Origin of the sequence: Microbacterium sp. LMI1x-1-1.1 (genome assembly GCF_040676205.1) — a bacterium.
GTDB classification, from domain to species: Bacteria; Actinomycetota; Actinomycetes; order Actinomycetales; family Microbacteriaceae; genus Microbacterium; species Microbacterium aquilitoris.
The window spans coordinates 166671-388455 of record NZ_JBEGHM010000002.1 but is presented as its reverse complement, the minus strand read 5'-3'; the positions used below and the strand labels follow the sequence as shown (position 1 = coordinate 388455).

The window sequence follows — 221785 nt, the reverse complement described above, 5'->3', positions numbered from 1 at the left end:
GACGAAGGCCGCATGGAGAAGGACGCCTCGGACACGCTGCGCTCCCTGTCGGTGCGAACCGTGAAGAGCGTTCGGCAGAAGGTGTCGAGCCTCTCCGGAGGTCAGCGTCAGACGGTCGCGATCGCACGTGCCGTCCTCAAGAAGGCGCGCGTCGTCATCCTCGACGAACCCACCGCCGCCCTCGGCGTCGCGCAGACGGAGCAGGTGCTGAACCTCGTCCGGCGCCTCGCGGACCAGGGCGTCGCCGTGGTCCTCATCAGCCACAACCTGGCTGATGTCTTCGCCGTCGCCGACGACATCGCCGTGCTGTACCTCGGCCAGATGGTCGCCCAGGTCCCGACGGCCGAGTCGACCCGCGACGAGATCGTCGGCTACATCACCGGAACCAAGATCCCGCCGGGCGTTCAGCTCGTGGGCACATCCACCATCCCCGTCGGAGGCGACGCATGAGCACCAGCACCCGGACCGCGGCGGCACCCGACCCCGTCGTGAGCGACCTCATCGGCAGCGGCGTCGAAGGGGGCGTCGGCGACCAGATCAAGGCGTGGCTCCAGCGCGTGCGCGGCGGCGAAATGGGCGCCCTTCCCGCCGTCGGTGGCCTCATCCTGCTGGTCATCCTGTTCAGCACGCTGAGCCAGTACTTCTTCACCCCTATCAACTTCGCGAACCTGATGAGCCAGGCGGCATCCCTCGTCGTGCTCGGCATGGCGCTCGTGTTCGTCCTCTTGCTCGGCGAGATCGACCTGTCGGCGGGTGTCACCGGCGGCGTCGGCGTCGCCTCGTTCGTCGTTCTGAACGTGAAATTCGACATCCCGTGGCCGCCCGCCTTGGCGATCGGGTTCGTGGTGGGCCTGGCCACCGGAGCGCTGATCGGATTCCTCGTGGCGAGGATCGGCATCCCGTCATTCGTCGTGACCCTCGGTCTGTTCCTCGGCTACCAGGGCCTCGCCCTGCTCATCATCGGTGCCGGCGGTCTCTACCCGATCGAGGCGCCTGAGCTGCTGGCGCTGCAGAACGGACGCCTGCCCGTCTGGGGCGGCTGGGTGATGCTGTTGGTCATGCTGCTGATCTCGGGCGGCCTGTCGTACTGGGATCGCCGACGCCGCACCCGCGCCGGCGTGCCCAACCGTCCGATCGCCCTCGTGTGGGCCAAGCTCGCTGTGCTCGCGATCCTCGGCGGAGTGGCCGTTTTCGTGCTGAACCTCAACCGGTCGCAGTCGATCATCCCGATCGAGGGCGTGCCGATCATCGTCCCGGTGGTGCTGACGATCCTCTTCATCGGCACGTTCGTCCTCGACCGCACCCGGTTCGGCCGGTACGTCTACGCCATCGGCGGCAACGCCGAGGCGGCTCGCCGCGCCGGCATCAAGGTGCGCTGGGTGAAGTGGTGGTGCTTCGTCGCCGCCTCGGGCCTCGCCGTCGTGTCACTGCTGTTCAACCAGGCGCGCGTCGGCTCGGTCGACGGTGCCGTCGGTCGCGACATCGTCCTCTCGGGCGTGGCGGCGGCCGTCGTCGGCGGCGTGAGTCTGTTCGGTGGTCGAGGACGCCTCATCCACGCAGCGATCGGCGCTCTCGTCATCGCGGTCATCATCAACGGACTGGGGCTCCTGCAGCTCGACGCGGGGTTCAACCTCCTCGTCACGGGTGGCGTCCTGATCCTCGCCGCCACCGTCGACGCGCTGTCGCGGCTGCGGACGGGCGGGATGCGCACCTGACCCCTCGGCACGAAACGATGCCCTCGACCGTTCACCGGTCGAGGGCATCGTCGTTCGCGGCCGGATCAGTCGCGCGTGGACCAGAGCGCCCAGGCAACGAGAACGGGCTGGAACAGCAGGCGACGCCAGCGCGCGGTGTCGCTGTCGAGCCGGAAGCCGTCGCGCTTCTTGAGCGCCTGGTCGAGGTTGCCGGGGAAGATCGCGACGAAGAAGGCGGCGAGGATGACGCCGATGCGGCGCCGCTCCTTCGGGAGCACCACGAGCGCGGCGCCGAGCATCATCTCGACGGCCCCGGAGGCGACGACGACGCCGTCCTTGTCGATCGGGAGGGTGTCGGTCACAAGGTCGGGGACCTGCGCCTGGAACTCCTTGCGCGCCCAGAACAGGTGGCTGAGTCCGGCGAACACCATGGCGCCGGCGAGAGCCCAGCGAGCGATTGTCTTCATCCTCCGAGTATCCCCCCGCCGGGCGCCGGCGGCGCCCTCGCCTACGCTGGTGAGGTGCCGAGCCCCACCCCGTTCCCCTTCGACCGGCTCTCCCGTCGCCCCGACGTCGAAGGTCCCGACCTGGTGGCATCGGATGCCGCCGACCGCCTCATCCTGGATGAATCTGCCGGCCTCCGCGCCGACGCACCGGCCAGGTCGATCGTCGCGATCGGCGACACCCACGGCGCTCTCGCCCTGGCGGCCGCGCACGACGGCGCGCGGGACGTCCGTGTGCACCAGGATGCGCTGGCCGGTGAGCGGGCGATCTCCCGGAACGCCGAGGAGCTCGGGCTGAGCGATCGCATCCGGGTCGTCGGTCTCGACGCCGACGCCGTCAGCGACGCGCGGGTCGTGCTCGTCCGCCTGCCCCGCGCGCTCGACGCCCTCCGCGACGTCGCCGCGCTCGTCGCCGCGCACGCCTCCCCCGACGTCGTCGTCGTGGCCGGCGGCCGCCTCAAGCACATGACCCTCGCGATGAACGACGTGCTCGGCGAGCACTTCGGACGGATCGACGTCTCGCACGCCCGGCAGAAGTCACGCGTCCTGTTCGCGCGCGACCCACGCGCGGGCCACGAGCCCGCACCGGCGGCGGGACGCGAGGGCGACCTCGAGATCCGCGCCTTCGGCGGTGCGTTCGCCGGGGCACGGCTCGACAACGGCACGCGGCTCCTGATCGCACATCTGCCGGAGGACCCCGCCGGCGGATCGCCGGAGGACCCGCTCATCGACATGGCGTGCGGGACGGGTGCGGTCGCCGCGCACCTCGCGACGCGGCATCCGGCGGCATACGTCTACGCCTCGGATCAGTCCGCCGCGGCGGTCGCCTCGGCACGGGCGACGGCCGCCGCGAACGGTGTCGAGGGTCGGGTCGAGGTCGCCCGCGATGACCTGCTCGCGGGCCGGCCCGCGGCATCCGCGTCGTTCATCGCCCTCAACCCGCCGTTCCACAGCGGGGCGGCGCTGACCGAGCGGCTCGCGTTCCGCCTGTTCGCGGACGCGGCACGCGTGCTGCGTCCGGGCGGTGAGCTGTGGTGCGTCTGGAACTCGGGGATGCGGTACCGGGGTGATCTCGAGCGCCTCGTCGGGCCCACCCGTCAGGTCGCGCGCGACGCGAAGTTCACCGTGACGGTGTCGACGCGTCGGTGACGCTCACCGTCCTCCGGGAGGACCGACGAGCAGCAGGATGACGTAGAGGGCGACCACCGCCGCCACGATGAGGGCGACCAGGATGCCGGCGTGGCGCAGGAACCAGCGCAGCAGGCGGTCGATCGGCCGCCGGTCGCGGGGGTCCGAGGTCTCCTCGAGCCGCCACGCACCGTCGAGGCGGCCGGTGCGGTGCAGCCACCTCTCGACGGGGAGCGTCGCGTACGGGATGACGGCCGAACCCACGGCGAGCACCGAGGTGCCGAGGCTCCACCGGTTGTTGAGAGCGACGAGGATGGCGGTCGCGCCGTACGACAGGAAGACGAAGCCGTGGATGCCGCCGCCGATCGTGACGGCGACGGCAGGACCTCCCACCGCACGGACGATGAGGGCGGCGATGAGGAGGGTCCAGGAGAACACCTCGGCGACGGCGAGGATGCGGAAGATCGAGAGAGGGGTGCGGAACACTCCTTCAGCCTACCTGAAGGATGGCGTCGGTCGCGTCATCGCCGCGTGGCCCACAGCGCCCACAGCACGAGCACCGGTTGGAAGAACAGCCGGGCGAAGCGTTTGGCGTCGGAGTCCATCCCCGGCACGTCGCGACCCGATCGCCAGTGATGGACGTTGCCGGGGAACACGGCGACGAACAGGGCCGCGACGGCCAGACCCACGCGGCGCCGTTCACGCGGCAGCGCGATGAGGGCGGCCCCCAACCCCGCCTCCACGACACCGGACACGACGACGATCGTGTCCTTGTCGGTCCGGAACAGGCGCGTCGCCCAGTCCGGAACGGCGATCCGGAACCCGCGCCGGAGCACCGTCAGGTGCGCGACGCCGGCGGCCGTCAACAGGACCGCGAGGCCGACGCGGGCGATGCTCCGCAGCGCGCCCTCGCGTCGACGGATCGTCACGGCCCGCGCGCTCACTCGATCACACCCGCTCGGATGCCGCCGAGCGATTCGGCCACCCGCGGCAACGAGTGCGAGAGTGACTCGTCGAGCCGCTCCAGACGGTCCTGCGCGTCCCGCAGGACCTCAGCCCCACGCTCGGTGACGCTCAGGTCGCTCGCCGCTCCGGCCTGCGCCGTCGCGTCGGCGACCAGCCCGTCGTCGACGAGGGCGTGAACGGCGGCATGAGCCGACTGCACCGTGATGCGGGATCTGCGGGCGAGTTCCGAGAAGGAGATCCCGGGCTCCGCGCCGATGTGACCGAGCAGGCCGAACTTGCGCGTCGAGATCCCGAGATCACGCAGCTCGGCCGCCAATTGGGCCTCCCACGAGGCAGAAACGGCGAGGAGCGCGATGACGGGACTGAAGCGCGGTGCATCCTCTGCGGGGGTATCTGCCACGGCAGAAGTCTATGAGTCACGCCGCGCCGCGGTCAGCATCCGCGCCACCGCGATTCGGTAGCGATTTTCCGGCCACGACGGAAGAGATGAACGAGTTCTCATCTGCGAAACATGTGAGATCCCGCGCGCCCGTATCATCAGCGGTATGCTCCGCGCGATCCATCTGCCGACGGCTGCGCTCGCCGCAGCCGCGATGGTGTTCGCCCTCGGCTCGCACGCCCCCTCCGCCGACGACGAGCGATCGGTCCCGCAGGTCCGCGCCGCCCTGGCGAGCTCCGCCCATCAGCTCACCCTCGACGACATCGCCACCCTCTCGCATGCGCAGTTGACGGCGGAGGTCGCCCACTCCCCCGCCGCCCAGCAGAGCATCCTCGACTCCACCACGCCGACCGTCGCCTCAGCCTGGTGGGGCGGCCTCACCCTCGCCACGCGGGCACAGCTCGTGCACGACGTCCCGGATCTCATCGGTGCGCTCGACGGGCTGCCCGCCGAGGTCCGTGTCGCCGCCAACCGTGTCGGAGCCCGGGAACGCCTGGGACGACTCGACTTCCTCCTGACCGGACTCGTGACGCACGAGGATTCGCCTTCCGCCGGCGACCTCGAAGCGCTGGAACGCGAACGTGCGTATCTCACGAAAGTCGCCCTCGGCCTCGTCCAGCTCTACTTGTACAACCCGGTCCGGGGCTCGATCGTCGAGATGGCGGGGGATCCGGCGGCGGCCACCGGCATCCTCTTCGTCGTGCCGGGGACCAACGCGTCGATCGCGACGTTCATGAACGATGACCCCGTCACGTCCTTCGCGAACTGGCAGGTCCAGCACGCCGATCCTTCGGCGCCGATCCTCGCCTTCACCGTCCTCGCGGCACCCATGCCGCAGATCTCGGTCGATCTCGCTTCGGGCCCGCAGAACAACACCATCGCCACCGCGGCGGGGGCGGACTACGCTCACATCGTGAAGGGAATCGACGCCGCTTTCCCCGGACTTCCGACGCTGAGCTACGAGCACAGCGCCGGGTCCCAGGTCGGAAGCGCCGCCGAGATGGCCGGGGCACGATTCACCGCCCGGTTCCTCGCCGCGGGAGTCGGCGCCACAGACGGGTACACGACGGTGCCCGGAACGGCTTATTACGCCACGCAGGCCAAAGACGACATCAACCGCTACTACGCCGGATTCCAGATGGGCGACATCGGCTACGGCATCGGCCCCGAGGAGTTCCCCGGCATCACGATCGTCGACCCCGGATTCTCCGAGAAGCCGACCGGCACCGTCACCGCAATGCTCGCCGAGGGCCTCACGCTTCACAACCGCCTCTTCAGCGGCGACGGGTCGGCGAACGGGACGGTGTTGAAGGACGTGCGACTGCTTCTCACCTCCCTCGCCGACGAGAGCAGCGGCTGATGCCCGCCCGGTCCGTCGCAGCAACGGTGCTGGTCGGAACCTTGGCCCTCAGCCTCACGGCATGCGCCCCCGCCGCGGGCCCGACCTTCGACGCAGTGCGCGCGCAGTCCGAGGAGGCGGTGACCGAGGTCGTGGCGGCGATGCCGACGGGGTCGACGTACACGGCGTCGGGCGACCCGACCTCGACGCCCTGCGGAACGGGCTCGGCCACGGTCGACGGCCCGCGCGGGACCGCCTTCGCGACGATCCAGGGGCAGGTGACGCTGCCGGGCGCCGCGGACGCGGCATCCGTCCTCGCGGACCTGCCCACCTCACTCGGCGACGGCTGGGCCGTCGAGCCCGTCGGGATCGACGTCGACCTCGCCACCGTGCGCCTCAACCGCGCGGGATCGGGCGTGTCCGTGGACATCACCGAGCGCGCTGCCGATGCGCCGGTGGCGCTGGACATCCTCGCCGTGTCCTCCTGCGGCCGCGTCGAGCGCTGAGGCGCTCACGCTCCGACGCCGCGTCAGAGCGCGGGGCAGGAGGATGTGCCCTGCGCGCAGGCCTTCAGCTCGCGGGCGAGCCAGGGGCCGAGGGTGCGCGAGTACGTCCCGCTCAGGTGGAGCCCGTCGAAGTACACCGACACCCCGCCCACGGCGGAGTAGCAGCGCTGGTCATCGCAGAACCGGTCCGTCGGATCGATCGTGAGGAGGTCCGGTACGCGCTTCGCGACCTCGTCGGTGACGCTGCGGGCGACGAGCGCCTTGCTGACGGGGTTCGAGCACTGGCCGTTGAGTTCGAGGCACTCGGGGCCGTCACGTCGGGTGGTGATCCCGTCGGTCAACGGGACGTCGCCGAGCCAGACCACCGTGGCGCCGGCCTCCCGCACGCGCGTGATCGCCTCGACGAAACCGTCGACGCTGCGAGCGCCGTCGGCGTAGCCGGCGCGGAGGTCGGACATGACGACGAGGTCGACCTTCGGGGCAAGGGTCGAGACGACCCACTCGTTGCGCTCGGCGCACCCCTTCTGTTCTTCCTGGGACGTCTTGCGGATCTCGTTCGGCGGCGGGGTGCCCAGCGTCGCCGGGCAACCGGAGCGCGACGCCACGATGACGTTCCACTTGAGGCGCTTTCCCGCGGCATCGATCGCGTCGCTCCACGCCGACGCGTGGGAGTTGCCCCACAGCAGCACCGTGCGGGCTCCGTTCGGATCGCCGTAGTGGCAGACGACCTCGCTGAACGGGCCGGTGTCGTCAGAGCAGCGCGGCTTGCGTGAGGCGATCGGCAGGTCGTTGTTGCCGGCGAGTGCTGCGGCCTCGTCGACCGGGGCGAAGGGATCACCGCATTTGTTGTCGAGCGCGGCGGCACCGAAGCATTCGTCGGCGGAGGCGACGGTCTGCTCGAACTCCGCAGCGGCGGCCTCGATGCGAGCCTGCCCGCTGGCGTCGAACCTGACGGCGCCGGCGACGATGATGAGGACCGCGACGGTTCCGAGCGCGAGGCTTCGAGGAGACGTCCGCAGCAGCCATCCACGTCGGAACGGCTGCTCGACGAAGCGATAGCTCGCTTCCGACACCACGAGGATGATGGCGAGCAGACCGAAGGCCTCGAGGATGCTCAGCTCGTGTCCGAGCGCGATCGGGACGATGATCAGCAGCGGCCAGTGCCACAGGTAGACCGAGTAGGAGATGTCGCCGAGGTGCTGGATCGGTCGGGCGCTCACGGCGCGGTCGAACGAGAATCGTCCGTCAGGCCCCCCGAGCAGCACGAGGCAGGCGCCGACCGTCGGGATCATCGCGGCGATGCCCGGGTAGGGCATGTCCACGTTCAGGACGAAGAACCCGATTCCGATCAGGGCGACACCGACCCACGGAGCGAAGCGGATGCCTCGTACGGCGACCAGGGCGACGAGACCGCCGGCGGCGAGCTGCCACATCCGGGTCGGCGTGACGAAGTACGCGGCGCCGGGATCGACGTTCGTGAAGATGAACGAGAAGCAGAGGCTCGCCACCAGGACGAGACCCATGACGACTCCCACGACGCCCCGGCGTCCCAGGCGGCCGATCGGACTGAAGCGCCGTGCGAACAGGGTGGCGAGCAGGAGCAGCACCGGCCAGACGAGGTAGAACTGCTCCTCGACCGACAGCGACCAGAAGTGCTGGACGGGGCTCGGCGCGGCGCCTTCCGCGCCGTAGTCGACCGCGTCACCGGCGAGGACCCAGTTCTCGATCGAGAGCGCCGACGCGAGCACGTGCCGGCCGATCTCGGGCCACTGGGAGGCGGGAACGATGAACCACGAGGCGACGAGCACGAAGCCGAGCACGAGGAGCGCGGCCGGCATGATCCGTCGGACGCGGGCGGCCCAGAACCTCGCGGCGAAGCGGAGGGGGCGGTGGCGGTCGACGTCGCGCAGGATCTGCCCGGTGATCAGGAACCCCGAGACGACGAAGAACACGTCGACACCGGTGAAGCCACCGGGAAGGAGCGACGGCCAGAAGTGGTAGACCACGACGGAGGCGACCGCGATGGCGCGGAGGCCTTGGATGTCCGCCCGGACGCGGTGGCGCGGTGCTTCCGGCGACGATGCGGGCGGTGCGGTATGGGGCCCACCCGGGGCGTCGACGAGCTGAGTCACCACGCGAGTCTAAGCGGAATGCGCCGCCCGGCCTCATCGGCGGCTGCGGGACGATCGACTCGCCTCCGATCCGATCCGCCGTCCGCTCCGAAGGAGGAGATGGCGAGGTGCTCACTGCGGCTTGGGGGCCGCATCTCGCGTTGATCGTGAAGCTCACTGAGGGGATGAGCGAGCACCGTGCGTCCCCGACGTCCGCGCTCGCTCCGAGCCGGCATCGGGATCCCGGGAACGCTTCGCACGCAACGGGCAGCGTGCGCCGTCGACCGGGACAGCGAAAGACCCCCGGCGATCGTTCGCGAGAACGGGTCGGGGGTCTTTCAGCGTCGGTGCAGGCCCCAGGGCCGCGACCGCGAGTCGATGCAAGGGATCCGAGACGACACCCCGTCGTACGCTCCCCCGCTCCCGGCGTGTCGCGAGGAACCCCTTGCATCCGTCACCGGGCGCGTGCACGAACGAAGACCCCCGGCATCCGCTCGTACGAGCAGTGCCGGGGGTCTTCGTCAGGGGCTCAGAAGTCCCAGTCGTCGTCCTCGGTCGCGACGGCCTTGCCGATGACGTAGGACGAGCCCGACCCGCTGAAGAAGTCGTGGTTCTCGTCCGCGTTCGGCGAGAGCGCCGACAGGATCGCCGGGTTCACGTTGGTGACGCTGGCCGGGAACATGGCCTCGTAGCCGAGGTTCATGAGCGCCTTGTTCGCGTTGTAGTGCAGGAACTTCTTGACGTCCTCGGTCTGACCGATGCCGTCGTAGAGGTCCTGCGTGTAGTGCACCTCGTTGTCGTAGAGCTCGTAGAGCAGCGAGAACGTGTAGTCCTTGAGCTCGTCGCGCTCGGCCTGGCCGAGCGTCTCGAGTCCGCGCTGGAACTTGTAGCCGATGTAGTAGCCGTGCACGGCCTCGTCACGGATGATGAGGCGGATGATGTCGGCCGTGTTCGTCAGCTTGGCCTTCGACGACCAGTACAGCGGCAGGTAGAACCCCGAGTAGAAGAGGAACGACTCGAGCAGCGTCGAGGCGACCTTGCGCTTCAGGGGCTCATCGCCGCGGTAGTAGTCCATGACAATGCGAGCCTTCTTCTGAAGGTTCTCGTTCTCGGTGGACCAGCGGAACGCGTCGTCGATCTCAGGCGTCGAGGCGAGCGTCGAGAAGATCGACGAGTAGCTCTTCGCGTGCACCGACTCCATGAACGCGATGTTCGTGTAGACGGCCTCCTCGTGCGGGGTGATCGCATCGGGGATGAGCGAGACGGCGCCGACGGTGCCCTGGATGGTGTCCAGGAGCGTCAGACCGGTGAAGACGCGCATCGTCGTCTGGCGTTCTTCGGGGGTGAGCGTCGCCCACGACTGGATGTCGTTGGACAGCGGCACCTTCTCGGGGAGCCAGAAGTTGTTGACGAGGCGGTTCCACACCTCGAGGTCCTTGTCGTCCTGGATGCGGTTCCAGTTGATCGCCTGGACCGAGCCGAGGAGCTTGAGGGGTTCGGGGGTCATGTCTTTTCCTCTATCGAATCTCGGACCGGATCAGAGCATGCACGAGACGCACTCGGCCATGTCGGTGCCCTCGAGCGCCATCTGACGCAGACGGATGTAGTAGATCGTCTTGATGCCCTTGCGCCAGGCGTAGATCTGAGCCCGGTTGATGTCGCGGGTGGTGGCGGTGTCCTTGAAGAACAGCGTCAGCGACAGGCCCTGGTCGACGTGCTGGGTGGCGGCGGCGTAGGTGTCGATGACCTTCTCGTAGCCGATCTCGTACGCGTCTTCGTAGTACTCGAGGTTCTCGTTCGTCATGAACGGAGCCGGGTAGTACACGCGGCCGATCTTGCCTTCCTTGCGGATCTCGATCTTCGACGCGATCGGGTGGATCGAGCTCGTCGAGTTGTTGATGTACGAGATCGAGCCGGTCGGCGGGACGGCCTGGAGGTTCTGGTTGTAGATGCCGTGCTTCTGGACGGATGCCTTCAGCTCGAGCCAGTCCTCCTGCGTCGGGATGTGGATGCCCTCGAAGAGCTCCTCGACGCGGGCGGTCGCCGGCTTCCACTCCTGCTCGGTGTACTTGTCGAAGAACTCACCGGAGGCGTAGGTCGAGTCCCAGAAGCCGTCGAAGACCTTGCCGCGCTCGATAGCGATCTTGTTCGAGGCCTGCAGTGCGTGGAACAGCACGGTGTAGAAGTAGATGTTCGTGAAGTCGACACCCTCCTCCGAGCCGTAGTGGACGTGCTCGCGGGCGAGGTATCCGTGCAGGTTCATCTGGCCGAGGCCGATGGCGTGCGACTTGTCGTTGCCGTCCTCGATGGAACGGACCGAGCGGATGTGACTCTGGTCGCTGACCGCGCTGAGGGCGCGGATGCTGGTCTCGACCGTGCCGGCGAGGTTGCGGCCGTCCATCGCCAGGGCGATGTTCATCGAGCCCAGGTTGCAGGAGATGTCCTTGCCGATCTGGTCGTACGAGAGGTCCTCGTTGAACGTCGTCGGCGTGTTGACCTGGAGGATCTCCGAGCACAGGTTGGACATGTTGATCCGACCCTTGATCGGGTTGGCCTTGTTCACCGTGTCCTCGAACATGATGTACGGGTAGCCCGACTCGAACTGGATCTCGGCGAGGGTCTGGAAGAACTCGCGCGCCTTGATCTTCGTCTTCTTGATGCGCGCGTCGTCGACCATCTCGCGGTACTTCTCGGTGACGGAGATGTCACCGAAGGGCACGCCGTAGACCTTCTCGACGTCGTACGGCGAGAACAGGTACATGTCCTCGTCGTTCTTCGCGAGCTCGAACGTGATGTCGGGGACGACGACACCCAGCGACAGCGTCTTGATGCGAATCTTCTCGTCCGCGTTCTCGCGCTTGGTGTCGAGGAACTTCATGATGTCGGGGTGGTGGGCCGAGAGGTACACGGCGCCGGCGCCCTGACGCGCTCCGAGCTGGTTCGCGTAGCTGAAGCTGTCTTCGAGCAGCTTCATGACGGGGATGATGCCCGACGACTGGTTCTCGATCTGCTTGATCGGGGCGCCCGCCTCGCGGATGTTCGAGAGGAGCAGGGCGACGCCGCCGCCGCGCTTGGAGAGCTGGAGGGCGGAGTTGATGCCGCGGGCGATCGACTCCATGTTGTCCTCGATGCGCAGGAGGAAGCAGGAGACGAGCTCGCCGCGCTGAGCCTTGCCGGCGTTGAGGAAGGTGGGGGTGGCGGGCTGGAAGCGGCCCGAGAGGATCTCGTCGACGAGCTTGTTCGCGAGGTCCTGGTCACCCGCGGCGAGCGCCAGGGCGGTCATGACGACGCGGTCCTCGAAGCGCTCGAGGTAGCGCTTGCCGTCGAAGGTCTTCAGCGTGTAGCTCGTGTAGTACTTGAACGCGCCGAGGAACGTGTCGAAGCGGAACTTCGCCGCGTACGCACGGTCGTGGATCTGCTGGATGAACTCGAACGGGTACGCCTCGATGACGGCGCCCTCGTAGTACTCCTTCTCGACGAGGTAGTCGAGTTTCTCCTTGAGGGAGTGGAAGAACACCGTGTTCTGGTTGACGTGCTGCAGGAAGTACTCCCTCGCGGCACGCTTGTCGGCGTCGAACTGGATCTTCCCGTCCTCGCCGTACAGGTTGAGCATCGCATTGAGGGCGTGGTAATCCATGCCCTCGAAACGAGCCTCCGTCTTGAAGGCCATATCGGTCACTGCAGCTTCCACCAGTCTTCCAATCCGCCGCTCACGCGGTCAACGTCCTCAGGCGTGCCGAATACTTCGATGCGATACAAGTGCGGCACACGACACTTGCGGCTGATGATCTCTCCGGCGAGACAGAAGGACTCGCCGAAATTGCTGTTACCCGCGGAGATGACTCCGCGCAGCAGGCTCCGATTGGCCTCGTCGTTGAGGAAGCGGATGACCTGCTTGGGGACCGCGCCCTTCTCCTCCCCCTTGCCCTGGCCTCCCCCGTAGGTGGGGGTGACCAGGACGTACGGCTCGTCGATACGAAGCGGGCCGTCGGAAGAGTGGATCGGGATGCGGCGGGCCGGCATCCCGAGCTTCTCGATGAAACGGGCGGTGTTACCCGACACGCTCGAGAAGTAGACGAGCAGCGGCACGTTCGTCATGACGGCCGCGCTCATCGGTCAGACCAGGCGAGACGCGAGCTCGTCGATCTTGTCGGGACGGAAGCCCGACCAGTGGTCCTCGTCGGTCACGACGACCGGAGCCTGGAGGTAGCCGAGCGACTTGACGTGCTCGAGGGCCGCCGGGTCCTCGGAGAGGTCGAGGACCTCGTAGTCGATGCCCTTGGAGTCCAGCGCGCGGTACGTCGCGTTGCACTGCACGCAGGACGGCTTCGTGTACACGGTGATCGCCATCAGTCGACCCTCTCTTTGCCTCTGGATCCCGCCGGTGCGGGGTCCGTGTGATTCGGTGAAATCTGTCTGCAGGTCGCGGGTGTGGGGTACCCGTCCGCCTGGTTCCGAGGGGTTGGGGCCCGCCGGGAGCTCAATACTACATATGGGTACGGACACCCGGAAGCACCACAAGGGGTAGTAGTTACATCCGTGTAGTTTTTCCGCATCTCTCCACAGATACAACACAGGTTGTCCACCGATTCATCCCCAATTCGGGAACCTCCGAGCGGAGACGAAAAGGCCAGGAATCCGGCCGAAACACCGCGGAGCTCGGCAGGTTGTCCACAGGTCGGACGATACGACGGGCCTCCGACATCGGATCGGGAGCGAATCCGGCGCCCCGGCGTGTCGTCGGCGTGTCGCCGCGAGACCTCACCCCCACATCTGGGATGTCGGTCGCCGACGGTAGATTGGAGGGGTGGCGGGATACTCGGAGCTCCTGCGCGCACCGGGTGTCGCGCGCATCATCGCGGCACAGCTGACGGCTCGGTTCCCCAGTGGGATGACGAGTCTCGCGGTGCTCCTCCACGTCGAGCAGTCGACCGGGTCCTACGGCTATGCGGGCATCGTCCTCGCCGCCGTCTCGATCGGCCAGGCGATCTCCGGTCCCGTCACCAGCCGGTGGATGGGCATCTGGGGCATGCGCCGCGTCCTCACCCTGACCGCGGCCGTCTGCGCGGCCGCCGTCCTCGCGCTCGCTGTCAATCCGTTCGGGATGCCGGGGTTCATCGTCTTCGGCTTCCTCGCCGGCATCGCCAATCCCCCGGTGCAGCCCGCCGTCCGGACGATCTACCCCAAGATCGTGACGTCGCGTCAGCTGACGCCGCTCTTCTCGCTCGATGCGAGCCTGCAGGAGATCATCTGGATCTTCGCTCCCGTGCTCATCACGATCGTCGCGACCCAGGCGGGCACCGTGCCGGCACTCTTCTTGATCGTCGTCATCCTCATCGGCGGATGCGCGTGGTTCATCGCTTCCCCCGAAGTCGGACGCGTCCGCATCCCCCGCAGCCGTCGTGGTTTCGGGCGCGTGCTCGGCAAGCCCGTCGTGCTGCTGTCGACCGTCACCGGCTTCCTGCTCATCGGGGCGTGCGCGGCCGTCGAGGCCGGCGTGGTCGCCTCGTTCGGACACGAGGGCCTCGAAGCGGGGATCGTCCTGGCCGTCTTCGCGGTCGGGAGCCTCGCCGGCGGCCTGGGCTTCGGCCACATCCCGATCGGACGCTGGGCGATGGCCCGCCGCCTCGCGATCGTCGCCGTCGGCGTCTCGCTCGTCATGATCAGCCTCAACGCCTGGTGGATGGGCGCCTCGCTCTTCGTCGCCGGCCTCGGCATCGCCCCGGCCCTCGCCGTCATGTTCGCCATCACGAGCGCGAGCGTGCGCTTCAGTGAGACGGCGGAGGCCTACGGGTGGATCGGCACCGGTCAGCTCATCGGCGCCGCCGCCGGTTCCGCGGTCGCCGGCTTCCTCATCGACGGCGTCGGCTCGGTCGGCGCGTTCATCGCGGCATCCGGGTTCGCCGTCGCCGGCGCGCTCGTCGCCGCCGTGTTCGTCCGCGGGTTCCCCGACCTGCGCGGCCGCGACGCGAGTCCGATCCCCGACACCGAGCCCGTCCCGCTCATCACCTGAGCGAGCGCGTCACGCGGCGCGGCGGAGCAGGAACAGGACGGCCTGCGCGTACGCGTCGGCGGGTTGCGGGTGCCGGAAGAGGTGGGGGGCGGCATCCACTTCGATCTCGACCTCGTGGATGTCGGGAAGGCGACGGAGCGAACGGAACGTGCCGCGGAGCATCTCGCGCAGCTGCGCCTCGGACGGCAGCCACAGCGCGTCCTCGAGAGCGACCGAATCGAGCGCCCACTCGGTCGTCCCGTTGAAGGCGAGCAGGTCTCCGGTGGGGTAGCTGCGTGCCTCGACGGTCATGTCGCTGACGGTGTAGACGTCGGCCTCGAACTCGGGTTCGTCGAGCTGGAACCGGTCGCCGGAACGCGGACGCCAGATCAGGCCGCTCGCGCGCAGCTCGCGTGCCAGGTCGGTGGAGATCATCCCCCCATCCTGGCCCGGCGCTGACCGGTGGGGCCCGTCCTAGGCTGAGAGCATGCCGTCACCCGTCACTCTCCCCCGGCTGAGCTGGGGCAATCCTCGCAGCGACCGCCGGGCACTCCTCGTCCACGGCGTCGGTTCGAGCGGAGCGCTCATGTGGCGCTACGCCGTCGCCCTCGCCGACGCCGGCTGGCGTGTCGACGCGGTCGACCTGCGCGGCCACGGCACCGCTCCGCGCAGCCTGGACTACACGATCGCCGCGTACGCGATCGACCTCGTCCACACGCAGCCCGCCGGAGACGTGCCGTGGGACCTCGTCCTCGGTCACTCGCTCGGCGGCGCGGCTGCGGCCGTGGCCACATCGACGGATCCCGCCTGGACACGTCACCTCGTCCTCGTCGATCCCGCGATCCACCTCGCGGACGCCGATCGCGACGCCGTCCGCGCGAGCCAGGAGCAGGCGTTCGCCGACACCTCGGTCGACGCCGTCCGGGCCGCGCACCCCGAGTGGCTCGAGCTCGACATCGAGCTGAAGGCGATCGCCGCCCAGCAGGCGAGCCGCTTCGCCGTCGAGCAGACGGGACTTCAGAACACGCCGTGGGACGTGCGGGAGGCGGCATCCCGTCTCGCCGTCCCCACCCACGTCATCGCGGGAGACCCGGCGGTCTACTCGATCTTCACGGGCGACCTCGCCGCCGAGGTGCTGCAGAATCCCCGGGTGTCGATGTCCGTCGTACCGGGCACGGGGCATTCGCCGCACCGCGACGCTCCGGATGCCGCGGCCCAGGCCCTGCTCGATGCGGTCCGGACGTGGGGGCTGCCGTCATGACGTTCGATCCCGCCGCCCACCTGCCGGACGATCTGATCGCGCGCATCCGCTCCCGCGCCGCCGTCGTCGACGCCGAGAACCGCTTCCCCGACGAGGACCTCGCCGAGCTCCGCGACGCGGGGTATCTCGCGATCCTCGTGCCGACCGAGCTCGGCGGGACGGGGCTCGGGCTCCGAGAGGCATCCGTCCTGCAGCAGCGCCTCGCGGGCGCCGCTCCCGCGACGGCGCTGGCGATCAACATGCACCTCGTCTGGACCAGCGTCGCGAAGATAATGGCCGACCGCCGCGACGACGCGCTCCGTTTCGTGCAGGAGGGCGCCGCCGCCGGCGAGGTCTTCGCGTTCGGCATCAGCGAGGCCGGGAACGACCTCGTCCTGTTCGGCAGTGACACGGATGCCGCGCCCCGCCCCGACGGCTCGTACGCCTTCACGGGCACCAAGATCTTCACGTCGCTCGCGCCCGTGTGGACGCACCTGGGGCTCCACGGCCTCGACACGTCCGACCCCGAGGACCCGCGACTCGTGTTCGCGTTCGTCCCCCGGAGCGACGCGGTCGTGACCCGCGACGACTGGGACACCCTCGGGATGCGGGGTACCCAATCCCGGACGACCGAACTGCACGGCGCCGTCGCCCCCGCGGACCGGATCGTCCGCCGGCTGCCGGTCGGTCCGAGTCCCGATCCACTGGTCTTCGGGATCTTCAGCGCCTTCGAGATCCTGCTGGCCTCCGTCTACACGGGCATCGCCCGCCGCGCCCTCGACCTGGCCGTCCAGACGGCACGCACGCGCACCTCGAAGAAGACGGGCCGCACCTACAGCCAGGACCCCGACATCCGGTGGCGCGTCGCCGACATGGCGCTCGCCTACGACGCCCTCCCGGTGCAGGTCGAGTCCCTCGCCGCCGACGTCGACCGCCTCGCCGACCACGGCGCGATGTGGTTCCCGAAGCTGTCCGCGATCAAGCACCGCGCCGCGACGACGGCGAAGCAGGTCGTCGATGAGGCGATGCTCGTCGCGGGCGGGTCCTCCTTCTTCGCCCGCAACGAGCTGAGCAGGCTCTACCGCGACGTGCTCGCCGGCGTGTTCCACCCCTCCGACCCCGAGTCGGTGCACAGCGCCCTCGCGAACGCCTGGCTGGGGCCGATCGAACCGTGAGTCGCCCGGGTCGCTGAGGGCCTCCGTGGCAGGATGGCCGAATGGCCCGCATCCCGTACGACTCGCTGAGCGCCGCTGACCAGCAGCGGTACCGCGGGCTCCGCACCATGAAGGCGGTGGCCCTCGGCGCCCTGCTGTTCATGGCGATCGTCTTCGTCATCGCCTTCATCCTCGAGAAGGACCTCTCGGGCTGGGGCTACGTGCGCGCGGCGGCCGAAGGCGGCATGGTCGGCGCTCTGGCGGACTGGTTCGCCGTGACGGCGCTCTTCCGACACCCCCTCGGCATCCCGATCCCCCACACCGCGATCATCCCGAAGCGCAAGGACGAGATCGGTCGCACCCTCGGCGAATTCGTCGAGACCAACTTCCTCGAGGGCGGCGTCGTCCGTCAGAAGCTCGAGTCCACGAACATCGCCCGCACCGCGGGCGCCTGGCTGCAGGACCCGGCTCATGCGAAGACGGTGGCGGCCGAGGCGTCGACGATGGCCTCCGGCATCCTCACCGCCCTCAGCGACGGCGAGGTGCAGGACCTCATCAGCGATCTCGCTCACGAGCACCTCCTCTCGCCCTCGTGGGGTCCCTCGCTCGGCACGTGGCTGTCGCGGGTGGTGGATGCCGACGCCCACCGCGGCGCGGTCGACCTGGGCGTCGACAGCATCGCCCGGTGGCTCGACGCGAACCGCGAAGCCTTCGACGGGCTCGTCTCTCGCCGTCTGCCGTCGTGGGTGCCGTCGGTCGCGATGCGCCTCGTCGACGACACGGTCTACCACGAGGCCACGAAGTTCGTCGCGGCCGTGCAGCGCGACCCGGAGCACCCGGCGCGGAAGGCCCTCGACCAGTACCTCGAACGCCTCGCCGACAACCTGCAGCACGACCCCGAGACGATCGGCCGTCTCGAGGGTGCGAAGAGCGCCGTGTTCGACAGCCCGCGCGTGCGCGCTCTCGCCGCCGACGCCTGGAACACCGCGAAGGCGGGTCTGCTGCGCTCGCTCGCCGACGAGGAGAGCCCTCTCCGCCGCCGCGTCACCGCCGCCCTCGGCGACCTGGGCGACCGTCTCGCGACGGACACCGCGTTGCAGGAGCGCGTCGACAAGCGCATCGCGGATGCCGCCGTCTTCCTCGTCGACCGTTACCGCCACGACATCGCGTCGATCATCACCGACACGGTGGAGCGCTGGGACGCAGACGAGACGAGCCAGAAGATCGAGCTGCAAGTCGGCCGCGACCTGCAGTACATCCGCCTGAACGGCACGATCGTGGGTGCCCTCGCGGGCCTCGTGATCTTCACCGTCGCCCACCTGCTGCTCCCCTGACATGGCGCTCTCCGCAGACTCCCCCCTCTCCGCAGACCCGCTCTGGCCGCGCGCCGGGGATTGGCCCGCGCCGGACGGACGAGTGGATGCCGCTATCCTCGGCCTGCCGGCTTTCCGCACCTCGCTGTCGCCCACCGGGGCGCACGCGACGCCGGCCGCCGTCCGCGAAGCGCTCCGACGGTTCAGCCCGACGCTGCTCGGGCCTCCCCCGGTCGACCTGAACGACGCGCTCCGGATCGCGGATGCCGGCGACGTCGACGATCCGGACGGTCCCGAGGGCGAGGATCGTGTGCGCGAGCGCGTCCGCGCACTGCAGGCCGACGCCGACCTCGTGATCGCGCTTGGCGGCGACAACTCGGTGACCTACGCGACCGCGCAGGGCGCGGGCGTCACGGGCCTCATCACCCTCGACGCGCACTTCGACCTCCGCGACGGCGTCTCGAACGGATCCCCCGTGCGCCGTCTCGTCGAGGACGGACTCGACCCCCGTCGCATCGTGCAGATCGGGATCGCCGACTTCGCCAATTCGGTCGCCTACGCGACTCGCGCCGCCGACCTCGGTATCACCGTCATCACCGTCGACGAGGTGCGCCGCCGCGGCGCCGAGGACGTCATGATCCAGGCTCTGGCCGTCGCCGGGGCCGGAGGCGACGTGCACCTCGACATCGACGTGGACGTCTGCGACCGCTCCGTCGCGCCGGGGTGCCCGGCATCCGTCCCCGGCGGACTCGAGGCGTGGGAGCTCCGCGCCCTGGTCCGCGCGGCGACCGGCGACCGGCGCATCGTGAGCGCCGACGTCGTCGAGGTCGACGCGACAGCGGATGCCTCGGACGGCCGCACCGTCAGACTCGCCGCACTCTGCGTCCTCGAACTGCTCGCCGGAAGGGCACTCGCATGATCACCCTCATCCTCATCCGTCACGCCAAGAGCGACTGGGGCACCGGTCAGGACGACCACGAGCGCCCGCTCAACGACCGCGGTCGGCGGGATGCGCCGATCATGGCACGTCGGCTTGCGGCGACGGGTGTGCGGCCCGCGCGCATCCTGTCGTCGACGGCGGTCCGCGCCCGCACGACCGCTCAGGTCTTCGCCGACGCGCTCGGAGTCCCCGTCGAGACCGACGAGGGGCTCTACGGCGCGCCGGGTGCGAAGCTGCTCGCCGCCGCTGCGGACAGCGGCGTCACCGACGTCGTGGTCGTCGCGCACGACCCCGGCATGACGGTGCTCGCCGAGCAGCTCTCGGACGGGGGCATCGGTGCCATGCCGACGTGCGCCGTCGCGACGTTCGTGTGGGACACCGACGACTGGGACGTCGCGACGGCGACCCCGCCGGCGCGCTGGAACATCGACACCCCGCGGGACGTCAGCGCGGACTGATCTCCTCCCCGCCGCGGTAGACGCGGTGCACGAGCGGTACGCCGGGGCGATAGGCCAGGTGCCGTCTGCTCGGCGCATCGAGCACGACCAGATCGGCGCGCGCACCCGGGCCGAGGTGTCCGACGTCGTCGCGCCGGAGGGCACGGGCTCCCCCGGCGGTCGCCGCCCACACCGCCTCGCCGACGGTCATTCCCATCTCGCGCACCGCGAGCGCGATCATGAGCGGCATCGAGCTCGTGAAGCTCGACCCGGGGTTGCAGTCGCTCGCGAGCGCGACGGTCACACCGGCGTCGATCAGCCGCCGTGCATCGGGATACGGCTGCCGCGTCGAGAACTCCACACCCGGCAGGAGAGTCGCGACGGTGTCCGACCCCGCGAGCGCCGCGATGTCGGCATCCGTCAGATGGGTGCAGTGATCGACGGATGCCGCGCCCAGCCGCACCGCCAGGTGCACACCCGGTCCCTCGCCCAGCTGATTGCCGTGCACGCGGATGCCGAGCCCCGCCTCCGCGCCGGCACGGAGGATCCGCTCGCTCTCGGTGTCGGTGAACGCACCGCGCTCGCAGAACACGTCGATCCAGCGCACGTGCGGCCGGACGGAGGCGAGCATCTCGTCGCAGACGAGGTCGACGTACGCCTCGCGCTCGGCCCCCTCGGGGATGACATGCGCGCCGAGGTACGTGACCTCATCGGTGACCTCGGCAGCCAGCCGGGCGAGACGCTCCTCGCCGTCGACCGTCAGTGCGTAGCCCGTCTTCACCTCGAACGTGGTCGTGCCCTGCGCGCGCAGTTCGGCGACGAGGGACGCCAGCCGAGCACGCAGCTCGTCATCGGTCGCCGCCCGCGTCGCCACCACGGTCCGCCGGATGCCGCCCGCGGCATACGGGGTGCCCGTCATCCGCGCCTCGAACTCGTCGGCCCGGTCGCCGGCGAACACGAGGTGCGTGTGGCTGTCGACGAATCCCGGGATCACGGCGCGACCGCCGAGATCGACGCGCGTGACCTCGACCTCCGACCGCGAGACAGCAGCGGCGGCCCGAGACAGCGGCGACAGACCGCTGTCTCGGCCTGCGATTGCTGTCTCGGCGTCGGCGGCCGCACCCGACCACGCGACGCGACCCTCGTCGACGAGGAGGGCGGCGTCGGCGATCGTCGCGGTCGGGGCCGCGGCATCCGCGTTCGTCGTCAGTTCGGAGATGCCGGTGAGCAGGGTCGCCACGTCACGCGTCCAGCATCGGGATGTTCAGGCCGCGCTCGCGAGCGACCTCCTTCGCCCGGTCGTAGCCGGCGTCGACGTGGCGCATGACCCCGGTTCCCGGGTCGTTGACCAGGACGCGGGCGAGCTTCTCGGCGGCCAGCGGGGTGCCGTCGGCGACGGTGACCTGGCCGGCGTGGATCGAACGCCCGATGCCGACGCCGCCCCCGTGGTGGATCGACACCCACGCGGCACCCGACGCCGTGTTCAGGAGCGCGTTCAGGAGCGGCCAGTCGGCGATCGCGTCGGACCCGTCGGCCATCGCCTCGGTCTCGCGGTAGGGGCTGGCAACCGAGCCGGCGTCGAGGTGGTCGCGCCCGATGACGATCGGACCGGACAGTTCACCCGAGGCAACCATCTCGTTGAACTTCAGCCCCGCGAGGTGGCGCTCCTTGTACCCGAGCCAGCAGATGCGCGCCGGCAGCCCCTCAAAGTGCACCTTCTCGGCCGCCTTCTCGAGCCAGCGGTGCAGGGCGGCATCCTCGGGGAAGAGCTCCGCGACGGCGCGGTCGGTCTTCGCGATGTCCTCCGGATCTCCCGAGAGCGCGACCCACCGGAACGGCCCCTTGCCCTCCGCGAACAGCGGCCGGATGTAGGCGGGCACGAACCCCGGGAAGGCGAACGCACGGTCGTAGCCGCCGAGCTCGGCCTCGCGGCGGATCGAGTTGCCGTAGTCGAAGACGGCGGCCCCGGCATCCTGGAATCCGACCATCGCCTCGACGTGCCGCGCCATCGAAGCGCGGGACCGCTCGGTGAAGCCTTCCGGGTCGGCCGACGCCTCGACCTTCCAGTCCTCGAACGCGACGCCCGACGGCAGGTAGGCGAGCGGGTCGTGCGCGCTCGTCTGGTCGGTGACGATGTCGATCGGGATGCCGCGGCGCAGCAGCTCGGGAAAGACGTCAGCGGCGTTCCCCACGACACCGATCGAGCGCGCCTCCCCGGCGTCCTTCGCGGCCAGGGCCCGGTCGATCGCGGCGTCGAGGTCGGCGGTGTGCTCGTCGAGGTAGCCGTGCTCGACCCGGCGACGCAGGCGCGACTCGTCGACGTCGACGACGAGCACGGCTCCGCCGTTCATCGTGACGGCGAGCGGCTGCGCGCCGCCCATGCCGCCGGCGCCGCCCGTCAGGGTGAGCGTGCCCGCGAGCGAGTCCCGGCCGAGCGAGCGGGCGACGGCCGCGAACGTCTCGTACGTCCCCTGCAGGATGCCCTGCGTGCCGATGTAGATCCACGAGCCGGCCGTCATCTGGCCGTACATCGTGAGGCCGAGGTGCTCGAGGCGGCGGAACTCGGGCCACGTCGCCCAATCTCCGACGAGGTTCGAGTTCGCGATGAGCACCCGCGGCGCCCACTCGTGCGTGCGGAAGACCCCGACCGGCTTGCCCGACTGCACGAGCAGGGTCTCGTCGGGCTCGAGCTCGTCGAGGGTGCGGACGATCGCGTCATACGCCTCCCACGAGCGTGCCGCCTTGCCCGTGCCGCCGTAGACGACGAGGTCCTCGGGGTGCTCGGCGACCTCGGGGTCGAGGTTGTTCATCAGCATCCGCTTCGCCGCTTCGGCGCCCCAGCTCTTCGCCGTTCTCTCGGCGCCTCGCTCCGCGCGGACCGTGCGAGTCGTGGTCGTGTCGGTCATGCCTGTTCTCCTTCGAACGGTGCGGTGCCCGAGCGGAGATCTGCGCTCGAGCGGACGGATCCGGGGGCATTCGTCCTCGCGGCGGCGGATGTCCGCTCGCCGGCCGGTCCGAACGCGGTGCGGGCGACCTCACCCGTGACGACGAGCTGCGTCGCTGCCTCGAGATCCGGCGCGACGAACCGGTCGGGCCCGGGCCCCTCGACGACTGTGCGGACGAGATCGCGGACGGACCCGGTGACCGGCGCGGGCTGCAGCGGAGCGCGCAAGTCGAGGGCGCGGCATCCCGTCACCACCTCGATCGCGAGCACGCGGGCGAGGCCGTCGATCGCGCGGCGCAGCTTGCGGGCGGCAGCCCACCCCATCGAGACGTGGTCCTCCTGCATCGCCGACGACGGGATCGAGTCGACGGATGCCGGCACCGCGAGACGCTTGAGCTCCGAGACGATCCCCGCCGCGGCGTACTGGGCGATCATGAGGCCGCTGTCGACGCCGACCTCGTCGGCGAGGAACGGCGGCAGCCCGTTGCTGCGCGTACGGTCGAGCGCCCGGTCGGTGCGGCGCTCCGAGATCGAGGCGACGTCTGCGACGGCGATCGCGAGGAAGTCGAGGACGTACGCGACCGGCGCGCCGTGGAAGTTGCCGTTCGACTCGACGCGACCGTCGGGAGTGACGACGGGGTTGTCGACCGCCGAGGCCAGCTCACGCTCGGCGACCATCCGGGCGTGGTCGAGGGTGTCGCGCGCGGCGCCGTGCACCTGCGGCGAACACCGGAGCGAGTAGGCGTCCTGCACGCGGGTGCAGATCGCGGGATCGCGGTGACTCGCGACGATCGGCGAGTCGGCGAGCGCCCGGCGCAGGTTCGCGGCCGAGACCGCCTGCCCGGACTGGGGCCGCAGGGCCATGAGGTCCGCCGCGAAGACGGCATCGGTGCCGAGCTGGCTCTCGACAGACAGGGCGGCGGCCAGGTCGGCGGTCGCCAGGAGGGTGTCGAGGTCGGCGAGGGCGAGCGACAGCATCCCGAGCATGCCGTCGGTTCCGTTGATGAGGGCGAGACCCTCCTTCTCCTCGAGGACGAGGGGACGGATGCCGCTGGCCGCCAAGGCGTCCGCGGCATCCATCCGCGCGCCGTCCGCCGTGCGGACCGGACCCTCGCCGAGAGCGGCGAGCGCGATGTGCGAGAGCGGGGCGAGGTCGCCGGAGCAGCCGAGCGAGCCGTATTCGTGCACGATCGGGGTGATGCCCGCGTTCAGCATCGCGGCATACGTCTCGACGACCACCGGACGGACGCCGGTGCGACCCGTCGCCAGGGTCTGCAGTCGCAGCAGATGGAGCGCCCGGACCACCTCGCGCTCGACCTCCGGTCCCGTGCCGGCCGCATGAGAGCGGATGAGGCTCGCCTGCAGCTGGCGGCGCCGGTCGGGCGCGATGAACGTCGTCGCGAGGGCGCCGAACCCGGTCGAGATGCCGTAGTGCGGCTGTGGGTCGTCGGCGAGCTGCTCGATGAGCGCGCGGGTCTCGGCGGTGCGGGCGAGCGCCGCGTCCGAGACGACGACGTGCGCGTCGTGGCGGGCGACGGCGACGACCTCCGCGGGGGTGAGCGGGGCGTCACCGAGGGTGACAGTGGTGGGGACGGACATGAGTCGATTCCAGCGCGCGGCGACCGTACGCGGGAGGCGGTCGTGGCATCCTTTGTCTGTGACCCCAGACAAGCCGCGGGCGCCGACACCAGACAAGCCGAAGGTGCCCGCGGCGGACCAGACGCTCCGCATCCTGAGCTTCCTCGCGCATCAGCGCGGGCCCGTCGCGGCGCAGACGATCGCGACGCACCTCGAGCTGCCCCGTTCGACGGTCTACCACCTGCTCGCGGCGATGGCGGCGCACGGGTTCGTCGTCCACCTCGACGGCGACCGCCGCTGGGGTCTCGGCACCGCCGCGTTCGAGCTCGCCGGCGGGTACGCCCGCCAGGAGCCCCTCGCCCGGCTCGGCCGTCCCATCGTCGCTCAGCTCGCCGACCGCGCAGGCGAGAGTGCGCACCTCGCCGTCATGACCGGGCGCGACGTGCTGTACATCGTCGAGGAGCGGGCGCCGCGACGGCCGACGCTCATCACCGACGTCGGCGTACGCCTGCCGGCGCACCTGACCGCGACCGGCCGCGCGATGCTCGCCGCCCTCCCCCGTGAGCAGGTCCGCGCATTGTTCCCCGACGCGGCATCCCTCTCCGTCCAGCGCACCGGCCGCGGACCAGGTCGGCCCGGCGAGCTGCGGGAACTCCTCCGGCAGGCCCGAACCGACGGCTACGCGACCGAGGACGGCGAGGTCACGCTGGGATTCCGCTCCGTCGGTGTCGCCGTCCGCGACCACGCTGACTGGCCCGCCGCCGCCATCGCCGTCACCTGGCCCGACGGCACGCCCGCCGATCCCGACCGCCTCGCCGCGCTCGCGACGGACGCGGCGGCCGACCTCTCCCGCCGCATCGGCCGGCGGTGAGGCCGACCCATGCGGCATTCCAGCGGAGATCTGCGGCATCGAGGACGCATTCCTTGTCGAATGTCCGCTCGGAAACGGATCTCCGCTCGGATGTCAGCCCTGCCGACCCCCTCCGAACCGCCTCAGCGGACCACGAGACGCGGTTGCACGAGCACGTGCCCCTCGCCTGCCCCCGCCGCGCGCCGCTCGATGCGGCTCCCGCCCGCCATCAGCAGGTCGAGGGCGCCGGCGGCGGCGAGTTCGGGCAGCTGCTCGACGCTCGCGAGCCCCAGAGCCTCGACCGCGGGGGTGTTGTCGAAGCCGATGATCGAGAGGTCCGCGCGCTGCGCGGCGACGGCCGCGACATGGGCTCCGACGGCGAGGGTGTCGCTCGCGCACACGACGGCGTCGACCTCGGTCGTCGCGAGCAGCTCGCGGACCTGCTCGCGCGCGTCGGCGACCCGCTCCTCCGCTGACAGGCGCAGGTCCGGGCGGGCACCGGCATCCGTCATCGCCTCGCGCCACCCGCGCTCGCGGTCATCGCCCGTGGGCGAGCCCGCGGGCCAGCCGAGAAACGCGATCCGCGGGCCGACGGTGAGCGCGTGCTCGGTGGCGGCGCGCGTGCCCGATGCGCCGTCGACGTCGACCCACAGGTGCGCTGACTCCTCGGGCGACGCCGCGTCCCACGGGCGTCCGAACGAGACGAAGGGCACGCCGCGCTCGGTGAGCCAGGCGAGTCGACGGTCGTCGTACCGGGTGCCCGTGACGACGACGGCCTCGACGTCGCCGGCGTGGACGAGGTCCGACATCCGCCGGATCTCCTCGTCCTGATCGGATGCCGCGTACACGAGCACGCGCAGGCCCCGGTCGCCGGCGCTCTCGGTGAGGGCGTGGACGAACCTGTCGAGCACGACGCCCGAGATCCCTCCGGCATACGGATCGAGGTGGATGCCGATGGTCGCGCTCCGCTGCGTACGGAGCCGCCGCGCGGAGGCGTGCGGCGAATAGCCGAGGCGGGAGATCGCCTCCTGCACCCGCTCGCGGGTCGCGGCCTTCACGATGGCGGGCGTGTTCAGCACGTTGCTGACCGTCTGGCGCGAGACGCCGGCAGCGACAGCGACGTCCTCGATCGTTATCGACTTCTCACTCATCGACGCCCCCGCCCCCTTGACAGTGATGGGACCACCCTCTTACCTTGGGCATCATTCCACAATTTGATCGTTCAAAGTCGACCGAGATCAGCACGGTCGGAACGATCGCAGCACCGGGATCGAAGGAGATACGGACATGCGACACAGCAGACGACTCATGGCGCTCGGCGGGGTCGGCCTCGCCGCCACACTCGCCCTCGCAGGATGCGGCGGCTCGGGCTTCGACGACGGCCCCGCGGCCTCGGGCGGGGCGAACGGCACCGACGGCGGTAGCGGCCTCACCTCGTCGGACGACGCCCTCACGATCATGATCGGCTCGTCGGGCGACGCCGAGACGGCCGCGGTCAAGGAGGCCGTTGCAGCGTGGTCTAAGGACTCGGGCGTCGACGCCGAGGTCATCGCCGCCACCGACCTGACCCAGCAGCTCTCGCAGGGCTTCGCCGGCGGCAACCCGCCGGACCTCTTCTACCTCGCGACCGAACTGCTCGCCGGCTACGCCGACAACGGCTCGGTCATCGCCTACGGCGACCAGCTCGAGAACAAGGGCGACTTCTACCCGTCGCTCGTGCAGAACTTCACCTACGACGACAAGTTCTACTGCGCGCCGAAGGACTTCTCGACGCTGCAGCTCATCATCAACAAGAACCTGTGGGACAAGGCGGGCCTCACCGAGGCCGACATCCCGACCGATTGGGACTCGCTGGCCGCAGCGGCGAAGAAGCTGACCTCGGGCAACACGACCGGTCTCGTCTTCAGCGGCGAATACCAGCGGGTGGGCGCCTTCATGGCCGAAGCCGGCGGGCGCCTGGTGTCGGAGGACGGCGCGACGGCCGTTGCCGACAGCCAGGAGAACGCCGACGCCCTCGCCTACGTGAAGGAGCACCTCGCCGACGGCACGTTCGCCTACGCCGCCGACGTGGGTGCTGGCTGGGGCGGAGAGGCGCTCGGCAAGCAGCTGGGCGCGATGACCATCGAGGGCAACTGGATCACCGGCGCCCTCGGCGACTACCCCGACGTCGACCCGCTCGTCGTCGAACTGCCCGCCGGCCCCGCCGGCAAGGGCACGCTGCAGTTCACGAACTGCTGGGGTATGGCCACCGACAGCCCCAACCAGCAGGCAGCCCTCAGCCTGGTCGAATACCTGACGACCGCCGAGCAGCAGCTCGCCTTCTCGAAGGCGTTCGGCCCCATGCCGTCGGTGCAGTCGGCCGCCGAGCAGTGGACGACCGACAACCCCGACCTCGAGGCGTTCCTCTCGGGTGCGGACTACGCCCAGGGCGTGCCGACCAACGACGGTGTGTCGGACGTCTTCACCGACTTCAACGCGCAGCTGGCGACCCTCAAGGACGGCGACCCCGCCACGATCTTGAAGAGCGTCCAGTCCAACCTCGAGGCGATCGTCGGCTGACATGGCCTCGCCCGTCATCACAGAGCGGGCACCCGAGAAGACGCCTCGCCGCGACCACCGCTCACGCGGTCTGCGTCGCGGCGAGGGTGTCGCCGGGTGGCTGTTCGTCTCTCCCGTCGTCGTGATCCTCGGGGTGTTCCTCTTCCTCCCCGTCCTCATGGCGCTGTGGGTGAGCGTCTCGGACTGGGGCGGCCGTGGCAGCCCGCTCTCGCCGAACGTCAACTTCGTGGGGCTCGACAACTACGGCGAGCTGACCTCGGGGCAGGGGCTCCGCAGCCGCGACTTCGGCACCGCCCTGCGGAACAACGCCTGGTACGTCTTCCTCGTCGTCCCTCTCCAGACGGCGCTGTCGCTGTTCCTCGCGGTGCTCGTCAGCCGCCGGATGATGAAGGCGCGCGGCTTCTTCCGCACCGCCTTCTACTTCCCGTCGGTGACGAGCTCGGTCGCCATCACCGTGCTGTGGATCTTCCTCTTCAGCGCCGCCGGCCCCGTCAACGCGCTCATCGCCGCGGTCACCGGCGGCAAGGGACCGAACTGGTTCAACGACCCCCGCGGCATCGTGCACCTGCTCTTCGGCGTGTTCGGGGTGGATGCCGCGCCCGCCGCGATCTCTCAGCCGGGCTTCCTGGGGCTGTCTGGCTGGGACTGGATCGCGGGCCCCTCCGTCGCGATGAGCGCCTTCATCATCATGGCGGTGTTCACGACGAGCGGCACCTTCATGCTCCTGTTCATCGCGGCGCTGCAGAACGTCGGCTACGAGTTGACCGAGGCGGGCATGATGGACGGCGCGAGCGCGTGGCAGCGCTTCTGGCGGATCACGCTCCCCCAGCTGCGCCCGACGCTCTTCACGGTCATCACCCTCGGCCTGATCGGCTGCTGGCAGGTCTTCGACCAGATCTACACCGGCACCAAGGGCCAACCGGGCAAGACCACCATCACCCCCGCCTACCTGTCGTATACGTCGGCGTTCAGCAATCAGGACTGGGGCATCGGCGCGGCCATCGCCTTCATCCTGTTCCTCATCATCATCGCGTTCACGCTGCTCCAGCGGTGGCTCCTGCGGGAGCGCCCCGTCTCGAAGCGCCGCATCCGCGCCTACACGCCGAAGGGGGCACGGTCATGACCGACAGCAGGACCCTCGCTCGCACGAAGACGCTCACCGACGAGCCGATCGACCGTGCACCGCGGCGGCGGGGCCGGCTCACCCCGGCATCCCGCCTCGGACAGATCGCGCTGTACGCGGTCCTCGCCCTGCTCGCCCTCGTCTACATCTATCCGTTCCTCGTGCAGGTGGCGACCTCCTTCAAGAGCGAGCAGGAGGCGGCATCCAACCCCATCTCGTTGATCCCGCAGACCTTCACGACGGCCGCCTACGAGCGGCTGTTCCTGAACAGCGACTTCCCGCTGTGGTTCGCCAACTCGGCGGTGGTCACGATCCTCGTCACGCTCGGACGCGTGTTCTTCGTCTCCCTCGCCGGGTACGCGCTCGCCCGACTGCGATTCCGCGGGCGCGGCCTGATCTTCGCGCTCGTCGTCGGCGTCATGGCGGTGCCGTCGGTGGTGCTCCTGATCCCGCGCTTCCTCGTGCTCAACCAGCTCGGGATGTACGACTCGTACGCCGGTATGGTCCTGCCGCTGCTCGTCGACGCGGCGGGCGTGTTCATCATGAAGAACTTCTTCGAGTCCGTCCCTCCCTCGGTCGAGGAGCAGGCGCGCATCGACGGCGCGGGCACCTTCCGGGTGTTCTGGTCGGTCGTCCTGCCGATGGCGCGACCGGCGCTGATCACGATCGTGATCCTCTCGTTCCAGGGGTCATGGAACGAGCTGACCCATTTCATCGTCTCTGTTCAGGACCCGGGCCTGTTCACCCTGACGCGCGGTGTCGCGAGCCTGTCGTCCGGGCAGCTGAGTCAGGGCACGCAGTATCCGCTGAAGCTCGCCGCCGCGGCGCTCATGACGATCCCCGTCGCCGTGGTCTTCTTCATCTTCCAGAAGCGCATCATGAACACCTCAGAAGGAGCAGTCAAGGGATGACCGCAGGCCTCCAGCCCTTCCTGTCCGACGCCGTCGCCGTCCTCCGCGCGCCCACCCAGGTGTGGTCCCGCGAGGACGGTGAGATCGGCCCGCACTTGCTCGACACCGCGTCGATCGACGGCGTCTTCCACGGCGACACGCGCTTCATCCGCGCGACCCGCGTCCGCTACGGGACGGATGCCGCGACCCACGCGCCCGAGTGGATCTCCCGCTCGGCGGCGTCGGCATCCGATGCGCGCTTCGAGGCGTTGCTGCGACGCCTCGACGACCGCACGCCGGACCCGAAGATCCGACTGACGCGGCGTCGCGTCGTCGCCGACGGGCGGATGAGGGAGGAGTTCACCCTCGTCTCGCATCTGGAGGAGGCGGTCGAGCTCGTGCTCGAGGTCGCGGTGACTCCGGACGCGACGCCGATGCAGGACGTCAAATCCGGCACCGTCGGCGCAGCCCCGGTCGAACGGACCTTCTCGGGCGACGCCGTGGAGGTGAGTTCGGGCGACGCGTCGATGCGCCTGCAGGCGCCGGGCGCCGAGGTGACCGCGGCCGGCGACGACCTCATCCTCACGTGGCGCGTGACCTGCCCGTCACGGTCGACCGCGACGGTGTCCTGGCACGTGGACCTCGACGACCCGTCGCTCGTCGTCCGGGGCACGACGCGGCAGGTCGACTGGGCGCTCGAGCCCGTCGACGGCGTCGATCCGCGGCTGTTCCGCTGGCTCCGGCAGGCGCTCGACGATCTGGACGCCCTGCGCCTGACTCTGCCCGGCAACGCCGACGAGTTCTTCGCCGCCGGCGCACCGTGGTTCTTCACCCTCTTCGGGCGCGATTCGCTGTGGGCGGCACGCCTGTTCCTCTCCGTCGACCCGGGGATGGCGGCATCCACTCTGCGCGTGCTCGGACGGCTGCAGGGTTCCACCGCCGACCCGGCGACCGCGGAGGAGCCGGGCAAGATCGTCCACGAGCTGCGCGCCGGCACGCTCACGATGCCGGGCGAGGGCATCTCGCTGCCGCCGCTCTACTACGGCACGGTCGACGCGACCCCGCTGTGGATCACGTTGCTCACCGAGGCGCACGAGGCCGGGATGCCGGAGGCCGAGGTGCGCGATCTCCTGCCGACGATGCACGACGCCCTCGACTGGGTGATCGCGTCGGCGAACGCGGACGGCTTCCTCGATTACGTCGACGAGACCGGCCACGGCCTGTCGAATCAGGGGTGGAAGGACTCGGGCGACTCGATCCAGTGGCGCGACGGGTCGCTCGCGGACGGCCCCATCGCTCTCTCGGAGGTGCAGGGCTACGCCTACGAGGCCGCGGTCCGCGCCGCGGATCTCCTGGACGCTCTCGAAGAGGACGGCGCCGAGCGTCTGCGGTCGTGGGCGGCGGACCTCCGCACGCGCTTCCGCGAGCGCTTCTGGGTCGAGACGCCGGAGGGCCGGTACCCGGCGATCGCCCTCGACCGCGACGGTCGGGCGGTCGACACCCTGACCTCGAACGCGGGTCACCTGCTGGGCACCGGCATCCTCGATCCCGACGAGGAACGCGACGTCGCCGATCTGCTCGTCGGCCCGTCCATGGCGTCCGGCTTCGGCCTCCGGACAATGTCGACGGATGCCGGGGGCTACTGGCCGCTCAGCTATCACGGCGGCAGCGTCTGGGCGCATGACACGGCGATCGTCGCGCGCGGCATGGCGCGGGCGGGCCTCACCGACCAGGCACGCGTGCTGGTCGACGGAATGCTCGCCGCCGCCGAGGCGTTCGCCTACCGCATGCCGGAACTCCACGCCGGCGACGCCGCGAGCGACGTCACCGTGCCGGCTCCCTACCCCGCAGCCTGTCGGCCGCAGGCGTGGTCGGCGGCAGCCGCCGTCGTCTGTCACGAGATCGCCACGCGGACCGGCTGACAGAACCCCGCCGGTGGGTGGAGACTGACTTCCGACTCGACCCCTCCCGGAGGATGCATGCCGCAGAAACTCGCCTCGATCGCGGACCACGTGGGCAGGATGGGCCGCACCCGGATGGGCGCGCTCCTGCTGCTGCTCGCGACCGTTGCCGCCGTCGTGTGGGCGAACATCTCCTCCGAGACCTACGCCGGATTCTGGGACACCCACCTGATGATCGGGCTGGGCGACATCCACCTCGACTTCACGCTGCACGCGCTCGTCAACGACGCGCTGATGGCGATCTTCTTCTTCACCGTCGGGCTCGAGGTGAGGCGGGAGTTCGCGATCGGAGAGCTGACCAGCTGGTCGCGCGCCGTCGTCCCCGTGATCGCCGCCGTCGCCGGACTCGCCCTGCCCGCCCTCCTGTTCGTCCTCATCGCCGGCCCGAGCGGGAACGCGGATGCCTGGGGTGTCGTCATCTCGACCGACACGGCCTTCCTCGTGGGCGCCCTCGCGCTCATCGGGCCGCGCGGGTCGGGACGCCTGCGGGTGTTCCTCCTCGCCCTCGCCGTCGTGGACGACATCGGGGCGCTCAGCATCATCGCCCTCGTCTACACCGAGACGTTCACACCGATGCCGCTCCTGATCGCCGCGGTCGGCCTCGTCGGCATCTACCTCGTCCGCTACCTGCGCGGCGGACGCGGACCGATCTACGCCACCCTTGCCGTCATCGTGTGGCTCGCATTCCTGGCCTCGGGCGTGCACCCCACCCTGGCCGGCGTCGCGATCGCGCTGCTCGTGCCGGTCTACCGGCCCGACCGCCGCGACGTCGAGCATGCGCTCGAGCTCGCGCGCACGTTCCGGCAGTCGCCGAGCACCGAGTACGCCCGGGCCGCGGCGAACAGCCTGCGCGAGTCGATCTCGATCAACGAACGCCTGCAGACCGCGTACGCGCCGTACGTCGCGTACGTCATCCTGCCGCTGTTCGCCCTCGCGAACGCGGGCGTCTCGCTCAGCCCCGACATCCTGGCTGCCGCCGCGACCTCCCCTCTCACGTGGGGCGTCGTGGTCGGTCTCGTCGTCGGTAAGCTCGCGGGCATCTGGGGGTCGACCGCCGTCCTCAAGGCCCTCAAGATCGGCGACTTCGGTCCGGGGCTCTCCCTCGACCGCATCGGCGGTGGCGCGGCCCTCGCCGGCATCGGCTTCACGATCTCGCTCTTCATCATCGACCTGGCGATCGAGGACCCCGACGCACAGAATCAGGCGCGGGTGGGGGTGCTCGCGGCATCCGTCATCGCCCTCGGCCTCGGCGCGCTCCTGTTCCGGATCGCCGACGCCCGGAGCCCCGAGGAGGAGGTCGGCCAGACGCTCGTGCGTCCCGTCGACCCGCGCCGGGACCACATCTTCGGGTCCGCCGACGCTCCCTTCGAGATCGTCGAGTACGGCGACTTCCAGTGCGGGTTCTGCCTGAAGGCGTCCGGGTCGATCCAGGAAGTGATGGACGAGCTCGGACCGAACCTCCGCTACGTGTGGCGGCACGCCCCCCTCACGGTGCAGCACCCCAACGCCCTCGCCGGGGCGGAGGCATCGGAGGCGGCGGCGAAGCAAGGCAAGTTCTTCGAGTTCGAGCGGGGGCTGTTCGCCGACCAGGACAACCAGCTGCCGTCCGACATCGTGCGTCTGGCCGCGCGTCTCGGACTCGACGTGCCGAGGTTCGAGCGCGATCTCACCGCGCCCGACGTGGCGAGTCGCGTCCGCGACGACATGTTCGACGCCGAGGCGATGAACATCCACTCGGTGCCGACCTTCTTCGTCAACGGTCGCCGTCACACCGGCCCGTACGACGCGCAGTCGCTCATCCGGGCACTGCAATCGCAATCCGACGCACCGGTCTCGCCCGCGGGTCGATAGGTTGGGCGCCATGGCGCAAGAAAACGCTCCCATGATCATGGACGCGATGATGTCGCCCGACCTCTCCGACGCGCACTGGCGCCGGCTGGTGTCGGCCGCCGTCCCGCAGGACGTCGAGGTCGGCGACTACGTCTTCCGCACCGGCGAGGCGGGCTACGACCTGATCTTCGTCGAGTCGGGAGAGGTCGAGATCGTCCGCGACGCGCTCCGCTGGATCGGCGAAGCGGTCATCACGACGGTCGGTCCCGGGCGGTTCGCCGGCGAGCTCGGCATCCTGAACGGTCAGAGCGCGTTCCTGTCGGCCCGGGTGACGAAAGCCGGCCGCGTGCACCGCCTCTCGCGCGCGGCACTCCGCGAGATCATGAGCGAGGACGACGAGCTCTGCGACCTCATCCTGCACGCGCTGTGGGCGCGGCGCGAGTCGCTCCGCACCGGCCCCGCCGCGATGACGCTGAAATTCGTCGGCACGACGACCTCGAACGACTTCCTGTCGCTCCGGCGCTTCGCCGAACGGCTCGACCTCGTCCACAAGGCCGTGGCCCTCGCACCCAGCGACCTCGACACGCTCGACGTGCACGAGGTCGCCGCCGAAGACCTGCCGGTCGCCTACGTCCAGGGCGAGCCGATCCCCCGCGCCACCCCGGGGCTCGTCGCGGAACGCCTCGGTCTCAGCTACCGGGCCGAGTCCGATGAGATCGTCGACCTCGTCGTGGTCGGCGGCGGACCGGCCGGACTCGCGGCCGCCATCTACGGCGCCTCCGAGGGGCTGAGCACCGTGCTGCTCGACGCCGTCGCGCCGGGCGGGCAGGCGGCATCCACCTCGCGCATCGAGAACTTCCTCGGGTTCCCCTTCGGCGTGAGCGGCGGCGATCTCATCGGCCAGGCCGTCCTGCAGGCGCTGAAGTTCGGCGTCCGCGTGTATGCGCCGTGCGAGGCCGTCGCCCTCGCCCAGGTCGGCCCGGACCTGCTCGACGTCACTCTCTCCGACGACCGCGTCATCCGCGCGCGGAGCGCCATCGTCACCTCGGGGGCGGCCTACCGTCGTCTCGCCCTCGACCGGTGGGAGGACTTCGAGCGCTCCGGCGTCTACTACGCCGCGACCCCGCTCGAGCTCCGCCAGGTGCAGAACAAGCCGGTCGTCGTGGTCGGCGGCGCGAACTCCGCCGGGCAGGCCGCGCTCTACCTCGCGGCCCACGGCTCCCCCGTGCACCTCGTCATCCGCGGCACGGACCTCCGCACCCGGATGTCCAGCTACCTCGCCGACCGGCTCGCCGAGGATCCGCGCGTGCGGGTGCACACGGCATCCCAGGTCACCGCCCTCGACGGGAACGGCACCCTGGAGTCCGTCACGATCGACTCCGCCGGGGCCGTCGACGCGCGCGGGCTGTTCTGCTTCATCGGGGCGGACCCGGCGACGTCGTGGCTGCCCGCCATCGACCGCGACACCGACGGCTTCATCCGCACCGGCACCGACGTGGCCGTGCAGTCCATCGCGCAGTGGCGCGACCTCGGGCGCGAGCCGTTCCCGTTCGAGACGTCAGCGCCGCGCGTGTTCGCTGCGGGCGACGTGCGTCGCGGATCGATGAAGCGCGTCGCCGCGGCCGTCGGCGAAGGATCGAGCGCTGTCGCCTCGGTGCACCGCGCCCTGGCCTACTGACCCATCGAGAGGATGAGATGAGCTCCGACATCGACACCAACGTCGCCCCCTCGGGCGCGGGCTGCGCCGAGTGCGATCAGCAGGACGGGTTCTGGGTGCACCTGCGCCGCTGCGCGGCGTGCGGTCACGTCGGATGCTGCGACACGTCACCCGGCCAGCACGCGACCGCGCACTTCCGCGAGACCGGGCACCGCCTCGTGCAGAGCTTCGAGCCCGGCGAGGACTGGTTCTGGGACTACGTCGACGAGACCATGTTCACCGGCCCCGAACTGGCCGAGCCCACCAGCCACCCCGCCGATCAGCCCGCTCCCGGCCCGCGCGGCCGGGTGCCCCTGAACTGGCGTGAGCTCATCCACACCTGAGCACGCGTCAGACGACCGAGACGACCCGTCCGCCGGTGAGCCGCACGAGCTCATCGAACGTCATCGGGAAGACGGTGTGCGGGGTGCCACCGGCCGCCCAGATCTCGGGGTAGCCGGCGAGGTCCTCGTCGACGAGCGTCTCGAGGGGAGCCGGATGGCCGGTGGGGGCGACCCCGCCGATGGCCTGGCCCGTCGCCTCGCGCACCTGCTCCGGGGTCGCGCGGCTGATCTTGCCTCGCCCGATCCGTGCGGCGAGGGCTGCGGTGTCGACGCGGTGGGCCCCGCTGGTCATCACCAGCAGCGGCCGCCCGTCGCACTGGAACACGAGGCTGTTCGCGATCGCGCCGACCTCCACGCCCAGGGCGTCGGCCGCGAGCACCGCGGTCGAGGCCGCGTCGGGCAGCACGACGATCTCGCCCGGGATGCCGGCTGCGCGCAGCGCGTCGTGGACGAGGCGGCTGCGTGCGCTGAGGTTCTCCGTCACCGCTCAGCCCCGCGCGAGGATCTCGCCGTGCGGCATGAGCAGCCAGCCGTCGGGAGCCGCGGCCCACTCGCGCCACCCCGCCGAGATCCGCTCGAGATCGGCCCGGTCGGCGAGGCCCTGCTCGACGGCGTGCTCGGCGTACGAGGAGTGCAGGGCGCGATCGGCCCACGACCCGCCCCACCACGCACGCTGCTCGTCGGTCTCGAACAGCCACGTCGACGCGCTCACGGCGACGTCGGTGAACCCCGCCTGGCGTGCCCACGCCTTGAGGCGCCGCCCCGCGGCCGGCTCGCCCCCATTGTTACGACCGATGCGCAGCAGCAGGTCGAGCCACTCGTCGAGCGCGGGGATGTGCGGGTGGATGATGATGCCCGCGTAGTCCACGTCGCGCGCGGCGACGAGGCCGCCCTGCCCGGCGAGCCGACGGAATTCGCGCAGAGCATCGACGGGCCGGCCGAGGTGCTGCAGGAGTTGGTGCGTGTGGACGATGTCGAAGGAGCCGTCCGGCGCGTCGACGGCGTAGGCGTCCGCCGTCTCGAAGGAGACGTTCGTGACGCCTTCGGCGGCGGCGTGGGCCTGCGCCTGCGCCACGACCTCCGCCGAGGAGTCGAGGCCGACGACCCGACCGGGATCGAGCCGGCGCGCGAGGTCGACCGTGATCGTGCCCGGGCCCGATCCGACGTCGAGGAGGGACGCGCCGGGGCGAAGATGCGGCAGCAGATATCCGACCGAGTTCTCCGCCGTCCGCCAGCTGTGCGCCCGCAGGACGCTCTCGTGGTGGCCGTGGGAATAGCGTTCGGTCTGCATGGGCCACAGCCTAGGCGGCGGCCGATATGCGAGGCAGAATGATGACGGATGCCGCAGATCGGCGGCATCCGCACCGCAGTGCCCACAAGGCCCGTCGACAAGGATCGCGATGACGCATTCTCTGCCCCTGCCCGATTTCACCCACGAGCGCGTGGAGGTGATCACGGGCCGGCGGAGCGGCCTCGTCGTCACCGTCGCCCTGCACTCGTCGACGCTCGGCCCCGCTCTCGGCGGCGCGCGCCTGTGGCGTTACCCGCACTGGTCCGACGCGATGGGCGACGCTCTGCGCCTGTCAGCAGCGATGACGCTGAAGAACGCGACGGCGGGATTGGATGCCGGGGGCGGCAAGTCCGTCATCGCCCTGAGCGAGGCGGACACCCTCGACGTCGACCGGCGCCGGGCGGCGTTCCTGGACCTCGGCGACGCCGTCGAGTCGTTCGGCGGCCAGTACCGGACGGCAGAGGACGTGGGGTCGACGACCGACGACATGCTCGTCGTCAGCGAGCGGACGGCGCACGTCGTGGGTCTCCCGGACTCGGTGGGCGGATCGGGCGAGCCCGCTGGCCCCACGAGCCGCGGTGTCTACGCGGCGCTCCGTGCGACCCTCGAGCGCGTCGCGGGTTCGCCCGAGGTCGCCGGTCGCCGTATCACGATCTCGGGACTCGGCCAGGTCGGCAGCCGCCTCGCCGTCCGGCTGTCGGGTGAGGGCGCGATCCTCACCGTGACCGACGTCAACCCCGCGAAGATGTCGCTCGCCGCCGAACTCGGCGCGACGTGGGTCGAGCCGGGCACCGAGCACCTCGTGCCCGCCGACGTGTTCGTGCCCGCCGGCATCGGCGGCGTCCTCACCGACGAGGTCATCGACGCCCTCGCGGCGACCGCGGTCTGCGGTCCCGCGAACAACCCGCTCGCCGAACGCTCCGGCGCCGTGCGTCTGGCGGATCGCGGCATCCTGTACGCACCCGACTTCGTCGCGAACGCGGGCGGTGTCATCTACCTCGACGTCGAGGCGCGCACGCCCGGGCACCGCGAGGAGATCGCGACCCGCATCGACGGCATCGGCGACACGCTGCGGCGCCTCTTCGACGATGCCGCCGCCCGCGGGGTCACCCCGCTCGACGCGGCCGAGGCCTACGCGGCCGAGCGCCTGTCGACCGGCGCCCGCGTCCCCGCGAGCGTCTGAGCGCGCGCCCGGGGCCCGCTGCGGCGGGTCCCGGGTCGCTCAGGCCGGAACGGCGGGCATCGGCATCCCGCGTCGCATCTCGACGGCGCACCCGATGAGCGCGATGGCGGCGACGGCGGTCAGCAGGTGCACGGCGACGGCGATGACGCCGAGGAGCGGCGCGATGATCGTCCCGCCGACGACGCCCGTCGTCACTGCCGCCCACTGCGACATGCCGGCACGGCGAAGCAGCCGAGATCCGGCGACCGCGAGGAAGACCGCGAGTGCGACGATGCCGACGACGGCGAGGACCAGGGCGGGCACGTCCATTCCCGCGGTCGGCAGTCCGTCCTCGCTCCGTTGGAACGACACCCGGACCGTGGTGGCTGCGAGACCGCCGGCCACCCCTGCCAGCGTGGCTGCAGCGAGGAGCACCCCGGTTCCCCGCGCGCCGACCAGCCGGCCGAGGCGGGCGATCGGGGCGAGCGCGACGCCGACCGCGGCAGGGGCGACCCCACCCGCGACGAAGAGGAACGCGTCCGGTGCCCCGGGAGTGATCGATCCGACACCACCGGCGATCGACGCCGTCAAGGCGAGGGATGCCGCGACGATCGCCGCAGTCGCCCAGCTCCGTTCGCGGGGCTTCATCTAGGCCGCCTGGCTCAGGGCAGAGGACACCCGTGCGCTCCGACGCCACGGCAGCACCAGGACGACGAGCGCCAGCACGGGAGCCGCGAAGGCGAGCATCGGCGTGAGGGTCAGGCCGAGGACGAGCGTGTAGGCGAGCATGATCCCGAGACCGACGCCGATACGGATGCCGGTGGCGGAGCCGTGTCCCGTGCTCAGCGGCATCCGCACGACCACCCACCAGGCGAGTGCGAAACCGATCGCCGCTGCCGCGCCCACCCACGCGATCGTGAGGGAGCCGTTCCCGTCGGAGATCAGGTAGTCCGTGGCGATCGCGGCGAACCCCGCAGCGGCGGCGGCCACCGGGATCCAGACGTCGCGACCGGCGCGCCGCCGCGAACGCTCTAGCACGACGCCGAGGGCGATCAGAGCGGGGATCATGCTGACGGCGAGGATGACGATGCCCTCCCGCATCGCCACCGTGTCGTCGCCTCGCGCCGTGGGAGACCAGTCGGCTCCGGCGAACGCCCATGCCAGGCCCACCGCACCACCGGCGAGGGCGATGCCGGCGAGGGCGCGGCTGAGAGCGGCCCCACCCGCCGAGGAGCGCGGCGCGCGAGGCGTGGGCGCCGGTGCGCCGACGGCGGGTGCAGCACGTCGCACGCCCCGAACGCGAGGCAGGGCTGCGACGACGAGCACGACGATCGCCACGACCGCCGTGGTCCCGGGCGAGAGGAAGACGAGCGCCCCTGTGACCGGGGCGGCGATGATCGCCACCACGATCGCGAGGACACGGGCCGCAGGTCCGAGCCCCGCACGCCGGAGGGCGGGGGCGACGAGCAGCGCGAACGCGACCATCGTCAGCAGGACGCCCGCACCGGCGAGCGGCAACGTCATCGCCGCCAAGCCCGTCTGCGGCAGACCGGCGTCCGCCGCATCGAAGCCCTGACTCCATGCGATCCCTCCGAACCCGCTGCAGACGCCGGCGACGGCGAGGCACGCCGTCGCGGTCACCGCGGCTCCGTCCCCGAGGAGCGCAACCGCCCGCAGCAGGGAGACGAGAGCGACACCCGTCAGCGCGGGCGCCACACCGGTCATGATGAAGAGCACCGGCTCATGGATGGCCGGTCCGCGGCCCGTGAAGAACAGCAGGCCGACCTGTCCGACGGCGGTCGCGAGGACGGCGAGGGATGCCGTGATGATGGCCGCCGTGGCGCCGAGCCGCGATCCGAGGCCGTGGATGACCGCGGCGCGCCTCTCGGCGCCGGAGGGACCGGAGCGCCCGGTGCGCTCGGCGTCGTCGAGCATCATCGCGACGAGCACGTCGCCGTGATCACGGCGCCACGAGCGCGGATACCAGGCCAGCAGGCGACGGAACGGGCGGTCGTCGAGCCCGCTCACGCGATCGCCGTCCGACCGAAGCCCGGCTGGACTGCGGGCCGGCCTGCGGCGCGCAGCCGCTCCCGCGCCACGCGAGCCTGATGCTCGAGCGCCGCGACCTCCGCCTCGAGCGCCGCACCGCCGGCATCCTGGATCGCGAAATACCGCCGGGCGCGACCACCGACGACCTCCTCGCCGTCGGCTCGGATCAGTCCGTCGCGCTCGAGACGCTCGAGGGCGGCGTAGAGGGTCGTGACCTTCATCGCGGCGCGCCCCGATGAGGCCGCATCCACCTCGCGCAGGATGTCGTAGCCGTGCCGCCGCCCCCCGGCGAGCGCCGTGAGGATCCAGAAGCCCGTGGGGCCGAGAGTCGTCGCCATGAGTCATTCATACTCCATCGGCAGGAATATTCCCACTATTGATTCTTTACGCGGCGTCCGCGCATCGCCATACTGAGTGACCACCCGCACTTGTTCATCTGTACAACTTTCCTGGAGGCCCCATGCCCGGCGTGATCGTCATCACGGGAGCGAGCTCGGGGATCGGTGCCGGCTTCGCCCGGCGCTACGCCGCGCGCGGCCACGACGTCGTCCTGGTCGCCCGCCGCGCCGAGCGCCTCGAATCCCTCGCCGAGGAGCTCCGCGGGCTGCACCGCGTCGAGGCGACCGTGCTCGCCGCCGACCTCGCCGACCCGGCCGCACCGGCCGCGATCGCCGCCGAACTCGCCGAGCGCGGCATCCGTCCCTCAGGTCTCGTCAACAGCGCGGGTTTCGGGACGGCATCCGCTTTCGTCGACGAGGATGCCGCGCGCGTCGCCGCCGAGGTGCAGGTCAACGTCGCAGCCCTCACCCTGCTGACCCGCGAACTGCTCCCGCAGCTGATCGAGGCACGCGGGGTGCTCGTGAACGTGTCGAGCAACGCCGGCCACCAGCCGCTGCCGGGACTCGCGGTGTACGCCGCCACGAAGGCCTACGTCACCTCGCTCACCGAGGCGATCTGGCAGGAGACGCGCGGCACCGGTCTGACCGTCCTCGCCCTCTGCCCCGGTCCGACCGAGACGGAGTTCTTCGCCGCAGCGGGGTCCGAGACGTTCAAGGTCGGCGCGACGAAGACCGTCGACGACGTCCTCGACGAAGCGTTCGACGCGCTGGACTCGTCCCGCCCCTCCCCCGTCCGCACCGTCGGCGCCGCCAATCGCGTGCAGGGCTGGGTGGCGCGCGTCTCGCCGCGGCGCCTCCGCCTGCACGTCGCCGCACGCGCGGTGGGAGGCTCCTGATGCGACGGATGCCTCCCGAAGAGCGCCGCGGCGAACTCATCGCCGCCGCCATCCGCGTCATCGCCCGGCAGGGCGTGGCTGCGGCGACGACCCGAGCCATCACCGCCGAGGCGGGCATGCCGCTCGGCGCGTTCACCTACATCTTCGGCACGCAGGACGAGCTGATGACGGCCGTCATCGACACCGTCATCGAACAGGAGCGCTTCGCCGCCGAGTCCCGCGCGATCGACCCGACGTCCCTGGCATCGGCGATCCGCTCGGGCCTCGAGGGCTACATCGACATGCTCGAGCACGACCCGGCCGACGAGATCGCCCTGCTCGAGCTGGCCCTCGTCGCCCGCCGGCGCGACCCGCAGGGGCAGATGCGCGCGCAGTGGCAGACGTACTTCCGTGCCGCCGAGCAGATGCTGACCTACGCGGCCGAGATCACCGGCAACCGGTGGACCGAGCCGGTCGCCGACCTCGCCCGCCACCTCGTCGTCGTCGTCGACGGGATCACGACGACGTGGCTGGCGGACGGTGATTCGGATGCCGCGCGTCGCACGGCATCGTTCGCCGCCGCCGCGTTCGCCGCGGCATCCGCCCCGCTCGGGGCACCGACCGAAGGGAGTCCCCGTGCTGACGGAGATCGATGAGCGCGTCCTCGCGGCCGTGAACCTGCACGCCGTCCTCGGCGCTCTGCCGAAGCTGTCCGAGGTCGCGCCCGACGCGTCGCGCCTGCTCGCAGGGCTGGCGCAGCCGGTGCGTCTGACCGCTCGGGTGATCGGCGGCGAGTCCATGAGCCTCGTCTTCGCTCGGGACGGCATCCGCGCGGCGGAGGGCGACCGTGGCGGCATGACGCGAGCGACCCTCGTGTTCCGCTCCCCCGCGCACCTGAACGCCGTGCTCGACGGCGCGGGGTCGCCGCTGCCGATCGCCGGGCCTGCCGGCATCCGCTTCCTCACGCAGGTGTTCACCCCGATCAGCGACCTGCTCGGCCGATACCTTCGCCCGAGCGACGCCGACCTCGCCGACCCGGCCTTCACCGATGCGCACCGGGTGCTCCTCCTCGAGGTCGCCGTGGGAGCCATCGCGATCGTCGCGAACCGCGACCGCTCCGGCCGCTTCAGTGCGGGCCAGATGACCGACGGCGACCTCGACATCACGGTCGGCGACGCGCTCCGCCACCGCCTGCGGGTGCGGGAGCACACCCTCTCTCGCGTTCCGGTGACGGATGCCGCGCCCCGCGCCGTCTTCCGGTTCGCAGACCTGCAGACCGCCGGCGACGTCCTCGCGGGCCGGGAGAGCGCGCTCGCGTGCGTCGGTGACGGGCGCATCGCCATCCGCGGCTACATCCCCCTCGTCGACAACACGAGCCGCATCCTCGACCGCGTCGGCCACTACCTCGGAAAGTGAGCTCCCCCGTGTACACCTTCGACAAGAGCCTCGCCGCCTTCCGTCGCGCGCAGCGGGTGATCCCCGGCGGCATCCCGGGGCACCTCGGTCCCACCGAGGGACTGCACCTTCCGAACGAGGGCTTCCCGAAGTTCGCGACCCGGGCCGAGGGCACCCGGTTCTGGGACCTCGACGGCAACGAGTTCATCGATTGGATGTGCGCGTACGGGCCCAACGTCCTCGGGTACAACGACCCGGACGTCACCGCCGCCGCTCAGGCGCAGGCGAAGAAGGAGGACGTCGTCTCGCTGCCGTCGACCGTCATGATCGACTTCGCCGAGCTGCTGGTCGACCAGGTCGCCAGCGCGGACTGGGCGATGTTCGCCAAGAACGGCGGCGACACGACGACGCTCGCGATCATGACCGCCCGCGCCGCGACGCTGCGCAAGAAGGTGGTCTTCGTGAAGGGGTTCTACCACGGGGTCGCGCCGTGGACGCAGAAGGTCGACTACCCCGGCGTCCTCGAGGAGGACGTCGCGAACAACCTCTACGTGCCGTGGAACGACCTCGACGCGCTCCGGGCGCTGCTCTCCGAGAACCGCGGGCAGGTCGCCGCCCTCATCTCGACGCCGTACATGCACGGCAACTTCGTCGACAACCAGCTGCCCGCCGACGGGTACTGGCAGGCCGTGCGGAAGCTCTGCGACGAGCACGGCGTCGTCCTGATCATCGACGACGTGCGCGCAGGCTTCCGCCTCGACCTCGCCGGCAGCGACCACTACTTCGGCTTCGAGGCCGACCTGATCTGCTTCTGCAAGGCGCTCGCGAACGGCTACAACGTCTCGGCGCTCCTCGGCCGCGAGTCCTTGAAGGAGGCGGTGAGCTCGATCACCTACACAGGCAGCTACTGGATGAGCGCCGTGCCATTCGCGGCCGGCATCGCGACGCAGAAGAAGCTCCGCGAGCTCGACGCCCCCGCGCTGTTCGAGCGCCTGGGCCGACGGCTGACCGACGGCCTCACCGAGGCGGCCGCCGACGCCGGCTACTCGCTCGTGGCCTCGGGCGCACCCGCCCTCTTCTACCTGCGGGTGGCCGATCCGGCGGACTCGCTCATGCTGCATCAGGACTGGATCGCCGAGTGCGTGCGCCGCGGCGCGTACCTCACCTCGCATCACAATCACTTCCTCAACGCCGCGGTCACCGAGGCCGACGTCGACCGCACGGTCGAGATCGCCGCCGACGCCTTCGCCGCCCTCCGGACGCGCCACCCCGCGGTGGTGTGAGGTGACCGCCACGACGGCACCATCCGCGACGACACCCCGCACCGTCGCCGCGACAGCCGCGGTGTACGGCCTGCAGGGTCTCGGATACTCCGTCATCGTGACGGCGCTCCCCGCTTTCCAGGAACGCACCGGACTGGATGCCACGGGCATCGCCGCGATCCTGCTGGGAGTCTGCGTGACCGCGGCGCTCGGCTCGCTCGTCGCCGACGCGATCGCCCGGCGTGCCAGCAGCCGTCGGGGTGTCGTCGTGGGCCTGTCGCTGCAGGCGGTGGGACTGGTCGCGACGGCGTTCTCGCCGGGAACCGCGATGCTCGCGGCATCCGTGCTGCTCTACGGCCTGGGGCTGGGGCTGATCGACGCGTCCTCGAACATGCAGGGCGTCCTCGCCCAGCGCGGGCGCGCGACCCCGCTGCTCGGACGCTTCTTCGCGACGCTCACGGCAGGGTCGATCGTCGGGGCGCTCGGCATGGCGGGGATCCTCGCCGCCGGGGCGCCCGCGGTCGCCGCGCTGGTCGCCGCCGCGGTCCTGCAGATCGCGTTCGTCGCCTTCGGGGCGCGTCTGCTCAGCCGCGAGCGGGCGGCGCGGAGCACGGAGTGGAGCGGACCCCGAGGTCCCAGGCTCGACGGACGCGCGATCACCGTCGTCGGACTCGTCATCCTCGCCGCGTACACGGTCGACTCGGCGGTGAGCTCGTGGGGCTCGATCCACCTCGAGTCGATCGGCGCCGCCGTCGCGCTCGCCCCCGTCGGCCTCGCGGCCTACCAGGGCGGCGTGCTCATCGCGAGGATGGTGACGGATGCCGTCGTCCGCCGCATCGGTCGCGCGCGTCTGCTCGCCGTCGGCCTCGTCCTCGGCGTCGCCGGTGCGGTCGTCGTGGCCGCGGTCCCCTCGCCCGTCGTCACGATCGTCGCCTTCGCGGTGAGCGGTCTCGCCGTCGGAGCGCTGGTCCCCATCGCGTTCGGGCTCGCCGGCTCCATCGATCCAGCGCGCAGCGACGAGGTCATCGCACGGGTCAACCTCTTCAACTACGCCGGCGCCGTCCTCGGGGCCGTCGGGGTCGGGGTGCTCACCGACGTCACCGGCTCGGGGATCGCATTCCTCCTGCCCGCGCTCCTGCTCGTCGCGGCCGTCCCGGCGTGGCGTCGGACCGCCGGCTGAGCCGCTGGGGTGCCCGGCGCTTCACGCACCCCGCTCTTCAGGTACCCAGCGAGGCGCGGAGCGCGCGTTCGAGCTCGGCGAGCAGCACGGCCCGCTCCGGCTCGGGCGCGGCGAAGGCGTCGTGCAGCACGGCGTCGGCCGACGCGAACGCGACCCGGGCGACGGCCGCGCCGCGCTCGTCGTCCACTCCGTCGAGCACACCCGCTTCGCGGAGCAGCGTGTGGACGCGATCGGCCATCGCCCGCTTGTGGCGGCGACGCGCGGCATCGGCCTCGGCCGAGATCGCGACCGTACCGAGCGACCTGGCGGACTGCTCGTCCTGGTAGACGGCGACGACGGCACGGAGCACGCCACCGACGGGGTCCTCGCCGCGCGGGTCGCTGCGGAGACGCTCGATCGCGTCGTCGAGCAGGCGCTCGAGGCGGTCGTGGTACCGAGAGACGATGGCGGCGAGGATCGCCTCACGGTCGGGCAGGTACTGGTACAGCGCCCCCACGCTGACCCCGGCCTCGGCGGCGACGCGCGGCAGCGTGATGACGTCGACGCCCTCTCGCAGCACGATGTCCTCGGCGGCGGCGATCGCCTGCGCGAGCTTCTGGCGCGACCGCTGCTGCGTCGGGGTCCGGCGCAGGCCGAGGGCGGCCCAGTCCTGAGGGGTGTCGTCCGTGGTGTCCATGGAATCAAACTTGACTTTGGTTAGGGGTGGCGGCAACGTTAGCAGCATGACGATGACGTCGCACCATCACGATCTCCGCGCGTCTGTGGCCGCGGCATCCCGCGCTCTCGCCGGTCACGGCCTGCTCATCGGCACCGCGGGCAACGTCAGCGCCCGGGCGGGCGACGTCGTCGCCGTCACGGCGACCGGCGTCGTCCTGGGTAAGGCGACCGCCGATGACGTGACCGTCGTCGATCTGGGCGGTGCCGTGGTCGAGGGAACGCTCGCCCCGACGTCCGAGCTCGCCCTCCATCTCGGGGTCCTGCGCTCCGCGCCGGCCGAGAAGGTGTCGGCGGTCGTCCACACGCACGCGCCGAACGCGACGGCACTCTCGCTCGTCCTCGACGAGCTGCCGGTCGTGCACTACCAGCAACTCGTCCTGGGAGGGTCCCTCCGCGTCGCCCCGTTCCACGCGTTCGGGACGCCCGACCTGGCCGCCGCCGTCGGCGCAGCCCTCGACGGCCGTCTCGCAGCCCTCATGGCGAACCACGGCACGGTCGCGCTCGGCGCCGACCTCACGGCCGCCGTCGAGAACGCGCTGCTGGTCGAGTGGCTCGCGGAACTCTACCTGCGCGCCGCGAGCGTCGGCACGCCGCGGGCGCTCGACGCCGCACAGCAGCAGGAGGTCGTCGCGCACGCGATGCGCCTCGGGTACGGAACGACGAAGCCGGTGTCGGCGTGACCGCGGTCGGCGAGCTCGTGGCGCATGGGCGTTCCGCAGACGTCCACTCCCTGACGACGGCAACCGTCGTGAAGGTCTTCCACGACGACTGGCCCGATGAGGCGATCGGCCGCGAGGTCGAGGACGCCACGGCCGCGTTCGACCTCGGCCTCACGCCCATCCGCTGCCGCGGCAGAGCGGATGCCGACGGCCGCCGCGCGGTCGTCTTCGACCGCATCGAGGGGGTCGCCCTGACCACCGTCGCCGAGAAGAACCCGCTGCGGATGGGGCGCGTCGCCCGCGCGCTGGCGCAGGAGCACGCGCGCATCCACCGGGTCGCGAGCGACCGCTTCCCCGACGTGCGCGACGTCGCGGCGGACCTCGTCGGCACTGCGCCCTTCGCCGGTCTCACCGCGCGCGAGCGCGCAGCGCTCCTCGATCACCTCGCGTCGCTCCCCGGCGGCGAGAGCGTCCTGCACCTCGACTTCCACCCGATGAACGTGTTCCGACACGGCGGCGGCATCGCGACGATCGACTGGCAGTCCACCGCCTGCGGTGATCCCGCGGCCGACGTCGCGATGACCCGGCTGCTGTTCACCGAGGCCGAGCTGTTCCCGGGGGCGACCAGGGCGCAGCTGCTCGTCTACGGGGCGGCGCGCGGGGCGATGGGACGCATGTATCTGAAGGAGTACCTCGACGTGACGGGGATGACGACGGCGCGCCTCGACCGGTGGGCGACGGCCGCGCGGGTGCTGCGGCTGGGAATGCTCGACATCCCGAGCGAGCGCGAGCGTCTGCTGCGCGGCATCCGGTCGGTGATCGCCCGATGACGACGACGGTCCGGCGTTCCCTGCCCGCCGAGGGTGAGGTCGTCGACGTCCTCGTCGTCGGCGGCGGCATCACCGGAGCGGCGATCGCCTACGAGGCCGCGAGTCGCGGGCTGTCGGTCGCGCTCGTCGAGAAGGGCGACTTCGGCGCCGCGACCTCGGCCGCGACGGGAAAGCTCATCCACGGCGGTCTCCGCTACCTGAAGAACTTCGAAGTGGGTCTCGTCCGTGAGTCCCTCGCCGAGCGGCGCACGCTGTCGCGCATCGCTCCGGGGCTCGTCTCCCCCATCGCGATGGTCCTCCCCGACCCGGGGCTCATCGAGCACGTCGGCCTCACGGCGTACGACGTGCTGTCGTTCGATCGCAACCGCGTACCGACGAGCCACCGCATCCCCCGTCATCGGAGCCTGAGCCGCGAAGAGCTGAGGCTGCGCGGGCTGGGGCATCTCGAGCACGGGATCCTCTTCCACGACGCGATGATGCTCTCGCCCGAACGGTTGACGTTCGCATTCGTGCGGTCCGCCGCCGCGCAGGGCGCAAGGGTCGCGAACCACGTGCGGGCCGATGGCCTGATCTCCGCGGCCGGACGCGTTCGCGGGGCCCGCGTGACCGACCTCGTGACCGGCACGGCACACGAGGTGCGGGCCCGCGTGACGGTGAACGCGAGCGGACCGTGGGCGTACGACGTGCTCGCCGCCGAGGGCCTGCTGCAGCGCACTGCCGGCCCCCGCCCCGAGGTGCGGTCGGAGGGCATCTACCTGATCACGAGGCCGATCACCGAGACGATGGTGCTCACCGTGTCGTCGGGCGGTCACTTCAGCTTCGCGCCGTGGCGCGGGCGGACGCTCATCGGTCCGACCGAGACGCCCTACACCGGCGATGTCTCGGACTGGCGGCTGACGCGGGAATCGATCGAACGCTTCCTCGGCGAGATCAACGCCGCAGGTCGCCTGCCGGTGGAACTGTCGATGTCGGACGTCGTCGCCGCGTACGGCGGCCTCCGGCCGCTCACCGAGACGAGCGGGACCGACACCTACCGCGCCTCGCGCGCGTCCGAGCTCGTCGACCACGCCAAGGACGGCGTCCCCGGCATCGTCACCGCGACCGGCGGCAAGTACACGACCGCGCGCGCGTTCGCCGAGAAGGTCGTCCCCGCGCTCGCACGATCGATCGGCCGCGTCGCCGCGCCGAGCCGCACCGCCGACGTGCCGCTCGACGGCGCGGACCTCGCCGACACGGGGACGGCCGACCTGATCGACCGGCTGTACGGATCGGATGCCGGTGCCCTCCGGGCCGTGGCATCCGAGTCCGACGTCCTCTCACGCGAGGCGACGGATGACGGTGAACTGCTCGCCGGTGTCGCGTTCGCGGCCCGACACGAGGCCGCCGTGCACCTCACCGACATCCTGCTGAACCGCACCGGCATCGGCCGCCGCGGCGACCCCGGCGACGAGGTCCTGTCGGCGGCGGCGGATGTCGCGGGCACCGAGCTCGACTGGTCGCCGGAGCGCCGTGCGACCGAGCTCGACGCCGCGCGCGCCGCGGTCACACTCCCCCGATAACGGCGAAAGACCCCCGCGAACGGGGGTCTTTCCGGTGGTGGACCTGAGGGGATTCGAACCCCTGACCTCTTCATTGCGAACGAAGCGCGCTACCAACTGCGCCACAGGCCCGGAAGCCTCAACATTACCACGACCGATCGGGCCGCTCGAACGCGAGGCGGGCTCCTACTGGCCCGATGCGCGGCGTGCGAGGAGGTCGCGCACGTGCGCTTCGATGCGCTCGTCATCAGCCGGCCCGGCGAAGGCGACCTCGGCGGCACGGGTGCGACGGGCGGTGTCGATCGACGGCGGCGCGGCCTGCGCCACCCGCTCGCGAAGAGCCTCTTCGACGGCCGCCTGGCGGAGCGCATCGCGGGCGTCCGAGGCGTCGAGCACGGCCGCTGCGCGCGACCCGGCCGACGCGGTGAGCGGACGCGGCAGCGTGCGCGGCGTCCATTCGACACGGTCCGACTCGAGCACGACGTCCTGGAGTGCGCTCGCCTCGCGGACGACCTCGATCTCGACGGAACGGGATGCCGCGCGTCTCGCGACCGTGTTCATCCGGCCGAGTACGAGCAGGCTCAAGAGGGCGACGGCTCCGCCCGCAACGAGCAGAGTCCAGCCGGCGCCGATGGCGCCGAGGTAGCCACCGAAACCGGTGACGCCGAGAGCCAGCACACCGACGACGGAAGCGGTGAGGCGCACCCGGCGACGCGTCCGTGCACGGCGGACGGCGGGAGTGGCGCGGGCGGCGGCGGCCCCGGCGATCGCGCGCTCGCGGGCGAGTGCGGCATCCGCTCGCGCCTTCTCGCGCCGGGCCGCGGCGTCGGCGGCAGCCTGACGCCGCTCGGCCTTGGCGAGTTCGCGGTCGATGGCGGCCTGCGCCTTCGCGGCAGCGAGTTCGGCGCGCGCGGCTTCGAGGCCGACGCTCTCCTTCTCCGCCTGCACGCGGCGTGCGAGCTTCTGCTGGGCGAGGGCGGTGCGCGCGTTCAGCTCGAGGCGGACCTCACCAGGGGTCTCGCTGGTCTCGGCGAGGACGCGCAGCGCCTGGTTGAGCCGGACCGCGTTCCGCTCCGCGGCCTGGTATTGATGACGGCTGTGCCACGACGGCAGAAGGTACAACAGCCACAAGAGGACAGCGACGAGGACGATCACCCCGCCACCCATCACCTGCTCACCCATGTCGCTCACCGTATGTTCCCGAAGCGGTGCGGCCCGGCATCCGCTGGGCGTGTCTGAACCTTTGGTTGAGGGTTAACGGTCCGAGGGCGGGATGGATGCCGCATCCGCCGGCGCCCGCCCGGCCAACCACCGGTTCAGGACGCCCTCGCGGACCTCTTCACGGACGAGCGCGAACGCGTAGTGGTCGCGCCAGTCGCCGTCGATGTGGATGTACCGACGACGCAGTCCCTCGTACCGGAAACCGAGCTTCTCGACGACGCGGAGGCTCTTCGTGTTCTCGGGTCGGATGCAGATCTCCATGCGGTGGAGGCGCAGATCCTCGAAACACACATCGGTGGCGAGGGCGACCGACGTCGGGGTGATCCCCCGGCCGGCGAACCGCTCGCTGACCCAGTAGCCGATGGTGGCCGACGACAGCGAACCGCGAGCGATCCCCCAGACGTTCAGCTGACCGGTCACCTCGCCGTCGTACTCCATGACGAACGGCACGCCCGAGCCGTCACGGTACTGCTGCAGCAGTCGCCGCACCCCGGATCGCATGTCGAGCGAGACCGGACCGTCGGGGCTCGTCGCCTCCCACTGCCGCAGCCACGACCTGTTCTGTTCGAGCTCGGTCTGCAGCGGCTTCGCATCGCGGGGACGCACGAGCCGGATCGAGATCGGACCGTGCGCGCGCACGACCGGGCCCTCCATGCCCATCAGCGACCCGCCGGGCTCAGAGGCCCGAGGCGAAGTCCTTCAGCCACGGGCGAAGCTCCGCCCCCAGGTCGTCGCGGTCGACGGCGAGCTGCACGATGGCCTTGATGTAATCGGCGCGGTCACCGGTGTCGTAGCGCCGACCGCGGAAGACGACGCCGAGGACGCCCTCGGTCGAGGCGAGCTCCTGCAGCGCATCGGTCAGCTGGATCTCGCCGCCCTTGCCCGGCTCGGTGCGCTCGAGGATGTCGAAGACGCCGGGCGTCAGCACGTATCGGCCGATGATCGCGTAGTTGGAGGGAGCATCCTCCTTCTTCGGCTTCTCGACGAGGCCCGTGACCTTGACCACGTCGGTCTCACCGGTTTCCTCGACGGCTGCCGCGCCGTACATGTGGATCTGGTCGGGCGAGACCTCCATCAGCGCGATCACGGTCAGGCCGGTCTTCTTGTTCTGCTCGAGCATCTTCTCGAGCAGGACGTCGCGCGCGTCGATGAGGTCGTCACCCAGGAGCACGGCGAAAGTGCTGTCGCCGACGTGCGAGCGTGCCCGGAGGACTGCGTGCCCGAGCCCCTTCGGCTCGCCCTGACGGACGAAGTGGATGTCTGCCATGTCGGACGAGTCCTGCACCCGCTTGAGCTTCTCGTGGTCGCCCTTCTTGGAGAGGTTGGACTCGAGCTCGGGGACCGAGTCGAAGTGGTTCGAGATGTTGTTCTTGTTGCGCCCGAGAATGATCAGGACATCGTCGATCCCTGCCGACACGGCCTCTTCGACCACGTACTGGATCGCCGGCTTGTCGACGACGGGCAGCATCTCCTTGGGCATGGCTTTCGTGGCGGGCAGGAAGCGAGTCCCCAGGCCGGCGGCGGGGATGACGGCCTTGATGCGCTCAGCAGACATGCCCCTCACCCTACAGATGCCGCACGTCTCGCGGAGGACACGTCGGGGCGCGGGCGTGTCCCTTTAGAATCGGACCATGACCGGCCCGTTGGACACCGAGAAGCGCGCGCTGCGCGCCGAGCTCCGCGAACGCCGACAGCAGCGCTCCGCCGCCTCGCTCGAGGAGGCCGCAGCCGGGATCCGGGCCCAGCTCGACGCCCTCGTGACCGAGCACGGCGTCCGGTCCATGTCCTGCTTCCTCTCCACCCCGACCGAACCGGGCACGCGCGAGTTCATCGCCGCGGCGGTGGCGCGCGGCATCCGGGTCCTCCTTCCCGTCACCCGAGCGGACGGCCTGCTGGACTGGGCCGTCGCCGAAGAGGAGGGCGACACCGCCGAGGGCATGTTCGGGCTCCCCGAACCCGTCGGCGAACTCCTCAGCCCCGTCGCCGTCAACGACGTCGACCTGCTCGTCATCCCCGCGGCCGCCGTCGACACGACCGGGATGCGGCTCGGCTGGGGACGCGGCTACTTCGACAAGACCATCGGCTCGATGGAGAAGTGCCCGCCCGTCTACGCCGTCATCTTCGACTCGGAGCTCATCGACTCCGTCCCCCGCGAGGTGCACGACCAGCCCGTCTCGGGTGTCGTCACACCGACCCGCACCATCCTCCTTCCCACCCGCTGATCCACCGAGGTCTCATGCCCACCTATGCCTATGCCTGCACTTCGTGCGGCCACCGCTTCGACGCCGTCCAGTCGTTCTCCGACGCCGCCCTCACCGAATGCCCCGAGTGCGGCGGCGCACTCCGCAAGCAGTACGGCTCGATCGGCGTCACCTTCAACGGCTCGGGCTTCTACCGCACGGACTCGCGTTCGTCGAGCGGGTCGAAGCCCTCTGGCGAGAGCTCGTCTTCTTCGACATCATCGACATCATCCGGAGCGTCCGCTTCGCCCGCCCCCGCGGGTTCGTAACACCCGGCCGCAAGCCGGCATCGGAAGGAGTAGCCGTGATCAAAGGCTTCAAAGACTTCATCATGCGCGGCAACGTCATCGACCTGGCAGTCGCTGTCGTCATCGGCGGTGCCTTCACGGCGCTCGTGACGGCGATCGTGACCAGCATCATCAATCCGCTCATCGCCCTCGTCTACAAGCCCGACGAGAAGACGGGAGCGATCGGCCCGACTTTCGTCGGTCTCCATGGCGATGAAGTGACCTTTCCTCTCGGCGGCCTGCTCACTGCTGTCATCAGCTTCTTCGCCGTCGCGCTTGTCGTGTACCTCGTGTTCGTCGTCCCAATGAACAAGTGGAAGGAACGCCAGGCCGCGAAGGCGGGCGTTGTCGAGGAGGCGGCGAAGCTCCCCACGGAAGCCGAGCTGCTGATCCAGATCCGCGACCTGCTCGAGCAGCAGGGCAGTGCACCCGCGCCGGCGACCCGTCGTTCGGTTGAGCCGCCGTCGCCGTCGATCTGACGCGTCAGTAGTGCGGCGGGACGTCGTTCCGCAGGCGATCATCGTTCGGGCCGGATGCCGGGGGTTCCCCCGCGTCCGGCCCGTTCGTCGTCTCGGGGGTCGTGTCCGTCCCGGGCGCAGGCGTCAACTTCGCGCGCCGGGAGCCCGGGACCCGCTCGACGCGCTGACGCTCAGTCGACATCGATCGGCTGGGTGGAACCGGGGGCCGACGGCGTCTCGGGCTGCACGCCGATGACACCGGCGATGCGCAGAGCGACGGCGGCGGGGTCGTTGTAGACCTCGAAGGCGTGCACGCGAACGTAGTGCCACCCGAGGCGACGCAGTAGCTGGGGACGACGACGGAGTGTCTCGCGGAGGCTGTCGTGCGTGCTCTCGGGGTCGAGGTCTGCCACGACGGCCTTGCCCTTGTATTGGGCGACGAGAGGCAGCTGACCACCGCGGTAGTGCACGTCGACCGAGACCCCGAGGCTTCGCAGGTGCTGGGCGAGCGTCAGCGTGAGGGGGTCGGCGAGGTCCTCCAGGCGAGCGTCGCGGCCGCGCGCGGCGATGCGCCCGAGGATCGACATGAGCGTCGCGGCGCCGTGCGTGAGGCGTCCTTCGTCGAATGCGGAGGGACGGATCGACGAGACGATGACCATGGACCGGCGGGCGCGCGTCATCCCGACCGTCAGCAGCCGCTCACCGTCGGGGGTGGACAGGTCGCCGAAGTCACTGAGGACGCGCCCGTGCTTCGTGAGCCCGAAGCCGAGCGAGAAGATGACGCGGTCGCGGCTCTCGGCGACGGACTCCTCGAGGCCGAGCACGGCAAACGGCTCGGCCGTCTCGCGACCCACGAAGTCCGTGACGTCGGAGCGTCCCGCGAAGGCGCTCGCGACGGCCGCGCGGATGCGATCGGCGTGGCGCGCCGACGCGGTGACCACCATGAGCGACTCTGCGGGGCGGTTGATCGCGTGTTCGACGACGAGGGTCACGACGCGGGCGACCTCGGCATCCGGACTCTCCACCGCTCCCGTATCGGGATCCGGCGCGCCCGTGCCGCCCTCGACGTAGTCGACGCTCAGGCTGCCGCGGCCGAGGTAGGAACCGGCCCACGGCAGCGAGCTGATCGCTCCCCCGTAGAAGGCGTCGTTGACGAGCTCGGCGAGATCCTCTCCACCCGCGCGGTAGCTGCGGGTGAGTGTCTCGACGGGGAGGAGCTCGCTCAGTCGGTCGAACACGCTCCGGTCGTCGAAGGGCACCTCGGGCGCCTCGAACTCCTCGCCGCGACCCGACCAGAGTCGGAACGGAGTCGGCTTCTGCGTGACCGGATCGCCGAAGACGACGATCTGGCGTGCGCGTCGCAGCGCGGGCGTCGCCTCGGCGAGGCAGAGAGCCGCGGCATCCGCGATGATGACGACGTCGAAGTCGGGATGGTCGGGCACGTGCGGCACTTCGTACGGCGAGGCGAGCCACACCGGAGCGAGCACCCGCATGAGGGTCGGGGCCGCCGCGACCAGCTCGTCCGCCGACGCGGTCCCGCCGCGTAGCGCCGCCTTCAGCGATGCGGCCTCGCGCGGTTCGTCGACGATCGCGATGCGCCAGCGCTTGGCGAGCTCCGACGACAGGAGCGGTCCGGACGACGACGCGTGGGCTTCGTCGACGAGACGGAAGTCGCGCTCGAGTCTGTCCAGCACCTGCGTGTTCGCGCCGAGGAGGGCGCGGTCCGAACGCAGCATCGCCTCGAGGGCGGAGCGCCACCAGGCGTACTCGAACTCGCTCGCGACCTCGGATTCGGGCACGTGACGCGTCGAGAGCTCCATGAGCAGCGGCTCGAGCCCCAGCTGGGCGAGTTCGCTCCGCAGTGCCGCACGCTCGACGAGGTTGTCGAAGACGTCGGATGCCGCGGCGAGCCCGGCGAGCGTCCGGAGCAGCTGCGGGACGGGCAGCGACGCGAGCCCCTCCGTCCGCCCGAGCGCGCGGTCGAGGTCGGCGAGATCGGCGTTCACGCGCTGCCAGGCGGAGGCGACGTCGTCGAGCCCGATCGGGATCTCGGGCGTCACGCCCGCGTCGACGAGCTGCTGCCACTGCGCACGCTGATTCTGGACCCGCATCAGCGCCTCGTGCATGTCGGTGACGTGCATGCCGGGACGCACGTACTCCTTCGACAGGCGACGCAGCCGGCGCCGGTTCGCGGGGGTCATCTGTGCCGAGTCGCGACGCGACGAGTGGGCGGCGATGAGGTCGGTGAGGGGCCGCTCGAAGACCGTGGGGCTGAAGCGGTCGAGAGACGCGCGGATGCCCTGCAGCAGCTGGACGTACGTGCCCATCTCGGCGATCGTCGTGAACGGCCGCATCCGGGTCTGCCCGATGAGTTCGTACCCGCGCTCCAGGAGCCCGGGCACCTCGGTCCGGTGCAGTCGACCGGCGAGGGCGTGCGCGGCGCGCGCCTCGTCCGTGGTCGAGAACGCGACCCCGTACCAGGGTGAGTCGTCGGGTCCGATGCGGAACTCGCCGAGCCGAGCGGATGCCGCGAGAGCCTCGGCCGCCTCGACGCGACGGGTGGCGAGCCGCTGGACGGTGGCGAGGTCGAAACGGGTCGTCGCGGAGGGCTGCGGCTCGTGCTCGCCGATGCGCGTCAGTTCACGGAGTGCTTCGAGCGGCGAGACGCCGACCGAGGCGTGACGCTGCGTCAGCGCGGCGCGGTAGTCGCGGAGGACCGAGCGCAGGCGCACGAGCGCGTCGTCGACTTCGGCGACCTTGGGCTGCTCGGCCTTCTCGTTGCGACCGATCGCGCGAACGAGGTCGCGGTGAAGACGCGTGGGTGAGACGGCGAGACCCTGCAGTCCGATACCGGTCAGGCGGTGCCGCACCCCATCGAGGGTCGAGCGGCGCGCGCTGACGACGAGGACGCGCTTGCCCGAGCGGACGAGTTCGCCGACGGCGTTGATGACCGTCTGCGTACCGCCCGTGCCGGGGAGCGTGTGGACGGCGAGCGACTGCCCCTCCGTGATCCGAGCGAGGACAGCCTCCTGCTCGGCATCCGCGTCGAGGAGCAGCCGGTCGGCGGCGGGCGTGCGGTCGTCGAGACCGATCGACGCGGGCTGCGGCCGGACGAACGACAGGCGCTCGCGGTCGGCGGGGTGGCCGGCGAGTGCGTTGAGGACGGGATGGTCGAGGTCGACGGCATCCCGTTCCATGTCGGAGGCGACGTCGGCGAAGGTCGAGACGATCAGTCGCGGCTGAACCGTGAAGGTGGGGACCTGCGCCGTGAGGGCGCGGAGGCGATCGATGACCGGCTGCGGCTGGAACACCCCGCCGTCGTAAGCGAGGGCCGCCAGTGCGTCGCCGTCGAGGTCGACACCGAAATGGAGGCGCGCGGCGGTGACGAGTTCGGGGTTGACGCGGAACAAGCCGTGGAGGCGCAGGTCGAAATCGGTGTGGTGCCGGCGGATCGTCAGGGGGCGCAGCAGCACGGGGGCCATGCAGCTCGTGCTGCCGATGCGCCACGATGCCATGCCGATGGCCAGGTGCACGGTGTCGAGCCCGCGCGCGGTGCGCAGCTCGACGTCCTTCGAGGTGATGCGTTCGGCGGCCAACCGCGCGGTGCGCAGGGCGACCTCGTCGCGGAACATGTTGGACAGGAGCGTCGGCCGCCCCGTGATGAACTGGGGCAGGCTGCCCGGGTGCGCCTTGGTGATATCGATGCCGGCATCGCCGTCGTCGCGGTAGTGCAGCAGCGTCGACGCACCCCCGAGCTGCGCCGCTTCTTCGCGCAGACGCTTCCGCTCGGGCACCGCCGCGTGCATGACCAGCACCTCCGGGTCGGACAGCGTCACGTCCGCCGGGGTCACCGAGGGCATCTGCTCGGCCGTCTCGCCGCGCACAGCACCGCTCTCTGCTCGCCACACACGAGAAACACTAGGCGCGTCGCGCTGGGAAAGCGGGATCGACGGCCGAGTTTCGCGGATCAGCTGCCGTCTGTGCCCCGTTTCCTCCACATCCGGTCCGGGATGCCGCTCCTCCCCACCCGGCCGCTCCCCCGACGTGCGTCGGGTGACCCCGCGCCATGATGAGGGCATGACGAACGCAACCTACTCGGTGCACCCGACACCGATCGGCGAGGCCCTCCTGGTGACGACCGGCGAGGGCCTCGCCGCGCTGTCCGTCCTGGACGGCCCGGCCTACGCCGAGGTGGCCCGGCTCAGCTTGCTGCTGCATGCCGTGCCCACCGAGGAGGACGGTCCGTCCGCCGCCGCCGCGGCCGAACTCGACGAGTACTTCGCGGGCGAGCGTCGGGAGTTCACCGTTCCGCTGGATTGGGGACTCACTGCGGGCTTCACCCGACGCGCGCTCGAGGCGATCGCCGAGGTGCCGTACGGCGAAACGGCGTCCTACGCCGAGGTGGCGATCTCGGCCGGGGCGCCGCGGGCGCATCGCGCGGTGGGGACCGCGTGCGCCCGCACCCCGTGGTCGATCGTGCTTCCCGCACATCGGGTGATCCGCAGCGACGGGTCGATCGGCGAGTACGGGGGTCGGCCCGAGCACAAGCGGTTCCTCCTCGATCTCGAGGAGCGGGTCGCCTTGGGGACGGGCCGCGCATGACGGAGGCGGGCAGGGACGTGTAGGCCGTCCCTGCCCGCCTCGTCGCGGCATCCGCTCGGTTAGTGATCGACCGCCTTCTCGGCGCCGTATCCGGTCAGCGAGCGGACTTCCATCTCGGCGGCCTTGGTGGCGTCCTCCGCCTTGCGCGAGGTCACCGATCCCAGCCAGCCGAGGAGGAAGCCCACCGGGATCGAGATGATGCCCGGGTTGTTGAGCGGCCAGATCGCCGTGCCGACGTTCTTGAACACGCTCGTCTCGGTCCCCCAGAACACGGGCGACAGGACGATGAGCACGATCGCGGTGGCGAGACCGCCGTACATGCTCCACACCGCGCCGCGGGTGGTGAACTTGCGCCAGAACAGGGAGTACAGGATCGTCGGGAGGTTCGCCGAGGCGGCGACCGCGAAGGCCAGTGCTACGAGGAACGCGACGTTCTGCCCCTGGACGCCGATGCCGCCGAGGATCGCGAGCACACCGATCACGATGACCGTGCGACGGGCGACCTTGACCTCGCCGTCCGGCGGGACGTTCCCCTTCTTCACGACGTTCGCGTAGATGTCGTGGGCGAAGGATGCCGCCGCCGTGATCGTCAGTCCGGCCACGACCGCGAGGATCGTCGCGAAGGCGACCGCAGAGATGAATCCGAGCAGGACCGGTCCGCCCAGAGCCGCCGCGAGCAGCGGGGCCGCGGAGTTGACGCCACCGGGCGCCGCCTTGATCGTCTCCGACCCGACGATCGCGCCGGCGCCGTAGCCGAGGACGAGGGTCAGCAGGTAGAAGAGTCCGATCAGCCAGATCGCCCAAACGACGGAGCGACGAGCCTCCTTGGCGGTCGGCACCGTGTAGAAGCGCATCAGGACGTGCGGCAGGCCCGCGGTGCCGAGCACCAGGGCAATCGCGAGGGAGATGAAGTCCCACGGGTTCGCGCCGTACTGCAGGCCCGGACCGAGGATCGCCTCCTGCGGGTCGGTGGTCGACTTCTGGACGGCCGACTCGAGGAGCGTGTCGAGGCTGAACCCGTTGATCGCGAGCACCCAGATCGTCATGACGATGGCGCCGCCGATGAGCAGGAACGCCTTGACGATCTGCACCCAGGTCGTGCCCTTCATGCCGCCGATGAGGACGTAGACGATCATCAGGACGCCGACGACGGCGACGACGATCGACTGCCCGATCTGCTCGGTGATGCCGAGGAGGAGCGATACGAGTCCACCGGCACCGGCCATCTGAGCCAGCAGGTAGAAGAAGCAGACCGCGAGCGTCGTGATCGCGGCCGCGAGGCGCACGGGGCGCTGCTTCAGACGGAACGACAGCACGTCGGCCATCGTGAACTTTCCGGTGTTGCGCATGAGCTCGGCGACCAGCAGCAGCGCGACAAGCCACGCCACGAGGAAGCCGATGGAGTAGAGGAAGCCGTCGTAGCCGTTGATCGCGATGGCGCCGACGATGCCGAGGAAGGATGCCGCCGACAGGTAGTCACCGGCGATGGCGAAACCGTTCTGAGGGCCGGTGAACGAGCGACCGGCGGCGTAGTAGTCGGCCGCCGTCTTGTTGTTGCGGCTCGCCCGGATGACGATGAACAGCGTCACCGCGACGAACGCGCCGAAGATCGAGATGTTGAGGACGGGGTTGTTCTCCGCAGCGGTGGCGGGTGCGGCAGCGAGCAGGACGGAGGTCATCGCGCCTCCTGACGCTCGAGGTCGGAGCGGATCTCGGACGAGATCGGGTCGAGCGTGCGGTTCGCGAAGGCGACGTAGCCCATCGTGATCGCGAACGTCGTGACGAACTGGCCGAGGCCCAGGAGCAGGCCGATGGTGATGTGGCCGAAGACCTCCTGCGCCATGAAGTCGGGCGCGAAGGACGAGAGCAGGACGTAGACGAAGTACCAGACGAGGAAGAGCAGGGCGAGCGGGAAGACGACGCTGCGATGCTTCTTCTTCAGTTCGACGAAACGCGGCGATCCTTCGACCGCGACGTAGTCGATGGCACTCCCTTCCACGCCTCCGTGGGGGGACTGGGACGACATGTGGCCTCCTTGCCTCATGGGGTGAGCGACAGTGCTCTCACGGGCCGTTCCTGGGAATCAGCCGCGTGGTAGGTTCGACCGTACGAAGGCGGCAGAGGTGCCGTCACCCCCGGAAGTAGGTACGCGTGGGATCGTCGGTAGAGAGCGACGCGGACACGCGGCTCGTCTCCCGAGCCGTGTCGGATCTGGCTCGTCAGACCCGGTTTCCCGTCGTCTTCGGCGGACTCGAGCGCGGCGGCGCCGTCCATGTCACCGCAATCGCCGGGACCCGCACGCGCAGCATCGAGGGTCTCGTCGTCGAAGCGGGCCGGGGCCTCGGCGGAGCGGCGATGCTCGAGAAGCGTCCGCGCCTGGCGCTCGACTACCGCACCGCTCGCACCATCACGCACGACTACGACCGCGCGATCCTCGGCGAGGGCATCTCCACTCTCCTCGCCGTCCCCGTCGTGGTGACAGGCCGTCCGCGCGGCATCGTCTACTGCGGTTCGTGGACCCCGGGGCCGGTCGGCGACCTCGTCAGTCGCCCCGCCTTCCGCGCCGCCGACATGCTGGCGACCGAACTCCGCGTGCGCGACGAGGTCGACCGCCGCGTGGCAGCCCTCCTCCCCGCCGAGCCGGCTCTCCCGGCAGCCGCGCAGGAGGACCTCCGCGAAAGCTACGCGGAGCTGCGGAGCATCGCGGCATCCGTCGGCGATCCCGACCTGCGCGAGCGGATCGCCGCCGTCGAGCGACGACTCGCCGGAATCGCCCGGCCCGCCGCGGCCGACGCTCCGCTCGACGTCGCCCTTTCGCCTCGCGAGCTCGACGTGCTCGCCTGCTGCGCCCTCGGCGCCACCAACGCCGAGATCGCCGCCTCACTGTCGCTGCGGGAGGGGACGGTCAAGTCGTACCTGCAGGCGGCGATGGCGAAGCTGGATGCCTCGACCCGCCACGCGGCCGTCGCCAAGGCGCGCCGGGCCGGCTTGCTGCCGTAGCCGCCACCGGCGCCACTATGCTCAGCGCATGGCCCGCAAAATCGTGCATCAGCTCGTCGACGACCTGGACGGCACCGTCCTCGAAGTCGGCGACGGCGAGACCGTCCTCTTCTCCGTCGACGGCACCGCCTACGAGATCGACCTCACCCACGACAACGCGAACGCGCTCCGCGAGACGCTGGCACCGTACATCGACGCTGCCCGGCGCGTGTCGAACCGCACGTCCGCCGGTCGCCCGGCCGGCTCGTCCGGCGGCGGCCGCGTGCAGAAGCGCTCCGGCCAGCGCGATTACGCGCCGATCCGCGAGTGGGCCGCGAAGAACGGCTACCAGGTGTCGGAGCGCGGCCGTGTTCCCGCGCAGGTGCTCGACGCGTACGACGCCGCGCACTGACGCTCCTCCGCTCCCCTGACCTCACCCGAGGACGAGGGTCACGGCGATGACGAGCATGATCACGGCGATCCCGCCGTCGAGGATCCGCCACGCTCGTTCGGTGCGCAGCAGCGGCGCCAAGTAGCGCGCACCGTAGCCGAAGAGGACGAACCACAGCGTGCTGGCGGTGATGCCGCCGGCGAGGAAGAACCAGCGCGCATCGCCGTGCGTCGCCGCGACGGATCCCAGGACGACGGTGGTCTCGACGAGCGCGTGCGGGTTCAGCCAGGTCACGGCGAGGATCGTCAGGAGCGTCGCCGTCCGGGTGGCCGTGCGCGGCCGGGTCAGGACGGTGCCGCCAGCCGCCGCGGCATCCGTTGCCTGGTCGTCGGGGGCGGCGTCGAGGCTGCCCCCGCCGCGCCAGGCGCGACGCGCGCTGACGATCGCGAAGCCCGCGATGAAGACGGCTCCCGCCCACCGGGCCAGTGTCTCGAGCCACGGGTGAGCGGTCACGAGGGTCGCGACTCCTGCGACGCCGAGCGTCTGGAGGATCGCGTCGCTGACGACGCAGACCAGGACGACGATGCCCACATGTTCGCGGCGCAGCCCCTGGCGGAGGACGATCGCGTTCTGCGCCCCGATCGAGACGATCAGACCCAGACAGAGGCCCAGGGCGGACAGGAAGGCGGCGAGATCAGGAGACACGTCGTCCACGTTAGGGATCCGTGAGTGTGCAGTACAGCGAAAGATTCTTCAGGATCTGAAGAATTCCTTCAGTAGAGTGGCGGGCGTGGACATCCCGTTCGAGCACCTGCGCACCCTCGTCGCGGCCATCGATGCGGGCACGCTCGACCGCGCGGCGGCACGCCTCGGCATCACGCCGAGCGCCGTGAGTCAGCGCATCCGTGTCATCGAGCAGCGCGTCGGCCGGCCGGTGCTGCGCCGGACCAAGCCGATCGCCGCCACCGAGGCGGGCGAGCCACTGGTGCGCTTGGCGCGCCAGCTCGACCTTCTCGAGCACGACGCGCGGCGGGCGCTCGGCGACGACACCGACGCTCCTCTCGTGTCGCTCGCCGTCAATGCGGACTCGCTGATCACCTGGTTCCTGCCGGCCCTCGCCGCCGCCACCACGGTGAGGCCGGTCACGTTCGAACTGCACCGCGAGGACCAGGAACGGACCGCGCAGCTGTTGGCCGCCGGTACCGTCATGGCCGCCGTGACGTCGCAGCGGGAGCCCGTGGCCGGGTGCGTCGCCTCCCCGCTCGGACGGATGCGGTACACCGCCGTCGCGACGCAAGACTTCGCCGAACGATGGTTCCCGCGGGGGCTCGACCGCGCGGCGCTCGAGAGCGCTCCCCGGGTCGACTTCGACCGCCACGACACCCTGCAGAGTTCCTTCGCACATCGCCACGGCGCACGGCGGGAGCCGCCACGCCACGTCATCAGCGCGTCGGCCGAGTTCGCGCAGGCGATCGTCCTGGGACTCGGCTGGGGGATGCTGCTCCCCGGCCAGTTCGAGGCGGGGATCGCCGACGGATCCCTCGTCGTCCTCGCCGACGACACGATCGAGGTCCCGCTGTACTGGCAGCGGTGGAACCTGTCGTCCGAGCTTCTCGACACGGTGACGGATGCCGTGCGTCAGACGGCAGCCGACTCCCCCGTCCTCGCGTAGCGACCTCGCGGCATCCCGTCAATCCCCTCTGCACCGACCGGAGCCCGGGCGATGGTGGTCACCTGGGACAAGTGTCGGCCGGGTGCGAGGGACGAGGTGCGGAAGATGTATGTGGATCCTGAAACGCTGCGCGCGCTACCGGCCCGTCGACCGGCGGATGCCGCGACCCGGGCCTCGCGGATCCAGTGGGATCTGATCGGCGACGCTCGCTACGAAGTGCGGATCGGCGGCCAAGTGGCCGGATTCATCGACGTCGTCGGTGCCGTGTACGTCGTGCTGTCCGGTTCTCGCTACGACCGAGCCGAAGAGGTCGTGCAGACCCTGGTCTGGTCGACCGCGACCGCCGCGCTCGATCAGCACCGCTCGCGCAGCTGATCATGTGGACGCCGCCTCAGCGGCCTTCTTCGCCCGGCGTGCAGCATCGCGCGCGGCAGTGCGTGCCTCGGTGAGCTGGACTGCCTCTTCCTGAACGGCGTCGAGATCGTTCGCTGTCCGGGCACGCTCGCGGTCGATCTCGGCGAGGCGCTCTTCGAGCGACGCGACCCGCGCCCGGGCGGCCGCCAGCCGATCCTCCGCGCGGGCGAGCTGCTTCTCCGTGGTCTCGGCGTGGCGGCGGGCCTCTGCCGCTGCTCGAGCGGCCTCGCGGGCGGCGCGTCGGTCGGCGAGATCGTCCCCTCCGTCCGGCTCAGCAGAGCCCGCATCGAACGGACCCGACACCGCGTCGGTCAGATCGGGCCGGTCCATGCCGGTCGCCTCGATGGGACGCAGCAAGCGCGCGCTCGCGACGGCGGCCGCGGCATCCGGATCCCGCAGCGCTGCGTCCAGGGTCTGCTCGACCGCGGCGCGGGCGGTGGCACCGACGTCCACGCCGTTGTCGGCCGCGAGGGTGAGGGCACGGTCGACGAGGTCGTGCAGGATGCCGCGGCGCCGCGCCGTGAGCTCCGCGAGCGCGCGTGCGTCACCGGCATCCGCGGCGTCGCGGAACGCCTCGGCGAGCTCGACGGCGGGCGCCAGCGCCTGCGGGTCTTCGGCGGCGAGGAGGTTGACCACCCACGCGGCGAGGACGGGCTTCCGCAGGCCACGGATGGCCGCGGCGAGGTCTCGATCCTCGGCATCCTTCGCGGCGGCGGTCCGCTGCGCGACGAAAACACCGGCCGGGGCGACACTGAGCCGCGCGGCGACCTCGATCAGCCGCGTGTCGTGATCGGGAGCGGTCATTCGCCCATCCTCCCGCATGCCCGGCGCCTCGGATCGGCAGGATTCCTTCGACCTCCGGCATCCGTTCGCCTTCGGCGGCGATACCGGCACTCGTATCGTCGGAGGATGCTCGAGATGCGACCCGCCTGCGAATCGTGCGACCGCGCCCTGCCCGCGGCCGCCGAGGCCTTCATCTGCTCGTACGAGTGCACGTGGTGCGCGTCCTGTGTCGTCGGGTTCACGGATGCCGCGTGCCCGAACTGCGGCGGTGACCTCCAGCGCCGTCCCACTCGAGCGGTCCGCGCCTGATCAGTTCGTCCAGAAGGCGGCGGCTCCGAGAGCGAAGACGCAGACGAGCATCGGCGCGACAGCGCCGGCGCGCCGCCGTATCGCGCCGACGACCGCGAGGCCCGCCGAGACCACCGTCACGGCGACGAAGCCGATCGTCCTCGGCCACCCCGTCTGCGTGACGATGGCGTCGCCGCCGGACGCCGCCGCCCAGGTGCACTGGCGGCCCACGGGCCACAGCGTCGCCTCCGCGGAGAGAAGAGCCGTTTCGGACACCGCGACACCCGCCGGGTGGTCGTCCACCCAGCACCGCGCGTCAGCGCTCTCCCGGGTGTCGAGGAAGAGGCCGCCGACGAGGATCAGTCCGGCCAGCACGGCAAGGACGAACATCACCCCCGTGGCGATGCGCACACGAGACCTACAGGCCTTGAGCCACCGCGGCCGCGGCGCGCATCCACGCGTCCTTCGTTCGGGGCTGCAGCGCGTCGTAGCGGATGCGGCCCGCCTTCAGGGAGTCGTCGAAGGGGATGATCTCGACCGCACGGACGTGGCCCTCGAAGCCCGCCGCGATGCGCTGCGCCGCGCTGATCCCGGCCCGCTCGGACTGCCCGACCACGACGACCGCTCCGTCGGCGAGGCGACGGGAGTGCTCGTCGCGCTTGCGGAGGGCGTCGAGAAGGAGCGCGGCAGACTCCGCCGACTCGGGAGCGGCGAGCGTCGGGACGACGAGCTGGTGGGCGGAGTCGATCATCCGCAACCAGCGATCGGCCGACTCGTCGTTGCCGGAGTCGAAGATCACCATGCGGTAGTAACGGGCCGCGACCTGAGCGAGCAGATCGAAGTCCGCCGTCGTGATGCGCTGGTCCGCTGCGAGCAGCTCGGGGTTGGAGCGGAGCACGTCGTAACGGTCGACGGACTGGTGATGGACGAAGCGGGCGATGTCAGAGACGGATGCCGTCGCTTCGAGCAGTCTCGCCGCTTCGGGCAGCAGGTCGCGGATCGTCGTGTCGTAGTCGCCCTGCTCGGTGCGCCAGCCGAGCGTCCCACGGGTGTCGTTGTTGTCCCACGCGAGGACGTTGCCGCCGCCGTGGCGTGCGAAAACCGCGGACAGCACAGCGGTGGTCATCGTCTTGCCGACGCCGCCCTTGCCGTTGGCGACCGCGATGGCGCGGCATCCGGCCCACTGGCGGGAGACGGCCCGCTCGCGCTCGGCGCGCTCGAGCTCGGCCTTCGACGGGCGGATCGGGATGCCGAGGCGCACGAAGAACGAGCGCCACCCGGAGACGGTGGCGGGGTGTTCGCCGGCAGGTTCGATGAACGACGGACGCGGACCCTGGGAAGCGGATGCCTCGAAGGGCGTGTCGGCGGCGGGAGCGGCGTCGGTCGTCGGCGGCGCATCCAGCGCGGGCTGCTCGTCCGACTCGAACGACGCGCGCGCGACGTCGACCGGGTCGGTGCCGATGTCGGCGGCGTCGGCCTCGATGGGGGCGGCCGGTGCTGCGGCGGGGATCTCGGCCACGCGGGCGGGGACCCACTCCGCGGGGGTGTCGACGACGTCGTCGTCCAGGTCGTCGTCGTCGCCGTCGTCGTACGCGGCGGGCGCCTCGGAGATCGCGGCGGCGTCGGAGCGGGCCGGCGGGAAGAACGCGGGCACCTCGGCGACGAGGGCGGGCTCGGCCGCGGATTCCGGCTCGACCTCGGGTTCGACCTCGGGTTCAGGTTCAGCCTCGCCCTCCGGCTCCGTGGTCCACCAGGCCTGCTGTCGCAGTTCGGCACGCGTCACGGTGCGGTCGTCGACCTCGACGTCGATGTCGCCCGTCGGGTCTACGAGCAGGTGGTGCTCGCCGCGGTCGCCGCTCGTGACGAGCTCGATGGGCGCACCGGAAGCGACGGCATCCGCTCGCACCCGGTCGATGAGGAGGCGACGGACAGCGTCGACGTCGGCGGCTTCGAGGGTCTCTTCGGCTCCGTCGACCGTCGTGAACCGTGCGGTTCCGCCGGAGACGTGCGCGTACGCGCGTGCCGGTTCACTGCCAGTGCTCATGGGTTCCTTTCGGTGGACCGGCCGCGTGAGCGGACCGATCCGGGGGCCGGCGGCGCGAGCGACGAACTCAGACAGTCGCCGTGCGCCGACGGAGTGCGCCTTCCCACGCTATCGCGCGCGGCCCCGAAATCCCCGCTGGACGGGCATGAACAGCTCTCAGGGAGTCGGATCCGGCCGCGGCCCGGACAGCGCGGCGACGAGGACGGCGTTCCGGGCGCGGATGAGCCGCTGCAGATACGGGCGCAGCACGAGGGGTTCGACGATCGGGCCGAACAGCGGCGAGCGCAGCGTCACGACATCCGTCATCACGGTGACGTCCCCGTCGCGCTCGAAGCGGTGCTCGTGGCGGAACGATCGGAACGGCCCCCGCACCTGCTCGTCGACGAACCGACGCGGGTGCTCGAGCGCGGTGATCCGGGACGTCATCGTCCACACGACACCGAAGTGCCGCGCCCGCCAGGTGACCGTCTCTCCCAGCCCTATGGTCCCGCTCGTGACCCCGGCGACAGCGCGCTCACCGGAGCGTGCCATCGACGCGAGATGCACGTCGATCGACAGCGAGAGGGTGAAGAGCTCCTCCGGCGCGCAGGCCGCGCGGGTGACCTCGGTGAACGTGGCTGTCATGAGGCTCACGCTAACCCCACGCGGCATCCGACCTGCCGCTACCGTAAGACCGTGCGGACGATGCTCGGGATGACGTGGCGCCTCCTCGAGCGCCACTGGCCCGCGCTCGTCGCGTGGTATCTCGCGGGAGTCCTCGGCCGATACATCGGGCTGGAGGCGGCCGGATACGTCGGCGGTTACACGGCGCTCGGCGGCATGCTGATCATCCCCCTCGCGATCCTCGCCAAGCTCGTGAGCCTCGTCGGGATGTTCCTCGTCTTGCGGGACGGGATGACGCGCCTCGGCGCGATCGCGCCGCCACCGACCGATGGACCCGGCAGACGAGTCGCGTTCCGTGACGCGATGCTGTCGTCCGTCCTCCCCTTCCTGGCGGTGTATGCCGCCCTCGGCTTCCTCAACGAGGACGTCGCGACCTATCTCGACACCGCGCTCCAGGTCAAGATCGGGAGAATCGCGGAAGGGGCCGTCACCGGCGTGGACGCCGACGTCTCCGGCGCCGTCGACAAGCTCCCGTGGGATTCGATGACGATCACGGTGGTCGTGCTCGCCTTCGTCGGACGGTGGGCGTGGAGCCGTTGGCGTGGGCGACTGCCCCGCTGGAGCTCCCTCGTCGCCACCTACCTCGACGGTCTGTGGATCTTCCTCGCCGCCTACTTCGTCGGCAACGCGACAGGACAGCTGACCGCGTGGGTGCAGTCCCGCCGCGCGATCGCGTGGGTGGGTCAGCTGCGCGAGTCGATCGACGACTGGTTCGCCCCGTTGGGATGGGTGTGGGATGCCGTGGCCACGGTCACGGCAGAGGCTGTGGGGCTCGTCGCCGTCCCCCTCGCCTGGCTCACCGTCGCCGGCGTCGTCTACGGCCAGGCTGTGGCGCCACAGGGGGTCCAGTGGCGCGGCCGGATCGCCGAGCGGGCCCGGCAGCGGTACGGCAGCATCCCGCAGCGGCTGCGTCGCCGACTCGCCGACATCGGCGCGAGCCTCGGCTCGCGCTTCCAGCCGATCTGGCGCGCGGTCGTCCTGATGTGGCGCGGTGGCCCGGTGCTGATCGGCTCCTACGTCCTCGCCTACGTCCTCGTCCTGCTGGCGCAGGATCTCATCGATTTCGGGGTCACCCGCCTGGTCGGACCGCAGAGCCCCGACGATTTCTGGCGCGCCGGCGGGGCACTGTTCCTCCTCATCGCCCCAGTCATCATCGAACCGATCCGAACCGTGGTGATCGCCGGTGCCTACGACGGGACGGTGGGCGCGCTCATCGGGGCGCCCGTCGTCGCGTCAGGGCACGACGACGAGTCGGACGTAGCCCGGCAGCTCGTCCGGGATCACGAGCTCGACACCGAGCGGGCCCTCGACGTCGTCGGGGACGATGAACGGCACGTCGATCTGGAACGCCCCGCGCGGGAATAGGTCGCTCCGCCGGTCGTTAGGGCACGCCGTGTACCGGCGGTAGTCCCAGTCGACCGTCTTGGACTCGTCCCTCCAGAAGCGGCCCTGTCCGCCCAACTCACGCAACCCCGTGAGCGTGCAGCCGGTCGCCGCGCCGTGACGATCGACGGGAACGCGCACCCAGAGGAACTTCGTCCCCTCGGGAGCCGTCACGCCCAGCAGTGAGACCTCCGTCGCGGTGGCCGGGCCGAAGGTGATGTCGGCGAAGTCCGCGGCGCGGCCCTGCTCGGCCACCGTCGGGAAGGTGGGCTCGTACCGCGCGACCTTCCACCATTCCCACCCGAGGAAGACCCCCGCGGTGAGGGGAACGACGACGACGAGCGCGAGCAGGGCCCGCCGATTGCTGCGCCACCAGGCACTCACACGCCACCCCCCGCGAGCGGGGCGAGCTCGTGTTCGTCGGCCCAGCGTAGGCTGCCGAGATCGACGGTGAACTCGACGACGGAATCGAGACGCCAGTCGCGATCGCTCACGGTGAAGCGGATGACGGCGGTGCCGTCCCGCATCCCCGCCGGGAGCTCGAACGCGACACTCCCCGTCTGCGGCACCCCCACCTGCAGCGCCTTGCCGAGCAGCGACACGGGCCGTTCGCTGGCACGGTAGGTGTCGCCGTCGGTCAAGAGGGTGGCCAGGCCGAGGACGGCGCCCTCCTCGGTGTTCACGGCCTCGACGCTGACGTCCACGACCACCCAATTCCCGTCGGCGGCCCAGCCGGCTTCATCCGAGATCCTCTCGGCGGCGGCGACGTCTGTGATGGTCACGGCCATTTGCCGCCCGACGGCGCGGTCTCCGACGTCGACGGCCTGGACGAAGGACGCCTCCCTCAACGCTTGGCCTGCGGGGATCTGGGTGACTCCCCACGCCGCAACGAGCAGGACGATGCCGCCGGCCCACACTGTGACGCCTTTCACCGGGATGCTCCTTGGCTCGGCTGGTTCGCGCCGGCGCCGACGTCGGTGAGCGGGACGTCCATCTCCGCGACGACCACCGGGCTGTCCCACCATTCCCCGTTCACGACCAACTTGCCCGTGATGAGTGAGAAGTCTCGGATCTCGAGCGACAACTCATCGGCATCCGTCAGGTCGTCCTTCTTGATGATCCACCCGACGACCAGCTCGACGGGGACCCCGGGCTGCAACCACGGGCCCGTGTTCCCGTCGTCGAGGCGAGCCACCGCGTCGGGATACCGCCCACCGAGATTGCTGGCGATGATCGACCCCGACAGCCCTTTCCCCTGGGCTGCCGCAGGCAGAGCGGTGTCCCAGACGTTCTCCGCCCGCACCACGGCCGCCACGACACGCTCCCCCTTTTCCGGGTCCGCGTACAGGCCAGCGTCCCTCAGCGTGTCGATCAGCACGGCACGTTCGACCGTGATCGACAGCATGTCGTTCACGTGCGTCTCCCCCGGTTCCATGGTCGCGACCGGCGGGGCGGCGACCGCCTCAAGCCCGCCGAACGCCGCGGCCGCACCGAGGAACACCGCGGTGAGGATGCCGGGGATCCACGTCGTCGGCACCCGATCCGTCGCGGCGCGCAGCCACCGCGCGTCCCGCGCCCGGCGAGGGCTGCGGGGCTCGTCTGCGGGGCCAGTCACGGCGACAGCATAGCGACGGGGCCGTCGTCACGCCGAGAGCGCGAACTCCTCCGCCGGCGCGACGGGCTCCCGCATCCGCGGAAGGCACAGCGTGATCGTCGTCCCCTCGCCGGGCTCGCTCTCGATGTCCACCTCGCCGGCATGGGCGGACACGATCGACTTGACGATAGACAGGCCGACACCGATGCCCTGGACGGCGTCCTTCCGCACGGCGGTGGCCCGGTAGTACCGATCGAACACACGGCGCTTGTCGTCGGCCGTCATGCCCATGCCGGTGTCGCTGATCGCGATGTGGACCTGGTCGCCGTCCGCCACGTGGGTGACCCTGACGGACACCGACCCGCCAGACGGCGTGAACTTGACGGCGTTCGTCAGGAGGTTCTCGACCGCCTGCTCGATACGACGGGAATCGAGCTCGGCGATGACGTTCTCGTCGCACTCCAGCGACAACGCGACACCGGCCTGTCGCGCGAGCGGCTCCATCACGGCGACCGTCTCCTCGACGAGCTCCGCGACGTCGACGACCGTCGGAGCGAGGACCATCTTCTTGTTGCCGGCGGTGAGCAGCTGCGACACCCGTTCGAGCAGCACTTCACTGTTGCGCGAGATCGCGCCCAGCGCCGTGCCGATGCCGAGGCGTTCGGCATCCTCGCCCAGGATGTCGATCACCTGCTCGGTGTACCCCACGACGGAGGTCAGGGGTGTCCGCAGCTCGTGCGAGACGGTCGTCAGGAACTCCTCGCGCGCCTCGATGGCGTCGGCGAGGTCGGTGACGTCGTAGGCCGCAACCACCGTGCCGAGCAGCTCGCCGTTCGAGCGGTGCACGCGACCCGAGGACGAGAGGATCGCGACCTGGTCGCCGGGCTGGCCGAACCATTCCAGGTGGTTGCGGATGGCGTCGCCACGGAGGGCACGCGGGATGATCTGCTCGGCGCACGGAACCGGGGTCTTCCGGTCGGCTTTGAACACATGCGGCCCCGCGTACGGCGCCTCGTCGAAGCGGAAGCCGACGACGCCGGTCAGCTTGTGTGCGGCGCGGTTGGCCAGCACAGGGCGACCCTCCGCGTTGTAGAACGCGACGGCCCCGTTCACCGTGTCGAGGACGGTCCGCAGGACCATCTCATCGTCGCGCGACTGTTCGAGGTTCGCCTGCAGGCGGCGCGCGGCATCCTCCACCTCCTGTCGGCTCTTGCGGAAGCTCTTCACGGCGAGGTGGATACCGACCGAGATGCCCGTGGTCAGGAACGGCAGTGTGAGGAGGTTGAGGACCATCAGCGGCGTCGACACGGTCTCGACCTGCAGGACCAGTGGCAGCCCCGCGATGAGCAGCCCACCCAGGAAGACGAGGGCGAGCGCCTGCCAGCGGTACCGCAGCGCGATCCACGCGAAGGGCATGAGGCAGAGGACGCCGACGGTCGGGATGTACGGGAAGAGCGATGCGCGCAGCAGGGCGAGCGCGACGATGTCGACGAGCGGCACCACGATCCCCCAGGGCGTCAGCAGCCATGCGCGCCGCGGCAGGAGGAAGAAGGCGGATGCCGCATACGCGAGACCCACGCCGGCGAGGACGGGTCCGGCGGACCACAGGCTCGGGACGGCGAGACCCGCCGCGATGACGACGAACGTCACCCCGGCGACGAACGGGAGCTGGAGCCGCGAGAACAGCTCCTCGGGTCGCATCGGCTTCCACATCGGACGTTCACTCATGCTCGGGTCCCCCTCCCGCGCCGGGGACAGCCCCCGACGAGCCGGCGGCGGGGTTCGGATTACCCGCACCGCAGGATCGGTGTCAGAGTACGGGGGTGGCGATTTCGGTTCTTGTGGTTGACGACGACGACGACATCGCTATGCTCCTCGTCTCGAGTCTCGAGCGCGCCGGGATCTCGACCGCACGCGCGGGCAACGGTCGCGAGGGCGTCGAGCGGGTCCGCGCGGACCGGCCGCGGGTCGTCCTCATGGACTGGATGATGCCCGGGACGGACGGGATCCAGGCGGCCCGCGAGATCCGGCGGAGCACCGACATCCCGCAGCCGCACATCATCATGCTGACCGCGCGCGTCCACAGCTCCGACCAGGAGGACGCGATCCGCGCCGGCGTCGACGAGGTGGTGGCCAAGCCGTTCCGACCCCGCGAGGTCGTCGGCCACGTCAAGGACCTCCTCGAACTCGCGAGCTGACGCCTACGCCCTGAGCGGACATCCGCCCGCAGGGGGACGCGGATGTCGGCGGGTGGTGGCACTCTGAGAATATGCTCGGAACCCTTCTGGTTCGGTACCTCCGGACCTACCGCTGGCTGCTGATCGGCGTGCTGCTCTTCCAGTTCGCCTCCGCCATGGCTGCGCTGTACCTTCCCCGCCTGAACGCCGACATCATCGACAAGGGCGTCACGCAGGGCGACGTCGGCTACATCTGGTCGCACGGCGTGCTCATGCTCGTCATCGCCCTCGGCCAGATCGTGGCCTCGATCGTCGCCACCTTCTTCGCCGCGCGGGCCGCCATGGCGGTCGGGCGCGACATCCGCCGCGACATCTTCGACCGCGTCAGCGGCTTCTCGGAGCGCGAGGTCACCCAGTTCGGCGCGGGATCGCTGATCACCCGCAACACGAACGACGTGCAGCAGGTCCAGATGCTCGCGATGATGGGCGCGACCATGCTCGTCACCGCTCCGCTGCTCGCCATCGGCGGCATCGTCATGGCGCTGCAGCAGGACGTCGGGCTCAGTTGGCTCATCGGGGTCTCGGTGCCGGCGCTGCTGGTCATCGGCATCCTCATCATCAGCCGGATGGTGCCGCTGTTCCGCAGCTACCAGAAGAAGCTCGACGCCGTGAACCGCATCCTCCGCGAGCAGCTCACCGGCGTCCGCGTCGTCCGCGCCTTCGTGCGCGAACCGATCGAGGAGGAGCGCTTCCGCGGCGCCAACACCGACATCCTCGTCGTCGGCCGCAAGGTCGGGTCGCTGTTCGTGCTGATGTTCCCGCTCGCGATGCTCGTGCTGAACATCACGGTCGTCGGCGTGATCTGGTTCGGCGGCATCGAGGTCAACGAGGGCAGCGTGCAGATCGGCACCCTCTTCGCCTTCATGCAGTACATCGGGCAGATCCTCATGGGCGTCCTGATGGCCACCTTCATGACGATCATGATCCCGCGCGCAGCCGTCTCGGCCGACCGCATCGGCGAGGTCCTCGCGGTCGAGGGCGGGCTGGCACGTCCCGAGAAGCCGGTGCGGGAGTTCCCGCGCCCCGGTGCGGTCGAGTTCGACGACGTCGCCTTCACCTATCCGGGCGCGGATGCGCCCGTGCTCGAGGGCCTCACCTTCGCGGCCGCGCCCGGCGAGACGGTCGCCGTCGTCGGGTCGACCGGTGCCGGCAAGACGACGCTCGTCTCGCTCATCCCCCGCCTGTTCGACGTCACCGGTGGGTCGGTCCGCGTCGCCGGTGTCGACGTCCGCGAAGCCGACCTCGACGAGCTCTGGAAGGGCATCGGCCTCGTGCCGCAGCGGCCGTTCCTGTTCACCGGGACCATCGCGTCGAACCTCCGCTTCGGGCGCGAGGACGCGACCGACGAGGAACTCTGGCACGCTCTCGAGATCGCACAGGGCCGCGACTTCGTCGAGGAGATGGACGGCGGGCTCGACGCCCGCATCTCGCAGGGCGGGACGAACGTCTCCGGCGGGCAGCGTCAACGGCTCTCGATCGCCCGCGCGATCGTGCACCGGCCCGACGTCCTCGTCTTCGACGACTCGTTCTCGGCCCTCGACCTCTCCACCGATGCCCGGCTGCGTCAGGCGCTCTGGCGCGAGCTGCCGGAGGTGACGAAGATCGTCGTCGCGCAGCGTGTGTCGACGATCACCGACGCCGACCGCATCGTCGTCCTGGACGCCGGCCGCATGGTCGGTGTCGGAACGCACGAGGAGCTCCTGGCCACCAACGAGACCTACCGAGAGATCGTCGAATCGCAGCTGGGAGTGGACGCATGAGCGCGCCGGACACGCAGATGACCGACGAGGAGAAGCTCGAAGCCGAGCTCGCCGAGCAGGCGCGCCTGAACAGCGGATCGTGGGACTCGGTCGCGCCGGGCAAGGCGTCGCAGTTCGGGCCCAGCTTCATCCGCATGATCGGCCTGCTGGCGCCGTTCAAGTGGATGTTCGGCCTCGTGACGCTCGCCGGAGCGATCGGTGTCGTCCTCGCGGTGATCGCTCCGAAGGTGCTCGGCGAGGCGACGAACATCGTCTTCGAAGGGTTCCTGTCGAACATGCTCGGTGACAACCCCGCGTTCGCCAGGCTGAGCCAGGCTGAGACGGTCGCCGCGCTGCGCGGTCAGGGCCAGGACGACTTCGCCAACATCGTCGCCGCGATGCAGAACTACACGCCCGGCTCGGGCGTCGATTTCGACGCCCTCAAGGTGATCATCACGTGGGTGCTCGTCATCTACGTCGTGTCGGCGATCCTGACGTGGGCGCAGGGCTACGTCATCAACGTGATCATGGTCCGTACGATGTGGCGCCTGCGCGAAGACGTCGAGGCGAAGCTCAACCGTCTGCCGCTGTCGCACTTCGACCGTGTGCAGCGCGGCGAGCTCATCTCCCGGGTCACGAACGACATCGACAACATCACCCAGACGATGCAGCAGTCGCTGTCGGGTGCGCTGACGGCGGTGCTCACCGTGGTGGGCGTGCTCGTCATGATGTTCTCGATCTCGTGGCAGCTCGCGATCGTCGCCCTCATCGCCCTGCCGCTCATGGCGATCATCTTCGGCGTCATCGGCCCGAAGTCGCAGAAGGCGTTCGGGGTGCAGTGGCGCAAAGTCGGCCGCCTCAACGCCCGCGTCGAGGAGTCGTTCTCGGGGCACTCGCTGGTCCGCGTGTTCGGCCGCGAGGCCGATGCCCGCGCGAAGTTCCAGGAGGAGAACGAGGAGCTCTACCAGGCCGCGTTCAAGGCGCAGTTCCTCTCGGGCATGATCATGCCCTCGATGACCTTCGTCGGCAGCCTCACCTATGTCGGCATCGCCGTGCTCGGCGGGCTGCAGGTCGCGAGCGGTCAGCTGCGTCTCGGTGACGTGCAGGCGTTCATCCAGTACTCGCAGCAGTTCACGCAGCCGCTGTCCGAACTCGGCGGCATGGCCGCGGTCGTCCAGTCGGGCACCGCGTCGGCCGAGCGCGTGTTCGAACTCCTCGACGCCGACGAGCAGGAGCCGGATGCCGCTGACGCGCCGGCCCGCGGCGAAGGGCGCGGCGTGATCGAGTTCGAGCACGTGAAGTTCGCCTACGCACCCGAGCACCCACTGATCACGGATCTGTCGTTCCGCGTCGAGCCGGGGCAGACCGTGGCGATCGTGGGCCCGACGGGTGCGGGCAAGACGACGCTCGTCAACCTGCTGATGCGCTTCTACGAGCTCGACGGCGGACGCATCCTGCTCGACGGGCAGGACATCGCGCAGCTCTCGCGCGACGACGTCCGCTCGCGGACGGGCATGGTCCTGCAGGACCCGTGGCTGTTCGCGGGCACCATCCGCGAGAACATCCGCTACGGCCGCGCCTCGGCGACCGATGACGAGATCGTGGATGCCGCGGTCGCGACGCGCGTGGACCGGTTCGTCCGCTCGCTGCCCGACGGCTACGAGACGCTGCTCGACGAGGACGCCTCGAACGTGTCGGCCGGCGAGAAGCAGCTCATCACGATCGCGCGTGCCTTCGTGGCACAGCCGGCGGTGCTGATCCTCGACGAGGCGACGTCATCCGTGGACACGCGCACCGAGCTCCTGCTGCAGCACGCGATGGCGGCGCTGCGCGAGGGACGCACCTCGTTCGTCATCGCGCACCGTCTGTCGACGATCCGCGACGCCGACCTCATCCTCGTGATGGAGCACGGCGACATCGTCGAGAATGGCACGCACGAGGAGCTCATCGGTCAGCAGGGCGCCTACTACCGCCTCTACCGCTCGCAGTTCGAGCAGGCGCACGACGACCTGGTCGACGCGGCACCGGCCGAGGAGGGCACTCCCCCGGCCGAGTGAGAGTAGAGGGGAATACGATCGTGCTGACGTGTGGTTGCCCCTCAACATGAGCCTGTACGAATCCGCCGTCTTCGGCGCCCTCGATCTGTCCAACCGTGTCGTCATGGCACCCCTCACCCGCACACGGGCTGCGGAGGACGGTGTGCCGAACGATGTGATGGTCGAGTACTACCGGCAGCGCGCCGGTGTCGGCCTCATCGTCACCGAGGGCACCTGGCCCGTGGTCGCCGGCAAGTCCTACCCCGGCCAGCCGGGCATCGAGACCGATGAGCAGATCGCCGGCTGGCGTCGCGTCGCCGACGCGGTGCATGCCGAGGGCGGCACGATCGTCATGCAGCTGATGCACGGCGGGCGCGTCTCGCACCCCGAGATCTCGGGCGTCGACCTGGTCGTGGGCCCGAGCGCCATCGCCTCCCCAGGCCAGGGGCGCACGGTGACGGGCGAGAAGGTCGACCTCCCCGTCCCGCACGCCCTCACGACGGCGGAGGTCGCAGAGACCGTCGCGCAGTTCGTGCAGGCGGCGCGGAACGCGATCGAGGCGGGCATGGACGGTGTCGAGGTCCACGGCGCGAACAGCTATCTCGTCCACCAGTTCCTCTCCCCCGAGTCGAACGTCCGCGACGACGTGTACGGCGGATCTCCCGAGAACCGCGCACGCTTCGGCATCGAGGTGACCCGCGCGGTCGCCGAGGCGGTCGGGGCGGAGCGCACCGGCATCCGTCTCTCGCCGCAGCACCAGATCCCCGGTGTCCTCGAGAGCGATGACGCCGACGCGCGTGCGACCTACACGGCCCTCGCCGAGGGCCTGGCCCCGCTGGGTCTGGCGTTCGTCGACATCCTGCACGCCGACCCGAAGAGCGACATCGTGCAGCACATCCGCCACGCGGCGGGCGCACCCACGATCCTCAACTCGGGCTTCGGGGTCGTCACGACGCGTGAAGAGGCCGAGGAGCTCGTGCTCGAGGGATGGGCGGATGCCGTCGCCGTCGGCCGCCCGGTCATCGCCAACCCGGATCTGCCGACCCGGTGGGAGCAGCGCGCCGAGCTGAACGAGCCGCGTCCGGAGTACTTCTACACCGGCGGAGCAGAGGGCTACACCGACTACCCGTCGCTCGCGGACGTGCGTTCGGAGCGCTGAGCGCCCCGCCCGCCCCGATCAGTCGCCGGCGACGAAGTCGAACTCCTGGAAGTCGCGGACCTCGTGGCTCCAGCGGCTCTCGACGAAGGCGACATGGTCGGGGTGGGCGCTGTACGCGTCGTAGGCGGCCTGGTCGTCGAACAGCATCGTGAACTGCCACCGCAGGTCGCTTCGCGGGCTGATCTGACGGTTGACGCGGAACTGCTGGACGCCGGGGATGGCCGAGAGGGACCGCTGCGCGTCCGTCAGGAACGTCTTCTCTTCGGAGGAATCCTCCGCGTGGTGCAGGGCGAAGATGACGGTGTGCTGGATGGTCATGGTGATCAAGGCTAACCCCGGACCACCAGCAGGTGCTCAGCCGGCAACGATCTGACGGCGGACCTCGTCGATCGTGGCGAGCACCGACACGACCTCGTCGTGCGGGTGGAGCGGGGACTCGATGCGCCCGGCTCCCACGAACGAGGCGACGGCGGTCGCCTGATAGCCGAGCCCGTCGTGCACCTGCGGCAGGGTGTCGTCGCGCCACTCCTCGACCTGTCCATCGACGCTGAGGCGCAGCCCCGTCGGCCCGTAGAACGGGCTGAGGACGTCGAGGCGGCCGCGGGAGCCGAAGACGGATGCCTCGATCGGCGTGACCGCTCCGAAGGTCGTCGTGAGGGCGGCTTGGGCCCCGGCATCCGTCTTCAGGGCGATCGTGGCGCTGTCGTCGACACCGGTCGGCGCGAGGGTGCCGACGGCGCGGATCGTCGTGGGCGGTCCGATGATCGACGAGGCGAACGCGACGATGTAGACGCCGAGGTCGAGCATGGCGCCGCCTCCGAGCGCCGGGGCGAACATCCGACTCGCGGGGTCGAAGGGGACGAGCGAGCCGAAATCGGCGCGGACGAGGTCGATCTCGCCGAGGGTCCCCGCCTCGAGCAGCTGGCGGATCACGTCGGCCTGCGGCAGGTAGCGGGTCCACATCGCCTCGGCGACGAGCACGCCTGCTGCGCGTCCGGCGTCGAGGATCTCGCGCGCGTCCGCCGCGGTCATCGCGATCGGCTTCTCGATGAGCACGTGCTTTCCGGCGGCGATGGCGGCGAGCGCCTGCTCGCGGTGGAGCGGATGCGGCGTGGCGACGTAGACGACGTCGACGTCGGGGTCGGCGACCAGCTCATCGACGGAGTCGTGCGTGCGCGCGATGCCGTGCCGCTCTGCGAAGGCGTGGGTCTTCGTCGTGTCGCGTGCCGTCACGGCCACCGCGCGCTGCGTCGTGTGGGTGTGGATAGCGTGCACGAACTGGTCGGCGATCCCGGTGCCGATGACACCCCACCGCAGGGCGGGGACGGCGGCGGGGTCGATGAGGCGCGGGGCGGGGAGGAGAGGCATCCCGCCATCTTGGCGCAGGTCGTCAGCGCGTGGTCAGCAGACCCGCGGTGTCGAGCGCCTGCCGCAGCGCCGGCGCGATGTGCTCGGCGTATTCGACGGTCAGGTGGGTCTGGTCGTACTTCGTCGGGATCGACCCCGCGAAGGGCGGGCAGACCTCGTCGGCGCATGTGAACGCGAGCGACGACATCGCATGGTCGCCGGCGTCCGCGGCGGCGCGCTCCGAGAGGGCCTCCATCGTGCGCCACGTTCCGTCGACCGCGCTGTCGCACGCCCGGGGCGACGACGTCGGCGTGTAGCAGGCGGCGAGGCTCACTCCCTGGGGCGGCGGGGCCAGGTGCAGCATCCGCTCGCCCATCCCGTAGGTGTCGGCCTCGCGTCGCTGTGCGGCGATGAGCGCGTCCGCCGACAGGTCGGTGCCGTCGACAGTCCGCCCGAGCGTGAACGCGTTGGACATGACGACGAGGTCGGGCGCATCGGCGAGGATCGCGGCTCGCACGGCGGCCTTGCGCGCCTGGCATCCCGCCATCACCTGCGGGTCGTCGTTCTCGACGAGGACGTCGGTGAAGCGGCATCCGTACATTCCCATGGCCGAGACGCGGATGCCGCCGGCACTGTCGTCCGCGATGCGGCGGAAGGCAGGCGCGTAGGCCATGGCGGTCGAGTCGCCGACGAGCCAGATGTGCACGGGCGCATCGCCGCTCCCCCACCCGCAGGCCGTTGCCGCGCCGGGCGAGAAGCAGTCGTGCGCGGGGTTGGCTCCCGACGACGCCGCCATCACGCGGTCGAGCGAGGGGGTGAGGTCGGGCCACGCGTCCGCGGTGACGGCGGCGGCCAGTTCCGCCTGCAGATCGGCGGTCGGGTCACCCGAGACTGTGGGCGCGGATGCGGCGGGAGCGAGCTCGGGCGCACCGAACCGGGGACCATGACCGGATGCCGTCACCGCGAGCGCGCCCGCGAGTGCGACGACGACGAGTCCGGCCGTCGCGAGGAAGACCTGCGCGGCGAAGCGCTCGCGCCATGCGGCGAGCGCACTCCCGCGCGGCTCGGTGGCCGGTTCGGCGACGACCGGCTCGGCGACGGGGATGGGCGCCGCGGCGATGGCGGCGGGTTCGATGCGGGGAGCCGCCGGCCGGGATGATCCCGGGAAGTATCGCGTCCCCGGCGTCCACCCCGCGGGGCGCGTCGTCGCGACCGCAAGGACCGGCACGGGGACGGGCTCCGGCTCCGGTTCGGGTTCACGGGCCTCGGCGCGTGGCATCCCGCCGAGGAACGGCGCGTAGCGCAGGGGCTGCTCGACGATCAGGTACGACGCGAGGCCGAGGACGACGCTTGCGCCCAGCACGATCCAGACATGCCACTCGGATGCCGGGAGCAGCGCTGCCGCGAAGACCACCACCGGGAAGTGCCACAGGTACAGCGAGTACGAGGCGTCGCCGACGAAGACGGACGCCGGGTTGGTGAGCGGGAACAGGTGTCGGTGGCGCGGGTCTCCCCCGACCCCGCCCGCGATCGCGAGCGCCGTGGCGGTGACGGGCGCCGCCGCCCACGGGGCGGGGAAGCCTCCCCCGGTCGGGTCGATGAGCAGCAGCGACGCGACGATACCCGCGACGCCCGTCCACTGCATCACGCCTCCCAGCGCGCGCGGGATGCGGCGCAGCAGGGGGACGAGAACGGCGACGAGCGCGCCGAGGCCGAGCTCCCACGCGCGGGTCAGCGTGGAGAAGTACGCGACGGTCGCCTGCGAATCGGACTGGACGAGCGCCCAGCCGAACGACCCCGCCACGACCGCTGCCGCGAGAACACCCGCGACGATCCTGACCCGCGTGCGACCGACGAGGGCGACGACGATCACGAGCAGCAGCGGCCAGACGAGGTAGAACTGCTCTTCGACCGACAGCGACCAGAAGTGCTGCAGCGGCGAGACCGCTCCGGTGTCGGCGAAGTAGTCGGTGCCTTGCGCAGCGAAGTTCCAGTTCGAGGCGAAGACGGCGGCCCAGGCGGCATCCCACAGCGTCTGCTCACCGCGGGTGCGGTTGAACAGGAACCAGCCGGCGACGGTCACGGCGATCAGCACGGTCAGCGCCGCGGGCAGCAGGCGGCGCGCTCGGCGCGCGTAGAACGAGCCGAGCGCGAGTCGGCCGGTGTCACGCGCTTCGCGCAGCAGCATCCCGTTGATGAGGAATCCCGAGATGACGAAGAAGACGTCGACCCCCATGACCCCGCCCGCCGGCCATCCGGCGGCGTGTGCGCCGATGACCGCGAGGACGGCAAGGGCGCGAAGGCCTTGGATGTCGCGGCGCGGTGGAGCGGGGGTGTGGATCGGAGAGTGCATGGGGAATGCCGACGAAGAGTCTATGGGATCGCTCCCAGGCGGTCAGTTCCGGTCGGCGACGATCTCGTCCCCCACGCGCACCGTGCCGCCGTCGCCGACGGGCAGCAGCAGGATGCCGAGGGTCGCCTCGCTCTGGCCGAACTCGGTCGTCAGCACCCGCAGCAGGCGCGCATCGCGCTCGCCCGTGTCGGGATTCGCGGTGATCGCGGCGCATCGACCGATGGGACGCTGGACCTCGAAGTCGACGTCGCCGATGCGGACGCGGCCCGACCAGTCGAGCTCCTCCCAGGGCGCAGTGCCCGACACCACGATGTTGGAGCGGAAGCGGCGGTCATCGACGGATGCCGGGACCGCGGCATCCACCTGCGCGACCGTCGACTCGCCGTGGAGCGAGACGTAGCCGCGCGCGCGATCCTGGAACCGTGACGTGACACCGTCGCCGATGAGCCGGAGGGGCAGGACGCCCTCGCGCTGCAGGAGTCTCGCCTCGGAGGACCGCGCGACGAAGGCGGTGGCGGCGTCCTCGAGTTCACGGCGACCCGTGTCGTCGAGCCCCGCCTCGACCAGCAGCGTGCCGTCGTCGCTCATGCGCACGATGCCGTCGTCGACCTCGACGTGCAGGCGGGCGATGGAGGGGAAGTCCATGAGCGCGAGGCCGCGGCTCTTCGGCCAGGAGTCGAGGCCGTCGTCGTTCTCGGGAGCCGTGGCGTCGGCGAAGCGGAAGGCGAGCACGCGGTCGCCGGCAATACGCCCGTCAGCCTGCACGACGAGTGCGGTGCGCGGTTCGGGAGTGAAACCCTTGATCGGATACCGGTAGAGCGACGAGACAGCAGCCATGGCTCTAGCGTGCACCACCGGCAGGCGTAGCCCCGGTCAGACCTTCTTCTTGGCGGCGCTCCGTCGGATGAAGCCGAACACGAGGGTGCCGACGAAGAGCACGATGCCGATGAGGCCGAGCCAGAAGAGACCCTCGAACGCGAAACCGACGATCGACAGCACCACCCAGATGATCAACAAGATGATGAGAACTGTCCACATAGTGCTCACCGTACGCGGGATCAGGTGAAGAAGATACGGTCACGCCTGCCGATAGTGACGGACCCGCTCGTCGCGCTCGATGAGGAACTCGTCATCCTCCGGGTAGAACACCGCACGCTCGACGTCGTCGCCCGCGAAGGCCGCGATCACGGCGAGGTTCTCCCACCGCGACAGGGTCGTGATCTCCGTGCGGCCGTCGCCGAGGTCGCGCGTCAGCAGCCACGCGCCGAGGTTGCCGGGGGTGGCGCGATACGCATCCATGCCGGTGCGCTCCACGTACCGGATGTAGCGGTCCGCATCCTCGGCGCGCACCACACCGGTCCACATCCGAACGACGGGTTGACCACTGAAATGCGTCACGCGCCCACCCTTGCAGAGGTGGACGCGTGACGCCAGGGATGCCGGGGCTCAGCTGCCGAGCTTCGAGAGCTCCGCGAACTCCTCGTCGGTCAGCTCGATGACGGCGCCCTGGAGGTTGTCCTCGAGGTGGGCGACGCTCGACGTGCCCGGGATCGGGAGCATGACGGGCGAGCGCTTGAGCAGCCACGCGAGAGCCACCTGGGCGGGGGTCGCGTTCTTGCGCTCGGCGATGTCGGTCAGCGGCGAGTCGGGGCCGGTGAGGCCGCCGGTCGCGAGCGGGAACCACGGGATGAAACCGATGCCCTGCTCCTCCGACCAGTCGAGGAGGTCCTCGGCGTCGCGGTGCTGCAGGTTGTAGAGGTTCTGGACCGTGACGATCTCGGCGATCTCCTGGGCGGCCTTGACCTCGTCGATCGAGACCTCGGAGAGGCCGATGTGGCGGATCTTGCCCTCGTCCTGCAGCGCCTTCAGCTCGCCGACCTGGTCCGCGAGGGGGACCTTCGGGTCGATGCGGTGCAGCTGGAACAGGTCGATGCGCTCGAGGCCGAGGCGCCGGAGGCTCATCTCCGCGCCCTGACGCAGGAACTCGGGGCGTCCGAGCGGCGGCCAGACGTTCGGGCCGGTGCGGGTGAGGCCGGACTTCGTCGCGATGACGACGTCGTCGGCGTAGGGGTGGAGGGCTTCCTTGAGGAGCTCCTCGGCGACGTAGGGGCCGTACGACTCGGCGGTGTCGAAGAAGTTCACGCCGAGCTCGACGCTGCGACGGAGGACGCGGATGGCCTCATCGCGATCCTTCGGCGGACCCCAGACGCCGGGGCCGGTGAGCTGCATGGTGCCGTAGCCGAGGCGGTTGACCTCGAGATCTCCGCCGATGCGGAACGTGCCGGACGACTGCGCAGGCTTCGTGTTGTTCGTCATGGGGTGTTCCAGCGCACGAGCGCGCCGGAACATTCCCGTTCGTCAGCTTTTCGCGCCGGTGAGGGCGAGCGCACCGCCGAGCCCGATCATGAGGAATCCCCCCGCACCCGACAGCGTCGCCAGGCGCCCCGGCGAGCGCCCGAACCAGGTGCGCGCCGTGCCGGCGGCGACCGCCCACGTGCTGTCGCAGACGAGGGCGATCGCCTGGAACACGAGGCCGAGGAACAACAGCTGCGCCCAGACCGGTCCGGCATCCCGAGCGACGAACTGCGGGAGCACGGCAACGAAGAACGCGAGGGTCTTCGGGTTGGTGAGCCCGACGATGAACCCCTGACGCAGCAGGGTGACGACGGATGCCGATGCTCGCCCGTCCCGCTCGGCTCGGTGCTTCCGGTGCCGGATCGCCTGGACGCCCAGATAGACGAGATAGATCGCGCCGATGACCTTGATCGCCGTGAACGCGACGACCGACGAGGCGACGACCGCCCCGACGCCGAAGGCGACGAGAAGGATCGCGGGGATGTTCCCGAGCGAGTTCCCGAGCACGCTGAGAACGCCCGCGCGACGGCCGAGCGCGACGGATCGGCCGATGACGAACAGGACCCCGGGACCCGGGATGACGATGATCACCATCGACGCCAGCGCGAAGGCGAGGAGGTTCTCGATCGGGATCATGAAGGAACGCTATCGCGACCGGCGGCCGGCTTATTTAGCACAGTCGTGCTACTTTGATCGGACTCGTTCGGACGAAAGGAATCCCCGTGATCCTGGTGGCGATCATCGCCTGCGAAATCGGCTTCTGGCTCGCGATCATCGCGGGTCTCGTCGCCCGCTACGTCTTCCGTCGCCCGCGTTTGGGAGCGATGCTCCTGCTCGCGGCTCCGGTCATCGACCTGATCCTGCTCGTCCTCGTCGGGGTCGATCTCCTGGGGGGCGGTACCGCGTCGTGGCATCACGGCCTGGCCGCGCTCTACATCGGCGTCTCGGTCGCGTACGGACACCGGATGGTGGCGTGGGCCGACGCGAAATTCGCTCGATGGTTCCGGGGCGCGGCGCCGCGCCCCGGACGGTACGGCTGGGACTACGCACGCGCCTGCTGGAAGGACGTGCCTCGCACCCTGCTCGCCGCCGCCATCGCGGCGGCCGTGCTGGGCGGGCTGATCCTGCTTGTCGGGGCTCCCGAACGCACGTCGGAGCTGTTGCGGTTCTTCCCGATCCTCGGGGTCGTCATCGGCATCGACGTCCTATGGGCGCTGGGCTACACCGTCTGGCCGAAGAAGGCACCCGCCGTCGCGGCATGATGGAAATATGCCGCGACTGATCGACCACGACGAGCGCGACCGTGCGATCGGGGACGCCGCGATGCGCGTCCTCGCCCGTGACGGACTCGCCGCACTCTCGGTGCGAAAAATCGCTGACGAGGCGGGGCTCGCGACGGCATCCCTCCGTCGCGCGTTCCCGACCCAGCTCGCGCTCCGCCGGTACTGCGTCGACCGGATCCACGACGCCGTCGCCGCACGCGTGACGGGGTTGACGGGCGAGGGGATGCCGCTGGCGATCGCCCTCCTGCTCGAGCTGCTGCCGCTCGACACGACCCGCCGGGTCGAGCTGATCGCGCAGCTGCAGCTGGGGAGTCTCGCACTGACGGACGCGACCCTGACCGAGAGCGTGCGCGACCTGCATGACGGTGTCGGGTTGATCTGCGGCGTCGCACTGGGTCAGCTCGACCTGCCCGACGAGATCGACATCGCGCTCGAGATGCTCCGTCTGCAGGCGCTCCTCGACGGGCTCGCGCTGCACCTGCTGTGGGCCGATCCGGCGGATCCCGAGACGCACGCGCGCCGTCTCCTGGAGCACCATCTGACGAGCCTGACCGCCCGGCATCCGCTCTGATCTGCGACCATCGAGGTATGCACTCCATCACGACGGCGCAGCTGGCCGAGGCCTCCCCCGCGAACATCATCGACGTCCGCGAACCCGACGAGTTCGCGGCGGGTCACGTGCCCGGCGCGCGCAACATCCCCCTCGCCACGGTGCCCGACCACGTGGACGAGCTGCGCGAGCTCGACGACCTGCACCTCATCTGCCAGGCCGGCGGACGCAGCGCACGCGCGGCCGCGTTCCTCGAGCATCACGGTCTCGAGACGACGAACGTCGAAGGCGGCACGGGTTCTTGGATCGCGGAGGGCCGCGAGGTCGCGAAGTGATCGGGGCTTAGGTCAGCCGCGCTGCATGAGGCGCTCCGGCGTCGGGTACGGCTCGAACCCGAACTGCTCGTAGAGTCCGTGCGCGTCGGCGGTGACGAGGAGCGTGCGCTTCAGGCACATCGGCTCGAGCGTGGCGACGACGGCGCCGACGAGCGCCTTGCCGACGGCCTGCCCGCGCGCGGCCGGGTCGACGTAGACGTCGCAGAGCCACGCGAACGTCGCGGAATCGGTGACGACGCGGGCATAGCCGAGGGGCGTCCCGTCGTCGTCCCGGGCGAAGAAGTTCAGGGAGTTCTGCGCGGCGCGCTCGACGACGTCACGGCTGCGGCCAAGCGCCCAGTACGCGCCCTCGGACAGCCAACGGTGCACGACGTCGAGCTCGATCTCGGCGAGGTCGGTCGCGATCCTCATGCGCGCGCCCCGCTGGCCGGCCAGGTGACGGATGCCGCGGGCCACGACGACCTGCGAAGGTCGGCGAGCGCGTCGCGCTGACTCTGCACGGCCTGCAGCGAGTCGGTGCGGAACGCGGTGGCGATGATGACCTCGCGCCAGTACTCGTCCCAGCTGCGGTAGGTGGCGAACGCCTTCTCGGCGAGCGGCTCGAGCAGCGCCCACGTCTCGTCGGCGGCGAGGTAGCCGGCGACGTACGCGTAACGGATGCCGCCGATGCCGCGTTCGATGTCGGCGGCCAGCAGCAGCCGGGCGGGGTGCTCCTCCGTGCCGCGGGCGAGGTCCTGGATGTCGAAGACGGGCATCTCGGTCAGCCCGGCGACGCGCGTCATCATGTGCTCGCCGCCGTCACTGTGGACGACCTCGGCGAAGCGCTGCGAGTTGAGGCCCATGGTGAGCGTGTCGGCGACGAGCAGCTCGGCATCGGCTTTAGTGACGATCTTGAACTGCTCGTCGAGGGCGCCGCGCAGCTGCTTGAGCGACGCGACGGGCAGCGAGAACCACGGCGACCCCTTCTCGCCGTCCTGGTGCTTCGTGCGCAGCTCCTGCGGGAGTTCGGCGTAGGTGGGCGTGAACGCCAGCGAGCCGTTCCAGCCGCGGGCTGCGAAGTCGCTGGCGCAGTCGAGCGCGAGGATCTGCTGCTGCCGCGTCGTGAGCGGCTGTCGACCGGATGCCGCGATGTAGGCGAGCTGGGCTCGGCGGGGGGCACCGGCATCCCGGCGCGCCAGGATGATCGAGGCTACGAGGAGACCGACCGCCATGCCGACAGCGAAGGCGAACAAGTTGACGATGACGTCGTCGACCTGCCACACGAACGAAAGGACGAAGCCCGTAATGCCGAACGGGGCGGCGATGAGGGTGACGGGCAGAGCGCGTCGGCGCATCTCGGCGGGGTCGGCCTTGCGCTTGACTTCGAGCACGCGGGCGTACCTGCGACGGGACCGGACCGGGTACTCGACGTCACCGGGATGGTTCTGGAGCGCGTTCACGTCAGGGGCCACCGGACCATCCTGGCACCGCGGCGGATCCGTTCGTGTCAGGGTGCGTCGGCGACGATCTCGGCTTTGGCTCCGGCTGAGTTCTCGAGCCACCCCGCGTAGTGATCGGGGCCGCCGGCGTGTGGGTACCGCTCCTGGTAGAGGGGGCGCCAGCCGTGGTCAGGCGCGGCGGCGATGATCGCGTCGACGTCGGCGCGCGATCCGCCGGAGAAGGCGATGTGGTTCACCCCGGGAGCGCGCCGGTCGTGCACGGTCGTCGACAGGTTCAGCGACGTCGTGAGGGTCAGGTAGGCGCCGCCCGCTGCCCACGACTCCCCCTCGGTCCACACGCTCTCGCGGGCGAACCCGAGCTCGGAGAGCAGCCATCCCCATTCGGTCTGCGCAGCGGAGAGGTCGGCGACCCAGAGTTCGACGTGATGGAAACCGGCCATGTCGACAGTCTCGGGCATCTCAGGCAGGAGCGAACGCGACGGCAGGTGTCGGTGCGTCTTCGCGATACGTTCTGCCGAGGGGTGAGGTCCATTCGAGGACGCCACCCCCGAGTTGTCGCACTCGCCATTTGGTGAACTGCTTCATCGAATGGTGCCGTTGGCAGAGGTGACCGAGGTTGGTGACCTCGGTCTTGCCGCCGAGGGCGTGATCGTGGGTGTGATCGACCTCGCAGCGGATGGCGGCCATGCGGCATCCGGGGAATCGGCAGTGCTGGTCGCGGGCCTGCAGGTAGCGCCGCATGGCGAGCGGCACACGGTACGTGTCGACGGCCAGCACGGTGCCCGAGACCGGGTCGGTGACGAGACGTTCCCACGATGGGGTGCCGCCGGCGAGGCGCCGGGCGGTGTCGGCGTCGATGGGCGAACGCCCGACGAGGTCGCACGCGGGGTCTTCGCCGGCGAGGGCGGTCGCGGGGACGACGACCTGCACGCGAGCACGAATGGCGCCGAGCGGACCGGCGGTCGTGTCGCGGGTGTCGTCGAGCGCGGGCGCTCCCGCGAGCAGCAGGTCGGCGAACACGTCGGCGCGCACCTGGTCGGTGTTCCGCTCGTCTGCTGCCACGGCTTCGATGCCGCCGCGCTCCGTGCGAGTGTCGATGACCGCACGGGCCTGCTGGGTGAGCCGGTCGTGGATGCCCTCGGCGAGCACGGTGGGCAGGTTCGCAATCAGCTCGGACATGCCGTCCTGGCCGGGCACGATGCGCACGGACCGGCGGGCCGCGGCATCCTGATGCCGTTCGGTGAAGGAGCGCGGGTGCATCCGGTGCGCGAGGATCTCGATCTCGGCGCGCACCCGGTTGGGGGTGTCATGGCGGCACCGCTCGACGGCGATCGCCTCGAACATGGGGCGGACGTCGCCCGGGAGGTTCGCCCCGGCATCCGTGATCACGCGGACGTGACCGCGAGTGATGCGACCCAGTTCCCACGCCTTCAGGGCCGCCGGGTAGTCCTCCACGATGGTGCGGGCTTCGTCGATGCGACGCTGCATGACCCGATCGGATGCCGCGACTGCTCCCCCGAGCTCTGCGGCGATCTCGCGCAGCGCCATGTCGCGCTCGTTCGCGCTGCCCGCCGCGTTCGCCTCGGCGAGCGCGCTGGCCCGGGCGAGGACCTTCACCTTCACGACCTCGAGGTGCGACAGCAGCCGCTCGACGCTGACCGCGTCGTGCACGACACCGGCGAGCAGCGTCACGTGCTCGTCGATGCTGATGCGGGGCCGTTCGGTCATACCTCCATTGTGGTGAGGGCCTCCGACATCGCTCCGGCAGTCGCCCGGTAGCCTGAGGAGCAGTCGACAAGAGAGGGAGCGATGTCCCAGCTACCGAGTCGGTCCGAACCGGACCGCCGGGCGTCGCCGCCCCTCCCCACGAACTCGCAGCCGAAGAAGGGCCTCGCCGTCGCCGCCCTGGTCGTCGGGATCGTCGCGTTCCTCGCCGGACTCGTCCCGTGGGCCGGGCTTCTCCTCGGTCTGACGGCGTTCGGCCTCGGGATCTACGCGCTGACGCGCGGCCAGTCGAAGGTGATGGCGCTGGTGGGCGGTTCGCTCGGATCGATCGCCGCCATCACCGGCTTGATCTCGACGAGCGCCCTCATGATGTGGCTGCTCAGCGGCAACGCCTGACGCGCACACCCCCACCCGACACACGTCTCGGGCAGGATGTCTCGCGTGACTTCTGATCGACCGGGTTCGGAGAAGAGCGCGCTGGCGAGCTTCCTCCGCGCGCGCCGCGCGGCACTGACTCCGGATGCCGTCGGCATCCCTTCCGAACCTCGCCGCCGTGTGCGGGGGTTGCGGCGCGAGGAGGTCGCGCGGTTGGCCGGCATCAGCGCGGAGTACTACCGGCGGCTCGAGCAGGGCAGCGGACACCAGATGTCGCTGCAGGTGTGCAATTCGCTGGCTCGCGCTCTGCGGCTCGACCGGGCGGGCACGGCCTACCTGCAGCGTCTCGCCCTGCCGGATTCGGAGGCGCCGTACGAGGTGCACCAGGGCGAGGAACCGCCGCCGGATCTGGTCGAGATGATCACGCACTGGGAGCACACGGCGGCGTACATCATCGACCGCAACCAGGACATCGTGGTCGTCAACGACCTGATCCGGGCAGTCGCGCCGGGATACGTCGAGGTCGGCAACAACCTCGCGCTCATGCAGTTCGAGGCTCCGCCCGAGGTGCGGGCGCTCGATTCGTGGCTGGACGGCGCGCGGACGACGGTGTCGCGGGTCCGGTACTACGGCAATCCGTCGGATCCGCGCTGGCAGGAGATCATCGGGTTGCTTCTCGATGATGCCGATTTCGCCGAGATGTGGGACCAGCACGAGGCGCTCCCCCTGACCTCGGGCACGGCGCCGAACTACTTCCCCGAGCACGGCTGGGTCGACATGAAGTGGCAGATCCTCGAGGCGCATCCCGGGCTCTACACGGTGATCTGCTACGGGATCCCGGGGACGGTCGGGGAGCGCGCGCTCGTCGATCTCCGGGCGAATCTCATCGCCGGCACGGTGACGATTCCGGCCTCTGACACGGATACGCCGACCTCGGGCAGCCGACTGGCGAAGCACCGGGGTGCGACGCGCTGAGACGTGTACTGCGAGGGCCACGACAGCGGCAGGTAAGCGCTTTAGCGTGACGAGCATCCCCCTTCCGAAAGGATGCCCGCCATGGCTTCACCCACCGTCGTTCTGGTCCACGGGGCATTCGCGGATGCCGCGAGTTTCGCCCCCGTCACGCGGTTGCTGCTCGACCGCGGCTTCCGGGTCCAGGTGCCCGCCGTGCCGAACCGCAGCCTCCTCGGCGATTCGGCGTACATCCGCTCCGTCGTCGAGGAGATCGACGGTCCGGTGCTGCTCGTCGGCCACAGCTACGGCGGCGCGGTGATCACCGTCGCCGGGGTGGCCGAGAACGTCGTCGGTCTCGTCTACCTCTCGGGCTACGCGCTGGACGAAGGCGAGAGCCTCGGGCAGCTGCAGGGCGGCTTCCCCGACTCCGACCTCGCCGCGAACCTCATCTACACGCCGTTCCCCGTCGACGGCAACGAGCCCGGCACCGACGTGTCGGTGAACATCGACGCGTTCCCCGAGATCTTCGCCGCCGGTGTCGACCGCACGGTCGCGGAGGTGCTGGCGGTGTCGCAGCGTCCGCTGGCGGCGCTCGCGTTCGGCGAGCCGGCGCCGATCGCGGCGTGGAAGGTGAAGCCCGCCTGGGGCGTCGTCTCGGCGGCGGACCGCACGATCAACCCGGACGTCGAGCGGTTCGGGTACGAGCGCGCCGGCTTCCGCTCGGTCATCGAACTCGACGCACCGCACCTCGTGATGCGCTCCCACCCCGACGAGGTCGTGACCGTCATCACCGACGCGATCGCCGACCTCGGCTGAACCGATCCACCCACACAAAGGAGACAAGCCCATGCCTTTCATCACCACGGACGACGGCGCCGAGATCTACTTCAAGGACTGGGGCGACAAGAGCGCCCAGCCGATCGTGTTCCACCACGGGTGGCCGCTGTCGTCCGACGATTGGGACGCACAGATGCTGTACTTCCTCGGCAAGGGATTCCGCGTAATCGCGAGCGACCGTCGGGGACACGGCCGGTCGTCGCAGATCGCGACGGGTCACGACATGGATCACTACGCGAGCGACGTGAGCGCGGTCGTCGAGCACCTCGATCTGCAGAATGCGGTGCACATCGGTCACTCGACGGGTGGCGGTCAGGTCGCGCGGTACGTCGCGAAATACGGCGAGCCGCAGGGCCGCGTGGCGAAGGCGGTGCTGGTCGCGGCCGTGCCGCCGCTGATGCTGCAGACCGACTGGAACACCGAGGGCACTCCCCTGTCGGTGTTCGACGGGTTCCGTGAGGCGCTCGCGGCGAACCGTGCCGAGTTCTTCGAGGCCGTGGCATCCGGTCCGTTCTACGGCTTCAACCGCGACGGCGTCGAGCCGTCGCAGCCGGTGATCGACAACTGGTGGCGGCAGGGCATGACGGGCAGCGCGCTCGCTCACTACGAGGGCATCAAGGCGTTCAGTGAGACGGATCAGCGCGAGGACCTTGCGGCGATCACGGTGCCGGTGTTCGTGATCCAGGGCGATGACGATCAGGTGGTGCCGTACAAGGCGGCGGCGCTGCAGCAGGCCGAGATGCTGCAGAACTCGACGCTGAAGATCTACGAGGGTTATCCGCACGGCATGCTGACGACGCATGCCGACGTGCTGAACCCCGACATCCTGGCGTTCATCCAGAGCTGACGGATGCCGCGCGGCGTGGCCCTGGGGGGGGTCACGCCGCGCTCGCCTACGGTTTCAGGTGCCGCTGTGGATGAGCCGCACCTCGACGCCGCCGTCGCCGCGGATGGCGGGGTTCGTCGCCGCGATCGCGAGCGCCGCGTCCTCGTCGTCCGCCTCGATCACGTACACACCGGCGACGACCTGAGCGGAGTCGACGAACGGGCCGTCGCTCACGCCGTCGACACGGACGGATCGGGCGAGCGCTCGCGGCGTGAACGCGTATGCGGCGCGCAATGCTCCCGACTGAGCGAGCTCGTCGCCGTGCGCGTTGGGCTCGGCGAGCTGCTCGTCCGACGCGTCGAGCGCGTGGGCCGAGTCGTCGGCGTAGATCAGGACGGCGTACTGCGGCATGGCGGCATCCTTTCCGTGGCGGCGCTCAGCCGAGCTTTACCATCTCGACGCTGCGGTCCCACAGCTCGCGCGCGAGCTGCTCGTCGGTGGCGAGCTTGTGCGTCTTCGTGACGCGGTCGTTCTCGTAGTACGCCCCGGGCAGCCAGTCGGTGCCGGGGGTTCCGTCGGCGAGGAACACGAGGCGCTTGCCGCCCTCGTCGGTCGTCGTCAGCAGTCGTTTGGCGAGGGGGTTGTGGTACATGAAGCGGAACGGTCCGGTCAGGTTGCCCGCGAAGCCGGTCGCGACGACGCCGGGGTGGAAGGCACCGGCCGAGACGCCCTCACTCCCCCACCGGCGCTGCAGTTCGCGGGTGAACAGGATGTTCGCGAGCTTGGCGTTGCCGTAGGCGATGCGTCCGGAGTATCGGCGCGCACCGTTGAGGTCGGCGATGTCGAACCGCGAGAAGATCCGGGCCGCCGCGCTCGCGGTTTGGATGATGGATGCCTCGCTCTCGACCAGCCGCTCCCGCAGCAGGTTCGTCAGCAGGAACGGGCCGAGGTGGTTCACCTGGAACGTCTGCTCGAAGCCGTCGGTGGTGAGCTTGCGCGGACCGAATATGCCGCCGGCGTTGTTCGCGAGCACGTCGATGCGCGGGTAGGCGCCGAGAAGCTCGTCCGCGAGCCGGCGCACCTGCGCCAGGTCGGCGAAGTCTGCGAGGTGGTGGGGCATCCCGACCTCATTGGCGACGGCGCGGGTCTTCTCGGGCGAGCGTCCGACGAGGACGACCTGGTGGCCTCGGGCGACGAGCTGACGGGATGCCGCGGCTCCGATCCCGTCGCTGGCGCCGGTGATGACGATTGTTCGCATGACGTGAGTGTCACACTCTTCACTATGTCCGGGGTCGCTCTTGACGATCAGGTCGCGGTGTGGCCCGGGAGCGCGCTAGCCCTCCAGCCGCCGCAACCGCAGTCGCGCCATGTCCTGCGCGCGCGGGCCGGACCCGAGCGCGCGCTCGGTCACGCGCAGGATGAGGCGGGTCGCCGTCTTCACCGGCAGCCACGAGCGGCGAAGGCCCAGCATCCGCCTGACCCGCGGCGGGAAGGTTGCGACCGCCGCGGCGAACAGCACGCGGTAGGCGACGCCCATCATCCCGGTGAACGGCGGCTTCTTCAGGAACCGGACGACGTCGTCCACGCGCTCATCGCGGCGCAGCTCGCCGCGGTCGAGGAAGCCGTCGATCTCGGCGCGTAGCGCGGCCTCGGTCAGCGGCGGATCGGGCACGCGCATGAGTCGCCCGGCCGTGGCCCAGTCGGCGACGTACGCGTCGGGTCCGCCCGGGATCGATCCGCCGTACGCCTCGTGGCTGCGGAGGAACGCGTCGGTGAAGGCGAGGTGCACCCACTGCACGAGGTCGGTGGCTTCGGCGGTGTACGTCCGCGCGGAACCGTCACCACCGACGTACTCGCCCTGCACGCGCTGGTGGAAGCGCCCGACGCGGGCCGTCTCGGCATCCGCTTGCGTCGTCGACCCGTAGGTGAGCGTGATGACCCAGCGGACGGTGCCGGTGAGGCGCCCGATCGGGTCCTCGCGGTAGCGCGACCAGTCGTGCACGCCGGCGAGGGCGCCCGGGTGCAGAGCCTGAAGGAGCAGGGCGCGGATGCCCGCGACCAGGGTGCCCATGCCGGCGTGAACCGTCCACGCGGGGCCGTTCTCGACGAAGTATCCGGCGTCGTCGCCGTCGGCGAGCGCGCGGACGTACGGCGCCATCCCGGTCGGGTCACCGGCGAGCGCGGTGAGCAGGCGGGCGCGGAGCCGGGCGACGCGCGGAGGGGCGGAGGACGTCACGGTTCCAGCCTGCCACCGCCGCGGAGGGATGGGGCGGTGCGGCTCTACGCGCGGGCGGCCATCGCTAGTTCGCCGGACCCCATGGCGACGAGGAACGAGAGCACGGCGAGCGCGATCGTGACCGGCACCATCGTGAACCGTTCCGGCTTGCTGCGGGACAGTGCGTTCATGAGGGTGCCGAGCACGAAGTACGCGAAGACGACCCACATGCCGACCTGGGCGACGACGCCGGGAAGGACGTCGATGGCGCGGACGCGATCCCAGGCGAGGACGGCGATCAGCGCGTAGATGCCGACCGACACGAGGCTGCCGATGCGGAGCCGCGCCGGCAGCACACGGTGCTGTCCACCCGACGCGAATCGGCCCAGCGGAGCTCCGAGCGCGAGCGCGATCTGGAAAATCGCGAGCAGGGCGAGGATGACGGTGAGGACGAGGGCCAAGGGCACGCGCTCAGGCTAGCGGGGCGACGTTTCTGGTCCGATCTGATCGATGGGCAGTTCTCCCCATCGCGACCGCCCAGCGCGCTTCCCTACGCTGACAGCGTTCGACAAACCCGATTGTCGCGGCGTGTCTTCTGGGGGATGGCACGCACGCCGCGACACTTCTGACGGATGCCGCGCGGCGTGACCATGTGGGGACGGCCCACGCCGCGCGGAGTCGGTCAGCGGCGCATCACTCCGCGAGCGCCTCCGCGAACGGCCGCGGCTCGCGGCCCTTCGGCTGGGTCGGGCGCTCCCCCGGGTCCGGCAGCGCCGGCGTCGGCATCGTCACGTCCGCACCGGACGTCAGCTCCACCGGCTCGCCGAAGTGCCGGATCGACATCGGCTCACCGGCGCTGACACGGTAGGTCGTGGCATCCGGTGCGATCTCGAGATACAAGGTACGGCCCTGCCAGCGGACGCCGAACGCGAGACCGGTCAGCTGCTCCGGCAGCCGCGGGGCGAACCGCAGTCCGTCGGCCGTGTCGCGCATGCCGCCGAAGCCGGCGACGAGCGCCGTCCAGATGCCGCCGAGCGACGCGATGTGCAGGCCGTCCTCGGCGTTGCCGTGCAGGTCGTCGAGGTCGATCGTCGCGGCTTCGGCGAGGTAGTCGGCCGCGAGCCCGAGGTGCCCGACCTCGGCGGCGACCACTGCCTGGATCGCCGCCGACAGTGACGAGTCCCGCACGGTCAACGCCTCGTAGTAGCGGAATGCCCGCGCCTTCTCGTCTACCGTGAACGCGTCGGTGCAGAAGAACAGGGCGAGCACGAGGTCGGCCTGCTTGAGCACCTGCTTGCGGTAGAGCTGCACGTACGGGTACCGCTCCTGCAGCAGCTCGTCGCCGGGGATGTCGGTCTCGAAGTCCCATCGTTCAAGTTCTGTGAATCGCGCCGCCTGCGGGTGCACGCCGCGTTCCTCGTCATACGGCACGTGCATGGCGGCGGCGGTGCGCACCCAGCCGCCGATCTCGCCGTCGTCGACCCCGAGAGTGCGAGCGAGATCCGGATGCCGACGCGCGGCATCCGCGGCGGCGTCGAGGTTCGCGCGGGCCATCAGATTGGTGAAGACGTTGTCGTCGTAGAGGGCGGTGTACTCGTCGGGGCCGGTGACGCCGTCGATGTGGAAGCGACCGTCGGCGTCGGTGCGACCGAGGGACTGCCAGAGGCGGGCGGTCTCGACGAGGATCTCGAGGCCGGCGTCGCGTTCGAACTCGACGTCGCCGGTCGCCCGCACGTAGTGGACGACGGCGGCGGCGATGTCGGCGTTGATGTGGAACGCGGCCGTACTGGCGGGCCAGTATCCCGACGACTCGCGTCCGTCGATGGTGCGCCACGCGAACGCCGCACCCTGTAAGTGCAGCTGGCGCGCCCGGTCGCGGGCGTGGTCGAGGGTGGCGTGGCGCCAGCGGAGGGCTTCCCTCGCGGCATCCGGTGCGGTCGCCGTGAGGACGGGCAGAACGTAGGCCTCGAAGTCCCAGAACGTGTGGCCGGCGTACCCGGCGCCGGTCAGTCCCTTGCCGGGGACGGAGCGCTGCTCGGCGCGCGCCGCGGCCTGGAACACCGAGAAAAGCGCGAACCGCACCGCCTGCTGCAGGCGGGGCTGCCCGTCGACGCGGACGTCGGCGCAGGTCCAGAAGTCGTCGAGCCGTTCGCGCTGCGCGGCGAGGAGGTCGGTCCAGCCGTCCCGCATCGCGTCGGCGACGGCGGCTTCGGCGCGGTCGCGAAGGCCGGGCGCCGAGATCCCGGAGGCCCAGGCATGCCCGACGATCTTGACGACCTCGAGCCGTTCGCCGGGTGCGAGGCGGGCGCGGATGGTGGTGCGGGCGAGGTCGTCGGATGCCGCGGTGCGCACCTCGGCGGTCGCGCCAGACACGAGGTGGTCCATGCTGACGGCGACGCCGATCCCGCTGTTGCGGGTTTCGTGGACGAGGGTCGCAGCGCTGTCGAAGACGAAGCTCCCCGCGCTGCGGAGCGGGGTCTCGAGGATGTCCTGCACGCGCGGGTCGGGGTGCGGCTCCGGCAGGGGTTCGTTCGCGACGAGCTCGGACTGGAGGGTGATCGTGATCGGATCGTCGACGGCTTCGACCTCGTACCGGACAGCCGCGACGGAGCGGTGGGCGAGCGAGACGATGCGGGTCGAGCGGATGCGGACGGTGCTGCCGGCGGGCGAGGTCCAGGTGAGCGTGCGTTCGAGGGTGCCGGCGCGGAAATCGAGGTGCTGTTCGTGGTGGTGGAGGGTGCCCTCGCGGATGTCGAGGGGTTCGTCGTCGACGGTGAGGCGGATGACCTGTCCGTTCGGCACGTTGATGACGCTCTGCCCCGACTCGGGGTACCCGTAGCCGCCTTCGGCGTAGGGCATCGGATGCTCTTCGAAGACGCCGTTGAGGTAGCTGCCCGGAACGCCGTGGGGCTCCCCCTCGTCGAGCAGCCCGCGCCACCCGATGTGCCCGTTGGAGAGGGCGAAGACGGACTCGCGGTGCGGCAGGCGGTCGACATCGACGCCGCTGAGGCCGATGCCCCAGGGCGTGACGTCGAAGGGCAGAGGGCGGGTCATGACGTCACGGTAGATCACGGTGTCTTTTCGCCTCGAAGGGTTGCAGTGGGCGACCGCGGACGTATGCTCGCCGGCCCCTCCCCCGGCTTCGTCACCGGGAGCCGCACGGGTAGCGTCGTCGCATGGCCAGCGATGACATCGACCCCGCGGAGACGCCGGTCGCGGAATGGGTGGACCGTCTCGCGCAGGCGAAGGGGGCACCGGGTGGTGGAGCCGCCTGCGGCGTGATGACGGGCATCGCCGCAGGGTTGCTGGGAATGGTGGCGGCATACACCGACGATGACCCCGAGGCTCGACAGGCCGAGCAACGATTGAGCCGCACGCGGCGCCTGGCGCTGGATGCCGCCGAGGAAGACGGCGTCCGGTCCGCGGCTTTCGGTGCGGCTCTCGCGATGGACCAGGGTCCCGACCGCGAGCGGGCGGTTCGGGACGCGACGGTCGTCGCCGTCGCGTCGGCACTGGACGTCGGCCGGGTCGCGGCATCCCTTCTCGAGGAGGTCAGGCTGCTGGCCGACATCGGCAACCCGCACGTCGAGGCGGATCTGCGCGTCGCGGTGGAGGCTCTGCGGGCGGCGCTCGAGGGCACGAACCACACGGCGCGAGCCAATCTCGACCTTTTGGCGAGGCACCGGACCGCGGACGATCACCTCGACCCGAAGGTCGCGGCTTTCGAACGGGACCTCGTCGACCTCGCCGCGAAGCGAGCGGAGTGCACTTTCATCGCGGCGGGCTGGTCATCCGAGTGAACCAGTAGCCGGGGTGCGACGACCCGACGACCAATCCTGCGCGGGATAGTTTCGTCCTGACGCGCACCGCTCCTGCGCAGCGACGCCGTCCAGTTGATCAAGGGAGAAAACAGGTGGGCAAAGCAGAGAAGCTAGTAGAGCAGGCCCGAGCGCATCTAGAGCCCGGCGAGCAAATCGCCGCCGCTGTCATGGGCGCCTACGAAGTCAAGATCATGGGCAACGACAGCATTCGCAATGGCGTCCTCATTGCAACCGACCGGCGAATCGTCTTCTACGCGAAACGACTTGGTGGGTTCGACATGGAGTCGTTCCCATACGGCAACATCTCGTCCTTCGAGCATGGGAAGACGATGATGGGGCACCACGTCAACCTCTTCGCGTCCGGAAACAACGTTCACGTGAAGTGGCTGCAGCCGGCGGAGGATTTTACGAGGGTGATCGACCACGTGAAGCGAGCTATGAGCAGCAAACACCAGCCGTTCCCGCCGCAAGCTCCCGAAACCGGTCACAACGCACCTCGTGTGCCCGCGCAACCTAACGACGTCCTCGAGACCCTTCGAAAGCTCGGCGAACTCCGCGACGCGGGGGTCGTCACTCCGGCGGAGTTCGAACTGAAGAAGGCGGAGCTCCTCGCCCGGTTGTGACGGATGGACCGCGCCGATCATGCGCTCCCGCTCTACTGCTCACCCGTACACCCGTCTGCGCACCAACCGCTGCCCTAGCGTCCATGTCACCGTCGTCAGCAGGTAGATCCCCGCCGCGAGCGGTACGAACAGCGCCACGACCGCGGTTATGAACTGCATTGCTCGGAGCATCGCCACCGGAACGCCCGGCATCCCCTCGACGGGCGTGATCCGAAACGCCCGCCGTGTGATCTGCCCCACCGCCGCAATCGCGAGCACGAGGCATCTGATCACCAGCCCGGTCGCGAGGCCGGCGGTGCCGGTCGTGACGGCGTGGAGCAGGCTCGTGCCGAGCGGAACGCCGAGCGGAACGCCGAGCGGGGTCTGCGACAGCAGCTCGTTGGTGTGCCCGGCGAGGTTCGGGTGGATGAACACGGAGTACAGCAGGCCGACGATCGGCGCCTGGATGTGGATCGGCAGATCGCGAACATGGTCGTATACCTCGCGTCACCGCCGGCGTCAGCGACGACCGGTGGCGCGCTGCGGGTTGACGGCCGGTATATGGACCGCATCTTGCCGTGAGGCAGGAGCCTGGTTGCGGTTGCGCGGTCTGATCCTCGGAGGCGCGCAGAGGACATCGATCGCAGGTGGATATGGCATCGCAGACTTGGCTAGGTTGTCCCCAGGGGCACACACGCCGGACCAAAGATGGATGCTGGTGATCTTCGATTATGTGTGCACGGGGGAATATGACAAACGCAACACCACGGACCGATTCGCTTCATTCGCTTGCCAGGTCAGGCGATCTCATCACCGTCCGAGAGCTAATTTCGTTATGGGGAGCAAAGGGCCGTGGATCCGCGGTCCGGGAGGAAGTATCAACTTCCATACGTTCTCTCGGCCTCGCAACTGAGCCGCCATTCACCTACGGCACACTCGACACACTTGTGAGGATTGTGAGTTTGGAAGATGCGCAGGCTGCGCGGCAGAGGACCGCAGAGTCCGAGCGACCGAGCGCCACGAAGGAATCCTCGCTGGCAGAAGATGAGGTCGACACGCTTCACGTCGGACAGATCCCGTCCGCACTAGCGGGCATCACATCGGTTGAGCCTGGGACGCCAATCGAGCATGCTCAGACTTTGATGATCAAGCACGACTACTCACAGCTCCCCGTTATGAAGGAGACGTTGGTAGGTGTCGTCAGCTGGGAGAGCATTGCCCAGGCCTCGCTCCAAAAGAAGGTCTCTTCCGTTGATGACTGCATGGTCACACCGGTGACCGTTGCCCAGGACGCCGATCTTCTCGCGAGCATTGAACTGATCGTCAGTGCTGATTACGTCATAGTCCTCGGCCCGGATGCCGCACCGACGGGAATCGTCACCACGGCCGACCTGGCCGGGCAATTCGACCGGGTTGCGAGGCCGTTCCTGACGATCGGCGAATGCGAGCGAGAACTCCGGCGACTCCTTGATCGCCACTTCGATAAGGACACGCTCCATGCCGCGACCAAATACAAGAAGAAGGAGAAACGTGGCGCAGCCGCCATGACAATCGGCGACATCAAACACTTCGTAGATCGCGCTGAGAACTGGAAAGCACTCGGCCTGAGACTTTCGAGGGAAGCGTTCGTGGAATGGGTAGATCTAGTGCGTCAGCTCCGGAACGAGATTGCCCATTTCAATCAAGACGAAGACTCGATGATGATGCTTGATCAAGTAAGCAACCTGACCAAGTTCCTTCGCACCTTGAAGCCCGTTAGCTGAGGCAACAGCAACGACCACATACTCACGAGCAGCCAGCCCTCGTCGAGCAGTCAGCAGCCGTCTCACCCGTAAACCCGCCTGAGCACGAGCCGCTGCCCCAGCGTCCACGTCACCGTCGTCAGCAGGTAGATCCCCGCCGCGAGCGGCACGAACACCGCCACCACCGCGGTCATGAACTGCAGAGCCCCGAGCATCGCCACAGGAAGGCCCGGCACCCCCTCCTCCGGCGTGATCCGAAACGCCCGCCGCGTGATCTCCCCCACCGCAGCGATCGCGAGCACGAGGCATCCGATCACCAGCCAGGTCGCGAGGCCGGCGGTTCCGGTCGAGACGGCGTGGAACAGGCTCGTGCCGAGCGGAACGCCGAGCAGGGTCTGCGACAGCAGCTCGTTGGTGTGCCCGGCGAGGTTCGGGTGGATGAACACGGAGTACAGCAGGCCGACGATCGGCGCCTGGATGAGGATCGGCAAGCAGCTGGCGAACGGCGACACGTTCTCGGAGCGGTAGAGCTCCATGGTTTCGCGTTGCAGGCGCTCCCGGTCACCGCGGTAGCGGGTCTGGAGTTCGCGCAGACGCGGCGCGAGACGGATGCGCGCTTGGTCGGCTTTGGCTTGGGCGATGCCTGCGGGGATGAGCGCCGCCCGCACCACGAGGGTCACGAGCACGATGGCGAGCGCGCCCGCGAGCGTTCCCGTCCACGGGGTGAGGAGCGAGGTCAGGCCGATGAGGCCGCGGGAGGTGAGGTCGAGCAGGGTCGAGATGACGGGCAGGGTGGTGATGTCCACGGGGTTCCGTTCGTCGGAGCGATCAGGGTCGGCTGATCGGCCGCGAACGGACGCCGAGGCACACGGTGCCCGGACGGTTCGACGCTACGCGGCCGCAGTCACCCAACTGGGCCCGCGACGGCGGATGTGTCCCGGCGCATCGGGGTCGCTCTGTCCGAGCGGCGCCGTGAGTTCGGTGCGTCGCGTGGGATGCGGGGCTGATCCGCGACTGGATGGGTGGAGTGCGGTCGCGAGGAGCGCGAGGGTGAGGACGGCGAGCGCAAGTAGGGCGACGGTGAGGGCGGACACGGTCATCGACGGATCGACGGCGATGAGCCCGAAGACCTCGAGAACGACAAGCAAAAAGTTGTAGATCATGCCACCTCCCCTGCCCGTGGCGCCGTGGCTGTCAGATTAACGGATGCCGCGTCTCATACGAAGCTCGACCGTCTCGCCACGTCGGTCCCTTTGCGCGCGGCGGTGGAAGCCGCCGAGACGAACGCGGGGCCCGAACGGAAGCCCGAGAGTGGTGCGGACCTCGCGGTTCCAGCGTGCTACCGCCAAGCGGCAAGCGGGCCGGACCCGTCTGCGAGCGTCGAGGAAGCGAGTACTACCTGGAGAACCGGGGCGCAGGCGGTACCGCACTTCGGAGGGCTCGAACATGGTTAGGCCTTTTGCATAGCGATTCGAACCGACAACTTCCGGCCAAATCATGTTGCGGTACATCGACCATGGACGGCGCGAGCGTCATGCCGCCAAACTTCGCAATTCTTCTTCCGCCGCAGCGAGCGACTCCCGGATGGAACTCAACCAGCGCGAATGGGCCAACGCTAATCCACCGCTAGAACGAATCTGCGCAGCGATCAGCTCCTCACCCACCGCGGTGTGAGACAGAGACGCGAATTTAGTTCGGAGCGATAGCCCTGCGAACGCTGCGACATCTTTGCCGCGTGGCCCCCGCCCGTCAGGCGGCACCTGAGCGCTCGCCGCGACAACGTCATCAGCAATTGCCCGACTTTCGCTGACACTCAGCAAGCTGGCGGCATAGCGCCGAGTGTCCAAGGTGAGAGTGGTCTTGTTCGCCTTCGATGTCGGATCGACTGCGTCGAATCGCAAGGACCAGCCATTCACTCGATTGGCATATCGCATGCCCGCAAGAGGCAGTGCCGAGTCGAGTACCAGCTGAGCCGCGGCGCTCGGTCCTCCAACCGCACTGAGTTTTGACGCTGAGCCGAGATGCTCTAGTAAGTGCTGAAGCACGCCCAAGGAAATGAGCATCGCCTCCAGGTCTCGCCCCTCGTAGGTATGCACCATGCCATGGAGGTCGTGATCCGGCTCGTCATCAAAGTCAGCGTCTACGATCGCGCGGACACCGACTTCGCCCATATGATTGAGCGCCCGCACCGCGGCGAGGGCTTTCGGCTTCCCGTCTGCGGCGAATAGTGTCACCCGCTCCACATGAGCCCGAAGGACGAGTAGGTCGTCCGAACCCTCGACGATGAGTACTGGTGATTTATCTACTTGACGGTGTTGACGAATGCGATCCTCGAGACGATCTAGGTCTCGCAGCGACTCACTCATCGAAGTCGTCATTTAGATCATCCAGATCATCCGCAGGCATCAAGGGGATCTGAGAAGCGAGTTCGAGCTCTTCCGTCAAGTCCCATCGGCCGTTGATGATTCCCGCTGAATGAGTAGCAAGGACGACCTGCAGATTGCTCAATGCAGCAACGCGGGTGATGTCTGCGAGAAACGCGTGCTTCCATGCCGCGTGAAGCGAGATCTCGGGCTCGTCAATGAGGACCAGGGATCCGGGGCGTGCTGCGAATAGCAGGAGCGTGAACAACGCCACAAGATGCTGTTCGCCAGATGACAGCCTCGCCACAGGCAGGCGATGACCGGCAGCGTTATGGAACTCGAGACCACCGCGCGCCGAGATCGAAGTTACCTTTCCCGACGGCGCCAACTTGGTGTCGAGGATGTCGCGAAGTGCTTCGAGTTTTTCATTGACCGGTAGCAACGGCTCGAGTCTCCGGTCCCAGTCATCTAGGAAAACGCTCAGGATTCGCCGGTCCGTTGGGGTGGTCTTGTCAGGGAACGCCATCGGCCTCTCCCCTACCGCCAAGCCGTTCCGAGCTAGAGCCTCGTATCGCTCTACCGTCTCGTCATAACGCTTATGAAGGTCTGACTCTCGGATTGTCGAACGGGCGCCCTGCAGAGCACGTCGAGCGAAGCTGAGGTCTGCGCTCTGCGTGGCCTGCACTGAGGCTCGTCGCGCCTCTGTGATTTCCTCGCTGAGCATTTGCGTGTAGCCGCGAATCCTCGACGCCGCCGCGCTGCTAGATCGAATACGACGGCCGCCCCACTCGCCAAGCATGCGCGAGTCCTCGGCTCGTGCGTCTAGACGCCAGGTGTCGATGAAGACTGGACGGTTCCCGCCGCAGAGCTCCGCTATTGCGGGTACCTTCTTGACGCGCGTCGCGAGCACATCTGCTTCGAAGTCGTACCGACGACGCAACTCGTTCTCCGTCACGTGGGTGCCCGTACGCTCGTTATACCAACGGCCGGATGCCGTCTTCACAAATCCGGGAGGCAGCGCGCGTTCACTTTCGAGCTCCGCAAGCGTGAACCTGATGCTCTCTGTCGCTTCATCGGTCGAGCTGGACGCGGACATGCGAACAGTTGGTCCGTCAGAGCTAATCTCTCGCTCGACGACAAGCGACTTGCCGTCGCTGAACTCGAGCTTGAGAGTGTTATAGATCGTTCCGACGAGCGTCTGACCGTCGAGTGCAAGAGCGGCGGCCGTCAAGCGAAGCACGTGAGTCTTTCCCGCACCGTTGGGCGCAACAACGATGGTTGGCTCGGTCGAACGAAGATGCACCTCATGACGGGCGTATCCGAACAACCCGACGATCTCAATTCTGGTAACAGTTCTCACGGCGTTTCCTCGCTACTCGATCCCGTCCCCGCCCTTTTCAGGTGCTCGTAGAGCATGGCCGGCAGCGCTCTACTCAAGGCAGAGAACAGTCCGTTGTCACTCAGCAGGTCGTCAATAAACATCGGCGTCTCTTCCCGCACCTCGACTACTGCCTTAGTGAACGCCTTCGGCAACGCAGGCGATTCGGCAAACTGTTGCGGGGTGTTCACCTCCGCCTGTTTCGCGAGATCGTAGTCCAGTGCGAGCTTGCCGACGATGTGATTCATCGTGATATCGATCACGCCTACACCGTACTTGTCACCGAGGCGCTCATTGAGCTTCTGGATGATTTCCTCGAGCGCGCTCCGATGCTTCTCGTGAATCGCGCCCGATCCGATCGCCATGATCGGATCCAGCCCCGGACCCTGCTCGAGGTTCAGCTTCACGGGCTCGCCCGCGCTGATCTTGTAGCCGACGAGGGTCACATTCGAGATGTCGACGGGTTCGAGGATCGTCGCGGTCGACAGTTGCGGGAGGATGCGGCGAAAGAAGTAGTGCCGGCGAGGCAGGTCGGTGTCTTCGAGGTTGCGGGCTTGGGAGATGAAGTCGTAGAACTTCACGAAGTTGCCCACGTCAGCTTTGAACAGCCGCAACTCGTCTTGCTCGGCCTTGTCGTCATCCAGCACCGCCGCGACCCATCGCTTCTGGAACCGGTCCACCGCCGGCTTCGTGGCGGCCGACACCTTCGAGTTCGCGTTCGCCCCACCAACGAGGGCGGCGTCGAACGCCTGCTCGACCTCCGACATGTCGTAGATGCCGGCCGAGTCGAGTTTGACCACGAGGTCGTAGATCAGGTTCGGGTCGGTCGTCGCGGTGAGCGTCGCCTTCCGGTAGTAGGGCAGGAACGCGTCCAGCACCTCCTGCGGGTCGTTGACGAAGTCGAGGACGAAGGTCTTGTCTTTCCCTGGGTAGGTCCGGTTCAGCCGGGACAGGGTCTGCACGGCCTGGACGCCGCCGAGCTTCTTGTCGACGTACATCGCAATAAGCCGGGGCTGGTCGAATCCGGTCTGGAACTTCTCCGCCACGATCATCACGTTGAACGTCGCTGGCTTGAACGCGTCCGCAAGATCCGACGGCACCCCCGGATTCTGAGTGCGCTCCGTCAGTCCCTCACCGACATCCTCCGGGTCCTCGACCGTGCCCGAGAACGCGACCAGCGATCGCACACCCCGCACTCCGGCATCGGCGATGTAGTTGTCGAGGTACTTCTTCCATCGCACGGCCTCCACCCTCGACCCTGTGACCACCATCGCCTTCGCCTTGCCGTCCAACAGTGGCTGTACGAAGGTGCGGAAATGGTCGACGACGATCTTCGCCTTCTGACTGATGTTTGTTGGATGCAGCCGCACGTACTGCACGAGCGCCTTCACCGCCGTCGACTCGTCGACCTCCCCGCCATCGTCGTAGTCGGAATCGGGATGCTGCAGCTTCCACGCCACTTTGTACGGCGTGTAGTTCTGCAGCACGTCGAGGATGAAGCCCTCTTCGATCGCCTGCTGCATCGAGTACAGATCGAACGGCTCCGGAGTCGCATCGGTTCCCATCCCCTGCGGGACCCGCCCGAACAGCTCGAGAGTCTTTGCCTTCGGGGTCGCGGTGAACGCGAAGTAGGAGATGTTGGGAGCAGCTGCCGTGACCTCCATCGCCCACTGCAGGTACGCCTCCGAGTTGATCGGAGCGCCTTCTGCCGCCGCGGCCTGCTCGTCCGGGGATAGCACCTTGGTCAGCGCGCCGGCGGTGGATCCGGTCTGAGATGAGTGGGCCTCGTCCGCAATCACCGCGAACCGGCGCCCCTGCAACTCCGGCAGGGTCTGGATCGCGGTGATGAGTGCCTCGAACGACTGAATCGTCACGATCACGATGTTCTTGCCACCGGTCAACGCTGCGGCGAGCTGCTTCGACTTCGACTCACCCGCATCCTTCGTGATCGACTGCACCACCCCGGCCTGCTTCTCGAACTGGCCGATCGCATCCTGCAGCTGCTTGTCCAGCACCGTCCGGTCGGTAACCACCACGACCGTGTCGAACACCCGCGCATTCTGATCGTCATGGAGTTGGGAGAGACGGTGCGCAAGCCACGAGATCGAGTTCGTCTTTCCCGATCCCGCCGAGTGCTGCACCAGGTACCGGTTGCCCGCACCCTCAGCCCCCGCCGCCTCGACAAGCCGCGTCACGGCACGCCACTGGTGGTACCGGGGGAACAGCACCTTCTCCGACTTCGACTTCTTGCCCGTGTCGGGGTCGACGTCGACCTCGACCTGCAGGTGAACGAAGGAACCCAGCAGCTGCAACCAGGTGTCGCGCTGCAGGATCTCTTCCCAGAAGTAGGAGGAGGCGGAACCTTCAGGGTTGGCTGGGTTCCCCGCACCCTCATTCGCGCCCTTGTTGAAGGGCAAGAACCGAGTGGCGGCGTCGGCGAGGCGCGTCGTCATCCGCACCTCGGAGTTCGACACCACGAAATGCACCAGCGACCGCTTCGCGAACCCGAACAGCGGTTCACCCGCCGGCGACCGGTCGAACCGGTACTGGTCAACTGCGTTGCCGATCGCCTGCGTGAAGTCCGTCTTCAACTCGATGGTCGCGACCGGGATGCCGTTCACGAACAGCACCAGATCCAACGCCTTGTTCGGATGCTTCACCGAGTAACGCACCTGACGCATCACCCGCACCCGCATCTTCGCGTAGGTGTCGAGCGTTTTAGGGTTGTTGGTCGTCGCCGGCCGGAACTGCGCCAGACGGAACTTCACCGCACCACCGTGCAGCGGCACGATCGAGAAGCCCTCGTGCAGAATCCGGATCGTGCCCCCGTTCTTCAGAGGATCCAGGTCCAGCGACTTCGCAAGGCGATGCAGGATGCTGTCGCCCGCTGCCTTTCGCTGGTCGTCGGTATCTTCGGGCCGGACAACCTTCGCGAACTCGATCGGCTGCGAATCCTCGAGCCAGCCGAGCACGTCCGTGCGAAACAGCGCGAGCTCACGGTCGTAGCCGGCGTCGGTCGGCGAGTACAGCCAGCCGTTCGCGGCAAGATGCTCGGCGATCTCGTTCTCGAGCACCGACTCCAGATGCGCCCCCGCAACACCACTCATGCAGCCACCCCCACATCGATCTTGCCCGTCACCGCAGCCGAGATCAGCGCGGCACGACGCTGTCGCGCCAATTCGACTCCTCGACGCGCTGTGCCCACCGCAGCGTCAATGTCCGCAGTCCGTTGCTCGATGTCCTCAGCAATCGCGCGCTGTTCGCGGTAAGGCGGCACTGCGACGTACTCGTTGAAGTACGCCGACTGATCGAGGTTCTGGATCCCGGTGGACTGCTTGAGCGACCTCTCGGTGATGCGCAGCCGATACATCGCTCCATGGACGTAAGTCCAGAACTTGGGATCCATTCCCTCTCGCAGCTCCACCCGAGCTACGAAGTTCGAGCAAACTGCTGGCTCATCTCGGTCGTAGAGCACGACGAAGCCAACCGGAGACTTCTCTCCACCGCCGGACTTTTCGAGCAGCAGATCACCGTTTCGCAGCGTTCGACCAGCGCGCTCAGATGGCGTCAGCTTCCGAAGCGTGTGCGCATCATCATGGATCCGTTGCATTGGCCGATCGAAATCTGCAACGCGCACGCACCGCAAGTCGTCGTCGCCACCTTCCGGGTCGGCGCCCCAGACACCGTTCCGTGCGCGGGCTACTGTCGACGCCAACCGCTGAACGGACCAATGGCTTGGAACCTCTCCCAGCCACTCCACCTCGCTCGCCTGGAGCGAGGCTCCGGCGTCAGTACCGCGGGTGACTGCGTGGGCAATGACCGCGGCGCGCCGTTCGGTGAGGAGGGTGATGAGTTCCTCGTTCTTCGCGATGAACGCGTCGATCTGCGCCGTTTCCCGATCCAGATAGTCCGCAATTGTCCGCTGCTCACCGGGGGCGGGGACGTAGGTGTCGATTGTTCGCAGTACTCGAAACGGAACTTCAGTGGTCCTCACCGAACCACTGTCATCACCGGCCGCGATTCCCCGCTCCCGTTTGACCATCTCGGCCGTGAAGGCCTGCGACTTCATGAGATAAACGACGTAGCGCGAATCCACTCCGTTGCGAGGGCGCATCACCTCGTAGTGGTAGGTGACAAGCCCAGCTTCCTGCGCCACCCCCATCGCACCGGCCCTAATGCTCATCTTGTTGAACACGATGTCGCCAGCTCGACATGTCTTGTAGTGGTCTAGCGACTCGGCACGACCTGGCGTGCCAGTCAACTCGCTTCGCCTGATCACCCCGCGGGTCTGTGACACCGAGAGGAGCGGAAGCTTTGACCCCGGGATCTTCTTGTCAACGCGCTCAACGAGTGCACCAAAACGAGTCACCGCTCGACCTCGACAAGCATTGCGCGGAGCTGATCCATCACGGCTTCGAGATCACGATCGATTTCCTCGAGCGGGCGGGGTGGGACGTACTGGTAGAAGTGGCGAGTGAAGGGGATCTCCGCGCCTTCCTTGGTCTTGGAGTGGTCGATCCACGCGTCCGGCGCGTACGGGAGGACTTCGCGGGCGACGTAGGCGTCGACGTCCTCGTCCCACGGCACGTTCTCGGTGTCGCGGAGCGACGCATCCGACTCCGGGCTACCCTTCGTGTCGGTGCAGATGTCGGCGCTGTCATCCTGCTCACCGAGCTCCGCGGTCACGGTCTTGAGCAGCGGTGCGGGAAGGGTGAGGCCTTCGGCTTTCGCGGCATCCTTCAGAACCTTTTGGAACTCGGCACGGTTCTTCCAGACCGTGTCGGTGCGGAGCCGGTCGAGCGCAGCACGCAGGGCGGCGGCATCCGTCTCGTTCAGTTTCTGGATGGCCTTGGCTTCGAAGACAGTGTCGATGCGTTCGGGGGTGGCGTGCCAGTTGAGCTTGAGGGGGCGTTCGACGGCAATGGTGCGGTAAAGGAAATCTTCGTTGTGGAAGATCTTCGAGTGCTCGCCGTCCTCGAATCCGGCGTACAGGCCGACGATGGTCTCGATGTTCTTCGGGGAAAGTTCGTTGCGCTTGGAGCCGAGGCCCTTGCGGAGCTTGGTGAACATCTCGCGGCTGTCGATGAGCTGCACCCGGCCCTTGCGGTTCTGGTCTTTGCGGTTGGTGAGGACCCAGATGTAGGTAGAGATGCCGGTGTTGTAGAACATATCCTTCGGCAATCCGATGATCGCTTCGACGAGGTCATTGTCGAGCAGCCACTTGCGGATGTTCGACTCGCCACCGCCGGCGCCGCCGGAAAATAGCGGTGATCCATTGAGAACGATTGCCATGCGGGATCCGCCGTCTTCGGGCTTGCGCATCTTCGACACCAGGTGCAGCAGGAACAGCATGGCGCCGTCGCTGACGGCGGGGGTGCCGGGGCCAAAGCGACCGTTGAAGCCGAGTTTGGTGTGCTCGTCGTCAACATAGGTCCGTTGGTCTTTCCAGTCGACGCCGAACGGTGGGTTGGACAGACCGTAGTCGAACTTCTTGTCGTCGAAGTGGTCCTCGGTGAGGGTGTCGCCGAGGGCGATGTTGTCGACGTCCTGGCCCTTGATGACCATGTCGGCCTTGCAGATCGCGTACGACGCGTCGTTGTAGTCCTGCCCGTACAGGCTGAGCTGGATGCCCGGATTCAGGGTGCGGAGGTACTCGTCCGCGACGGATAGCATGCCACCGGTGCCGGCAGTCGGATCGTAGATCGATCGCACCACTCCCGACTTCGACAGGGCGTCGTCGTCGAGCGCGAACAGCAGCTCGACCATGAGCTTGATGACCTCGCGCGGTGTGTAGTGGTCACCGGCGGTCTCGTTCGACTTCTCGTTCGCGAATCGGATCAGCTCCTCGAACACGAGCCCCATCTGGATGTTGCTGATGGTGCGGGGGTGGAAGTCAGCCTGCGCGAACTTTTCGGTCACCGCGAAGAGCTTGTTCTTCTCCGCCAGCTTGTTCAGCGTCTTATCGAACTCGAACCGCTCGAAGATGTCCCGCACGTTCGGGGAGAACCCGGCCATATAGGAGGACAGGTTCGCACGGAGGTCAGCCGGGTCGGCGACCAGCTTGGCGAAGTCGAACGGGGACGTGTTGTAGAACTGGTGGTCGGATGCCTCGGTGAGCTTGATCGTCTGGAGCATCTCGGGAAGCGACTCGATGCCCTTCGCCGCCTCGAGGACGGCGGGCTTGGTGTCGGCGAGTACCGCATCCAGGCGGCGGAGCACGGTGAACGGAAGAACGACCGATCCGTACTCCGAGGGCTTGAACGGGCCGCGAAGAGACTCGGCGATATTCCAAATGAAGGCGACGTGATTCACCACAGGTGGGCACTCCTGCTGTAGAGCTCGAAGATCGAGCGGCCGAGCGGCCGCGATTCATTCATCCTCGCCTATTCGTGGCAGGAATGCGTTGTGCCCTCGTTGTCAGACGGCGACTGGGGTGAGACCCGGGGCGCGCATCGACATCCGAGATGATCACGGGTCTGCGCGGAAGGCGCGACTGCATGCAAAGATCGGTGCCCCTGGAGGGACTCGAACCCCCAACCGTTTCCTTAGGACGGAACTGCTCTTCCATTGAGCTACAGAGGCTGGCCCGTCGAGTCTACCGATCCCCCGGCGTCCGGTAGGTTCGCGACATGACCGTCCGGCGCGCACTCGCCCTGCTCGCCGCAACTGCACTGCTACTCGCCGGATGCGCCGACCAGTCGGCGCATCCACACGACCCGCCCGCCGGGCCGCAGTTGCCGCCCGCGGGCGCCCAGCTCGACTACCAGCTCGGCGGCGCCTACGATCCGCCCGACGGTGTCGACATCGTGGTGCGCGACCGGACCGCGGCATCCATTGATGACCTACACTCCGTCTGTTACGTCAATGGCTTCCAGACGCAGCCGGGCGAGCTTGACGCTTGGCCCGACGACCTCCTCCTTCGCGATGACGAGGGCCAGCCGATCATCGACCCGGACTGGCCGGACGAGGTCATCCTCGACACCCGCAAGGCGCGCGACATCGCGAAGGTCGTCGAGCCGTGGATCCGCGACTGCGCATCCGACGGCTTCGACGCGGTCGAGTTCGACAACCTCGACACGTACACCCGCACCGGCGGCGCTCTCAGCCGCGACGACGCGCTCAACCTCGCGACTCTGCTCGTCGACATCGCACACGACGTCGGACTCGCGGCCGGGCAGAAGAACGCCGCCGAGGATGCCTCGTTCCTCCACTCGCGCGCCGGCTTCGACTTCGCGGTCGTCGAGGAATGCGCGGCCTACGAGGAATGCTCCGCCTACACCGAGGTCTACGGCGACCACGTCCTCGCCATCGACTACACCGACAACCTCCCCCGCCCGTGGGACGAGGTCTGCGCCGACCCGGTGACACCGGCATCCGTCGTTCTGCGGGATCGGGATCTCGTCACGCCGGATGATCCGGGGTACGTGTTCGAGACGTGCGGCTGAGCGCCGAGGCTACTCGTCCGCGAACTCCGACCGACCGATGTACAGCGTCGTCAGCTTCAGCGCCTTAGCAACGGTGTCGAGGAAGTCCTCGTTCGTGAGGAACCATTCCTTCCCGACCTCACTGCGATTGAGGCCACGACGCCGCGGATTGCCATGCCCCGCGGTGTCGAGAAGCTGATGGAACATTCGCTCCGTGTGACCGAGCTCCGGCGTCTCGACGGAGTAGACGCGGAGGAGCGCGAGCGGCTCCGGCATGTGGGCTCGGGCTCCACTCGAGTGTTGCTTGATACGAGCGCTGACATCCTCGGCCCGCCCGACCTTGATGAGCGTGTTGCCCCGGGCCTGGTCGACGGGGCTCTCGAGGTACCACCCGTATGAGAACGCGTAGATCCCGGGAACCCCTCGAAGCCGCTCCAAAGTCGAGAGAGCGTCGCGTTCTTGCTGCTCGTTGTCTTCAACCTCCTGGACGGTGGGCTCAGCGTCCGACTCGGCTGCCTCGACGGCTGATCGATGCGCCAAGAGAAGCTGCATGGCGTCGCGAGAGAGCACGTCACGCCCAGCCTTGACCAGAGAGTTCAGCGAACTGAGTGTCGCCTTTCGAAGCGTGGACCCACCTGGCACCTTTCCATGAAGCGCGGCGTTCGCGTACGTCCGATAGGAGTACACAAAACCAACGGTTGCGACATTGAGCTGCTGAGCGATCTCATCAGGCGCAAAGCCCTGCTCGTCTAGCCGGAACACCTCGCCGAGCCGTCCGTCGTTGTCTCGAATGAGGTTCGCAATCTCTTCCGTCGGACTCGGCGTCGACATTGCTTCGGCAGGTTCGTAGGGCATATCTGTCACAAGGCGAGGTTACGTCGTAGCTCTCATGGGGGACGGCCTACCCTCCGAACCGGTCACCCCGGCGGCTACAAACGTCACTGCACCCACGACAAGGAACCTGTCGCTGTCGAGCTCTCACCATTGCTCGCCCTCATCGACGGTTCTCGGAGAGCCAACCATTCCCGCCAGCAGCTACTCTGCGCGCAACTCAGCGCCTCGAGAGCGTCCCTGCGACGGCCCTCAGGTCTGCGACGAGAGCGTCGCGTTTCCCGGGCTGCGCCATCGACTGCGGTCCGGGATGCCAAGTGTCGACGACGCTCACCGGTAACCGACCCGACGGGTCGACGAACTTTCGCCATCCGCGCTGCGCGAATCGTCCCGATAGAACCACGACCTCCAACACCGGAAGTAACTGCATCAGCTCGCGCAGTGCAGCCGACCCGTCAGCGAGCTCGGCCGCGTTCGGCTTGACGGACGCGGGGCCGAGGTACCAGGGGACGATGTTCCAGGCGAGAAAATGATCGTGGAGCGCAGCAGCATCCCGCGCCAACCAGAGATTGGCGGCCGTCGCATCGTTGTTGTCGACCGAGATGAAGCCCGAACCGGGACGAACATTGCCACTGAGAGCGTTGGCCATTGGCCCCGGGGCCTCGAGAACGAAGAGCACCCGGGCATCGACGCCCGCCTCCGCGGGATCGAAGCGAGGAACGACGCGGCCGTCGGCGCGCTGCTCCAGATCCGACGCCCACTCGCGTAGGGGCTGGACACTCGGGATCGTCGTGAGCATCTCGAGACGCTCGTCGAGGATTTTCGCGGACCGAAGGCCTTTCGGTGCGGGGAGGAACATCGCCTCAGGCTAGTAGGCGCTCCCTCAGTCCCAGGCCCCCATGAGACCTCAAGGGTGCAGATCGACTCCTCGGGCCGCGCGCGAACCTCTCCCCCGACGCCCTCATCCGCGCGGCGCTCGACCCCATGGACGCCGACGGACCTGACGCGCTCTCGCTTCCTCCACGCGCGCGCCGGCTTCGACTTCGCCGTCGTCGAGGAGTGCGCGGCTTACGAGGAATGCTCCGCCTACACCGAGGTCTACGGCGATCACGTCCTCGCCATCGAGTACACCGACAACCTCCCCGCCCGTGGGACGAGGTCTGCGCCGACCCGGAGACACCGGCATCCGTCGTTCTGCGGGATCGGGATCTCGTCACGCCGGATGATCCGGAGTACGTGTTCGAGACCTGCGGCTGATCCGCACCGAGCCGCTAAACATGATCGAACGAAAAGGCGGTAGCGCGAGCGACGTGCCAGCATGTCCAGACTCAGAACGACCTCATTTAGACGCCACACCCAGGCTGTTACCCATCCGTATGCATGAAGTAGGCGATCGCGGAACGCACCTGGCAGGATGCGTGCAAGCGTCCAATCAGCAGAGCGCATACGACCGAAGGATTTCACCGTTGATTGATCGGGATACTTTCGACTCCCTGCTCGAGGCCTACAGCACGTTTTCCTCGTGGGCCGTGTGGGCTCGTCGAGAGGCGGGAGAACCGGCGAAGGCGCGAGTGGGTGATTTGAGCGTGCTGGACCCTGACCAGAACGCGGAGCTTCTCGGCGACCTCAACCCCAGCGTGGTTCTTCTTGGGCTGAACGCGTCGAGCCGAGGCGTCGAGATGAAGGCGGAACCGTGGCGGAACTTCCACGACCCGTCTGGCCGCGCGCAGGACTACAAGATTCGTTTCGCCTTCCGGGATACGCCCTACTGGGGCGCTTATATGACGGATGTGTTCACAGACCTTCCTGAGACTGACTCCAAAATCGTGCGGAAGTGGCGAGCAGAACACCCAGAGGCGGTCGCCACCCATCTCGCCCGCCTTGAGCACGAGCTCGCCGCGCTCGACTCCAACCCTTTGATTCTGGTCTTCGGTCATCTCGCCTACTCATCACTCACGCCCGACTTCCGTCGCAGTCATCGGGTCGTGCGAATTGATCACTACTCGCGTTTCATGAACCAGGAGCGCTACCGCGAAAAGGTCCTTGGGCAGATAGCCGCGGCCACCGTCTGACCTTCACTACCTGACAGCACACTCCCGCTCCCTGGGCCAGAACCCGGGGCTCGGCTGATGTGACTGCCGACTGACCACACCGGCGGAAGCACCTCGCCACCAGGAGGCCACCCCACCATGAGCACGTACCCCACCCCCGCGGCATCCGCCCCCACCACTCCGGACACCCGCGGAACCACCACCGTCCCGTGGATCGCCGTCATCGCGTTCACCGTCATCGCGTGCGGGCTCGCCTGGCTCGTCACTCTCCCCCTCTGGACGGGTGACGGCCTCGCCACCCCCATCGCACCACTGCTCCTGCCGGTGATGATGTTCACGCCGGCCGTCGCCGCGCTCATCGTCACCCTGTTCCTGCGCCGCACCGCCGGACGGCGGGCCTGGCGCATGCTCGCCCTCGTCCCGATCAAGCCTCTCGGTCGCTTCTTCGGCCTGCTCGGCATCGGACTCGCCATCGCCGTCCTCGTGCCGGTGCTCGCCACGTTCATCGCCGCTGCGACGGGCGCGCTGCAGCTCGACCTCGTCAACTTCTCCGGCTTCGCCGCGGCCCTCGACGCTCAGCTCGAGGCGGCCGGCACGCCGAACATCGAGATCCCGGTGGCGGCGCTCGTCATCACCCAGCTCGCCTTCATCCCGGTCGGCGCCGTGATCAACTCGTTCCTGGCGTTCGGCGAAGAGCTCGGCTGGCGCGGCTGGCTGCTCTCCGCACTCCGCCCCCTCGGCACCTGGCCGGCGCTGCTCATCATCGGCGTGATCTGGGGCCTCTGGCACGCGCCGATCATCCTGCTCGGCTACAACTTCGCCGAGCCCAACCTGTTCGGGGTCGCCCTCATGGTGATGGGATGCCTCAGCTTCGGCATCCTGCTCGGCTGGCTGCGCCTGCGATCCGGCAACGTGTGGCCCGCTGTCCTCGGCCACGGTGCGTTCAACGCCGCCGCCGGGTTCGCGTTCCTCGTGTCTTCGCCCGATCTGCAGCCGCTCGCCGCGTCACCGCTCAGCTGGCCGGGCTGGCTCGCGTGCGCCGCGGTCATTCTCCTGCTGCTGGCGCTCGGCCAGTTCAAGAAGTCCCGACTGCCGCAGACCGGCGCCTGACGCGCTCAGGCGTCGGGCGACGATCCCGACGGCGGCTCGTCGCTCTCGCGCTTCTTCCCCCAGCCGGTTTCGCGCCGCAATTGCACGAACCCGGCGGAGATGAGCACCAGCGCCACGACGATGAACAGCACCCGCACCCAGGCATTCAGGCCCGGGAACAGCAGGTTCGGCAGGGCACCGGCGAAGGTCGCGCCGATGAAATACCAGACTGCGACCGGGGTCTCGTTCTTTGGTTCAGTCATCGCGTGCTCCTTCCGTCCTCAACGACGGTAGGCGGCGGGCACAGCGGCACGCCTCCCCCGCGCGGCGGAGATCGCTACTCGGCGAGCTTCTGCTCGGTGTGGGCGATGCGCTCGCGGCGCCACTCCGCCGACGACACGTGCAGATCGCTGAGAGATGCCCGGCGGAACACGGCCTCCGCGGCGCTCGCACCGACTCCGAGCAGCGACTCGATCGCCGCGACCGCATCGTCCTCCGTCGTCGTGCCCGCGATCGCCGAAGCGATCTCGGGGAGGCGAGGGCCGGCATCCAGAATTGCCCGCTGCTCGAGGAGATCCGCCGCCAGAGCCGCCCGGTCCTGGTCCGATCCCTCCCAACGCTCGTTCGCCTGGGCATTCTTGACGGACTCCGCAGTCACCTGAATCTGCAGCGGCTCGGCCACCACCCGAAGCGGAACCAGCCAGGCATGCAACGTGTTCTCGCCCGGCACGACCGCCGCCCACGCATCCTCGTGGATATCGACCGGCACGCGCGCGTACTCGCCCGGGTCGAGCGGCACCGCCGGCATCCCGCCCGACGCCGCCCAGGTCATGAGCACCCTCGACTCGTGCGCACCGGTCACGGAGCCGACCACCTGGAACGAGTCACCGTCGGGCTCCCAGCGCTGACTGCCGGTGTTGACGACATCGATCACGAAACCATCCGGACCGGCATCCGGCCGGGCCACCGACGGCCACCGCAGAGCGAGGCCGCGACGGCGCTCGGCGTGACTGGCCCGCAGCCGCTCAGGACTGTCGACGAACCACACCTCCTCCCCCGGCCGCAGGTACGCAACCCACCACGATGTCCGCTCGGCATCCAGCGGAGCTCCGACGACCGCCTCGTCGCCACGTTGCCGCAGCACCCGCCAACCGTCCGACACCGGCGCCTCGACGGGCCCCACTCCAAGCCGGGCGGCAAGCTCGGCGAAGGGTTCACCCCCGCCGGCCACAGCAGCAGGATCTACAGCGGAATGGCCGATACGCGGGAGCTCGTCGTCCGGGTTCATGCGGCCATGCTCGCACGGCCGGTGCTCAGCCCACCGGCACCCGCCGCCGCGCCCCGACGCAGACGCCGATCGCCGCGATCGCCAGCACCCCGACGCCGCCCCACACCCAGCCGGCGAACGACCTCCCGGCGGGCGGCGCGGCATCGCGGACGGCCTGCGCTGTCCTCTCCGAGACCAGCGTCGCGACCTCACCGACAGGCGTCCCCGCGCGGATGTCGGAGAACGTCGCTGAGCCGACCGGTGTCGCGACGTCGTCCCACACCGCGTACCAGGCGGCGACCGTCGGATCCGAGACCAGTGCGGCATCCGCGTCGACATCGACGATCGCGGCGGCCGTCGCAGCATCCCCGTCGACACCTGCGAACTCGGCCACGCTGTCCGGAGACTCACGCCACACCCGGTAGATCGCCAGCGCCTCACCTGAGGACGACAGCACCGGCGCCACCCACTCGTCGAGCGCCGTCACCGGATCGCCGGCGTCGCCGGCGACCAAGGCGTCGCTCCAGCGATACACCCGGTGCACGGGACCGAAGGATGCCGCGTCTTCGAGCGCGGGCAGGGTGTCGACCTGATCTCGCACGTCATCGATCGCGGTGTCCGAAAACGCCGCCACCACATCGGGGGCGACCTCTGCGGAGGCGTACGCCGCCGGGACCGCCCCTGCGCCGAGGAATCCGACCACCACGACGATCACCGCCGCAACGCTGAACCGCTTCGTCTCCATCGCTGTGCCCTCCCCCGCCCTCTCGCTCAACGTAGCGTCGGCCCGCACTGCGCCGGATCACGATCCGGCCTCAGTCGCCACCAAAACCTAAAGGGTGTAGGTTTAATCCTCGTGCCCCGCGCGAACCTCTCTCCCGACGCTCTCACCCGAGTAGCGCTCGACCTCATCGACGCCGGCGGACCGGGCGCGCTCTCGATGTCGGCGCTCGCCCGACGCGTCGGCGTGCAGACCGCCAGCCTCTACGCGCACGTCCGCGACCTCGCTGCGCTCCGCAGCGCGGTCCAGGCCGCAGTCTTCCACGAGCTCGCCGACACGATCGGCGGCACGCCCACCCTCCGCGACCTCGCGAACGCGCAGCGCTCCTATGCCTTCGACCACCCGGCCCGCTGGGCGATGATCTCGCAGCCGGTCGAACGCAACGAGATCACCGGGCCGGCGGCATCCCGCATCTCGGCGCTCGTCGTCGGCTCGCTCGGCGACTACGGCCTGCCCGAGAGCGAAACCGTGCACGCGGTGCGCTTCGCGAGCGCCACCATCGCCGGCTACCTCGCCCTCGAATCCGCCTCGTCGTTCGCCCACCGCGACGAGGCCACCGACACCTCCTGGGAGCGCGCGCTCGACGCCCTCGACCGCGCCCTCCGCACCTGGACCCCCAAGGACCCCGCATGATCGACATCGCCCTCGACACGATGACCGTCCGCGGACTCGCCGAGCTCGAACCCACCGCCCGCGGCCTGCGCCTGCACCGCCTCCCGGCCTGGATCCGCACCCAGTACCCCGACCCGCAGCTGATGGGCGTCGAGGCGCAGCCCGCCGGCGCCCGCATCGCGGTGCGGACCGCGGCATCCCGCCTCGACCTCGACCTCCATGCGACGCGCGCCACGCTCCGCGGACTCAGCCGCCCGCGCGGGCGCGTCGACGTCCGCATCGACGGCGTCCTGCACGACAGCGTCGAGCTCGACGGCGGCGACACCCTCGACACCGACCCGGCCACCGGCATCCGTCAGCTCGTCAAAGGTCCCGCCCAGCGCATCACGGTCGACGGACTCGACCCGCGCGACAAGCTCGTCGAACTTTGGCTGCCGCACAACGAGACGATCGAGCTCATCGCGCTCCACGCCGACGCACCCGCATCCGCCGACACGACCGACCGCCCGCGCTGGGTGCACCACGGCAGCTCGATCAGCCAGGGCTCCAACGCGACGCACCCCAGCTCCACCTGGGTCTCGCTCGCCGCCCGCCGCGCCGGCCTCGACCTGCGCAACCTCGGGGTCGGCGGCAGCGCCCAGGTCGACCCGTTCGTGGCGCGCGTCATCCGCGACACCCCCGCCGACGTCATCAGCGTCGCGCTCGGCATCAACGTCGTGAACGCCGACGCCATGCGGCTGCGCGCGTTCGTCCCCGCCGTCCACGGCTTTCTCGACACGATCCGCGACGGCCACCCCGACACGCCACTCCACCTCATCACGCCGATCTGGTGCGGCATCCACGAGAACACCCCCGGCCCCGGGACCATCGACCCCGAGTCCTTCGCCACCGGCACGCTGCTCTTCGGCGCGGCCGGAACCCCCGGCGACACCGCCGGCGGACGCCTCACCCTCGAGGTCGTCCGCGACGCCCTCGTCGACGTCCACGTCCGCCGGAACGACCCGAATCTGCACCTCGTCGACGGCCTCGCCCTCTACGGCGAAGCGGATGCCGCCACCCACCCGCTCCCCGACCGGCTGCACCCGAGCCCCGAGGCGCATCGCCTCATCGGCGAGCGCTTCGCGGCGCAGGTGTTGAAGATCGCAACGTCGCACCGATAGCGTGCGGGAATGAGCGCCGCACTGCAGATGACCGTCCGACGCTCCGCGTCAGCACGAACAAGCGTCGCTGTCATCGCCGTCGTCATGAGCGTCGCGGCTCTCACCGGGTGCACCATCGACACGGCCGAGCCGGACGCTGGGAAGACGGCAACCCCCGCTCCGGCACAGACAGAGCCGTCGACGACACTCACCGGCGAAGAGCGCGTCGAGCAGGAGAAGATCCGCGAGGCGTGCGCCGCATTCCCGGTGCGCGGGGACACCGGCGCCCGCGGCGAAGCTCAAGGCACCGTGTACGAGAGTGACGGGGAAGGCCTCGCGACCGTCTACACCCTGGCCTCGGGCGACACCCTTGAGGGGATCGCGAACCGATTCTGCCTCGACCTCGAAGAGCTGTACGCGAGATACCAGCCGAGCACCATCACTCTCCTTGCCGGCGAGCACGTCGCCCTGCAGAAGGAGTATGTCGCCGACGCTCGCCGCGCGTCGGGCTACCTCTTCCCAGCCTGCCCGGCCGACGACACCGGGTATCCGATCGTGGCGTCGATCGGTTGGGAGCCGATCGAGGACAACTCCCCCATCTCGCGAGCGAATATCACGGGCGCCCCGATCGACACCGGCACTGCCTATGGCGCGAAGGGCGCCGCGCGCTCCAACGCAGCGGGCGAACTCATCGACTACACCGTGGCCCCGAACGACAACTGGCGCAGCATCCGCGACCGGTTCTGCTTCGACCTCTATTACATGGCGTCACTGACCGGCGGCTGGGCGGACGACGCCCCCGTCATCCACCCCGGCGACGTCATCCCGATGCAACCGCAGTACCGCGAGATCAACACCGGTGCCCCTCCCGCCGACTGACATCAGCCCGCGAACGCCGCGATCTGCAGCAGGTTCCCGACCGTATCGCTGAACACGGCGGTCGTCACCGGTCCGTGGTCGATCGGTGCCTGCATGAACTCCACGCCGAGCCCCTGCAGCCGCGCGTACTCGGCCTGCACGTCGTCGACGCCGAGGACGAAGAACGGGATGCCGTCCTCGAGCAGCGCGTCGGTGAACGGCGGCACGGCGGGGTGGGCCTTCGGCTCCAGCGACAGCTGGGTACCCTCGGGCGCCGCGGGGTCGACGACCGTCAGCCACCGGAACTCCCCCATCGGCACGTCGGCGGCCACGGCGAAGCCGAGCTTCTCGGTGTAGAACTCGAGCGCGCGCTGCTGGTCGTCGACGAACACGCTCACGGTCTGGATCTTCATGACTCTCCTGTGGGAAGGGGCCAGCGCTCCGAGATCTGAGCGAGCGGCCGGGTGTCGATGGTGTGGAACTTGAACTTGCCGCGACGCTCACTGTGCACGAGGCCCGCCTCTTCGAGGACCGCCAGATGCTGCGACACCGCCTGCCGCGAGTGCGTCACGCCGCGATCGGCCAGCCGCACGCACAGCTCGAACAGCGTCTGCCCATCGCGCTCGGCGAGGTCGTCGAGGATCGTCCGACGCGTCTCGTCGGCGAGAGCCTTGTAGACGTCGCCCATCCCGCGAGTATAGGCAAGTGTTTACTTGCCTATCAAGGCCCCACCGGATAGTCGACGTACGCGAAGCGCGATCCGTCCGAGGTCCAGCTGTTCACGTTGATCGTGCCCTGCCCGCCGAACACCGTCGCCACGGTTTCGGGGTGGTGCCAGTGCCCGTTCCGCACGAGGCGCAGCTCGACCTCGACATCCGCCGGATGCCCGTTCGTTCCGGGCGGGAAGCTGATGTAGACGGCGTCGCGGCCCGTCGGCGACGGGTGCGGAAACCAGTTCACCCGGTCGTCGAACGTCAGCTGCTCGAGACCCGAACGGTCGCGCCGCATCCGCGCGATCTGCGCATGCCCCGGCGTCTGGGAGAACTCCTCGGTGTTCAGGTAGATCCACGATCCGCCCGGCGACCACTCGCTGCCGTCGGCGACCTGACCCGTCGTCAACGGCACATCCTCCGACCCGTCGATCCGCGCGGTCCGCAGGTCGGCCGACAGCACCTCGCCGTCCTCGATCGAGAGCGCCGTGTACGCGATCCACGCGCCATCCGGGCTCACCCCGTGCAGGAAGTGCATGAACGGGTCGTCCGGATTCGTGATCCGCACGCCCTCACCGCCGGTCCGCGGCGCCCGGTAGATCTGTCCGTCATTCGCGGACAACAGGATGTCGCCCGACTTCGGCACCAGCACGTGATCGTTGTTGATGGGCGGGATGCCGGTGAACGGCACTTCGACGAAGTCAGCACCGCCGGCATCCGCGTCGATGGACCACAGCAGCCCGCCGCCGTTCAGCAGCAGACCTTCCGGCGCCCAGTTCGGCGCCTCGAGCAGGACCTCATCGGTCTCGAAGATGACCCGGTCGGTGCCGGTCACGACGTCGTAGACGTGGACGCGGCATCGCTGCCCGTCGAGGGCGAAGTCGCGCGGCGGGAAAACGGTGATGGCCATGCCTCACCGTATCCGGCCGTCAGTGGTCGGCGTCGAACTCTTCGTTCTGCGTGCGCATCTGCTGGATGTGCGCCTTCGTCATCTGATCCTTCGGCGTGCCCTGCGTCAGCGACCACTCCGGGTTGCTCTCGGGCCCGCCGAGCACGCACTCCTGGTAGTACTGGCCGAACTCGTTCTCGGCGAGGATCGTGACATACCAGTGCGGCGAGACGGACCGCTCGTACACGGTCGGCTGGCCGATCTGCGTGTCACCCGCGCTCTGACCCGTGCGGTGCTCTTTGGCGCACAGCGTCCCGGCCTGGCCTGCGGTCATGCCCGCGGCATCCGGATCGCCATCCGGATCGGTGCCGTTCGGGGGTTCGACGGGACGCGTCGCGGGCGGACCGGCCGGCGGCGTCGTCGGCGAGACGCCCGGACTCGGGGTCCCCGGCGTCGGTGTACCGCTCGGCGTCGGGCTGGAACCCGTCGGGCTCGGCGACGACGCACTCGGCGACGGCGATGAGATCGTCGGCGTCGGGGACGGCTCGGGAGCGCACCCCGCCAGCATCAGCGCCGCGATCGCCAGCGCACCCGCCACCAGAGTCGTCTTGCGTGCCACGGTGTCCTCCGTCTCGTCGACAGGACAACCATCTCACCCGCGGCGGGCCGCCGACGACCGCACCGCCGATCACCCCACCCGCGCCGCCACGATCCCGCCGTCGATGCTGACCACCTGACCGTGCACGTACGCGGACTCGTCCGACGCGAGAAAGCGCACGGCGTGCGCGATGTCGATCGGCCGCCCCGGCTCCCCCGCCGGCGAGACCGCCGTCATCATCTTCAGGATCTCGAGCGCAGCCGCGTTGCCGGGGGTCAGGATCGCGCCCGGCGCGACGGCATTGACCCGCACGCCGCGGGGCCCGAACTCCGCCGCCCACGCCTGCGTCAGATGCTCGAGCGCCGCCTTCGTCGCCGGATACAAACCGACGTTGGGCGTGCCGATGTGCGCCATCCACGAGGTGATGTTCACGATGACGCCCGACCCCTGCGCGACCATCCCGGGAGCGAGCGCGCCCACCAGGTCGTGCGGCACGCGCACGTTCGTCGCGAGGAGTGCGGCCACGTCGTCGTCCGACAGATCCGGCGTCGGACCGATCGGGAAGATCCCCGCATTGTTCACGAGCACGTCGACACGGCCGCCCAACGCCTCGGTCGCCTGCGCCGCGAACGCCCGCGCGGCGGCGGGACTGTCGGCCAGGTCGCCGGTCACGACGGATGCCGCGCCCCCGCCGTCCGCGATGGCCGCGGCCACGGCTTCGGCTCGACCGACGTCGCGACCGTGGACGACGACGTGCGCGCCCGACGCGGCGAGCACATGGGCGATCGCCTCGCCGATGCCGTTCGAGGATCCGGTGACGATGGCGGTGCGACCGGCGAGGCGCTGGTCGCGAGGAAGGGTGAGGAGGTTCGTGGTCATTCCTCCACCGTGACGGCCGGGCGCCCGACCAGGTTGCCTGATCCGGTCGGATGCTTGCCGGTTCCCGGTCGCGGCGACCCTGCCGGAGCCGGAAGGCCCGGCATCCGCTTCAATGGGCACATGGACGAGCGGACCCGGACGAGCCTCGACCGCGCCGCGGACCGCGTGCGACGGCACATCGACCGCGTCGCCGCGGCCGAGTCGCTCGGGCTGATCCTGGGGCGCACGACCGCTCCAAGCCCGACGATGTTCGTGCAGTACAAGCCGTGCGTCTCGGTCGTCCTCACGGGGCGCAAGGTCTCGGGCGACGACTCCGCGGCGGGTGAGGAATGGGGTCCTGAGCGCTTCCTCATCACGCCCGTCGACCTGCCCCTGTTCGCCCGGGTGAGCGAGACCGGGCCGGCGGGCGACTTCGTGTCGGTCAACTGGCGGATCGACCCCGCCGTCGTCGCCGAGGTCGCCGGACAGCTGCCCCTCCCCGCTGCGTCCGAAGCGCCAGAGCGGCTCGGCACCATGACGGCGGAGATCGCCGACGTCGTCGACCGGATGCTCGCGCTCCTCGACGCCCCCGCCGAAGCCGGCGTCCTCGCGCCGCTGCTGAACCGCGAGCTCATCGTCCGCCTCCTGCAGAGCGACCAGGCTGCACGCGTGCTCGCCGCGGCGACCCACGCGAACGCCGACATCGTCACCGCGGCGATCACGACACTGACCCGCCGGCTGGCCGAACCGTGGACGCTCGACGCGATCGCGGCATCCGTCGGCGCCAGCCCGACCACGGTGAGCCGTCGCTTCCGCGAACTCACCGGCCTCACGCCCATGCGGTACCTCAAGCGACTGCGCCTCGGCGAGGCGCGACGCCTGCTGATCACCGACGGCGACACCGCCGCGCAGGCCGGCGCCGCAGTCGGGTACGTCAGCGCATCGCACTTCTCGCGCGACTACCGCTCTGCGTACGGGCGCTCTCCGGCATCCGATGCGACCGACCTGCGGGAGCGGATGCGGGCGAGCTGACGCTCACGCCTCGGCCGGCGTCTGCCCCTTCTCGGTCGCGTTGAACCAGCCGAGCCAGCCGGCATCGGTCTTCACGACCTCGTACGGTCCGCAGGCGAACACGGTCGCCGGCAGCGGCTCGCCGAGGCTGCCGTACCGGCTGTCGAAGGGCAGACCACGGCGGTCCATCTCGGCGCAGTCCTCGAGTTCTCCGCCCTCGACCGCGATGACGGCGTTGGTCTCGTTGGTCGTCGCGGTGTTCTTCACGGACGTCGCGCCTGCGGGGATCCACGCGGGCATCTCGACACCGACCCACCCCTCCGCGGCGGCGGCGCGATCGGCGAACTCTTCGGAGTGCACCTTCTCGAGAGTGTCCATCGGGTTGCAGGCGGCGAGCGCGAGCACGAGCAGAGGGGCGACGAGGCCGGCGGCCGCAGCGAGACGGAGACGAGTGTGGGTCATGACTCGAGTCAAGCCGCGCGGCCTCACGGGCGAATCGGCCCGCATGATGATCCGGGGTACGCCGCGGGGATGATGTGCGAACCTCCGTAAGCCGTGTGAGTGCGCGGGAATGGTGTGTCAGCGGTTGCGGCGGCATCCGATTCTCGGCATCGTTGCCCGCTCACGCCCGCAATCCACGGAAGGGAGCATCATGCTCACTCTCACCGAGAACGCCAGCACCGCCGTCAAGAGCCTCGCCACCCAGATCCCCACCGAGACCGGTGGACTCCGGATCGCCGAGGCCGCAGACCCGCAGAACGGGTACGCACTGTCTCTCGCTCCCGCTCCGGCCGACGGCGACACCGTCGTCGAAAGCGATGGAGCTCGCGTGTTCGTCGCGCCGACGGCGAGCGTCGCGCTCGACGACCGCATCCTCGACGCCCGTCTCGAAGAGGACGGATCGGTCGGCTTCGCGCTCGCGCAGGCCGTCTGACACAGACGCTTCTCGAAAGCCTCGGACCCGCGCGGTCCGGGGCTTTCGTGCGCTCAGGGGGACCTCAGGCCATGCGCTCGACGCGCTGCTTCGCCTTCGCCGGCGCGCGGAGCGTCCGTACCGACGCGGCGATGCACAGACCCGACAGGACCAGCACGGCCACCGCACCGATCAGCATCAGCACGCCGAGCACGACGACCGGCATCGGGTTCGTGATGAACAGCACTCCGAGGATCGCGAAACCCGCCGCGACGACGAGGAACACGAGGCTCATGAAGATCGCGATGAACGCGCCCGAGCCCATCTGCTTGCGCTGGACCGCGTCGTTCCGCTGCGCCTGGTTCGTCATGATGTCCTCCGACCGGTGAAAGTCCTCCCACGGTAATCGCGCCCCTCGGCTTCTCCCCAGGGCTTGCGCAGCGCGGTCCACCTCGCAAGGGCGCCTGCCCCTGTCACAATGGAGCCGTGCGTCCGTCCCGAGTCTCCCGCGTCGCTCGCGGTGCACTCGCGGCATCCGTCGCCACCTGGGCGGCACTGCTCTCGCACGTCGCCGGCGGCGGTCAGGTCCCCGGCTGGCTCGGCATCGCCGTGCCCTTCGCCCTGTCGCTCTTCGTCTGCACGGCGCTCGCAGGGCGACGCCTCTCGCTCCCCCGCCTGGCGCTCGCGGTCACCGGCAGCCAGCTGCTGTTCCACACCCTCTTCGTGATCGGCACGATCACCCCGTCGGCGATGCCGCACGAGCACCACATGGCGTTGATGACGGATGCCGGGGGCACCGCCGCGGCCATCTGCGCCGATCCGCTCATGTGGGCCATGCACGGGCTCGCCGCCGTCCTCACCATCGCGCTGCTGCACCGCGGCGAGCGCGCGGCGCAGCGCCTGTTCGCCGTCGCGGCCGAGATCGCCCGGTGGGTGCGCCGCCGCATCCTCACCGCCGTCCTCGCTCTCGAGGCCGTCGACCGTCCGACTCCGGCACCCGCGTCCGCTGACGTCCCGGTGCTGCGATCGGTCGCCGTCCGTGTCGCGGCCGGCCGCGGTCCCCCGCGCGCACTCGCGATCTGACGCGCGCCGCCGGTCCGCTCTCGACGAGGGATGCCGCGGTGCGCCGCGCCGTGTCATCGGCGCGCCCTCTTGCCGCACCCTTCTTCTCGAAAGCGATCATGACCGCCACCCTGCCCACCCCACCCACCACGACCCGACCCACCCGACGACCGGGCTGGTTCGGCGCCTTCCTCGTGCGTCTGCACTTCTACGCCGGCATCCTCGTCGGACCGTTCATCCTCGTCGCCGCACTCAGCGGCGCTCTTTACGCCCTGTCGCCGACAATCGAGCAGGCCGTGTACGCGCGGCAACTGCATGCGCCGGTCGCCGACACGCAGCTCAGCCTCGGCCAGCAGGTGGAGATCGCCGAAGCGCACGTCGGCGACGCCGCGACGCTCTCTGCCGTCCGACCGGCTCCCGAGCCGGGCGACACGACGCGCGTCATGTTCGCGCAGGACGGCCTCGGCGAGAGCGAGTCCCGTGCCGTGTTCGTCGACCCCGGCACCGGTGAGGTCCGCGGCGACGAGACCGTCTACGGCACGAGCGGATCGCTGCCGCTGCGCACCGCGATCAGCAACATCCACCGCAGCCTCGGCCTCGGCGACCCGGGCCGCCTGTACAGCGAGCTCGCCGCATCGTGGCTCGGCATCGTCGTCGTGGCCGGCGTCTTCATGTGGGTCATCCGCATCCGCACGGCACGCACGAAGAAGGACTTCGTCCGGCCGGCGCGCGCCTACACCGGGTACCGACGCTTCTTCAGTTGGCACACCTCGCTCGGAATCTGGATCGCGCTCGGAGCGGTGTTCCTCTCGGCGACGGGCATCACGTGGTCGACCTACGGCGGACAGAACGTCACGGACCTGCGCGCCGCGCTCGACTGGACCACGCCCGCCGTGTCGACGAGCCTCGGCGAAGCCGCCGGCGGCGGGAATGAGCACGCGGGGCACGGCGCGGCATCCGCTGCGCTCACCGTCGACCCGAACACGTTCGACGATGTGCTCGCGGCGGCCCGGAAGGTGAACATCGACACGGGACTGGTGCAGATCACGCCGCCCGCCGCGGCAGATCAGGCGTGGAAGGTGCAGGAGATCGACCGCGGATTCCCCGGACACCTCGACGCCGTCGCGATCGACGGCACGACGCTGACGCCGGTCGATCGCGTCGACTTCGCCGACTTCTCACTGCCGGCGAAGCTCGCGTCGTGGGGCGTCGCGATCCACATGGGCGTCATGTTCGGGCTCGTGAACCAGATCGTCATGTTCCTGCTCGCCCTCTCGATCGCCGGCATGGTCGTGCTCGGCTACGTCATGTGGGTGAAGCGGCGGCCGACCAAGACCGCACGGGTCGGGATGCCGCCGCGCCGCGGCGTGCTCGACGGCGCCCCGTGGTGGGGTGTCACGGCCGTGGTCGCGGGCGGCGTGCTGCTCGGACTCGCGTTGCCGCTCGTCGGCTGGACCCTCGCCGCGTTCGTCGTGGTCGACGTGATCATCGACGCGGTGCAGCGACGGCGCGCCGCGGCGGGGTGAGAGGCGGCCCCTGTGATCGCGGGGGCCGTGCCTCGTGACGCCGGCCCAGCACGCCGGGCCGGCGTCAGCCTTGGCGGCCCTTGAACCGCGGGTTGAGCTTGTTGATGACGAACACCCGCCCGCGTCGGCGGACGACCTGCGCGCCGGGTTGCTTCTTCAGGGACTTCAGGGACGCTCGAACCTTCATGACACACTCCTAATTGAGAACGGTTATCATCAAGGCTACACACGCCGGGATGGAATGAGGTGTCGGATGATCGAGACGGACGTGATCGCCGTGATGGGAGCATGCGGTCCCGAGCGGGCGCGCTACGCGGCGCGATTGAGCCAGGCGACGTCGAGGCCCCTCCTCGCGGCATCCCGACTCGCCCCGCAGGACCCGGCGTCGAGCGCAGCAGCCTTTCTGCCGTGGCTCGACGTCGGGAGCGGTGTCGTGGCCGAGTTCCCGTCGGATGCCTCGATTCTCGACGTCATCGGGACGCTCGCCGAGCGCGGCAGCGGGCTGCGCCTGCGCGGCGTCGTGTGCGTCGTCGATGCGCCCCACCTCCTCGACGACCTCCGACGCGAGACCTACGCGGGATCTGCCGAGGTCGACGACAGCGGGATGCCGCGCACCCGCTACACGGCTCACGCCCTGCTCGCGGTGCAGCAGCTCGAGTACGCGTCGACGATCATGCTCGTGAATTGGTCGGGACTGTCGACTCCGGACCTCTCGATCACGATGGCGCTGGTCAGCCACCTCGCCCCGTCCGCGCGACTGCGTCTGCATCAGCCGGCCGTCGATCTGCTGCCCGTCGCACCGATCCCGATTCGCTCCCACCAGGACGCGCCCGGATGGGTGCAGCTGCTGAACGGGGAGTTCGCGCCGCACATGACCGACCCGCGGATCAGCGCCCTGCGGTACGAGAACGTCCGCCCGCTGCATCCCGGACGTCTGAACGCTCTGCTCGACGAACGGATCGAGAGCGGGGAGTTCGGCTCCGTCATCCGCTCGGCGGGGTTCTGCCGCTTCGCGACCCGCTCGAACGTCATCGCGCAGTGGGATCACGTCGGGTCGATGATCGCCTTCTCGCCCGTCCAGGTGGACGACGGGATGCCGGAGGCCGAGGGACTCCTGGCCGTCGGCGAGGACATCGCGATCATCGGGCTCGATCTGCACCACCGCGCGCTGCGCGCCGCCCTCGACGAGACGGCGCTGACCGACGACGAGCTCGCGGCGGGACCGTCGGCCTGGGCGGCCTTCGAAGATCCGTTCCCGACGTGGCAGGTCTCCCGCAGCAGGGAGTGATCAGACAGCGAGGCGGCGAGACTCCGAAGAGCCTCGCCGCCTCGCTGTGATCCGGCGGTTCGCTGTGGTTCAGCGCTTCGCTGTGGTTCAGTGCTCGTCGTAGTGGTCGCCGTGTTCGGCGTGCTTGTGACCGTCGTGCAGGTAGTCGACGTGACCGTCGTGCTCGACCGTCTCGTGACCGCAATCGGCGCCGTGGGCGTGCTCGGCGACGGTGTGCTCTGCGTGGACTTCTTCCGTGCTCATGTTGTCTCCTCGGGTGTGTTGCGACGCGTCGCGTCGGGTTCCGTGACGTGGGTGAGGGCGTCGGTGATGACGTGCACCACGTGCTCGTCGGCAAGGCGGTACTCGCCCGTCCTGCCGTCTCTCGTCACCTCGACCAACCCCGCCTGCCGCAGCGTCCGAAGATGCTGCGACACGAGAGGCTGAGTCATTCCCGTCGCCTCGACGAGGGCGCCGACGACTAAGGGACCGTCGGCGAGGGCGACGAGCAGACCCAACCGGGACTCGTTACCGAGCACCCGGAACAGATCAGCGGCCGCTGCGATCTCGTTCGCCACGGGTCAACACTCCCCTATACATAGTGACATTGCAATGTGTTTATACAACTGGGGACGATTCTCATCGTCGCGTGTCGCGCTCGAGTTCATTCGCGGCGCGGCTGCCGACGCGTGCGCCGTAGAGGACGCAGGCGAGCACCACGACGGATGCCCCGATCACCACGATCGAGAGGGACTCGGTCGGCACGGGCAGGAACGCGCAGAGCCCGGCGACCAGGGCAGCGACCCCACCCCAGACCGTGGGACGCTTCGCGCGGATGTGGGCGGCGAGCCATGCCTCGTCGCTGGCCATCGTGCTGGGGATGCGGATCCCGGCGATGTGGTTGCGCGTCAACCGCCCCGACGCTGCTGCGGTGGCGACCCAGATGAGCAGGACCCCCATCGCCGCCAGCAGGATCAGAATCGTGAATCGAATGCCCAGGTCGTCCATCACGACAGCCTAGGCAGGTCACTGGAAGTCCCTCGACCGGTGCGTCACCCCCACTCGCAGGTCCTCGAACCCGTCGGCGACGAGGTTCGTCACGCCCTCGGGCGAGCGCTCGAGCATGCCGCGCGCAATGAGGGCGGGGCTGTCTCGCAGGATGCGACGGTACCTGTTCCACACCCCGACCGAGCAGATCACGTTCATGACGCCGTGCTCGTCCTCGAGGTTCAGGAAGGTGATGCCGGATGCCGTCGCCGGCCGCTGCCGGTGCGTCACCAGCCCCGCGACCTCGATACGCCGGCCGACCTCATGCTCGCGCATGCCGCGTGAGGTGATCACCCCGCGCGCGTCGAGTTGCGACCGGTAGTGCGTCAGCGGGTGGTCGTCGGCCGACACCCCCGTCGCCCACAGGTCGGCGGCGAGCACGTCGTAACTCGACTGGTCGGGGAAAAGCGGCGGCTGCACCGACACCAGCGATCCCTCGAGGAACTCCTGCCGGTCCTGCGCGGCATCCCCCGCCAACCAGATGCCCTCGCGCCGCGTGATCCCGAGGCTCTCGAACGCGCCTGCCGTCGACAGCGCCTCGAGCTGCGCCGCCGTCGCGCCGGTGCGCCGCACGAGGTCGCGCAGATCCCGATACGGACCGGATGCCTCCCGCTCCGCCACGATCTTCGTCGCCAGCGGCACCCCGATACCCGTGACCGAGGCGAGCCCCAGCCGCACCGCGAAGTTCCCGTCGCGCCGATGCGCCGCGGACTCGTCGGGCAGCGACCGGTCGAACTCCGGCACAGGCGGCTGGATGCGGTCGGTGCAGGAGTCCCGGCCCGTCGGGGCGCGACGGTGTCCAGCCCCGGGCTCGGCAGTGGCTGGCCCCGATCCGGCATCCCGACTCCCGGCATCCCGACTCCCGGCATCCCGACTCCCGGCATCCCGGCTCCCGAGCGGAGATCTGCGCTCCCGAGGAGGAATCCCGCCCGAAACGTCCTCGCGACGGCCGATCCCCGCGGCAGCGCCGCGCTCGGCGCCCGCGCCCCCGGCCTCCCGAGCCCCGGCATCCGCCCCCGTCGAGAACCGAGGAGATGACGCGTCCCGAGGAGCGAAACCCCGCAAACCCTCCTCGGGAACCGACCCCTCCTCGGGAACCGACATCTCCTCGCGAGGCGACACCGGCTCCAGCCCCGCCTCGACCCCCGACGCGTGCAGGTCGGGCCGGCGCACCTCGACCCCGTGCCGTCGCGCGTCGGCGGTCAGCGTCGCGGGCGAGTAGAAGCCCATCGGCTGCGCTCGCAAGAGCGCCGCGAGGAACGCCGCCGGGTAGTGCAGCTTCAGCCACGACGACGCGTACACGAGCAGCCCGAACGACAGCGAGTGGCTCTCGGCGAAGCCGAAGTTCGCGAACGCCTGGATCTTCACGTAGATGTCGTCGGCGACCGTGCCCGTCAGGCCGTTCCGTTCCATCCCCTCGTACAGCTTCTTCTTCAACGAATCGATCCGCTCGATCCCGCGCTTCGATCCCATCGCGCGGCGGAGCAGGTCGGCATCCTCCCCCGACAGATCGCCGATCGCCATGCCCATCTGCATGAGCTGCTCCTGGAACACCGGGATGCCGAGCGTCCGCTCCAGCACCGGCTTCAGCTTCGGGTGCGCGTAGGTGACCTTCTCGTCGCCGAGCTTGCGACGCACGAACGGATGCACCGCGCCGCCCTGGATCGGCCCCGGCCGGATGAGGGCGATCTCGACCACGAGGTCGTAGAACTTCCGCGGCTGCAAACGGGGCAGGAGCCCCATCTGCGCGCGGGACTCGACCTGGAACACCCCGATCGAATCGGCGCGGCACAGCATGTCGTAGACCGCCGCCTCCTCCTTCGGCATCGCATCGAGGCTCCACCGCTCCCCCGTCGCGGCCTCGATCATGTCGAAGCAGTACTGGAGTGCGGCGAGCATCCCGAGCCCCAGCAGGTCGAACTTCACGAGCCCCATCCACGCGGCGTCGTCCTTGTCCCACTGGATGACGGTGCGGTTCTCCATGCGCGCGTGCTCGATCGGCACGACCTCGCCGACCGGACGATCGGTCAGCACCATTCCGCCCGAGTGGATGCCGAGGTGTCGAGGCGCCTTCAACAGCTCACCCGCGTACGCGATCACCCGATCCGGGATGTCGTGATCGCCCGGGGTGTCGAGCGTCGCACCCCAGCGCTCGACCTGCTTCGACCAGGCATCCTGCTGACCCGGCGAATGCCCGAGTGCCTTCGCCATGTCGCGGATCGCGTTCTTCGGCCGGTATTGGATGACGTTCGCGACCTGCGCCGCCCGCTCCCGCCCGTAGGTCTCGTAGACCCACTGGATGATCTCCTCGCGCCGGTCCGAGTCGAAGTCGACGTCGATGTCGGGCTCTTCATCGCGGAGGGCCGAGAGGAACCGCTCGAACGGCAGGTCGTAGAAGATCGAGTCGATCGCCGTGATGTCGAGCAGATAGCAGACGGCACTGTTCGCGGCGGATCCCCGCCCCTGACACAGGATGCCGCGGCGCCGCGCTTCTTGCACGATGCCGTGCACGATGAGGAAGTACCCCGGGAAGTCCTTCTGCTCGATGACGCCGAGTTCCTTCTCGATGCGCGCACGGTTCGCGTCGGTGGCATCCGGGTACTTGCGAGGCACGGCCTCCCACACCAGGTGCCGGAGCCACGTCATCGGCGTGTGCCCCTCGGGCACCTGCATCTTCGGCAGCGCGGGCTTGGCCCGTCGCAGCGGGAACGCGAGCTCGTCAGCGAGGGCGACGGTGCGCTCGATCGCACCCGGGTACCGCCGGAACCGCCGCGCCATCTCGGCCCCCGACCGCAGGTGCGCGCTGGCGTGCGACGGCAGCCACCCGTCGAGCTCGTCGAGCCCGCGGTTCGCCCGCACCGCCGCGACCGCCGCCGCGAGGTGCACCTTCTCGGGCACGGCGTAGTGCACGTTGTTCGATGCGACGACCGGAAGCCCCCGCTCGGCGGCGAGCGCGGCGAGCACGTCGTTGTCGCGCGAATCCGTCGGTGCGCCCTGATCGATGAGCTCGACGTCGACCCGCTCGGGCCCGAACAGGTCGAGGAGCCGGTCGAGCTCGTACGCCGCCGCGGCCGGCCCGTCGGCGGCGAGCGCCTGCCGCACGGCGCCCTTGCGGCATCCGGTCAACACCTGCCAGTGCCCATCGGCCCGATCGGCGAGATCGTGCAGGTCGTAGACCGGGCGCCCCTTCTCGCCGCCCGACAGCTGCGCGTGTGTGATCGCGGCGGCGAGCCGGTGGTAGCCCTCCTCACCGCGGGCGAGCACGAGCAGGTGCCGTCCGTGCGGGTCGGGCTCGCCGTTCTGCGGACCGGGGAGGCCCAGCGACAGCTCCGCCCCGAAGACGGTCTGCAGCTGCAGGTGCTCGGCCGCCTCGGCGAAGCGGACGATGCCGTAGAACCCGTCGTGGTCGGTGATCGCGAGGGCGTGCAGGCCCAGGCGCTCGGCCTCTTCGACGAGATCCTCGGGCGAGGACGCCCCGTCGAGGAAGGAGAACGAGGAGTGCGCGTGAAGTTCGGCGTACGGCACGGCGTCGCGCGGCCGCTCGATCTCGGGCGTGCGGTACTTTCCGCGCTTGTGCGACCACGCCGGACTGTCGCCGCCGTCGGTGCCCGCCGGTGCCCCCTCGGGTCGCCGTCGGTCGCTGAGGATCCGTTCCATCTCCGACCACGAGACCGACGGGTTGTTGCCCCACCCCATCAGTCGTACCTACCCTCGGCGTGCCAGACGCCCTCCTCGCACACCAGCAGCCACGCGGTCTCGGCCTCGTCGACCACCTGGAACCGGTGCGCGCGACGGGTGCGCGCGGCATCCCACCCCCGCTCCATGACGGGCCAGGGTCCTGCCCACGAGGCGATGCGACGCGGATGCCGGGGCCTCCGCGCCCCCGATGCGTCCGGCGCTCCCGGCAGGATCAGCGCGATCGGCTCGGCCGTCAGCTCGCCGCGCCCGTCGACGGCGACCATGTCGTCGTCCCGGTCGATGACGGCGACCGGTACCGGCTCGGGGAAGACGGTCGCTGGCAGCGGGTCGGGCAGGCTCCCCGGCCACGGCCGCGCCCGCTCGGCGATGACGGCGCGGTCCCCCCACGGCACGAGCACCTGCCGTTCGGCGAGCCACCGCCCGCCGCCGACCTGCGGCGTCACGACGCCGGTGTGTCCGAGCATCGCCTGCACGCGCGAGAGCGCTGAGTGCACGCGTTCCTCCGGCCCAGAACCGAACAGCCCTGTCACGTGATGGGATGCCGCGTCCACCTTCTCGGGCGCAATCCGCACCTTCGCGACCGCGCTCTTGAGCCCGCGCTCCGCGAGCTGCCACCGCACCCGGTCTACGACGGCGGCCGCGTCGAACGCGCCGGGATGCAGCCACACCCGCTCACTGTGGTCGCCGCGATCCCCGGTCAGCGCAACGCGCAGCTCGGTGCAGACGAGGTCGACGGCGCCGAGCCCCGAGATGAACTGCTCCGCGGCGAGCCGGATGCCGAACGCCACCTGGTCGGCGATCTCGAGCGGTGGCTCGAAGCCGACCTCGCGCTCGAGCTCAGGCGGCGGCGTGCGCGGCTGCACGGGCTGCGAGTCGAGCCCCGACGCGAGCGCGTGCAACCGCGCCCCGCGGGGTCCGAGCCGTTCGACGAGCCGCGCGGGCGGCAGCGCGGCGAGCTGACCGAGGGTGTGGATGCCGAGACGCGCGAACAGGCTCGCGACCGACTCGTCCTCGAGCGCCGTCACCGGCATCGGCGCGAGGAACGCGGCCGCCGCCCCCGGCGGCACGATCCGCATCGGGGCGTCCGGGCCCGTGGTGCGGGCGGCCTGCTCCGCCGTGAACGGACCATCCCCCACCCCCGCGCGCACATCGTTCACGCCGAGCTCGGCGAGCGCGCCGGTGAGCGCCGTCGCCGCACCCGCCTCGCCGCCGTAGAACCGCGCGGGGCCCTTCACCCGCAGGGCGCACAGCCCCGGCTCGCGCAGCTGCACACCCGGGGCGATCTCCTCGAGCCGGGCGATGAGCGGGGCGAACGTGCGGTGGTCGCGCGCGTCGTCGGCGTCGACGACCTGGAGCTGCGGGCATCGCGCCTGCGCGTCGCGGCGCCGCATCCCCCGCCGCACCCCTTCCGCCCGCGCAGCCGGCGAGGTCGCGGCGACCATCCCCTTCGCGAAGACGGCGATCGGCCCCTCGGCCTCGGCGAGCCCCTCGAGACCCAGCGCGACCACCGGCCAGTCGGGCACCCAGACGACGAGGCTCCGCACCGGCTCGATCCCGGTGTCGACGAGTGCGGGATCCATCAGCTCACCGCCCGCATCGGCAGGTCGACCACCGGGGCGATGGGCTGCTCGCGCACCGCGATCGCCCCATCGGGGGCGGGCAGCAGCATCCGCGACGACCGCGGCACCGGAAAACGCCGGCTCGTGACCGTCACGGTCAGCTCCCGATCCGACAGCACGCCGTAGCCGTCGCCGAGGCCCGACCACCGGGCATCCGTCACGTCGATCATCGCCTCGGTCTGCGGCCACGGCCCCTGCACGAGCAGCACCACGCCGCGCTCGCGCATGCGCGCCGCGAGCCGCGAGATCTCGGCATCCTTCGCCCGAGTCGGCGGCCGCACCGCGACGACCGGCAGCACGTCGGCGATCGTCGCCGTCACGGCAAGCCAGCGCGGACCCGGCTCGGGGATCAGCACGAGGTGCGACAGGTCGACGCCCGCCTTCTCGGCCGCCTCGGCGCCGAACCCCGGCATCCCCACCACCCCGCACCAGCTGCCCGTCTGCGACGGCTGCGCCAACAGGCCGAACAGCAACGACATCGAGCCGCCCAGCGAATACGACGATCCCGGCCGCAGCCCCCCGCCCGGCAGCAGTTCGGCCAGGGCAGGATGGGTGGGAAGGGGCGGCGCCTCGAGCTTGCGCCCCTGGATCCGAGCCATCTGCGCGCGCAGCCGCTGCACCTCTTGGGCAGTAGCGGTGTCGCGCACGATGGATCTCACCTCGACATGGTAGAAGCTTTGTTCGAACGACTCAAGCCGTCTACGTCGAAGATACGCACGGGTTCCGACATCGCCCGCGCCCGTGCGCACGGGCCCGGGGCTCAGCCCGCGTCGCGGGCGAACGCTCCCGGCGCTACACCGAACCGGCGCCGGAACGCGCGCGCGAAGGTGTCCGGATCGCGGAAGCCGGCACCGTACGCCGCGGCGGCCACCAGCATCCCGTCGCGGAGCAGCCCCTGCGCACTCCCGAGCCGGTACTCGCGGATCAGCGCCGCGGGGCTCTCCCCCTCACGCCCCAGCACGACCTGTACCGTCCGCACGGACACGTGCGCATCCCGCGCGAGCACGTCGACGCAGAACTCCGGGTCGCGGTGCCGCGCGGCGATCTGCGCACGCAGAGCGGATGCCGACGGCACCCCGCGCATCGCCGGAACCTGCGCCTGCGGCTCGAACGACAGCAGTCGATGCTCGGGCAGGGGCAGTTCCGCCACCCGCCACGCGACGTCGAGCGGCCGTCCCGCGCGGGTGACGAACACCTCGTTGCCCCGCGGGTCACCGCCGTGATCTGCCGCGTGGACGATCGGGCACTCGTGCGCGGGGTAGGCGGAGCCGTCTGCGCGATGCCCGTGCAGCACCTCGTGGCTCGGACCTCCCACGACCCGGCGGGGATCGGAGTATCCGAGCAACCGCCCGGCGGCCTCGTTCAGGTGGGCGACGGCGCCACCGGGTCCGATGACCCACAGCGGCTGCGGGACGGCATCCACCACCGCCTGCATCCACCGCTCGATCGCCGCCATGGGCCCACGCTAGGCACCGAGGTTTGCCCTGGCGCGTCGCGCGCGTTTCGACCGTGTCACACGTGCGCACAACGACGGCATCCGTGCGCGTTCTTCCTGCCGCCTCACGCTCCGGGACTGGTCCGATGGAACGAACCGACGAGAGGACACGTCATGACGCTCCCCCAGATCATCAGCAAGCAGGCCGCCGGTGCCGCCATCGACGAGGTGCGACGCAAGAGCGGACTCTCGTGGGACGCGGTGAGCGAGCTCATCGGCCGTCCGCCGGTGTGGACCGCCGCGGCCGTTCTCGGGATGCACGCCCTCCCCCCGGCCGAAGCGGAGCGCCTCGGCGACGCCCTCGGACTCGACGCCGCGCTCGTCGACGCCCTCACCCGCCAGCCGAACCGCGCCGCCGAGGCAGATCTCTCTACCGACCCGACGATCTACCGCTTCCACGAACTCGTGCAGGTCTACGGGCCCGCGCTCAAAGCCCTCATCCACGACCGTTTCGGCGACGGCATCATGAGCGCGATCAACTGCAGCATCTCTCTCGACCGCGTCGCACACCCCGACGGGGACCGCGTCGTCATCACGATCGACGGCAAGTTCCTGCCCTACGCCTGGGTCGAGTCCGGCGTCTGACCTGGGCGCTACGCCGCGAGCGCCAGGTACGGCTCCCACGCCGGATCGGCGCGCTCGGTGCCGCGAACCCGCCAGCCGGCTCCGCGCGGGGGCTGCGGCATCCATCGCAGCTCCCAGTTCATCTCCTGCGGGGTGCGGTCGCCCTTTACGTTGTTGCAGCGCAGGCACGCCGCGACGAGGTTCTCCCACGAGTCGGCTCCGCCGCGCGACCGCGGCAGCACGTGATCGATCGTCGAGGCGCTCTTGCCGCAGTACGCGCACCGGTGACCGTCGCGGCGCAGGACGCCCCGGCGGGTGACCGGGACCCGCCGGCCGGCCGGGATCCGCACATAGCGCGTCAGCACGATGACGGCCGGACGGTCGTACACGTCGCGGGTCCCCCAGACGGGGTCCTCTTCGACGCGTTCGATGATGGTGGCTTTCTCGGTCATGACGAGCACGAGGGCTCGCTTGAACGAGATGACGGCCAGGGGTTCGTAACCTGCATTCAGCACCAGGGTGCGCATAGGGGTGTCCTCTCGAACGGCCGAGACGGCTTCACGGCCTTCCGTTTCGTCGACGCGGTGCGGGTCGAGAGGGGTGCGGGTACGAAAAAAGGCGCCGTCATGAAGACAGCGCCTTATTCGCACGACCGACGTCGTGGCAATCGTGCACACGATGCCGCAGCACATGCCGACCTAGCGCATTCCGGTTGCGAATGCGGGGTTGGATGTCCATACGGCTCCCCTCGGCTCGAACGAGCGTCGGGGTCAGGGTATTACACGCCGGGATGCCCCAGGGCGAACAACAGCAGAACGATGACTGTGTGTCTCGTCAGCCGGCGTTGGCCTGCAGCCAGGACTCGGCGTTCGTGTACCCGTTGTTGATGCGGATCTCGAGGTGGAGGTGGGTGCCGTTGGCGCGGCCGGTGGAACCGACCTGGCCGATGAGCTGGCCGACCGTGACCTTGTCGCCGACGGAGACGCGGCGTGTGCCCCAGTCCATGTGCGCGTAGAGCGAGGTGACCCGCACACCGCCGATGTTGTGGGCGATCTTGACGTACACGCCCCAGCCCGGCCCGGACTCGGACGATGCGACGACGGTGCCGTCGGCGACGGCGTAGATCGGCTCGCCGCGGCCGACCATGTAGTCGGTGCCCTTGTGGCCCGCGTAGGGCGTGCCGAAGTTATTGAAGTGCGCGAGCGGACGGCGGACCGTGCCCGACCCCGGCGACACGAGCGGAACCGAGGACGAGAAGCTCGACGAGCTGCGCGACGACGATGACGAGGACGAGGCTGACGCGAGTCGGGCTGCGAGGGCGGCCTTGGCGGCCTTCTCTGCGGCCTCCTTCGCCTTCGCTGCCTCGATCTCCTCGGGAGTCGTGGCGGAGTACCCGCCGCGCGCGAGGGTCTCGGGGCTGCCTTCGGATGCGACGACGAGCGACTGTGCATCGTCGGCGGAGACCTGCTGCAGCGTGCGCGCTTCGGCGACGTCGCCTCGATCGGCGGCGGCGAACGCCGGGATCGCGACGGTCGCGACCATGCCGGCGACGGCGGCGACGGTCAGGAAGCTGCGGACGGGGTGAGGGCGCGGGGACGTCGAGCGGGTGGCGGGCGCCGTGGCGGCGACACGTTTGCTCAAGCGACCTTTGCGGGGGGCCGTCGATGCCTCAGAAATCTCGTTCGACGGGTGGAACTCTTCAGCCAAGCTGTCCTCCAGCGCCTCCGCATCCGCGGGTGAGGATGCTGGCTCGTCGGCACTCCGTGTCGGGCACGGATGTAGGGGACACCAGGCGAATGACGAGCCGGAGAGGCAACTCGCGAGGCGGTCCGTGGCGGGCTTCTCGCCTATGGACCCTCCGAGGCTACCGGAAGGTAACGAATAAGTCACGCTCCCGCTCTTGCGAGCGGGGCCGCGAAGACGGCTCAGATCTCGCGCGCGTCGACGATGAAGATGTGCGAGGCGACCTCGACGGGGAGCTCGAGCGCCTCGTCGACGCCGTCCATCTCGACGAGGACGTACCCCTCGTTGAAGCGGAACGAGCCGGTGCGCCCGGGGACGACACCCGCGTCGCGCAGCTGCGTCAGGAGCTCGGGATCGACCTGCATCGGCTCCGCCAGACGACGGATGCTGCCCGTCACCGGCCCGCCGGCGTCGTTCAGCCGACGCACGAGGCCGACCACGCCGTTGTCGAATGCGTTGGCCGGAACGTCGCCCAGCTGGTCGAGGCCCGGGATGGGGTTGCCGTACGGGGACTCGGTCGGGTGGTCGAGGAGTTCGATGAGCCGACGCTCGACGAGCTCGCTCATGACGTGCTCCCAGCGGCACGCCTCTTCATGGACGTATGCCCAGTCGAGGCCGATGACATCCGACAGCAGGCGCTCGGCGAGACGGTGCTTGCGCATGACGTCGACGGCCTTCTGCCGGCCCGGGTCGGTGAGTTCGAGCTTGCGGTCCTCCGAGACGACGACGAGACCGTCGCGCTCCATGCGGCCGATCGTCTGCGACACCGTGGGGCCGGAGTGGCCGAGGCGCTCGGAGATACGCGCACGCAGGGGCGTGATGCCCTCTTCCTCGAGTTCGAGGATGGTGCGCAGATACATCTCGGTGGTGTCGATGAGGTCGGTCATGAAGGCCTTTTCGCGCGGGAGACAGTGCCTTCCCAGCCTATCCGGCATCCGGTCGCGGAGCGTCATGGAACCGGAGCCGCCGGGGCCTGCGCCTTAGACTTCTCGCCATGGCGACTGTGACCCTTCCCCGCGAGATCCTGCCCGTCGACGGACGATTCGGCTGCGGCCCGTCCAAGGTCCGTGCCGAGCAGCTCGAGGCGCTCGTCACCCAGGGGGCATCGCTCTTCGGCACCTCGCACCGCCAGGCACCCGTGAAGGACCTCGTCGGCCGCACTCGCTCCGGTCTCGCCGAGCTGTTCCGCCTTCCCGAGGGGTACGAGATCATCCTCGGCAACGGCGGATCGACCGCGTTCTGGGATGCTGCGGCCTTCGGTCTCATCGAGAAGCGGGCGCAGAACCTCGTGTTCGGCGAGTTCGGCGGCAAGTTCGCCGCGGCTGCCGCCGCCCCCTGGCTCGAGGCCCCCGATGTGCGCCGCGCCGAGCCCGGCACGAGCGCGAAGCCCGAAGCCGTCGACGGCGTCGACGTCTACGCCTGGGCCCACAACGAGACCTCCACAGGTGTCGCGACGGCGATCTCGCGCGTCCACGGCGACCCGGGCGCCCTCACCGTGATCGACGCGACGAGCGCCGCCGGCGGCATCGACATCGACATCACCGAGGCCGACGTCTACTACTTCGCGCCTCAGAAGAACCTCGGCTCCGACGGCGGCCTCTGGTACGCCGCGGTGTCGCCGGCCGCCATCGAGCGGATCGAACGCGTCGCGGCATCCGGTCGGTACATCCCCGAGTTCCTGAGCCTGAAGAACGCGCTCGACAACTCGCGCCTGCAGCAGACGCTCAACACCCCCGCCATCGCGACACTGCAGCTGCTCGACAGCCAGCTGCAGTGGATCAACGGCAACGGCGGCCTCGCCTGGGCGGGCGCCCGGACGGCGGAGTCCTCGGGCGCCCTGTACGAGTGGGCGGATGCCGCGTCCTTCGCGACCCCGTTCGTCGCCGACCCGGCCGACCGCTCCCCCGTCGTCGTCACGATCGACTTCGACGATTCGGTCGACGCGGCCGCCGTCGCGAAGAGCCTCCGCACGAACGGCATCGTCGACACCGAGCCGTACCGCAAGCTCGGTCGCAACCAGCTGCGCGTCGCGACGTTCGTCTCGATCGAGCCCGACGACGTCCGTCAGCTCATCCGCGCCATCGACTACACGGTCGAGCACCTCGCCGATTGACCACGCACGACGAACGCGGCCCCGAGGAGTGATCCCCGGGGCCGCGTTCGTGTGAGAGCGGATGCCGCGCGTCAGTACTCGCGCAGCACCTCCGCATTCTCGTCGTCATCGTTCTCGTCGTCATCGTCATCGTCATCGTCGTCGGATTCGTCCTCGTCGGACTCGTCGTCGTCCTCGTCGGACTCGTCGTCGTCTTCCGACTCGTCGAGCTCGTCGATGTCGACGCCGTCGACGTCGCCGGCGTGAAGGATCGGAGAACCGTCGCTCTCGAAGTCGCCGGCATCGAGGTCCTCGCCGTCGGCGTCATCCTCGTCGGCGTCTTCGTCGGCGTCGTCCACGTCATCGTCGTCGTCCTCGTCGGACGTGTCTTCGCCCGATGCGGCCTGAGCCGCCTGGTACTCCGCGAGCCGCTCGGCCCACGGCAACCACTCGGGAGCGAGCAGCGCGCCGTCGCCGGGCATCAGCTCCACCTCGAGGACGGTCGGGTCGGATCCCTCGACGACGGCGACGCTCACCGTCCAGAACCAGCCGGGGTAACCGGCCATCCGGTTCGCGAACCGGAGCGAGACGACACCTCCGTCTTCGAGCTGATACCCCGCGGCATCACCCACGGTCGCCTCGGGAGTCACCTCGAGAAGCGCCGCGCGCGCGAGGTCGTGCGCCTCGAACAGGCGCGGGTCGGTGGGGGCGGACGCCTCCGTCTGCTCGACAGGGGTGTCAGCCGACTCGACGGACGCGGTGTCCGGTTCTGCCGGTTCGGTCGATTCAGGCATCGAGGTCATCAGCGACCTTGCGGAGCACAGCGGCGACCTTCTTGCCGTGCGCGCCGCTCGGGTACCGCCCATGGCGCAGATCGCCGCCGATGCCGTCGAGGAGCTTCACGAGGTCCTCGATGATGACAGCCATGTCGTCGGCGGGCTTGCGGTTGCGCTTGCTGAGGCTGAGAGGGGCATCGAGCACCCGAACGGCGAGCGCCTGCAGACCACGGCGGCCGTCGGCGACGCCGTACTCGAGCCGGGTGCCGGGCTTCATCGTCGTGGTGTCGGCGGGGAGCGCGGTCGCGTGCAGGAAGACGTCCTGACCGTCGTCGCCGGTGATGAAGCCGAATCCCTTCGCCTCGTCGTAGAACCTGACCTTGCCGGTGGGCATGTGTCGAACCTCGCTGCTCGAGCCCGCGTGCGGGCATGGAAAAGTGGGACCGTCTCAGCCCCACCCACCACCCTAAGCCACCGCGGCGAGCCGCTACTCTGATCGGATGAGCACTCCGCCCCCGGCCGGCGACCTTCCCGTCCGTCGCATAGACCGCATCCTGGCGTTCATGTCCTTGGGACTGCTGGTGCTCTCGGTCGTCTGCTTCTTCTCGATCATCATCGCGTCGGGTCCGGGTGGACTGGAGCAGGCCGACTTCGCCTCGGGCATCTGGCCGGTGGTGAGCCTCATCGTCTACGTCGCGCCGCCGGTCGCCTTCGCACTGCTGCTCGCGCTGCTGATCATGACCTTCGTGCGACGGGGACGGGCCAACAAGGGCCGTTGACGTGACAGCTTCCGATGCTCGTGCCCTCGCGACCCGCCTCGCGACGCTCGATCCGGATGCCCTCGCCGCGGTGTTCGATGCCCGCCGCATCGCCCCGAACACGTCGTGGACCGACTTCTTCGACGCGGCCGATGCGCTGCTCGACCCCGCGCAGCTGAGCCGGGCTCTCGCCGACGTCTCCGACCTCGAGGCGGCCGCGCTCCGTGACGCCGTCGACGCCGATGCGGCAGTGACCCCCGGTCTTCGCGCCGGTCTGGTCTCACGCGCCCTCGCCGACGAGGAGGGCCGGCCCTACGCCGCCGTGGCTGCGGCCCTCGGCGGAGCCTCACCCGTCGAGTCGCCGGTGATCTTCGCGGGCGGGCCCGAATCGGATGCCGCGAGTGCCGAGCGCGCCTTCGACGCCGTGGCCTCGCTCGCCGACATCCTCCACGTGGCCACCCGCACCCCGCTCGGCCGCATCGGCTCCGGCGCCCTCGGAGCCGGTGACCGACGACGACTGGTCGAGGCGGGAGCGGCGGCGACCTCCGACGCAGCCGACACCCTCGTCGCGATCGCCGCCGAGTCCGGCCTGCTCGCGGGGTCGGAACGCAACTGGAGCGTCACCGAATCGGGAACGGCGTGGCTCGGCATCCGCACCGTGGAGCGGTGGATCGAGGTCGCCCGTCGCCTGCGCGACCGGCTGCCCGCCGCGCTGCGGGACGCCTCGGGCGGATGGCGCGACCCGTCGCAGTGGCCCGGTGCGTACCCGTTCGATCCGGCCTGGCCCGATCGCGTCCGCCGCCTCGCCGCGATGCTCACGCAGTGGGCCGTGCTCACCCCGGCGGGCACGACGCCGCAGTGGGCCGCGGGTCTCGCGGCCGGGAAGGACGTCGATGTCGCCGCGCTCCGCTCCCTGCTGCCGCACGAGGTGGACAAGGTCTACCTGCAGAACGACCTGACGGCCATCGCCCCCGGCCCCCTCGAACCCCAGCTCGACCAACGCCTGCGGACCACCGCCCGCCGCGAGTCCCGCGCGCAGGCGGCGACGTACCGCTTCACCGCCGACACGATCGGCGCGGCCTTCGCGGGCGGCGAGACCTCGGCATCCCTCACGGCGTTCCTCACCGAACTGTCGCTCACGGGCGTGCCCCAGCCGCTCGCCTACGAGATCGAGCGTGCGGCCGCCCGGCACGGCACCCTGCGGGTCGGCGTCGACCGTCTCGGATACACCCGGGTCTCGGGCGACCGCGACCTGCTCGATGCCATCAACGTCGATCAGGCGCTGCGCCCCCTCGGACTCGTGACCGACGGCGACGACCTCGTCACCCGCACGAGCGCCGACACGACCTTCTGGATGCTCTCCGACGCGCGCTACCCCGTTCTGGCGGTGGATGCCGACGGTGCCCCGCGGGCTCCGGGCCGCCACGAGGTCGCCGAGAGCGCGGCGCCGGAACCGACGGCATCCGATCGATACCGCCCGCTGATCGAGACCCTGCGCGCCAGCCTCTCCGACGACGCGGATGCCGCCTGGCTCGAACGCGAGCTCGACCAGGCCGTCCGCAACCGCGCGACGATCGAGATCACGGTCCGCATGCCCGACGGGTCGAGCCGGGACGTCACCCTGGAAGCCGCGGGTCTCGGCGGTGGTCGCCTGCGCGGTCGCGACCGCGCCGCCGACGTCGAGCGGACGCTGCCGCTGTCGAGCATCGTCAGCGTCCGGCCGGTGTGACCGGCGGGGCCGGTAGACTTGCCCGTTATGGCTGACGGCCCCCTCATCGTCCAGAGCGACCGAACCGTGCTGCTCGAAGTGGCGCATCCCGACGCGGAGAACGCGCGACACGAACTCGCGATCTTCGCCGAGCTGGAGCGCGCCCCCGAGCACATCCACACCTACCGCGTGACGCGGCTCGGGCTGTGGAACGCCCGCGCCGCCGGGCACGACGCGGAGGACATGCTCGCCACCCTCGAACGCTGGGCGAAGTTCCCCGTCCCGCCGTCGGTCTCAATCGACATCCGCGAGACCGTCGGCCGCTACGGCCGCCTCATCATCGAGCGCGATGACGAGGGGACGCTGATCCTCCGCTCCACCGACAAGCCGGTGCTCGCCGAGATCGCGCGGAACCGCCGCATCCAGCCCCTGCTCATCGCCCACCCGACACCCGATACGTATGTCATCGACGCGTGGGCGCGCGGTCAGATCAAGCAGGAACTGCTGAAGATCGGCTGGCCCGCCGAGGACCACGCCGGCTTCACCCCGGGCACCCCCCACGAGATCGAGCTGCACGAGGACGGCTGGTCGCTCCGCCCCTATCAGCGGAAGGCCGTCGACATCTTCAGCGAGGGCGGCTCCGGCGTCGTGGTCCTCCCCTGCGGCGCGGGCAAGACCCTCGTCGGCGCGGCGGCCATGGCCGACACGAAGACGACGACCCTCATCCTCGTGACGAACACCGTCAGCGCGCGCCAGTGGCGAGACGAACTGCTCAAGCGCACCTCGCTCACCCCCGAGGAGATCGGCGAGTACTCCGGTCAGTCCAAGGAGGTCAAGCCGGTCACGATCGCGACCTACCAGATCCTCACGGCGAAGCGGAAAGGCGAGTACGCGCACCTCGCTCTCCTCGACGCGCTCGACTGGGGCCTCATCGTGTACGACGAGGTGCATCTGCTGCCCGCACCGGTGTTCAAGCTGACCGCCGACCTGCAGGCGCGGCGCCGCCTCGGCCTCACGGCGACCCTCGTGCGTGAGGACGGCCGTGAGGGCGATGTCTTCAGCCTCATCGGCCCCAAGCGTTTCGACGCCCCGTGGAAGGAGATCGAAGCGCAGGGCTTCATCTCCCCCGCCGTCTGCTACGAGGTGCGCATCGACCTGCCGGCATCCGACCGGCTCGAGTACGCGGCGTCGGCGGACGACGAGCGCTACCGCCTCGCGGCGACCGCGCACGCGAAGATCGATGTCGTCCGCGACCTGGTCGCCAAGCACGAGGGCGAGCAAATCCTCGTGATCGGCCAGTACCTCGACCAGATCGACATCCTCGCCGAAGAGCTCGGCGCGCCGAAGATCACGGGGTCCACTCCCGTCGACGAGCGCGAGGTGCTGTTCGACGAGTTCCGGCACGCACGCATCCCCGTGCTCGTCGTCTCGAAGGTCGCCAACTTCTCGATCGACCTGCCCGACGCGTCGGTCGCGATCCAGGTCTCGGGATCGTTCGGGTCGCGACAAGAGGAAGCACAGCGCCTCGGCCGTCTGCTCCGCCCGAAGTCCAACGGGCACAAGGCGAGCTTCTACACGCTCATCGCACGCGACACCGTCGACCAGGACTTCGCGCAGAACCGCCAGCGGTTCCTCGCCGAGCAGGGGTACAGCTACACGATCCTCGACGCGGACAACCTGCTCGCCGCCTGACGAGCGTCAGTCGGACGAGGACGATCCGGACGAGCCGCCGTCCGATCCGCCGGCGCCCCCGGCATCCGATCCCATCGACCCGGAGCCACCGTCGGACGGCGACGGGGAGTCGGGCGTCGGGGTCGCGTCGGGAGCGGGCGCGTACTCGCCCCACCGCGGCGCCTGGTGCGGCTGCAACGGCGGTCCGTCGTACGGCTCGGGCGTCGGTGTCGGATCGACGGGCGGCTGCCCGTAGACAGGCGGCTGGCCGTAGACGGGCGGCTGGCCGTACACCGGCGGCTGGCCGTACACCGGCGGCTGGCCGTACACCGGCGGCTGGCCGTACACCGGCGGCTGGCCGTACACCGGCGGCTGGCCGTACACCGGCGGGTATGCGTAGGCGGCGGGAGCGTGCACCGGCTCCGGCGGCGGCGTGAGGCGCACGGTGCGGCGCCCGTCACCGCGGCGCCACAGCCACTCGACGACACCGACGAATGCGGCGATCATCACGGCGGAGGACACCAGGCTGACGATGCTCGTGTCGGTCGCCGCCGCATCGCTGAGCCCGAAGACCGAGAACCCGAAGGCGGCGAGGTTGTTCACGATGTGCAGGGCGATCGCCGCTTCGAGCCCGCCGGTCCGCCAGGTCAACCAGCCGGCGGCGATCGCGAACACCGCCACGCTCGCCTGCCCGGCCCAGTCGTAGATGTGTCCCAGCACGAACAGCGGCACGGGGAGCAGGATCGCCCATGCGGGGTGCTTCAACCACCGCCCGACCGTCTGCATGAGGTACCCGCGGAAGATGTACTCCTCCGCGGCCGCCTGGAAGGGCACCAGCAGGAGGACGACGAGAAGGGATGCCACGAACGCCGGGTTGTCCGCGGGCGCGACGACGTTGCCGCTCCCCTCCTCTGCCGGGAGCAGGAAGGACAGGGCCGAGATCACGATGTAGACGACCACCGCGGCACCCATGCACAGGAGGAGCCACTTCCATCGGAGCCTTCCGGCGACCGAGGAGATGTAGCCGACCCGTCGACCGTTCACGACGAAGGACGACAGCAGGTAGATCGGCCACATCACCGCGAGCGACAGCAGGATGATGGCGAGTCCGATCGGGTCGCTGACGTCGATCGTGAGGAGCCGGTCCGTCAGCGCGAAGATGTCGACGGAGGGATCGGTGGCGAGGACGACCAGGCCGAAGACGAGACCGATGACGGTGCTGACGACGAGGTAGAGGACGACGCCCATGGCACCGGTCGCCAGCGGCGTCCACCACCCGCGGCGCTGCCGTGCGAACACCAGCCGATGGAAGGCGGCACCCGGACCGGTGACGTCGGCCGGCAGTGTCGGCGCGGGTCGGGGCGGAACGGGGGCGGGATGCGGGACGGTCACCGTTCCATCCTGTCTCACCGCGCGCGGGGATCGTACTCCGGAGCGACCCGGGAACGGAATGTCCAGCAAACCGATGGATTCCGGTGCCAGTATGGGCTCATGACCGCTGCGCGCATCCTCGTCGTGGACGACGAGCCGAACATCCGGGACCTGCTGGTCACCAGTCTCCGGTTCGCCGGATACCAGGTCCGTGCCGTCGCGAACGGCGCCCAGACCATCTCGGCCGTCCTCGAAGAAGAACCCGACCTGATCATCCTCGACGTCATGCTGCCCGACATGAACGGGTTCAGCGTGACCAAGCGGCTGCGCGGTGCGGGCTACACGGCCCCCATCCTCTTCCTCACGGCGAAGGATGCCACCGAGGACAAGATCGAGGGCCTCAACGTCGGCGGCGACGACTACGTCACCAAGCCGTTCAGCCTCGACGAGATCGTCGCTCGCATCCAGGCCATCCTCCGCCGCACGATGCAGGCCGACGAGGACTCGATCATCAAGGCCGGCGAGATCACGATGGACCAGGACACCCACGACGTCCAGGTCGGTGATGTCTCGATCGACCTCTCGCCCACCGAGTTCAAGCTCCTGCGGTACCTGATGCTCAACCCCAACCGGGTGCTCAGCAAGGCGCAGATCCTCGACCACGTGTGGGAGTACGACTTCAACGGCGACGCCGGCATCGTCGAGAGTTACATCTCCTACCTCCGCCGCAAGATCGATCCGCACTCCTCCGAGCCGCTCATCCAGACCAAGCGCGGGTTCGGATACATGCTGAAGGCCGACCGCACCGCCTGAACGGAGGCGCCCCCTGGGCCCGACGGCATCGCAGGACCGCGTCACCCATTGGTGGCGCGGTCTCAGCCTGCGCACGAAAGTCACCGGCGTGACGGTGAGCATCCTGGCATTCGGGATGATCGCCGCCGGCGTCGGCACCATGATCTTCCTGCGGAACGCCCAGCTCGGCGCCGTCGATCAGTCGCTGACCCAGACGGTCACGACCGACATCGCGAGCAACCTCATGAACGTCACGCTCGACGACGGTGAAGCCACCTTCACCCCGATCGCCGCGGCGCCGACCGACTTCTCGGTCGCGGTGTACAGCGGTAAGGGCAAAGGCGAGCGTCTTGCCGTGGCGGGCGGTGACGACACCCTCTCGCCGCCTGCCTTCCCCGAGACGTTCTCGCTCGATCAGACGGTGCTCGACGGAACGGCGCCGTTCGATCTGCCGTCGGCCGACGGGACCGTGCGCTACCGCGCCAGTGTCGACACCCTCCCTATCCCGGGCTCACGGGAGTACTACACGCAGCTGGTTGCCCTGCCGCTCAACGACGTGAACCGGACGGTCGCCAACTACATCGGCATCTACACGGCCCTCGCCCTCTTCACGATCGTCTGCAGCGCGATCCTGACCCGCGGACTGGTGACCCTGGCGTTCCGCGGCCTCGGCCAGGTCGAGTCCACCGCCATGACCATCGCGCAGGGCGATTTCAGCCAGCGCATGAGCGACATCGCGCCGGGCACCGAGGTCGGCCGCCTCAAGACCGCGATCAACGTCATGCTCGAGCGGATCGACGAGGCGCTGGGCGAGCGGGACTCGACGGTCGATCGGATGCGTCGGTTCATCGGCGACGCGAGCCACGAGCTCCGCACGCCGCTCGTGACCGTCCGCGGCTACGCCGAGCTCTACCGCATGGGCGCCATCCAGGATCCGGAGCAGACGGCGCAGGCGATGGAGCGCATCGAGAAGGAGGCGATCCGCATGGGCGCCCTCGTCGAGGACCTCCTCGCCCTCGCACGGCTCGACGAACAGCGCGACGTCGCCGTGGTGCCGGTCGACCTGCGCCCGATCGCCCGCGATGCCGCACTCGACGCGCGCGCGGCATCCCCCGATCGCGACGTCTCGTTCCTGGGTCAGACCTCGACCTCCCCGGTCCCGATGGCGGTCTTCCCCGCGCAGGACCCCTCGCCGAAGCGGCGAGGCGGCGCCATCGCGGGAGCCGGCCGTCTCCTGCGCCGTCGGAATCGAGCGGATGCCGCGTCCCCCGATCAGGCGACCGAACCCATCCTGCTGCACCTGCCGCAGCCGGTCGTGCCGATCGTCCTCGGTGACGAGAACCGCATCCGCCAGGTCGTCGCGAACCTCCTCGGCAACGCCCGCCGGTACACTCCGGCAGGATCGCCGATCGAACTCTCCGTGGGGGCGGACCTCGAGACCGGACGCGGCTGGATCTCGGTCGCCGACCACGGCGAGGGCGTCCCCGAGCAGATCCGCAGCAAGATCTTCCAGCGCTTCTGGCGCGCCGACTCCTCGCGCACGCGCGAGACGGGCGGTTCCGGCCTCGGTCTGTCGATCGTCGCCTCCATCGTCGCGACGCTGCAGGGCACGATCGAGGTCACCGACACCGCCGGCGGCGGCGCGACGTTCACGGTGTCACTCCCGCTCGCGACGGATCGAGCGACCGCCGGGGCGGCTCTCGACGTCGCGACGCAGCCGCTCCCGCGGACACCGCGCAGCGAGAGCTGAACAGCCTCCTCCCCAGCGCACGACGGAACGGATCCCTCTCCCCAGGCGGCGAGGATGCGCGAAGGCCCCGGCGCGGGTCTTTAGCGTGGCGGCATCCCATTCGAAAGGAACCGTCATGACCGCCTTCACCGTCGACAGCGACGCCGTCCTCGCCGCCACCACCACGATCCGCGCCACGGGCGACCGTGTGCAGTCCGAGACCGCCGCCATGCTCGGTCATCTGACCCAGCTGCAGGGTTCGTGGACGGGCAGCGCGTCGGTCGCCTTCCAGGGCGTGGTCGAGCGCTGGCGCGCCGCACAGCGGGAACTGGATGCCGCCCTCGGCGACATCAGCACCGCGCTCGCCACCGTCGGCCAGCAGTACGCGCAGACCGAGATGGCCGCCGCAGGCATGTTCCGCTGACGCGTCCGCGAACGACGAAGGGCCCCTCCCGGAGGAGGGGCCCTTCGTGCTGGCTGTCAGCGCTGGATCAGAAGTCCATGCCGCCGGTCGGGTCGCCGGCCGGAGCCGCCGCCTTCTCGGGCTTGTCGGCCACGACGACCTCGGTGGTGAGGAACAGGCCGGCGATGGACGCCGCGTTCTGCAGCGCCGAGCGGGTGACCTTGGCCGGGTCGATGATGCCGGCGGCGAACATGTCGACGTACTCGCCGGTCGCCGCGTTGAGGCCCTGGCCCGCGGGGAGCTCGGCGACCTTGTTCGAGACGACACCCGGCTCGAGGCCGGCGTTGAGGGCGATCTGCTTCAGCGGAGCCTGGATGGCGACCTTGACGATGTTCGCACCCGTCGCCTCGTCACCGACGAGCTCGAGCTTTGCGAACGCCTTCTCGCCGGCCTGGATGAGCGCGACGCCACCACCGGGGACGATGCCCTCCTCGACGGCTGCCTTCGCGTTGCGGACGGCGTCCTCGATGCGGTGCTTGCGCTCCTTGAGCTCGACCTCGGTCGCGGCTCCGGCCTTGATGACGGCGACGCCACCGGCGAGCTTCGCGAGGCGCTCCTGGAGCTTCTCGCGGTCGTAGTCGCTGTCGGTGTTGTCGATCTCGCGGCGGATCTGGGTCACGCGACCCTCGATCTGCGCTGCGTCACCGGCACCCTCGACGATGGTGGTCTCGTCCTTGGTGATGATGACCTTGCGCGCGCGGCCGAGCAGGTCGAGGGTGGCGTTCTCAAGCTTGAGACCGACCTCCTCGGTGATGACCTGGCCACCCGTGAGGATCGCGATGTCCTGCAGCTGGGCCTTGCGGCGGTCGCCGAAGCCGGGAGCCTTGACGGCAGCCGACTTGAAGATGCCGCGGATCTTGTTGAGCACGAGCGTCGCGAGAGCCTCGCCCTCGACGTCCTCGGCGATGATGAGGAGCTCCTTGCCGTCCTGGATCACCTTGTCGACGACGGGCAGAAGGTCCTTGATGTTCGAGATCTTCTGGTTCGCGATGAGGATGTAGGGGTCCTCGAAGACGGCTTCCTGACGGTCGGCGTCGGTGACGAAGTAGGGGTTGATGTAGCCCTTGTCGAAGCGCATGCCCTCGGTGAGCTCGAGCTCGGTGCCGAAGGTGTTGGACTCCTCGACGGTGACGACGCCTTCCTTGCCCACCTTGTCGATGGCCTCGGCGATCAGGGCGCCGATCTCGGGGTCGGCAGCCGAGATGGATGCCGTCGCCGCGATCTGGTCCTTGGTCTCGATCTCCTTCGCCCCGGCGAGCAGCTCGTCGGAGAGAGCCTTGACGGCCTTCTCGATGCCCTTCTTGAGCGAGATGGGGTCGGCGCCGGCTGCGACGTTGCGCAGACCTTCACGCACGAGCGCCTGGGCGAGGACCGTAGCGGTCGTCGTACCGTCACCGGCGACGTCGTCGGTCTTCTTGGCGACCTCCTTGACGAGCTCCGCGCCGATCTTCTCGTACGGGTCGTCGAGCTCGATCTCCTTGGCGATCGACACGCCGTCGTTCGTGATCGTGGGGGCGCCCCACTTCTTCTCGAGCACGACGTTGCGGCCACGGGGGCCGAGCGTCACCTTGACGGCGTCGGCCAGGGTGTTGAGGCCGCGCTCGAGGCCGCGGCGGGCCTCTTCGTCGAAAGCGATGATCTTTGCCATAAGTGTGTCGTCCCTCCCGGACGTGAGGTTCAGTACCGTGCCCCCAGGGACTGGGAGCGGGATCGTTCTGGCACTCAGGATGAGTGAGTGCTAAATCATTCTGGCACTCGACCATAGGGAGTGCAAGCCGCGCGGCCGCGACCCGCGCTACCGTGGTCGGCGCCGCGCCGATGCCTGCGACGGCGCCCGATGCCCGGGGTGTCGAACGGGTCCAGCCCTACGAGAGGAGATCGTTCCGTGAACCGTGACGACGCGCGTCGAGCGCTGCGGGAAGCCACTGTCGCCGCCTTCGACGAGACGATCGAGACCCTCACCGGCGAGCGGGTGTACGCGGTCGCCCTGACCACGGACGACGGCGCGATGAGCGCGGGGCTCTGCATCGCCACCGTCGAGCACTACGAGTCGAAGAGGTCGCAAGCGGATGCCGCCGGCGACCTCGCCTCCCCCGGGTACGACGCCTACCTGCGGTGGGACACCGCCGAGTGGCGCGACGAGCTGGCGGGCTGGGAGCACTTCTCGCCGATCTCCCGGCTGCTCGAGGACTCGTCGGACGACACCGACGGCTGGTTCGAGGAACACATCGATGCGCTGATCGCCGTCCTCGCGCACCTGCGGGCCGAGCGCGCAGAAGCGCTTGCCGGAGTCACCCTCTTCGTCTCCGTCACCGACAGCGACGAGACGGAGGCCATCGAGAACCGCTCCGCCCGAGAGCTGAATCCGCCCGAGCTGAGCGGACGCTTCCTGAGCCGATACGAGACCTGACAGGCGTCAGGCGACGACGCGGACGGACTCGGCCTGCGGGCCCTTCTGCCCGGTGCCGACGGTGAACTCGACGGCCTGCCCCTCCTCGAGGACCCGGAAGCCCGACATGTCGATGTTGGAGTAGTGGACGAAGACGTCCTGTCCGTCACCGAGGGTGATGAAGCCGAAGCCCTTCTCGGCGTTGAACCACTTGACGGTTCCCTGGGTCATGCGAATCTCCTGAAGCTGTGGGACATCGAAATGCTAGCCACGGCTCCGCGCTCGCAGACGCCGTTCGGGGCTTTGTTGACACCCCCGAACCGAAGTGTTTACGGCGTCGAAACACGCCGCCGGGAGGGCGACGTGTGCTCCGTCATTCGCTGCCGAAATCGAGGCCGACCACGACGACCAACTGGGGCCGACTCGCGCCGTCCGCCGCCGTCGTCTCGGGCGGCGCGACGACCTGATACGTGTCGTCGAGCGACACCTCGGCGCCGCCGATCGCGTCCGCCAGTCCGCGGGCAGCCGCTTCGTCCGCGGGTCGCGCGTAATAGACGGTGGTCGTCGGGAAGTCGGTGGAGCTCGCGTTGCTCACCTCGACGTCGGCGTCGGCCCAGCCCGCCGCGATGACCTGATCGCGGATCCGGGCACCCAGCCCCGTCTCGGCCGTCGCATTCAGCACGAGGACCTGGTACGAGGTGTCGACCTTGGGAGCGACGACCTGGGAGGTGCCGCTCGGCGCGGCCGCCGGCCCGAAGGAGAGGCGTCCCGTCGAGAGCAGCGTGCCGAAGACACCCGCGGCGACGATCGCGACGGTCGCGACGGCGGACCAGAAGACGATGAGCCCGATCCGGAGTCGGGGGTTCTCGGCGCGGTGGGCGCCGACTCGCGACACGTTCGGGGAGACGTCGTCGAAACGGTCGGTGGCGGCGGGACGACCCGTCGAGGCGGAGAGGGCCGTCGGGTCGGGCTGCTCTTGCTCAGGCGGGGATGTCGGAGACGGCACCCGAGGATCCTATCGGGCCGAGGCAGGGAGGATCCTGGCGCGGCTGCGGCGCTCGCGCTCCTGGTCGGCGTGGAGACGGCGGAGGCGGTGCACCAGGACCGGATCGTGGGCCACGGCATCCGCGGACTCGAGGATGCGTCCGAGGAGCTGGTAGTACCGCGCGGGCGTCAACGAGAGCTCCGCTCGGAGCGCTTCCTCCTTGGCGCCGGAATGCCGGTGCCACCGCGCCTCGAAGTCGAGGACGGCTCGGTCGCGGTCGGAGAGGGGCACTCCCCCACCGTACGACCGTCATCGGGCGACACTGCGGAACATCCGGGCGGTTCGTCCGGTTGAATAGGACGAGGGAAGGAAAACACATGAGCTATCGCGTGGAGAAGACCGACGAGCAGTGGCGTGAGGAGCTGACGCCCGAGCAGTACGCCGTCCTGCGCCAGGCCGGCACGGAGCGCGCCTGGACCGGTGAGCTCCTCGACGAGGAGCGGGCCGGGTTCTACACCTGTGCCGCGTGCGGGTCGGAGCTGTTCCAGAGCGGCACGAAGTTCGACTCGCACTGCGGGTGGCCGAGCTTCTACGAGTCCGTGCGCCCCGAGGCGGTCGAACTCATCGAGGACAACAGCCACGGCATGGTGCGCACCGAGGTCCGCTGCGCCAACTGCGGATCGCACCTGGGGCACGTGTTCCCCGACGGTTTCGGCACGCCGACCGGTGACCGCTACTGCATGAACTCGCTGTCGCTGTCGTTCACCCCGAAGGGCGACGGGGCCTGATCCGTCGCGGCGCTCAGCGCCGCACGCGCCAGAACGCTGCGACCGACACCGACGCGAGACCGATCACGACCGTGATCGCCTCGACGAGGAGACCGGGCCCGGCGGGCGCAGGCCAGAGGGCGTCGAGGACCAGCGAGGCGACGAGCTGGCCCGAGACGGCCGCCAGGCCGAACAGCAGGACACCGGTCCGCGCCACGATCGCGGCCGAAATGACGATGTATGTCACACCCAGGACGCCCCCGAGGTAGAGCCACGGCTCACCCGGGGGCGTTGCGGGTGGTCCGCCTACGAGGGTAACGATGACCGCCAGTACCGTGAGGATGACGGTGCCGACGACGAAGTTGACGAGCGTCGCTGTCAGGGGCGTACCCACGCGGGCGCGCAGCCGGCCGTTGGTGGCCTGCTGCCACGCGAGGCCGACACCCACGAAGACCGGCAGGATCACCATCCACACCGGTACCCCGGCCAGTCCGTCCCCGGCGATCAGCATGACGGCCACCGCACCGAGCGCGAGCACCCCGCCGACCAGGCGCGGTACTGTGACGGCCACGACGCCTCCCGGGCCGAAGCCGATCCGGTCGAAGACCAAGCCGCCCACCGTCTGTCCGGCCACGATGCCGACGGTGAACAGCGAGACGCCGACGATGCCGACCGCGAAGCTCTGCGTCCCGACAGTGAACGCACCGGCCGCGCCGCCCACCAGCATCCACCAGGGGATCGTGTGATCACGGATGCCGCGAGCCAGGGCACCGGCGCCGCGCCTGCCCGCGGGGGTGAGCACGCTGATGAGCGCGATCAGCAGCAGTCCGCTCGCGAACGAGATGACGGCTGCGGCCATCGCGTGCTCGAGACGGACGCCGAGCTGCCCGTTGATGCGGGCCTGGACGGCGGTGAGCACACCGACCGACACCGCCCCCAGAAGGGCGGGAGAGACGGATGCCGGGGCTGAGGGAGTCGCAGTCGTCACGCCGATCGGCTCAGCCGAACAGCGCGGCGGCTTCTTCGTAGCGGTGCGGCGGAACCGTGTGGAGGGACCCGAGGGCCTCGGCGAAGGGGACGCGCACGATCTCGGTGCCCTGCATCGCGACCATCTGACCCCATGCGCCGTCGACGATCGCGTCGGCGGCGTGCAGGCCCAGTCGGGTGGCGAGGACGCGGTCGAAGCCCGACGGCGATCCGCCGCGCTGGATGTGACCGAGGACGGTCGAGCGGGTCTCGATGCCCGTGATCCGTTCGATCTCGGGCGCGAGGATCTCGCTGATGCCGCCGAGACGCGGGCGGTTGAACGCGTCGAGGCCCTTGTCGCTGAAGGCTTCGTCCATGCCGGTGAGCTTGAAGCCCTCCGAGACGACGACCAGCGGCGCGCGGCCACGGTCGTGGGCCTTCGTCACCTGCTCGGCGATGTCGTCGATCGACATGGGCTGCTCGGGGATGCAGATGACATGGGCGCCCGCCGCGATGCCCGAGTGCAGGGCGATCCAGCCGACGTGGCGCCCCATGACCTCGGCGACCATGCAGCGCTGGTGGGAGTCGCCCGTGGTCCGCAGCCGGTCCATCGCCTCGGTGGCGATGTTCACGGCGGTGTCGAAACCGAAGGAGTAGTCGGTGGCGTGCAGATCGTTGTCGATCGTCTTCGGGACGCCGAGGACGTTGATCCCGTCCTTGTGCAGGCGGTCCGCCGCGGCGAGCGTTCCCTCGCCGCCGATCGCGACGATGCCGTCGAGACGGTGCCCGTACATCGTCTTGGAGATGTTCTCGGCGCCGCCGCGCGGCCCCTCGTAGGGGTTGGTACGGCTCGTGCCGAGGATCGTGCCGCCGACCTTCGACAGCCCCTTCACCTCGTGACGGGTCAGGGGGAAGAAGTCACCGTCGACCACGCCGCGCCACCCGTCGCGGATGCCCACGAACTCGATGTCGTAGGTCGTCGTGCCCTTCAGCACGATGCCCCGGATGACGGCGTTCAGTCCGGGACAGTCGCCGCCGCTCGTGAGGATACCGATCTTCATGGGTGGTCCTTTGGGTGATATCGGGTTGGTGCTGGGGGCGACGCTGCCTCCACGACACTAGCGTCGCGGCGGCATCCCCTGCCAGCGGAGCGACCTCAGGCCGCGCCGAGGGCCTGCCGCAGGAGGTGCATCAGCGCCGAGAGCTGCACGGAGTCGCTCGAGGTCGGGTCGACCGCGTCGCCGTCGAGGGCGCGCTGAGCGAGCCCCTGTTTGCTGTCGATGAGCTCGGCGATCTTCGTGTCGATCGTGTGCGCCGCAATGATGCGCCACGCGGTGACCGGCTCGCCCTGGCCGATGCGATGCACGCGGTCGATCGCCTGCGTCTGCTCGGCCGCGGTCCAGCTGAGCTCGGCGAGGACCACGTTCGAGGCGGCCTGCAGGTTGAGGCCGACACCGGCGGCCGTCAGCGAGCACACCGCGATCGCGACGTCCGGCTCGCCGTTGAAGGCATCGATGGCCTGCTGGCGGACGGGCGTCGTCTGGTCGCCGCGGATCGAGACGGTGCGGAGCCCCGCCGACGCGAAGTGCGCCTCGGCGGCATCCATCACGTCGATGTGCTTCGCGAAGAAGACCACCTTGCCCACCGAGCGCTGCAGCTGCACGGCGTAGTCCGCGGCGAGGTGCGCCTTGGCCTGACCGATGCGGCGGACCATCGTGAAGACGTTCTCGGAGCCGCTGCCGGCGGCCTTGGCCTCTTCGAGCTCACCGTGGGCGACGAGTCTCACGATGTCCTCGTCGGCCTCACCGCGGAGAACGCGGTCGCCGCGGGCCTCGATGATCCGGCGGTACTTCGCCGCCAGACGATCGCCGAGCTCGCGCTCGGCGGCACGGATCGACCGGCCGTATTCATCGTCGAGCTCGACGGGGAGGTCGGCGACGAGCTTGTCGGGCAGGTCGGCGGCGACGTCCTTCTTCTTGCGTCGGACGATCCCCATCGAGATCACGGCGGAGCGCGCCTCGGGGTAGAACGCCTTGTCGGCCGGGGTCAGGCCGGTCTCGTCGAGGCGCGCCATGAGCTCGGGGCCCGGCTTCTCGCCGTTCGTCCAGCCGAGGAAACGCCAGATGGCGTCGAAGTCCTCGACGTCGTTGATGAGGGGCGTACCCGTCAGCGCCAGCAGAAGCGGGTCGCGCACCTGCTCGCGGATCCGCGAACCGAGGGCGAGCACGTTCCGGGACCGCTGCGAGGTCAGGTTCTTGATGAAGTGGGCCTCGTCGACGACCATGCCCTGCAGCCCGATCGAGCTGAGCCAGGCGAGGTGACGGTCGAGGATCTCGTAGTTGACGATGAAGACGTCGGCGAAGGCGTCCATCGTCTCGCCGTCGCCCTGGATGACGGTCGCGCGTCGCTGCGGCGTCCACCGCTCGACCTCGCGTGCCCAGTTCATCTTCACGACGTTGGGGACGACGACCAGGAGCGGGTAGGCGTCGGCGACGGATGCCGCGAGCACCGACTGCGCCGTCTTGCCGAGACCCGGCTCGTCGGCGAGCAGGAAGCTGCGGTGTCCGGAGCGCACGGCTTCGAGGAACCGCGACTGGTGCTGCATGACCTCGAGGCCCTTGGGCGAGAGGCGGTCGAACTCGGGCACCGGAGGCAGATCCATCGACGCGGCGCCCCCGCCGGCGCCCGTCTCGAAGGCTTTGTACAGCGGGCCCATGAGCTCCCAGCCGTCGAGTCGGCGACGCGGCGTGGGTGCGACGGCGCGGAGCGCGGCGTCCGGGGACAGGAAGGGGTTCGACTCCTTGCGCGCCTCGACCTGCGGCGGCACGACCTGACGGTCGGCGACGCCCTCGGGCACGACGGGGGTCTGCGCGGGCTTCGCATCGGTGATGATCAGCTCATCCTCGGGCAGGTCGGCGCCCGACTCGATGAGCCAGTCGCGACGCATGCGACGGGCGACCGGCGACGTCGCCTGGTCGACCTCGAGCAGCTGGATGAGCGAGGTGTCGCGCGCGGCGGTCTTGGCGAGGATCGTCGCGACGCCGTCGAGCCGCTTGAGCAGCTCGGCGCGGGCGCCGTCGGCGATGTCGGTCGCGGCCTTGACGCGGGCGCGCTCCTCGCGGACGAGGAACGCGATCACCTGGAACTTGACCCGATTGGTCGGCCCCAGCTTTCCGCGCTGCGCCTTGGCTTCGACCTCGCGTACCTTGCGGGCGAGGATCGGGATGAGGGGTGCTTCGTCGTCTCGACGCGACGACGATCCCCGGCGACGCCGAGCGGCGGTCTTGGGGGCGGTGGCTGCCGTGGTCGGCATGCTCCTCCTGAGCGTGACACCGGCGGTGCCGGCGGTGGCCGTCGATGACGACGGTCTTACGAGACCGCGACGGTGCAGTCGCGGTGCGATATGGTCCCCGGATCCCCCGGCTGCGGGCACTCGCTTCTGCGAGCTGCGGCGACGGAAGGATCCTTCTCCCCCAGTCTAGCGTGTCCTCGCGACCCCGAACGTCGCCTCACGGGTGGGCGCGTACGCTGGGAACCATGCCCACCGAACGTGAACTCGCCGCCACCATCGACCACGCGATCCTGAAGCCCGAGCTGACCCGGGCCGACGTCGACGCGGAGCTCGACATCGCGGCCGAGTGGGGCGTCTTCAGCGTCTGCGTGCGCCCGAGCGACATCCCCCACGCCGTCGAGCGCCTCGCCGGCACCGGTGTCGCGGTCGGCACGGTCATCGGCTTCCCGCACGGCACGACGTCGACGGTCGCGAAGGTCGCCGAGACCCGTCAGGCCATCGCCGACGGCGCCGCCGAGGTCGACATGGTCGTCAACATCGCCGCCCTCCGCTCCGGGTTCGACGACGTCGTCGTCAGCGACATCCGCGCGGTCGTCGAGGCGGCCGGCGGTCGCGTCACCAAGGTCATCCTCGAGACGGCACTCCTCGACGACGAGCAGATCGAGCGCGGCAGCCGCCTCACCGAAGCGGGAGGCGCGCACTTCGTCAAGACCTCCACGGGCTTCGCCGGCGGCGGCGCGACGGTCCCCCACGTCGAACTCATGCGGCGCACCGTCGGCGCGGGCGTCGAGGTGAAGGCATCCGGCGGCGTCCGCAGCTACGCCGACGCGCTCGCCATGATCGAGGCCGGCGCCTCGCGCCTGGGCACCAGCGGCAGCGCCGTCATCCTCGGTGAAGCACGTCGAGTGGATGCCGGGGCCGCAGCCACCGGCGCCGTCGACGACTCCTCGTACTGAGTCGGTCCGTCAGCGTCGGTTCGTCACCCGCCGGACCGCAGCGCGGCACGGACGTCGGTGACGTCGGCATCCATCTGAGCGATCAGCTTGTCGATGCCTTCGAAGGCCACCATGCCGCGCACACGGGCGACGAACTGCACTTGGACGATGTGCCCGTAGAGGTCGAGGCCGGTCTCGTCGAGGACGTACGCCTCGACCTGGCGGACGGGGACGTCGTCGAACGTGGGGTTCGTGCCGATCGAGATGGCCGCGGCGTATCGGGTCGCGGGGGCGTAACCGCCGGCATCCGTCCCCTCGTCGACGAGCCAGCCGGCGTACACGCCGTCGGCGGGGATGAAGCCCTCGGCGTCGGTCGCGAGGTTCGCTGTCGGGTAGCCGAGCTCGCGGCCGCGCTTCAGCCCGTGCACGACCTCGGCCCGGACCGCGTGCGGGCGGCCGAGCAGCCGCGCGGCGTCCTCGACCTGGCCCGCGGCGAGCAGCTCGCGCACCCACGTCGACGAGACGCGACGTCCACCGCCCTGCACGTCGCCGACGATGTCCACGGTGAAGCCGTGCCCGCGGCCGAACTCGACGAGGAACTCCGGCGTACCGGCTCCCCCGCGACCGAAGCGGAAGTCCGCGCCCACCATGACGCAGACGGCACCGAGCGCATCGACGAGGATCCGCTCGGCGAACGTCTCGGGCGCGAGGGCCGCGAGCGCCTCATCGAAGCGGAGCACGAGCACGGCGTCGACCCCCGCGTCGCGGAGCAGGGCGATCTTCTGGTCGACGCTCACGAGGGCCTCGGGGCAGAGCTCCGGGCGCAGCAGGCTCAGGGGGTTGCGGTCGAAGGTCACCGCGACGACGCGGGCCCCGGCATCCGTTGCCGTCACCCGGGCACGGTCGATCACCGCGCGGTGGCCGGAGTGGACGCCGTCGAACTTGCCGATCGCGACGACGCTCGGGCCGAACCCCGCGGGGATCTCGGCGGGGTCGCGGAAGACGATCACGCTGCGCCGCCCGTCGTCCGTCCGCGGCGGTGCGCGATGAGCCACCAGAGGCCCAGGAACGGCAGCACGAGCGGGATCAGCACGTACCCGATGCCGTAGCCGGACCAGACCGTCGGGTGGTTGAAGAGCTCGGGATGGGTCAGCGACAGCGTGCCGACGACGAGGACGCCGACGAGCTCGAACACGATGGCCGCCCAGGCGACGCGGTACCACCGCTCCGACGCGCTGAAGATGAGGGCGAGGGTCGCCAGGATGTAGACGAGGGCCGACAGCGCCGAGAGCGAGTACGCGACGGGGGCGTCGTCGAACTCCCGGACGATCTGGACGAACGAGCGTCCCGTCGCGCCCAAGGCCATGATCGCGTAGACGACGACGAGGACACGGCCGACACCGGTCATCCGACGCGGGGATGAGGATGCGGCCGACGGAGCGGGCGGGGTCGGCGCGGTCTCAGGCATGGCATGTCAATCCTACGGCCGCGGCGAGCCGGCCTCGCTGTCGGAGGCGGCGGGGCTCAGGCGACCTGGATCGTCCAGATGACGTTCATCCGCCACACCATGATCGCGATCGCGAACGCGGCGACGCCCATGATGACGGTGCTCCAGCGGCTGCGCTCGATGAGGGCCCAGATGACCGCGGCCGGCGGGATCAGGACCGCCGAGACGAGGTACACCCAGAACTCCAGCAGATCGCCCGACGGCGGGTTGCCCACGAACGGCGCGATGATCGAGATCACGACCTGGACGACCAGGAGGACGAGGATGAGCGCCTGCGTGCCGACCGACAGATCGCTCGGGCGTCGGCCTGCGAGCCCCAGCACCGTGCACAGGAGGCCGGCGATGCAGGCGACGGCGATGAGGACGACGGTGAACCACGCGATCACGGCTGCTCCTCGGGCATGTTCATGAGGCTCTTCACATCCGCCCCGCGCCGTCCGACGATCCCGACGAGCACACCGTCGGGATCGATCGCCGCCGGATTCTCGCCGGTCAGGCGGTCCGCAGCGCCCAGCAGGCGCTTGCCGTGGCGCAGGTCGCGCGCCTCGTCGGCGGTGACCGGGAAGGCGCCGAGAAGGGATGCCGCGACCTCGGCGGCATCCTTCAGCGGCACCTCGGGGGTCAGCTCCACGACGGCTTCGGCGACGTCGAACGGGCCGACGCGCGTGCGGCGGAGCGCGGTCAGGTGGCCGCCGACGCCCAGGTCCGCGCCGAGGTCCCGCGCGAGCGCGCGGATGTAGGTGCCGCTCGAGCAGTCGACGACGACATCGACGTCGATGACGCCGTCGCCGCGGCGGATCTCCCGCACCTCGAACCGGCTGACCACGACGTCGCGGGCCTTCAGCTCGACCTGCTCCCCCGCGCGCGCCAGGTCGTAGGCACGGCGCCCGCCGACCTTGATCGCCGACACCGTGCTCGGCACCTGCGCCATGGGTCCCGTCAGTGAGCGGATGCCGCGGTGGATCGCCTCATCGGTGACGCCCCCGGCATCCGTCGTCGAGGTCTCGACGCCGTCGGCGTCATCGGAGTCCGTCGTGACGCCGAGGCGGATGGTGGCTTCGTAGGTCTTGTCGAGCCCGACGACGTAGGTCAGAAGGCGCGTGGAGTGACCGATCCCGAGGACGAGCAGGCCCGTGGCCATGGGGTCGAGGGTGCCGGCGTGGCCGATCTTGCGCGTGTTCAGCGCGCGGCGGGCGCGCGCCACGATGTCGTGGCTGGTGACGCCGCCGGGCTTGTCGACGAGGAGGATCCCGCCGCTCCCCTGACTCTGGTGCATGGCTTCCAGCCTAGGCTGGAGCGGTGCCCGACCTCGCCCCGCCGCTGATCGCGTGGTACCGCGACAACGCCCGGGACCTGCCGTGGCGACGCGAGGGGTTCGGTGCCTGGGGCACGCTCGTGAGCGAGTTCATGCTCCAGCAGACGCCCGTCGCCCGGGTCATCCCCCGCCTCGAGGAGTGGCTCTCGCGCTGGCCGACACCGGCCGACCTCGCCGCCGCTCCCCCGGCCGACGCCGTCCGCCTCTGGGCGAACCTCGGCTACCCCCGCCGCGCCCTCTGGCTGCACCGCGCGGCGACGGAGATCCGCGACCGGCACGACGGGATGGTTCCCCGGGACGTCGATGCCCTGCTCGCGCTCACCGGGATCGGCGACTACACCGCCCGGGCGGTGGCAGTGTTCGCGTTCGGCGACCGGCATCCCGTCGTCGACACGAACACCCGACGCGTCCTCGCGCGCGCCGTCGAGGGACGCTCGCAGCCGAGACCTCCCGCGAAGGCGGACCTCGCCGCGATGGCCGCGATCCTGCCCGAGGACGACGGCGACGCCGCGGTCGTCAACGCCGCCGCGATGGAGCTCGGCGCCGTCGTGTGCACGGCACGCACCCCGCGATGCGAGGCGTGCCCCCTCGCCTACCTCTGCGCCTGGCGCGCCGCCGGATACCCCGACACGGGCGACGACCGTCGCAAGCAGGCGCGCTACGAGGGCAGCGACCGCCAGGCGCGCGGAGCGGTCCTGAAGGTACTGCGGGATGCCGACGGCCACGTCGCGCCCGCCGCCGCCGTGATCGCCGAATGGCCCGACCCGCAGCAGCGGGACCGGGCCATCGACTCGCTCATCGTCGACGGCCTGGTCGAGGCCGTCGACGGGATGCTGCACCTGCCGCGCTAGCGCGCGTCAGCAGAGGACGTCTCAGTCCTCGTCGCCCTCTTCGCGGGGCTTCACGTACGGGTCCTCGTCACCGGCGTACGAGCCGGATGCCGCGATCCCCGCCACCTGTGCGTCGCGCTCGCGCGCCTCGCGCAGAAGCTCCTCGATGTGGCCCGCGTTCTCGGGGAGCGCATCGAGGATGAACTCGAGGGTCGGGGTCAGTCGCGTGCCGAGCTGCCGCCCGACCTCGCTGCGCAGCATCCCCGTCGCCGCCTTGAGGGCAGCGGCCGAGTCGGTGCGCGCGTCGTCGTCGCCGTAGACCGTGTAGAAGACGGACGCGTGCTGCAGGTCACCCGTCACACGGACGTCGGTGATCGTCACGAATCCGAGCCGCGGGTCGCGCAGCCCCTTCTCGAGGCGCTCCGCGATGAGCACGCGGATGCGGTCCGCCAGCCGTGCCTGCCGTTCTCCGGCCATGTCCTTCTCCTTCTCTACCCGGCCCGCGATACGGCGGGCCGGAAACTGCGGAGGACTCGGATGTCCGTCCGAGGCAATCGGGGCAGGGGCCCCGCTCTTGCCGAGGACGGACATCCGAGTCCGTAGCAACCTGAGGATCAGCCGCGCGGCTTCTCCACCATTTCGGTCGTCTCGATCTCGTCACCGATCTGGATGTCGTTGTACTTGCCGAGACCGATACCGGCCTCGAAGTCCGTACGGACCTCGGTGACGTCGTCCTTGAAGCGGCGCAGCGACTCGATGGCCAGACCGTCGGCGAGCACGACGCCGTCGCGGATGACCCGCGCCTTGGCGTTTCGCGTGATCGTTCCCGAGCGGACGATGACACCGGCGATGTTGCCGAACTTCGAGGAGCGGAACACCTCGCGGATCTCGGCGACACCCGACTGGACCTCTTCGAACTCCGGCTTGAGCATGCCCTGGAGGGACTGCTCGACGTCGTCGATCGCGTTGTAGATGACCGAGTAGAACCGGACGTCCACACCCTCGCGGGCGGCACGCTCGCGGGCCTTCGTGTCGGGGCGGACGTTGAAGCCGATGACGATCGCGTTGTCGATCGTCGCCAGGTTGATGTCCGACTCGGTGACGGCACCCACACCGCGGTGGATGATGCGCAGCTGGACGCTGTCGTCGACCTCGATCTTGAGGAGCGACTCCTCGAGGGCCTCCACGGCACCCGAGACGTCACCCTTGATGATGAGGTTGAGCGACTCGACCTTGCCCTCTTCGAGAGCGCGGGTGAAGTCCTCGAGCGAGATGCGCTTGCGGGCCTTGGCCAGCTGGGCGTTGCGCTCGACCGCTTCACGCTTCTCAGCGATCTGGCGGGCCATGCGGTCCTCTTCGGTGACGATGAACACGTCACCGGCGCGGGGCACGGAGTTCAGACCCTGCACCTGCACGGGACGCGACGGGTAGGCCTCGTCCACGGCATCGCCGTTCTCGTCGATCATGGCGCGGACACGGCCGTACGCCGTGCCTGCGACGATCGCGTCGCCGACGTGGAGCGTTCCGGACTGGATCAGCACCGTGGCGACCGAACCGCGACCCTTGTCGAGCTTCGCTTCGATCGCGACACCGCGCGCCGCCTTGTTCGGGTTGGCCGTGAGGTCCAGACCCGCGTCGGCGGTGAGGAGGACGGCATCCAGCAGTGCCTGGATGTTGGTGCCCTGACGAGCCGAGACGTCGACGAACATGACGTCGCCGCCGTACTCCTCGGCGACCAGGCCGTACTCGGTGAGCTGCTGTCGGACCTTCGCGGGGTTCGCGTCGGGCTTGTCGACCTTGTTGACCGCGACCACGATCGGGACGTTCGCCGCCTGAGCGTGGTTCAGCGCCTCGACCGTCTGCGGCATGATGCCGTCGTCGGCCGCGACCACGAGGATCGCGAGGTCGGTCACCTGCGCACCACGGGCACGCATGGCGGTGAACGCCTCGTGACCCGGGGTGTCGATGAAGGTGATCGCACGCTCGATGCCCTCGTGCTCGGTCCAGACCTGGTAGGCACCGATGTGCTGGGTGATGCCACCCGCCTCACCGGCGACGACGTTGGTCTGACGGATCGCGTCGAGCAGTCGCGTCTTACCGTGGTCGACGTGGCCCATGACGGTGACCACGGGAGGACGGATCTCGAGGTCATCCTCGCTCTCCGCCTCCAGCTCGGCCTCGAGGTCGAGACCGAAGCCCTCGAGAAGCTCTTTGTCCTCGTCCTCGGGAGACACCATCTGGATCTTGTAGCCGAGCTCCTCACCGAGGATCTCGAATGTCGCCTCATCCAGCGACTCGGTGGCCGTGGCCATCTCGCCGAGGTTGAAGAGGATCGTCACCAGGGTGCCGGGCTGGACGTTGTACCCGCGCAGGGCCTCGAGCTTGTCGGCGAAGTCCGAGATCGACGCACCGCGACGCAGGCGGATGATCTCGCCGTTGCCCTTGGAGACGTTGACGCCGCCGACGACCGGCGCCGACCGCATCTCGAATTCCTGCCGCTTCGCCCGACGCGACTTACGCTGCTTGGACTTGCCGCCACCCTTACCGAAGGCACCTGCGGTACCACCGCCGGGACCACGGCCACGACCGCCACCGCCGCCGGGACGACCGGCGAAACCGCCGGCGGGAGCACCCGGACGCGCGGCGCCGAAGCCACCGGCGCCGCCGGGACGACCGGGGCCGCCGGGGCGCTGCTGGAAGGGTGCGCCGGGACGACCGCCGCCACCGGGACGACCCGCACCGCCGGGACGCGGGGCGCCGGGGCGAGGGGCACCGGGACGCGGAGCCTGGGGACGCGGAATGTTGCCCGGGTTGGGTCGCTGACCCATGCCCTGAGCCGATGCGAACGGGTTGTTACCCGGACGCGGGCCGGCGGGACGCTGGCCCATGCCCTGCGAGCTGGCGAAGGGGTTGTTGCCGGGGCGCGGCGCACCACCCGGACGGGGCGGCTGTGCGCCCGGCTTGCCGGGGGTTGCTGCGGGAGCAGCGGCGCCCGGTGTCGGAGCGCCGGACTCTGCCGCGGCCGGAGCGGGCTTCTCAGCCGCCGGCTCGGCGGGAGCTGCGGGTGCTGCCGGCTCCGGAGCCGGAGCGGGCTTGGGTGCCGACGGGCGCGGTCCGGGCGTTGCGCCGGATGCCGGTGCCTTGGCGGCGGGCTTCGCGGGCGCGGCGGCGGGTGCCTTCACGCCTTCCGCCTCGAGGGCGGCGCGGAGCTTGCGAGCCACGGGGGGCTCGATGGTGGACGAAGGGCTCTTGACGAATTCGCCGAGCTCCTTCAGCTTCGCGAGGGCGACTTTACTGTCGACGCCGAGCTCGGAAGCGATCTCGTGCACGCGTGGTTTTGCCACAATTCTCCTGTCTGGGGCCCGCCCCGGACAGGGCGGACCGTCATTCGCGGACGGGTCTCATTTCGAGCCGTTCACTTTGTGTCCATAGCCGTTCAGCCGTTTCGCTGGAGGGATTCTCTGGTGGTCCGCGCATCCAGCTCCGCTGTGTCCAGCGGAGTGGATGCCCGTAGTGCTCGTCCGAATGCGCGCCGCTTGAGTGCGGTGCTCACGCATCTGTCCGTGTCATGCACCCACGCGCCCCGACCCGGGAGGACGGCCTTCTCGTCGATGACGAGGGCACCGTCCCTGGCCACGATGCGGAGCAACGAGGACCGGGGGGCACGCGCGCGGCATCCCACGCACGTTCGAACAGGTTCCATCCTACCGCGTCAGGACTCGTCGAGAATGCTGTCGGGCTGGATGTCGATCTTCGCGCCGGTCAATTTCGCCGCGAGCCGGGCGTTCTGACCTTCCTTGCCGATCGCGAGGGAGAGCTGGTAGTCCGGGACGAGCGCGCGCACGGCCTTGGTGGCCTGGTCGAGCACGAAGCTCGAGGTCACCTTCGCGGGCGACAGCGCGTTCGCGACGAACTTCGGCAGGGTCTCGTCGTAGTCGACGATGTCGATCTTCTCGCCGCCGAGCTCCTCGGTGACGGCGCGCACGCGGCGGCCGAGCTCGCCGATGCAGGCGCCCTTCGCGTTGACGGCCGGGTCGTTGGCCTTGACCGCGATCTTGGTGCGGTGGCCGGCTTCGCGGGCGAGCGAGATGATCTCGACGACGCCCGAGGCGATCTCGGGTACCTCGAGGGCGAAGAGCTTGCGCACGAGCCCCGGATGCGTGCGGGACACGGTGATCTGGGGACCCTTCATGCCCTTCGAGACCGACGTCACGTAGACGCGCAGGCGCGAGCCGTGCGCGTAGCTCTCGCCCGGCACCTGCTCCTCGGGGGGCAGGATCGCCTCGATCGTGCCGAGGTCGACGTGCACCATGCGGGGGTTCGGCCCCTGCTGGACGACGCCGGCGACGATGTCGCCTTCCTTGCCCTTGAACTCGCCGAGCACGGCGTCGTCGGCGATGTCGCGGAGGCGCTGGCTGATGACCTGCTTCGCGGCGAAGGCGGCGATGCGGCCGAAGTCGTCGGGCGTCGATTCCTCTTCGCCGATGATGACGTCGTCCTCATCGCGCAGCGGGATGTACACGGCGACGTGTCCGCTCTTGCGGTCGAGGTGGGCGCGGGCGCCGTCGGGGAGTTCACCGTCGGGAGACGTGTGCTTCGCGTAAGCGGTCAGGATGGCCTGCTCGATGATCCGGATCAGTTCCTCGAACGGAATCTCCCGCTCACGTTCGACGGTCCGCAGCAGCCCCAGGTCGATGTCCATAGGTGCCTCCCTTTTCAGTTGCTCAACACGGCGCCGCTCGCACCCGGTGTTCCGGTGCGTCGCGGCATCCCGTCAACGTTACCCGATCCGCAGTGGGGCGACCTGAGAAGATCGAGGGATGACCGATGCCGTGGAGGACGCTGCGCAGAGCGTGCGCCGCTCCCCCATCGCACGGGGACTGGCGCGAGGCGGCTACGCGGCCAACGGCGTCGTCCACCTGCTCTTCGGCGTGATCGTCGTCGTCATCTCCTTCGGCGGGCGCGGCGAGTCCGATCAGGCGGGTGTGTTCCGCGCCATCCTCGACGCCCCGCTGGGCCTGGCGCTCGTCTGGCTGCTCGCCCTGCTGCTCGCCGCGCTGGGCCTGTTCCAGGTGCTGCGCGCCTTCCTCGCGAAGGGGACGGATGCGGCCGCCTGGGGACGGCGATCGTCGGCGGCCGGGCAGGCCGTGGTCTATCTCGCGCTCGCGGCCATTGCCGTCACGGTCGCCCTCGGCGCCCGCCTCGACGGCGACCGGAGTGCACAGCAGGTCGCGCACTGGCTGCTCGAGACCCCCGGAGGGGTGTTCGTCGTGGCGGCGGCGGGCCTCGGGCTCGGCATCGGCGGCCTCGTGTTCGCCTCGATCGGGGTGAGGCGCTCGTTCGACAAGCAGGTCCGCATCCCGCGGGGTCGCATGGGGATCGCCGTCACCGCCACCGGCGTCGTCGGCTACCTCGGCAAGGGCCTGTCCGTCGCGATCGTCGGCGTGCTGCTGATCGTCGCGGCCGTGAAGCAGGAGGCGGCCGCGGCGGGCGGGTTCGACGCCGCCATCGAGGCGCTCCTCGAGCAGATGCTCGGCCCGTTCCTCGTCTTCCTCATCGGGTTCGGTCTCGTGGTCTACGCCGCCTTCAGCTTCCTCCGCGCCCGCTACGCGAAGCTCTGACTCACCCGCCGAAGTCGCACCGTGCGGCGACCCAGCTGAGGATCCGCCCCCGCTCCTCGTCGGAGACGGGCACGTCGACGACACCGCTCCTGCCGTCGACCTCGACGTCGAGGGCGAAGACCGTGCCGCGTTTGTCCTCTTGGACGACGTGGGGGTCGCAGCGCTGCGGCTCGATCGGGACCTCGACGAGCGCCGAGCCGTCGGGGACGGCGAATCGTGTCAGCCGGCTTCCGAACTGCAGGAGGGGCGTGGACTGCACCGCGACCACGCGCGCGTTGCCCCCGGTGCCCGTCGGCGTGATCTCCAGAGGGAGGATGCCGAGACCGGATGCCGGGAGCACCGCGTCGCCCCACGACACGCGCAGCGACGCCGCCAGCGCCTTCTCGAGGCAGTCCCGATCGGTCAGCTCGTCGAGGAAGCCGAGGGCATCGGTCAGGATGCCGGTTCGGTCGGTACCGTCGGCGAGGTCGAGCTCCCAGCGACGGTCCCGCGCGCCTCCGATGCAGGTCGATGCGGGCAGGGTGAGGGGGAAATCGAACGACTCCCCCGCGGCGACCCGTCCGCCCTCCACGACAACGACTCCGCTCAGCCGATCGTCGATGAGGCGGATGCCGGAGATCTCGAGCGCCTGCGGCGAGTCGTTCTCGACGCGCACGGACGCCCGGCGGCGCTGCTCGTCGCCGCGCTGCTGGTGGATCCAGACCTGGATGCCCGCGTCCGACGAGCTCGGCGTCGGCCCTGGTGGCGGCCCGGGTGACGGAGCGGAACAGCCCGACGCCGCACCCCCGAAGGCGATCAGCGCGGCGACGAGCGTCGAGAGCGCAGACAGCCGTGCCCGGCGGTGGGGCCCCGGCGTCCGGCTCATGCGCTCACGATACGGCGTGCGGTTCGATCGGCGGGGTGGCCGGCGGCGCGGATTCAAGCTCGTTGACGGCGCGGATGAGGTGATGGAGCTCGCCGACCCGGTGCCGGTCGAAGTCCATGAGCAATCGCGGGAGGTCGAGGCGATCCGCGTCCTGCCGCTCACGCCGAAGGGGCACCGTGCGCTCGATGCGGCCACCGGTGAGCAGGTGCGCGAAACGTGCGGACAGGTCTGCCACCTCGGCATCCGTCGGCTCGGCGCACAGGCGCAGCACGAGTCGCGACCCGATCCAGCGGAGCGAGTCGTAGTTCCGCCAGAAACCCGTGATCTCGGCCTCCGCCGCCGCCACCGAGTCCGTCACCAGGACGCGGTCCAGGTCGTCGGGCGAGATGACGCCGGACGGGATGAGGTGGTCTTCGGCGAAGCGCTCGAGCCCTTGCCAGAACGAGCCGCCCGGAGCGTCGAGGAGGACGATCGGGGTGGGCTCGGCCTTGCCGGTCTGCTGCAGCGTCAGCAGCTCGAAGAGTTCGTCGAGCGTGCCGAACCCGCCCGGGACGCAGACGAACCCGCGGGATTCCTTGACCAGCATGAGCTTGCGGGTGAAGAAATACTTCATGGCGACGACGCGGTCGGCTTCGGCGATGACCGCGTTCGGCTTCTCCTCGAACGGCAGCCGGATCGAGACGCCGAGGGAGTGATCGGGCCCCGCCCCCTCGGCGGCGGCCTGCATGATGCCCGGTCCCGCCCCCGTCACGACCATCCAGCCGCGGTCGGCCAGCGCGCGTGCGATGTCGGCGGCCGCGCGGTAGAGCGGATCGTTCGGCCGGGTCCGCGCCGATCCGAAGATGGTCACCTTCGGCGACGTGCGGTACGGCGCGAACAGCGAGAACGCCGAGCGCATCTCCGACAACGCGGCCGACGCGATCTTCAGATCGAGCCGGTCCGTGCCGTCGACGCCGAGCCCCACGCCCGTGACGAGGATCCGCGCGACGAGGTCGGCATCCTCCTCGACACCCGCATCGGACAGGAGCGTACGGATGGCGTCGGTGACGTCACCGTCGAGGGAGGTGGTGGAACTCGGCGACATGCCTCCAGGCTGTCACGATCCGGCATCCGACGGGTGAACGGCGGGGTTTCCGCCGGTGACGGATGCCGCCGCTCAGGCGGTGAGCGCGGCGACGGCCTCTGCGGCGGCGAGAGTGGTGCGCTCGCCCGAGCGGCGGTCCCAGAGCTCGACCTGCCCCTCGGCGGCGCCGCGGCCGACGATGAGGATCCACGGGACGCCCACGAGTTCGGCATCGCCGAACTTGACGCCGGGCGAGACCTTGGGCCGGTCGTCGAGGAGGACGTCGCGCCCCGCCGACTCGAGGTCGGCGGCGAGCTTCTCGGCGAGGTCGAAGGCCGCGGCATCCCGCCCCGTGGCGACGACGTGAACGTCGAACGGCGCGATCGACTCGGGCCACATGAGCCCGCGGTCGTCGTTGTTGAGCTCGGCGAGGATCGCGAGGATGCGCGTCACGCCGATGCCGTACGAGCCCATCGTGACGGTGACGAGCTTGCCGTTCTCGTCGAGGACCTTCAGCCCGAGCTTGTCGGCGAAGAAGCGGCCCAGCTGGAAGACGTGACCGATCTCCATGCCGCGGGCGAGCTCGACCGGGCCGGAGCCGTCGGGGGCGGGGTCGCCGGCGCGGACGTCCGAGACGTCGACGACGCCATCGGCGGTGAAGTCGCGGCCGTAGACGACCGAGTGCGCGTGCTTCTCGTGCTCGTTGGCTCCCGTCACCCACGCGGTGCCCTCGACGACGCGGGGGTCGACGAGGTACCGGATGCCGGTGGCCGATTCCTCACCGAGGACCGCACCGTTCGGCGACCAGGGTCCGATGTAGCCCTTCACGAGACCGGGGTGCTTCGCGAAATCCGCCTCGGTGGCGGCCTCGACGTCTGCGGGCGCGAAGGCGACCTCGGCGCGCTTGTCGTCGATGTCGCGGTCGCCGGGGAGCCCGACGACGACGAGTTCGCGGGTGCCGTCGAGGTGCGTCAGGGCGAGCACGACGTTCTTGAGCGTGTGCGCAGCGGTCCACTGCGTCGCACCCTCGGTCGCGGGGCCGGCGATGCCGGGCGCGGGCGCGTCGAGGTGCGCGTTGCTGTGGGTGACGAGGGTCTCGATCGTCGGCGTGCCGGGCGAGTCGAAGACGACAGGGGCACCGCCCGGGATCGGCAGGTTCTCGGGGACGACGGTCGTGAACGCCTCGACGTTCGCGGCGTACCCGCCGGCCGAGCGGACGAAGGTGTCCTCGCCGACGGCGATCGGGTGGAGGAACTCCTCGCTGCGCGCACCGCCCATGAGGCCGTTGTCGGCCGCGACGATGACGTACTCCATGTTCAGACGCGTGAAGATGCGCTCGTACGCGTCGCGCTGCGACTGGTACGAGACGTCCTGGCCCGCGTCGGTGTAGTCGAACGAGTAGGCGTCCTTCATCGTGAACTCGCGACCGCGCAGCAGGCCCGCGCGGGGGCGCGCCTCATCCCGGTACTTGTCCTGGATCTGGTAGATCGTCAGCGGCAGGTCCTTGTACGACGAATACAGGTCCTTCACGAGGAGGGTGAACATCTCCTCGTGCGTCGGCGCGAGCAGGTAGTCGGCGCCCTTGCGGTCCTGCAGACGGAAGATGCCGTCGCCGTACGAGGTCCAGCGCCCGGACTCCTCGTAGGGGTCGCGCGGCAGGAGCGCCGGGAAGTGCACCTCGAACGCTCCCGCGTTCCCCATCTCCTCGCGGATGATCTGCTCGAGCTTCGCCTTCACGCGCAGACCCAGCGGCAGCCACGTGAAGATGCCGGGTGCGGCGCGGCGGATGTAGCCGGCGCGCACCAGCAGGCGGTGGCTGGTGACCTCGGCGTCGGCCGGGTCTTCGCGGAGCGTGCGGAGGAAGTATGTCGAGAGACGGGTGACCACGAGCGTCAAGTCTAGGTGCGCGGAGCCGTCGCGCGTGGCGGCAAGCGGCTTAGCCTGGAGGGATGCCTCCTGTGCTGCTGACCGGATTCGAGCCCTTCGCGGGTGACGGCACCAATCCCTCGGGCGACGCCGTCCGCGCCGTCGGCGAGCGGTGGACCGGGCCGGCGCGCCTCGTCACCGAGGTGCTGCCCGTCACGTTCGACGGTGCGATCGCGCGGCTCGCGGTGCTGCTCGACGAGCATCGACCCGACATCGTCGTCGCCACGGGTCTCGCCGGCGGCCGCACCGCCGTCACCCCGGAGCGGATCGCGGTGAACCTCGCCGACGCCCGCATCCCCGACAACGCCGGATATCGACCGCAGGACGCCGCGGTGGTGGAGGGCGGGCCGGCCGCCTACTTCGCCACGCTCCCGGTGAAGGCGATCAGTGCGGCCCTCGGTGCCGCCGGCATCCCGTCCACCGTGTCGCACTCGGCGGGCACGTTCGTCTGCAACGCGACGATGTACGCCGCGCTGCATGCGACCGCCGGGACGCCGACGCGCGCCGGGTTCGTCCACGTTCCGTGGGCCGCCGGTACGGGTCCCGTCGGCGCGTCAGCCCTGCCGTTCGAGCAGATCGTGGACGCCGTCGAGATCGCCGTCCGCGTCTGCCTCGACGCCGACGCGGATCTCAGCATCGCCGGCGGCGATCTGTCGTAACAGGTCGATCTGTCGCGACAGGGCGATCTGTCGTGACAGGTCGATCCGTCGTGAGAGGGCGACCTCAGCGACCGAACAGGTCACCGAGGCCCGGCAGGTCGAACCCGCCGAGGTTCTCCCCGAACCCCGCGACCTGATCGCCGACGCCCGCGATCTGCTCGCTGACACCGCTGACGGCGCCCTCGGCGAGCGCATCGACGTCGAGGCCCTGGGCGAGCGCGTCGAAGTCCACGCCCATGCCCGCAGCCTGGGCCAGAAGCGGGCCGGCGACGGACGTCACGATGGCTCCGCCGGCGACCGCGCCGAGGATCCCGACACCGGCACCCAGGGCGGCGCCGCCGGCGACGCGGGATGCGCCCCCGCCGCGGCTCGCCCGCGACAGCAACCCGGTCATCAGCCCCGGCCGTGAGGCCTCTCCGCGCGCCGCCGCGCGGGCGAGATCGGCCGGAGCCGCGGAGCGGGGTCGTTCGTGGGTCGGCAGTTCCGCCACCATCCGCGCCTGGACCTGCGCGCGCTGATCGGGAGTCAGCCTCGCGAAGGCCTCCTGGTGGATCTGCTCGATCTGCGCGGGATCGGCGGTCTGCATGAGGTAGTCGTAGCGAGCGATCGCCCGACGATCGGCGTCCGTAGCAGGGTGGGCGGATGCCTGCCCGCGGGATGCGGGCGGAGGCGTGAGCGACGCCGACGAAGGGCCCGGCGTCGCTGCCGGTGCGCCGGCAGCGGGGGTGGCGGGTGCAGGAGCCCGCCCGTCGCCCGTCAACGCATCGGCGGCCGAGCGGACGATCCCGCGCCAGTCGCCCGTGCGGGAAGAACTCGGCGAGCCCGACGGCCCGGTGCCACCGGGTTTTGCGTCGAGCGCTTTCGTGGCCATGCCGATCAGTCGGGAGAGCTTGCTCATGCCGCCGACGGTATGCGCCCGCGTTATGGAGCGCCTGGACAGGACCGACGAGTCCGCTGACCGGTCGTCCTACACTGACGGCGTGCCCATCCGTCGCGCGCGTCTCGTCTCCCCCGCCCAGTCGGACCTCCGCGACGCGCTCGCGGCCCTCCGCATCGAGTTCGACCTCCCCGCGGACTTCCCCGCCGACGTGCAAGCCGAGGCCGAGCACGCCGCCCGCACCGTCCCCGTCGATCCTGCGGCCGCAGGGCTGGCGGACCTCCGCGGCATCCCGTTCCTCACGATCGATCCGGAGGGCTCGACCGACCTCGACCAGGCGCTGCACCTCGAGCGGACCGCCGACGGCGGCGGCATCCTGCACTACGCCATCGCCGACGTCCCCGCCTTCGTGCCCCTGGGCGGGGCGGTCGACGCGGAGGCCCGCCGTCGCGGCCAGACGATCTACGCACCCGACGGGAGGATCCCGCTGCACCCCGCGGTCCTCAGTGAGGATGCCGCCTCGCTCCTGCCGGACCGCGACCGCCGCGCCTACGTGTGGCGCTTCGAGCTGGATGCCGGAGCCCGCCCCACCTCGACGTCGCTGACCCGCGCGGTCGTCCGTTCCCGCGCCCAGTGGTCCTACGTCGATGCGCAGGCCGCGCTCGAGAAGGGCGGCGCGCCCGATTCGATCCGACACCTCGTCTGGTTCGGCGAGGAACGCGCCCGCCGGGAGATCGAGCGGGGTGGAGCGAGCCTCAGCCTCCCCGAGATCCGTGTCGTGACGACGCCGCAGGGATACGCACTCGAGGCCGACGAGGGTGTGCCCCTCGAAGACGCCAACGCGCAGGTGTCGCTCCTGACCGGCATGGCCGCCGCTGAGATCATGATCAGCGGCGGGGTGGGCATCATCCGCACGATGCCCCCGGCATCCGATGACGACGTCGCGGCCTTCCGGGCGCAGACGATCGGCTTCGGCCTGCCGTGGCGGGAGGCCGTGCCGTACGGCGACTACCTCCGCGACCTGCCGCGGACGCCCGTGGGGCGTGCGGTCCGGGAGCACGCCGCCGCTCTGTTCCGCGGCGCCGGATACGCGGCCTTCGACGGCGACCTCCCCGAGCTGACGACGCAGGCCGCGATCGCCGCGCCGTACGCGCACGTCACCGCGCCGCTGCGACGGCTCGTCGACCGCTGGGCGCTCCTCGTCTGCGATGCCCTCGCCAACGGCCGGCCCGTTCCGGATGACGTCCGCTCCTCGCTGACCGACCTCCCCGAGACGATGGAGCGGTCCGCACGCATCGCATCCCAGGTGGATGCTGCGGCCATCGAGCGCGTCGCCGCAGCAGTCCTCACGGGTCGCGAGGGCGAGGAGTTCGACGCCGTCGTCCTGCGTCAGCGGGAGGGCGGGGCGCGCGTGGCGCTCACCCTGCCGCCGCTCGAAACCGTCGTCGCTGACGTGGACGCACAGCCCGGCGACGTGGTCCGCGTCCGCCTCGTCGCCACGGACGTCGCCCGAGGGAAGAGCGAGTTCGTCGCCGTCTGACCGCGGCGCGTCGATTTGCACGAGCCGGGCTCCTCGTGTGCAATATATTGCATGCCGGTCCCCGCCACCTCCCTCCCTCCCCGCGGTCTCCTCCGCGATGACGTCCGCGCCAAGCTGCGTGACGCGATCGTCGACGGCACGCTCGCCCCCGGCGAGCAGCTGCGCGATGCGGAACTGTCCGCCTGGCTCGGGGTCTCACGCACCCCGGTCCGCGAGGCGCTCCTCGACCTCGCCCGCTCGGGTCTCGTCCTCGCTCAGCCCGGTCGCTCCACGATCGTCGCGCCGATCGATGGGCGCGCCGAACGCGATGCCGCCTCGGTCGTCGCCGCGATGCACCGCATCGCGGTCGTCGAGTCGACACCGCTGCTCACCGACGACGACATCGACCGGATGCGGCGGGCCAACGAGGCGTTCGTGGCCGCCCATGCCGCCGGGGACACCGCGGCGGCCCTCCGCGCCGATCACGACTTTCACGCGGTCGCCGTCGATCGGGCCGGCAACGAGGCCGTCCGCACCGTGCTGGCCCTCTACGGTCCGGTGCTCGAGCGCGCCGAGCGCCTGCGCTTCTCGTCGGATGACGCGGATGCCTCGGCGGCGCGCCACGCCGAGCTCATCCGGCACTGCGCCGCCCGTGACGCCCAGGCCGCGGCATCCGTCGCCGAAGGCCTCTGGCTCGACCTGCTGACCGACACCACCCCCCAGGAGCCCGCATGATCCTCGACCAGTTCCCCCGGCATCCGCTCACCTTCGGGCCGAGCCCCATCCACCCGCTGAAGCGGCTGACCCAGCACCTCGGCGGCGCGCAGGTCTGGGCCAAACGCGAAGACGTCTCGAGCGGGCTGGCCTTCGGCGGGAACAAGACGCGCAAGCTCGAGTACATCGTCCCGGACGTGCTCGCGAGCGGTGCCGACACGATCGTGTCGATCGGCGGCTACCAGTCGAACCACACCCGCCAGGTCGCGGCCGTGGCCGCCCACCTCGGCCTCAAGGCACGGCTCGTGCAGGAGAAGTGGGTCCCGTGGGACGAGCCGGTGAACGACAAGGTCGGCAACATCCTCCTCTCCCGCATGATGGGCGCGGACTCCCGCCTCGACGACGCCGGCTTCGACATCGGCATCCGCGATTCGTGGAAGCAGGCCCTGCAGGACGTGGAGGATGCCGGTGGCACCCCCTACCCGATCCCCGCTGGCGCGTCCGAGCACCGTCTGGGCGGTCTCGGGTTCGCGAACTGGGCGTTCGAGGTCGCCGAGCAGGAGAAGCAGTTCGGCGTCTTCTTCGACACGATCGTCGTCTGCACCGTGACCGGGTCGACGCACGCGGGCATGATCGCCGGCTTCGCCGCGCTCGAAGAGCTGACCGGCGTGAAGCGGCGCGTCATCGGGATCGATGCGTCCGCCACGCTGCAGAAGACGCGCGATCAGGTTGCGCGCATCGCCCGGAACACGGCGGAGCTGATCGAGCTCGGCCGCGACCTGCGCGACGACGAGATCCAGGTGCTGGAGGGCTGGGCGGGCGACCTGTACGGCATCCCGGTCGACTCCACGATGTCGGCGATGGCGCTCGGCGCGCAGCTCGAAGCGATGATCACCGACCCGGTTTACGAGGGCAAGTCGCTCGCCGGACTCATCGACCTCGTCCAGAGCGGCGACATCCCGAAGGACTCGACGGTCCTGTACGCGCACCTCGGCGGGCAACCCGCGATCAACGCGTACCACTCCCTCTGGAGCTGACGAGAAGCGGATGCCGGGGGCCCGGCCCTCGGCATCCGTGTCGTGTCAGGAGGTGACGACCTGCGCGGTCCCGAGCGGCGCGTCCGGACCCATCTCGTCGGCGAGACGGTTGGCCTCGGCGATGAGGGTCGCGACGATGTCCTCCTCGGGGACGGTCTTGACGACTTCGCCCTTGACGAAGATCTGGCCCTTGCCGTTGCCCGAGGCAACGCCGAGGTCGGCGTCGCGCGCCTCACCGGGACCGTTGACGACGCAGCCCATGACCGCCACGCGCAATGGCACCGTCATGTCCTTGAGACCCTCGGTGACGTTGTCGGCGAGCGTGTAGACGTCGACCTGGGCGCGTCCGCAGGACGGGCACGAGACGATCTCGAGCTTGCGCTCGCGGAGGTTCAGCGACTGCAGGATCTGGTGGCCGACCTTGACCTCTTCGGCGGGCGGCGCCGACAGCGAGACGCGGATCGTGTCGCCGATGCCCTCGCCGAGCAGGATGCCGAACGCCGTCGCGCTCTTGATCGTTCCCTGGAAGGCGGGGCCGGCCTCGGTGACGCCGAGGTGCAGGGGCCAGTCGCCCCGCTCCGCGAGCATCCGGTAGGCCTTCACCATGACGACGGGGTCGTTGTGCTTGACCGAGATCTTGAAGTCGTGGAAGTCGTGCTCCTCGAAGAGGGATGCCTCCCACACGGCGCTCTCGACGAGGGCTTCCGCCGTCGCCTTGCCGTACTTGTCGAGGATCCGCTTGTCGAGCGACCCGGCGTTGACGCCGATCCGGAGCGAGACGCCGGCGGCCTTGGCCGCGGCGGCGATCTGGCCGACGTTGCCGTCGAACTCGCGGATGTTGCCGGGGTTCACGCGCACGGCGCCGCAACCGGCGTCGATGGCGGTGTAGATGTAGCGCGGCTGGAAGTGGATGTCGGCGATCACGGGGATCTGGCTCTTCATCGCGATGATCTTCAGCGCGTCGGCGTCGGCCTGGTGCGGCACGGCGACGCGGACGATCTCGCAACCGGACGCCGTGAGCTCGGCGATCTGCTGGAGGGTCGCGTTGATGTTGGTCGTGGGCGTCGTCGTCATGGACTGGACGCTGACGGGCGCGTCGCCACCGACGAGGACCTTGCCGACCCTGATCTGACGGCTCTTGCGACGAGGCGCGAGGACCTCCGGCACGCGGGGCATCCCGATGTTGACAGCTGGCACGTCTCCAGCCTAAGCCGCCGGAGACCGCTCGGCACGGAAGGAGACCCCCAGGATGCCGCCAAAGCCGCCTGTGGTAGGTTCACCCCATGTTCGTGAACCGCACGTGGTGGCGCTCCGCCTGAGGCGGACGCTGCGAGCATCCCGACGACCGCCTGAGCTGAGAGCCCGGCGGTCGTTTCTCGTTTCACCGGCGACCGCCCCGAACGGAAGAACCCCATGTCCGGTAACGCCCCGATCCTCCTCGCCGACCTGGCCGCCCGCGGCATCCCCTTCGCCCTTCTCGCCCGCGACGGCGAGACCGTCGAGGTCCTCACGGGCGACGTGGTCGACGTCGCCCTCCTCGCCGACATCCCCCTCACCGATGCGACCGGTGCGGCGCGCGAGGTCCTCGCGCTCGTCCCCTTCCGCCAGGTCGTCGAGCGCGGCTTCGCCTGCCACGACGATGCCGCACCGTTGCGGTGCCTCGTCGTCGGCGAGCGTCACGCGCTTCCGCTGGCCGATGCTCTCGCGCAGCTGCCGACGGATCGCATCCCCCTCGAGGATGCCGGGTTCGACATCGACGACGAGGCCTACGCCGACATCGTCCGCCGCGTCATCGCCGACGAGATCGGTCGCGGCGAAGGCGCCAACTTCGTCATCCGCCGCGACTACGTCGCCGGCGTCGGCGGCGACCCGCTCACGGCCGGGCTGACCTGGTTCCGTGCGCTCCTGGAGCACGAGCGCGGCGCCTACTGGACCTTCCTCGTCTCGACGCCCGGCCACCTCGCCGTGGGCGCGAGCCCCGAAGCCCACGTCAGCGCCCAGGACGGCGTCGTCACGATGAACCCGATCTCGGGGACCTTCCGCCACCCGGCGGGCGGGGCCACGGCCGAGACCCTCACCGAGTTCCTCTCCTCCACGAAGGAGACGGAGGAGCTGTTCATGGTGGTCGACGAGGAACTGAAGATGATGTCGGCCGTCTGCAGCGACGGCGGCCGCATCACGGGGCCGCACCTCAAGGAGATGTCGCGTCTCACGCACACCGAGTACATGCTGCGCGGTACGAGCACGATGGACCCGCGCGACATCCTCCGCGAGACGATGTTCGCCCCCACGGTCACCGGCTCCCCCATGCAGAACGCGTGCACCGTCATCGCCCGGCACGAGCAGAGCCCCCGCGGGTACTACTCCGGTGTCGCGGCACTCTTCACGCCGCGCGCCGACGGAGGGCACGACCTCGACGCCCCCATCCTGATCCGCACCGCCTACGTCGTCGACGGCCGCCTGCGCGTCCCTGTCGGCGCGACGCTCGTGCGGCACTCCGACCCGCACGGCGAGGTCGGCGAGACGCATGGAAAGGCCGCCGGCGTCCTCGGCGCGATCGGTGCGATCCCGCGCGACGTCGTCGCGGCTCCTGCCGATGAGGACGCCCCCGCCGCATCGCGCCCGCTCGGCGACGATCCGGTGATCGCCGAGCTCCTCGCCTCGCGCAACGCGCGCCTGGCTGCTTTCTGGCTCAACCCGCAGGGCGAGCCCGCACGCGGGCCGTTCGCGGGGACGCGGGCCCTGGTGGTGGATGCCGAGGACCGCTTCACCACGATGCTCGCCCACCAGCTGCGCCACCTCGGTGTCGACGTGACGATCGCGCACTGGTCCGAGGCATCCCGTGACGCCGTCGCCGCCGCGGACCTCGTCGTCTCCGGGCCCGGGCCCGGAGACCCCCGCGACATCGACAGCGAGCGGATCGCCCGCATCCGCGAGGTCGTCGCCGCGCGCCTCGACGCCGGGGCGCCGCTGCTCGCCGTGTGCCTCAGCCATCAGGTGCTCGCCGACCGTCTGGGTCTCGACCTGGCTCCTCTGGCCAGCCCTCACCAGGGACTGCAGAAGACGGTCGACGTGTTCGGAGCCGCGGCATCCATCGGCTTCTACAACACCTTCACCGCGCGCGTCGCCCCCGGCATCGACCACGTGGGTGCGACCGAGATCGCCGCCGATCCCGTCACGGGCGACGTGTACGCGCTGCGAGGGCCGGCGTACGCGTCGGTGCAGGGGCACCTCGAGTCGATCCTGTCCCGCGACGGGCTCATCACGCTCGAGCGTCTCGTCGCCCACGCGCTCGGCACGACGGCGGCGTGACCGCGCGGTTCAGCCGAAGAGCTGCACCGGGTTGACGATGTCGGCCAGGATCAGCGTCCCGCCCATGAGGACCAGCGCGATCACCACGATGTAGGTGACCGGCACCAGCTTGGTCGCGTCGACCGGTCGCGGGGCACGCCGACCCGTCAGCCGCGACCAGACGCGCTTGAGGCCGTCCCACAGGGCGACCACGATGTGTCCGCCGTCGAGCGGCAGGAGCGGCACCAGGTTGAAGACGAACAGGGCGATGTTCAGCGAGCCCAGCAGGGCGAGCATGCCCGAGACACGGTTGAGGATCGGCGCCTCAGTAGCCGCGACCTCTCCCGCGAGACGGCCCGCACCGACGACCGACAGCGGGCCGTTCGGGTCACGGCCCGCGCCCGTGAACGTGTCGACCGCGGTCTGGTAGACCCGCGCCGGCAGCTGCCAGATGATCCCGACGACACGTCCGGTCTGCTCGAGGGCGGCCTGCGGGCCCTCCCAGATCGGCTGCGGCACGAAGCCGACCGTGGCCGACATCCCGACGAATCCGACCTCGGCGGTCTTCGTGGTCCCGTCGGCTGCCGCGACCTCGCGCGTCGCGAGGACGGGCGTGACCTGCAGCGTCTCCCGCGCGCCGCCCCGTTCCACAACGATCGGGATGGTGGCATCCGGCGTCTTCTGGATGATGGCGGATGCCTCGGCGAAGGTGTCGACGGCAGTCCCGTCGACCGACACGATGACGTCCCCCGGGCGGATGCCGGCAGCGGCCGCCGGCGAGGCGGGGTCGCCCGCGGTGCACGACGTCTGGGACGTGCCGGCAGGAAGGACGCACTCGTTGACGGAGGCGATCGTGGTCGTGGCGGTCTGCACCCCGATACCGGAGAACATGATGGCGAACAGGATGATCGCCAGGATGAGGTTCATCGCCGGGCCGCCGAGCATGATGATGACCCGCTTGTAGACCGGCAGGCGGTAGAAGGCGCGCTCGGCGCCGTCGCCCTGCAGCGTCTCGTCGTTGACACTGCGGGCGTCCTGGATCATCGTCTCGAACAGCCGACGACGGCGCGGCGGACGCCCCTCCGCCGCAGCCTTCTCGGCGGCCTCCGAGGGCGGGTACATGCCCGCCATCGAGATGTAGCCGCCGAGCGGCAGGAGCTTGAAGCCGTACTCGGTCTCGCCGACCCGGCGCGAGAAGACGGTCGGACCGAAGCCGATCATGTACTGGCCGACGCGGACGCCGAACGCCTTGGCGGGGGCGAGGTGGCCGACCTCGTGCAGGGCGATGGATACGGCGAGCCCGACCACCAGCACGACGACGCCGATGATGAATGCGAGAACGGTCACGAGCCCACACGCTACCCGTGCACGCTATGAACCGGCGATGACCTGCCTCGCCGTCGCCGACACCCGGCCGATCTAGGCTGGGAGGGTGATCCCCCGCCTCCTCGACTCGCGCCGCGTGCGGGTCGTCCGCGCAGGCGGGGCTTCGGCGGTCGCGACGCTCTCGGCGGCCACCGCCCACACCCTCGGCGGGGGGACCCCACCGGCCGCGTGGCTCGTGCTCACCGTCGCGCTGCTCGCCTGGCCCGTCGCCCTCGTGATCGTCGGCTCGCGCCCGTCCGCCCTCCGCACCGGTCTCGCTGTCGCCGCCGCGCAGGCGCTCCTCCACGGCGCGTTCGCGCTCGTCGGCGACACCGCCCCCAGCGCGGGCGCGCTCACGGGCCACCACCACGATCTCCTCACCCTCGGACCGGTCGCCGGTTCGGCCATGACCCCGGACGGTTCGATGCTCGCCGGTCACGTCGCGGCGGCGATCCTCACCGCCGTGGCGGTCTGTCACGGCGAGCGGATGCTGCGCGCCGTGGCCCGCGGCATCCGCTCCCTCCTGCGACCCACCGTCCTGCCCCTTCTGCCGCTCGCCCCGGTCGGACCGGCCGTGGCCGCCGCCCTTCCGGAGCGTTTGCGCCCGCGACTGCTCCTCGCCGATCTCTCCCGCCGCGGCCCTCCCCGCTGAGCCGGCCGCTCCCGCAGCGGCACGACGCTCACCATCCACCCGCGGACACCAGTCCGCACCTTTCAGGGAGACCTCGCTCATGACCCTTCGTCCCGCGCGCCGTTCGGCGCTCACCCTCACCGGCCTCGCCCTCGGCGGCGCCCTCGTGCTCGCCGCTCCGCTGGCGGCATCCGCTCACGTCCACGTCCACTCCGACGATGCCTCCGCCGGCGCGACGTCGCGGCTGGAGTTCTCGTTCAGCCACGGCTGCGACGGCGCGGCGACCTCCGCGCTCGTCTTCGACATCCCCGAGGGCGTCGACAACGTCACGCCCGTCGTCGACGGCGTGTGGAAGGTCAGCCGCGTCCTCGGGCAGAACAACGTGCCCACCCAGCTGACCTACACCGCGGTCACGCCGATCGAAGACGGCTTCGCGGCCTCGGCGTCCTTCGACGCGCTCTTCTCGTCGAAGGTCGGCGGCACCGACATCGCCTTCCCCGTGACGCAGAAGTGCGTGACCGGGCAGACCGACTGGAACCAGATCGCGAAGGACGGCGAGGACCCCGAGACGCTCGAGTCGCCCGCCCCGGTCGTGGCGGTCGCGCCCGCGTCGGCGGCGACCGCGTCGGACCACGACGACGACGGCGACCACGACGAGCACGCGGCCGCGGCTCCCGCGGCGGCCGAGACCTCCACCGAACCGATCGCGACGTGGCTCGGCGGTGGTGCGCTCATCCTGGGCGCCGCCGCACTCGTCGTGGCGATCCTCAACCGCCGCCGGGCCTGACGCGCGTCCGGACCCGAGCCGGTCGGAGGCCGGGTGCGATGATGGAGGGACCATGCAGAACCCCTCCGCTTTGCCACCCGTCCTCCGGCCGTCGGATCCCCCGACCGTGCCCCTCGTCGACGTCGCAGCCCACCTGGGCATCGCGGCACGGGACGACCTCGACGGTGTCTTCGCCCGCGGAGTGACCCTCGCCACGGCCGACCTCCGCGCGGGCGAGGTGTTCGTCGCCGTCCGCGGCGTCCACCGCCACGGCGCCGAGTTCGCGCCCGACGCGATCGCGAAGGGCGCCGTCGCCGTCGTGACGGATGCCGCCGGTGCCGCCCTACTCGCCGGCGCGGACGTCCCCGTCCTGGTGGTCGACGACCCGCGGGCGGTCCTCGGCGACCTGTCCGCCCTCGTCTACGGGACGGGAGCGGATGCCGCTCTCCCCCCGCTCCTTGCCGTCACCGGCACCAACGGCAAGACCAGCGTCACCCACCTCATGGAGGGGATGCTCCAGGGGCTCGGCGTCGTGACGGGGCTGTCGTCGACGGCCGAGCGGCACATCGCCGGCGAGGTGATCCCGTCGCGGCTGACGACCCCCGAGGCATCCGAGATGCATGCCCTCATCGGGCTCATGCGCGAGCGGAACGTCGACGCGATCCTCGTCGAGGTGAGCGCCCAGGCCCTCACCCGTCACCGAGTGGACGGGCTGCACTTCGATGTGGCCGGATTCACCAACCTGTCGCACGACCACCTCGACGACTACCGCGACATGGCCGAGTACCTCGCCGCCAAGGCCGCCCTCTTCACGTCCGCACGCGCGCGGCGGGCCGTGATCTGCGTCGATCAGCCGTCGGGCGTCGAGATCGCGGCGACCACGGACATCCCGGTGACGACGGTCGTCACGCCGGCGATCGCGGAGGATCCGTCGGTCTCCGCCGACTGGAGGGTCGAGATCGCGTCGGAGACCCCCACAGGCACGACGTTCACGCTCGCGGGACCTGCCGGCCGGCTCACGACGACCGTCCCCGTCATCGGCCCGCACATGGCCTCGAACGCGGGACTCGCGATCGTGATGCTGCTCGAGGCGGGGTGGCAGTGGTCCGCGCTCGTCGACCTCATCGACGGGGGGCGCATCGACGCGCACCTGCCCGGCCGCATCCAGCGCCTGTCGGGCGAGCGGGGGCCGGCGCTCTACCTCGACTTCGGCCACTCCCCCGACGCGTTCGCCAAGACCCTCGACGCCGTGCGGCGCGTCACACCGGGGCGCGTGATCATGGTGTGCGGCGCGAACGGCGATCGCGACACGACCAAGCGCGCCGACATGGGCGCGGCCGCGGCGCTCGGGAGCGACATCCTCGTCGTCACCGACCAGCATCCCCGCTCCGAGGATCCGGCGACGATCCGTCGCGCACTGATCGACGGTGCCCGCGCGTCGCGGCCCGATGCGGTCATCCACGAGGTCACCCCGCCCGAGGACGCGATCGCCGCCGCCGTCTCGCTCGCGGGAGACGGCGACGCGATCCTCTGGGCAGGACCCGGCCACCAGCACTATCGCGAGATCGCCGGCATCCGCACCCCGTTCGACGCGGTCGGAGCCGCGCAGGACGCGCTGCGTCGCGGCGGCTGGCCCGTCCCCGACTGACGCGGCTCAGCGCGCGGCGATGAGCCGGTCCGCCGTGTCGCGGGCCCACCGCTCGGCGGCGGCGAGCGACTCCCGAGTCAGTTCGCTCGGGCGCTCGTGCGCGTCGACGACCCGCGCGACGGTGTCCACGATCCCGAGGAACGGCAAGGCGCCCTCGTGGAAGGCGTCGACGGCCTGCTCGTTCGCGGCGTTGAACACGGCCGGATACGTGTCGCCGGCCACACCGACCTGCTTGGCGAGCGCGACGCTCGGGAAGGCATCCTCGTCGAGCGGCTCGAACGTCCAGGTCGAAGCGGTCGTCCAGTCCAGCGGCTCCCCGACCCCGGCGACCCGGTGCGGCCAGTCGAGCGACAGCGAGATCGGCAGACGCATGTCGGGCGGGGACGCCTGGACGATCGTCGACCCGTCGACGAACTCGACCATCGAGTGGACGATGGACTGCGGGTGGACCGTGACGTCGATCCGGTCGTACGGGATGCCGAAGAGCAGGTGCGCCTCGATGACCTCGAGTCCCTTGTTGACGAGGGTCGCGGAGTTCGTCGTGACGACGCGGCCCATGTCCCACGTCGGGTGAGCGAGCGCTTCGCGCGGTGTGACGTCCTGCAACCGGTCGCGGGAGCGACCACGGAAGGGGCCGCCCGACGCGGTGAGGACGAGACGTCGCACCTCGGCCGCATCCCCCGTCCGCAGGCACTGCGCGATGGCGGAGTGCTCGGAGTCGACGGGGACGATCTGGCCCGGTGCCGCGAGCTTCGTCACGAGCGGCCCGCCCACGATGAGCGACTCCTTGTTGGCGAGGGCGAGGACCGCTCCGGATTCGAGGGCCGCGAGGGTCGGACCGAGACCGACGGAACCCGTGATGCCGTTGATGACCACGTCGGCCTCGACGCTGCGTACCAGGCGTTCGGCGTCGACCGCGCCGAGCGCGGTCTCGGTGACCCCGAACTCGTCGGCCTGCGCCTGCATCCCGTCGCGGTCACGACCCGCGGCGAGGCCGACGACCTCGAATCGGTCGCGGTTCGCGCGGATAACGTCGAGCGCCTGCGTCCCGATCGAACCGGTCGAGCCCAGGATCAGGATGCGTCGCATGGCCTTCACCCTACCGGCGGGCGCCGAAGCGCCCGCCGCGGGGTCATTCGGTTGCGGCGCCGGCGGTCGCCGACTGCGCTCCGAGGATGTCGACGACGAAGACCAGCGTCTCGCCCTTCAGGTCGGCCTCGTTGATCTTGCCCTCGCCGTATCCCTCGGCGGGCGGGATGACGACGAGCACCTGCGATCCGACGGTCTGACCCTCGAGCGCCTTCTGGAAGCCCTTGACGACCTGGGTCGTGGTGAGGGTCGCCGGAGTGTTCTTCTCCCAGGTGGAGTCGAACGTCTTGCCGTCCGACCAGCGCACGCCCGTGTACTGGATGAGCGTGTAGTCGCCCTGCTGGACCTTGTAGCCGTCGCCCTTCTTCAGGGTCGCGACCTCCGTCGCAGTGGGCGGGTCCTGGCCTTCGGGGATCGTGATGGTCGGGGCGCCGTTGTCGGCGAGCTTCACCTTCGGGAGTCCCGCGGGTTCGGCCTGGGGCTCGCCCCACGCTGCGGTCGGCACGGTGCCGAGCAGGTCGAGGACGTAGACCTCGGACTGGGCGGTGTCGCTCGCGGGGAAGGCGGCGACGACGCGCTCGCCGATCTTGCCGCACCCGAAGACCTGTCCGAGGACAGTTGCGGCCGACAGCTGCGAAGGCAGGAACTCGCCCGGCTTGTAGCCGACCGTCGCGAGCTCTTCGCCCGTCTTGGCGTTGTAGGCCGTCATCGCATACGAGACGAAGTCGCCCGGCTTGACGGCGTCGCCCGTGCCCTCGTCCAGGACGCTCACCTGCAGCGCCTTGGGCTCGAGCGGCTTCTCGAACGTCGCCTTGGACGGCTTGCCGACCTCGCCGTCGACCTTGACGGAATCGGAAGCCTTGCCCGGCTTGGCTTGCGCGGCGCAGAGATCGGCAGCCGCCGTTCCGGTGGGCTGCGCGGTGCCCTGGCCGGATGCGCACCCGGCCAGCAGGAGGACGGCCACGGCAGCGGCGGAAAGGGCGGCGATGGGACGAAGACGCACGAAAGAACCTCACAGAGATACGGGGTGTCCGTCCATACTCCCCCATGATCTTTTGTCCGGGGTGTGAGTCGGGCGCCGAATCCGGTCGCGACCTGCTGCTCCGTCATGTCCTGACGCGTATGGGTTTGGCAGTACCCTCTTCTGGTGACCGAAGCGCAGACTCCCCCCGAGCCCTCTGCCGAGTCATCTGTCGATGAACTCGCGCGCGCCGGGGCCCTCTACTACCTGGTCCGCTGGGGTTTCGGTCCCCTGGCGCGACTCATCTACCGGCCGCGGATCGAGGGTGTCGGGAACATCCCGCGCACGGGTCCCATCATCCTGGCCAGCAATCACCTGAGCTTCATCGACTCTTTCGTGCTCCCGTTGTTCGCGCCGCGCCCCGTGTACTTCCTCGCCAAGTCGAGCTACTTCGACGGCACCGGCCTGAAGGGCTGGTTCAGCAACCGGTTCTTCCGCGCCCTCGGCGCGACGCCCGTTCAGCGCGGTGCCGGCCAGGCCGCCCTCGATGCGCTCGATCAGCAGCGCCGCATCCTCCAGTCCGGGAAGGCCATCGCGCTTTACCCCGAGGGGACGCGGTCGTTGGACGGGCGTCTGTACAAGGGCCGCACCGGCGTCGCCTTCCTCGCTCTCGAGACGGGCGCCCCCGTCGTGCCCGTCGGCATCGTCGGCACGAACGCGGCGATGCCCGTCGGCGCCAAGTGGCCGCGCCTGTCCCCCCGGGTCACCATCCGGTACGGCGAACCCATCGACCTCTCCCACCACGGCGCGGCATCCTCCGGTCGCGCCCGCCGTCAGGCGACGGACGACATCATGACCGCGATCCACGCGCTCTCCGGTCAGGAGCTGGCCGGAGCGTACAACGAGGTCCCCGCGCAGAACCCGGTCGAGCGGCTCAAACAGGTGCTCCCGCACGAGCGACGCTGAGCGGGACCGCTCGGCGCTGCCGGGTCAGGACTCGTGAGGTGCGGCAGCAGTCACCGTCGCCTCGTGATGCACGGGGAAGTTCACGGAATTCGCGATGAAGCACCATTCGCGTGCCTGTCGGTGCGCCGCCTCCGCCGCGGGGATCATCGCAGGGTCGGCGACCGTGACCCGCGGGTGCAGGGTCACTTCGCGGAACGCTCCCCCGCCCTTCCCGTCGAGCACCATCGTCCCGGCCGCGTCGTCCTCGTAGGACGTGACCACGACGCCCGCCGTCACGCACGCGTGCAGGTACGAGAGCAGGTGGCACTCCGACAGCGCCGCGAGCAGGAGGTCCTCGGGGTTCCAGCGCGTCGGGTCCCCGCGGAACGGCCTGTCGCTCGAGCCCAGGAGGTCGGGCTTCCCCTCGACGCGGAGGGTGACGGCCCGGTCGTAGTCGCGGTACCCGCTCGTGCCGGTACCGCGGTCGCCGGTCCACAGGGTGCTCACTCGGTAGTGGTGTTCGTCGCGCACACCGCCAGTCTCGCACCTTCGGACGGCGGTGGCCCCGAGCCCGCTGGGTAGGCTGAACGGGTGCCTGAGACCTTCGCTGTGACGGATGCCGTCGAACTCGCCGTCGTCGAACGCAGCGGATTCGTGGAATCCCGTCACGCAGGATCGGCGATCGTGCTGGATCCCGACGGCGTCGTCGTGTCGACACTGGGCGCGGTGGAGGCGCCGATCCTCCCCCGCTCGTCCCTCAAGCCGATGCAGGCGTTGGCGAGCGTCTCGGCAGGAGCCGCGCTCGAAGGCGCTCATCTCGCCGTGGCCACGGCCAGCCACTCGGGGACAGACCGTCACGTCGCGCTCGTGACGGACATCCTGAACGCCGCCGGCGTCGGCGAGGACGCGCTCCTGTGCCCGCCGGCCTGGCCCGGGGATGCGGCAGCGCGCGACGAGATGACCCGAGAGCTCATCGGCCCGCAGCGCGTGAGGATGAACTGCTCGGGAAAGCACGCGGCGATGCTGTTGGCCTGCCACGCGAACGGGTGGGACATGGCCACGTACCTCGAGCCGCAGCATCCGCTGCAGGTCCACACGCGCGAGGTGGTCGAGCGCCTCACCGGCACGAAGATCACGGCGACGGCGGTGGACGGATGCGGCGCCCCGGTGCACGCGATGACGCTCGCCGCACTGGCGCGCGCGATCCATCGCATCGGGGCGTCTTCGGAGCGCTCGCCCTTCGCCCTGCACCGGAGCGCCGGCATGCTGGTGCGCGCCGTCCGCGAGCACCCGTGGGTGATCCAGGGCCCGGGGCTGCCGGACTCGATCGTGACCGAGCGGCTCGGTGTGTTCGCCAAGCACGGTGCCGAAGGGGTCATGGCGATGGTCGCCCCCGACGGCACCACGGTCGTCCTCAAGATCCTCGACGGAAGCAACCGGGCGGGTGTCGTCACCGCACTCACCCTGCTCGTGCGGGCGGGGGCGTTGCAGGCGGCCGACGTCGCCCGCACCCTGGGCGATCTGCCGCTGACGGTGACCGGCGGCGGCCGCGATGTCGGGGTCATCCGACCCACCGTCTGAGCCCTGTCAGCCGGCCCCCTCCCCCTCACCGGCGAGCAGCACTCGGCGCACCGGCCGGTCGGGAGAGTGCACCCAGGCCCGCGACGCCCCCGGGACGGCGAACGGCGGCAGCTCACGCGTACCGACGAGCGACCGGTACTCGGCGGCGCACGCGGCATCGATGACGAGGTCGCCGTCGGCACGCGCTGCCGCAAGCAGGCGCCACTGTGCGAGCCAGGCGTCCGGTGATCCGATCACGACACCGCCGCGGGCCAGGCGAGCCTCGCCGTCGACCGAATCGACCCGGATCCCCATCCGCTCCCACGCCTCCGTCAACCGACGCGATCGTGGCCCCGCGGGCACCACCACCGCTGCGGGACGCCGGCCGGGCTGCCACACCGGCGGCCCCTCGCTGGGCCCGTGCAACGGCAGCTCACCGGCATCCACCACCTGGACGAGCGTGCGACCGAGCCTTCCGCGTCCGGGTGGCGGGTCCACGACGAAGTCGGCCGATTCCCCTCCCGCCGCGACATGGTCGGCGCGGGATGCCGTTGCCAGGATGAGCCGCCGAGGCACGAGCTCGAGGATCCGCCCCACGCCGCCGCCGACGCGCTGCGTCGTCAGCACGATCCGGATGCCGCGGGCCCGGGCCGCGCGCAGCGCGCTCTCCAGTGCCTCCGCCGCGACGGCGCCGTACTCCCCCGGCAGGGCCGACAGCATCACGTCGAGATCGTCGACGAGGAGCGTCGTGCCGGCCGGCATCCCCTCGATACCGGTGAGGGTGTCCCACGCTCCCTCGGGGTCCGGCGGCACCACCCGCACGGTCGACTGCGCGGCGACGGCGCGCAGGACGCCGGTCCTGCCGCTGCCAGGGCCGCCGATGACCACCAGGGCGGGATCCTCCCAGATGACCTCGCGCTGGCGCTGCTGCTCGGGCTCATCGGCGACGCCGAGCAGCACCCCGTCACGGCCCGGCGACGGCGACAGCGGAATCCGCTCGGGGAGCGCGGGAAGCCACGGGCGCCGCGCACGGTCACCACGACGGCTCTCGACCGTCTCGGCGATGACCGCGCCGTCGCACAAGGCCACCCGGACCGCCTGCGGCGCCGTGTCGCGGCTGCGGCGGACGAGTGCGGTGCCGCGCGCCTCGGGCCGCCCGGAGAGTCGGCAGGCGTCGTCGACGCCCAGCACGGCGCGCGAGTCGGATCCGTCAGCCACCCGGAGCGCGATGCGGAGCGGCGCGTTGGCGAGGACCGCATCCCGGAAGACACCGTTCGCCCGCTGCGCCGCGAGGATCAGATGGATGCCGAGCGCCCGGCCGCGCGCCGCGAGGTCGCCGAACACATCGTGGAGGACGGGATGCGCAGCGACGAGCGCCGCGTATTCGTCGACGACGATCACGAGGCGGCCGAGCGCGTCGCCCGCTTCGTCGATGTCGCGGGCGCCTCGCGCGGCGAGGGTCCGCTCCCGATACCTCACCTCGGCGCGGAGGCTCTCGATCGCGCGGACGGTCGTCGGCTCGTCGAGGTCGGTCAGGACCCCCGTCACGTGCGGCAGCGACGCGAGATGGTCGAACGTCCTCCCTCCCTTGAAATCGACGAGGAGGAGCCCCACCTGCGAAGCCGTGTGCGCGGCGCACAATGACACCACCCACGATGTGAGGAGCTCGCTCTTGCCCGCTCCGGTCATCCCGATGACGACGGCGTGAGGACCGTCGTGGACCAGGTCGATCGGGAACACGGCACCGCCGGCCCCGGCGAAGGCTGCGGGAAGCGACCCCGGCCCCGCCGCGGGGGCGCTGCGCATCGCGTCGCGGAGCGTGAGCGGCAGGTCGACCGTGTTCCCCAGTGCTCGGGTCGCGCGCTCGGACAGCAGCTCCGCCACCCGTGCCGCCTGGTGCTTCGACACGACCTCGACGGTCAGGTCGCGGGAACGACCGTCGAGGTCGAGGCGTGCCGTCGTGGGGCCGGTGAGCCTGAGGACAGCCCCGCACCGCGGGGGCGGCGGGGCACCTTCGGGGACGACGACGAGCGGGACGTCGACATCGCCTCCCACGAGACCTCCCTCCTCCAGGACCTGGAGGAGGGGTCCCACCGCCGCGGCGCGGTGGGGCGCGGCATCCGTCCACGCCGGCCCGCCGTCGCCCAACCGCACCCGACCGGGAGCCAGGCACAGGAGGATCTGCAGGGCGAGGGCGCGCGTCACGGCCGCCGCCAGTCGGGGCGGTCCGATGACGGCGACCCCGGTCGTCAGGGGGATCGGCACGGGGACGTCGCTGAGGACGCCGGCGCTGCGACGCAGCGCGGTCGCCTCGTCATCACCGTCGCCGCCCGTGACGCGGAGAGCGCTGGCGTCATCACCGGACCCGACGACCAGCATGGCCTCGCGTTCGGCCACGGAGCGCCAGATCGATTCGGGCCTCGCGAGGAACCGTTGAACGTCCGGATGCGTCGCCCACCGCTGCACGCGTTCGTCCTCGTGTCTGCGGGCCACCTCGACTTCGGCCTGCGCGAGCTCGCGCCTGAGGGCTGCGGCATCCTTCTTCGCGGTCCGCCTCGACGTGCGCGCGGCGTCCGCGACCGAGGCCACCGCGATCAGAGGTCCGAGCGCTGCGAACAGGAGGGCGTAGGCCGATCCCGTCACCGCCCAGAGGACGACCGCGCCGATGACCGGCACGACGGCGGTCATCACCGGAAGCGGCGGACGCGGTGTCGGCGCGGGTCGACGCGGGAGGGTCAGCGGGTCATCGGGAGCGAGAGTGGACACGCATCCACTCTCGTCAGACGACACCACCCGCAGACGCGGGGGACGACGGCCTGTGGAGGGAATCGGTCAGGAGGCGACCGGGGAGGAGATCTCGACGGTCGCGGTGTCGTCGTCCGCCGAGAGGAACCGCGCACCCACGACGATGATCGAGACGTTGTCGCGGCCGCCGTTCTCGAGCGCGGCTTCGAGCATCGCGTCGACTGCGGCGGCCGGATCGTGGTGCTGCAGAAGGAAGTGGAGGATGCCGTAGTCGGTGAGTTCTTTGGTCAGCCCGTCGCTGCAGACGACGAAGCGATCGCCGTCGACCACCTCGAGACGGACGTAGTCGGGAACGACACCGTCGCTGGGTCCCACGGCACGGGTGATGACGTTCCCGTAGGGGTGGTTCTCGGCCTCTTCGGGGCTGAGGCGACCGGCGGCGATGAGTTCCTGGACCACCGAGTGGTCGGTCGTCACCTGAGCGAGGGCGCCGTCGCGGAGGAGATACACGCGCGAGTCGCCGATATTGAGAGTCACCCAGGTCGGCTCGTCACCCGTGAGGTCGAGGTAGACGCCGGTCACGGTCGTGCCGGTGCCGTCGTCCGTCGTCTCGGAATGCGACGCGATGTCATCGACCGCGCGCTCGAGGGCGTCCTCGATCACTTCGGGAGAGACGGTTCCACGATCGACCGCGGCCGACAGTCGCTCGACGGTCCGAGAGCTCGCGATCTCGCCGCCGATGTGACCGCCCATGCCGTCTGCGACGACGAAGAGGGGGAACGCGGAGAGGACGGCGTCCTGGTTGTTCTCGCGTCGCCGGCCCTGGTGGGTGACCTCGGCCCAGCGCACCTCGACGGAACCCGTGCCGGTGGTGACAACGCGGGATGAGGTGACGACTTCGGGCACGCTCCGCCTTCTTTCCTGATCGGTGCAGCGTCTTCACACTCTAGTGGACACCACCCCCGTCATCTCGCGGCACAAGCCGTTGCCCTGCACTGGTGGAGGGCACTACGGTTTCGCTGAACCGGCGCACGCGCGCCGGACGCCGCGCCCGCGGCGACCCCGACAGGAGGACACAGCGATGTCAGATCCGAATCCCCCGCAGAACGGCGGGCCCACTCCTCCCGCTGGTGGTCCGACGCCGCCCCCCGGGCAGGCGCCCAACGACCACCCGGCACCGCCGCAGCAGCCCTACTCACCGCCACCGCAGCAGCCCTACGGGCAGCAGCCTCCGTCGCAGCCCTACGCCCAGCCGGCGCCCTCGGGTCCGCTTCCGCCCGACCAGGACAAGCAGTGGGCATCCTTCGCGCACTTCGGCGGCGTCATCGGATTCGTTCCCGCCCTCGTCATCTGGCTGATCTTCAAGGACCGGGGACCCCGGACGAACGCCGAAGGCAAAGAAGCGCTCAACTGGCAGATCACGTTCACGATCGCGATGGTCGCGGCCTGGATCCTCACGCTCGTGCTCGGCTGGATCCCGGTCATCGGCCTGCTGATCGGACTTCTCCCCGTCGCCCTGTGGGTCGTGAACATCGTGTTCTCGATCCTCGGCGGGGTGCGCGTCAACGCCGGCGGAAACTACCGCTACCCGGTCACGCTCCGCCTCATCTCGTAACGGGAGGCACGACGAGCTCCAGCTCTCCGGCCCCCGATGGGCGCAGGACGATCCCCTCGTCCTGCGCCCATCGCATGAGCCCGGCCGGATCCGTGGTGTGGGGCCGGGTCGAGGCGAGGCGGCGGACCAGCTCCCCCTTCGCGTGCTTGTTGAAATGGTTGAGCGCGCGGACAGCGCCGTCGGGCCCCTCGGAGACGACCCGCACGTAGGCCTGCGGGATCTCCGCCGGCACGGGCCCCAGCGTCACGTACGCCTCCGACCGCAGGTCGAGCACGAACGACGGCGCCGTAGCCGCGATCGCGGCACCGACGGCATCCGCCCACACCGACCTCATCGACGGCAGACCGGGGAGGCGGATGCCGGCACCCAGCCGGTAAGCGGGAAGCGGGTCGAGTGCCCCCACGACGCCGAAGGGCGCCGAGTGGATCGCGACACGGGTCCGCAGCCACTCCCGGGCCGCGTCATCCAGGGTCGACGCGTCGAGGGCGTCGAACAGCACGCCGGTGTACCGGTCCGCGGCGGGGACCGTGGGCGAGGTCCGGAGCGCGGCGTTCACGGCGACCTCCCCCCGCTGCCGGGCGGACAACTTGAGCACCCGGGCCGCGGTGTCCTCGTCGTCACTCAGCGCGACGAGCGCATCGACCACCCGATCGCGTTCGGCGCGGAGGCCCGGGAACGAGAGAGCGTCCGCATGCCACGGCGGTCCGTCGCCGCCGGGGCGCTTCGTCTCGGATGGCGGGAGCAGGATCAGCACGACGCGACCTCCAGGGAAAAGCGCAGCGCCGCCCGGAGAACCGGGCGGCGCTGCGTGAAAGGGGTGTCAGGACTGCAGGGCTGCGTTCCCGGCCACGATGGTGAGCTCGTCGTTCTCCATCGAGAGGAAACCGTCCTCCGCCGTCGCGACGATCTTCTCGCCGTTCGACTGCGTGATGCGGACCTGTCCTTCGGCGAGGATCGCGAGCACGGGCTCGTGACCGGCCATGAAGCCGATCTCGCCCTCGACCGTCTTGGCCACGACGAGGCTCGCCTCGCCGTGCCAGACCTCCGCCTCAGCGGAGACGAGGGTGACGGTCAGCGCCATGTCAGCCGTTCTCCTTCTGGATCTGAGCCCACTTCTCTTCGACGTCGCCGATGCCACCGACGTTGAAGAAGGCCTGCTCGGCCACGTGGTCGAAGTCACCCTTGACGATCGCGTCGAACGACTCGATGGTCTCCTTGATCGGGACCGTGGAGCCCTCGACGCCGGTGAACTTCTTGGCCATGTAGGTGTTCTGCGAGAGGAACTGCTGGATGCGGCGTGCGCGCGACACGACGATCTTGTCCTCTTCGGAGAGCTCGTCGACACCGAGGATCGCGATGATCTCCTGCAGTTCCTTGTTCTTCTGAAGGATCTGCTTCACCGACGTGGCCACACGGTAGTGATCCTCACCGATGTAGCGCGGGTCGAGGATGCGGCTCGTCGAGGTCAGCGGGTCGATCGCGGGGTACAGACCCTTCGATGCGATCTCACGCGAGAGCTCGGTGGTCGCGTCGAGGTGCGCGAACGTGGTCGCCGGAGCCGGGTCGGTGTAGTCGTCGGCGGGGACGTAGATCGCCTGCAGCGAGGTGATCGAGTGACCACGCGTCGAGGTGATGCGCTCCTGGAGCACGCCCATCTCGTCGGCGAGGTTCGGCTGGTAACCCACGGCGGAGGGCATGCGGCCCAGCAGCGTGGAGACCTCGGAACCGGCCTGCGTGAAGCGGAAGATGTTGTCGATGAAGAGGAGCACGTCCTGCTTCTGGACATCGCGGAAGTACTCCGCCATCGTCAGCGCCGACAGGGCGACACGGAGGCGCGTCCCCGGCGGCTCGTCCATCTGGCCGAAGACGAGGGCGGTCTTGTCGAAGACACCCGCCTCTTCCATCTCGGCGATGAGGTCGTTGCCCTCACGGGTGCGCTCACCGACACCGGCGAACACCGACACACCACCGTGGTCCTGCGCGACGCGCTGGATCATCTCCTGGATGAGGACGGTCTTGCCGACACCGGCGCCACCGAACAGACCGATCTTTCCACCCTGCACGTACGGGGTGAGCAGGTCGATGCTCTTGATGCCGGTCTCGAACATCTCGGTCTTGGACTCGAGCTGGTCGAAGTTCGGCGCCTGGCGGTGGATGCCCCAGCGCTCGGTGACCTCGATGGTCTCGCCCGGTGCGGCGTTCAGGACGTCACCCGTGACGTTGAAGACCTTGCCCTTGGTGACGTCGCCGACGGGAACCGTGATGGGACCGCCGGTGTTGCGCACCTCCTGGCCGCGGACCATGCCGTCGGTCGGCTTCAGCGAGATGGCGCGGACGAGGTCGTCGCCCAGGTGCTGGGCGACCTCGAGGGTGATCTCGGTCGACTGGTCGCCGATCACGATCGTGGTCTTCAGAGCGTTGTAGATCTCGGGGATCGAGTCGTGCGGGAACTCGATGTCGACGACCGGGCCGGTGACGCGCGCGACGCGGCCGACGACGGGGGTCTCCGTCTTCTCAGCGGTGAGGCTCATGGCTTCTCTTCTTTCGTGTGGTCTATTTGCCCGACGCCAGCGCGTCGGCGCCGCCGACGATCTCGGCGATCTGCTGCGTGATCTCCGCCTGACGCGCGTTGTTGCGCAGGCGGGTGTAGTCGGTGATGAGCTTGTCGGCGTTGTCGCTGGCGGACTTCATCGCCTTCTGCGTGGCGGCCTGCTTCGCGGCGGACGACTGCAGGAGCGCGTTGAACACGCGGCTCTGCACGTACACCGGCAGCAGCGCGTCGAGCACCGTCTCGGCATCCGGTTCGAACTCGTAGAGCGGGTAGACCTGGCTCGATGCCGTGTCCTCCGCCTCGACGACCTCGAGGGGCAGCAGACGGACCGTCTCCGGCGTCTGCGTCATCATGCTGACGAAGCGGTTGTAGACGAGATTGATCTCATCCACGCCGCCCTCGCCGCCGCCGAGCTCGTACGCGGCGATCAGCGCCGCCGCGATCTCCTCGGCCGTCGAGAACGCCGGGGTGTCGGTGTCACCGATCCACTCCCCCGCCGTCGCGATGCGACGGAACTGGAAGAATCCGACCGGCTTGCGGCCCACCAGGAAGTAGACCGGCTCGACACTCTGGCTGCGCAGCAGCTCGCCGAGCTGCAGAGCCTCGCGGATGACCTGCGAGTTGAACGCGCCGGCGAGGCCGCGGTCGGAACCGAAGACGACGACGGCGGAACGACGGATCTGCTCCCGCTCGGTGGTCAGCGGGTGCTGCACGTTGGAGTGCGTCGACACGGCGGAGACGGCACGCGTGACGGCCCGCGCGAAGGGGTTGGACGCGCGGACGCGAGCCATCGCCTTCTGGATGCGCGAAGCCGCGATGAGTTCCATCGCCTTCGTGATCTTCTTGGTCGTCTGAGCAGAAGAGATCTTCTGCTTGTAGACCCTGAGTTGTGCGCCCATAGGTTATGAGTCTCCCGTCGGCGTCAGCCGCGGCGGCCCTTGACGATCTTCTCCTGGTTCACGTCATCGACGTCCGCAGCAGCGACCTCTTCGTGACCCGGCGTGCCGAGTGCCTGACCCTTGCCGCCCTGGAACTCGAGGACGAAGGCGTCGACGGCCTTCTCGAGCTCGCCGGCGGTGTTGTCGTCGAGCACGTTCGAGTCGCGCAGGGTGTCGAGGATCGACGTGTTCCGCTTCAGGTGGTCGAGCAGTTCGCGCTCGAAACGGAGGACGTCCTCCACCTCGATCGTGTCGAGCTTGCCGTTCGTTCCGGCCCAGATCGAGACGACCTGCTCCTCGACGGGGTACGGCGAGTACTGCGGCTGCTTCAGGAGCTCCGTCAGACGTGCACCACGGGCCAGCTGTCGACGCGACGCGGCGTCGAGGTCGGATGCGAACATCGCGAAGGCCTCGAGCGAGCGGTACTGGGCGAGCTCGAGCTTGAGCGTTCCCGAGACCTTCTTGATCGACTTCACCTGGGCGTCGCCACCGACACGCGAGACCGAGATACCCACGTCGACCGCGGGACGCTGGTTGGCGTTGAAGAGGTCGGACTGCAGGAAGATCTGGCCGTCGGTGATCGAGATCACGTTGGTCGGGATGTACGCCGAGACGTCGTTGGCCTTGGTCTCGATGATGGGCAGACCCGTCATCGAACCGGCACCGAGCTCGTCGGACAGCTTCGCGCAACGCTCGAGCAGACGCGAGTGCAGGTAGAAGACGTCACCGGGGTACGCCTCACGGCCCGGCGGACGACGCAGGAGCAGCGACACGGCGCGGTAGGCCTCGGCCTGCTTCGACAGGTCGTCGAAGATGATCAGGACGTGCTTGCCCTCGTACATCCAGTGCTGCCCGATGGCCGAGCCGGTGTAGGGAGCGAGGTACTTGAAGCCGGCGGGGTCGGATGCCGGGGCCGCGACGATCGTCGTGTACTCCATGGCACCGGCGTCCTCGAGGGCGCCCTTCACCGAAGCGATGGTCGAGCCCTTCTGGCCGATCGCGACGTAGATGCAGCGGACCTGCTTCGTGACGTCGCCCGACTCCCAGTTGGCCTTCTGGTTGATGATCGTGTCGATCGCGATGGCCGTCTTACCGGTCTGGCGGTCGCCGATGATCAGCTGGCGCTGACCGCGGCCGACGGGGATCATCGCGTCGATGGCCTTGATGCCGGTCTGCATCGGCTCGTGGACCGACTTGCGCTGCATGACGCCGGGCGCCTGCAGCTCGAGGGCGCGGCGGCCGGTCGTGGCGATCTCGCCGAGACCGTCGATCGGGTTGCCGAGCGGGTCGACGACGCGGCCGAGGTAGCCCTCGCCGACACCGACCGAGAGGACCTCGCCGGAGCGGGTGACCTTCTGGCCGGCTTCGATGCCCGAGAAGTCACCGAGGACGACGACACCGATCTCGTGCTCGTCGAGGTTCTGCGCGAGGCCCTCGACGCCGTTCTCGAAGCGCACGAGCTCGTTCGCCATCACGCCGGGCAGGCCCTCGACGTGGGCGATGCCGTCCGCGGCGTCGACGACGGTGCCGACCTCGGTCGCCGCTGCCCCGGTGGGCTCGTAGGCGGCGACGAAGTCTTTCAGCGCGTCACGGATGACGTCGGGGCTGATGGACAGTTCTGCCATGGTCTTCCTTCTTAGTGAGGTCTTGTGGCGGGCACCTGGCCTGCCGGGTCCGCTCCTCGGTGGAGCGGGAAGAGTCAGCCCGCCAGACGCTGGCGGAGGTCGCCCAGTCGGGACGAGACGGTGGCGTCGATCACGTCGTCGCCGATCTCGATACGGACACCGCCGACGACCGTGGGGTCGAGGACGACGTTCAGCGAGACCTCGGTGCCGTAGCGCGCCGCGAGGGTGCGCTGGAGGCGGGACGTCTGCTCGTCGGTGAGGTCCGCGGCCGCGAAGACGGTGGCCACGGCGCGACCGCGCTGGTCCGCGACGACACGCAGCGCACGGCTGAGCATCGAGCGGACGCGTCGATCCCGCGGTACCTGGACGAGAGACGACACGATCGCAACCGTCGATGCGGCGGCGCGGCCGTTCAGCAGGCTCTCGATGAGCGCGCCCTTGGCGGATGCGTCACCGAGCCGGCTGCCCAGCGCGAGCTCGAGCTCGGGATTGGCAGCGATCGTGCGCGCCACGGAGAAGAGCTCGGCCTCGACGTCGACCTGCGGCTCGGCCATGGCGGCGGCGCGGACGCCGGCCTCCTCGATCCCCGAGATCAGGTCCGCCGACGACGACCAGCGCTCGGCGACGGCCGCGTCGAGGACCGACCCGGTCGCAGCCGAGTACCCGCCGAAGACGCGCGAGACGAGCGCACGTCGAGCTTCGGCGGGCACCGAGGCATCCGAGAGCGCGCCGCTCAGCTGCGACGAGCCGGCCAGGGTGCGCACCGCGGCGAAGAGCTCGCGGGCGACACCGAGGTCGACGCCCGGCGCGGCCGTGAGGGCCGACGTCGTCGCCGCGAGGGCTTGAGTGGTCGCGCTGCCCATTACTTCGCTGCCTTCTCGGAGGATTCGAGGTCGGCCAGGAAGCGGTCGACCACGGCCTTGGCCTTGGCGTCGTCGGACAGCGTCTCGCCGATGACACCACCGGCGAGGTCGAGGGCGAGGGTGCCCACTTCGCTCCGCAGCGAGACGAGCGCGGTCTGGCGCTCGGCCTCGATCTGGTGGTGCGCAGCGGAGGTCAGGCGTGCGGCCTCGGCCGACGCGTTGTCCTTGGCCTCGGCGACGATCTTCTTACCGTCCTCACGGGCGGTCTCGCGGATCTCGCCGGCCTCCTTGCGAGCCTCGGCCAGCTGGGCCGTGTACTCCTCGAGGGCGGCTTCCGCCTTGCGCTGAGCCTCGTCGGCCTTCGCGATGTTGCCCTCGATGGCAGCGGCGCGCTGGTCGAGCAGGACCTGCATCTTCGGGAGGGCGACCCGCCAGAAGACGAACAGGATCACGACGAAGCAGACCCCGGACCAGATGATGTCGTACCAAGCCGGGATCAGCGGGTTGTGAGACCCGCCCTCTTCGGCTGCGTACGCGACAAGAGCGTTCAGCATCCTGTCTCCTTAGTGATCTGAGTCGCGGTTTACTGGAAGATGAAGTAGGTCGCGATGCCGATGAAGGCGAGCGCCTCGGTGAAGGCGATACCGATGAACATCAGGACCTGCAGGCGACCGGCCAGCTCGGGCTGACGGGCCACGCCCTCGATCGTCTTGCCGACGACGATGCCCACACCGATGGCGGGGCCGATGGCGGCGAGGCCGTAACCCATCGTCGCGACGTTGCCCTCGAGGGCGGCGAGAACCGTAGTTGCGTCCACGGAGGTGTTTCCTTTCGGTTGGATGGCTCGGCGTGCGCCGGACCGCTTAGTGCTCTTCTGCCACCGCGAGCTGGATGTAGACCGCGGTGAGGATGGCGAAGACGTATGCCTGGAGGAAGGCGACGAAGATCTCGAAGATCGTGAAGGCGAACCCGAACGCGAGCGTTCCGGCCGCGAGCGCCGAGAACCAGCCGCCCAGGGTGATGAGGAAGAACTGCGTCGCTGCGAAGAACAGGACGAGCATGAGGTGCCCGACGATCATGTTCATCAGCAGTCGGAGCGTCAGCGTCACGGGCCGGATGATGAACGTCGAGAGGAACTCGAGCGGGATGATCAGGATGTAGAGGAACCAGGGCAGCCCGGGAGGCATCAACGAGTTGCGGAAGAAGTTCCCGGGGCTCGCCTTGATACCGGCGTAGATGAAGGTGACGTACGCGACGAGCGCGAGGAGGAGGGGCACCGCGACGATCGACGAACCTGCGATGTTCAGGAACGGGATGACACCCGTGATGTTCATGAACAGCACCATGAAGAAGATCGTGGTGAGGATCGGCAGGAACCGGCGTCCGTCCTTCTTGCCGAGCAGGTCTTCGGCGATGTTGACCCGGACGAAGTCCAGGCCCATCTCGACGACGCTCTGGAAGCGGCCGGGGACGACCGTCATGCGGCGGGTGCCGAGCCAGAAGATCAGGACGATGGCGATCGTCGCGAGGATCTGGATGAGGTGGATCCGGTTGACGACGAGGGGGCCGATCGAGAAGACCGCATCGGGGAAGAACTCCGAGATCGACGGTCCATGGAACTCGTCAGGGGCGTCTTCGGCGGCAGTAGCGATCAGGGTCGCAGCTTGAGTAAACAGCGCTGGCTCCAGCTTCGGGGCGTCGATCTATCGATCGGGCGACGATGGTCGGTGAGCTGACTCCGCAGGCGTTCCCGTCGGGGTTCAGGCGGGCTCGGAAACAGCCTATCAGGCCTCTGGGGTGCTGGTGTCCCCGTGCCGACGCTCCCCCGCCTCCACCTCTGCGGCCTCGACCTCTGCCGCGGTGGGCAGCGTCGTGTCGCTGACCGCCGGCATCCGCATGCGCATCATGACGACGACGTCGACGACGAGCGAGGCGATGATGCTCACGATCAGGGAGATGAGGAACACCATCGGCGTGAGCCAGGGCTGGTCGCGGAGGACGAAGAGCACCACGAGGAAGACGACGAACTTCAGGATCCATCCGCCCATGACCGACCCGAAGAAGATCGGGACGAACAGCGGGTCGCCGTAGAAGCGGTTGGCGATGAGGATCGAGACGATCGTGAAGGCGAGGAACACGGCCGCCATGAGGACCGCCACGAGCGCGCTCGACAGTCCCGAGACGCCTGCCACGAGCAGACCCACGACTCCCCCGACGACGGCGAGGACCAGGGTGACGATGCCCGACCACACCAGAGCGGTGCGGAGCATGCGGGTGGAGGACAGGGCGCTCATGAGAGGGCCTTTCGCTCGGGCGCGACCGGACGGGCACGGCGCGCGGGGGGAAGGGTGACGAGGACGCACGCGACGCATCCGATGATCAGGAACGCGACACCGGGCCAGTACCGCCCCGGCCACCCCTTCGTCGTGCCGATGTACATCAGGAGGACGGAGAGGGAGACGACCGCGGTCCATGCGTAGAACACGAACACGGCGTTGCGGTCGGTGTGACCCATGTCGAGCATCCGGTGATGGAGGTGCTTGCGGTCGGGCGAGAACGGCGACTTGCCCTGCGCCATGCGGCGGACGACGGCGAGACCGAAGTCGACGAGAGGGAGCAGCACGATGACCACGGGGAGGATGACGGGGATGAAGGCACCGAGTAGCTGCGAGCGGCCGAAGAGATCGTTGTCGCTCAGCAGGTTCGGCGGCAGATTGCCCGTCACGACGATCGCGGACGACGCCATCATGAGCCCGAGCAGCAGCGCACCGGCATCCCCCATGAACATCCGCGCCGGGTTCCAGTTGAACGGGAGGAAGCCCGCGCACATGCCGAGCAGCACGATGGCGATGAACACACCCGTGTTGCTCTGCTCGCTGTTGTCGAAATCGCGCACGAGCATGGCGGAGTAGGCGAAGAACACCGCGTTGGCGATGAGGCAGACACCGGCGACGAGGCCGTCGAGACCGTCGATGAAGTTGACCGCGTTCATGACGATCACGATCAGGAGGATCGACAGGCTGATGCTCACCCAGCTCGACACGACGACCTGCTGGCCGAAGGGCAGATAGAAGATCTGGATGCCGCCGAGGAACACGACGATCCAGGCGGCGACGAACTGGGCGCCGAGCTTGATCATCCAGTCGAGGTCCCAGAGGTCGTCGGCGACGCCCACCACGACCATGAGCGCGGCGGCCCCGAGGAGCGACCACACCATCGACGGCTCCTGCCAGACGATCGCGAAGGCGGGGAGCTGCGAGGACAGGACGAAGAAGCCGAGCATCCCGATGAACATCGCCACGCCGCCCAGCCGCGGCGTCGGGGTCTTGTGCACGTCCCGCTCGCGGATCGCCGGGTGGAGCCCGAATCTCATCGCCACGCGCCACACGACCCACGAGAAGACGAAGGTGAGGGCGCCGGTGATGACGAACGCGAGCAGGTAGTCCCTCACGCGGCGTCGGATTCTTCGGGGTCGACCGGATCGGGCTCGAGGAGGTCGCCGAGGACGTCGCGGAGGTCCTGGCGCGAGACGGCGCCGTCGCGGAGGACCGTCACCGGGCGCCGGTCGCGACCGACGAGGCCGGTCGCATCGATGATCGTCGAAGCGACACCGGTCTCGACGAGGCCGCCGTCGAGGTACACCGAGACGCTGTCGCGGAGCATCTGCACGGCCGAGTCGATCCCGAGCGCGGCGGGCTTGCCCGTCAGGTTCGCGCTGGACACCGCGAGCGGGCCGGTCTCCTCGAGGAGCTCGAGGGCGAAACGGTCGTTCGGCATCCGCACCGCGACGGTGCCGCGCGTCTCGCCCAGGTCCCACCGCAGCGACGGCTGAGCCGGGAGCACGATCGTGAGCCCGCCCGGCCAGAAACGCTCGACGAGACGCTCGACGGGTTCGGGGACCTCGGCCACGAGGGCGCGCATCGTGTCGGGTCCCGAGACGAGGACGGGGGGCGGCGACTGCCGCCCGCGACCCTTCGCGGCGAGCAGGCGAGCCACCGCCGACGCGTTGAAGGCGTCCGCGGCCACACCGTAGACGGTGTCGGTCGGCATCACGATGAGTTCGCCGCGTCCGATCGCTTGCCGTGCCTGGCGGAGAGCGGGCAGCAGCTGGTCGGCGTCACGGCAGTCGAGAACGGGAGACATATCCGCAGCATTCTACGAGGAGCGCCCCTCCTGCACCTGCGAGAACACGGGAGGAGGGCGCCGGAGGGACGTGGTCGAGGTCAGGGGCGGAGGGCGGTCGTCGCGCGGTCGCGCAGGGTGAGGTCGGGGTGGGTGGCGGCGCCGCGCCACCCGTCGGCGCTCAGGATCTCGCGGATGCCGGGCCCCTGCCACTCGCCGTGCTCGATCACGAGGGTGCCGCCGGGGTGCAGCAGGCGCAGCGCGACGCCCGAGAGGACGCGGACGACGTCCAGACCGTCGGCGCCGCCGTAGAGGGCCGCGGGCGGATCCCAGAAGCGGACCTCGGGGTCGCGCGGGACGGCGTCGTCGGGAACGTACGGAGGATTCGAGACGACGACCGAGACGGTGCCGTCGAGCTCGGGGAAGGCGTCGGCGAGGTCGATGAAGGCGAGCCGGGCGTGCGGTGCCTGCTCCGCGAAGTTCTCCTTGGCCCAGATGAACGCCTCGACCGAGTTCTCGGCGGCGTGCACGCGCGCGTGCGGCACCTCGGTGGCCAAGGCCAGGGCGAGGGCTCCGCTTCCCGTCCCCAGGTCGACCGCGACGGGCTCGGGGCCGGGAGCCTCGCGGAGCGCGTCGATCGCGAGCTGGGCGACCATCTCGGTCTCGGGACGCGGGACGAACACGCCGGGACCGACCCGCAGCTCCATGTGCCGGAACGGCGCCCGGCCGGTGAGGTGCTGAAGGGGTTCGCGCGCCGCGCGGCGTTCGACGAACTCGGCGAAACGCGTCGCCTCGAGCTCCGGCATCCGATCACCCCGCATCATCGCGGCAGCCAGCTCGCCACGGCCGAGCCCGAGGACATGGGCCGCGAGGAGTTCGGCGTCCACATCGGCCGACGGGACGCCGGCGGCGGCGAGGCGCGCCGCCGCGGTGCGGACGAGGGGTGCGAGGTCGCTGCCGGCGGGCGCGTCGGAGATCCGTGAAGTCGACATGGGAAAGCCCAGGATACCGCGCGCCGCATCGTCACACAGGGCCACCGGCCGCAGGCGCGCCTTAGGCTGGGGGACGCATCGCGGGCACCTGAACCGCGACCCAGATCTCCATCCGCACGGAAGGCATCCCATGACCGGCATCCACTCCGACATCACCAGCGCATTCGGCAACACTCCCCTGGTCCGACTGAACCGCGTATCGGAGGGCCTGCCCGGGACCATCCTGGCCAAGCTCGAGTTCTACAACCCGGCATCCTCGGTCAAGGACCGCCTCGGCATCGCCATCGTCGACGCCGCCGAGGCCTCGGGCGAGCTGAAGCCCGGCGGCACGATCGTCGAAGGCACGAGCGGTAACACCGGCATCGCCCTGGCGATGGTCGGCGCAGCCCGCGGGTACAAGGTCATCCTGACGATGCCCTCGTCGATGTCGGTCGAGCGCCGGATGCTGCTGCGCGCCTACGGCGCCGAGCTCGTTCTCACCGACCCCTCCCTCGGCATGAAGGGCGCGGTCGGCGAAGCCGAGCGCATCGCCGCCGAGACCCCGGGCGCCGTGCTCGCCAAGCAGTTCGCCAACCAGGCCAACGTCGAGATCCACCGGAAGACGACCGCCGAGGAGATCCTCCGCGACACCGACGGCGCCGTCGACTACTTCGTCGCCGGCATCGGCACGGGCGGCACCATCACCGGTGTCGGTCAGGTGCTCAAGGAGCGGGTACCGTCCGCGAAGGTCGTCGCCGTCGAGCCCAAGGACTCGCCGCTGCTGACCGAGGGCAAGCCCGGCCCCCACAAGATCCAGGGCATCGGCCCGAACTTCATCCCCCCGATCCTCGACCAGGGCGTCATCGACGAGGTCCAGGACGTCACGTTCGACGACGCGATCGAGACCGCGAAGAAGGTCGCGACGACCGAAGGCATCCTCGTCGGCATCTCGTCCGGTGCCGCCATCTGGGCCGCGCTTCAGGTCGCGGCTCGCCCCGAGGCCGAGGGCAAGAACATCGTCGTCATCATCCCCTCGTTCGGCGAGCGGTACCTGTCGACCGCGCTCTTCGAGGAGTTCCGCGACTGACCCGCACGCCGACACCCGGAAGGTCCGCCGTGCCCCGCACCGCCCCCTCGTTCGTCCGCAGCGTCGCCGCCGCGGCGCGGTCCGTCCGTGAGGACGTGGCCTCCGCGAAGCTGCGCGATCCCGCGGCCCGCGGCGGCGCCGAGATCGCGCTGCTCTATCCGGGACTCCACGCCGTGTGGAGTCACCGGGTGGCGCACGCGCTGTGGCGGCGCGGCAGGCGGTTCCCGGCGCGCGCACTCTCGCAGGTGACCCGCTGGCTGACCGGGATCGAGATCCACCCGGGGGCCACCATCGGGCGACGGTTCTTCATCGATCACGGCATGGGTGTCGTCATCGGCGAGACCGCCGAAGTCGGGGACGACGTCATGCTCTACCACGGGGTGACGCTGGGCGGCCGGACCCGGGACGGTGGCAAGCGGCATCCCACCCTCGAGGACGGCGTCGCCGTCGGCGCGGGCGCGAAGATCCTCGGGCCGATCGTGATCGGGGCGCACTCGGTGATCGGGGCGAACGCCGTCGTGACGAAGGATGCCCCCGCGGACTCCGTCCTGGTGGGCGTACCGGCACGCGCGCGTCGGCGCACGGCGAACGAGGACACCCGGGCGATCCTCATGGCGCCCGAGTACCACATCTGACCCGGCTCAGGCCTCCGAGCCGACCGCGGCCAGCTGCGCCTCTTCGTCCGCGGCGATCGCGGAATCGATGAGGGGGCCGAGCGCGCCGTCCATCACCTGGTCGAGGTTGTAGGCCTTGTACCCGGTGCGGTGATCCGCGATGCGGTTCTCGGGGAAGTTGTAGGTGCGGATGCGCTCGGAGCGATCCATGCCGCGGATCTGCGACCTGCGCGCGTCGGAGGCCGCGGCATCCCGCTCCTCCTGCTGCTTGGCGAGCAGGCGTGCGCGGAGGACGCGCATACCGGCTTCGCGGTTCTGCAGCTGGCTCTTCTCGTTCTGCATCGAGACGACGATGCCGGTCGGCACGTGCGTGATGCGGACGGCGGAGTCCGTCGTGTTGACCGACTGCCCACCCGGTCCGGACGAGCGGAAGACGTCGATCTTGAGGTCGTTCGGATCGATCTGGACCTCTTCGGGCTCGTCGACCTCGGGGAACACGAGAACACCGGTCGTCGAGGTGTGGATGCGCCCCTGCGACTCGGTCGCGGGCACGCGTTGCACGCGGTGCACGCCGCCCTCGTACTTCAGGTGCGCCCAGACGCCCTGCGCCGGGTCGCTGGACGAGCCCTTGATCGCGATCTGGACGTCTTTGTACCCGCCGAGGTCCGATTCGTTGCGTTCGAGGAGCTCGGTCTTCCAGCCGCGGGATGCCGCGTACTGCAGGTACATGCGAAGGAGGTCCGCCGCGAACAGCGCCGACTCGGCGCCGCCCTCGCCCGCCTTGATCTCGAGGATCACGTCGCGGGCGTCGTCGGGGTCGCGCGGGATCAGCAGGCGCCGGAGCTTCTCCTGCGTCTCGGCCAGGCGCTGCTCGAGCGCCGGGACCTCCTCAGCGAAGGCGTCGTCCTCCTTGGCCAGCTCCCGACCGGCGGCGAGGTCCTCCTCCGCTCCGTGCCACGCATCGTACGCGGCGACGATGCGGGAGAGCTCCGCGTACCGCCGGTTGACGCGCTTGGCGCGCGACGCGTCGGCGTGCACCGCGGGGTCGGAGAGTTCCTCCTGGACCGCGCGGTGCTCGTCGATCAGCGTCTGGACGGATTCGAACACGGCTCGAGGCTCAGCGGATGCTGTTCTCGTGCGCGTGGCCGCCGGCGGCGGGGGCCGGCATCGACTTCTGCATCTGCACGAGGAACTCGACGTTCGACGTCGTCTCCTTCAGCTTGCCGAGGACGACCTCGAGGGCCTGCTGCTGGTCGAGGCCGGCGAGGGCGCGACGCAGCTTCCACGTGATCTTGACCTCGTCGGCCGAGAGGAGCATCTCCTCGCGACGGGTGCTCGACGCGTTGACGTCGACGGCGGGGAAGATCCGCTTGTCGGCGAGCTGACGCGACAGGCGCAGCTCGCTGTTGCCGGTGCCCTTGAACTCCTCGAAGATGACGTCGTCCATCTTGGAGCCGGTCTCGACGAGAGCCGTGGCGAGGATCGTGAGCGATCCGCCGTTCTCGATGTTGCGCGCCGCGCCGAAGAAGCGCTTGGGCGGGTAGAGCGCCGAGGCGTCGACACCACCGGTGAGCACGCGGCCCGAGGTGGGCGCCGAGATGTTGTAGGCGCGGCCGAGGCGCGTGATCGAGTCGAGGAGGACGACGACGTCGCGACCGAGCTCGACGAGACGCTTCGCACGCTCGATGGCGAGCTCGGCGACCGTCGTGTGGTCCTCGGCGGGGCGGTCGAAGGTCGAGGCGATGACCTCGCCCTTGACCGTCCGCTGCATGTCGGTGACCTCTTCGGGACGCTCGTCGACGAGGACGACCATGAGGTGGACCTCGGGGTTGTTCGTCGCGATCGCGTTGGCGATCTGCTGCAGGACGATCGTCTTACCGGCCTTGGGAGGCGCGACGATGAGGCCGCGCTGGCCCTTGCCGATGGGAGCCACGAGGTCGATGATGCGCTGCGTCAGCTTCTCGGGCGCGGTCTCGAGGCGCAGGCGCTCCTGCGGGTAGAGCGGGGTCAGCTTGCCGAACTCGACACGCGTGGCGGCGTCCTCGACCGACAGGCCGTTGACGGCGTCGACCTTGACGAGCGCGTTGTACTTCTGGCGGCTCGACTGCTCACCCTCGCGGGGCTGCTTGATCGCGCCGACGACCGCGTCGCCCTTGCGCAGGTTGTACTTCTTGACCTGGCCGAGCGAGACGTAGACGTCGCTCTGCCCGGGCAGGTAACCCGTGGTGCGGACGAAGGCGTAGTTGTCGAGGACGTCGAGGATGCCGGCGATCGGGATGAGGACGTCGTCCTCGCCGATCTCGGTGTCGAACTCGTCGCCCGTCGACTGCCCGCGGCGCTTGTTGCGCTGGCGGCCGCGGCCCTGGCCCTGCTCGTCGTCGGAGACCGACTCGGCGGCGGGCTTGTCGGCGGGCGCGTTCTGAGCGTTGCCGTTCTGAGCGTTGCCGCCCTGGCCGTTGCCGCCCTGGTTGCCGTTCTGGCCGTTCTCGCCCTTGTTGCGGTTGCGGCTGCGGCTGCGGCTGCGCGACCGGCTGCGGCCGGTCCCCTCGCTGGAGCCCTCGGAGTCGTCTCCGGATGCCGCGGTGTTCGCGTCGCTCGATGCGGACGCGTTCGCGTCGTCGGATGCCTGCTCGGCGGGTGCCTCGGCTGCGGCCGGGGCGGCGCTGGTCTCGGTCGCCGGAGCGTCCGCCGGCGTGGCGTCAGCGGCTGCCGGAGCGGCGTCGGCGGCAGCAGCAGCGGCGTCGGCGGCAGGCGCTGCCTCGGCAGGAGCGTCACCGCTCTTGGCACGGCGCGGCGCACGCTTGCGCGGCGCCTTCGCCGGCTTCTCGTCGGCCGGCTTCTCGTCAGCGGATGCCTCGACTGCGGGTGCAGCGTCCTGGGCGACGGTCCCGTCTGCGACGGCCTCGTCTGCGACGGGCTCGGCTGCAGCAGCGGCCTTCTTCGCGGAGGTCCTCCGTGCGGGGCGCTTCGCCTGCACGGGCTCCTCGGCGGGCGCGGCGGCCTCGTCGGTGGACGGCTCGGTCGCCTCGTCTGCGGCGGGCGCGGCTTCGACGGCAGTCGAGTCGGCGGTGTCCGCAGCGGCATCCGTCGTCGCGTCCTGCGCGGCGGCCGTGGTGGTCTCGTCGGCGGCAGCGCCGCCGGTGGCGACGTCGTCGCCGGTCTGGATCTCGGAGATGGACTCCACGAGTTCTCCCTTTCAGATGTGGAAAGTCATAACCGCAGGTGGTTCCGTCCACGACGGATCCGAATCCTCAGCGGGGTGTTCGCGCAGGCACAGAGTTGCGCAGGCCCGTCAGGAGGGGTGTGCGGTGGTTCGCAGATTGCGAGTGGAGGGCAGATTCACGTGATTACGTGGCATCCTCCGTATGGTCCCTCACTGTACCACCCCGCACATCGACGGCCAGCAGCAAGGGTTTCCATGGCGTGTCCGTCGACGTGGCGGCGAAATCGACCGCTTCGAGTCGTCGACCCGGCCCGTCGGCGAGGACGAGGACGCTGGGTCCTGCGCCCGAGACGACGGCGGCGAACCCGGCGGCACGCAGGCCCTGCACGAGTGCATCCGTCGCGGGCATCGCCTGCGCCCGGTACGACTGGTGGAGCTTGTCCTCCGTCGCCGCCATGAGCAGTTCGGGGCTCTGCGTCAGCGCCGCGATGAGCAGAGCCGACCGCGACACGTTGAAGACGGCGTCCTCGCGCGTGACGTGGAGCGGCGCGAGACCGCGCGCGACCGAGGTCGACATCGTGAACTCGGGGACGAAGACGAGCGGTGAGACCCCGCGGTGGACGGCCAGCTTCTTGTGCTGCGGCCCCGTGGAGTCCATCCACGCGATCGTCAGCCCGCCGAACAGAGCGGGCGCCACGTTGTCGGGGTGCCCCTCGAGCTCGGTCGCCAGGCGCAAGAGGGTCTCGGGGCCGAGGGTGACGTCGCCCTCGAGCAGTCCCTGCGCCGCGAGCAGTCCCGCCACGACGGCTGCACCGGAGGATCCCATGCCGCGGCCGTGCGGGATCACGTTGTGCGCGCGCAGACGGATGCCGGGCATCGGCCGACCGGCCGCCTCGAACGCGTACGCCATCGAGCGGACCACGAGGTGCGAGGCATCCGTCGGGACGTCGGCGGCCCCCTCCCCCGAAACCTCGATCTCGAGGCCCGGACCGTCGAGCGCGGTCACGACGAGTTCGTCATGGACGCTCAGGGCGAGACCGAGAGTGTCGAAGCCGGGCCCGAGGTTGGCGCTCGTCGCGGGGACGCGAACGGCGACGGAGCGCCCCGCGAGCGTCATCCCGCCACGCGGGTGAGGTCGAGCGCGGAGGCCACCTCGCTGGTCGCCGCGTCCACGACGATGGGCTCGACCTGCGAGCCGTCGGGGTTGCGGAGCGCCCACTGCGGGTCCTTCAGGCCGTGGCCGGTGACGGTGAGGACGACCTTGGCGCCGTTCGGGATGACACCCGCCTCGGCACGGTCGAGCAGACCGGCGACGCTGATCGCCGACGCCGGCTCGACGAAGACGCCGACGGTGCCCGCGAGGAGCTTCTGCGCCGCGAGGATGCGCTCGTCGTCGATCGCGCCGAACCAGCCGTCGGTGGCTGCGCGGGCTTCGAGGGCGAGGTCCCAGGACGCGGGGTTGCCGATGCGGATGGCCGAGGCGATCGTCTCGGGGTTCTTGACGACCTCGCCGCGCACGAGCGGCGCGGAGCCCTCGGCCTGGAAGCCGAACATGCGGGGCACGCGCGTCGCGATGCCGCGCTCGGCCTCTTCGCGGTAGCCGCGCGAGTAGGCGGTGTAGTTGCCGGCGTTGCCGACGGGGATGAAGTGGAAGTCGGGGGCGTCGTCGAGCTGGCTGACGACCTCGTAGGCGGCCGTCTTCTGTCCCTCGATGCGGTCGGGGTTGACCGAGTTGACGAGGTGCACCTTGTACCCGCCGGCGAGCTCGCGCGCGATCTCGAGGCAGTCGTCGAAGTTGCCGCGGATCTGGATGAGCTGGCCGCCGTGGGCGACGGCCTGGCTGAGCTTGCCCATGGCGATCTTGCCCTCGGGGACGAGGACGGCGGCCGTGATGCCGGCGTGCGCGGCGTAGGCGGCCGCGGATGCCGAGGTGTTGCCGGTCGACGCGCAGATGACGGCCTCGGCTCCGTGCTCGACGGCACGGGAGAGGGCGACGGTCATGCCGCGGTCCTTGAACGAGCCCGTCGGGTTCATGCCCTCGAACTTGATGTAGACATCGGCTCCGGTGATGCGCGACAGCGACGCCGCCGGGATGAGCGGGGTGCCGCCCTCGCCGAGCGTCACGACGGTCGAGGCGTCGGTGACGCCCAGTCGATCGGCGTACTCGCGGAGGACTCCGCGCCAGACGTGTGCCATGTCAGTCTCCTTCTACCCGCAGGACCGAGACCACCCGACGCACCGCGCTGGTGGCAGCGAGGCGCTCGACGGTGTCGGCCAGGTCCTGCTCCCGGGCCGTGTGGGTTCCGATGACGAGGTGCGCGACGGCATCCCCGCTGTCCTGGGCGACGGCGCCGCCCGAGGTGGTCTGTTCGACGGTCGCGATGGACACGTTCCCGTCGCTGAGGATGCCGGCGACGGTGGCGAGCACACCCGGCCGGTCATCGACTTCGAGCGTGATCTGGCAGCTCGTCCGGATGCGGCCGATCGGCACGATCGGCAGGCCGCCGCGCGTCGACTCGCCGACTCCGGGTCCGCCCGCGACGTGGCGCCGCGCAGCCGAGACGACGTCGCCGAGGACGGCGGACGCGGTCTGCACTCCCCCGGCACCCGCGCCGTAGAACATCAAGTCGCCGGCGGCCTCGGCCTCGACGAACACGGCGTTGTTCGCGCCGTGCACCGAGGCGAGGGGGTGCTCGCGGGGAACCAGAGCGGGGTAGACGCGGACCGAGATCGCCTCGCCGTGCGGCGCGGCGTCGGGCTGGTCGACGAGACGTTCGCACACGGCCAGGAGCTTGACGACGTAGCCGGCCTTGCGGGCGGCCTCGATGACGCCGGCATCCACGGCCGTGATGCCTTCGCGGTGCACGGCGTCGAGCGGCACGGTCGTGTGGAAGGCGAGGCTCGCGAGGATCGCCGCCTTCTGCGCGGCGTCGTACGCCTCGACATCCGCCGTCGGGTCGGCCTCGGCGTAGCCGAGCCGCTGCGCTTCGGCGAGCACCTCGTCGAAGCCGAGACCTTCGCGGTCCATGCGGTCGAGGATGTAGTTCGTCGTGCCGTTGACGATACCCATGATCCGTCGCACCCGGTCGCCGGCGAGCGAGTCGCGGAGCGGCCGGATGATCGGGATCGCGCCGGCGACGGCCGCCTCGTAGGCGACGGTGGCCCCGACCTGGTCGGCGGCGTCGAAGATCTCGCTGCCGTGGGTCGCAAGGAGCGCCTTGTTCGCCGTGACGACGTCGGCGCCGGAGGAGAGGGCGTGGAGGATGCGGGTGCGGGCGGGCTCGAGCCCCCCGGTGACCTCGATCACGATGTCGGCGCCCGCGATGAGGGTGTCGGCGTCGGTCGTGAACAGGTCGCGGGGAAGGTCCGCTTCGCGCGGGGCGTCGACATCGCGGACGGCGATCCCGACGAGGTCGAGCGGTGCTCCGGCTCGGTCGGCGAGCTCGTCGGCGTGCGTCAGCAGCAGCCGGGCGACCTGGGATCCGACGGCGCCGGCTCCCAGGAGCGCGACGCGCAGGCGGCGGGGTTCGATCATGCGGACTCCTCGGAGGTGCGGGATGCCGGTGCGACGCCGAGGTCGCGCGCCAGCAGGTCGTTCTCGTCCTCGCCGCGGACGATCAGCCGAGCTGTGCCGGCACTCACGGCCACGACGGGAGGTCGGGTCAGGTAGTTGTAGTTGCTCGCGAGCGAGAAGCAATAGGCGCCCGTCGCCGCGACGGCGACGAGGTCGCCGGGCTCGACGTCACCGGGGAGGTACTCGTCCGACACCACGATGTCGCCCGCCTCGCAGTGGCGCCCCACGACGCGCGTGAGAGCGGGGGCGGAGTCGCTCCGGCGGCTCGCGATGCGCGCGCTGTAGTCCGCGCCGTACAGGGCTGTGCGGGCGTTGTCGCTCATGCCGCCGTCGACGCTCACGTAGAGCCGTTCGAGGTCGTCCGAGACGCGCACCGGCTTCACCGTGCCGACCCGGTACAGGGTCACCCCGGCGCGTCCGACGATGGTGCGGCCCGGCTCGAAGGCGAGCTCGGGCATCGGGATGCCGCGGCTCTCGCACTCGCGCGCGACCGCCGCGACGATGCCGTCGGCGAGCTCCGCGATCGGGGTCGGGTCGTCCTTGGACGTATAGGCGATGCCGAAGCCGCCGCCGAGGTTCAGGAGGGGAACGTCGCCTCCCTCGCGGAGCCGAGCGTGCAGCTCCACGACACGAGCGGCGGACTCGGCGAAGCCGGCGGTCCCGAAGATCTGCGAGCCGATGTGGCAGTGCAGTCCCGCGAAGCGCAGCGACGGAAGTTCTCGGATGCGGGCGACGGCGGCCTCGGCATCCGTCAGCGCGAAGCCGAACTTCTGATCCTCGTGGGCCGTCGCCAGGAAGTCATGGGTCTCGGCGTGCACGCCGCTGTTGACGCGGATGAGGACGGTTTGGACGCGCCCCTGGGACTCGGCTTCGGCGGCGATCCGCTCGATCTCGACGAGCGAGTCGATGACGATGGAGCCGACGCCGACCCGAACCGCGCGGCTGATCTCGGACGGCAGCTTGTTGTTGCCGTGGAGGCCCAGGCGGGCAGGGTCCGCTCCCGCCGCGAGCGCGACGGCGAGCTCGCCGCCGCTGGCGACGTCGACACCGAGGCCCTCGGCGGTGACCCAGCGCACGACGTCGGTCGTGAGCAGAGCCTTGCCCGCGTAGTAGACCCGGGCCGTGCCGCCGTGGCGGGCCGCGGCATCCCGGAACGCCGTCAGCACCTCGCGGGCGCGAGCGCGGACGAGGTCCTCGTCGACGACGTACAGCGGGGTGCCGAACCGCTCGGCGAGCTCCGCCGCGGACACTCCCCCGAAGACGATCGCCCCGCCGTCGTCACGGACGGCTCCCTCGGGCCACACGGCCTCGACGAGCGCGTTCGCGTCATGCGGCTGAGTCAGCCACTCGGGCACGGCGGGACGGTCGGAGGTGGTGGACACGCAGGGGCACCAATCGGGGTGGGAACGGGTACGTCGGGCGGTGTGGCCACGCCCCGACGGTGCCCACAGTCTAGGGCACCGGGGCGGAGCACCCCGGCTCCGTGACGCTAGCGGTCGCCGTCGCAGGAACCGGGTTCCTGCGCGGCCTTGTCGCGGAGGATGGCACTGTCGATCTCGAAGTCCGCGACGATCCCGCGCTCCGCGACGGAGACACCCGTGAGGGTCATCGCCTTCGGCAGGTACTGAGACACGCAGACCGGCAGCTCCTCCAGCATCGAGCCGACGAGCGGACCGAGCTGCTGGCGGAGCGCGTCGGCCGACACATCTGCGCCGCCGAGACGGAACGTCGTGGGCGACAGGACGATCTGGCCGTCGCGGGCGGCGGGCGACAGGGTCACCCCCACGGGGACCGACGTGCCGAGGATCGGGAACGCGGTGTCGAGGGCGACGTCGGGCGGATCGAGCGTCACCGACTCCGCGGGGAAGCCGTCCACCTTCGACAGCAGGGCGCGGGTCTGAGCCTGATCCAACACGACCGTCGCGTTCGCCGACGACCAATCGGCACCGGTGTACATCGGAACGTCGTCCGCTGTCACGTCGACGTCCGCCGTGATGCCGTTGAGCTCGACATCGTCAGCGCTCAGCCTGATCTCGGGCAACTGTCCGACCACGACGAGAGGCAGCAGGAGCGGCGCGGGGATGTCGACGTCGATCTTCTGGTCGGCCGGGAGGCCGACGTTCTGGACGATCTGATCGCGGATGATCTGCGGCGTGACGATGCGTGCCGCGACCTCCGCCGCGACGAGGAGTCCGACGACCGCGAGGACGATGACGACCGCCCAGGTGACCCCTCGACGGGGACGACGGCGAGCAGGCCGGACCTCGGTCACGGTCGCCACGTCACATCCGTTCGGGCGCGCTGACGCCGAGCAGGTCGAGTCCGTTGCGCAGGACCTGACCCGTCGCGTCGTTCAGCCACAGGCGCGTGCGGTGCACGTCCGTGACCTCCTCGTCGCCGAGCGGGGTGACGCGGCACGAGTCGTACCAGCGGTGGTAGAGGCTCGCGAGCTCCTCGAGGTACCGGGCGATGCGGTGCGGTTCGCGCAGCTCCGCCGCGAAGGCGACGAGGCGCGGGAACTCCTGCAGCGCGCCCAGGAGCGCGGACTCGGTCTCGTGCGTGAGCAGCTCGGGAGCGAACGCGTCGCGCGCGACGCCGGAATCGGCGGCGTTGCGGGCGACGTTGTGCGTGCGCGCGTGGGCATACTGCACGTAGAAGACCGGGTTGTCGTTCGTCCGCTTCTGCAGGATCTCGGGGTCGAGCGTGAGCGGCGAATCGGCCGGGTAGCGCGCGAGCGAGTAGCGCAACGCGTCGGTCCCGAGCCATTCGCGCAGGTCGTCGAGCTCGATGATGTTGCCGGCGCGCTTGGAGAGGCGCGCACCGTTGATGGAGACGAGCTGCCCGATGAGCACCTCGATGTCCTTCTCGGGATCGTCGCCGGCCGCGCCGGCGAGCGCCTTCAGGCGGTGCACGTAACCGTGGTGGTCGGCGCCGAGCAGGTAGATCTTGTGCGCGAAACCGCGGTCGCCCTTGTTCAGGTAGTAGGCGGCGTCGGCGGCGAAGTACGTGTACTCCCCGTTCGAGCGGCGGATGACGCGGTCCTTGTCGTCGCCGAAGTCGGTGGTGCGCACCCACACGGCGCCGTCGGCGTCGAAGACGTGACCCTGCGCGCGCAGGCGGTCGACGGCCTCGTCGACGAGGCTCGGGCCACCGTCCGCGCTCTTCGCGTGCAGCGTCCGCTCGCTGAAGAAGACGTCGAAGTGGACGTTGAACTTCTCGAGGGATGCCTGGAGCTCCGCGAGCTGCAGTTCGTAGGCCTTGTCGCGGGCCGCGGCCACGCGTGCGTCCTCGGGCAGGTCGGCGATGCCGGGCTCGGCCTCGGCGACACGCGCCGCGAGGTCGTCGATGTAGGCCCCGGCGTAGCCGTCCTCGGGAGCCGGCTCGCCCTGCATGCGGGCGAGCACCGAGCGACCGAACCGGTCCATCTGCGCGCCGGCGTCGTTGATGTAGAACTCGCGGACGAGGGTCGCGCCGCTCGCGAGCAGCAGACGGGCGATCGCGTCGCCGAGAGCCGCCCAACGCGTGTGCCCGATGTGCATGGGACCGGTCGGGTTCGCGCTGACGAACTCGAGGTTGATCGTGTTGCCCTCTTGCGAGCGCCCGTGCCCGAAGGCCGTGCCCGCCTCGACGATCGTCTTCGCGAGCGCGCCGGCAGCGGCGGCATCCAGTCGGATGTTGATGAACCCGGGGCCGGCGACCTCGACCGAGGCGATGCCGTCGACGGCAGCGAGCGCGTCGGCGACCTCGGCCGCGAACTCGCGCGGGTTCGCACCGACCTGCTTCGACAGCTTCAGCGCGGCGTTGGATGCCCAATCGCCGTGGTCGCGGTTCTTCGGGCGCTCGACGGGGAAGTCGGCGAGCGTCAGAGCCTCACCGGAGCCGGGTCGTCGCGCCTCCACGAGCGGGGAGACGACGGCGAGAAGGGCTGCGGAGAGGGCTTCTGGAGTCATAGCCCGTCAAGTCTACGTTTCAGGGGGTCCTCACGCCGACGGCAGGACCATCCAGACGCGGGCACCGCCGGAGGGCGACTCGTCGATGCCCATGCGGCCGCCGTGGGACTGGACGATCCGATTGCACGTGGCGAGGCCGATGCCGAAGCCGGGGACGTCGACGTTCGATCCTCGCTCGAGCGGCTCGAACACGAGGTCCCGCTCGGCGACCGGGACGCCCGGGCCGTTGTCGTCGACCGTGATCCGTACACCCGCGGCCACTGTTCCGACCGACACCGTGATCGCCGGCGCGCGTCCGCCGGCGCCCGCGAACTTCACGGCGTTGCCGACGAGGTTCTGCAGCAGGACGCCGAGGAGGGTCGGATCGGCGGGCACGGGGACGGATGCGTCGACCGTCACGTCGGCGCCGTTGTCGAGGCCGGCGGTCCTCAGGTCGTCCATCGTCGAGGCGATCAGCGGACCGACCTCGACCGAGGTGCGGCGGATCGGCGCACCGCCGACGCTCGCGTAGTCGAGGAGACGGGCGATCATGCCGGACATGCGGTCGGCGACGGACTCGGCGCGAGCGAGTGCGCGAGACGCCGCGGGGGTCTCGGCGACCTCGGGCACCTCGGAGGCGAGCTCGATGTACCCGGTCAGGGCCGTGAGAGGGTTCCGGAGGTCGTGCGCGACCTGTGCCGCGAAGTTCTCGAGCTGCTCGTTCGACTCGCCGAGTTCCCGGGTCAGGCGGCGCAGCTCGAGGACGTCGACGATCTGATGGGCGATGAGGGCGAGGGCGGCGCTCTCGTCCTCCGGCATCTCGCGGGGTACGTCATCGAAGATGCAGATGGTGCCGATCGGGACGCCCATCGGGGTAATGAGGGGGCTCGAGGCGTAGAAACGCACGTTGGCGACCTCACCGGTCACGAACGGGTTGGCGGCGAAGCGCTCGTCGAGAGCCGCGTCGCTGACGACGGTGTGCCCCGGCTTGCGGAACACGACGGCGCACATCGAATCCTCACGGCTGCAGACAGCCGGCTCGATCCCGACGGCAGCGATCTGATGCTGGAAGCGATCGTCGATGATGTTGATCACGGCGGTGGGGACCCCGCACACCGTGGCGGCCAACTGGACGAGGCCCTGCAGGTCGGGCTCGGGGGCTCCCCCGAGCACGCCGTACTCCTCGATGATGGCGCGTCTGATCGCGTCGTCGGCGGTTGTCACGTTCAGCTCCCCCATGTGTTGTGCCCCACCCTAATCATCAGAACGGCTCGAGCCACCGTGCGGCGATGTCCCATGACGCTCAGGCCAGCGCGACGAGGCTCGCGCGATCGTCCCGGAGTGGATCGGATGCCGCCTCGGGGTCCGCGTCGTCCGCTTCGACGCGTGCGTCGACGAACATCCGTCGGAGGCCCAGATTGGCGCCGTAGTAGCTGAGGAACGCGCAGTCGGCGGCATCCCTTCCCGTCGAGATCCGGACCAGGCCCCGACGGTTGGACAGTCGCGTGGCGTCGACGACCAGCCAGCGCCCGTCGATCCACGCCTCCGCGACCGCGTGGAAGTCCATCGGCACGAGGCCCGGCGCGTAGCAGGCGACGTACCGGGCGGGCACGTCCATCGCCCGCAGGAGCGCGATCACCAGGTGCGCGTAGTCGCGGCAGACGCCCGTCCCGCTCGCAAGCGTCGTGACGGCCGAGTCCGTGCCGAGCGACAGCCCCGGCGAGTAGGTGACGGTCTCGGCGACGAACGCCTCGACGGCGGCGAGGAGGTCCGTTCCCCGAAGCCCCCCGAACTGGCGGCGCGCCTGCGCGAACACCGAGTCCGACGGCGCGTACCGGCTGGGGCGGAGGTAGACCGCGGTGTCGAGAGCGCTGGCGGGCTGCGGCGCCGCGCTCCCCACGACGCGGGCGTCGTAGGACACCCGAACCGGGCCCGCGTCGACCCGGAGGCGGTGGAGGCGTGTGCCCGCGGCATCCGTCATCACCGTCGGGACGAGCACGCGACCGTCCCGCTCAAGACGGAGATCCTCGTGGACGACCGGCACGCCGTCGGCCACGGCGATCGAGAGGATGAGGTCGAGCTCCCCTTCGACGTCGAGATCGAGTTCGGCTCGGACGACACGCTGCACCGGGCAATCCTCGCACGCGGACGACATGTGTCGGCCAGGTGAACAGTGGCACAGACACCGCCGATGATCGCTTACCCTCGTCGCATGGGGTCGGATCGTCGCGCGCGTAACTGGGGGCTGAGCATCGTCGCCGGCGGCGTGGCGGCGATCGTCGCTCTCGCCGCATGGCAACCCTGGCGCACGACGCCGCGCGTGGAGGCAGCGACCTCTGTCGGCGCCGTCGCCGAGGTCGAGCCCCTGTCCATCCCGGCCGACGCCGACGTGCTCGTGTTCGGGGACTCCTGGACGTACGGATCGGCGGCGACCCTTCCGACGGAGGGCTACGCGTACCGCCTGGGCTGGCTGAGCGGCTGGAACGTCACGGTCGACGGCGTCCGCGGATCGGGATACATGAGGCCCGGCTACGACGGGCCGGACTTCCGCCGCCGCGCCGAGGCGCTCGATCCCGCCGCGGACTACGACCTCATCGTCATCCAGGGGTCCATCAACGACCGTCATCAGGGCGAGCGCGGGTACCGCGAGGCCGTGGATGCCACGTGGAACACGTTCGAGCGGCTCTACCCCCGCGCGCAGATCGTGATCTTCGGCCCGACGCCCCACGAGTTCCCCGTCGACGAGGGGACCGCCCGCATCGACGGGGACCTCGAGGCCGCCGCGGACGCCCGCCACTGGTGGTACATCTCGCCCCTGCAGGAGCAGTGGCTGACCCCGGCGAACTACCTCGAGATGATCGACACCGGCGCGGGCCGCAAACACCCCTCCGACCGGGGCCACGAGTACCTCGCCGAGAAGCTGTTCGCGGCCCTCACCGAGCGCAGTGCGACGACGGATGCCGGTGCGACCCGCGACGACGCACCGGAACCCGTCGGCCCCTGACCGCGGTGCGGCTCAGGCCCGGATCGCCTCGGCGATCGGCTGGTCGCCGCTGTTGAACGAGATCGTCCGGCCGATCGTGGTCGGATCCGCCAGGGCTGCGGCGATCACTGCGGCGACGTCCGCCCGCGACACCGACGTGCCCTTGTCGGCATCTGCGTCGATCCGACCGGTGGGGTCGTCGAGCGTCAGAGCGGACGGGGCGAGGATCGTCCAGTCGAGGTCCGCACCGCGGAGGTGCTCATCGGCCGCGGCCTTCGATTCCGCGTACGCGAAGAAGTCGTCGGAGGGGTCGACGCCGTGGTCGGGTCCGGCGCCGAAGTACGACACCATGACGTACCGGCGCGCCTCGGCGGCGACCGCCGCGTCGATGGAACGGATCGCGGCATCCCGGTCGACCGCATAGGTCCGCTCCGGCGAGCCGCCACCCGCGCCCGCCGACCACACGACCGCGTCGCTGTCGGCGAGGAGTTCGGTGATGGCGTCGGTGTCGGATGCCGCGACATCGGCGACGAGGGCGGTCGCGCCCGTCCGCTCGACGTCGTCCCGGTGGTCGGGGTTGCGGATGACGGAGGTCACCTGGTGCCCCGCGTCGACGAGGAGGGGGGCGAGCAGCCGGCCGACTTTTCCGTGTCCGCCGATGATCGTGATGGTTGCCATGGGGAGGCTCCTTTCGTCAACCCCCGACGCTACGGTGGACGGCGGAAGATGCTCGTCCCCTTGCGCTTGTACCCTCGACGTGGAAGGCGGCCCCGTCCGCGTTCCGTTCGCATCGACGAGGGGGATCAAGACGTGAGCGAGACGACGCCAGCCGGCTGGTACCCGGCACCGCATGCCGGCAACGAACTGCGCTACTGGGATGGATCGGCCTGGCACGCGGCGCCCGCCTACCTGCCCGCCTCCCCCGCTCCCGGTGCGCCTGTGCCTCCGCCCGCGGTCCCGCCGTATGCGAACTCGGCGCCCGGCACGCCTCCGGTGTACTCGGGGTATCCCGGCTACTCGACGGCGCCGTATGCGCCGCCGAAACAGCAGGGGCTGGCCATCGCCGCGCTCTCGATCGGCATCGCGGCGATGATCTTCGCCTGGATCCCCTTCTTCGGACTCCTGGTCGCGATGACGGGATCGGTCTTCGGCATCATGGCCCTCGTGCGGCGTCAGCCGAAGGGGCTGTCGGTGACGGGGACCGTCCTGTCGGGGCTCGCCCTCGTCTGGTCGGCGCTCGTGACCTTCTCGATCGCGGCGCTCATCTGGTTCCCGGCGACCTCCTCCTCCGAGGACGACTACGGCACCGCGGACCCCCTCCCCGAGGCGTCTCCCTCGGCCCCCGGCATCCAGCCCTACGCTCCCGAGAGCGGTCCCGGTTCGATCGGCGATCCCCTGCCGCTCCCCTACGTGTCGGAGTCCTCGATCGGCGAGGAGTACTCGGCCGACATCCGGATCGTCAACGACGACGCGACGAACGAGGTCCTGTCGTGGAACTCGTACAACGGCGCCGCGATCGACGGGCAGCGGTACGTCCTCGTCGAGA

General features: G+C 70.0%; 228 protein-coding genes and 2 tRNA genes (2 of these 230 only partly in view). 93 read left to right on the top strand and 137 right to left on the bottom strand.

The window, feature by feature from the left end; genetic code table 11:
- On the top strand, positions 1 to 450 hold the 3' portion of the coding sequence (locus MRBLMI1x_RS09615) for an ATP-binding cassette domain-containing protein (protein ID WP_018188425.1). It extends 339 nt beyond the left edge of the window; 450 of the gene's 789 nt are visible here — the last part of the coding sequence; its start codon lies beyond the left edge, outside the window; it ends in the stop codon at positions 448 to 450.
- The gene (locus MRBLMI1x_RS09610; protein ID WP_018188426.1) at positions 447 to 1715 is read left to right on the top strand and encodes a sugar ABC transporter permease; all 1269 of its coding nucleotides are present in this window, start codon (positions 447 to 449) and stop codon (positions 1713 to 1715) included. The genes MRBLMI1x_RS09615 and MRBLMI1x_RS09610 overlap by 4 nt, the downstream gene beginning before the upstream one ends.
- 65 nt (positions 1716 to 1780) lie before the next feature.
- On the opposite strand, the gene MRBLMI1x_RS09605 is transcribed toward MRBLMI1x_RS09610, so the two are convergent.
- The gene (locus MRBLMI1x_RS09605; protein WP_026302998.1) at positions 1781 to 2161 is read right to left on the bottom strand and encodes a DoxX family protein; all 381 of its coding nucleotides are present in this window, start codon (positions 2159 to 2161) and stop codon (positions 1781 to 1783) included.
- Positions 2162 to 2215: 54 nt separating this feature from the next.
- Here MRBLMI1x_RS09605 and MRBLMI1x_RS09600 point away from each other — a divergent pair, with 54 nt between their 5' ends.
- Positions 2216 to 3346, top strand: a complete 1131-nt coding sequence (locus tag MRBLMI1x_RS09600; protein ID WP_363458472.1) for a class I SAM-dependent methyltransferase — start codon at positions 2216 to 2218, stop codon at positions 3344 to 3346.
- A gap of 3 nt (positions 3347 to 3349) precedes the next feature.
- On the opposite strand, the gene MRBLMI1x_RS09595 is transcribed toward MRBLMI1x_RS09600, so the two are convergent.
- Genes MRBLMI1x_RS09595 through MRBLMI1x_RS09585 form a run of 3 tightly spaced genes read right to left on the bottom strand, consistent with a single transcriptional unit; the run spans position 3350 to position 4691 of the window.
- Entirely contained in the window at positions 3350 to 3811 is a 462-nt protein-coding gene (locus MRBLMI1x_RS09595; RefSeq protein WP_336124032.1) for a DUF3817 domain-containing protein, read from the bottom strand.
- 35 nt (positions 3812 to 3846) lie between these two features.
- Entirely contained in the window at positions 3847 to 4269 is a 423-nt protein-coding gene (locus MRBLMI1x_RS09590) for a DoxX family protein (RefSeq protein WP_363458469.1), read from the bottom strand.
- Complete coding sequence (locus tag MRBLMI1x_RS09585) at positions 4266 to 4691, bottom strand: MarR family winged helix-turn-helix transcriptional regulator (RefSeq protein ID WP_026303000.1); 426 nt, start codon at positions 4689 to 4691, stop codon at positions 4266 to 4268. The genes MRBLMI1x_RS09590 and MRBLMI1x_RS09585 overlap by 4 nt, the downstream gene beginning before the upstream one ends.
- A 145-nt stretch (positions 4692 to 4836) precedes the next feature.
- Here MRBLMI1x_RS09585 and MRBLMI1x_RS09580 point away from each other — a divergent pair, with 145 nt between their 5' ends.
- Together MRBLMI1x_RS09580 and MRBLMI1x_RS09575 are read left to right on the top strand one after the other, a co-directional pair.
- Positions 4837 to 6090, top strand: a complete 1254-nt coding sequence (locus MRBLMI1x_RS09580; protein ID WP_363458467.1) for a hypothetical protein — start codon at positions 4837 to 4839, stop codon at positions 6088 to 6090.
- Positions 6090 to 6575 carry a hypothetical protein gene (locus tag MRBLMI1x_RS09575; RefSeq protein WP_363458465.1) on the top strand — a complete coding sequence of 162 codons (486 nt, stop codon included), beginning with the start codon at positions 6090 to 6092 and terminating at the stop codon, positions 6573 to 6575. The genes MRBLMI1x_RS09580 and MRBLMI1x_RS09575 overlap by 1 nt, the downstream gene beginning before the upstream one ends.
- A 23-nt stretch (positions 6576 to 6598) precedes the next feature.
- Here the strand turns inward: MRBLMI1x_RS09575 and MRBLMI1x_RS09570 are convergent, their stop codons facing one another.
- The 5 genes from MRBLMI1x_RS09570 to nrdH form a co-directional block, all read right to left on the bottom strand.
- Positions 6599 to 8707, bottom strand: coding sequence for an acyltransferase family protein (locus MRBLMI1x_RS09570; protein ID WP_363458463.1), 2109 nt, complete (start codon positions 8705 to 8707; stop codon positions 6599 to 6601).
- 508 nt (positions 8708 to 9215) lie between these two features.
- A complete protein-coding gene (nrdF, locus tag MRBLMI1x_RS09565; RefSeq protein ID WP_018188436.1) occupies positions 9216 to 10193 on the bottom strand; it encodes a class 1b ribonucleoside-diphosphate reductase subunit beta in 978 nt (325 codons plus the stop codon).
- 30 nt (positions 10194 to 10223) lie between these two features.
- Positions 10224 to 12356, bottom strand: coding sequence for a class 1b ribonucleoside-diphosphate reductase subunit alpha (gene nrdE, locus MRBLMI1x_RS09560; RefSeq protein ID WP_018188437.1), 2133 nt, complete (start codon positions 12354 to 12356; stop codon positions 10224 to 10226).
- Positions 12357 to 12361: 5 nt separating this feature from the next.
- Positions 12362 to 12799, bottom strand: coding sequence for a class Ib ribonucleoside-diphosphate reductase assembly flavoprotein NrdI (gene nrdI, locus MRBLMI1x_RS09555; RefSeq protein ID WP_018188438.1), 438 nt, complete (start codon positions 12797 to 12799; stop codon positions 12362 to 12364).
- Between the two features lie 3 nt (positions 12800 to 12802).
- On the bottom strand, positions 12803 to 13036 hold the full coding sequence (nrdH, locus tag MRBLMI1x_RS09550; protein WP_018188439.1) for a glutaredoxin-like protein NrdH: 234 nt from the start codon (positions 13034 to 13036) through the stop codon (positions 12803 to 12805).
- A 457-nt stretch (positions 13037 to 13493) separates the two neighbouring features.
- Here nrdH and MRBLMI1x_RS09545 point away from each other — a divergent pair, with 457 nt between their 5' ends.
- Positions 13494 to 14699 (top strand): MFS transporter, encoded by a 1206-nt coding sequence (locus MRBLMI1x_RS09545; RefSeq protein ID WP_020096988.1) that lies wholly within the window; start codon positions 13494 to 13496, stop codon positions 14697 to 14699.
- Between the two features lie 9 nt (positions 14700 to 14708).
- Here MRBLMI1x_RS09545 and MRBLMI1x_RS09540 read toward each other — a convergent pair whose 3' ends face one another.
- On the bottom strand, positions 14709 to 15113 hold the full coding sequence (locus MRBLMI1x_RS09540; RefSeq protein WP_018188441.1) for a hypothetical protein: 405 nt from the start codon (positions 15111 to 15113) through the stop codon (positions 14709 to 14711).
- 52 nt (positions 15114 to 15165) lie between these two features.
- On the opposite strand from MRBLMI1x_RS09540, the gene MRBLMI1x_RS09535 reads away from it, so the two are divergent.
- From MRBLMI1x_RS09535 to MRBLMI1x_RS09515, 5 genes are read left to right on the top strand one after another with little or no spacing between them, the layout of a single operon-like run.
- Entirely contained in the window at positions 15166 to 15939 is a 774-nt protein-coding gene (locus tag MRBLMI1x_RS09535) for an alpha/beta fold hydrolase (RefSeq protein WP_363458459.1), read from the top strand.
- Complete coding sequence (locus MRBLMI1x_RS09530; protein ID WP_363458457.1) at positions 15936 to 17093, top strand: acyl-CoA dehydrogenase family protein; 1158 nt, start codon at positions 15936 to 15938, stop codon at positions 17091 to 17093. The genes MRBLMI1x_RS09535 and MRBLMI1x_RS09530 overlap by 4 nt, the downstream gene beginning before the upstream one ends.
- A gap of 41 nt (positions 17094 to 17134) precedes the next feature.
- On the top strand, positions 17135 to 18406 hold the full coding sequence (locus tag MRBLMI1x_RS09525) for a DUF445 domain-containing protein (RefSeq protein ID WP_363458455.1): 1272 nt from the start codon (positions 17135 to 17137) through the stop codon (positions 18404 to 18406).
- 1 nt (position 18407) lies between these two features.
- Positions 18408 to 19304: an agmatinase family protein gene (locus tag MRBLMI1x_RS09520; RefSeq protein ID WP_363458453.1), complete on the top strand. Its 897-nt coding sequence runs from the start codon at positions 18408 to 18410 to the stop codon at positions 19302 to 19304.
- The gene (locus MRBLMI1x_RS09515) at positions 19301 to 19783 is read left to right on the top strand and encodes a SixA phosphatase family protein (protein ID WP_363458451.1); all 483 of its coding nucleotides are present in this window, start codon (positions 19301 to 19303) and stop codon (positions 19781 to 19783) included. Before MRBLMI1x_RS09520 ends, MRBLMI1x_RS09515 begins: the two co-directional genes overlap by 4 nt.
- On the opposite strand, the gene hutI is transcribed toward MRBLMI1x_RS09515, so the two are convergent.
- Genes hutI through hutH form a run of 3 tightly spaced genes read right to left on the bottom strand, consistent with a single transcriptional unit; the run spans position 19770 to position 24305 of the window.
- Entirely contained in the window at positions 19770 to 21002 is a 1233-nt protein-coding gene (gene hutI, locus MRBLMI1x_RS09510) for an imidazolonepropionase (RefSeq protein WP_363458449.1), read from the bottom strand. The genes MRBLMI1x_RS09515 and hutI overlap by 14 nt on opposite strands.
- Before the next feature lies 1 nt (position 21003).
- The gene (gene hutU / locus MRBLMI1x_RS09505; RefSeq protein WP_363458447.1) at positions 21004 to 22668 is read right to left on the bottom strand and encodes a urocanate hydratase; all 1665 of its coding nucleotides are present in this window, start codon (positions 22666 to 22668) and stop codon (positions 21004 to 21006) included.
- The gene (hutH, locus tag MRBLMI1x_RS09500) at positions 22665 to 24305 is read right to left on the bottom strand and encodes a histidine ammonia-lyase (RefSeq protein ID WP_363458445.1); all 1641 of its coding nucleotides are present in this window, start codon (positions 24303 to 24305) and stop codon (positions 22665 to 22667) included. The genes hutU and hutH overlap by 4 nt, the downstream gene beginning before the upstream one ends.
- Before the next feature lie 103 nt (positions 24306 to 24408).
- Here hutH and MRBLMI1x_RS09495 point away from each other — a divergent pair, with 103 nt between their 5' ends.
- Positions 24409 to 25155, top strand: a complete 747-nt coding sequence (locus MRBLMI1x_RS09495; RefSeq protein WP_363459391.1) for an IclR family transcriptional regulator — start codon at positions 24409 to 24411, stop codon at positions 25153 to 25155.
- 122 nt (positions 25156 to 25277) lie between these two features.
- Here MRBLMI1x_RS09495 and MRBLMI1x_RS09490 read toward each other — a convergent pair whose 3' ends face one another.
- On the bottom strand, positions 25278 to 26285 hold the full coding sequence (locus tag MRBLMI1x_RS09490) for a LacI family DNA-binding transcriptional regulator (RefSeq protein WP_363458443.1): 1008 nt from the start codon (positions 26283 to 26285) through the stop codon (positions 25278 to 25280).
- A gap of 136 nt (positions 26286 to 26421) precedes the next feature.
- Here MRBLMI1x_RS09490 and MRBLMI1x_RS09485 point away from each other — a divergent pair, with 136 nt between their 5' ends.
- From MRBLMI1x_RS09485 to MRBLMI1x_RS09455, 7 genes are read left to right on the top strand one after another with little or no spacing between them, the layout of a single operon-like run.
- A complete protein-coding gene (locus MRBLMI1x_RS09485; protein WP_363458441.1) occupies positions 26422 to 27693 on the top strand; it encodes a sugar ABC transporter substrate-binding protein in 1272 nt (423 codons plus the stop codon).
- 1 nt (position 27694) lies between these two features.
- On the top strand, positions 27695 to 28816 hold the full coding sequence (locus tag MRBLMI1x_RS09480) for a carbohydrate ABC transporter permease (protein WP_311857227.1): 1122 nt from the start codon (positions 27695 to 27697) through the stop codon (positions 28814 to 28816).
- Positions 28813 to 29727: a carbohydrate ABC transporter permease gene (locus MRBLMI1x_RS09475; protein ID WP_363458439.1), complete on the top strand. Its 915-nt coding sequence runs from the start codon at positions 28813 to 28815 to the stop codon at positions 29725 to 29727. The genes MRBLMI1x_RS09480 and MRBLMI1x_RS09475 overlap by 4 nt, the downstream gene beginning before the upstream one ends.
- The gene (locus tag MRBLMI1x_RS09470) at positions 29724 to 31628 is read left to right on the top strand and encodes a glycogen debranching N-terminal domain-containing protein (RefSeq protein ID WP_363458437.1); all 1905 of its coding nucleotides are present in this window, start codon (positions 29724 to 29726) and stop codon (positions 31626 to 31628) included. The genes MRBLMI1x_RS09475 and MRBLMI1x_RS09470 overlap by 4 nt, the downstream gene beginning before the upstream one ends.
- Positions 31629 to 31685: 57 nt before the next feature.
- Positions 31686 to 33518, top strand: coding sequence for a Na+/H+ antiporter NhaA (gene nhaA, locus MRBLMI1x_RS09465; protein ID WP_363458435.1), 1833 nt, complete (start codon positions 31686 to 31688; stop codon positions 33516 to 33518).
- A gap of 10 nt (positions 33519 to 33528) precedes the next feature.
- The gene (locus MRBLMI1x_RS09460) at positions 33529 to 35175 is read left to right on the top strand and encodes an FAD-dependent oxidoreductase (RefSeq protein ID WP_363458433.1); all 1647 of its coding nucleotides are present in this window, start codon (positions 33529 to 33531) and stop codon (positions 35173 to 35175) included.
- Between the two features lie 17 nt (positions 35176 to 35192).
- The gene (locus tag MRBLMI1x_RS09455; RefSeq protein WP_018188459.1) at positions 35193 to 35537 is read left to right on the top strand and encodes a UBP-type zinc finger domain-containing protein; all 345 of its coding nucleotides are present in this window, start codon (positions 35193 to 35195) and stop codon (positions 35535 to 35537) included.
- A gap of 7 nt (positions 35538 to 35544) precedes the next feature.
- On the opposite strand, the gene MRBLMI1x_RS09450 is transcribed toward MRBLMI1x_RS09455, so the two are convergent.
- A complete protein-coding gene (locus MRBLMI1x_RS09450; protein WP_018188460.1) occupies positions 35545 to 36021 on the bottom strand; it encodes a YbaK/EbsC family protein in 477 nt (158 codons plus the stop codon).
- A gap of 3 nt (positions 36022 to 36024) precedes the next feature.
- On the bottom strand, positions 36025 to 36828 hold the full coding sequence (locus MRBLMI1x_RS09445; protein WP_363458430.1) for a methyltransferase domain-containing protein: 804 nt from the start codon (positions 36826 to 36828) through the stop codon (positions 36025 to 36027).
- Between the two features lie 109 nt (positions 36829 to 36937).
- Here MRBLMI1x_RS09445 and MRBLMI1x_RS09440 point away from each other — a divergent pair, with 109 nt between their 5' ends.
- Entirely contained in the window at positions 36938 to 38011 is a 1074-nt protein-coding gene (locus MRBLMI1x_RS09440; RefSeq protein WP_363458428.1) for a Glu/Leu/Phe/Val dehydrogenase family protein, read from the top strand.
- 39 nt (positions 38012 to 38050) lie between these two features.
- Here the strand turns inward: MRBLMI1x_RS09440 and MRBLMI1x_RS09435 are convergent, their stop codons facing one another.
- The 3 genes from MRBLMI1x_RS09435 to MRBLMI1x_RS09425 are packed head-to-tail and all read right to left on the bottom strand — an operon-like array spanning position 38051 to position 40377.
- Positions 38051 to 38638, bottom strand: a complete 588-nt coding sequence (locus MRBLMI1x_RS09435) for a hypothetical protein (RefSeq protein WP_336124096.1) — start codon at positions 38636 to 38638, stop codon at positions 38051 to 38053.
- Complete coding sequence (locus MRBLMI1x_RS09430; RefSeq protein ID WP_363458426.1) at positions 38639 to 40018, bottom strand: hypothetical protein; 1380 nt, start codon at positions 40016 to 40018, stop codon at positions 38639 to 38641.
- Positions 40015 to 40377, bottom strand: coding sequence for a PadR family transcriptional regulator (locus tag MRBLMI1x_RS09425; RefSeq protein WP_018188465.1), 363 nt, complete (start codon positions 40375 to 40377; stop codon positions 40015 to 40017). The genes MRBLMI1x_RS09430 and MRBLMI1x_RS09425 overlap by 4 nt, the downstream gene beginning before the upstream one ends.
- 122 nt (positions 40378 to 40499) lie before the next feature.
- Between MRBLMI1x_RS09425 and MRBLMI1x_RS09420 the strand changes: the two genes are divergently transcribed.
- The 5 genes from MRBLMI1x_RS09420 to MRBLMI1x_RS09400 are packed head-to-tail and all read left to right on the top strand — an operon-like array spanning position 40500 to position 45089.
- Positions 40500 to 41273 (top strand): SDR family NAD(P)-dependent oxidoreductase, encoded by a 774-nt coding sequence (locus MRBLMI1x_RS09420; protein ID WP_363458424.1) that lies wholly within the window; start codon positions 40500 to 40502, stop codon positions 41271 to 41273.
- Positions 41273 to 41908 (top strand): TetR/AcrR family transcriptional regulator, encoded by a 636-nt coding sequence (locus tag MRBLMI1x_RS09415; RefSeq protein WP_256335299.1) that lies wholly within the window; start codon positions 41273 to 41275, stop codon positions 41906 to 41908. The genes MRBLMI1x_RS09420 and MRBLMI1x_RS09415 overlap by 1 nt, the downstream gene beginning before the upstream one ends.
- A complete protein-coding gene (locus tag MRBLMI1x_RS09410; protein ID WP_363458421.1) occupies positions 41889 to 42668 on the top strand; it encodes a hypothetical protein in 780 nt (259 codons plus the stop codon). The genes MRBLMI1x_RS09415 and MRBLMI1x_RS09410 overlap by 20 nt, the downstream gene beginning before the upstream one ends.
- A complete protein-coding gene (locus MRBLMI1x_RS09405; RefSeq protein ID WP_363458419.1) occupies positions 42665 to 43930 on the top strand; it encodes an aminotransferase class III-fold pyridoxal phosphate-dependent enzyme in 1266 nt (421 codons plus the stop codon). Before MRBLMI1x_RS09410 ends, MRBLMI1x_RS09405 begins: the two co-directional genes overlap by 4 nt.
- Before the next feature lies 1 nt (position 43931).
- A complete protein-coding gene (locus MRBLMI1x_RS09400) occupies positions 43932 to 45089 on the top strand; it encodes an MFS transporter (protein WP_363458417.1) in 1158 nt (385 codons plus the stop codon).
- Between the two features lie 37 nt (positions 45090 to 45126).
- Here MRBLMI1x_RS09400 and MRBLMI1x_RS09395 read toward each other — a convergent pair whose 3' ends face one another.
- Positions 45127 to 45765, bottom strand: coding sequence for a TetR/AcrR family transcriptional regulator (locus tag MRBLMI1x_RS09395; protein WP_311857258.1), 639 nt, complete (start codon positions 45763 to 45765; stop codon positions 45127 to 45129).
- A 52-nt stretch (positions 45766 to 45817) separates the two neighbouring features.
- Here MRBLMI1x_RS09395 and MRBLMI1x_RS09390 point away from each other — a divergent pair, with 52 nt between their 5' ends.
- The 3 genes from MRBLMI1x_RS09390 to MRBLMI1x_RS09380 are packed head-to-tail and all read left to right on the top strand — an operon-like array spanning position 45818 to position 48854.
- Positions 45818 to 46486, top strand: a complete 669-nt coding sequence (locus MRBLMI1x_RS09390) for a class II aldolase/adducin family protein (RefSeq protein ID WP_363458415.1) — start codon at positions 45818 to 45820, stop codon at positions 46484 to 46486.
- Positions 46483 to 47295, top strand: a complete 813-nt coding sequence (locus MRBLMI1x_RS09385; protein ID WP_336124108.1) for an aminoglycoside phosphotransferase family protein — start codon at positions 46483 to 46485, stop codon at positions 47293 to 47295. The genes MRBLMI1x_RS09390 and MRBLMI1x_RS09385 overlap by 4 nt, the downstream gene beginning before the upstream one ends.
- Positions 47292 to 48854 carry a glycerol-3-phosphate dehydrogenase/oxidase gene (locus MRBLMI1x_RS09380; protein WP_363458413.1) on the top strand — a complete coding sequence of 521 codons (1563 nt, stop codon included), beginning with the start codon at positions 47292 to 47294 and terminating at the stop codon, positions 48852 to 48854. The genes MRBLMI1x_RS09385 and MRBLMI1x_RS09380 overlap by 4 nt, the downstream gene beginning before the upstream one ends.
- Positions 48855 to 48889: 35 nt before the next feature.
- On the opposite strand, the gene MRBLMI1x_RS09375 is transcribed toward MRBLMI1x_RS09380, so the two are convergent.
- The 4 genes from MRBLMI1x_RS09375 to galU all read right to left on the bottom strand — a co-directional run bounded on the left by MRBLMI1x_RS09375 (position 48890) and on the right by galU (position 51609).
- Positions 48890 to 48965, bottom strand: a tRNA-Ala gene (locus tag MRBLMI1x_RS09375).
- A gap of 54 nt (positions 48966 to 49019) precedes the next feature.
- Positions 49020 to 50015, bottom strand: a complete 996-nt coding sequence (locus MRBLMI1x_RS09370; protein ID WP_363458411.1) for a large exoprotein — start codon at positions 50013 to 50015, stop codon at positions 49020 to 49022.
- 72 nt (positions 50016 to 50087) lie between these two features.
- Positions 50088 to 50708, bottom strand: a complete 621-nt coding sequence (locus tag MRBLMI1x_RS09365; RefSeq protein WP_081630844.1) for a GNAT family N-acetyltransferase — start codon at positions 50706 to 50708, stop codon at positions 50088 to 50090.
- 22 nt (positions 50709 to 50730) lie between these two features.
- Positions 50731 to 51609 carry a UTP--glucose-1-phosphate uridylyltransferase GalU gene (gene galU / locus MRBLMI1x_RS09360; RefSeq protein ID WP_311857271.1) on the bottom strand — a complete coding sequence of 293 codons (879 nt, stop codon included), beginning with the start codon at positions 51607 to 51609 and terminating at the stop codon, positions 50731 to 50733.
- Between the two features lie 76 nt (positions 51610 to 51685).
- Here galU and MRBLMI1x_RS09355 point away from each other — a divergent pair, with 76 nt between their 5' ends.
- Genes MRBLMI1x_RS09355 through mscL form a run of 3 tightly spaced genes read left to right on the top strand, consistent with a single transcriptional unit; the run spans position 51686 to position 53060 of the window.
- Positions 51686 to 52276 carry a 5-formyltetrahydrofolate cyclo-ligase gene (locus tag MRBLMI1x_RS09355; protein ID WP_018188478.1) on the top strand — a complete coding sequence of 197 codons (591 nt, stop codon included), beginning with the start codon at positions 51686 to 51688 and terminating at the stop codon, positions 52274 to 52276.
- A 14-nt stretch (positions 52277 to 52290) separates the two neighbouring features.
- Positions 52291 to 52563 carry an FmdB family zinc ribbon protein gene (locus tag MRBLMI1x_RS09350; protein ID WP_018188479.1) on the top strand — a complete coding sequence of 91 codons (273 nt, stop codon included), beginning with the start codon at positions 52291 to 52293 and terminating at the stop codon, positions 52561 to 52563.
- Between the two features lie 35 nt (positions 52564 to 52598).
- Complete coding sequence (gene mscL, locus MRBLMI1x_RS09345) at positions 52599 to 53060, top strand: large conductance mechanosensitive channel protein MscL (RefSeq protein ID WP_363458408.1); 462 nt, start codon at positions 52599 to 52601, stop codon at positions 53058 to 53060.
- Between the two features lie 170 nt (positions 53061 to 53230).
- On the opposite strand, the gene MRBLMI1x_RS09340 is transcribed toward mscL, so the two are convergent.
- Positions 53231 to 56899, bottom strand: coding sequence for a DEAD/DEAH box helicase (locus MRBLMI1x_RS09340; RefSeq protein ID WP_363459389.1), 3669 nt, complete (start codon positions 56897 to 56899; stop codon positions 53231 to 53233).
- Between the two features lie 217 nt (positions 56900 to 57116).
- Between MRBLMI1x_RS09340 and MRBLMI1x_RS09335 the strand changes: the two genes are divergently transcribed.
- Positions 57117 to 57641, top strand: a complete 525-nt coding sequence (locus MRBLMI1x_RS09335; protein ID WP_363458406.1) for a methylated-DNA--[protein]-cysteine S-methyltransferase — start codon at positions 57117 to 57119, stop codon at positions 57639 to 57641.
- Between the two features lie 59 nt (positions 57642 to 57700).
- Here the strand turns inward: MRBLMI1x_RS09335 and MRBLMI1x_RS09330 are convergent, their stop codons facing one another.
- Both MRBLMI1x_RS09330 and MRBLMI1x_RS09325 read right to left on the bottom strand, forming a co-directional pair.
- Positions 57701 to 59320, bottom strand: a complete 1620-nt coding sequence (locus MRBLMI1x_RS09330; RefSeq protein ID WP_018188484.1) for a solute symporter family protein — start codon at positions 59318 to 59320, stop codon at positions 57701 to 57703.
- Entirely contained in the window at positions 59317 to 59667 is a 351-nt protein-coding gene (locus MRBLMI1x_RS09325) for a DUF485 domain-containing protein (protein WP_176770663.1), read from the bottom strand. Before MRBLMI1x_RS09325 ends, MRBLMI1x_RS09330 begins: the two co-directional genes overlap by 4 nt.
- Positions 59668 to 59792: 125 nt before the next feature.
- On the opposite strand from MRBLMI1x_RS09325, the gene MRBLMI1x_RS09320 reads away from it, so the two are divergent.
- Together MRBLMI1x_RS09320 and MRBLMI1x_RS09315 are read left to right on the top strand one after the other, a co-directional pair.
- Positions 59793 to 60641 (top strand): helix-turn-helix transcriptional regulator, encoded by an 849-nt coding sequence (locus tag MRBLMI1x_RS09320; RefSeq protein ID WP_363458404.1) that lies wholly within the window; start codon positions 59793 to 59795, stop codon positions 60639 to 60641.
- 28 nt (positions 60642 to 60669) lie between these two features.
- Positions 60670 to 61032 carry a histone-like nucleoid-structuring protein Lsr2 gene (locus tag MRBLMI1x_RS09315; RefSeq protein ID WP_018188487.1) on the top strand — a complete coding sequence of 121 codons (363 nt, stop codon included), beginning with the start codon at positions 60670 to 60672 and terminating at the stop codon, positions 61030 to 61032.
- A 21-nt stretch (positions 61033 to 61053) separates the two neighbouring features.
- Here MRBLMI1x_RS09315 and MRBLMI1x_RS09310 read toward each other — a convergent pair whose 3' ends face one another.
- Positions 61054 to 61725: a LysE/ArgO family amino acid transporter gene (locus MRBLMI1x_RS09310; protein ID WP_018188488.1), complete on the bottom strand. Its 672-nt coding sequence runs from the start codon at positions 61723 to 61725 to the stop codon at positions 61054 to 61056.
- Between the two features lie 67 nt (positions 61726 to 61792).
- Here MRBLMI1x_RS09310 and MRBLMI1x_RS09305 point away from each other — a divergent pair, with 67 nt between their 5' ends.
- Positions 61793 to 62683, top strand: a complete 891-nt coding sequence (locus tag MRBLMI1x_RS09305) for a LysR family transcriptional regulator ArgP (protein ID WP_116229319.1) — start codon at positions 61793 to 61795, stop codon at positions 62681 to 62683.
- 105 nt (positions 62684 to 62788) lie between these two features.
- Positions 62789 to 63058: a hypothetical protein gene (locus MRBLMI1x_RS09300; RefSeq protein ID WP_311857917.1), complete on the top strand. Its 270-nt coding sequence runs from the start codon at positions 62789 to 62791 to the stop codon at positions 63056 to 63058.
- On the opposite strand, the gene MRBLMI1x_RS09295 is transcribed toward MRBLMI1x_RS09300, so the two are convergent.
- On the bottom strand, positions 63059 to 63901 hold the full coding sequence (locus MRBLMI1x_RS09295; protein ID WP_363458401.1) for a hypothetical protein: 843 nt from the start codon (positions 63899 to 63901) through the stop codon (positions 63059 to 63061).
- Between the two features lie 105 nt (positions 63902 to 64006).
- Here MRBLMI1x_RS09295 and MRBLMI1x_RS09290 point away from each other — a divergent pair, with 105 nt between their 5' ends.
- On the top strand, positions 64007 to 64189 hold the full coding sequence (locus MRBLMI1x_RS09290; RefSeq protein ID WP_018188492.1) for a DUF1272 domain-containing protein: 183 nt from the start codon (positions 64007 to 64009) through the stop codon (positions 64187 to 64189).
- Here MRBLMI1x_RS09290 and MRBLMI1x_RS09285 read toward each other — a convergent pair whose 3' ends face one another.
- From MRBLMI1x_RS09285 to MRBLMI1x_RS09275, 3 genes are all read right to left on the bottom strand, one after another.
- Complete coding sequence (locus MRBLMI1x_RS09285) at positions 64190 to 64558, bottom strand: hypothetical protein (protein ID WP_363458399.1); 369 nt, start codon at positions 64556 to 64558, stop codon at positions 64190 to 64192.
- Between the two features lie 28 nt (positions 64559 to 64586).
- Positions 64587 to 66212: a ParA family protein gene (locus MRBLMI1x_RS09280; RefSeq protein ID WP_363458397.1), complete on the bottom strand. Its 1626-nt coding sequence runs from the start codon at positions 66210 to 66212 to the stop codon at positions 64587 to 64589.
- A gap of 156 nt (positions 66213 to 66368) precedes the next feature.
- A complete protein-coding gene (locus MRBLMI1x_RS09275; RefSeq protein WP_363458395.1) occupies positions 66369 to 66836 on the bottom strand; it encodes an SRPBCC family protein in 468 nt (155 codons plus the stop codon).
- Positions 66837 to 66896: 60 nt separating this feature from the next.
- On the opposite strand from MRBLMI1x_RS09275, the gene MRBLMI1x_RS09270 reads away from it, so the two are divergent.
- On the top strand, positions 66897 to 68240 hold the full coding sequence (locus MRBLMI1x_RS09270; RefSeq protein WP_363459387.1) for a hypothetical protein: 1344 nt from the start codon (positions 66897 to 66899) through the stop codon (positions 68238 to 68240).
- 398 nt (positions 68241 to 68638) lie between these two features.
- On the opposite strand, the gene MRBLMI1x_RS09265 is transcribed toward MRBLMI1x_RS09270, so the two are convergent.
- From MRBLMI1x_RS09265 to MRBLMI1x_RS09255, 3 genes are read right to left on the bottom strand one after another with little or no spacing between them, the layout of a single operon-like run.
- Complete coding sequence (locus tag MRBLMI1x_RS09265; protein ID WP_363458393.1) at positions 68639 to 69190, bottom strand: hypothetical protein; 552 nt, start codon at positions 69188 to 69190, stop codon at positions 68639 to 68641.
- The gene (locus tag MRBLMI1x_RS09260) at positions 69187 to 69873 is read right to left on the bottom strand and encodes a hypothetical protein (protein ID WP_363458391.1); all 687 of its coding nucleotides are present in this window, start codon (positions 69871 to 69873) and stop codon (positions 69187 to 69189) included. The genes MRBLMI1x_RS09265 and MRBLMI1x_RS09260 overlap by 4 nt, the downstream gene beginning before the upstream one ends.
- A 27-nt stretch (positions 69874 to 69900) precedes the next feature.
- On the bottom strand, positions 69901 to 71580 hold the full coding sequence (locus MRBLMI1x_RS09255; protein WP_363458390.1) for a PAS domain-containing sensor histidine kinase: 1680 nt from the start codon (positions 71578 to 71580) through the stop codon (positions 69901 to 69903).
- A 95-nt stretch (positions 71581 to 71675) separates the two neighbouring features.
- Here MRBLMI1x_RS09255 and MRBLMI1x_RS09250 point away from each other — a divergent pair, with 95 nt between their 5' ends.
- The 4 genes from MRBLMI1x_RS09250 to MRBLMI1x_RS09235 all read left to right on the top strand — a co-directional run bounded on the left by MRBLMI1x_RS09250 (position 71676) and on the right by MRBLMI1x_RS09235 (position 77023).
- On the top strand, positions 71676 to 72050 hold the full coding sequence (locus MRBLMI1x_RS09250) for a response regulator (RefSeq protein ID WP_363458388.1): 375 nt from the start codon (positions 71676 to 71678) through the stop codon (positions 72048 to 72050).
- A 71-nt stretch (positions 72051 to 72121) separates the two neighbouring features.
- Positions 72122 to 73849 (top strand): ABC transporter ATP-binding protein, encoded by a 1728-nt coding sequence (locus tag MRBLMI1x_RS09245; protein ID WP_018188501.1) that lies wholly within the window; start codon positions 72122 to 72124, stop codon positions 73847 to 73849.
- Entirely contained in the window at positions 73846 to 75885 is a 2040-nt protein-coding gene (locus MRBLMI1x_RS09240; RefSeq protein ID WP_363458386.1) for an ABC transporter ATP-binding protein, read from the top strand. The genes MRBLMI1x_RS09245 and MRBLMI1x_RS09240 overlap by 4 nt, the downstream gene beginning before the upstream one ends.
- 46 nt (positions 75886 to 75931) lie before the next feature.
- Complete coding sequence (locus MRBLMI1x_RS09235) at positions 75932 to 77023, top strand: alkene reductase (RefSeq protein WP_363459385.1); 1092 nt, start codon at positions 75932 to 75934, stop codon at positions 77021 to 77023.
- 18 nt (positions 77024 to 77041) lie between these two features.
- Here the strand turns inward: MRBLMI1x_RS09235 and MRBLMI1x_RS09230 are convergent, their stop codons facing one another.
- The 8 genes from MRBLMI1x_RS09230 to MRBLMI1x_RS09195 are packed head-to-tail and all read right to left on the bottom strand — an operon-like array spanning position 77042 to position 83714.
- Positions 77042 to 77341 carry a Dabb family protein gene (locus MRBLMI1x_RS09230; protein ID WP_018188504.1) on the bottom strand — a complete coding sequence of 100 codons (300 nt, stop codon included), beginning with the start codon at positions 77339 to 77341 and terminating at the stop codon, positions 77042 to 77044.
- 36 nt (positions 77342 to 77377) lie between these two features.
- A complete protein-coding gene (locus MRBLMI1x_RS09225) occupies positions 77378 to 78391 on the bottom strand; it encodes a Gfo/Idh/MocA family protein (protein WP_363458383.1) in 1014 nt (337 codons plus the stop codon).
- A gap of 22 nt (positions 78392 to 78413) precedes the next feature.
- A complete protein-coding gene (locus tag MRBLMI1x_RS09220; protein WP_363458381.1) occupies positions 78414 to 80723 on the bottom strand; it encodes an acyltransferase family protein in 2310 nt (769 codons plus the stop codon).
- A 42-nt stretch (positions 80724 to 80765) separates the two neighbouring features.
- The gene (locus tag MRBLMI1x_RS09215; protein WP_363458379.1) at positions 80766 to 81560 is read right to left on the bottom strand and encodes an MOSC domain-containing protein; all 795 of its coding nucleotides are present in this window, start codon (positions 81558 to 81560) and stop codon (positions 80766 to 80768) included.
- A gap of 36 nt (positions 81561 to 81596) precedes the next feature.
- Entirely contained in the window at positions 81597 to 81761 is a 165-nt protein-coding gene (locus tag MRBLMI1x_RS09210) for a hypothetical protein (RefSeq protein ID WP_018188508.1), read from the bottom strand.
- Positions 81762 to 81800: 39 nt separating this feature from the next.
- Positions 81801 to 82121: a hypothetical protein gene (locus MRBLMI1x_RS09205; protein WP_363458377.1), complete on the bottom strand. Its 321-nt coding sequence runs from the start codon at positions 82119 to 82121 to the stop codon at positions 81801 to 81803.
- Between the two features lie 48 nt (positions 82122 to 82169).
- Positions 82170 to 83039, bottom strand: a complete 870-nt coding sequence (locus tag MRBLMI1x_RS09200) for an aldo/keto reductase (RefSeq protein ID WP_363458375.1) — start codon at positions 83037 to 83039, stop codon at positions 82170 to 82172.
- Positions 83040 to 83081: 42 nt separating this feature from the next.
- On the bottom strand, positions 83082 to 83714 hold the full coding sequence (locus tag MRBLMI1x_RS09195; RefSeq protein ID WP_363458373.1) for a LysE family translocator: 633 nt from the start codon (positions 83712 to 83714) through the stop codon (positions 83082 to 83084).
- An 86-nt stretch (positions 83715 to 83800) separates the two neighbouring features.
- Here MRBLMI1x_RS09195 and MRBLMI1x_RS09190 point away from each other — a divergent pair, with 86 nt between their 5' ends.
- From MRBLMI1x_RS09190 to MRBLMI1x_RS09180, 3 genes are read left to right on the top strand one after another with little or no spacing between them, the layout of a single operon-like run.
- Positions 83801 to 84340: a hypothetical protein gene (locus MRBLMI1x_RS09190; RefSeq protein WP_363458371.1), complete on the top strand. Its 540-nt coding sequence runs from the start codon at positions 83801 to 83803 to the stop codon at positions 84338 to 84340.
- Between the two features lie 7 nt (positions 84341 to 84347).
- The gene (locus MRBLMI1x_RS09185) at positions 84348 to 84932 is read left to right on the top strand and encodes a TetR/AcrR family transcriptional regulator (RefSeq protein WP_018188513.1); all 585 of its coding nucleotides are present in this window, start codon (positions 84348 to 84350) and stop codon (positions 84930 to 84932) included.
- Positions 84933 to 84949: 17 nt separating this feature from the next.
- On the top strand, positions 84950 to 85246 hold the full coding sequence (locus MRBLMI1x_RS09180) for a rhodanese-like domain-containing protein (RefSeq protein ID WP_311870028.1): 297 nt from the start codon (positions 84950 to 84952) through the stop codon (positions 85244 to 85246).
- 12 nt (positions 85247 to 85258) lie between these two features.
- Here MRBLMI1x_RS09180 and MRBLMI1x_RS09175 read toward each other — a convergent pair whose 3' ends face one another.
- Genes MRBLMI1x_RS09175 through MRBLMI1x_RS09160 form a run of 4 tightly spaced genes read right to left on the bottom strand, consistent with a single transcriptional unit; the run spans position 85259 to position 88413 of the window.
- A complete protein-coding gene (locus tag MRBLMI1x_RS09175; protein WP_363458368.1) occupies positions 85259 to 85657 on the bottom strand; it encodes a GNAT family N-acetyltransferase in 399 nt (132 codons plus the stop codon).
- Positions 85654 to 86697 carry a DUF1266 domain-containing protein gene (locus MRBLMI1x_RS09170; protein WP_363458366.1) on the bottom strand — a complete coding sequence of 348 codons (1044 nt, stop codon included), beginning with the start codon at positions 86695 to 86697 and terminating at the stop codon, positions 85654 to 85656. Before MRBLMI1x_RS09170 ends, MRBLMI1x_RS09175 begins: the two co-directional genes overlap by 4 nt.
- Before the next feature lie 35 nt (positions 86698 to 86732).
- A complete protein-coding gene (locus MRBLMI1x_RS09165; RefSeq protein ID WP_363458364.1) occupies positions 86733 to 87125 on the bottom strand; it encodes a VOC family protein in 393 nt (130 codons plus the stop codon).
- 19 nt (positions 87126 to 87144) lie between these two features.
- Complete coding sequence (locus tag MRBLMI1x_RS09160) at positions 87145 to 88413, bottom strand: HNH endonuclease signature motif containing protein (protein WP_363458362.1); 1269 nt, start codon at positions 88411 to 88413, stop codon at positions 87145 to 87147.
- Positions 88414 to 88494: 81 nt separating this feature from the next.
- Between MRBLMI1x_RS09160 and MRBLMI1x_RS09155 the strand changes: the two genes are divergently transcribed.
- From MRBLMI1x_RS09155 to MRBLMI1x_RS09140, 4 genes are all read left to right on the top strand, one after another.
- Entirely contained in the window at positions 88495 to 88806 is a 312-nt protein-coding gene (locus MRBLMI1x_RS09155; protein ID WP_363458360.1) for a hypothetical protein, read from the top strand.
- Positions 88807 to 88851: 45 nt separating this feature from the next.
- Entirely contained in the window at positions 88852 to 89760 is a 909-nt protein-coding gene (locus MRBLMI1x_RS09150) for a helix-turn-helix transcriptional regulator (RefSeq protein WP_363458358.1), read from the top strand.
- 81 nt (positions 89761 to 89841) lie between these two features.
- Positions 89842 to 90555 carry an alpha/beta hydrolase gene (locus MRBLMI1x_RS09145; RefSeq protein WP_363458356.1) on the top strand — a complete coding sequence of 238 codons (714 nt, stop codon included), beginning with the start codon at positions 89842 to 89844 and terminating at the stop codon, positions 90553 to 90555.
- 31 nt (positions 90556 to 90586) lie between these two features.
- Entirely contained in the window at positions 90587 to 91423 is an 837-nt protein-coding gene (locus tag MRBLMI1x_RS09140; RefSeq protein ID WP_116228766.1) for an alpha/beta fold hydrolase, read from the top strand.
- A 54-nt stretch (positions 91424 to 91477) separates the two neighbouring features.
- Here MRBLMI1x_RS09140 and MRBLMI1x_RS09135 read toward each other — a convergent pair whose 3' ends face one another.
- The 5 genes from MRBLMI1x_RS09135 to MRBLMI1x_RS09115 form a co-directional block, all read right to left on the bottom strand.
- Entirely contained in the window at positions 91478 to 91813 is a 336-nt protein-coding gene (locus MRBLMI1x_RS09135; protein WP_363458354.1) for a YciI family protein, read from the bottom strand.
- A 25-nt stretch (positions 91814 to 91838) separates the two neighbouring features.
- On the bottom strand, positions 91839 to 92660 hold the full coding sequence (locus tag MRBLMI1x_RS09130; protein ID WP_363458351.1) for an SDR family NAD(P)-dependent oxidoreductase: 822 nt from the start codon (positions 92658 to 92660) through the stop codon (positions 91839 to 91841).
- Between the two features lie 75 nt (positions 92661 to 92735).
- On the bottom strand, positions 92736 to 93638 hold the full coding sequence (locus tag MRBLMI1x_RS09125; RefSeq protein ID WP_363458349.1) for an oxygenase MpaB family protein: 903 nt from the start codon (positions 93636 to 93638) through the stop codon (positions 92736 to 92738).
- 44 nt (positions 93639 to 93682) lie between these two features.
- Positions 93683 to 94084 (bottom strand): hypothetical protein, encoded by a 402-nt coding sequence (locus tag MRBLMI1x_RS09120; RefSeq protein WP_363458347.1) that lies wholly within the window; start codon positions 94082 to 94084, stop codon positions 93683 to 93685.
- Between the two features lie 226 nt (positions 94085 to 94310).
- The gene (locus MRBLMI1x_RS09115; protein ID WP_363458345.1) at positions 94311 to 96671 is read right to left on the bottom strand and encodes a glycoside hydrolase family 65 protein; all 2361 of its coding nucleotides are present in this window, start codon (positions 96669 to 96671) and stop codon (positions 94311 to 94313) included.
- 122 nt (positions 96672 to 96793) lie between these two features.
- On the opposite strand from MRBLMI1x_RS09115, the gene MRBLMI1x_RS09110 reads away from it, so the two are divergent.
- Together MRBLMI1x_RS09110 and MRBLMI1x_RS09105 are read left to right on the top strand one after the other, a co-directional pair.
- Positions 96794 to 97417 (top strand): cyclodeaminase/cyclohydrolase family protein, encoded by a 624-nt coding sequence (locus MRBLMI1x_RS09110; RefSeq protein ID WP_363458343.1) that lies wholly within the window; start codon positions 96794 to 96796, stop codon positions 97415 to 97417.
- A 113-nt stretch (positions 97418 to 97530) separates the two neighbouring features.
- On the top strand, positions 97531 to 98061 hold the full coding sequence (locus MRBLMI1x_RS09105; RefSeq protein WP_363458341.1) for a PH domain-containing protein: 531 nt from the start codon (positions 97531 to 97533) through the stop codon (positions 98059 to 98061).
- A 39-nt stretch (positions 98062 to 98100) separates the two neighbouring features.
- Here MRBLMI1x_RS09105 and MRBLMI1x_RS09100 read toward each other — a convergent pair whose 3' ends face one another.
- Positions 98101 to 98475, bottom strand: a complete 375-nt coding sequence (locus tag MRBLMI1x_RS09100) for a hypothetical protein (RefSeq protein WP_363458339.1) — start codon at positions 98473 to 98475, stop codon at positions 98101 to 98103.
- Positions 98476 to 99002: 527 nt separating this feature from the next.
- Between MRBLMI1x_RS09100 and MRBLMI1x_RS09090 the strand changes: the two genes are divergently transcribed.
- Positions 99003 to 99803, top strand: coding sequence for a CBS domain-containing protein (locus tag MRBLMI1x_RS09090; protein ID WP_248172383.1), 801 nt, complete (start codon positions 99003 to 99005; stop codon positions 99801 to 99803).
- Positions 99804 to 99865: 62 nt separating this feature from the next.
- Here MRBLMI1x_RS09090 and MRBLMI1x_RS09085 read toward each other — a convergent pair whose 3' ends face one another.
- The 8 genes from MRBLMI1x_RS09085 to MRBLMI1x_RS09050 all read right to left on the bottom strand — a co-directional run bounded on the left by MRBLMI1x_RS09085 (position 99866) and on the right by MRBLMI1x_RS09050 (position 110105).
- On the bottom strand, positions 99866 to 100588 hold the full coding sequence (locus tag MRBLMI1x_RS09085; RefSeq protein ID WP_363458337.1) for a YidC/Oxa1 family membrane protein insertase: 723 nt from the start codon (positions 100586 to 100588) through the stop codon (positions 99866 to 99868).
- Positions 100589 to 100672: 84 nt separating this feature from the next.
- On the bottom strand, positions 100673 to 100945 hold the full coding sequence (locus tag MRBLMI1x_RS09080; RefSeq protein ID WP_363458335.1) for a hypothetical protein: 273 nt from the start codon (positions 100943 to 100945) through the stop codon (positions 100673 to 100675).
- A gap of 369 nt (positions 100946 to 101314) precedes the next feature.
- Positions 101315 to 102160, bottom strand: coding sequence for a DUF4435 domain-containing protein (locus MRBLMI1x_RS09075; protein WP_363458333.1), 846 nt, complete (start codon positions 102158 to 102160; stop codon positions 101315 to 101317).
- Positions 102141 to 103505, bottom strand: coding sequence for an AAA family ATPase (locus tag MRBLMI1x_RS09070; RefSeq protein WP_363458331.1), 1365 nt, complete (start codon positions 103503 to 103505; stop codon positions 102141 to 102143). The genes MRBLMI1x_RS09075 and MRBLMI1x_RS09070 overlap by 20 nt, the downstream gene beginning before the upstream one ends.
- Entirely contained in the window at positions 103502 to 106630 is a 3129-nt protein-coding gene (locus tag MRBLMI1x_RS09065; protein WP_363458329.1) for a type I restriction endonuclease subunit R, read from the bottom strand. Before MRBLMI1x_RS09065 ends, MRBLMI1x_RS09070 begins: the two co-directional genes overlap by 4 nt.
- Complete coding sequence (locus MRBLMI1x_RS09060; protein ID WP_363458327.1) at positions 106627 to 107820, bottom strand: hypothetical protein; 1194 nt, start codon at positions 107818 to 107820, stop codon at positions 106627 to 106629. Before MRBLMI1x_RS09060 ends, MRBLMI1x_RS09065 begins: the two co-directional genes overlap by 4 nt.
- A gap of 68 nt (positions 107821 to 107888) precedes the next feature.
- Positions 107889 to 109838, bottom strand: a complete 1950-nt coding sequence (locus MRBLMI1x_RS09055; RefSeq protein ID WP_363458325.1) for a type I restriction-modification system subunit M — start codon at positions 109836 to 109838, stop codon at positions 107889 to 107891.
- Between the two features lie 195 nt (positions 109839 to 110033).
- Positions 110034 to 110105 (bottom strand) — tRNA-Arg (locus MRBLMI1x_RS09050).
- 47 nt (positions 110106 to 110152) lie between these two features.
- On the opposite strand from MRBLMI1x_RS09050, the gene MRBLMI1x_RS09045 reads away from it, so the two are divergent.
- Positions 110153 to 110968, top strand: a complete 816-nt coding sequence (locus MRBLMI1x_RS09045) for an endo alpha-1,4 polygalactosaminidase (RefSeq protein WP_363458323.1) — start codon at positions 110153 to 110155, stop codon at positions 110966 to 110968.
- A gap of 9 nt (positions 110969 to 110977) precedes the next feature.
- Here the strand turns inward: MRBLMI1x_RS09045 and MRBLMI1x_RS09040 are convergent, their stop codons facing one another.
- Positions 110978 to 111802, bottom strand: a complete 825-nt coding sequence (locus MRBLMI1x_RS09040) for a GIY-YIG nuclease family protein (protein ID WP_311870683.1) — start codon at positions 111800 to 111802, stop codon at positions 110978 to 110980.
- 196 nt (positions 111803 to 111998) lie between these two features.
- On the bottom strand, positions 111999 to 112637 hold the full coding sequence (locus tag MRBLMI1x_RS09035; protein ID WP_363458321.1) for a uracil-DNA glycosylase: 639 nt from the start codon (positions 112635 to 112637) through the stop codon (positions 111999 to 112001).
- Between the two features lie 54 nt (positions 112638 to 112691).
- On the opposite strand from MRBLMI1x_RS09035, the gene MRBLMI1x_RS14525 reads away from it, so the two are divergent.
- The 3 genes from MRBLMI1x_RS14525 to MRBLMI1x_RS09020 all read left to right on the top strand — a co-directional run bounded on the left by MRBLMI1x_RS14525 (position 112692) and on the right by MRBLMI1x_RS09020 (position 114939).
- Positions 112692 to 113078, top strand: a complete 387-nt coding sequence (locus tag MRBLMI1x_RS14525; RefSeq protein WP_414685574.1) for an endo alpha-1,4 polygalactosaminidase — start codon at positions 112692 to 112694, stop codon at positions 113076 to 113078.
- Positions 113079 to 113244: 166 nt separating this feature from the next.
- Positions 113245 to 113850 (top strand): hypothetical protein, encoded by a 606-nt coding sequence (locus tag MRBLMI1x_RS09025; protein WP_311857380.1) that lies wholly within the window; start codon positions 113245 to 113247, stop codon positions 113848 to 113850.
- A 117-nt stretch (positions 113851 to 113967) separates the two neighbouring features.
- Positions 113968 to 114939, top strand: coding sequence for a CPBP family intramembrane glutamic endopeptidase (locus tag MRBLMI1x_RS09020; RefSeq protein WP_363458319.1), 972 nt, complete (start codon positions 113968 to 113970; stop codon positions 114937 to 114939).
- Positions 114940 to 114944: 5 nt separating this feature from the next.
- On the opposite strand, the gene MRBLMI1x_RS09015 is transcribed toward MRBLMI1x_RS09020, so the two are convergent.
- The 3 genes from MRBLMI1x_RS09015 to MRBLMI1x_RS09005 form a co-directional block, all read right to left on the bottom strand.
- On the bottom strand, positions 114945 to 115181 hold the full coding sequence (locus tag MRBLMI1x_RS09015) for a hypothetical protein (protein WP_363458316.1): 237 nt from the start codon (positions 115179 to 115181) through the stop codon (positions 114945 to 114947).
- A gap of 74 nt (positions 115182 to 115255) precedes the next feature.
- Positions 115256 to 116206, bottom strand: a complete 951-nt coding sequence (locus MRBLMI1x_RS09010) for a hypothetical protein (protein ID WP_363458313.1) — start codon at positions 116204 to 116206, stop codon at positions 115256 to 115258.
- Between the two features lie 25 nt (positions 116207 to 116231).
- The gene (locus MRBLMI1x_RS09005; protein WP_363458311.1) at positions 116232 to 116930 is read right to left on the bottom strand and encodes a hypothetical protein; all 699 of its coding nucleotides are present in this window, start codon (positions 116928 to 116930) and stop codon (positions 116232 to 116234) included.
- 111 nt (positions 116931 to 117041) lie between these two features.
- Here MRBLMI1x_RS09005 and MRBLMI1x_RS09000 point away from each other — a divergent pair, with 111 nt between their 5' ends.
- From MRBLMI1x_RS09000 to MRBLMI1x_RS08990, 3 genes are read left to right on the top strand one after another with little or no spacing between them, the layout of a single operon-like run.
- On the top strand, positions 117042 to 117599 hold the full coding sequence (locus MRBLMI1x_RS09000) for a TetR/AcrR family transcriptional regulator (RefSeq protein ID WP_363458308.1): 558 nt from the start codon (positions 117042 to 117044) through the stop codon (positions 117597 to 117599).
- Positions 117596 to 118738 carry a GDSL-type esterase/lipase family protein gene (locus MRBLMI1x_RS08995; RefSeq protein ID WP_363458305.1) on the top strand — a complete coding sequence of 381 codons (1143 nt, stop codon included), beginning with the start codon at positions 117596 to 117598 and terminating at the stop codon, positions 118736 to 118738. The genes MRBLMI1x_RS09000 and MRBLMI1x_RS08995 overlap by 4 nt, the downstream gene beginning before the upstream one ends.
- Before the next feature lie 9 nt (positions 118739 to 118747).
- A complete protein-coding gene (locus tag MRBLMI1x_RS08990; RefSeq protein ID WP_363458302.1) occupies positions 118748 to 119596 on the top strand; it encodes a LysM peptidoglycan-binding domain-containing protein in 849 nt (282 codons plus the stop codon).
- 2 nt (positions 119597 to 119598) lie between these two features.
- Here MRBLMI1x_RS08990 and MRBLMI1x_RS08985 read toward each other — a convergent pair whose 3' ends face one another.
- The 4 genes from MRBLMI1x_RS08985 to MRBLMI1x_RS08970 are packed head-to-tail and all read right to left on the bottom strand — an operon-like array spanning position 119599 to position 121508.
- Positions 119599 to 119988 (bottom strand): VOC family protein, encoded by a 390-nt coding sequence (locus MRBLMI1x_RS08985; RefSeq protein WP_363458299.1) that lies wholly within the window; start codon positions 119986 to 119988, stop codon positions 119599 to 119601.
- On the bottom strand, positions 119985 to 120263 hold the full coding sequence (locus MRBLMI1x_RS08980; RefSeq protein ID WP_311857395.1) for an ArsR/SmtB family transcription factor: 279 nt from the start codon (positions 120261 to 120263) through the stop codon (positions 119985 to 119987). The genes MRBLMI1x_RS08985 and MRBLMI1x_RS08980 overlap by 4 nt, the downstream gene beginning before the upstream one ends.
- Positions 120264 to 120295: 32 nt before the next feature.
- Positions 120296 to 121195 (bottom strand): TolB family protein, encoded by a 900-nt coding sequence (locus MRBLMI1x_RS08975; protein ID WP_363458296.1) that lies wholly within the window; start codon positions 121193 to 121195, stop codon positions 120296 to 120298.
- A 19-nt stretch (positions 121196 to 121214) separates the two neighbouring features.
- The gene (locus MRBLMI1x_RS08970) at positions 121215 to 121508 is read right to left on the bottom strand and encodes a hypothetical protein (protein ID WP_020096881.1); all 294 of its coding nucleotides are present in this window, start codon (positions 121506 to 121508) and stop codon (positions 121215 to 121217) included.
- On the opposite strand from MRBLMI1x_RS08970, the gene MRBLMI1x_RS08965 reads away from it, so the two are divergent.
- Positions 121507 to 121911 (top strand): hypothetical protein, encoded by a 405-nt coding sequence (locus MRBLMI1x_RS08965; protein ID WP_363458293.1) that lies wholly within the window; start codon positions 121507 to 121509, stop codon positions 121909 to 121911. The two genes, MRBLMI1x_RS08970 and MRBLMI1x_RS08965, sit on opposite strands and share 2 nt — an antisense overlap.
- Here the strand turns inward: MRBLMI1x_RS08965 and MRBLMI1x_RS08960 are convergent.
- Entirely contained in the window at positions 121863 to 122651 is a 789-nt protein-coding gene (locus MRBLMI1x_RS08960) for an SDR family NAD(P)-dependent oxidoreductase (RefSeq protein ID WP_363458290.1), read from the bottom strand. The two genes, MRBLMI1x_RS08965 and MRBLMI1x_RS08960, sit on opposite strands and share 49 nt — an antisense overlap.
- Before the next feature lie 120 nt (positions 122652 to 122771).
- On the opposite strand from MRBLMI1x_RS08960, the gene MRBLMI1x_RS08955 reads away from it, so the two are divergent.
- Positions 122772 to 123662, top strand: coding sequence for an AraC family transcriptional regulator (locus tag MRBLMI1x_RS08955; protein WP_363458287.1), 891 nt, complete (start codon positions 122772 to 122774; stop codon positions 123660 to 123662).
- A 3-nt stretch (positions 123663 to 123665) separates the two neighbouring features.
- Here MRBLMI1x_RS08955 and MRBLMI1x_RS08950 read toward each other — a convergent pair whose 3' ends face one another.
- Complete coding sequence (locus tag MRBLMI1x_RS08950; protein ID WP_363458284.1) at positions 123666 to 124103, bottom strand: hypothetical protein; 438 nt, start codon at positions 124101 to 124103, stop codon at positions 123666 to 123668.
- A 190-nt stretch (positions 124104 to 124293) separates the two neighbouring features.
- Between MRBLMI1x_RS08950 and MRBLMI1x_RS08945 the strand changes: the two genes are divergently transcribed.
- The gene (locus MRBLMI1x_RS08945) at positions 124294 to 124575 is read left to right on the top strand and encodes a HesB/IscA family protein (RefSeq protein WP_116228728.1); all 282 of its coding nucleotides are present in this window, start codon (positions 124294 to 124296) and stop codon (positions 124573 to 124575) included.
- Positions 124576 to 124639: 64 nt separating this feature from the next.
- On the opposite strand, the gene MRBLMI1x_RS08940 is transcribed toward MRBLMI1x_RS08945, so the two are convergent.
- Positions 124640 to 124924, bottom strand: a complete 285-nt coding sequence (locus MRBLMI1x_RS08940) for a hypothetical protein (protein WP_018188557.1) — start codon at positions 124922 to 124924, stop codon at positions 124640 to 124642.
- A 116-nt stretch (positions 124925 to 125040) separates the two neighbouring features.
- On the opposite strand from MRBLMI1x_RS08940, the gene MRBLMI1x_RS08935 reads away from it, so the two are divergent.
- The gene (locus MRBLMI1x_RS08935; protein WP_363458280.1) at positions 125041 to 125637 is read left to right on the top strand and encodes a hypothetical protein; all 597 of its coding nucleotides are present in this window, start codon (positions 125041 to 125043) and stop codon (positions 125635 to 125637) included.
- Between the two features lie 98 nt (positions 125638 to 125735).
- Positions 125736 to 127142, top strand: a complete 1407-nt coding sequence (locus tag MRBLMI1x_RS08930; protein WP_414685573.1) for a PepSY-associated TM helix domain-containing protein — start codon at positions 125736 to 125738, stop codon at positions 127140 to 127142.
- Between the two features lie 64 nt (positions 127143 to 127206).
- On the opposite strand, the gene ykgO is transcribed toward MRBLMI1x_RS08930, so the two are convergent.
- Positions 127207 to 127329 carry a type B 50S ribosomal protein L36 gene (ykgO, locus tag MRBLMI1x_RS08925; protein WP_018188560.1) on the bottom strand — a complete coding sequence of 41 codons (123 nt, stop codon included), beginning with the start codon at positions 127327 to 127329 and terminating at the stop codon, positions 127207 to 127209.
- A 66-nt stretch (positions 127330 to 127395) separates the two neighbouring features.
- On the opposite strand from ykgO, the gene MRBLMI1x_RS08920 reads away from it, so the two are divergent.
- On the top strand, positions 127396 to 128430 hold the full coding sequence (locus tag MRBLMI1x_RS08920) for a GTP-binding protein (RefSeq protein WP_363458274.1): 1035 nt from the start codon (positions 127396 to 127398) through the stop codon (positions 128428 to 128430).
- Positions 128431 to 128517: 87 nt separating this feature from the next.
- Here MRBLMI1x_RS08920 and MRBLMI1x_RS08915 read toward each other — a convergent pair whose 3' ends face one another.
- The 7 genes from MRBLMI1x_RS08915 to MRBLMI1x_RS08885 all read right to left on the bottom strand — a co-directional run bounded on the left by MRBLMI1x_RS08915 (position 128518) and on the right by MRBLMI1x_RS08885 (position 136230).
- Complete coding sequence (locus MRBLMI1x_RS08915; RefSeq protein WP_116228723.1) at positions 128518 to 128673, bottom strand: zinc transporter permease; 156 nt, start codon at positions 128671 to 128673, stop codon at positions 128518 to 128520.
- Entirely contained in the window at positions 128670 to 128987 is a 318-nt protein-coding gene (locus MRBLMI1x_RS08910; protein WP_065570038.1) for an ArsR/SmtB family transcription factor, read from the bottom strand. The genes MRBLMI1x_RS08915 and MRBLMI1x_RS08910 overlap by 4 nt, the downstream gene beginning before the upstream one ends.
- A 61-nt stretch (positions 128988 to 129048) precedes the next feature.
- Positions 129049 to 129417, bottom strand: a complete 369-nt coding sequence (locus MRBLMI1x_RS08905; protein ID WP_116228722.1) for an SdpI family protein — start codon at positions 129415 to 129417, stop codon at positions 129049 to 129051.
- Between the two features lie 18 nt (positions 129418 to 129435).
- Entirely contained in the window at positions 129436 to 133152 is a 3717-nt protein-coding gene (locus MRBLMI1x_RS08900) for an error-prone DNA polymerase (protein ID WP_363458269.1), read from the bottom strand.
- Complete coding sequence (locus tag MRBLMI1x_RS08895; protein WP_363458266.1) at positions 133152 to 134735, bottom strand: DNA polymerase Y family protein; 1584 nt, start codon at positions 134733 to 134735, stop codon at positions 133152 to 133154. Before MRBLMI1x_RS08895 ends, MRBLMI1x_RS08900 begins: the two co-directional genes overlap by 1 nt.
- The gene (locus MRBLMI1x_RS08890) at positions 134735 to 135421 is read right to left on the bottom strand and encodes a hypothetical protein (RefSeq protein ID WP_311857928.1); all 687 of its coding nucleotides are present in this window, start codon (positions 135419 to 135421) and stop codon (positions 134735 to 134737) included. The genes MRBLMI1x_RS08895 and MRBLMI1x_RS08890 overlap by 1 nt, the downstream gene beginning before the upstream one ends.
- A 113-nt stretch (positions 135422 to 135534) precedes the next feature.
- Positions 135535 to 136230, bottom strand: a complete 696-nt coding sequence (locus tag MRBLMI1x_RS08885; protein WP_363458263.1) for a helix-turn-helix transcriptional regulator — start codon at positions 136228 to 136230, stop codon at positions 135535 to 135537.
- 153 nt (positions 136231 to 136383) lie between these two features.
- Here MRBLMI1x_RS08885 and cynS point away from each other — a divergent pair, with 153 nt between their 5' ends.
- Entirely contained in the window at positions 136384 to 136854 is a 471-nt protein-coding gene (cynS, locus tag MRBLMI1x_RS08880) for a cyanase (RefSeq protein WP_018188567.1), read from the top strand.
- Between the two features lie 8 nt (positions 136855 to 136862).
- Here the strand turns inward: cynS and MRBLMI1x_RS08875 are convergent, their stop codons facing one another.
- From MRBLMI1x_RS08875 to MRBLMI1x_RS08865, 3 genes are all read right to left on the bottom strand, one after another.
- Positions 136863 to 137360 carry an HNH endonuclease gene (locus MRBLMI1x_RS08875; RefSeq protein ID WP_018188568.1) on the bottom strand — a complete coding sequence of 166 codons (498 nt, stop codon included), beginning with the start codon at positions 137358 to 137360 and terminating at the stop codon, positions 136863 to 136865.
- A gap of 307 nt (positions 137361 to 137667) precedes the next feature.
- Complete coding sequence (locus MRBLMI1x_RS08870; protein ID WP_363458258.1) at positions 137668 to 138474, bottom strand: M23 family metallopeptidase; 807 nt, start codon at positions 138472 to 138474, stop codon at positions 137668 to 137670.
- Between the two features lie 284 nt (positions 138475 to 138758).
- Entirely contained in the window at positions 138759 to 139463 is a 705-nt protein-coding gene (locus MRBLMI1x_RS08865; RefSeq protein ID WP_018188570.1) for a metal-dependent transcriptional regulator, read from the bottom strand.
- Positions 139464 to 139570: 107 nt separating this feature from the next.
- Here MRBLMI1x_RS08865 and serC point away from each other — a divergent pair, with 107 nt between their 5' ends.
- On the top strand, positions 139571 to 140689 hold the full coding sequence (serC, locus tag MRBLMI1x_RS08860) for a phosphoserine transaminase (RefSeq protein ID WP_363458255.1): 1119 nt from the start codon (positions 139571 to 139573) through the stop codon (positions 140687 to 140689).
- A 71-nt stretch (positions 140690 to 140760) separates the two neighbouring features.
- Here the strand turns inward: serC and MRBLMI1x_RS08855 are convergent, their stop codons facing one another.
- Both MRBLMI1x_RS08855 and MRBLMI1x_RS08850 read right to left on the bottom strand, forming a co-directional pair.
- Positions 140761 to 141462 (bottom strand): DUF3027 domain-containing protein, encoded by a 702-nt coding sequence (locus tag MRBLMI1x_RS08855; protein WP_363458252.1) that lies wholly within the window; start codon positions 141460 to 141462, stop codon positions 140761 to 140763.
- Positions 141455 to 141838, bottom strand: coding sequence for a cold-shock protein (locus tag MRBLMI1x_RS08850; protein WP_020096861.1), 384 nt, complete (start codon positions 141836 to 141838; stop codon positions 141455 to 141457). The genes MRBLMI1x_RS08855 and MRBLMI1x_RS08850 overlap by 8 nt, the downstream gene beginning before the upstream one ends.
- Before the next feature lie 106 nt (positions 141839 to 141944).
- Between MRBLMI1x_RS08850 and MRBLMI1x_RS08845 the strand changes: the two genes are divergently transcribed.
- Genes MRBLMI1x_RS08845 through MRBLMI1x_RS08835 form a run of 3 tightly spaced genes read left to right on the top strand, consistent with a single transcriptional unit; the run spans position 141945 to position 145602 of the window.
- Positions 141945 to 142223 (top strand): hypothetical protein, encoded by a 279-nt coding sequence (locus MRBLMI1x_RS08845; protein ID WP_018188574.1) that lies wholly within the window; start codon positions 141945 to 141947, stop codon positions 142221 to 142223.
- Between the two features lies 1 nt (position 142224).
- Positions 142225 to 143931, top strand: coding sequence for a helicase-associated domain-containing protein (locus tag MRBLMI1x_RS08840; RefSeq protein WP_363458248.1), 1707 nt, complete (start codon positions 142225 to 142227; stop codon positions 143929 to 143931).
- Between the two features lie 27 nt (positions 143932 to 143958).
- Positions 143959 to 145602, top strand: a complete 1644-nt coding sequence (locus tag MRBLMI1x_RS08835) for a DNA repair helicase XPB (RefSeq protein WP_018188576.1) — start codon at positions 143959 to 143961, stop codon at positions 145600 to 145602.
- A 6-nt stretch (positions 145603 to 145608) separates the two neighbouring features.
- Here MRBLMI1x_RS08835 and MRBLMI1x_RS08830 read toward each other — a convergent pair whose 3' ends face one another.
- Complete coding sequence (locus MRBLMI1x_RS08830) at positions 145609 to 146973, bottom strand: CPBP family intramembrane glutamic endopeptidase (protein WP_363458244.1); 1365 nt, start codon at positions 146971 to 146973, stop codon at positions 145609 to 145611.
- A 99-nt stretch (positions 146974 to 147072) separates the two neighbouring features.
- Here MRBLMI1x_RS08830 and MRBLMI1x_RS08825 point away from each other — a divergent pair, with 99 nt between their 5' ends.
- The 3 genes from MRBLMI1x_RS08825 (at position 147073) to MRBLMI1x_RS08815 (ending at position 149897) form a co-directional block, all read left to right on the top strand.
- Positions 147073 to 147765 carry a response regulator transcription factor gene (locus tag MRBLMI1x_RS08825; protein WP_018188578.1) on the top strand — a complete coding sequence of 231 codons (693 nt, stop codon included), beginning with the start codon at positions 147073 to 147075 and terminating at the stop codon, positions 147763 to 147765.
- An 88-nt stretch (positions 147766 to 147853) separates the two neighbouring features.
- Complete coding sequence (locus MRBLMI1x_RS08820; protein ID WP_116228712.1) at positions 147854 to 149494, top strand: sensor histidine kinase; 1641 nt, start codon at positions 147854 to 147856, stop codon at positions 149492 to 149494.
- 115 nt (positions 149495 to 149609) lie between these two features.
- Positions 149610 to 149897 (top strand): WXG100 family type VII secretion target, encoded by a 288-nt coding sequence (locus MRBLMI1x_RS08815; RefSeq protein ID WP_018188580.1) that lies wholly within the window; start codon positions 149610 to 149612, stop codon positions 149895 to 149897.
- A 67-nt stretch (positions 149898 to 149964) separates the two neighbouring features.
- Here the strand turns inward: MRBLMI1x_RS08815 and groL are convergent, their stop codons facing one another.
- Positions 149965 to 151584 carry a chaperonin GroEL gene (groL, locus tag MRBLMI1x_RS08810; protein WP_018188581.1) on the bottom strand — a complete coding sequence of 540 codons (1620 nt, stop codon included), beginning with the start codon at positions 151582 to 151584 and terminating at the stop codon, positions 149965 to 149967.
- Between the two features lie 237 nt (positions 151585 to 151821).
- On the opposite strand from groL, the gene MRBLMI1x_RS08805 reads away from it, so the two are divergent.
- Complete coding sequence (locus tag MRBLMI1x_RS08805) at positions 151822 to 152346, top strand: DUF4303 domain-containing protein (RefSeq protein WP_363458238.1); 525 nt, start codon at positions 151822 to 151824, stop codon at positions 152344 to 152346.
- A 6-nt stretch (positions 152347 to 152352) separates the two neighbouring features.
- Here MRBLMI1x_RS08805 and MRBLMI1x_RS08800 read toward each other — a convergent pair whose 3' ends face one another.
- The 3 genes from MRBLMI1x_RS08800 to MRBLMI1x_RS08790 form a co-directional block, all read right to left on the bottom strand.
- Positions 152353 to 152556 carry a cold-shock protein gene (locus MRBLMI1x_RS08800; protein ID WP_018188583.1) on the bottom strand — a complete coding sequence of 68 codons (204 nt, stop codon included), beginning with the start codon at positions 152554 to 152556 and terminating at the stop codon, positions 152353 to 152355.
- Positions 152557 to 152698: 142 nt separating this feature from the next.
- Complete coding sequence (locus tag MRBLMI1x_RS08795; RefSeq protein WP_363458234.1) at positions 152699 to 153331, bottom strand: LytR C-terminal domain-containing protein; 633 nt, start codon at positions 153329 to 153331, stop codon at positions 152699 to 152701.
- Positions 153332 to 153340: 9 nt separating this feature from the next.
- Complete coding sequence (locus tag MRBLMI1x_RS08790) at positions 153341 to 153601, bottom strand: DUF3263 domain-containing protein (RefSeq protein WP_020096855.1); 261 nt, start codon at positions 153599 to 153601, stop codon at positions 153341 to 153343.
- A gap of 86 nt (positions 153602 to 153687) precedes the next feature.
- Between MRBLMI1x_RS08790 and msrB the strand changes: the two genes are divergently transcribed.
- Entirely contained in the window at positions 153688 to 154098 is a 411-nt protein-coding gene (gene msrB / locus MRBLMI1x_RS08785; protein WP_018188586.1) for a peptide-methionine (R)-S-oxide reductase MsrB, read from the top strand.
- 13 nt (positions 154099 to 154111) lie between these two features.
- Here msrB and MRBLMI1x_RS08780 read toward each other — a convergent pair whose 3' ends face one another.
- The 3 genes from MRBLMI1x_RS08780 to MRBLMI1x_RS08770 form a co-directional block, all read right to left on the bottom strand.
- A complete protein-coding gene (locus MRBLMI1x_RS08780) occupies positions 154112 to 155065 on the bottom strand; it encodes a DMT family transporter (RefSeq protein ID WP_363458230.1) in 954 nt (317 codons plus the stop codon).
- A 10-nt stretch (positions 155066 to 155075) separates the two neighbouring features.
- The gene (locus MRBLMI1x_RS08775; RefSeq protein WP_018188588.1) at positions 155076 to 156104 is read right to left on the bottom strand and encodes a 6-phosphofructokinase; all 1029 of its coding nucleotides are present in this window, start codon (positions 156102 to 156104) and stop codon (positions 155076 to 155078) included.
- A 95-nt stretch (positions 156105 to 156199) separates the two neighbouring features.
- A complete protein-coding gene (locus MRBLMI1x_RS08770) occupies positions 156200 to 158356 on the bottom strand; it encodes a DEAD/DEAH box helicase (protein ID WP_020096854.1) in 2157 nt (718 codons plus the stop codon).
- A gap of 224 nt (positions 158357 to 158580) precedes the next feature.
- Here MRBLMI1x_RS08770 and deoC point away from each other — a divergent pair, with 224 nt between their 5' ends.
- Positions 158581 to 159291 carry a deoxyribose-phosphate aldolase gene (deoC, locus tag MRBLMI1x_RS08765; protein ID WP_363458226.1) on the top strand — a complete coding sequence of 237 codons (711 nt, stop codon included), beginning with the start codon at positions 158581 to 158583 and terminating at the stop codon, positions 159289 to 159291.
- 23 nt (positions 159292 to 159314) lie between these two features.
- On the opposite strand, the gene MRBLMI1x_RS08760 is transcribed toward deoC, so the two are convergent.
- The 4 genes from MRBLMI1x_RS08760 to truB are packed head-to-tail and all read right to left on the bottom strand — an operon-like array spanning position 159315 to position 162053.
- Positions 159315 to 160280: a bifunctional riboflavin kinase/FAD synthetase gene (locus MRBLMI1x_RS08760; RefSeq protein ID WP_018188591.1), complete on the bottom strand. Its 966-nt coding sequence runs from the start codon at positions 160278 to 160280 to the stop codon at positions 159315 to 159317.
- Positions 160277 to 160738 (bottom strand): hypothetical protein, encoded by a 462-nt coding sequence (locus MRBLMI1x_RS08755; RefSeq protein WP_116228704.1) that lies wholly within the window; start codon positions 160736 to 160738, stop codon positions 160277 to 160279. The genes MRBLMI1x_RS08760 and MRBLMI1x_RS08755 overlap by 4 nt, the downstream gene beginning before the upstream one ends.
- Before the next feature lie 56 nt (positions 160739 to 160794).
- The gene (locus MRBLMI1x_RS08750) at positions 160795 to 161163 is read right to left on the bottom strand and encodes a hypothetical protein (protein WP_018188593.1); all 369 of its coding nucleotides are present in this window, start codon (positions 161161 to 161163) and stop codon (positions 160795 to 160797) included.
- Positions 161160 to 162053, bottom strand: coding sequence for a tRNA pseudouridine(55) synthase TruB (gene truB / locus MRBLMI1x_RS08745; RefSeq protein ID WP_363458221.1), 894 nt, complete (start codon positions 162051 to 162053; stop codon positions 161160 to 161162). Before truB ends, MRBLMI1x_RS08750 begins: the two co-directional genes overlap by 4 nt.
- A 23-nt stretch (positions 162054 to 162076) precedes the next feature.
- On the opposite strand from truB, the gene MRBLMI1x_RS08740 reads away from it, so the two are divergent.
- Positions 162077 to 162943, top strand: coding sequence for an A/G-specific adenine glycosylase (locus MRBLMI1x_RS08740; RefSeq protein ID WP_363458218.1), 867 nt, complete (start codon positions 162077 to 162079; stop codon positions 162941 to 162943).
- A 21-nt stretch (positions 162944 to 162964) separates the two neighbouring features.
- Here MRBLMI1x_RS08740 and rbfA read toward each other — a convergent pair whose 3' ends face one another.
- The 4 genes from rbfA to nusA form a co-directional block, all read right to left on the bottom strand.
- Complete coding sequence (gene rbfA / locus MRBLMI1x_RS08735; RefSeq protein ID WP_018188596.1) at positions 162965 to 163399, bottom strand: 30S ribosome-binding factor RbfA; 435 nt, start codon at positions 163397 to 163399, stop codon at positions 162965 to 162967.
- Between the two features lie 137 nt (positions 163400 to 163536).
- The gene (infB, locus tag MRBLMI1x_RS08730) at positions 163537 to 166266 is read right to left on the bottom strand and encodes a translation initiation factor IF-2 (RefSeq protein WP_311857455.1); all 2730 of its coding nucleotides are present in this window, start codon (positions 166264 to 166266) and stop codon (positions 163537 to 163539) included.
- 92 nt (positions 166267 to 166358) lie between these two features.
- Entirely contained in the window at positions 166359 to 166625 is a 267-nt protein-coding gene (locus MRBLMI1x_RS08725; protein ID WP_081626480.1) for a YlxR family protein, read from the bottom strand.
- A 9-nt stretch (positions 166626 to 166634) separates the two neighbouring features.
- Positions 166635 to 167624: a transcription termination factor NusA gene (nusA, locus tag MRBLMI1x_RS08720; RefSeq protein ID WP_018188598.1), complete on the bottom strand. Its 990-nt coding sequence runs from the start codon at positions 167622 to 167624 to the stop codon at positions 166635 to 166637.
- Positions 167625 to 167742: 118 nt separating this feature from the next.
- Here nusA and MRBLMI1x_RS08715 point away from each other — a divergent pair, with 118 nt between their 5' ends.
- Positions 167743 to 168543 carry a DUF1206 domain-containing protein gene (locus MRBLMI1x_RS08715; protein ID WP_363458213.1) on the top strand — a complete coding sequence of 267 codons (801 nt, stop codon included), beginning with the start codon at positions 167743 to 167745 and terminating at the stop codon, positions 168541 to 168543.
- Position 168544: 1 nt separating this feature from the next.
- Here the strand turns inward: MRBLMI1x_RS08715 and MRBLMI1x_RS08710 are convergent, their stop codons facing one another.
- From MRBLMI1x_RS08710 to MRBLMI1x_RS08700, 3 genes are all read right to left on the bottom strand, one after another.
- Complete coding sequence (locus MRBLMI1x_RS08710; RefSeq protein WP_363458210.1) at positions 168545 to 169408, bottom strand: hypothetical protein; 864 nt, start codon at positions 169406 to 169408, stop codon at positions 168545 to 168547.
- A 4-nt stretch (positions 169409 to 169412) separates the two neighbouring features.
- On the bottom strand, positions 169413 to 170492 hold the full coding sequence (locus MRBLMI1x_RS08705; RefSeq protein WP_363458207.1) for a TIGR00730 family Rossman fold protein: 1080 nt from the start codon (positions 170490 to 170492) through the stop codon (positions 169413 to 169415).
- Positions 170493 to 170564: 72 nt separating this feature from the next.
- Positions 170565 to 172358, bottom strand: a complete 1794-nt coding sequence (locus MRBLMI1x_RS08700) for a proline--tRNA ligase (protein WP_363458204.1) — start codon at positions 172356 to 172358, stop codon at positions 170565 to 170567.
- Positions 172359 to 172420: 62 nt separating this feature from the next.
- On the opposite strand from MRBLMI1x_RS08700, the gene pcp reads away from it, so the two are divergent.
- Entirely contained in the window at positions 172421 to 173056 is a 636-nt protein-coding gene (gene pcp, locus MRBLMI1x_RS08695; RefSeq protein WP_414685572.1) for a pyroglutamyl-peptidase I, read from the top strand.
- A 64-nt stretch (positions 173057 to 173120) separates the two neighbouring features.
- Here the strand turns inward: pcp and MRBLMI1x_RS08690 are convergent, their stop codons facing one another.
- Entirely contained in the window at positions 173121 to 173954 is an 834-nt protein-coding gene (locus tag MRBLMI1x_RS08690; RefSeq protein ID WP_363458201.1) for a cation-transporting ATPase, read from the bottom strand.
- An 82-nt stretch (positions 173955 to 174036) separates the two neighbouring features.
- Here MRBLMI1x_RS08690 and MRBLMI1x_RS08685 point away from each other — a divergent pair, with 82 nt between their 5' ends.
- From MRBLMI1x_RS08685 to MRBLMI1x_RS08675, 3 genes are read left to right on the top strand one after another with little or no spacing between them, the layout of a single operon-like run.
- The gene (locus MRBLMI1x_RS08685) at positions 174037 to 175473 is read left to right on the top strand and encodes an RNB domain-containing ribonuclease (RefSeq protein WP_363458198.1); all 1437 of its coding nucleotides are present in this window, start codon (positions 174037 to 174039) and stop codon (positions 175471 to 175473) included.
- 51 nt (positions 175474 to 175524) lie between these two features.
- Complete coding sequence (locus tag MRBLMI1x_RS08680; RefSeq protein WP_116228693.1) at positions 175525 to 176187, top strand: GntR family transcriptional regulator; 663 nt, start codon at positions 175525 to 175527, stop codon at positions 176185 to 176187.
- Positions 176184 to 177203 (top strand): 1-aminocyclopropane-1-carboxylate deaminase, encoded by a 1020-nt coding sequence (locus MRBLMI1x_RS08675; RefSeq protein WP_363458194.1) that lies wholly within the window; start codon positions 176184 to 176186, stop codon positions 177201 to 177203. The genes MRBLMI1x_RS08680 and MRBLMI1x_RS08675 overlap by 4 nt, the downstream gene beginning before the upstream one ends.
- Before the next feature lie 45 nt (positions 177204 to 177248).
- Here the strand turns inward: MRBLMI1x_RS08675 and ispG are convergent, their stop codons facing one another.
- Positions 177249 to 178379: a flavodoxin-dependent (E)-4-hydroxy-3-methylbut-2-enyl-diphosphate synthase gene (gene ispG, locus MRBLMI1x_RS08670; protein WP_018188608.1), complete on the bottom strand. Its 1131-nt coding sequence runs from the start codon at positions 178377 to 178379 to the stop codon at positions 177249 to 177251.
- Between the two features lie 237 nt (positions 178380 to 178616).
- Here ispG and MRBLMI1x_RS08665 point away from each other — a divergent pair, with 237 nt between their 5' ends.
- The gene (locus MRBLMI1x_RS08665; protein ID WP_336124267.1) at positions 178617 to 180515 is read left to right on the top strand and encodes a chorismate-binding protein; all 1899 of its coding nucleotides are present in this window, start codon (positions 178617 to 178619) and stop codon (positions 180513 to 180515) included.
- Positions 180516 to 180524: 9 nt separating this feature from the next.
- Here MRBLMI1x_RS08665 and MRBLMI1x_RS08660 read toward each other — a convergent pair whose 3' ends face one another.
- The gene (locus MRBLMI1x_RS08660) at positions 180525 to 181841 is read right to left on the bottom strand and encodes a M50 family metallopeptidase (protein ID WP_018188610.1); all 1317 of its coding nucleotides are present in this window, start codon (positions 181839 to 181841) and stop codon (positions 180525 to 180527) included.
- Between the two features lie 85 nt (positions 181842 to 181926).
- On the opposite strand from MRBLMI1x_RS08660, the gene MRBLMI1x_RS08655 reads away from it, so the two are divergent.
- From MRBLMI1x_RS08655 to MRBLMI1x_RS08645, 3 genes are all read left to right on the top strand, one after another.
- Entirely contained in the window at positions 181927 to 182511 is a 585-nt protein-coding gene (locus MRBLMI1x_RS08655; RefSeq protein ID WP_363458190.1) for a hypothetical protein, read from the top strand.
- A 79-nt stretch (positions 182512 to 182590) separates the two neighbouring features.
- Positions 182591 to 183277, top strand: a complete 687-nt coding sequence (locus MRBLMI1x_RS08650) for a DUF1775 domain-containing protein (protein ID WP_018188612.1) — start codon at positions 182591 to 182593, stop codon at positions 183275 to 183277.
- 52 nt (positions 183278 to 183329) lie between these two features.
- Positions 183330 to 184904 (top strand): Mur ligase family protein, encoded by a 1575-nt coding sequence (locus MRBLMI1x_RS08645; protein ID WP_363458186.1) that lies wholly within the window; start codon positions 183330 to 183332, stop codon positions 184902 to 184904.
- A 6-nt stretch (positions 184905 to 184910) separates the two neighbouring features.
- Here MRBLMI1x_RS08645 and dxr read toward each other — a convergent pair whose 3' ends face one another.
- Together dxr and MRBLMI1x_RS08635 are read right to left on the bottom strand one after the other, a co-directional pair.
- The gene (dxr, locus tag MRBLMI1x_RS08640) at positions 184911 to 185993 is read right to left on the bottom strand and encodes a 1-deoxy-D-xylulose-5-phosphate reductoisomerase (RefSeq protein WP_363458183.1); all 1083 of its coding nucleotides are present in this window, start codon (positions 185991 to 185993) and stop codon (positions 184911 to 184913) included.
- Between the two features lie 43 nt (positions 185994 to 186036).
- Positions 186037 to 186996 (bottom strand): FKBP-type peptidyl-prolyl cis-trans isomerase, encoded by a 960-nt coding sequence (locus MRBLMI1x_RS08635; RefSeq protein ID WP_018188615.1) that lies wholly within the window; start codon positions 186994 to 186996, stop codon positions 186037 to 186039.
- 144 nt (positions 186997 to 187140) lie between these two features.
- Between MRBLMI1x_RS08635 and MRBLMI1x_RS08630 the strand changes: the two genes are divergently transcribed.
- Complete coding sequence (locus MRBLMI1x_RS08630) at positions 187141 to 187920, top strand: lysophospholipid acyltransferase family protein (protein ID WP_018188616.1); 780 nt, start codon at positions 187141 to 187143, stop codon at positions 187918 to 187920.
- A gap of 24 nt (positions 187921 to 187944) precedes the next feature.
- Here MRBLMI1x_RS08630 and MRBLMI1x_RS08625 read toward each other — a convergent pair whose 3' ends face one another.
- Positions 187945 to 188430 (bottom strand): OsmC family protein, encoded by a 486-nt coding sequence (locus MRBLMI1x_RS08625; RefSeq protein ID WP_311857474.1) that lies wholly within the window; start codon positions 188428 to 188430, stop codon positions 187945 to 187947.
- 60 nt (positions 188431 to 188490) lie between these two features.
- Between MRBLMI1x_RS08625 and MRBLMI1x_RS08620 the strand changes: the two genes are divergently transcribed.
- Complete coding sequence (locus MRBLMI1x_RS08620; protein ID WP_020096832.1) at positions 188491 to 189480, top strand: asparaginase; 990 nt, start codon at positions 188491 to 188493, stop codon at positions 189478 to 189480.
- 6 nt (positions 189481 to 189486) lie between these two features.
- Here the strand turns inward: MRBLMI1x_RS08620 and MRBLMI1x_RS08615 are convergent, their stop codons facing one another.
- Together MRBLMI1x_RS08615 and MRBLMI1x_RS08610 are read right to left on the bottom strand one after the other, a co-directional pair.
- Positions 189487 to 192225, bottom strand: a complete 2739-nt coding sequence (locus tag MRBLMI1x_RS08615; RefSeq protein WP_363458178.1) for an FtsK/SpoIIIE domain-containing protein — start codon at positions 192223 to 192225, stop codon at positions 189487 to 189489.
- Positions 192226 to 192291: 66 nt separating this feature from the next.
- Positions 192292 to 193110: a PP2C family protein-serine/threonine phosphatase gene (locus MRBLMI1x_RS08610; RefSeq protein WP_018188619.1), complete on the bottom strand. Its 819-nt coding sequence runs from the start codon at positions 193108 to 193110 to the stop codon at positions 192292 to 192294.
- Positions 193111 to 193285: 175 nt separating this feature from the next.
- Here MRBLMI1x_RS08610 and MRBLMI1x_RS08605 point away from each other — a divergent pair, with 175 nt between their 5' ends.
- Positions 193286 to 193819, top strand: a complete 534-nt coding sequence (locus MRBLMI1x_RS08605) for a DUF4870 domain-containing protein (protein ID WP_020096830.1) — start codon at positions 193286 to 193288, stop codon at positions 193817 to 193819.
- Here the strand turns inward: MRBLMI1x_RS08605 and MRBLMI1x_RS08600 are convergent.
- The 13 genes from MRBLMI1x_RS08600 to prmC all read right to left on the bottom strand — a co-directional run bounded on the left by MRBLMI1x_RS08600 (position 193809) and on the right by prmC (position 204910).
- Positions 193809 to 194573, bottom strand: a complete 765-nt coding sequence (locus MRBLMI1x_RS08600; RefSeq protein ID WP_018188621.1) for a YaaA family protein — start codon at positions 194571 to 194573, stop codon at positions 193809 to 193811. The genes MRBLMI1x_RS08605 and MRBLMI1x_RS08600 overlap by 11 nt on opposite strands.
- A 66-nt stretch (positions 194574 to 194639) precedes the next feature.
- Complete coding sequence (locus tag MRBLMI1x_RS08595; protein WP_018188622.1) at positions 194640 to 194900, bottom strand: F0F1 ATP synthase subunit epsilon; 261 nt, start codon at positions 194898 to 194900, stop codon at positions 194640 to 194642.
- Between the two features lies 1 nt (position 194901).
- Positions 194902 to 196350: a F0F1 ATP synthase subunit beta gene (gene atpD, locus MRBLMI1x_RS08590; RefSeq protein ID WP_018188623.1), complete on the bottom strand. Its 1449-nt coding sequence runs from the start codon at positions 196348 to 196350 to the stop codon at positions 194902 to 194904.
- Between the two features lie 22 nt (positions 196351 to 196372).
- Complete coding sequence (locus MRBLMI1x_RS08585; protein WP_018188624.1) at positions 196373 to 197269, bottom strand: F0F1 ATP synthase subunit gamma; 897 nt, start codon at positions 197267 to 197269, stop codon at positions 196373 to 196375.
- Between the two features lie 23 nt (positions 197270 to 197292).
- Positions 197293 to 198933 carry a F0F1 ATP synthase subunit alpha gene (gene atpA, locus MRBLMI1x_RS08580; protein ID WP_018188625.1) on the bottom strand — a complete coding sequence of 547 codons (1641 nt, stop codon included), beginning with the start codon at positions 198931 to 198933 and terminating at the stop codon, positions 197293 to 197295.
- Positions 198934 to 199007: 74 nt separating this feature from the next.
- Entirely contained in the window at positions 199008 to 199796 is a 789-nt protein-coding gene (locus tag MRBLMI1x_RS08575) for a F0F1 ATP synthase subunit delta (RefSeq protein WP_363458172.1), read from the bottom strand.
- Positions 199796 to 200350, bottom strand: coding sequence for a F0F1 ATP synthase subunit B (locus MRBLMI1x_RS08570; RefSeq protein WP_116228681.1), 555 nt, complete (start codon positions 200348 to 200350; stop codon positions 199796 to 199798). The genes MRBLMI1x_RS08575 and MRBLMI1x_RS08570 overlap by 1 nt, the downstream gene beginning before the upstream one ends.
- A 29-nt stretch (positions 200351 to 200379) precedes the next feature.
- The gene (gene atpE, locus MRBLMI1x_RS08565) at positions 200380 to 200613 is read right to left on the bottom strand and encodes an ATP synthase F0 subunit C (RefSeq protein ID WP_018188628.1); all 234 of its coding nucleotides are present in this window, start codon (positions 200611 to 200613) and stop codon (positions 200380 to 200382) included.
- A 46-nt stretch (positions 200614 to 200659) separates the two neighbouring features.
- Positions 200660 to 201451, bottom strand: a complete 792-nt coding sequence (atpB, locus tag MRBLMI1x_RS08560) for a F0F1 ATP synthase subunit A (protein ID WP_223247006.1) — start codon at positions 201449 to 201451, stop codon at positions 200660 to 200662.
- A 129-nt stretch (positions 201452 to 201580) separates the two neighbouring features.
- The gene (locus tag MRBLMI1x_RS08555; RefSeq protein WP_020096826.1) at positions 201581 to 202090 is read right to left on the bottom strand and encodes a hypothetical protein; all 510 of its coding nucleotides are present in this window, start codon (positions 202088 to 202090) and stop codon (positions 201581 to 201583) included.
- On the bottom strand, positions 202087 to 203247 hold the full coding sequence (locus MRBLMI1x_RS08550) for an MraY family glycosyltransferase (RefSeq protein ID WP_018188632.1): 1161 nt from the start codon (positions 203245 to 203247) through the stop codon (positions 202087 to 202089). The genes MRBLMI1x_RS08555 and MRBLMI1x_RS08550 overlap by 4 nt, the downstream gene beginning before the upstream one ends.
- Entirely contained in the window at positions 203244 to 203939 is a 696-nt protein-coding gene (locus tag MRBLMI1x_RS08545) for an L-threonylcarbamoyladenylate synthase (protein ID WP_018188633.1), read from the bottom strand. The genes MRBLMI1x_RS08550 and MRBLMI1x_RS08545 overlap by 4 nt, the downstream gene beginning before the upstream one ends.
- 80 nt (positions 203940 to 204019) lie before the next feature.
- Complete coding sequence (prmC, locus tag MRBLMI1x_RS08540; protein WP_363458166.1) at positions 204020 to 204910, bottom strand: peptide chain release factor N(5)-glutamine methyltransferase; 891 nt, start codon at positions 204908 to 204910, stop codon at positions 204020 to 204022.
- Between the two features lie 130 nt (positions 204911 to 205040).
- On the opposite strand from prmC, the gene cysK reads away from it, so the two are divergent.
- Both cysK and epsC read left to right on the top strand, forming a co-directional pair.
- Positions 205041 to 205976 (top strand): cysteine synthase A, encoded by a 936-nt coding sequence (gene cysK, locus MRBLMI1x_RS08535; protein ID WP_018188635.1) that lies wholly within the window; start codon positions 205041 to 205043, stop codon positions 205974 to 205976.
- 29 nt (positions 205977 to 206005) lie between these two features.
- Entirely contained in the window at positions 206006 to 206611 is a 606-nt protein-coding gene (gene epsC, locus MRBLMI1x_RS08530) for a serine O-acetyltransferase EpsC (RefSeq protein WP_363458162.1), read from the top strand.
- A 6-nt stretch (positions 206612 to 206617) separates the two neighbouring features.
- Here the strand turns inward: epsC and prfA are convergent, their stop codons facing one another.
- The 10 genes from prfA to MRBLMI1x_RS08480 all read right to left on the bottom strand — a co-directional run bounded on the left by prfA (position 206618) and on the right by MRBLMI1x_RS08480 (position 219384).
- On the bottom strand, positions 206618 to 207697 hold the full coding sequence (gene prfA, locus MRBLMI1x_RS08525; RefSeq protein ID WP_018188637.1) for a peptide chain release factor 1: 1080 nt from the start codon (positions 207695 to 207697) through the stop codon (positions 206618 to 206620).
- Positions 207698 to 207707: 10 nt separating this feature from the next.
- The gene (gene rho / locus MRBLMI1x_RS08520) at positions 207708 to 209774 is read right to left on the bottom strand and encodes a transcription termination factor Rho (RefSeq protein WP_363458159.1); all 2067 of its coding nucleotides are present in this window, start codon (positions 209772 to 209774) and stop codon (positions 207708 to 207710) included.
- 163 nt (positions 209775 to 209937) lie between these two features.
- Positions 209938 to 210870 (bottom strand): homoserine kinase, encoded by a 933-nt coding sequence (gene thrB, locus MRBLMI1x_RS08515; protein ID WP_018188639.1) that lies wholly within the window; start codon positions 210868 to 210870, stop codon positions 209938 to 209940.
- On the bottom strand, positions 210867 to 211949 hold the full coding sequence (gene thrC / locus MRBLMI1x_RS08510; RefSeq protein WP_336124301.1) for a threonine synthase: 1083 nt from the start codon (positions 211947 to 211949) through the stop codon (positions 210867 to 210869). Before thrC ends, thrB begins: the two co-directional genes overlap by 4 nt.
- Before the next feature lies 1 nt (position 211950).
- Entirely contained in the window at positions 211951 to 213288 is a 1338-nt protein-coding gene (locus tag MRBLMI1x_RS08505; protein WP_018188641.1) for a homoserine dehydrogenase, read from the bottom strand.
- Positions 213285 to 214709: a diaminopimelate decarboxylase gene (lysA, locus tag MRBLMI1x_RS08500; RefSeq protein WP_363458154.1), complete on the bottom strand. Its 1425-nt coding sequence runs from the start codon at positions 214707 to 214709 to the stop codon at positions 213285 to 213287. Before lysA ends, MRBLMI1x_RS08505 begins: the two co-directional genes overlap by 4 nt.
- A gap of 107 nt (positions 214710 to 214816) precedes the next feature.
- The gene (locus MRBLMI1x_RS08495) at positions 214817 to 215608 is read right to left on the bottom strand and encodes an LmeA family phospholipid-binding protein (protein ID WP_026303028.1); all 792 of its coding nucleotides are present in this window, start codon (positions 215606 to 215608) and stop codon (positions 214817 to 214819) included.
- Between the two features lies 1 nt (position 215609).
- Positions 215610 to 217277, bottom strand: coding sequence for an arginine--tRNA ligase (locus tag MRBLMI1x_RS08490; RefSeq protein WP_020096815.1), 1668 nt, complete (start codon positions 217275 to 217277; stop codon positions 215610 to 215612).
- Positions 217278 to 217307: 30 nt separating this feature from the next.
- Positions 217308 to 218480: a sensor histidine kinase gene (locus MRBLMI1x_RS08485; RefSeq protein WP_363458149.1), complete on the bottom strand. Its 1173-nt coding sequence runs from the start codon at positions 218478 to 218480 to the stop codon at positions 217308 to 217310.
- 79 nt (positions 218481 to 218559) lie between these two features.
- Positions 218560 to 219384 carry a transglutaminase-like domain-containing protein gene (locus MRBLMI1x_RS08480; RefSeq protein WP_363458146.1) on the bottom strand — a complete coding sequence of 275 codons (825 nt, stop codon included), beginning with the start codon at positions 219382 to 219384 and terminating at the stop codon, positions 218560 to 218562.
- A gap of 84 nt (positions 219385 to 219468) precedes the next feature.
- On the opposite strand from MRBLMI1x_RS08480, the gene MRBLMI1x_RS08475 reads away from it, so the two are divergent.
- On the top strand, positions 219469 to 220260 hold the full coding sequence (locus MRBLMI1x_RS08475; protein ID WP_363458143.1) for an SGNH/GDSL hydrolase family protein: 792 nt from the start codon (positions 219469 to 219471) through the stop codon (positions 220258 to 220260).
- Between the two features lie 12 nt (positions 220261 to 220272).
- On the opposite strand, the gene MRBLMI1x_RS08470 is transcribed toward MRBLMI1x_RS08475, so the two are convergent.
- A complete protein-coding gene (locus MRBLMI1x_RS08470; protein WP_363458140.1) occupies positions 220273 to 220917 on the bottom strand; it encodes an SDR family oxidoreductase in 645 nt (214 codons plus the stop codon).
- Positions 220918 to 221049: 132 nt separating this feature from the next.
- On the opposite strand from MRBLMI1x_RS08470, the gene MRBLMI1x_RS08465 reads away from it, so the two are divergent.
- Positions 221050 to 221785 carry the 5' portion of a DUF2510 domain-containing protein gene (locus MRBLMI1x_RS08465; protein ID WP_363458137.1) on the top strand. It continues 248 nt past the right edge of the window, so 736 of the gene's 984 nt are visible here — the first part of the coding sequence; its start codon is at positions 221050 to 221052; the stop codon falls past the right edge of the window.

Coding starts and splice junctions, on each gene's coding strand:
- MRBLMI1x_RS09455 (WP_018188459.1), top strand. CDS start 35,193: ATGAGCTCCGACATCGACACCAACGTCGCCCCCTCGGGCGCGGGCTGC.
- MRBLMI1x_RS08505 (WP_018188641.1), bottom strand. CDS start 213,288: ATGATCGAACCCCGCCGCCTGCGCGTCGCGCTCCTGGGAGCCGGCGCC.
- MRBLMI1x_RS08950 (WP_363458284.1), bottom strand. CDS start 124,103: ATGACCCACACTCGTCTCCGTCTCGCTGCGGCCGCCGGCCTCGTCGCC.
- MRBLMI1x_RS08920 (WP_363458274.1), top strand. CDS start 127,396: ATGATCGAGACGGACGTGATCGCCGTGATGGGAGCATGCGGTCCCGAG.
- MRBLMI1x_RS09370 (WP_363458411.1), bottom strand. CDS start 50,015: ATGGGTGAGCAGGTGATGGGTGGCGGGGTGATCGTCCTCGTCGCTGTC.
- MRBLMI1x_RS09175 (WP_363458368.1), bottom strand. CDS start 85,657: ATGAGGATCGCGACCGACCTCGCCGAGATCGAGCTCGACGTCGTGCAC.
- hutU (WP_363458447.1), bottom strand. CDS start 22,668: ATGACCGACACGACCACGACTCGCACGGTCCGCGCGGAGCGAGGCGCC.
- MRBLMI1x_RS09425 (WP_018188465.1), bottom strand. CDS start 40,377: ATGGCGACGACTCTCGGCCCCACGGGCTTCTGGATCCTCACGGCGCTC.
- MRBLMI1x_RS09440 (WP_363458428.1), top strand. CDS start 36,938: ATGACGCATTCTCTGCCCCTGCCCGATTTCACCCACGAGCGCGTGGAG.
- MRBLMI1x_RS09390 (WP_363458415.1), top strand. CDS start 45,818: ATGACGTCGCACCATCACGATCTCCGCGCGTCTGTGGCCGCGGCATCC.
- MRBLMI1x_RS09460 (WP_363458433.1), top strand. CDS start 33,529: ATGGCGCAAGAAAACGCTCCCATGATCATGGACGCGATGATGTCGCCC.
- MRBLMI1x_RS08970 (WP_020096881.1), bottom strand. CDS start 121,508: ATGACCGCAGGCCAGGCCGGGACGCTGTGCGCCAAAGAGCACCGCACG.
- MRBLMI1x_RS09315 (WP_018188487.1), top strand. CDS start 60,670: ATGGCCCGCAAAATCGTGCATCAGCTCGTCGACGACCTGGACGGCACC.
- MRBLMI1x_RS08930 (WP_414685573.1), top strand. CDS start 125,736: ATGACCGCCACCCTGCCCACCCCACCCACCACGACCCGACCCACCCGA.
- MRBLMI1x_RS08945 (WP_116228728.1), top strand. CDS start 124,294: ATGCTCACTCTCACCGAGAACGCCAGCACCGCCGTCAAGAGCCTCGCC.
- MRBLMI1x_RS09280 (WP_363458397.1), bottom strand. CDS start 66,212: ATGAGCACTGGCAGTGAACCGGCACGCGCGTACGCGCACGTCTCCGGC.
- MRBLMI1x_RS09535 (WP_363458459.1), top strand. CDS start 15,166: ATGCCGTCACCCGTCACTCTCCCCCGGCTGAGCTGGGGCAATCCTCGC.
- MRBLMI1x_RS08855 (WP_363458252.1), bottom strand. CDS start 141,462: ATGCCTGAATCGACCGAACCGGCAGAACCGGACACCGCGTCCGTCGAG.
- MRBLMI1x_RS09300 (WP_311857917.1), top strand. CDS start 62,789: ATGTATGTGGATCCTGAAACGCTGCGCGCGCTACCGGCCCGTCGACCG.
- MRBLMI1x_RS08770 (WP_020096854.1), bottom strand. CDS start 158,356: ATGCCGACCACGGCAGCCACCGCCCCCAAGACCGCCGCTCGGCGTCGC.
- MRBLMI1x_RS09015 (WP_363458316.1), bottom strand. CDS start 115,181: ATGACTGAACCAAAGAACGAGACCCCGGTCGCAGTCTGGTATTTCATC.
- MRBLMI1x_RS08825 (WP_018188578.1), top strand. CDS start 147,073: ATGACCGCTGCGCGCATCCTCGTCGTGGACGACGAGCCGAACATCCGG.
- MRBLMI1x_RS08955 (WP_363458287.1), top strand. CDS start 122,772: ATGGACGAGCGGACCCGGACGAGCCTCGACCGCGCCGCGGACCGCGTG.
- MRBLMI1x_RS08555 (WP_020096826.1), bottom strand. CDS start 202,090: ATGAGCGCCCTGTCCTCCACCCGCATGCTCCGCACCGCTCTGGTGTGG.
- MRBLMI1x_RS08800 (WP_018188583.1), bottom strand. CDS start 152,556: ATGACCCAGGGAACCGTCAAGTGGTTCAACGCCGAGAAGGGCTTCGGC.
- MRBLMI1x_RS09140 (WP_116228766.1), top strand. CDS start 90,587: ATGCCTTTCATCACCACGGACGACGGCGCCGAGATCTACTTCAAGGAC.
- pcp (WP_414685572.1), top strand. CDS start 172,421: ATGCCTCCTGTGCTGCTGACCGGATTCGAGCCCTTCGCGGGTGACGGC.
- serC (WP_363458255.1), top strand. CDS start 139,571: ATGGCGACTGTGACCCTTCCCCGCGAGATCCTGCCCGTCGACGGACGA.
- MRBLMI1x_RS08985 (WP_363458299.1), bottom strand. CDS start 119,988: ATGAAGATCCAGACCGTGAGCGTGTTCGTCGACGACCAGCAGCGCGCG.
- MRBLMI1x_RS08595 (WP_018188622.1), bottom strand. CDS start 194,900: ATGGCGCTGACCGTCACCCTCGTCTCCGCTGAGGCGGAGGTCTGGCAC.
- MRBLMI1x_RS08605 (WP_020096830.1), top strand. CDS start 193,286: ATGTCAGATCCGAATCCCCCGCAGAACGGCGGGCCCACTCCTCCCGCT.
- atpA (WP_018188625.1), bottom strand. CDS start 198,933: ATGGCAGAACTGTCCATCAGCCCCGACGTCATCCGTGACGCGCTGAAA.
- MRBLMI1x_RS09075 (WP_363458333.1), bottom strand. CDS start 102,160: ATGACGACTTCGATGAGTGAGTCGCTGCGAGACCTAGATCGTCTCGAG.
- MRBLMI1x_RS09445 (WP_363458430.1), bottom strand. CDS start 36,828: ATGCAGACCGAACGCTATTCCCACGGCCACCACGAGAGCGTCCTGCGG.
- MRBLMI1x_RS09415 (WP_256335299.1), top strand. CDS start 41,273: ATGCGACGGATGCCTCCCGAAGAGCGCCGCGGCGAACTCATCGCCGCC.
- MRBLMI1x_RS09040 (WP_311870683.1), bottom strand. CDS start 111,802: ATGCCCTACGAACCTGCCGAAGCAATGTCGACGCCGAGTCCGACGGAA.
- MRBLMI1x_RS09350 (WP_018188479.1), top strand. CDS start 52,291: ATGCCCACCTATGCCTATGCCTGCACTTCGTGCGGCCACCGCTTCGAC.
- MRBLMI1x_RS09240 (WP_363458386.1), top strand. CDS start 73,846: ATGAGCGCGCCGGACACGCAGATGACCGACGAGGAGAAGCTCGAAGCC.
- thrB (WP_018188639.1), bottom strand. CDS start 210,870: ATGACGCTCGCGGGGCGCTCCGTCGCCGTTCGCGTCCCCGCGACGAGC.
- MRBLMI1x_RS09540 (WP_018188441.1), bottom strand. CDS start 15,113: ATGATCTCCACCGACCTGGCACGCGAGCTGCGCGCGAGCGGCCTGATC.
- MRBLMI1x_RS08990 (WP_363458302.1), top strand. CDS start 118,748: ATGAGCGCCGCACTGCAGATGACCGTCCGACGCTCCGCGTCAGCACGA.
- MRBLMI1x_RS09160 (WP_363458362.1), bottom strand. CDS start 88,413: ATGACCGAACGGCCCCGCATCAGCATCGACGAGCACGTGACGCTGCTC.
- nrdE (WP_018188437.1), bottom strand. CDS start 12,356: ATGGCCTTCAAGACGGAGGCTCGTTTCGAGGGCATGGATTACCACGCC.
- MRBLMI1x_RS08575 (WP_363458172.1), bottom strand. CDS start 199,796: ATGGGCAGCGCGACCACTCAAGCCCTCGCGGCGACGACGTCGGCCCTC.
- MRBLMI1x_RS09270 (WP_363459387.1), top strand. CDS start 66,897: ATGCTCGGGATGACGTGGCGCCTCCTCGAGCGCCACTGGCCCGCGCTC.
- MRBLMI1x_RS09005 (WP_363458311.1), bottom strand. CDS start 116,930: ATGGAGACGAAGCGGTTCAGCGTTGCGGCGGTGATCGTCGTGGTGGTC.
- MRBLMI1x_RS09045 (WP_363458323.1), top strand. CDS start 110,153: ATGACCGTCCGGCGCGCACTCGCCCTGCTCGCCGCAACTGCACTGCTA.
- MRBLMI1x_RS08725 (WP_081626480.1), bottom strand. CDS start 166,625: ATGGAACCTGTTCGAACGTGCGTGGGATGCCGCGCGCGTGCCCCCCGG.
- MRBLMI1x_RS09485 (WP_363458441.1), top strand. CDS start 26,422: ATGCGACACAGCAGACGACTCATGGCGCTCGGCGGGGTCGGCCTCGCC.
- nrdF (WP_018188436.1), bottom strand. CDS start 10,193: ATGACCCCCGAACCCCTCAAGCTCCTCGGCTCGGTCCAGGCGATCAAC.
- groL (WP_018188581.1), bottom strand. CDS start 151,584: ATGGCAAAGATCATCGCTTTCGACGAAGAGGCCCGCCGCGGCCTCGAG.
- MRBLMI1x_RS08545 (WP_018188633.1), bottom strand. CDS start 203,939: ATGTCTCCCGTTCTCGACTGCCGTGACGCCGACCAGCTGCTGCCCGCT.
- MRBLMI1x_RS08980 (WP_311857395.1), bottom strand. CDS start 120,263: ATGGGCGACGTCTACAAGGCTCTCGCCGACGAGACGCGTCGGACGATC.
- MRBLMI1x_RS08875 (WP_018188568.1), bottom strand. CDS start 137,360: ATGCGCACCCTGGTGCTGAATGCAGGTTACGAACCCCTGGCCGTCATC.
- MRBLMI1x_RS08995 (WP_363458305.1), top strand. CDS start 117,596: ATGATCGACATCGCCCTCGACACGATGACCGTCCGCGGACTCGCCGAG.
- MRBLMI1x_RS09610 (WP_018188426.1), top strand. CDS start 447: ATGAGCACCAGCACCCGGACCGCGGCGGCACCCGACCCCGTCGTGAGC.
- deoC (WP_363458226.1), top strand. CDS start 158,581: ATGCCCACCGAACGTGAACTCGCCGCCACCATCGACCACGCGATCCTG.
- MRBLMI1x_RS09380 (WP_363458413.1), top strand. CDS start 47,292: ATGACGACGACGGTCCGGCGTTCCCTGCCCGCCGAGGGTGAGGTCGTC.
- MRBLMI1x_RS08850 (WP_020096861.1), bottom strand. CDS start 141,838: ATGCCCACCGGCAAGGTCAGGTTCTACGACGAGGCGAAGGGATTCGGC.
- MRBLMI1x_RS09215 (WP_363458379.1), bottom strand. CDS start 81,560: ATGGCTGCTGTCTCGTCGCTCTACCGGTATCCGATCAAGGGTTTCACT.
- MRBLMI1x_RS09165 (WP_363458364.1), bottom strand. CDS start 87,125: ATGGCCGGTTTCCATCACGTCGAACTCTGGGTCGCCGACCTCTCCGCT.
- msrB (WP_018188586.1), top strand. CDS start 153,688: ATGAGCTATCGCGTGGAGAAGACCGACGAGCAGTGGCGTGAGGAGCTG.
- MRBLMI1x_RS08645 (WP_363458186.1), top strand. CDS start 183,330: ATGCAGAACCCCTCCGCTTTGCCACCCGTCCTCCGGCCGTCGGATCCC.
- MRBLMI1x_RS09035 (WP_363458321.1), bottom strand. CDS start 112,637: ATGTTCCTCCCCGCACCGAAAGGCCTTCGGTCCGCGAAAATCCTCGAC.
- MRBLMI1x_RS09065 (WP_363458329.1), bottom strand. CDS start 106,630: ATGAGTGGTGTTGCGGGGGCGCATCTGGAGTCGGTGCTCGAGAACGAG.
- MRBLMI1x_RS08835 (WP_018188576.1), top strand. CDS start 143,959: ATGGCTGACGGCCCCCTCATCGTCCAGAGCGACCGAACCGTGCTGCTC.
- nrdI (WP_018188438.1), bottom strand. CDS start 12,799: ATGAGCGCGGCCGTCATGACGAACGTGCCGCTGCTCGTCTACTTCTCG.
- atpD (WP_018188623.1), bottom strand. CDS start 196,350: ATGAGCCTCACCGCTGAGAAGACGGAGACCCCCGTCGTCGGCCGCGTC.
- MRBLMI1x_RS08705 (WP_363458207.1), bottom strand. CDS start 170,492: ATGTCGCCGAGTTCCACCACCTCCCTCGACGGTGACGTCACCGACGCC.
- MRBLMI1x_RS09145 (WP_363458356.1), top strand. CDS start 89,842: ATGGCTTCACCCACCGTCGTTCTGGTCCACGGGGCATTCGCGGATGCC.
- MRBLMI1x_RS08585 (WP_018188624.1), bottom strand. CDS start 197,269: ATGGGCGCACAACTCAGGGTCTACAAGCAGAAGATCTCTTCTGCTCAG.
- MRBLMI1x_RS09115 (WP_363458345.1), bottom strand. CDS start 96,671: ATGACCCGCCCTCTGCCCTTCGACGTCACGCCCTGGGGCATCGGCCTC.
- MRBLMI1x_RS09135 (WP_363458354.1), bottom strand. CDS start 91,813: ATGCCGCAGTACGCCGTCCTGATCTACGCCGACGACTCGGCCCACGCG.
- MRBLMI1x_RS08715 (WP_363458213.1), top strand. CDS start 167,743: ATGACCGATGCCGTGGAGGACGCTGCGCAGAGCGTGCGCCGCTCCCCC.
- MRBLMI1x_RS08690 (WP_363458201.1), bottom strand. CDS start 173,954: ATGAGCAAGCTCTCCCGACTGATCGGCATGGCCACGAAAGCGCTCGAC.
- MRBLMI1x_RS09010 (WP_363458313.1), bottom strand. CDS start 116,206: ATGAACCCGGACGACGAGCTCCCGCGTATCGGCCATTCCGCTGTAGAT.
- MRBLMI1x_RS09155 (WP_363458360.1), top strand. CDS start 88,495: ATGTCCCAGCTACCGAGTCGGTCCGAACCGGACCGCCGGGCGTCGCCG.
- MRBLMI1x_RS08710 (WP_363458210.1), bottom strand. CDS start 169,408: ATGAGCCGGACGCCGGGGCCCCACCGCCGGGCACGGCTGTCTGCGCTC.
- MRBLMI1x_RS09435 (WP_336124096.1), bottom strand. CDS start 38,638: ATGAAGCCCCGCGAACGGAGCTGGGCGACTGCGGCGATCGTCGCGGCA.
- dxr (WP_363458183.1), bottom strand. CDS start 185,993: ATGCGACGCATCCTGATCCTGGGCTCGACCGGTTCGATCGGGACGCAG.
- MRBLMI1x_RS09515 (WP_363458451.1), top strand. CDS start 19,301: ATGATCACCCTCATCCTCATCCGTCACGCCAAGAGCGACTGGGGCACC.
- MRBLMI1x_RS08475 (WP_363458143.1), top strand. CDS start 219,469: ATGGGGTCGGATCGTCGCGCGCGTAACTGGGGGCTGAGCATCGTCGCC.
- MRBLMI1x_RS08915 (WP_116228723.1), bottom strand. CDS start 128,673: ATGAGCACGGAAGAAGTCCACGCAGAGCACACCGTCGCCGAGCACGCC.
- galU (WP_311857271.1), bottom strand. CDS start 51,609: ATGTCTGCTGAGCGCATCAAGGCCGTCATCCCCGCCGCCGGCCTGGGG.
- MRBLMI1x_RS09245 (WP_018188501.1), top strand. CDS start 72,122: ATGCTCGGAACCCTTCTGGTTCGGTACCTCCGGACCTACCGCTGGCTG.
- MRBLMI1x_RS09195 (WP_363458373.1), bottom strand. CDS start 83,714: ATGATCCCGATCGAGAACCTCCTCGCCTTCGCGCTGGCGTCGATGGTG.
- MRBLMI1x_RS08490 (WP_020096815.1), bottom strand. CDS start 217,277: ATGACTCCAGAAGCCCTCTCCGCAGCCCTTCTCGCCGTCGTCTCCCCG.
- MRBLMI1x_RS08965 (WP_363458293.1), top strand. CDS start 121,507: ATGCCCGCGGCATCCGGATCGCCATCCGGATCGGTGCCGTTCGGGGGT.
- MRBLMI1x_RS09470 (WP_363458437.1), top strand. CDS start 29,724: ATGACCGCAGGCCTCCAGCCCTTCCTGTCCGACGCCGTCGCCGTCCTC.
- MRBLMI1x_RS09340 (WP_363459389.1), bottom strand. CDS start 56,899: ATGCCCTCGGTGACCCCGGCGGACGTGACGCTGTCCGACCCGGAGGTG.
- MRBLMI1x_RS09110 (WP_363458343.1), top strand. CDS start 96,794: ATGGCCAGCGATGACATCGACCCCGCGGAGACGCCGGTCGCGGAATGG.
- MRBLMI1x_RS09525 (WP_363458455.1), top strand. CDS start 17,135: ATGGCCCGCATCCCGTACGACTCGCTGAGCGCCGCTGACCAGCAGCGG.
- MRBLMI1x_RS09210 (WP_018188508.1), bottom strand. CDS start 81,761: ATGTGGACAGTTCTCATCATCTTGTTGATCATCTGGGTGGTGCTGTCG.
- nhaA (WP_363458435.1), top strand. CDS start 31,686: ATGCCGCAGAAACTCGCCTCGATCGCGGACCACGTGGGCAGGATGGGC.
- MRBLMI1x_RS08680 (WP_116228693.1), top strand. CDS start 175,525: ATGCCGGTCCCCGCCACCTCCCTCCCTCCCCGCGGTCTCCTCCGCGAT.
- MRBLMI1x_RS08900 (WP_363458269.1), bottom strand. CDS start 133,152: ATGGGGTGGGGCAACAACCCGTCGGTCTCGTGGTCGGAGATGGAACGG.
- MRBLMI1x_RS09200 (WP_363458375.1), bottom strand. CDS start 83,039: ATGACGAACAACACGAAGCCTGCGCAGTCGTCCGGCACGTTCCGCATC.
- MRBLMI1x_RS09325 (WP_176770663.1), bottom strand. CDS start 59,667: ATGTCGTCCCAGTCCCCCCACGGAGGCGTGGAAGGGAGTGCCATCGAC.
- MRBLMI1x_RS09420 (WP_363458424.1), top strand. CDS start 40,500: ATGCCCGGCGTGATCGTCATCACGGGAGCGAGCTCGGGGATCGGTGCC.
- cynS (WP_018188567.1), top strand. CDS start 136,384: ATGACGCTCCCCCAGATCATCAGCAAGCAGGCCGCCGGTGCCGCCATC.
- MRBLMI1x_RS09480 (WP_311857227.1), top strand. CDS start 27,695: ATGGCCTCGCCCGTCATCACAGAGCGGGCACCCGAGAAGACGCCTCGC.
- MRBLMI1x_RS08665 (WP_336124267.1), top strand. CDS start 178,617: ATGTCCGGTAACGCCCCGATCCTCCTCGCCGACCTGGCCGCCCGCGGC.
- MRBLMI1x_RS09335 (WP_363458406.1), top strand. CDS start 57,117: ATGACGAACGCAACCTACTCGGTGCACCCGACACCGATCGGCGAGGCC.
- MRBLMI1x_RS08960 (WP_363458290.1), bottom strand. CDS start 122,651: ATGACCACGAACCTCCTCACCCTTCCTCGCGACCAGCGCCTCGCCGGT.
- MRBLMI1x_RS09225 (WP_363458383.1), bottom strand. CDS start 78,391: ATGCCTCTCCTCCCCGCCCCGCGCCTCATCGACCCCGCCGCCGTCCCC.
- cysK (WP_018188635.1), top strand. CDS start 205,041: ATGACCGGCATCCACTCCGACATCACCAGCGCATTCGGCAACACTCCC.
- rbfA (WP_018188596.1), bottom strand. CDS start 163,399: ATGGCCGGAGAACGGCAGGCACGGCTGGCGGACCGCATCCGCGTGCTC.
- MRBLMI1x_RS09230 (WP_018188504.1), bottom strand. CDS start 77,341: ATGACCATCCAGCACACCGTCATCTTCGCCCTGCACCACGCGGAGGAT.
- MRBLMI1x_RS09255 (WP_363458390.1), bottom strand. CDS start 71,580: ATGAGTGAACGTCCGATGTGGAAGCCGATGCGACCCGAGGAGCTGTTC.
- MRBLMI1x_RS08470 (WP_363458140.1), bottom strand. CDS start 220,917: ATGGCAACCATCACGATCATCGGCGGACACGGAAAAGTCGGCCGGCTG.
- MRBLMI1x_RS08845 (WP_018188574.1), top strand. CDS start 141,945: ATGAGCACTCCGCCCCCGGCCGGCGACCTTCCCGTCCGTCGCATAGAC.
- MRBLMI1x_RS09475 (WP_363458439.1), top strand. CDS start 28,813: ATGACCGACAGCAGGACCCTCGCTCGCACGAAGACGCTCACCGACGAG.
- MRBLMI1x_RS08905 (WP_116228722.1), bottom strand. CDS start 129,417: ATGGACGACCTGGGCATTCGATTCACGATTCTGATCCTGCTGGCGGCG.
- MRBLMI1x_RS08755 (WP_116228704.1), bottom strand. CDS start 160,738: ATGCCTGAGACCGCGCCGACCCCGCCCGCTCCGTCGGCCGCATCCTCA.
- MRBLMI1x_RS08895 (WP_363458266.1), bottom strand. CDS start 134,735: ATGGATCCCGCACTCGTCGACACCGGGATCGAGCCGGTGCGGAGCCTC.
- prmC (WP_363458166.1), bottom strand. CDS start 204,910: ATGTCGACTTCACGGATCTCCGACGCGCCCGCCGGCAGCGACCTCGCA.
- MRBLMI1x_RS09530 (WP_363458457.1), top strand. CDS start 15,936: ATGACGTTCGATCCCGCCGCCCACCTGCCGGACGATCTGATCGCGCGC.
- MRBLMI1x_RS09290 (WP_018188492.1), top strand. CDS start 64,007: ATGCTCGAGATGCGACCCGCCTGCGAATCGTGCGACCGCGCCCTGCCC.
- truB (WP_363458221.1), bottom strand. CDS start 162,053: ATGCACCAGAGTCAGGGGAGCGGCGGGATCCTCCTCGTCGACAAGCCC.
- MRBLMI1x_RS09330 (WP_018188484.1), bottom strand. CDS start 59,320: ATGACCTCCGTCCTGCTCGCTGCCGCACCCGCCACCGCTGCGGAGAAC.
- MRBLMI1x_RS09285 (WP_363458399.1), bottom strand. CDS start 64,558: ATGTTCGTCCTTGCCGTGCTGGCCGGACTGATCCTCGTCGGCGGCCTC.
- MRBLMI1x_RS08975 (WP_363458296.1), bottom strand. CDS start 121,195: ATGGCCATCACCGTTTTCCCGCCGCGCGACTTCGCCCTCGACGGGCAG.
- MRBLMI1x_RS09180 (WP_311870028.1), top strand. CDS start 84,950: ATGCACTCCATCACGACGGCGCAGCTGGCCGAGGCCTCCCCCGCGAAC.
- MRBLMI1x_RS09575 (WP_363458465.1), top strand. CDS start 6,090: ATGCCCGCCCGGTCCGTCGCAGCAACGGTGCTGGTCGGAACCTTGGCC.
- MRBLMI1x_RS08675 (WP_363458194.1), top strand. CDS start 176,184: ATGATCCTCGACCAGTTCCCCCGGCATCCGCTCACCTTCGGGCCGAGC.
- MRBLMI1x_RS09605 (WP_026302998.1), bottom strand. CDS start 2,161: ATGAAGACAATCGCTCGCTGGGCTCTCGCCGGCGCCATGGTGTTCGCC.
- MRBLMI1x_RS08650 (WP_018188612.1), top strand. CDS start 182,591: ATGACCCTTCGTCCCGCGCGCCGTTCGGCGCTCACCCTCACCGGCCTC.
- MRBLMI1x_RS08570 (WP_116228681.1), bottom strand. CDS start 200,350: ATGCTGAACGCTCTTGTCGCGTACGCAGCCGAAGAGGGCGGGTCTCAC.
- nusA (WP_018188598.1), bottom strand. CDS start 167,624: ATGGACATCGACCTGGGGCTGCTGCGGACCGTCGAACGTGAGCGGGAG.
- MRBLMI1x_RS09580 (WP_363458467.1), top strand. CDS start 4,837: ATGCTCCGCGCGATCCATCTGCCGACGGCTGCGCTCGCCGCAGCCGCG.
- MRBLMI1x_RS09185 (WP_018188513.1), top strand. CDS start 84,348: ATGCCGCGACTGATCGACCACGACGAGCGCGACCGTGCGATCGGGGAC.
- MRBLMI1x_RS08940 (WP_018188557.1), bottom strand. CDS start 124,924: ATGACGAACCAGGCGCAGCGGAACGACGCGGTCCAGCGCAAGCAGATG.
- MRBLMI1x_RS09395 (WP_311857258.1), bottom strand. CDS start 45,765: ATGGACACCACGGACGACACCCCTCAGGACTGGGCCGCCCTCGGCCTG.
- MRBLMI1x_RS08885 (WP_363458263.1), bottom strand. CDS start 136,230: ATGGCGGCGATCGAGCGGTGGATGCAGGCGGTGGTGGATGCCGTCCCG.
- MRBLMI1x_RS09295 (WP_363458401.1), bottom strand. CDS start 63,901: ATGACCGCTCCCGATCACGACACGCGGCTGATCGAGGTCGCCGCGCGG.
- hutH (WP_363458445.1), bottom strand. CDS start 24,305: ATGTCCGTCCCCACCACTGTCACCCTCGGTGACGCCCCGCTCACCCCC.
- nrdH (WP_018188439.1), bottom strand. CDS start 13,036: ATGGCGATCACCGTGTACACGAAGCCGTCCTGCGTGCAGTGCAACGCG.
- MRBLMI1x_RS09020 (WP_363458319.1), top strand. CDS start 113,968: ATGAGCACGTACCCCACCCCCGCGGCATCCGCCCCCACCACTCCGGAC.
- MRBLMI1x_RS09080 (WP_363458335.1), bottom strand. CDS start 100,945: ATGATCTACAACTTTTTGCTTGTCGTTCTCGAGGTCTTCGGGCTCATC.
- MRBLMI1x_RS09235 (WP_363459385.1), top strand. CDS start 75,932: ATGAGCCTGTACGAATCCGCCGTCTTCGGCGCCCTCGATCTGTCCAAC.
- MRBLMI1x_RS08815 (WP_018188580.1), top strand. CDS start 149,610: ATGACCGCCTTCACCGTCGACAGCGACGCCGTCCTCGCCGCCACCACC.
- ykgO (WP_018188560.1), bottom strand. CDS start 127,329: ATGAAGGTTCGAGCGTCCCTGAAGTCCCTGAAGAAGCAACCCGGCGCG.
- MRBLMI1x_RS09520 (WP_363458453.1), top strand. CDS start 18,408: ATGGCGCTCTCCGCAGACTCCCCCCTCTCCGCAGACCCGCTCTGGCCG.
- MRBLMI1x_RS09365 (WP_081630844.1), bottom strand. CDS start 50,708: ATGGAGGGCCCGGTCGTGCGCGCGCACGGTCCGATCTCGATCCGGCTC.
- MRBLMI1x_RS09355 (WP_018188478.1), top strand. CDS start 51,686: ATGACCGGCCCGTTGGACACCGAGAAGCGCGCGCTGCGCGCCGAGCTC.
- ispG (WP_018188608.1), bottom strand. CDS start 178,379: ATGCCCCGCGTGCCGGAGGTCCTCGCGCCTCGTCGCAAGAGCCGTCAG.
- MRBLMI1x_RS09220 (WP_363458381.1), bottom strand. CDS start 80,723: ATGCACTCTCCGATCCACACCCCCGCTCCACCGCGCCGCGACATCCAA.
- MRBLMI1x_RS09130 (WP_363458351.1), bottom strand. CDS start 92,660: ATGCGAACAATCGTCATCACCGGCGCCAGCGACGGGATCGGAGCCGCG.
- MRBLMI1x_RS08865 (WP_018188570.1), bottom strand. CDS start 139,463: ATGACCGACCTCATCGACACCACCGAGATGTATCTGCGCACCATCCTC.
- MRBLMI1x_RS08775 (WP_018188588.1), bottom strand. CDS start 156,104: ATGAAGATCGGTATCCTCACGAGCGGCGGCGACTGTCCCGGACTGAAC.
- thrC (WP_336124301.1), bottom strand. CDS start 211,949: ATGGCACACGTCTGGCGCGGAGTCCTCCGCGAGTACGCCGATCGACTG.
- MRBLMI1x_RS09490 (WP_363458443.1), bottom strand. CDS start 26,285: ATGAGTGAGAAGTCGATAACGATCGAGGACGTCGCTGTCGCTGCCGGC.
- MRBLMI1x_RS09275 (WP_363458395.1), bottom strand. CDS start 66,836: ATGACAGCCACGTTCACCGAGGTCACCCGCGCGGCCTGCGCGCCGGAG.